At 70.6% G+C, this 222,498-nt stretch carries 222 protein-coding genes, 2 tRNA genes, 1 rRNA gene and 6 pseudogenes (1 of these 231 only partly in view); 102 read left to right on the top strand and 129 right to left on the bottom strand.

What is annotated here, in order from left to right; all coding sequences use genetic code 11:
* Positions 1-1,490, bottom strand: the 5' portion of a protein-coding gene (locus OG594_RS01160; RefSeq protein ID WP_266594646.1) for an FUSC family protein. 505 nt of this gene lie to the left of the window's left edge; only the first 1,490 of its 1,995 coding nucleotides appear in the window; the start codon lies at positions 1,488-1,490; its stop codon lies beyond the left edge, outside the window.
* Between the two features lie 82 nt (positions 1,491-1,572).
* Positions 1,573-2,400 carry a hypothetical protein gene (locus OG594_RS01155; protein ID WP_266594645.1) on the bottom strand — a complete coding sequence of 276 codons (828 nt, stop codon included), beginning with the start codon at positions 2,398-2,400 and terminating at the stop codon, positions 1,573-1,575.
* Positions 2,401-2,525: 125 nt separating this feature from the next.
* On the opposite strand from OG594_RS01155, the gene OG594_RS01150 reads away from it, so the two are divergent.
* The 3 genes from OG594_RS01150 (at position 2,526) to OG594_RS01140 (ending at position 3,985) form a co-directional block, all read left to right on the top strand.
* A complete protein-coding gene (locus tag OG594_RS01150) occupies positions 2,526-2,999 on the top strand; it encodes an Rrf2 family transcriptional regulator (protein ID WP_266594644.1) in 474 nt (157 codons plus the stop codon).
* Between the two features lie 116 nt (positions 3,000-3,115).
* Positions 3,116-3,514, top strand: a complete 399-nt coding sequence (locus tag OG594_RS01145; RefSeq protein ID WP_266594643.1) for a RidA family protein — start codon at positions 3,116-3,118, stop codon at positions 3,512-3,514.
* A gap of 66 nt (positions 3,515-3,580) precedes the next feature.
* On the top strand, positions 3,581-3,985 hold the full coding sequence (locus OG594_RS01140; RefSeq protein WP_266594642.1) for a hypothetical protein: 405 nt from the start codon (positions 3,581-3,583) through the stop codon (positions 3,983-3,985).
* A gap of 69 nt (positions 3,986-4,054) precedes the next feature.
* Here the strand turns inward: OG594_RS01140 and OG594_RS01135 are convergent, their stop codons facing one another.
* The 6 genes from OG594_RS01135 to OG594_RS01110 all read right to left on the bottom strand — a co-directional run bounded on the left by OG594_RS01135 (position 4,055) and on the right by OG594_RS01110 (position 6,944).
* The gene (locus OG594_RS01135; protein WP_266594641.1) at positions 4,055-4,267 is read right to left on the bottom strand and encodes a hypothetical protein; all 213 of its coding nucleotides are present in this window, start codon (positions 4,265-4,267) and stop codon (positions 4,055-4,057) included.
* A gap of 59 nt (positions 4,268-4,326) precedes the next feature.
* Positions 4,327-4,722, bottom strand: a complete 396-nt coding sequence (locus tag OG594_RS01130) for a hypothetical protein (RefSeq protein ID WP_266594640.1) — start codon at positions 4,720-4,722, stop codon at positions 4,327-4,329.
* A 114-nt stretch (positions 4,723-4,836) separates the two neighbouring features.
* Entirely contained in the window at positions 4,837-5,436 is a 600-nt protein-coding gene (locus OG594_RS01125; protein WP_266594639.1) for a class F sortase, read from the bottom strand.
* 212 nt (positions 5,437-5,648) lie between these two features.
* A complete protein-coding gene (locus OG594_RS01120) occupies positions 5,649-5,897 on the bottom strand; it encodes a hypothetical protein (RefSeq protein ID WP_150258423.1) in 249 nt (82 codons plus the stop codon).
* A 21-nt stretch (positions 5,898-5,918) separates the two neighbouring features.
* On the bottom strand, positions 5,919-6,686 hold the full coding sequence (locus OG594_RS01115) for a CbtA family protein (protein WP_266594638.1): 768 nt from the start codon (positions 6,684-6,686) through the stop codon (positions 5,919-5,921).
* Between the two features lie 42 nt (positions 6,687-6,728).
* Positions 6,729-6,944 carry a CbtB domain-containing protein gene (locus tag OG594_RS01110; RefSeq protein ID WP_030016542.1) on the bottom strand — a complete coding sequence of 72 codons (216 nt, stop codon included), beginning with the start codon at positions 6,942-6,944 and terminating at the stop codon, positions 6,729-6,731.
* Positions 6,945-7,133: 189 nt separating this feature from the next.
* On the opposite strand from OG594_RS01110, the gene OG594_RS01105 reads away from it, so the two are divergent.
* The gene (locus OG594_RS01105; protein WP_266594637.1) at positions 7,134-7,607 is read left to right on the top strand and encodes a histidine phosphatase family protein; all 474 of its coding nucleotides are present in this window, start codon (positions 7,134-7,136) and stop codon (positions 7,605-7,607) included.
* An 86-nt stretch (positions 7,608-7,693) separates the two neighbouring features.
* Here OG594_RS01105 and pucL read toward each other — a convergent pair whose 3' ends face one another.
* From pucL to OG594_RS01070, 7 genes are all read right to left on the bottom strand, one after another.
* Positions 7,694-8,611 (bottom strand): factor-independent urate hydroxylase, encoded by a 918-nt coding sequence (gene pucL / locus OG594_RS01100; protein WP_266594636.1) that lies wholly within the window; start codon positions 8,609-8,611, stop codon positions 7,694-7,696.
* A 230-nt stretch (positions 8,612-8,841) separates the two neighbouring features.
* Entirely contained in the window at positions 8,842-10,191 is a 1,350-nt protein-coding gene (locus OG594_RS01095; protein WP_266594635.1) for an aspartate aminotransferase family protein, read from the bottom strand.
* A gap of 64 nt (positions 10,192-10,255) precedes the next feature.
* A complete protein-coding gene (locus tag OG594_RS01090) occupies positions 10,256-11,083 on the bottom strand; it encodes a PaaX family transcriptional regulator C-terminal domain-containing protein (protein ID WP_266594634.1) in 828 nt (275 codons plus the stop codon).
* Positions 11,080-11,694, bottom strand: coding sequence for an N-acetyltransferase (locus OG594_RS01085; RefSeq protein WP_266594633.1), 615 nt, complete (start codon positions 11,692-11,694; stop codon positions 11,080-11,082). Before OG594_RS01085 ends, OG594_RS01090 begins: the two co-directional genes overlap by 4 nt.
* 121 nt (positions 11,695-11,815) lie before the next feature.
* A complete protein-coding gene (locus OG594_RS01080) occupies positions 11,816-15,148 on the bottom strand; it encodes a BTAD domain-containing putative transcriptional regulator (RefSeq protein WP_266594632.1) in 3,333 nt (1,110 codons plus the stop codon).
* Between the two features lie 126 nt (positions 15,149-15,274).
* Positions 15,275-15,646 carry a hypothetical protein gene (locus OG594_RS01075; RefSeq protein WP_266594631.1) on the bottom strand — a complete coding sequence of 124 codons (372 nt, stop codon included), beginning with the start codon at positions 15,644-15,646 and terminating at the stop codon, positions 15,275-15,277.
* Positions 15,647-15,821: 175 nt separating this feature from the next.
* Positions 15,822-16,025, bottom strand: coding sequence for a cold-shock protein (locus OG594_RS01070; protein ID WP_030011983.1), 204 nt, complete (start codon positions 16,023-16,025; stop codon positions 15,822-15,824).
* A 454-nt stretch (positions 16,026-16,479) separates the two neighbouring features.
* On the opposite strand from OG594_RS01070, the gene OG594_RS01065 reads away from it, so the two are divergent.
* Entirely contained in the window at positions 16,480-16,845 is a 366-nt protein-coding gene (locus OG594_RS01065; RefSeq protein ID WP_266594630.1) for a 5-carboxymethyl-2-hydroxymuconate Delta-isomerase, read from the top strand.
* A gap of 36 nt (positions 16,846-16,881) precedes the next feature.
* Here the strand turns inward: OG594_RS01065 and OG594_RS01060 are convergent, their stop codons facing one another.
* Complete coding sequence (locus OG594_RS01060) at positions 16,882-17,622, bottom strand: PP2C family serine/threonine-protein phosphatase (RefSeq protein ID WP_266602503.1); 741 nt, start codon at positions 17,620-17,622, stop codon at positions 16,882-16,884.
* 257 nt (positions 17,623-17,879) lie between these two features.
* On the opposite strand from OG594_RS01060, the gene OG594_RS01055 reads away from it, so the two are divergent.
* The 3 genes from OG594_RS01055 (at position 17,880) to OG594_RS01045 (ending at position 20,097) form a co-directional block, all read left to right on the top strand.
* A complete protein-coding gene (locus OG594_RS01055; RefSeq protein ID WP_266594629.1) occupies positions 17,880-18,125 on the top strand; it encodes a hypothetical protein in 246 nt (81 codons plus the stop codon).
* Between the two features lie 44 nt (positions 18,126-18,169).
* Positions 18,170-19,540 carry an FAD-binding oxidoreductase gene (locus OG594_RS01050; protein ID WP_266594628.1) on the top strand — a complete coding sequence of 457 codons (1,371 nt, stop codon included), beginning with the start codon at positions 18,170-18,172 and terminating at the stop codon, positions 19,538-19,540.
* A gap of 128 nt (positions 19,541-19,668) precedes the next feature.
* Entirely contained in the window at positions 19,669-20,097 is a 429-nt protein-coding gene (locus OG594_RS01045; RefSeq protein ID WP_266594627.1) for a hypothetical protein, read from the top strand.
* Positions 20,098-20,167: 70 nt separating this feature from the next.
* Here the strand turns inward: OG594_RS01045 and OG594_RS01040 are convergent, their stop codons facing one another.
* Both OG594_RS01040 and OG594_RS01035 read right to left on the bottom strand, forming a co-directional pair.
* Positions 20,168-21,553: a chloride channel protein gene (locus OG594_RS01040; RefSeq protein WP_266594626.1), complete on the bottom strand. Its 1,386-nt coding sequence runs from the start codon at positions 21,551-21,553 to the stop codon at positions 20,168-20,170.
* Between the two features lie 55 nt (positions 21,554-21,608).
* A complete protein-coding gene (locus tag OG594_RS01035; protein ID WP_266594625.1) occupies positions 21,609-22,157 on the bottom strand; it encodes a potassium channel family protein in 549 nt (182 codons plus the stop codon).
* A gap of 113 nt (positions 22,158-22,270) precedes the next feature.
* On the opposite strand from OG594_RS01035, the gene OG594_RS01030 reads away from it, so the two are divergent.
* The 3 genes from OG594_RS01030 to OG594_RS01020 all read left to right on the top strand — a co-directional run bounded on the left by OG594_RS01030 (position 22,271) and on the right by OG594_RS01020 (position 24,847).
* Positions 22,271-22,660: an SHOCT domain-containing protein gene (locus OG594_RS01030; RefSeq protein ID WP_266594624.1), complete on the top strand. Its 390-nt coding sequence runs from the start codon at positions 22,271-22,273 to the stop codon at positions 22,658-22,660.
* A gap of 94 nt (positions 22,661-22,754) precedes the next feature.
* Positions 22,755-23,240, top strand: coding sequence for a MarR family winged helix-turn-helix transcriptional regulator (locus OG594_RS01025; protein WP_266594623.1), 486 nt, complete (start codon positions 22,755-22,757; stop codon positions 23,238-23,240).
* A gap of 101 nt (positions 23,241-23,341) precedes the next feature.
* The gene (locus tag OG594_RS01020) at positions 23,342-24,847 is read left to right on the top strand and encodes an MFS transporter (protein ID WP_266594622.1); all 1,506 of its coding nucleotides are present in this window, start codon (positions 23,342-23,344) and stop codon (positions 24,845-24,847) included.
* Here the strand turns inward: OG594_RS01020 and OG594_RS01015 are convergent.
* Together OG594_RS01015 and OG594_RS01010 are read right to left on the bottom strand one after the other, a co-directional pair.
* Positions 24,810-25,238: a MarR family winged helix-turn-helix transcriptional regulator gene (locus OG594_RS01015; protein WP_266594621.1), complete on the bottom strand. Its 429-nt coding sequence runs from the start codon at positions 25,236-25,238 to the stop codon at positions 24,810-24,812. The two genes, OG594_RS01020 and OG594_RS01015, sit on opposite strands and share 38 nt — an antisense overlap.
* Before the next feature lie 27 nt (positions 25,239-25,265).
* The gene (locus tag OG594_RS01010; protein ID WP_266594620.1) at positions 25,266-26,108 is read right to left on the bottom strand and encodes an NAD(P)H-binding protein; all 843 of its coding nucleotides are present in this window, start codon (positions 26,106-26,108) and stop codon (positions 25,266-25,268) included.
* Positions 26,109-26,207: 99 nt separating this feature from the next.
* Here OG594_RS01010 and OG594_RS01005 point away from each other — a divergent pair, with 99 nt between their 5' ends.
* A complete protein-coding gene (locus OG594_RS01005) occupies positions 26,208-26,678 on the top strand; it encodes a MarR family winged helix-turn-helix transcriptional regulator (protein ID WP_266594619.1) in 471 nt (156 codons plus the stop codon).
* Between the two features lie 108 nt (positions 26,679-26,786).
* Here OG594_RS01005 and OG594_RS01000 read toward each other — a convergent pair whose 3' ends face one another.
* Positions 26,787-28,634: a galactose oxidase early set domain-containing protein gene (locus tag OG594_RS01000; protein WP_266594617.1), complete on the bottom strand. Its 1,848-nt coding sequence runs from the start codon at positions 28,632-28,634 to the stop codon at positions 26,787-26,789.
* Between the two features lie 449 nt (positions 28,635-29,083).
* On the opposite strand from OG594_RS01000, the gene OG594_RS00995 reads away from it, so the two are divergent.
* The 3 genes and pseudogenes from OG594_RS00995 to OG594_RS00985 all read left to right on the top strand — a co-directional run.
* Positions 29,084-29,494 (top strand): VOC family protein, encoded by a 411-nt coding sequence (locus OG594_RS00995; protein ID WP_030011646.1) that lies wholly within the window; start codon positions 29,084-29,086, stop codon positions 29,492-29,494.
* 28 nt (positions 29,495-29,522) lie between these two features.
* Positions 29,523-29,978 carry a helix-turn-helix transcriptional regulator gene (locus OG594_RS00990; RefSeq protein WP_266594616.1) on the top strand — a complete coding sequence of 152 codons (456 nt, stop codon included), beginning with the start codon at positions 29,523-29,525 and terminating at the stop codon, positions 29,976-29,978.
* Positions 29,979-30,099: 121 nt separating this feature from the next.
* Positions 30,100-30,186: pseudogene (locus OG594_RS00985) on the top strand (glyoxalase); the annotation flags it as partial.
* Positions 30,187-30,307: 121 nt separating this feature from the next.
* Here OG594_RS00985 and OG594_RS00980 read toward each other — a convergent pair.
* The gene (locus OG594_RS00980) at positions 30,308-31,570 is read right to left on the bottom strand and encodes a glycosyltransferase (RefSeq protein WP_266594615.1); all 1,263 of its coding nucleotides are present in this window, start codon (positions 31,568-31,570) and stop codon (positions 30,308-30,310) included.
* A 94-nt stretch (positions 31,571-31,664) separates the two neighbouring features.
* On the bottom strand, positions 31,665-32,498 hold the full coding sequence (locus OG594_RS00975; RefSeq protein WP_266594614.1) for an alpha/beta fold hydrolase: 834 nt from the start codon (positions 32,496-32,498) through the stop codon (positions 31,665-31,667).
* A 48-nt stretch (positions 32,499-32,546) separates the two neighbouring features.
* On the opposite strand from OG594_RS00975, the gene OG594_RS00970 reads away from it, so the two are divergent.
* Entirely contained in the window at positions 32,547-33,146 is a 600-nt protein-coding gene (locus tag OG594_RS00970) for a TetR/AcrR family transcriptional regulator (RefSeq protein WP_266594613.1), read from the top strand.
* Positions 33,147-33,182: 36 nt separating this feature from the next.
* Here the strand turns inward: OG594_RS00970 and OG594_RS00965 are convergent, their stop codons facing one another.
* The 3 genes from OG594_RS00965 to OG594_RS00955 all read right to left on the bottom strand — a co-directional run bounded on the left by OG594_RS00965 (position 33,183) and on the right by OG594_RS00955 (position 36,531).
* On the bottom strand, positions 33,183-33,647 hold the full coding sequence (locus OG594_RS00965) for a DUF1772 domain-containing protein (RefSeq protein WP_266594612.1): 465 nt from the start codon (positions 33,645-33,647) through the stop codon (positions 33,183-33,185).
* A 200-nt stretch (positions 33,648-33,847) separates the two neighbouring features.
* Complete coding sequence (locus OG594_RS00960; protein WP_266594611.1) at positions 33,848-34,825, bottom strand: CAP domain-containing protein; 978 nt, start codon at positions 34,823-34,825, stop codon at positions 33,848-33,850.
* 113 nt (positions 34,826-34,938) lie between these two features.
* Positions 34,939-36,531: an FAD-dependent oxidoreductase gene (locus tag OG594_RS00955; RefSeq protein ID WP_266594610.1), complete on the bottom strand. Its 1,593-nt coding sequence runs from the start codon at positions 36,529-36,531 to the stop codon at positions 34,939-34,941.
* 48 nt (positions 36,532-36,579) lie between these two features.
* Here OG594_RS00955 and OG594_RS00950 point away from each other — a divergent pair, with 48 nt between their 5' ends.
* The gene (locus tag OG594_RS00950) at positions 36,580-37,251 is read left to right on the top strand and encodes a TetR/AcrR family transcriptional regulator (protein ID WP_266594609.1); all 672 of its coding nucleotides are present in this window, start codon (positions 36,580-36,582) and stop codon (positions 37,249-37,251) included.
* 34 nt (positions 37,252-37,285) lie between these two features.
* Here OG594_RS00950 and OG594_RS00945 read toward each other — a convergent pair whose 3' ends face one another.
* The 8 genes from OG594_RS00945 to OG594_RS00910 form a co-directional block, all read right to left on the bottom strand.
* Positions 37,286-37,765 (bottom strand): hypothetical protein, encoded by a 480-nt coding sequence (locus OG594_RS00945; protein WP_266594608.1) that lies wholly within the window; start codon positions 37,763-37,765, stop codon positions 37,286-37,288.
* A complete protein-coding gene (locus OG594_RS00940) occupies positions 37,735-38,241 on the bottom strand; it encodes a hypothetical protein (protein WP_266594607.1) in 507 nt (168 codons plus the stop codon). The genes OG594_RS00945 and OG594_RS00940 overlap by 31 nt, the downstream gene beginning before the upstream one ends.
* A 92-nt stretch (positions 38,242-38,333) precedes the next feature.
* Entirely contained in the window at positions 38,334-38,600 is a 267-nt protein-coding gene (locus OG594_RS00935) for a metal-sensitive transcriptional regulator (protein WP_030010943.1), read from the bottom strand.
* 66 nt (positions 38,601-38,666) lie between these two features.
* The gene (locus tag OG594_RS00930; protein ID WP_266594606.1) at positions 38,667-39,245 is read right to left on the bottom strand and encodes a rhodanese-like domain-containing protein; all 579 of its coding nucleotides are present in this window, start codon (positions 39,243-39,245) and stop codon (positions 38,667-38,669) included.
* A 95-nt stretch (positions 39,246-39,340) separates the two neighbouring features.
* Positions 39,341-40,093, bottom strand: coding sequence for a sulfite exporter TauE/SafE family protein (locus OG594_RS00925; protein ID WP_266594605.1), 753 nt, complete (start codon positions 40,091-40,093; stop codon positions 39,341-39,343).
* On the bottom strand, positions 40,090-40,464 hold the full coding sequence (locus tag OG594_RS00920) for a rhodanese-like domain-containing protein (protein WP_266594604.1): 375 nt from the start codon (positions 40,462-40,464) through the stop codon (positions 40,090-40,092). Before OG594_RS00920 ends, OG594_RS00925 begins: the two co-directional genes overlap by 4 nt.
* A gap of 89 nt (positions 40,465-40,553) precedes the next feature.
* A complete protein-coding gene (locus OG594_RS00915) occupies positions 40,554-41,981 on the bottom strand; it encodes an MBL fold metallo-hydrolase (protein ID WP_266594603.1) in 1,428 nt (475 codons plus the stop codon).
* A 232-nt stretch (positions 41,982-42,213) separates the two neighbouring features.
* Positions 42,214-42,516 carry a hypothetical protein gene (locus tag OG594_RS00910; RefSeq protein WP_266594602.1) on the bottom strand — a complete coding sequence of 101 codons (303 nt, stop codon included), beginning with the start codon at positions 42,514-42,516 and terminating at the stop codon, positions 42,214-42,216.
* A gap of 267 nt (positions 42,517-42,783) precedes the next feature.
* Here OG594_RS00910 and OG594_RS00905 point away from each other — a divergent pair, with 267 nt between their 5' ends.
* Complete coding sequence (locus OG594_RS00905; protein WP_266594601.1) at positions 42,784-43,593, top strand: hypothetical protein; 810 nt, start codon at positions 42,784-42,786, stop codon at positions 43,591-43,593.
* Entirely contained in the window at positions 43,590-48,968 is a 5,379-nt protein-coding gene (locus tag OG594_RS00900) for a tetratricopeptide repeat protein (RefSeq protein WP_266594600.1), read from the top strand. The genes OG594_RS00905 and OG594_RS00900 overlap by 4 nt, the downstream gene beginning before the upstream one ends.
* 241 nt (positions 48,969-49,209) lie before the next feature.
* Here the strand turns inward: OG594_RS00900 and OG594_RS00895 are convergent, their stop codons facing one another.
* Genes OG594_RS00895 through OG594_RS00885 form a run of 3 tightly spaced genes read right to left on the bottom strand, consistent with a single transcriptional unit; the run spans position 49,210 to position 50,304 of the window.
* Complete coding sequence (locus OG594_RS00895; protein WP_266602501.1) at positions 49,210-49,476, bottom strand: hypothetical protein; 267 nt, start codon at positions 49,474-49,476, stop codon at positions 49,210-49,212.
* A 58-nt stretch (positions 49,477-49,534) separates the two neighbouring features.
* A complete protein-coding gene (locus OG594_RS00890) occupies positions 49,535-49,723 on the bottom strand; it encodes a hypothetical protein (RefSeq protein WP_266594599.1) in 189 nt (62 codons plus the stop codon).
* 5 nt (positions 49,724-49,728) lie between these two features.
* Positions 49,729-50,304 (bottom strand): DUF5994 family protein, encoded by a 576-nt coding sequence (locus OG594_RS00885; RefSeq protein ID WP_266594598.1) that lies wholly within the window; start codon positions 50,302-50,304, stop codon positions 49,729-49,731.
* 339 nt (positions 50,305-50,643) lie between these two features.
* On the opposite strand from OG594_RS00885, the pseudogene OG594_RS00880 reads away from it, so the two are divergent.
* A pseudogene (locus OG594_RS00880) lies at positions 50,644-50,871 on the top strand (DUF5994 family protein); the annotation flags it as partial.
* Positions 50,872-51,058: 187 nt separating this feature from the next.
* Here the strand turns inward: OG594_RS00880 and OG594_RS00875 are convergent.
* From OG594_RS00875 to OG594_RS00865, 3 genes and pseudogenes are all read right to left on the bottom strand, one after another.
* Complete coding sequence (locus OG594_RS00875; RefSeq protein ID WP_266594597.1) at positions 51,059-51,265, bottom strand: hypothetical protein; 207 nt, start codon at positions 51,263-51,265, stop codon at positions 51,059-51,061.
* 183 nt (positions 51,266-51,448) lie between these two features.
* Positions 51,449-51,670: pseudogene (locus OG594_RS00870) on the bottom strand (DUF2267 domain-containing protein); the annotation flags it as partial.
* A gap of 106 nt (positions 51,671-51,776) precedes the next feature.
* Positions 51,777-52,715 (bottom strand): alpha/beta fold hydrolase, encoded by a 939-nt coding sequence (locus OG594_RS00865; protein ID WP_266594596.1) that lies wholly within the window; start codon positions 52,713-52,715, stop codon positions 51,777-51,779.
* A 127-nt stretch (positions 52,716-52,842) separates the two neighbouring features.
* Between OG594_RS00865 and OG594_RS00860 the strand changes: the two genes are divergently transcribed.
* Positions 52,843-53,496, top strand: coding sequence for a TetR/AcrR family transcriptional regulator (locus OG594_RS00860; RefSeq protein ID WP_266594595.1), 654 nt, complete (start codon positions 52,843-52,845; stop codon positions 53,494-53,496).
* 166 nt (positions 53,497-53,662) lie between these two features.
* Entirely contained in the window at positions 53,663-54,076 is a 414-nt protein-coding gene (locus OG594_RS00855) for an N-acetyltransferase (RefSeq protein WP_266594594.1), read from the top strand.
* A 416-nt stretch (positions 54,077-54,492) separates the two neighbouring features.
* Here the strand turns inward: OG594_RS00855 and OG594_RS00850 are convergent, their stop codons facing one another.
* On the bottom strand, positions 54,493-54,900 hold the full coding sequence (locus OG594_RS00850; RefSeq protein ID WP_266594593.1) for a hypothetical protein: 408 nt from the start codon (positions 54,898-54,900) through the stop codon (positions 54,493-54,495).
* A 224-nt stretch (positions 54,901-55,124) separates the two neighbouring features.
* Between OG594_RS00850 and OG594_RS00845 the strand changes: the two genes are divergently transcribed.
* Positions 55,125-56,048 (top strand): nuclease-related domain-containing protein, encoded by a 924-nt coding sequence (locus tag OG594_RS00845; protein ID WP_266594592.1) that lies wholly within the window; start codon positions 55,125-55,127, stop codon positions 56,046-56,048.
* Here OG594_RS00845 and OG594_RS00840 read toward each other — a convergent pair.
* Positions 56,021-56,647: a YdcF family protein gene (locus OG594_RS00840; RefSeq protein ID WP_266602499.1), complete on the bottom strand. Its 627-nt coding sequence runs from the start codon at positions 56,645-56,647 to the stop codon at positions 56,021-56,023. The genes OG594_RS00845 and OG594_RS00840 overlap by 28 nt on opposite strands.
* A 947-nt stretch (positions 56,648-57,594) precedes the next feature.
* Between OG594_RS00840 and OG594_RS00835 the strand changes: the two genes are divergently transcribed.
* Together OG594_RS00835 and OG594_RS00830 are read left to right on the top strand one after the other, a co-directional pair.
* Positions 57,595-58,806 (top strand): Shedu anti-phage system protein SduA domain-containing protein, encoded by a 1,212-nt coding sequence (locus tag OG594_RS00835; protein WP_266594591.1) that lies wholly within the window; start codon positions 57,595-57,597, stop codon positions 58,804-58,806.
* 135 nt (positions 58,807-58,941) lie between these two features.
* Positions 58,942-59,564 (top strand): annotated as a pseudogene (locus tag OG594_RS00830) (tyrosine-type recombinase/integrase); the annotation flags it as partial.
* 359 nt (positions 59,565-59,923) lie between these two features.
* On the opposite strand, the gene OG594_RS00825 reads toward OG594_RS00830, so the two are convergent.
* From OG594_RS00825 to OG594_RS00810, 4 genes are all read right to left on the bottom strand, one after another.
* A complete protein-coding gene (locus OG594_RS00825; RefSeq protein ID WP_266594590.1) occupies positions 59,924-60,568 on the bottom strand; it encodes a response regulator transcription factor in 645 nt (214 codons plus the stop codon).
* A 1-nt stretch (position 60,569) separates the two neighbouring features.
* Positions 60,570-61,751 carry a sensor histidine kinase gene (locus OG594_RS00820; RefSeq protein ID WP_266594589.1) on the bottom strand — a complete coding sequence of 394 codons (1,182 nt, stop codon included), beginning with the start codon at positions 61,749-61,751 and terminating at the stop codon, positions 60,570-60,572.
* A 5-nt stretch (positions 61,752-61,756) separates the two neighbouring features.
* Positions 61,757-63,976 carry an MMPL family transporter gene (locus OG594_RS00815; protein ID WP_266594588.1) on the bottom strand — a complete coding sequence of 740 codons (2,220 nt, stop codon included), beginning with the start codon at positions 63,974-63,976 and terminating at the stop codon, positions 61,757-61,759.
* Positions 63,977-64,363: 387 nt separating this feature from the next.
* Positions 64,364-64,924, bottom strand: coding sequence for a hypothetical protein (locus OG594_RS00810; protein ID WP_266594587.1), 561 nt, complete (start codon positions 64,922-64,924; stop codon positions 64,364-64,366).
* A gap of 219 nt (positions 64,925-65,143) precedes the next feature.
* On the opposite strand from OG594_RS00810, the gene OG594_RS00805 reads away from it, so the two are divergent.
* On the top strand, positions 65,144-65,974 hold the full coding sequence (locus OG594_RS00805; RefSeq protein ID WP_266594586.1) for a hemolysin III family protein: 831 nt from the start codon (positions 65,144-65,146) through the stop codon (positions 65,972-65,974).
* A gap of 67 nt (positions 65,975-66,041) precedes the next feature.
* On the opposite strand, the gene OG594_RS00800 is transcribed toward OG594_RS00805, so the two are convergent.
* On the bottom strand, positions 66,042-66,401 hold the full coding sequence (locus OG594_RS00800; protein WP_266594585.1) for a PRC-barrel domain containing protein: 360 nt from the start codon (positions 66,399-66,401) through the stop codon (positions 66,042-66,044).
* A 507-nt stretch (positions 66,402-66,908) separates the two neighbouring features.
* Between OG594_RS00800 and OG594_RS00795 the strand changes: the two genes are divergently transcribed.
* Complete coding sequence (locus OG594_RS00795; protein WP_266602497.1) at positions 66,909-68,117, top strand: PP2C family protein-serine/threonine phosphatase; 1,209 nt, start codon at positions 66,909-66,911, stop codon at positions 68,115-68,117.
* A 48-nt stretch (positions 68,118-68,165) separates the two neighbouring features.
* Here the strand turns inward: OG594_RS00795 and OG594_RS00790 are convergent, their stop codons facing one another.
* Entirely contained in the window at positions 68,166-68,504 is a 339-nt protein-coding gene (locus OG594_RS00790) for a MerR family transcriptional regulator (RefSeq protein WP_030755667.1), read from the bottom strand.
* A gap of 1,281 nt (positions 68,505-69,785) precedes the next feature.
* Here OG594_RS00790 and OG594_RS00785 point away from each other — a divergent pair.
* Together OG594_RS00785 and OG594_RS00780 are read left to right on the top strand one after the other, a co-directional pair.
* Positions 69,786-70,001, top strand: a complete 216-nt coding sequence (locus tag OG594_RS00785; protein ID WP_266594584.1) for a hypothetical protein — start codon at positions 69,786-69,788, stop codon at positions 69,999-70,001.
* Positions 70,002-70,216: 215 nt separating this feature from the next.
* Complete coding sequence (locus OG594_RS00780) at positions 70,217-70,390, top strand: CsbD family protein (protein WP_266594583.1); 174 nt, start codon at positions 70,217-70,219, stop codon at positions 70,388-70,390.
* A gap of 75 nt (positions 70,391-70,465) precedes the next feature.
* Here OG594_RS00780 and OG594_RS00775 read toward each other — a convergent pair whose 3' ends face one another.
* From OG594_RS00775 to OG594_RS00765, 3 genes are all read right to left on the bottom strand, one after another.
* Positions 70,466-70,912 carry a DUF2267 domain-containing protein gene (locus OG594_RS00775; protein ID WP_266594582.1) on the bottom strand — a complete coding sequence of 149 codons (447 nt, stop codon included), beginning with the start codon at positions 70,910-70,912 and terminating at the stop codon, positions 70,466-70,468.
* 54 nt (positions 70,913-70,966) lie between these two features.
* Positions 70,967-71,362: a DUF2267 domain-containing protein gene (locus OG594_RS00770; protein WP_266594581.1), complete on the bottom strand. Its 396-nt coding sequence runs from the start codon at positions 71,360-71,362 to the stop codon at positions 70,967-70,969.
* 96 nt (positions 71,363-71,458) lie between these two features.
* Positions 71,459-71,893: an Hsp20/alpha crystallin family protein gene (locus OG594_RS00765; protein WP_202197780.1), complete on the bottom strand. Its 435-nt coding sequence runs from the start codon at positions 71,891-71,893 to the stop codon at positions 71,459-71,461.
* A gap of 129 nt (positions 71,894-72,022) precedes the next feature.
* Between OG594_RS00765 and OG594_RS00760 the strand changes: the two genes are divergently transcribed.
* The 4 genes from OG594_RS00760 to OG594_RS00745 all read left to right on the top strand — a co-directional run bounded on the left by OG594_RS00760 (position 72,023) and on the right by OG594_RS00745 (position 75,460).
* On the top strand, positions 72,023-72,703 hold the full coding sequence (locus OG594_RS00760) for an HSP18 transcriptional regulator (RefSeq protein ID WP_266594580.1): 681 nt from the start codon (positions 72,023-72,025) through the stop codon (positions 72,701-72,703).
* 74 nt (positions 72,704-72,777) lie between these two features.
* Entirely contained in the window at positions 72,778-73,176 is a 399-nt protein-coding gene (locus tag OG594_RS00755; RefSeq protein ID WP_202186079.1) for an STAS domain-containing protein, read from the top strand.
* Between the two features lie 421 nt (positions 73,177-73,597).
* On the top strand, positions 73,598-73,873 hold the full coding sequence (locus tag OG594_RS00750) for an isoamylase early set domain-containing protein (protein WP_266594579.1): 276 nt from the start codon (positions 73,598-73,600) through the stop codon (positions 73,871-73,873).
* Between the two features lie 1,227 nt (positions 73,874-75,100).
* A complete protein-coding gene (locus OG594_RS00745; protein ID WP_266594578.1) occupies positions 75,101-75,460 on the top strand; it encodes a hypothetical protein in 360 nt (119 codons plus the stop codon).
* 108 nt (positions 75,461-75,568) lie between these two features.
* On the opposite strand, the gene OG594_RS00740 is transcribed toward OG594_RS00745, so the two are convergent.
* The 4 genes from OG594_RS00740 to OG594_RS00725 form a co-directional block, all read right to left on the bottom strand.
* Positions 75,569-75,880 carry an SCO5918 family protein gene (locus OG594_RS00740; RefSeq protein WP_266594577.1) on the bottom strand — a complete coding sequence of 104 codons (312 nt, stop codon included), beginning with the start codon at positions 75,878-75,880 and terminating at the stop codon, positions 75,569-75,571.
* A 51-nt stretch (positions 75,881-75,931) separates the two neighbouring features.
* Positions 75,932-76,336, bottom strand: a complete 405-nt coding sequence (locus OG594_RS00735; protein ID WP_266594576.1) for a CBS domain-containing protein — start codon at positions 76,334-76,336, stop codon at positions 75,932-75,934.
* Between the two features lie 46 nt (positions 76,337-76,382).
* Positions 76,383-77,897, bottom strand: a complete 1,515-nt coding sequence (locus tag OG594_RS00730; protein WP_266594575.1) for a DEAD/DEAH box helicase — start codon at positions 77,895-77,897, stop codon at positions 76,383-76,385.
* Between the two features lie 310 nt (positions 77,898-78,207).
* Positions 78,208-78,411 carry a cold-shock protein gene (locus OG594_RS00725; protein ID WP_266594574.1) on the bottom strand — a complete coding sequence of 68 codons (204 nt, stop codon included), beginning with the start codon at positions 78,409-78,411 and terminating at the stop codon, positions 78,208-78,210.
* A gap of 527 nt (positions 78,412-78,938) precedes the next feature.
* Here OG594_RS00725 and OG594_RS00720 point away from each other — a divergent pair.
* From OG594_RS00720 to OG594_RS00705, 3 genes and pseudogenes are all read left to right on the top strand, one after another.
* A complete protein-coding gene (locus OG594_RS00720) occupies positions 78,939-79,070 on the top strand; it encodes a hypothetical protein (protein WP_266594573.1) in 132 nt (43 codons plus the stop codon).
* 523 nt (positions 79,071-79,593) lie between these two features.
* Positions 79,594-80,618, top strand: a pseudogene (locus OG594_RS46995) (IS630 family transposase).
* Between the two features lie 631 nt (positions 80,619-81,249).
* Positions 81,250-81,576 (top strand): hypothetical protein, encoded by a 327-nt coding sequence (locus tag OG594_RS00705; protein ID WP_266594570.1) that lies wholly within the window; start codon positions 81,250-81,252, stop codon positions 81,574-81,576.
* 319 nt (positions 81,577-81,895) lie between these two features.
* On the opposite strand, the gene OG594_RS00700 is transcribed toward OG594_RS00705, so the two are convergent.
* A tRNA-Gly gene (locus tag OG594_RS00700) sits at positions 81,896-81,966 on the bottom strand.
* Positions 81,967-82,425: 459 nt separating this feature from the next.
* Here OG594_RS00700 and dcd point away from each other — a divergent pair.
* Both dcd and OG594_RS00690 read left to right on the top strand, forming a co-directional pair.
* Positions 82,426-83,013: a dCTP deaminase gene (gene dcd / locus OG594_RS00695; RefSeq protein WP_266594569.1), complete on the top strand. Its 588-nt coding sequence runs from the start codon at positions 82,426-82,428 to the stop codon at positions 83,011-83,013.
* The gene (locus OG594_RS00690; protein WP_030383735.1) at positions 83,010-83,507 is read left to right on the top strand and encodes a phosphoribosyltransferase; all 498 of its coding nucleotides are present in this window, start codon (positions 83,010-83,012) and stop codon (positions 83,505-83,507) included. Before dcd ends, OG594_RS00690 begins: the two co-directional genes overlap by 4 nt.
* Before the next feature lie 72 nt (positions 83,508-83,579).
* Here the strand turns inward: OG594_RS00690 and OG594_RS00685 are convergent, their stop codons facing one another.
* Positions 83,580-84,512, bottom strand: coding sequence for a Yip1 family protein (locus OG594_RS00685; RefSeq protein WP_266594568.1), 933 nt, complete (start codon positions 84,510-84,512; stop codon positions 83,580-83,582).
* Between the two features lie 319 nt (positions 84,513-84,831).
* On the opposite strand from OG594_RS00685, the gene OG594_RS00680 reads away from it, so the two are divergent.
* Positions 84,832-85,596 carry a hypothetical protein gene (locus tag OG594_RS00680; protein WP_266594567.1) on the top strand — a complete coding sequence of 255 codons (765 nt, stop codon included), beginning with the start codon at positions 84,832-84,834 and terminating at the stop codon, positions 85,594-85,596.
* 579 nt (positions 85,597-86,175) lie between these two features.
* On the opposite strand, the pseudogene OG594_RS00675 reads toward OG594_RS00680, so the two are convergent.
* Both OG594_RS00675 and OG594_RS00670 read right to left on the bottom strand, forming a co-directional pair.
* Positions 86,176-88,377: pseudogene (locus OG594_RS00675) on the bottom strand ((Fe-S)-binding protein); the annotation flags it as partial.
* A 110-nt stretch (positions 88,378-88,487) separates the two neighbouring features.
* Positions 88,488-89,021 carry a sugar transferase gene (locus OG594_RS00670; RefSeq protein WP_266594566.1) on the bottom strand — a complete coding sequence of 178 codons (534 nt, stop codon included), beginning with the start codon at positions 89,019-89,021 and terminating at the stop codon, positions 88,488-88,490.
* Positions 89,022-89,285: 264 nt separating this feature from the next.
* On the opposite strand from OG594_RS00670, the gene dnaK reads away from it, so the two are divergent.
* The 4 genes from dnaK to OG594_RS00650 are packed head-to-tail and all read left to right on the top strand — an operon-like array spanning position 89,286 to position 93,476.
* Positions 89,286-91,130 (top strand): molecular chaperone DnaK, encoded by a 1,845-nt coding sequence (dnaK, locus tag OG594_RS00665; protein ID WP_266594565.1) that lies wholly within the window; start codon positions 89,286-89,288, stop codon positions 91,128-91,130.
* Positions 91,130-91,780 carry a nucleotide exchange factor GrpE gene (gene grpE / locus OG594_RS00660; protein WP_266594564.1) on the top strand — a complete coding sequence of 217 codons (651 nt, stop codon included), beginning with the start codon at positions 91,130-91,132 and terminating at the stop codon, positions 91,778-91,780. Before dnaK ends, grpE begins: the two co-directional genes overlap by 1 nt.
* Positions 91,781-91,819: 39 nt before the next feature.
* Complete coding sequence (gene dnaJ, locus OG594_RS00655) at positions 91,820-93,001, top strand: molecular chaperone DnaJ (RefSeq protein WP_266594563.1); 1,182 nt, start codon at positions 91,820-91,822, stop codon at positions 92,999-93,001.
* 1 nt (position 93,002) lies between these two features.
* Positions 93,003-93,476: a helix-turn-helix domain-containing protein gene (locus OG594_RS00650; protein WP_266594562.1), complete on the top strand. Its 474-nt coding sequence runs from the start codon at positions 93,003-93,005 to the stop codon at positions 93,474-93,476.
* A gap of 90 nt (positions 93,477-93,566) precedes the next feature.
* Here the strand turns inward: OG594_RS00650 and OG594_RS00645 are convergent, their stop codons facing one another.
* The 3 genes from OG594_RS00645 to OG594_RS00635 all read right to left on the bottom strand — a co-directional run bounded on the left by OG594_RS00645 (position 93,567) and on the right by OG594_RS00635 (position 94,419).
* Positions 93,567-93,806 (bottom strand): hypothetical protein, encoded by a 240-nt coding sequence (locus tag OG594_RS00645; protein ID WP_266594561.1) that lies wholly within the window; start codon positions 93,804-93,806, stop codon positions 93,567-93,569.
* 185 nt (positions 93,807-93,991) lie between these two features.
* A complete protein-coding gene (locus OG594_RS00640; RefSeq protein ID WP_266594560.1) occupies positions 93,992-94,243 on the bottom strand; it encodes a hypothetical protein in 252 nt (83 codons plus the stop codon).
* Between the two features lie 5 nt (positions 94,244-94,248).
* Positions 94,249-94,419: a hypothetical protein gene (locus tag OG594_RS00635; protein WP_266594559.1), complete on the bottom strand. Its 171-nt coding sequence runs from the start codon at positions 94,417-94,419 to the stop codon at positions 94,249-94,251.
* 237 nt (positions 94,420-94,656) lie between these two features.
* Here OG594_RS00635 and OG594_RS00630 point away from each other — a divergent pair, with 237 nt between their 5' ends.
* Positions 94,657-95,055 carry a hypothetical protein gene (locus tag OG594_RS00630; protein ID WP_266594558.1) on the top strand — a complete coding sequence of 133 codons (399 nt, stop codon included), beginning with the start codon at positions 94,657-94,659 and terminating at the stop codon, positions 95,053-95,055.
* A 105-nt stretch (positions 95,056-95,160) separates the two neighbouring features.
* On the opposite strand, the gene OG594_RS00625 is transcribed toward OG594_RS00630, so the two are convergent.
* Complete coding sequence (locus OG594_RS00625) at positions 95,161-96,237, bottom strand: helix-turn-helix transcriptional regulator (RefSeq protein WP_266594557.1); 1,077 nt, start codon at positions 96,235-96,237, stop codon at positions 95,161-95,163.
* Between the two features lie 84 nt (positions 96,238-96,321).
* On the opposite strand from OG594_RS00625, the gene OG594_RS00620 reads away from it, so the two are divergent.
* Both OG594_RS00620 and OG594_RS00615 read left to right on the top strand, forming a co-directional pair.
* Positions 96,322-96,594, top strand: coding sequence for a hypothetical protein (locus tag OG594_RS00620; RefSeq protein WP_030009748.1), 273 nt, complete (start codon positions 96,322-96,324; stop codon positions 96,592-96,594).
* Positions 96,595-96,623: 29 nt separating this feature from the next.
* Complete coding sequence (locus OG594_RS00615; protein WP_051880285.1) at positions 96,624-96,905, top strand: (2Fe-2S)-binding protein; 282 nt, start codon at positions 96,624-96,626, stop codon at positions 96,903-96,905.
* Between the two features lie 134 nt (positions 96,906-97,039).
* Here the strand turns inward: OG594_RS00615 and OG594_RS00610 are convergent, their stop codons facing one another.
* Positions 97,040-97,453: a pyridoxamine 5'-phosphate oxidase family protein gene (locus OG594_RS00610; protein WP_266594556.1), complete on the bottom strand. Its 414-nt coding sequence runs from the start codon at positions 97,451-97,453 to the stop codon at positions 97,040-97,042.
* A 123-nt stretch (positions 97,454-97,576) separates the two neighbouring features.
* On the opposite strand from OG594_RS00610, the gene clpB reads away from it, so the two are divergent.
* On the top strand, positions 97,577-100,177 hold the full coding sequence (clpB, locus tag OG594_RS00605) for an ATP-dependent chaperone ClpB (protein WP_266594555.1): 2,601 nt from the start codon (positions 97,577-97,579) through the stop codon (positions 100,175-100,177).
* A 24-nt stretch (positions 100,178-100,201) separates the two neighbouring features.
* Here clpB and OG594_RS00600 read toward each other — a convergent pair whose 3' ends face one another.
* Entirely contained in the window at positions 100,202-100,666 is a 465-nt protein-coding gene (locus OG594_RS00600) for a hypothetical protein (protein ID WP_266594554.1), read from the bottom strand.
* Positions 100,667-100,794: 128 nt separating this feature from the next.
* On the opposite strand from OG594_RS00600, the gene OG594_RS00595 reads away from it, so the two are divergent.
* On the top strand, positions 100,795-101,340 hold the full coding sequence (locus OG594_RS00595; RefSeq protein WP_266594553.1) for a YbjN domain-containing protein: 546 nt from the start codon (positions 100,795-100,797) through the stop codon (positions 101,338-101,340).
* A 3-nt stretch (positions 101,341-101,343) separates the two neighbouring features.
* On the opposite strand, the gene OG594_RS00590 is transcribed toward OG594_RS00595, so the two are convergent.
* Positions 101,344-102,534: a glycosyltransferase family 39 protein gene (locus OG594_RS00590; RefSeq protein WP_266594552.1), complete on the bottom strand. Its 1,191-nt coding sequence runs from the start codon at positions 102,532-102,534 to the stop codon at positions 101,344-101,346.
* A 224-nt stretch (positions 102,535-102,758) separates the two neighbouring features.
* Positions 102,759-103,949, bottom strand: a complete 1,191-nt coding sequence (locus OG594_RS00585; protein WP_266594551.1) for a pyridoxal phosphate-dependent aminotransferase — start codon at positions 103,947-103,949, stop codon at positions 102,759-102,761.
* Positions 103,950-104,680: 731 nt separating this feature from the next.
* On the opposite strand from OG594_RS00585, the gene OG594_RS00580 reads away from it, so the two are divergent.
* The 11 genes from OG594_RS00580 to OG594_RS00530 all read left to right on the top strand — a co-directional run bounded on the left by OG594_RS00580 (position 104,681) and on the right by OG594_RS00530 (position 115,672).
* The gene (locus OG594_RS00580) at positions 104,681-105,229 is read left to right on the top strand and encodes a DUF2617 family protein (RefSeq protein WP_030010116.1); all 549 of its coding nucleotides are present in this window, start codon (positions 104,681-104,683) and stop codon (positions 105,227-105,229) included.
* A 118-nt stretch (positions 105,230-105,347) separates the two neighbouring features.
* Positions 105,348-106,991 (top strand): polyamine aminopropyltransferase, encoded by a 1,644-nt coding sequence (locus OG594_RS00575; RefSeq protein WP_266594550.1) that lies wholly within the window; start codon positions 105,348-105,350, stop codon positions 106,989-106,991.
* Positions 106,992-107,024: 33 nt separating this feature from the next.
* Positions 107,025-107,840, top strand: coding sequence for an SRPBCC family protein (locus OG594_RS00570; protein WP_266594549.1), 816 nt, complete (start codon positions 107,025-107,027; stop codon positions 107,838-107,840).
* A gap of 33 nt (positions 107,841-107,873) precedes the next feature.
* The gene (locus tag OG594_RS00565; protein WP_266594548.1) at positions 107,874-108,662 is read left to right on the top strand and encodes an aldose 1-epimerase; all 789 of its coding nucleotides are present in this window, start codon (positions 107,874-107,876) and stop codon (positions 108,660-108,662) included.
* A gap of 33 nt (positions 108,663-108,695) precedes the next feature.
* On the top strand, positions 108,696-109,259 hold the full coding sequence (pyrE, locus tag OG594_RS00560; RefSeq protein WP_266594547.1) for an orotate phosphoribosyltransferase: 564 nt from the start codon (positions 108,696-108,698) through the stop codon (positions 109,257-109,259).
* A 425-nt stretch (positions 109,260-109,684) separates the two neighbouring features.
* Positions 109,685-110,707, top strand: coding sequence for a class II fructose-bisphosphate aldolase (gene fbaA, locus OG594_RS00555; RefSeq protein WP_030012792.1), 1,023 nt, complete (start codon positions 109,685-109,687; stop codon positions 110,705-110,707).
* A gap of 200 nt (positions 110,708-110,907) precedes the next feature.
* Positions 110,908-111,651 carry a ScbR family autoregulator-binding transcription factor gene (locus tag OG594_RS00550; RefSeq protein ID WP_266594546.1) on the top strand — a complete coding sequence of 248 codons (744 nt, stop codon included), beginning with the start codon at positions 110,908-110,910 and terminating at the stop codon, positions 111,649-111,651.
* Between the two features lie 272 nt (positions 111,652-111,923).
* Complete coding sequence (locus OG594_RS00545) at positions 111,924-112,337, top strand: DUF3151 domain-containing protein (RefSeq protein ID WP_150258495.1); 414 nt, start codon at positions 111,924-111,926, stop codon at positions 112,335-112,337.
* A 166-nt stretch (positions 112,338-112,503) separates the two neighbouring features.
* A complete protein-coding gene (locus OG594_RS00540; RefSeq protein WP_266594545.1) occupies positions 112,504-113,358 on the top strand; it encodes a tryptophan 2,3-dioxygenase family protein in 855 nt (284 codons plus the stop codon).
* Positions 113,351-114,622 carry a kynureninase gene (gene kynU, locus OG594_RS00535; RefSeq protein WP_266594544.1) on the top strand — a complete coding sequence of 424 codons (1,272 nt, stop codon included), beginning with the start codon at positions 113,351-113,353 and terminating at the stop codon, positions 114,620-114,622. Before OG594_RS00540 ends, kynU begins: the two co-directional genes overlap by 8 nt.
* Before the next feature lie 171 nt (positions 114,623-114,793).
* Positions 114,794-115,672 carry an alpha/beta hydrolase gene (locus tag OG594_RS00530; protein ID WP_266594543.1) on the top strand — a complete coding sequence of 293 codons (879 nt, stop codon included), beginning with the start codon at positions 114,794-114,796 and terminating at the stop codon, positions 115,670-115,672.
* 55 nt (positions 115,673-115,727) lie between these two features.
* Here OG594_RS00530 and OG594_RS00525 read toward each other — a convergent pair whose 3' ends face one another.
* From OG594_RS00525 to OG594_RS00500, 6 genes are all read right to left on the bottom strand, one after another.
* A complete protein-coding gene (locus OG594_RS00525) occupies positions 115,728-116,681 on the bottom strand; it encodes a hypothetical protein (RefSeq protein WP_266594542.1) in 954 nt (317 codons plus the stop codon).
* Between the two features lie 63 nt (positions 116,682-116,744).
* Entirely contained in the window at positions 116,745-117,707 is a 963-nt protein-coding gene (locus OG594_RS00520; protein WP_266594541.1) for an MASE1 domain-containing protein, read from the bottom strand.
* 170 nt (positions 117,708-117,877) lie between these two features.
* The gene (locus OG594_RS00515; protein ID WP_266594540.1) at positions 117,878-118,135 is read right to left on the bottom strand and encodes a hypothetical protein; all 258 of its coding nucleotides are present in this window, start codon (positions 118,133-118,135) and stop codon (positions 117,878-117,880) included.
* A 54-nt stretch (positions 118,136-118,189) separates the two neighbouring features.
* On the bottom strand, positions 118,190-119,026 hold the full coding sequence (locus OG594_RS00510) for a PP2C family protein-serine/threonine phosphatase (RefSeq protein WP_266594539.1): 837 nt from the start codon (positions 119,024-119,026) through the stop codon (positions 118,190-118,192).
* Between the two features lie 189 nt (positions 119,027-119,215).
* Complete coding sequence (locus OG594_RS00505; protein ID WP_266594538.1) at positions 119,216-119,731, bottom strand: carboxymuconolactone decarboxylase family protein; 516 nt, start codon at positions 119,729-119,731, stop codon at positions 119,216-119,218.
* A gap of 205 nt (positions 119,732-119,936) precedes the next feature.
* Complete coding sequence (locus OG594_RS00500) at positions 119,937-121,220, bottom strand: adenylosuccinate synthase (RefSeq protein WP_030010833.1); 1,284 nt, start codon at positions 121,218-121,220, stop codon at positions 119,937-119,939.
* A 184-nt stretch (positions 121,221-121,404) separates the two neighbouring features.
* Here OG594_RS00500 and OG594_RS00495 point away from each other — a divergent pair, with 184 nt between their 5' ends.
* Together OG594_RS00495 and OG594_RS00490 are read left to right on the top strand one after the other, a co-directional pair.
* Entirely contained in the window at positions 121,405-122,238 is an 834-nt protein-coding gene (locus OG594_RS00495; RefSeq protein WP_266594537.1) for a diacylglycerol kinase family protein, read from the top strand.
* 56 nt (positions 122,239-122,294) lie between these two features.
* Positions 122,295-122,840, top strand: coding sequence for a hypothetical protein (locus OG594_RS00490; protein ID WP_266594536.1), 546 nt, complete (start codon positions 122,295-122,297; stop codon positions 122,838-122,840).
* A gap of 58 nt (positions 122,841-122,898) precedes the next feature.
* Here the strand turns inward: OG594_RS00490 and OG594_RS00485 are convergent, their stop codons facing one another.
* The 5 genes from OG594_RS00485 to OG594_RS00465 all read right to left on the bottom strand — a co-directional run bounded on the left by OG594_RS00485 (position 122,899) and on the right by OG594_RS00465 (position 127,940).
* Positions 122,899-125,292 carry an excinuclease ABC subunit UvrA gene (locus OG594_RS00485; RefSeq protein WP_266594535.1) on the bottom strand — a complete coding sequence of 798 codons (2,394 nt, stop codon included), beginning with the start codon at positions 125,290-125,292 and terminating at the stop codon, positions 122,899-122,901.
* A 55-nt stretch (positions 125,293-125,347) separates the two neighbouring features.
* Positions 125,348-125,764, bottom strand: coding sequence for a VOC family protein (locus OG594_RS00480; protein ID WP_266594534.1), 417 nt, complete (start codon positions 125,762-125,764; stop codon positions 125,348-125,350).
* A 10-nt stretch (positions 125,765-125,774) separates the two neighbouring features.
* Positions 125,775-126,194 carry a helix-turn-helix domain-containing protein gene (locus tag OG594_RS00475; RefSeq protein ID WP_266594533.1) on the bottom strand — a complete coding sequence of 140 codons (420 nt, stop codon included), beginning with the start codon at positions 126,192-126,194 and terminating at the stop codon, positions 125,775-125,777.
* Between the two features lie 163 nt (positions 126,195-126,357).
* On the bottom strand, positions 126,358-126,798 hold the full coding sequence (locus OG594_RS00470) for a hypothetical protein (RefSeq protein ID WP_266594532.1): 441 nt from the start codon (positions 126,796-126,798) through the stop codon (positions 126,358-126,360).
* 587 nt (positions 126,799-127,385) lie between these two features.
* Positions 127,386-127,940, bottom strand: a complete 555-nt coding sequence (locus OG594_RS00465; protein ID WP_266594531.1) for a GbsR/MarR family transcriptional regulator — start codon at positions 127,938-127,940, stop codon at positions 127,386-127,388.
* 72 nt (positions 127,941-128,012) lie between these two features.
* Here OG594_RS00465 and OG594_RS00460 point away from each other — a divergent pair, with 72 nt between their 5' ends.
* Together OG594_RS00460 and OG594_RS00455 are read left to right on the top strand one after the other, a co-directional pair.
* A complete protein-coding gene (locus tag OG594_RS00460; protein ID WP_266594530.1) occupies positions 128,013-128,906 on the top strand; it encodes an ABC transporter ATP-binding protein in 894 nt (297 codons plus the stop codon).
* A complete protein-coding gene (locus OG594_RS00455) occupies positions 128,903-130,540 on the top strand; it encodes an ABC transporter permease (RefSeq protein WP_266594529.1) in 1,638 nt (545 codons plus the stop codon). Before OG594_RS00460 ends, OG594_RS00455 begins: the two co-directional genes overlap by 4 nt.
* On the opposite strand, the gene OG594_RS00450 is transcribed toward OG594_RS00455, so the two are convergent.
* The 11 genes from OG594_RS00450 to OG594_RS00400 form a co-directional block, all read right to left on the bottom strand.
* A complete protein-coding gene (locus OG594_RS00450; protein WP_266594528.1) occupies positions 130,537-131,745 on the bottom strand; it encodes a cytochrome P450 in 1,209 nt (402 codons plus the stop codon). The genes OG594_RS00455 and OG594_RS00450 overlap by 4 nt on opposite strands.
* A 29-nt stretch (positions 131,746-131,774) precedes the next feature.
* Positions 131,775-132,434 carry a response regulator transcription factor gene (locus tag OG594_RS00445; protein ID WP_266594527.1) on the bottom strand — a complete coding sequence of 220 codons (660 nt, stop codon included), beginning with the start codon at positions 132,432-132,434 and terminating at the stop codon, positions 131,775-131,777.
* On the bottom strand, positions 132,431-133,768 hold the full coding sequence (locus OG594_RS00440; protein WP_266594526.1) for a sensor histidine kinase: 1,338 nt from the start codon (positions 133,766-133,768) through the stop codon (positions 132,431-132,433). The genes OG594_RS00445 and OG594_RS00440 overlap by 4 nt, the downstream gene beginning before the upstream one ends.
* A gap of 89 nt (positions 133,769-133,857) precedes the next feature.
* Positions 133,858-134,529 (bottom strand): response regulator transcription factor, encoded by a 672-nt coding sequence (locus OG594_RS00435; RefSeq protein WP_266594525.1) that lies wholly within the window; start codon positions 134,527-134,529, stop codon positions 133,858-133,860.
* Positions 134,526-135,845 (bottom strand): sensor histidine kinase, encoded by a 1,320-nt coding sequence (locus tag OG594_RS00430; RefSeq protein ID WP_266594524.1) that lies wholly within the window; start codon positions 135,843-135,845, stop codon positions 134,526-134,528. The genes OG594_RS00435 and OG594_RS00430 overlap by 4 nt, the downstream gene beginning before the upstream one ends.
* A gap of 22 nt (positions 135,846-135,867) precedes the next feature.
* Entirely contained in the window at positions 135,868-137,070 is a 1,203-nt protein-coding gene (locus tag OG594_RS00425) for an acyltransferase (protein ID WP_266594523.1), read from the bottom strand.
* Positions 137,063-138,145, bottom strand: a complete 1,083-nt coding sequence (locus tag OG594_RS00420; protein ID WP_266594522.1) for an alpha/beta hydrolase — start codon at positions 138,143-138,145, stop codon at positions 137,063-137,065. Before OG594_RS00420 ends, OG594_RS00425 begins: the two co-directional genes overlap by 8 nt.
* 207 nt (positions 138,146-138,352) lie before the next feature.
* Entirely contained in the window at positions 138,353-139,003 is a 651-nt protein-coding gene (locus OG594_RS00415; protein WP_266594521.1) for a LysE family translocator, read from the bottom strand.
* 5 nt (positions 139,004-139,008) lie between these two features.
* Entirely contained in the window at positions 139,009-139,398 is a 390-nt protein-coding gene (locus OG594_RS00410) for a nuclear transport factor 2 family protein (protein ID WP_030010939.1), read from the bottom strand.
* Between the two features lie 140 nt (positions 139,399-139,538).
* Entirely contained in the window at positions 139,539-140,024 is a 486-nt protein-coding gene (locus OG594_RS00405; protein ID WP_266602491.1) for a MarR family winged helix-turn-helix transcriptional regulator, read from the bottom strand.
* 130 nt (positions 140,025-140,154) lie between these two features.
* Positions 140,155-140,784, bottom strand: coding sequence for a DJ-1/PfpI family protein (locus OG594_RS00400; protein ID WP_266594520.1), 630 nt, complete (start codon positions 140,782-140,784; stop codon positions 140,155-140,157).
* A gap of 178 nt (positions 140,785-140,962) precedes the next feature.
* On the opposite strand from OG594_RS00400, the gene OG594_RS00395 reads away from it, so the two are divergent.
* The 3 genes from OG594_RS00395 (at position 140,963) to OG594_RS00385 (ending at position 143,937) form a co-directional block, all read left to right on the top strand.
* Positions 140,963-142,324 carry an aspartate aminotransferase family protein gene (locus OG594_RS00395; protein ID WP_266594519.1) on the top strand — a complete coding sequence of 454 codons (1,362 nt, stop codon included), beginning with the start codon at positions 140,963-140,965 and terminating at the stop codon, positions 142,322-142,324.
* A gap of 210 nt (positions 142,325-142,534) precedes the next feature.
* Positions 142,535-143,200, top strand: a complete 666-nt coding sequence (locus OG594_RS00390; RefSeq protein ID WP_030010935.1) for a GntR family transcriptional regulator — start codon at positions 142,535-142,537, stop codon at positions 143,198-143,200.
* Positions 143,201-143,286: 86 nt separating this feature from the next.
* Entirely contained in the window at positions 143,287-143,937 is a 651-nt protein-coding gene (locus OG594_RS00385; protein WP_030010934.1) for a hypothetical protein, read from the top strand.
* An 85-nt stretch (positions 143,938-144,022) separates the two neighbouring features.
* Here OG594_RS00385 and OG594_RS00380 read toward each other — a convergent pair whose 3' ends face one another.
* The gene (locus OG594_RS00380; protein ID WP_266594518.1) at positions 144,023-144,769 is read right to left on the bottom strand and encodes an SLATT domain-containing protein; all 747 of its coding nucleotides are present in this window, start codon (positions 144,767-144,769) and stop codon (positions 144,023-144,025) included.
* 269 nt (positions 144,770-145,038) lie between these two features.
* On the opposite strand from OG594_RS00380, the gene OG594_RS00375 reads away from it, so the two are divergent.
* The 7 genes from OG594_RS00375 (at position 145,039) to OG594_RS00345 (ending at position 151,158) form a co-directional block, all read left to right on the top strand.
* Positions 145,039-145,383 carry a YbaB/EbfC family nucleoid-associated protein gene (locus OG594_RS00375; RefSeq protein WP_189743837.1) on the top strand — a complete coding sequence of 115 codons (345 nt, stop codon included), beginning with the start codon at positions 145,039-145,041 and terminating at the stop codon, positions 145,381-145,383.
* Positions 145,384-145,417: 34 nt separating this feature from the next.
* Positions 145,418-146,017: a recombination mediator RecR gene (gene recR / locus OG594_RS00370; RefSeq protein WP_030010802.1), complete on the top strand. Its 600-nt coding sequence runs from the start codon at positions 145,418-145,420 to the stop codon at positions 146,015-146,017.
* Positions 146,010-146,657: a DUF5063 domain-containing protein gene (locus tag OG594_RS00365; protein WP_266594517.1), complete on the top strand. Its 648-nt coding sequence runs from the start codon at positions 146,010-146,012 to the stop codon at positions 146,655-146,657. Before recR ends, OG594_RS00365 begins: the two co-directional genes overlap by 8 nt.
* A 129-nt stretch (positions 146,658-146,786) precedes the next feature.
* Positions 146,787-148,061 (top strand): aspartate kinase, encoded by a 1,275-nt coding sequence (locus OG594_RS00360; protein WP_030726444.1) that lies wholly within the window; start codon positions 146,787-146,789, stop codon positions 148,059-148,061.
* Positions 148,058-149,131 (top strand): aspartate-semialdehyde dehydrogenase, encoded by a 1,074-nt coding sequence (locus OG594_RS00355; protein WP_266594516.1) that lies wholly within the window; start codon positions 148,058-148,060, stop codon positions 149,129-149,131. The genes OG594_RS00360 and OG594_RS00355 overlap by 4 nt, the downstream gene beginning before the upstream one ends.
* Before the next feature lie 213 nt (positions 149,132-149,344).
* Entirely contained in the window at positions 149,345-150,067 is a 723-nt protein-coding gene (locus OG594_RS00350) for a SigE family RNA polymerase sigma factor (RefSeq protein WP_323185292.1), read from the top strand.
* On the top strand, positions 150,064-151,158 hold the full coding sequence (locus OG594_RS00345; RefSeq protein WP_266594515.1) for a hypothetical protein: 1,095 nt from the start codon (positions 150,064-150,066) through the stop codon (positions 151,156-151,158). Before OG594_RS00350 ends, OG594_RS00345 begins: the two co-directional genes overlap by 4 nt.
* Before the next feature lie 105 nt (positions 151,159-151,263).
* Here OG594_RS00345 and OG594_RS00340 read toward each other — a convergent pair whose 3' ends face one another.
* Entirely contained in the window at positions 151,264-152,028 is a 765-nt protein-coding gene (locus tag OG594_RS00340; RefSeq protein WP_266594514.1) for an SURF1 family protein, read from the bottom strand.
* Between the two features lie 43 nt (positions 152,029-152,071).
* Complete coding sequence (locus OG594_RS00335; RefSeq protein WP_266594513.1) at positions 152,072-153,877, bottom strand: prolyl oligopeptidase family serine peptidase; 1,806 nt, start codon at positions 153,875-153,877, stop codon at positions 152,072-152,074.
* A gap of 97 nt (positions 153,878-153,974) precedes the next feature.
* Between OG594_RS00335 and OG594_RS00330 the strand changes: the two genes are divergently transcribed.
* From OG594_RS00330 to OG594_RS00310, 5 genes are all read left to right on the top strand, one after another.
* Positions 153,975-154,142, top strand: a complete 168-nt coding sequence (locus OG594_RS00330) for a hypothetical protein (protein ID WP_266594512.1) — start codon at positions 153,975-153,977, stop codon at positions 154,140-154,142.
* 36 nt (positions 154,143-154,178) lie between these two features.
* Entirely contained in the window at positions 154,179-155,480 is a 1,302-nt protein-coding gene (gene codA / locus OG594_RS00325; protein ID WP_266594511.1) for a cytosine deaminase, read from the top strand.
* A gap of 6 nt (positions 155,481-155,486) precedes the next feature.
* Positions 155,487-156,083, top strand: a complete 597-nt coding sequence (locus OG594_RS00320) for an HD domain-containing protein (protein WP_266594510.1) — start codon at positions 155,487-155,489, stop codon at positions 156,081-156,083.
* Between the two features lie 53 nt (positions 156,084-156,136).
* On the top strand, positions 156,137-156,652 hold the full coding sequence (locus tag OG594_RS00315) for a DUF5956 family protein (protein ID WP_266594509.1): 516 nt from the start codon (positions 156,137-156,139) through the stop codon (positions 156,650-156,652).
* A 75-nt stretch (positions 156,653-156,727) separates the two neighbouring features.
* Complete coding sequence (locus tag OG594_RS00310) at positions 156,728-157,006, top strand: hypothetical protein (RefSeq protein ID WP_189743857.1); 279 nt, start codon at positions 156,728-156,730, stop codon at positions 157,004-157,006.
* 36 nt (positions 157,007-157,042) lie between these two features.
* Here OG594_RS00310 and OG594_RS00305 read toward each other — a convergent pair whose 3' ends face one another.
* Both OG594_RS00305 and OG594_RS00300 read right to left on the bottom strand, forming a co-directional pair.
* A complete protein-coding gene (locus tag OG594_RS00305; protein WP_266594508.1) occupies positions 157,043-157,645 on the bottom strand; it encodes a DUF4352 domain-containing protein in 603 nt (200 codons plus the stop codon).
* 407 nt (positions 157,646-158,052) lie between these two features.
* On the bottom strand, positions 158,053-158,487 hold the full coding sequence (locus tag OG594_RS00300) for a hypothetical protein (protein ID WP_266594507.1): 435 nt from the start codon (positions 158,485-158,487) through the stop codon (positions 158,053-158,055).
* Between the two features lie 828 nt (positions 158,488-159,315).
* Here OG594_RS00300 and OG594_RS00295 point away from each other — a divergent pair.
* The 4 genes from OG594_RS00295 to rrf all read left to right on the top strand — a co-directional run bounded on the left by OG594_RS00295 (position 159,316) and on the right by rrf (position 163,045).
* Entirely contained in the window at positions 159,316-159,525 is a 210-nt protein-coding gene (locus OG594_RS00295) for a hypothetical protein (protein ID WP_266594506.1), read from the top strand.
* Between the two features lie 635 nt (positions 159,526-160,160).
* Positions 160,161-161,621 carry a class I SAM-dependent DNA methyltransferase gene (locus tag OG594_RS00290; RefSeq protein ID WP_266594505.1) on the top strand — a complete coding sequence of 487 codons (1,461 nt, stop codon included), beginning with the start codon at positions 160,161-160,163 and terminating at the stop codon, positions 161,619-161,621.
* Entirely contained in the window at positions 161,618-162,595 is a 978-nt protein-coding gene (locus tag OG594_RS00285) for a BsuBI/PstI family type II restriction endonuclease (RefSeq protein ID WP_266594504.1), read from the top strand. Before OG594_RS00290 ends, OG594_RS00285 begins: the two co-directional genes overlap by 4 nt.
* Positions 162,596-162,928: 333 nt before the next feature.
* Positions 162,929-163,045, top strand: a 5S ribosomal RNA gene (gene rrf, locus OG594_RS00280).
* Positions 163,046-163,715: 670 nt separating this feature from the next.
* Here rrf and OG594_RS00275 read toward each other — a convergent pair.
* The 10 genes from OG594_RS00275 to OG594_RS00230 all read right to left on the bottom strand — a co-directional run bounded on the left by OG594_RS00275 (position 163,716) and on the right by OG594_RS00230 (position 172,268).
* On the bottom strand, positions 163,716-165,011 hold the full coding sequence (locus tag OG594_RS00275) for a serine hydrolase (protein ID WP_266594503.1): 1,296 nt from the start codon (positions 165,009-165,011) through the stop codon (positions 163,716-163,718).
* Positions 165,008-165,919 (bottom strand): HEXXH motif-containing putative peptide modification protein, encoded by a 912-nt coding sequence (locus OG594_RS00270; protein WP_266594502.1) that lies wholly within the window; start codon positions 165,917-165,919, stop codon positions 165,008-165,010. Before OG594_RS00270 ends, OG594_RS00275 begins: the two co-directional genes overlap by 4 nt.
* A gap of 111 nt (positions 165,920-166,030) precedes the next feature.
* Positions 166,031-166,174 carry a hypothetical protein gene (locus tag OG594_RS00265; RefSeq protein ID WP_167347301.1) on the bottom strand — a complete coding sequence of 48 codons (144 nt, stop codon included), beginning with the start codon at positions 166,172-166,174 and terminating at the stop codon, positions 166,031-166,033.
* Between the two features lie 113 nt (positions 166,175-166,287).
* The gene (locus tag OG594_RS00260) at positions 166,288-167,151 is read right to left on the bottom strand and encodes a protein kinase (RefSeq protein ID WP_266594501.1); all 864 of its coding nucleotides are present in this window, start codon (positions 167,149-167,151) and stop codon (positions 166,288-166,290) included.
* Complete coding sequence (locus tag OG594_RS00255; protein WP_266594500.1) at positions 167,148-167,795, bottom strand: hypothetical protein; 648 nt, start codon at positions 167,793-167,795, stop codon at positions 167,148-167,150. Before OG594_RS00255 ends, OG594_RS00260 begins: the two co-directional genes overlap by 4 nt.
* Before the next feature lie 4 nt (positions 167,796-167,799).
* Positions 167,800-168,534, bottom strand: coding sequence for a hypothetical protein (locus OG594_RS00250; protein ID WP_266594499.1), 735 nt, complete (start codon positions 168,532-168,534; stop codon positions 167,800-167,802).
* Entirely contained in the window at positions 168,531-169,163 is a 633-nt protein-coding gene (locus OG594_RS00245; protein WP_266594498.1) for a hypothetical protein, read from the bottom strand. Before OG594_RS00245 ends, OG594_RS00250 begins: the two co-directional genes overlap by 4 nt.
* Positions 169,160-171,046, bottom strand: coding sequence for a radical SAM protein (locus tag OG594_RS00240; RefSeq protein ID WP_266594497.1), 1,887 nt, complete (start codon positions 171,044-171,046; stop codon positions 169,160-169,162). The genes OG594_RS00245 and OG594_RS00240 overlap by 4 nt, the downstream gene beginning before the upstream one ends.
* A 39-nt stretch (positions 171,047-171,085) precedes the next feature.
* Positions 171,086-171,520, bottom strand: coding sequence for an NUDIX domain-containing protein (locus tag OG594_RS00235; RefSeq protein WP_266594496.1), 435 nt, complete (start codon positions 171,518-171,520; stop codon positions 171,086-171,088).
* A 151-nt stretch (positions 171,521-171,671) separates the two neighbouring features.
* Positions 171,672-172,268, bottom strand: a complete 597-nt coding sequence (locus OG594_RS00230) for an ATP-binding protein (protein ID WP_266594495.1) — start codon at positions 172,266-172,268, stop codon at positions 171,672-171,674.
* A 265-nt stretch (positions 172,269-172,533) separates the two neighbouring features.
* Here OG594_RS00230 and OG594_RS00225 point away from each other — a divergent pair, with 265 nt between their 5' ends.
* The 3 genes from OG594_RS00225 to OG594_RS00215 are packed head-to-tail and all read left to right on the top strand — an operon-like array spanning position 172,534 to position 175,158.
* Positions 172,534-173,901, top strand: a complete 1,368-nt coding sequence (locus OG594_RS00225) for a hypothetical protein (RefSeq protein WP_266594494.1) — start codon at positions 172,534-172,536, stop codon at positions 173,899-173,901.
* Positions 173,898-174,737 (top strand): NAD(P)-dependent oxidoreductase, encoded by an 840-nt coding sequence (locus tag OG594_RS00220; protein ID WP_266594493.1) that lies wholly within the window; start codon positions 173,898-173,900, stop codon positions 174,735-174,737. Before OG594_RS00225 ends, OG594_RS00220 begins: the two co-directional genes overlap by 4 nt.
* The gene (locus OG594_RS00215) at positions 174,730-175,158 is read left to right on the top strand and encodes an NUDIX hydrolase (protein ID WP_266594492.1); all 429 of its coding nucleotides are present in this window, start codon (positions 174,730-174,732) and stop codon (positions 175,156-175,158) included. The genes OG594_RS00220 and OG594_RS00215 overlap by 8 nt, the downstream gene beginning before the upstream one ends.
* 11 nt (positions 175,159-175,169) lie before the next feature.
* Here the strand turns inward: OG594_RS00215 and OG594_RS00210 are convergent, their stop codons facing one another.
* The 7 genes from OG594_RS00210 to OG594_RS00180 all read right to left on the bottom strand — a co-directional run bounded on the left by OG594_RS00210 (position 175,170) and on the right by OG594_RS00180 (position 182,351).
* A complete protein-coding gene (locus OG594_RS00210) occupies positions 175,170-175,682 on the bottom strand; it encodes a hypothetical protein (protein WP_266594491.1) in 513 nt (170 codons plus the stop codon).
* A 567-nt stretch (positions 175,683-176,249) separates the two neighbouring features.
* Positions 176,250-176,582, bottom strand: coding sequence for a hypothetical protein (locus OG594_RS00205; protein WP_266594490.1), 333 nt, complete (start codon positions 176,580-176,582; stop codon positions 176,250-176,252).
* 270 nt (positions 176,583-176,852) lie between these two features.
* Positions 176,853-178,553 carry a mobilization protein gene (locus OG594_RS00200; RefSeq protein ID WP_266594489.1) on the bottom strand — a complete coding sequence of 567 codons (1,701 nt, stop codon included), beginning with the start codon at positions 178,551-178,553 and terminating at the stop codon, positions 176,853-176,855.
* Complete coding sequence (locus OG594_RS00195) at positions 178,550-179,110, bottom strand: MobC family plasmid mobilization relaxosome protein (RefSeq protein WP_266594488.1); 561 nt, start codon at positions 179,108-179,110, stop codon at positions 178,550-178,552. The genes OG594_RS00200 and OG594_RS00195 overlap by 4 nt, the downstream gene beginning before the upstream one ends.
* Positions 179,111-179,443: 333 nt before the next feature.
* Positions 179,444-180,736 (bottom strand): hypothetical protein, encoded by a 1,293-nt coding sequence (locus OG594_RS00190; RefSeq protein WP_266594487.1) that lies wholly within the window; start codon positions 180,734-180,736, stop codon positions 179,444-179,446.
* A 167-nt stretch (positions 180,737-180,903) separates the two neighbouring features.
* Positions 180,904-181,302, bottom strand: coding sequence for a hypothetical protein (locus OG594_RS00185; RefSeq protein WP_266594486.1), 399 nt, complete (start codon positions 181,300-181,302; stop codon positions 180,904-180,906).
* Between the two features lie 209 nt (positions 181,303-181,511).
* Positions 181,512-182,351 carry a helix-turn-helix domain-containing protein gene (locus OG594_RS00180; protein WP_266594485.1) on the bottom strand — a complete coding sequence of 280 codons (840 nt, stop codon included), beginning with the start codon at positions 182,349-182,351 and terminating at the stop codon, positions 181,512-181,514.
* A 588-nt stretch (positions 182,352-182,939) separates the two neighbouring features.
* Between OG594_RS00180 and OG594_RS00175 the strand changes: the two genes are divergently transcribed.
* The 3 genes from OG594_RS00175 (at position 182,940) to OG594_RS00165 (ending at position 185,218) form a co-directional block, all read left to right on the top strand.
* Positions 182,940-183,191 carry a helix-turn-helix domain-containing protein gene (locus tag OG594_RS00175; protein ID WP_266594484.1) on the top strand — a complete coding sequence of 84 codons (252 nt, stop codon included), beginning with the start codon at positions 182,940-182,942 and terminating at the stop codon, positions 183,189-183,191.
* A 143-nt stretch (positions 183,192-183,334) separates the two neighbouring features.
* Positions 183,335-183,658, top strand: coding sequence for a DNA-binding protein (locus OG594_RS00170; protein WP_266602487.1), 324 nt, complete (start codon positions 183,335-183,337; stop codon positions 183,656-183,658).
* A gap of 51 nt (positions 183,659-183,709) precedes the next feature.
* Positions 183,710-185,218 (top strand): LacI family DNA-binding transcriptional regulator, encoded by a 1,509-nt coding sequence (locus OG594_RS00165; RefSeq protein WP_266594483.1) that lies wholly within the window; start codon positions 183,710-183,712, stop codon positions 185,216-185,218.
* Positions 185,219-185,515: 297 nt separating this feature from the next.
* Here the strand turns inward: OG594_RS00165 and OG594_RS00160 are convergent, their stop codons facing one another.
* The 6 genes from OG594_RS00160 to OG594_RS00135 all read right to left on the bottom strand — a co-directional run bounded on the left by OG594_RS00160 (position 185,516) and on the right by OG594_RS00135 (position 193,056).
* Entirely contained in the window at positions 185,516-189,520 is a 4,005-nt protein-coding gene (locus OG594_RS00160; RefSeq protein ID WP_266594482.1) for an NACHT domain-containing NTPase, read from the bottom strand.
* Positions 189,507-189,941: a DUF6375 family protein gene (locus OG594_RS00155; protein WP_266594481.1), complete on the bottom strand. Its 435-nt coding sequence runs from the start codon at positions 189,939-189,941 to the stop codon at positions 189,507-189,509. Before OG594_RS00155 ends, OG594_RS00160 begins: the two co-directional genes overlap by 14 nt.
* Positions 189,938-190,846 (bottom strand): radical SAM protein, encoded by a 909-nt coding sequence (locus OG594_RS00150; RefSeq protein ID WP_266594480.1) that lies wholly within the window; start codon positions 190,844-190,846, stop codon positions 189,938-189,940. The genes OG594_RS00155 and OG594_RS00150 overlap by 4 nt, the downstream gene beginning before the upstream one ends.
* A 420-nt stretch (positions 190,847-191,266) precedes the next feature.
* Positions 191,267-191,340, bottom strand: a tRNA-Pro gene (locus OG594_RS00145).
* Positions 191,341-191,379: 39 nt separating this feature from the next.
* Positions 191,380-192,087: a Pr6Pr family membrane protein gene (locus OG594_RS00140; protein ID WP_266594479.1), complete on the bottom strand. Its 708-nt coding sequence runs from the start codon at positions 192,085-192,087 to the stop codon at positions 191,380-191,382.
* Positions 192,088-192,117: 30 nt separating this feature from the next.
* Entirely contained in the window at positions 192,118-193,056 is a 939-nt protein-coding gene (locus tag OG594_RS00135) for a metallophosphoesterase (RefSeq protein ID WP_266594478.1), read from the bottom strand.
* A gap of 68 nt (positions 193,057-193,124) precedes the next feature.
* On the opposite strand from OG594_RS00135, the gene OG594_RS00130 reads away from it, so the two are divergent.
* On the top strand, positions 193,125-193,586 hold the full coding sequence (locus OG594_RS00130; RefSeq protein WP_030009270.1) for a GatB/YqeY domain-containing protein: 462 nt from the start codon (positions 193,125-193,127) through the stop codon (positions 193,584-193,586).
* 87 nt (positions 193,587-193,673) lie between these two features.
* On the opposite strand, the gene OG594_RS00125 is transcribed toward OG594_RS00130, so the two are convergent.
* The gene (locus tag OG594_RS00125) at positions 193,674-195,998 is read right to left on the bottom strand and encodes a transglycosylase domain-containing protein (protein WP_266594477.1); all 2,325 of its coding nucleotides are present in this window, start codon (positions 195,996-195,998) and stop codon (positions 193,674-193,676) included.
* 385 nt (positions 195,999-196,383) lie between these two features.
* On the opposite strand from OG594_RS00125, the gene OG594_RS00120 reads away from it, so the two are divergent.
* A complete protein-coding gene (locus OG594_RS00120; protein WP_030009547.1) occupies positions 196,384-196,734 on the top strand; it encodes a WhiB family transcriptional regulator in 351 nt (116 codons plus the stop codon).
* Between the two features lie 29 nt (positions 196,735-196,763).
* Here the strand turns inward: OG594_RS00120 and OG594_RS00115 are convergent, their stop codons facing one another.
* Positions 196,764-198,104, bottom strand: coding sequence for an ArsA family ATPase (locus OG594_RS00115; RefSeq protein WP_266602485.1), 1,341 nt, complete (start codon positions 198,102-198,104; stop codon positions 196,764-196,766).
* A gap of 23 nt (positions 198,105-198,127) precedes the next feature.
* Positions 198,128-199,111, bottom strand: a complete 984-nt coding sequence (locus OG594_RS00110) for an ArsA-related P-loop ATPase (RefSeq protein ID WP_266594476.1) — start codon at positions 199,109-199,111, stop codon at positions 198,128-198,130.
* A 219-nt stretch (positions 199,112-199,330) separates the two neighbouring features.
* Here OG594_RS00110 and OG594_RS00105 point away from each other — a divergent pair, with 219 nt between their 5' ends.
* The 5 genes from OG594_RS00105 (at position 199,331) to OG594_RS00085 (ending at position 202,256) form a co-directional block, all read left to right on the top strand.
* Entirely contained in the window at positions 199,331-199,492 is a 162-nt protein-coding gene (locus OG594_RS00105) for a DUF4177 domain-containing protein (protein ID WP_007264966.1), read from the top strand.
* Positions 199,489-199,959, top strand: coding sequence for a RidA family protein (locus OG594_RS00100; protein WP_266594475.1), 471 nt, complete (start codon positions 199,489-199,491; stop codon positions 199,957-199,959). The genes OG594_RS00105 and OG594_RS00100 overlap by 4 nt, the downstream gene beginning before the upstream one ends.
* Before the next feature lie 178 nt (positions 199,960-200,137).
* On the top strand, positions 200,138-201,118 hold the full coding sequence (locus OG594_RS00095) for an NUDIX hydrolase (RefSeq protein ID WP_266594474.1): 981 nt from the start codon (positions 200,138-200,140) through the stop codon (positions 201,116-201,118).
* Complete coding sequence (locus tag OG594_RS00090) at positions 201,115-201,960, top strand: MBL fold metallo-hydrolase (protein WP_266594473.1); 846 nt, start codon at positions 201,115-201,117, stop codon at positions 201,958-201,960. The genes OG594_RS00095 and OG594_RS00090 overlap by 4 nt, the downstream gene beginning before the upstream one ends.
* On the top strand, positions 201,957-202,256 hold the full coding sequence (locus tag OG594_RS00085; protein WP_266594472.1) for a hypothetical protein: 300 nt from the start codon (positions 201,957-201,959) through the stop codon (positions 202,254-202,256). The genes OG594_RS00090 and OG594_RS00085 overlap by 4 nt, the downstream gene beginning before the upstream one ends.
* A gap of 28 nt (positions 202,257-202,284) precedes the next feature.
* Here OG594_RS00085 and OG594_RS00080 read toward each other — a convergent pair whose 3' ends face one another.
* Together OG594_RS00080 and OG594_RS00075 are read right to left on the bottom strand one after the other, a co-directional pair.
* A complete protein-coding gene (locus tag OG594_RS00080; RefSeq protein WP_266594471.1) occupies positions 202,285-203,091 on the bottom strand; it encodes a nucleotidyltransferase domain-containing protein in 807 nt (268 codons plus the stop codon).
* 225 nt (positions 203,092-203,316) lie between these two features.
* Positions 203,317-203,991: a Crp/Fnr family transcriptional regulator gene (locus OG594_RS00075; protein WP_003981529.1), complete on the bottom strand. Its 675-nt coding sequence runs from the start codon at positions 203,989-203,991 to the stop codon at positions 203,317-203,319.
* Positions 203,992-204,260: 269 nt separating this feature from the next.
* On the opposite strand from OG594_RS00075, the gene nth reads away from it, so the two are divergent.
* The 3 genes from nth to OG594_RS00060 all read left to right on the top strand — a co-directional run bounded on the left by nth (position 204,261) and on the right by OG594_RS00060 (position 207,270).
* The gene (nth, locus tag OG594_RS00070) at positions 204,261-205,109 is read left to right on the top strand and encodes an endonuclease III (protein WP_266594470.1); all 849 of its coding nucleotides are present in this window, start codon (positions 204,261-204,263) and stop codon (positions 205,107-205,109) included.
* Between the two features lie 222 nt (positions 205,110-205,331).
* Positions 205,332-206,054 (top strand): CoA pyrophosphatase, encoded by a 723-nt coding sequence (locus OG594_RS00065; protein ID WP_266594469.1) that lies wholly within the window; start codon positions 205,332-205,334, stop codon positions 206,052-206,054.
* 13 nt (positions 206,055-206,067) lie between these two features.
* Complete coding sequence (locus OG594_RS00060; protein ID WP_266594468.1) at positions 206,068-207,270, top strand: MarP family serine protease; 1,203 nt, start codon at positions 206,068-206,070, stop codon at positions 207,268-207,270.
* Between the two features lie 380 nt (positions 207,271-207,650).
* Here the strand turns inward: OG594_RS00060 and OG594_RS00055 are convergent, their stop codons facing one another.
* From OG594_RS00055 to OG594_RS00035, 5 genes are all read right to left on the bottom strand, one after another.
* Positions 207,651-208,610 carry an alpha/beta fold hydrolase gene (locus tag OG594_RS00055; protein ID WP_266594467.1) on the bottom strand — a complete coding sequence of 320 codons (960 nt, stop codon included), beginning with the start codon at positions 208,608-208,610 and terminating at the stop codon, positions 207,651-207,653.
* A complete protein-coding gene (locus OG594_RS00050; RefSeq protein WP_266594466.1) occupies positions 208,607-209,065 on the bottom strand; it encodes a phage holin family protein in 459 nt (152 codons plus the stop codon). Before OG594_RS00050 ends, OG594_RS00055 begins: the two co-directional genes overlap by 4 nt.
* Positions 209,066-209,125: 60 nt before the next feature.
* Positions 209,126-210,559 carry a Na+/H+ antiporter NhaA gene (gene nhaA, locus OG594_RS00045; protein ID WP_266594465.1) on the bottom strand — a complete coding sequence of 478 codons (1,434 nt, stop codon included), beginning with the start codon at positions 210,557-210,559 and terminating at the stop codon, positions 209,126-209,128.
* Positions 210,560-210,806: 247 nt separating this feature from the next.
* The gene (gene acs, locus OG594_RS00040; protein WP_266594464.1) at positions 210,807-212,804 is read right to left on the bottom strand and encodes an acetate--CoA ligase; all 1,998 of its coding nucleotides are present in this window, start codon (positions 212,802-212,804) and stop codon (positions 210,807-210,809) included.
* Positions 212,805-212,964: 160 nt separating this feature from the next.
* A complete protein-coding gene (locus OG594_RS00035; protein ID WP_266594463.1) occupies positions 212,965-215,394 on the bottom strand; it encodes a SulP family inorganic anion transporter in 2,430 nt (809 codons plus the stop codon).
* Positions 215,395-215,629: 235 nt separating this feature from the next.
* Between OG594_RS00035 and OG594_RS00030 the strand changes: the two genes are divergently transcribed.
* A complete protein-coding gene (locus tag OG594_RS00030; RefSeq protein WP_266594462.1) occupies positions 215,630-216,937 on the top strand; it encodes a hypothetical protein in 1,308 nt (435 codons plus the stop codon).
* On the opposite strand, the gene OG594_RS00025 is transcribed toward OG594_RS00030, so the two are convergent.
* Positions 216,891-217,913, bottom strand: a complete 1,023-nt coding sequence (locus tag OG594_RS00025) for an ATP-binding protein (RefSeq protein WP_266594461.1) — start codon at positions 217,911-217,913, stop codon at positions 216,891-216,893. The two genes, OG594_RS00030 and OG594_RS00025, sit on opposite strands and share 47 nt — an antisense overlap.
* Positions 217,914-218,022: 109 nt before the next feature.
* On the opposite strand from OG594_RS00025, the gene OG594_RS00020 reads away from it, so the two are divergent.
* Positions 218,023-218,844 (top strand): oxidoreductase, encoded by an 822-nt coding sequence (locus OG594_RS00020; protein ID WP_266594460.1) that lies wholly within the window; start codon positions 218,023-218,025, stop codon positions 218,842-218,844.
* A gap of 398 nt (positions 218,845-219,242) precedes the next feature.
* Here OG594_RS00020 and OG594_RS00015 read toward each other — a convergent pair whose 3' ends face one another.
* Positions 219,243-220,127 (bottom strand): HAD family phosphatase, encoded by an 885-nt coding sequence (locus OG594_RS00015; RefSeq protein ID WP_266594459.1) that lies wholly within the window; start codon positions 220,125-220,127, stop codon positions 219,243-219,245.
* Positions 220,128-220,666: 539 nt separating this feature from the next.
* On the opposite strand from OG594_RS00015, the gene ssd reads away from it, so the two are divergent.
* Both ssd and OG594_RS00005 read left to right on the top strand, forming a co-directional pair.
* Positions 220,667-221,782 (top strand): septum site-determining protein Ssd, encoded by a 1,116-nt coding sequence (gene ssd, locus OG594_RS00010; protein WP_266594458.1) that lies wholly within the window; start codon positions 220,667-220,669, stop codon positions 221,780-221,782.
* On the top strand, positions 221,779-222,498 hold a 720-nt coding region (locus tag OG594_RS00005; protein ID WP_266594457.1), incomplete at its 3' end, for a CpaF family protein. The genes ssd and OG594_RS00005, both read left to right, overlap by 4 nt.

Here is a 222,498-nt window from a genome sequence, read left to right as displayed (position 1 = left end):
TACCCGAAGACGAGGGTGATCGCGCAGCCGATCAGGCTGTCCACCAGCCGGGGCCGGATCAGGTCGAAGCCCTGGTGGTTGAGCAGGTCCGAGAGGAGCAGGATCACCGGGGTGATCGCGGCGGTCTGGAAGGCGTACCCCTTGGCGGAGAAGGCGGGGATCAGCCCGGCCAGCACCACCATCACGGGGACGTCCCACCAGCCGCGCGGCACCTCGGCGAGCACGGCGGCCGCGATGACCAGTCCGCCCGCGGTGCCGAGCGCGCGCAGTACGGCCCGGGAGAACACCGAACCGAAGTCGGGCTTGAGGACGAAGGTGACGGTCAGCGCGACCCAGTAGGACCGCTCGAACTCGATCACCGATACGAGGGACTGCGCGATCCCGATGCACAGCGCGAGCCGCAGGCCGTACCGCCAGGAGGCCCGGGACAGCACCATGTCGCGCACCGCCCGCCGGGCGCGCACCCGCAGGGCGGCGGGTCGGCCCAGCCGGTCGTCCACGTTGTCGAGGTCCGGCCGGGCGAGGTACACGATCTTCGCGGCGTGGCGCAGGGCCGCGTCGACGGCCCGTTCGGCCGGGGTCTGCGCGGCGGGCAGCTCCAGTACGGGGGTTCCGGTGCGGCCCTCCTCGACGGCGTCGGCCAGTTCCCGTACGGCCGCCGGGATCTCGGGGGGCAGCGGCCGGCCGCGCAGGTGCGCGGCCGGCGCGGCCTCCACCAGCGGGATCACGACGTTGAGCTGGGCCAGCAGCCGCACCAGCGAGGGGCTGCGCCCGTGCACCCGGGCCCGGCGACCGAGCACGAGGTCGTAGGCGTGGTTGATGGCCTGGGTGACCTGCTGCCGGCGCTCCTCGTAGAGGGCGCCGGGCACGCCGGCGGCCTCCAGGGCGTCGGCCAGGGCCCGGTAGGTGTCGGCGACGGCGCTGCGCTCCGGCTGCCGGCGGCGCAGCGGCCAGCCCAGCAGGCTCAGCGCAAGGACGAACAGCCCGCCCGCGGTCAACAGCAGCGGGGCCGTCCACCAGGGTTCGGGCAGCGGCAGTCCGGCGCCGATCACGGCGTTGAGCAGGAGCAGCAGTCCGGACACGGAGGCCACCGTGCCGATGGAGGAGATCATCCCGGAGACGAGGGCGATGAGGGTGAGCGCTCCGACGGCCAGCCAGCCGTGCCCGTAGACCAGGGTGCCCAGTGCCACGCCGACGGCGCCGAAGAGCTGGGGGACGGCGATGTTCAGGACGCGCATCCGGTAGGCGTCGGCGGTGTCGCCGATGACTCCGGCGAGGGCGCCCATGGAGGCGAGTGCGCCGTATTCGGGCTCGTCGAGGGCGAAGCCGACGGCGAGCGGGACGGACATCGCGACCGAGGCCCGGGCCACGGCGGCCCACGGGATCGGTGCGGCACTGGGCTTCAGCCCGTTGAGCAGCCAAGAGGGCGGAGCCAGCGGATGGTGCCGGGCTCGCCGCGACGATATGTGTTCGGTGCGTTCGGTGCTCATTCCCGCTTCCGTGCCCGCCGCTCGCGAATCGGTTCTTCTGTGATCTTCTGCATGCTTCTGTGCGTGTTGGTACCTTCCGAGCTTATGGGGTGCGGCGTAGTCGGCCCATCACCCATGCGGCGAGTGCGGCGGCGAGCCCGATCGCCAGCACCACCCAGGCGGTGGTGCGCAGGTACGCGGTGAGGGCGTCGTACACCGCCCCGGCGGCGGGCCGGTCGATGTCGGCGGGCAGGTCGTCCAGGGTGAGCCGGCGGCACACGTCCACCGCGAGCCACAGCAATCCGGCCCCGACCGCCAGCCCCACTCCGGTGGCCATGACGGCGCGCCGTCGGTGGACGGCGACGGCGATGGCCGCCGCGGCCAGGACCAGGGTCAGGAGGGGGAGCCAGACACCGGCGACCTGGAGCATGTGGAAGCCCTTCCGGAGAGCGGCGAGGTTGTCGTACTCCATGACCTTCACGGTCAGGTGGGTCACCGGGATGCGGTCGGCGAAGGGCACTTCGTCGGCGACGAGGTCGCCCCTGACCTGCGCGATGACGGGTGCGAGGTCGATGGTGAGGGCGTCGCCGTGGCCGGTGGTGAGCGCGTCGAGGAACGCGACGTGGGCGGCGCGGTTGGCCGCGTCCCAGGCGGTCCGGTAGGCGGCGGTGCCGGCGAAGGAGTGCAGGGCCTCGCCGAGCAGGGTGTCCACGCCGATCTGGAAGGGGCCCGCGTCGATCTGGCCGGCGAGGGCGCGGGTGACCTGGGTGACGACGACCTCCTGCACCTTCGGGTTCTCGGCGAGGGGGGACATGGCGGCGGTGTACCGGTCGGCGTTGCCCAGTTCGCGGTCGGCCCAGTACGCGACGGCGCTCGCGGGCACCAGGAGGGCCACGAGCACGATGAGTACCGTCGACAGGATGGTGCGCACGTCACCAGGGAATGCGGACGCGGGGCCGGGCGCGAGCGGTGTTGCTGCGGGCGGGTGGTGGGTCGTCGGGCGGCGAGGCACCCTTGCGGCGCGCATCCTGGACATTTAATATCCAGAATATGAAGATGAGTGAGGGCGTCGAGTGGGCGCTGCACAGTTGCGTCAACCTGGCCTGGAGCGGCCCGGACCGCGCCGTATCGGCGGCCCGTCTCGCCGCCTGGCACGACCTGCCCGCGGCCTACCTCAACAAGCAGCTCCAGGCGCTGGCCCGGGCGGGCATCGTCACCTCCACCCCGGGCCCCAAGGGCGGCTTCCGGCTGGCCCGCCCGCTCGACGCCATCTCGCTCATGGACGTGGTCGCCGCCGTCGAAGGGCCCGAGGAGGCCTTCCGGTGCGCGGAGATCCGACAGCAGGGGCCCGGAGGGGCTGCCCCAGCCGCCTCCACAGCGGACTGCGCCATCGCGCACGCCATGACGCGGGCCGAACTGGCCTGGCGCAGGGCACTGGCGGCCCAGAACCTCGACGAGATCCGGCAACAGGCCGAACGGCAGGCCCCCGAGGCCCCCGAGCGGCTCCGTGCCTGGCTCGCCGCGCGGTAGCCGCACCACGGAGCACCACGGAGCACCGCACCCCGCGCACCGCACCCCGCGCACCGCACCGCGCGCACCGCACCACAGCGCACCACCCGTACGGAAACGGAACAAGGGAGCTCGGCATGACGCGCAGCATCATCAACCCGGCAGGACTCCACACCCCGACCGGCTACGGCTACAGCCACATCGTCTCCGCCCCCGGCGAGCAGGTGTTCATAGCCGGCCAGTACGGCTCCGACGAGCACGGCCACGTCGTCTCCGGGGACTTCGCCGACCAGGTCGAGCAGGCCTTCGCCAACCTCCGTACCGCCCTCGCGGCCGTCGGCCTCGGCCCCTGTGACGTGGTCCGCATCGGCACCTACGTCGTCGGCCACGACCAGCAGAAGCTGGAGGTCCTGCTGGGGCAGCTGCACGCCACCTGGGGGACCGAACTGCCCGCCCAGACCCTGATCGGCGTCGCCGCGCTGGCCCTGCCCGACATGCTCTTCGAGATCGACGCGGTGGCCGTGCGCACGCCCTGACCGCTGATCCACTTGCCGCCCGGGGGCGGCGGGTGTGCCCTGGATGATGGGAGAGAGGAGCCCGTCATGGCACATGCGGCACCCAGCGCCCTCGGGCGGCGACGGCAGGGCGCGAGCAAGGCCCACCTGCACAAGAGCGCGTTCGTGGGGCCCGTGCTCCTCGGACTCGTGTACGGATTCTGGGCCGCCTTCATCGAGCGCCAGGCGGGTCCGGTGACCACGGCCAACGTCTTCTACGGGATCCTGTGCGGCGTGATCTTCGCAGCGGTCATGTTCGGCCTGGCCAGGGTCGGTCCCCGGATGATGCGCGAGGTCCACGCCGCCGCCTACGGAGCCTTCGGCGGCATCGCGGTGGGCTACCTGCACAGCCTCACCGACCAGTCGATCCTCAAGTCCGTGGTGGTGGGCCTCGCCGTCGCCGCGGGCGTCGGTGCGGCGGCGTTCTACCGCTACTACACGCACGAGGACTGAGCCGGTCGCACGGCCGGGACGGACAGGAGCGCCGGTACCCCCGGCGCTCCTGCCGCGTCCGCGCGGTTCTTACGCGCCCGAATCCGCGGGGGCGGTCGGCTGAGGTTCGCTCTCGGCCTCGACGGCCGTGGCCGTGGCTGTGGCTGTGGCCGTAGCGGCGGCCGCGACGGTGGCCGTGGTCTTCGGCGACGCGGCCGGCTCGGTCTGCCGGACCGGCGGGGAGAACCGGGTGACCTCGGCGCGGAGCATGGCGTTCAGTGCGGCGTACGGGTCGATGGGCATGGCGGAACCTCACGGTGCTCAGGGGGTGGTGTGGGGGCTGCGTGCGGACGTCGGTCCGCTCAGCAGCGCAGCACCACGCTCCGCACCGTCCGCCGGGACAGGGCCGGTTCGGCCGCCTCCGCGGCGGGCCCGCACGCGGGGGCCGCCGCATGTTCCACGTGAAACACCGCGAGCGGTGCCCGCCGTACGCCGGACAGTCCGCGCGCGGCCGTCCGTACGGCCGCCCGCGCCTCGGGATCAGGGGCCGGAGCCGGATCGGACTGGCCCTCGCCGGGCTCGGGGGACTCGGCGGGGACGCCCGGCGCGGCGGGCACGGCGGGCGCGGAGGGGGAGGGGCGGAACTCGGCTGCTTCGGCGCCGGCCGGACCGGCGCCGAAGACGCACAGCAACACGACACAGGCCACGGTCAGAGCCCTGGCCAGTGCCGAACGCGCGTGGTGCCTCCCGCCGCTCATGCGAGGGGTCTGCCCCGCCACGCCGAACGACTCCCGGGTGGACCCCGAGAAGCCCCCGACCGGGGGACGAAGACACCCCCCTCGGCTGACACACCGCCACCCGATCCGGTGGTCTCAGTGGGTACGGCGCTGCCCGGTCAGCCGGGCCAGCACGGCGGTCTCGCCGCCGACCAGCCGCAGTTGGGCCCGGTCGGGCGCGCCCTCGTGGCCCGAGGCCCTGCCCGGTGAGATCCGTACGACGGTGAACACGGCCGTACGGCTGTCCGCTCGGGGGATCTCGATGGTCCGGCCCCGCCGCAACTCGCCGAGGCGAAGCCCTTCCACGGTCACCACCGCGATCCCGGCCGCACCCGGCGCCGGACCCCCGGTGTCCCAGGCCACCTCCGCACGGCCACCGGTCAGCGGCAGGTCCACGCCCAGGGACGGGATGCGCAACCGCAGGGGCCGCGCGGCCCGCAGGGGTCCGGTGACCGCCCGCAGCGGCCCGGGGGCGGTCCTCGGCGACCGGGCCCCCGTGCCGGGGGTGTGTTCGCCGGACTGCTCCAGCTCCCGCACCAGACGGCGGTGGCCCGACAGTCCCAACGCCCGGGAGGGCAGCGCGTCGTCGGTGGTCACGGCCGCGGGCCGGGCACCCTCGGTCCGTTGCAACACCACGATGCCGGTGGACAGCAGAACCACCGTCAGCGAAGCGACGGCCCACTTGGCGCGGGGCATGGGATTCCCTCCAGTCCGGCTCGGGCGGCCGGGTCATGTGAGCAGTGGACACCTCCTCTGCCCGTCGTTACCCCGTGCAACACGGCGGACTGACATGGCGTCACGGGCGTGTCGTCGCCCGATCGGGGAGTCTTCGCAGTTCGCGAAGGGTCCGCCCGCCGGATGCCCGGGGTGGCGCCCATGCGCCCGAACGGGTGAGGGGTCCGACGCCCCTAACCACACATGACGAAGGCGGCCGTGCCCGCTCCCATCAGCGCCCCGGCCAGGTGCATGGCGGGGTGGCCGTAGTCGCCGTACCAGAGGTGGCGGGCCAGGCCGCCCAGTGCGGCCAGCGCGGCGATGATCCCGATCTGGCCGAAGAGCGTCACGGCGCAGCAGGGGGCCAGCAGCAGCAGGAGCGAGTTCAGCCAGAACGGGGCCGCGCCCGTCCAGCCCCGCCATTGCCTGATCGCCGTCGCCATGTACTACCGGCCCCCTCGTGCTCAACTCGTCGGCTGCACAGCCTCCTTGGGTGCGGGGGCGGGCACAAGGGCTCGTTCGGCTAGAAAACCGAAAGCGAGGCCGAAAGTCGTCCACAGTGCCGTTTGGATGGCCAGGGACGCGAGGCGGAAGTCCCAGATCAGCGCGGCGGGGAAGCCGACGGGGACCTCGTTGATACCGGGCAACAGGGCGTACGAGAGGCCGATGGCCAAGACGAAGGCGGCGCCGGCGACGACCGACGCGTTCCAGTTGCCGAGCTTCGGTGCGAGCCGTCGCCCGAGGATCAGCGCCCCGGCCGCCAGCAGCACGCTCAGGGCGATCATCAGGAGGTAGAGGGCGGTCCGCCGGGCGGCGGTCCCGGGATCGCCCACGGCGGGGGGATTGGCGGGGTACTTGAAGAACGGCACCAGCGTCACGGTGACGTACAGACCGCCAGTGACCAGTGCGGCCGTGGCCCGCGGGCCGAAGCGGCCGATGCGGCCCAGGGCGAAGCAGTAGACGAGCGCGGCGATGCCGCCGAGCGCCACCGCGTAGAGCAGGACGCCGGTGCCGAGTCCGGCCGTGGCCTGGAGGGCGCGGCTGACCGGTGCGTCCTCGCCGTGGTCGTGACCGGCCGCGGCGGCTTCCTCGATGGCGATCGCCGCGTCCACCTTGGACTCACCGAGGAGGTAGGCGACGAGGAAGGCGGCCACGCCGGCCAGCAGGCCGGCGAGCATGCCGCGGACGAGCAGGGTGCGGGGGGAGACCCCACCCGGAGAAGTGGAAGTCATCGATCTGTTCCCTTGCTGAGACGTCGGTCGGTGGCAGGGGAATCAGTGGCAGGGGAACCCGAGCAGGTGGCGGCCGTCGTGCAGCCACTCGTGGATGGTCTCCCCTTCGAAGACCGAGGTGGCGCCCTGCTCGGCGCCGACGAAGTACAGCAGGACGAGCATGAGGATGCCGACGAACACGGCCCAGGGGGCCAGCGCGGAGAGCGAGATGGGGGCGATGACGGGTGAGTTCGTCGTGGGCACGGCGGAGTGGGCCATGGCAGAACCTCCAGAGGGAACACGCGTCCCGGTCAGTGGTGCTCGCTACGACGGTGGCGGGTCTGACTTTCCTCCCCCTCCGGGAGGTTTCACAGTGGCGCGACCGTGCCGGATTCTCACCGGTGCTTCCGTCGTTCCGTCGTAAGTCAATTGAACCATTTGTGACCGTACCGCGCTTACGCTCCCCTTATGAAGACCCCGTTGGTACGAGTTCGACTCATCAGCTTCCCGCTGGACGCAGCCGCCCGACAGGGCCGCTTCGGTCACGCCCGGCCGTGCCCGGGCCACGCGGGGCTGCGCGGTCTGGCCACGGGCGAATGGGCCGGTCGCACCCTGGACGAGGTGGCGGGCCGGGACCCGGCGGCCGTGCACGCCTGGCTGTCGGATCCCGCGTACGCGCCACCGGGCGGGGAGTCCGTGGACGCGTTGATCGCGCGCGTCGGCGCGGAGCTGGCGGGCCTGGCCGAGGGAACGCACCGGCTGGTGGTCGAGCAGGCCGTCGTCCGGGCGGCCGTGGTGCACGCCCTGGAGCTGCCCGCGGCGGCCTTCTGGCGGCTCGACGTGCGGCCGGAGTCGGTGACCACCCTCACCGGGCGGGCGGGGCGCTGGAACCTGCTGGTCGGGCAGCCGCAGGACGAGCGGCCACCGGCCGGGCAGGCGTAGGGCGAGCCGTAGCCCGCCGCGTGGGTGAAACGATTCGGCCCGGACCCCGCGACGCGGTCCGGGCCGAACGGGCGCTCACCCGGGCGTCAGGCGACGATCCAGTCGGACGTCGCGATCACCGGCTGCACGCCGTCGCGGTGGATGGTGCCCTCGATCAGGCCGTACATCCGGTCCGCCGCGAAGTACACCTCGTTGTCGTTCTTGAGGCCGAAGGGCTCCAGGTCGACGAGGAAGTGGTGCTTGTTGGGGAGGTTCAGGCGCACCTCGTTGACCTTGGCGCAGTTGTCGAGCACCCGCTCGGCCATCTGGTGCAGGGTCTGCTGCAGCGAGTACGAGTACGTCTCCGCGAAGGCTTCCAGCAGGTTCTTGCGGACCTTCTTGTACGCCTGGTCCCAGTCGTAGCCGGCGTCGTCGGCGGCCAGCGCCGAGTGCGCCCAGCGCGCGGTGACCTTGGTCGCCAGGATGCGGTCGTACGCCTCCTGGAGGGTCGTGTACTCGTCCTTGATGTAGCCGTGGAACTCGGAGTTGGTCGAGTTCATCACCGTCAGGTCCTTCAGGCCCGAGATGACCTGGAGGCCCGTCGTCTCGCTGTAGGTGATCTGCGCGGTGCGCACCTCCTGGCCCTTGCGGACGAAGGAGTGCTGCTCCTTGCGCGTGGGGACCGGGATGCGGTCCCACCCGTACTCCTCGATGCGGATCTGGGCCTCGCGGATCGGCTGCTGCGAGGAGACGAAGTGCTTGGCGAGCAGGATGCCGAAGGCCTCGGGGGAGTCGATGCCGTGCTCCTTGCCGAAGGCGTACACCGTGTTCTTGGTGGTGTCGGTCGGCAGGCAGTTGGCGTTGTCGCCGGTGAGGTGGACATCGCGGAATTCGCCGCGGAGCGCGACCGAGACGTTGAGGTCGCGGATCTCGTGCCACGACCCGTCGGATCCCTTGCGGGTGACCTTGACGATGCGGTTCTCGGCCTTGCCGTACTGGTTCTGCGCGAGGACGTGCTTGCTCATGGCTGTATTCCTTCGGGTACACGGAGTCCGACTGACTGGATCCCGTACGCCCGGCGTCCAGCGGTCGGCCCGCTCCCCGCCGTTCGGTCACGGAGGACCGCCCCGGGACTGACGTGCATCCCGGTCCGTAGGTGCTCTCTCGGATTCCAGCACGTTCACGTGGTGTTCGGAATGGCGCGGAACGTCCAAGACAGGCACCCACGGATTGGGCGACCGTGCATCCGTACAGGTCAGGCCGTGTGTGCGTCCGCGACGGAGAGGGCTTCGTCGAGGATCTCCAGCCCCTTGGCGACGTCCTGCGGTGAGATGTTGCACGGCGGCGCGATGTGGATCCGGTTGCCGGCGATCAGTGGCCAGAGCCCGCCCTTCTTGCAGGCGGCCCCGAACTCGGCCATCGGGGCGTTCTCCGCCCCGGAGGCGTTGTACGGGACCAGCGGCTCGCGGGTCTCCTTGCTCCGCACCAGCTCCAGGGCCCAGAAGGTGCCGAGCCCGCGGACCTCCCCGACCGAGGGGTGTCGCTCGGCGAGCGCGCGCAGGCCGGGCCCGAGGAGGTCGGCGCCGGTGCGTGCGGACTGCTCGACGACGCCCTCCTCCTCCATGACGTTGATCGTCGCGACGGCGGCCGCGCAGGCCAGCACGTGCCCGGAGTACGTGAGCCCGCCCGGGTAGGGCCGGCGGGCGAAGGTCTCGGCGATGGCGGCCGAGATGGCGACCCCGCCGAGCGGGAGGTATCCGCTGGTCACGCCCTTGGCGAAGCAGATCAGGTCGGGGGTCACGTCCCAGTGCTCGGAGGCGAACCACGTACCGGTGCGCCCGAAGCCGACCATGATCTCGTCCAGGACGAAGACGATGCCGAAGCGGTCGCACAGCGCGCGCACGCCGGCCAGGTAGCCGTCCGGGTGCACGAGCACGCCCGGGGCGCCGCCGACGGTCTCCAGGATGATCGCGGCGATGGACTGCGGCCCCTCGAAGACGATGGTGTCCTCCAGGTGGCGCAGGGCCCGCTCGCACTCCTCGGCCTCGGTGGCCGCGTAGAAGGGCGAGCGGTAGGCGAACGGCCCCCAGAAGTGCACGACACCGGCGGTCGCGGAGTCGTTGCCGAAGCGGCGGGCGTCGCCCGTCAGGTTGATCGCGGTGGAGGTGGCGCCGTGGTACGAGCGGTACGCGGACAGCACCTTGGGCCGGCCGGTGTGCAGCCGGGCCATGCGGACGGCGTTCTCCACGGCCTCGGCACCGGCATTGGTGAAGAAGATCTTGTCGAGGTCGCCGGGGGTGCGCTCGGCGATCAGCCGGGCCGCCTCGGAGCGCACGTCGACGGCGAAGCCGGGCGCGACCGTGCACAGCTTGGCCGCCTGCTCCTGGATGGCCGCGGTGACCTTCGGGTGCTGGTAGCCGATGTTCGTGTAGACGAGGGCGCTGGAGAAGTCGAGGAAGCGATTGCCCTGGTGGTCCCAGAAGTACGAGCCCTCGGCGCCGGCCACGGCGAGCGGATCGATGAGCTCCTGCGCCGACCATGAATGGAAGACGTGCTTCCGGTCAGCGTCTTTCACGGCGGCGAGGGCGTCGGCTTCTGCGTTCATGAAACGAGCGTAGTTGTCCATGATGTGGACGGGGCGGGGGTCGGTCCCCGGCACCCGCGCCGGGTCAGGCCAGGGCCTCGCCGTACAGGCGGAACAGCCGGGGCCCGGAAGCCGGGGCGGCGGCCCCCAGTTTGGCCCAGGCCTCCGACGCCGCCGCCCGGGCCGTCGTCCCCGGCCACGGCTGCGGCAGCAGTTCCGGCGGGAGCAGCGGATCGGGGAGCATCGCGGCGGAGAAGGCGGCGGCCAGGGTCACGGCGTGCGCCAGCCCGGCGGCCCGGCCGGGCAGGGCCGGCTGCTCCGCGAGCGCGCGGAGCTCCCCGTACCGGGCCGCGATCTCCGGCAGCGGCCACAGCCGCTCCGCCAGGGCGCGCGGGTCCGAGGTGCTGCCCACCGCCAGGTCCCGGGTGCTCAGGCAGGTCAGCGCCTCCGACAGGCCCAGCTCCGCCGCGTGCGCCCGTACGTACGGCGCGATCGCGTTCGGCGTGACGTACAGGCCGCCCTGGACCGGCGCCGCCCCCAGCCCGGTCAGCGCGTCCCGCAGGGAGTCCCGGGCGGCCCGCGCGGATTCCGGTACGGCGAAGGCGAAGGCGTGCCAGAGCCCGTCCCACGGCTCCAGCCCCCGGTCCTGCCGGTAGGCGTGCCGGACGAACTCCACTTCCGGTACGAGCGGCAGCCCGGCCCCCGGCTCCGCTCCCGCCAAGCGGAGCACGGCCCGCCGGCCGCGCCCCTCCACCGTGAACCGGCCCTCGGTCACCAGCCGCTTCACGCACAGCCGCACCTGCTGGTCGGTCATCTCGAGCAGGCCGGCGACCTCGTACAGCTCTTCGCCCGCGACCGTCCCGTCCTCCCGGACCAGCGCGTGCACCACCATCCGCGTGGGGATCCCGCTCATCGCGCCGCCACCTCCTTGTGCATCGTCGTCACGCCCCCGAATCCCAGCACGTCCCGCAGCCAGGGCGTGCGCCGCACCCGTACCGCCCGGAAGCCGTGCTCTTCGTAGAGCTCCCGCGCCCGCGGGTTCTCCGCGACCACGTCCAGCCGGATCCGCCGGCACCGCTGCTCCGCGGCGATCGCCTCGATCTCCCGCAGCAGCAGACCGCCGATGCCCCGGCTCCGTTCGGCGGGGTCCACGGCGATGCCGTCCATGACCAGCTCGCCGCGGGCCGGGACGCGCCCCAGCAGGGCCAGTAGGAACACCCGGTACAGGCCCCGGAACCGCCCGTACTGGGCCCTGACCGCGGCCGCGTCGCCGCCGACCAGGCCGCGTCCGGCCAGCTGGTAGCCCGCCACGCCGACCACCCGGCCGCCCCGGCCGGGGGCGCCGGACAGCGCGGTCACCGCCCGGTCCGCGTGCAGGTGCCCGGCGATGAACCGCCGTCCGGCCTCCGCCGGGCCGAGCGCGCGGCCCAGCTTTCCCCCGAAGGCCTCCCAGTACAGTTCGGCGACGCGCACGGCGGCCCCTTCGGGCAGACCGCGCCGTACCTCCACGCTCTCCGTCGTCATGCGTGCCAGCGTAATACGCTCACTGTTGCTACGATCGTTTTTGATGTGAGCGAACGTGTGTATGAATCCGTGCCGGGGAATCCGGAGCCGCCGCTGACCGAGCCCCTGCACCTGCGGGGGCTCAACCGTTCAGGGTGACCCGCGCGAGGTCCCCTGCGGCCGCCGGCCGCGGCGCGTCGCCGGCGTCCCCGTACCGCGCGTACTCCTCGAACGCGTCGCCGAGCGCGGCGCGCGCCGCGCCCTCCACCCGGGCCGCGTCGGGGCGCGAGTGGTCCGGCCCGCCGCGCACGGCGAGGGCCGCGGCCAGCAGTCGGGCCGCCTCCCGAGGCCGGTCCAGCCGGACCGCCTGGTCCGCGACGCCCACCAGCACCTGGGCGAGCGTCGGCGCGTGCCCGCAGGCCACGGCCAGCTCCAGCGCCTCGGCACGGTGGGCGCGGGCGGCGGCCAACTCGCCGTCCGCCGCGTCCAGGTACCCGAGGGAGTCGAGCACCGCCGCCTCGAACACCGGGTGCACGGCGACCTCGCGGACCGCCTTCCTGGCCCGCGCCAGTTCGGCCCGGGCCGACGCCGGCTCGCCGTTCCAGCGCGCCAGGTCCGCCTTGCCGTGCGCCATCATGGCCAGCGCCTCGGGCCAGCCGGCCGCCACCGCGTCCTGCTCGGCCCGGGCCATCACCGCCGCGCTGCCCGCCCGGTCCCCGGCGAGCAGGCACAGCTGTGCCTGCCGGACCCAGGCGTACAACCGGTCCTCGACGACGCCCAGCTCGCCGATCACCGCCACGGCCTCCTCGTAGTGGCCGATCGCCGCGCGGTGGTCGCCGATCCGGGCCACCAGATCGGCCAGCAGCGTCAGCGCGAAGGAGGTTCCCCAGCGTTCCCCGAGCCCGCGGAACCCGGCCAGGGCCGCCTCGATCGAGGCTTGCGCCCGTGCGGGCGGGCCGCCGGCCCCGAGCAGGGTCTTGGCGTCTTCCAGTCCGGCCTGCGCCCGGACCCAGGGGTCCTCGTCGGCCAGCAGCCCCGCCCACGCGTCCGACGGGGCCGCCCCGCCCTCGCCCTCGCCCCCGTCCGCACCGCGCAGCAGCCGCTCCAGCGGCTCCAGGAAGCGGACCACCGGATGCCGGCTCCCGCTGCGTGCGGCGAGCAGCATCCCCTGGCGGAGCAGTTCCCCGGTCCGCCGGTCGTCACCGAGTCCGGCCGTCGCGAAGAGCACCGCCAGGGCGCAGGCCACGGCGCGGGCCTCGTCGTCCCCGTCCGCCCCGTATGCCTCGTCGTTCGCGTCCGTCCCGTTGTCCCCGTCTGTCGCGTCCGCGTCTGCCGCGTCTGCTGCGTTCGCCGCTTCAGCCCGGTCCGGCACGGGCAACGCGAGTGCCCGCGCCGCCAGTTCGGCGCCTTCCGCCTTGTGCCCGCCGAGCCACCAGTACCACCCGGCCGCCGCCACCAGCCGTACGGCCGCCCGCGCGTCGCCCGCCGCGATCGCGCCGCGCAGCGCAGCGGCCAGGTTGTCGTGCTCCTCGGCGAGCCGCCCGAGCCACTCCAGCTGCTCCGCCCGCCGCAGGTACGGGTCCGCGGCCCGGGCCAGCCCGGTGAAGTGGGCGGCGTGCGCGCGGCGGAGCGCCTCCCGCTCACCGGCTTCCTCGAGCCGTTCCAGCCCGTACGCGCGGATCGTCTCCAGCATCCGGTAGCGCCCGTCGCCCGCCGTCACCAGCAGGGACTTGTCGGTCAGCGAGGTGATCAGGTCGAGCACGTCGTACGCCTCGACCGGGCCGCCCGCGCAGACCCCCTCGGCCGACTCCACCGTGGCGCCGCCGGGGAAGGCGGCGAGCCTGCGCAGCAGTACCCGCTCGGCCTCCGTCAGCAGTTCCCAGCTCCAGTCGACCACCGCGCGCAGGGTCCGGTGCTGGCGCGGAGCCGTCCGTGCGCCGCCCGTCAGCAGCCGGAAGCGGTCGTCGAGCCGGGCCGCGAGCTGCTCGGCGCTCATCGTGCGCAGCCGGGCCGCCGCCAGTTCGACGGCCAGCGGCATTCCGTCGAGGGCCCGGCAGATCCGGGTCACGGCGGGGGCGTTCTCCTCGGTGACGGCGAAGCCGGAACGGGCCGCCGCCGCACGGTCGTTCAGCAGCCGCACCGCCGCGTACGACATGGCCTGCGCCGCGTCGGCGTCCCGGGGCGGGAGGGGCAGCGGCCTCACCGACCACAGCGCCTCGCCGGTGAGGCCGAGCGGCTCCCGGCTGGTCGCCAGGATGCGCAGCCCCGGGCACGCGCCGAGCAGCCGGTCGGCCGTCCGGGCGGCGGCTTCGACCAGGTGCTCGCAGTTGTCGAGGACCAGGAGCGCGGTGCGGGTGCGCAGGGCCGCGGCGAGCCGGTCCAGCGCGTCGCCCCCGGCGGGCGCCTGGTCCCGCAGGCCCAGCGCGTTCAGGACGGCGGGCGCCACGTCGGCCGCCGCGTCCAGGGGGCCGAGCTCCACCAGCCAGACGCCGTCGGGGAAACGGGCGAGCAGGGGGCGGGCGCTCTGGACGGCCAGCCGGGTCTTTCCGGCGCCGCCGGGTCCGATGAGCGTGGTGAGCCGGAACCGGCCCATGAGGGACGCCACGTGGGCGAGGTCCTCGTCCCGGCCCACGAAACTGGCCAGTGCGGCCCGTAGGTTGGTCGGTGGTGATGACGGCGGCGGTGGCGGCGCGGCGGGGCCCGGCGGCCGTTCGGCGGGCGCGGGCGGCGGCCCCGCGGGGACCTCGACCTGCCCGCGCAGTACGGCGGTGTGCAGGGCGGACAGTTCCGGGGAGGGGTCCGCTCCGAGCTCCTCGGCGAGGGCCTCGCGCGCGTTCCCGTAGGCGGTGAGCGCCTCGGCGGGCCGTCCGGCCGCGACGAGGGCCCGCATCAGCGCCCCGACGAGCCCTTCCCGCAAGGGGTGTTCGGCGACGAGGGAAGCCAGCTCGCCGGTCAGCTCCCGACCGCGTCCCGCGCGTAGATCCGCCTCGATCCGGTCCTCCAGGGCCGCCATCCGCAGCTCCGACAGCCGGGTCGCCGGGGCCCGGAAGGCCGCGGCGGACGCGACGTCCAGCAGCGCCGGGCCGCGCCACAGCTCCAGGGCCTCGCGGAGCAGCCGCGCCGCGGCGGCGGGGTCCCGGGCCAGCGCTCCGCGGCCCGCCGTGGCCAGCCGTTCGAAGCGGACCACGTCCACCGCGTCGGGCTCGACGACCAGGCGGTACCCGGCCGGGTGCGCTTCCACCTCCACACCGGGCAGGGCCCGGCGCAGCCGGGACACCAGTGCCTGAAGGGCGTTGGTGGCGCCGGCCGGTGGAGCGTCCTGCCAGATCCCGTCGACCAGGAGCTCGGAGGCGACCACCCGCCCCGGTTCGAGCGCCAGCAGGATCAGCAGGGCCCGCAGGCGGGTCCCCCCGACTCCGACGCCGCTTCCGTCCTCGCCCCGTACGTCCAGGGGCCCCAGCATCGAGATCCGCATGGCGACATTGTGCGGCGCCGTTCGGCGGCATTGCCATTCCATTGTCCGGCAGGGGTCGCCAGGGACGGCCTCCGCAGGTGAATTTGCGGACGGCCGTCCTCCGTGGCGCCGGGGCGGAGGAATGGGTTATTTGTCGGAGTAGCTGAAGTCCCCGACGGTCCAGGCGCTGACGTCCTTGACCGCGATCCGGTACATTCCGCCGGTCTCGGGGATGCCCAGGGTGCCCTGGAGGATGCGCGCCACGTGGAAATGAAGGTGTGAGGGCGTCCCGGCCTGCTGTCTGTCGCCGCGTCCGGGAGAGCTGAAGACCTCGGCGAACGGGCCCAGCTGGTCGGAGTCGCGCAGGACCTCGGCCACCCGCTGGCGCCAGACGCTCTCGGGGGCGAGGCGGCCCGTGATGACGGCACCGTGGACCACGACGGTCAGGGACATCTGATTGGTCTGCTCCGACTCGACCATGGCGGCGAGATCGAGGAGCAGGTCGTCAGGGATCGACATGGGCACGGACTCTAGCAAGCGCGCTCGCGTACCGGCCGGGCTTCCGGGGAGTGGCTTGTTCCGGGTGTTCCGGGACGTGGGACGGCCGAGGCCCGCACCCCAGGGTGCGGGCCTCGGCCGCGTCAGCGCGCCGACGCGGGCGCCGGCGAGGACCTCGAACGTCAGGCGTCGGGCGTCAGGCGGGAACGATGTTCTCGGCCTGCGGGCCCTTCTGGCCCTGCGTGACGTCGAAGGTAACCTTCTGGCCTTCCTGAAGCTCACGGAAGCCGGAAGAGGCGATGTTCGAGTAGTGGGCGAAGACGTCGGCGCCGCCGCCCTCCTGCTCGATGAAGCCGAAGCCCTTTTCCGCGTTGAACCACTTCACGGTGCCAGATGCCATATGAATTCTCCTTTGGGGCAGTGCCCGGATCCGCACTGTGCGGGCCCGTTGTCGCTGTGATGATTGGCCCGACCGGAACGAGTAGATTCCACTGCATGCACCGGAAATAAAAAGTGCGCCCACCAAAAATCCGGTGGGAGCACTTGTAAGTTTTTGGGAACCACAACTGCAACGAACGTCACGTTAGCACAGCGGATGTCGGCGGCCATGGAAATTCTGGCGCGCCCCACTCCTGATTCCGCGCCCGAGCGGCGGAAATGTGAAACGGAAAATCGTATGAATGGCGGAACGTTTTTTGTGGACCCTTCCCGCCCCCGGTGCCGCGGTGTCGCCCGGAGGGCGATGTCCAACACCGCCCCTGGCGGGGCCGGCTCGGTTACCGTCGCTCAGGTACCCGCCGACCGGCGCGGCACCGGGGCCCGGCGCCCCGCATTCGTAGAGCAGGGAGTGTCCCGTGCCCCACGCAGTCGTCGACTACTCGGACTCGCTGACCGGTGCCTTCGACCGCCGGGCGTTCGCGCTCGAACTGCACGCGCTGGTGGTCGAGATCCTCGACACCGCGATCGGCAACTGCAAGACGCGCTTCCACCGGCTGGAGGAGTCCGTCGTAGGGGAAGGCACCGACGGCCGGGTGGTGGTCGTGCACGTCGAGATGGCCATCGCCCGGGGCCGCACGGCGCAGGCCACCTCGCGCCTGACCCGTGCGGTGCTGGAGCTGGTGGAGCGCCACACGGCGAAGGCCGCCGGCCTGGAGGTCCACGCCTCCGTGGACGTGCGGGACCTGGGCGAGGCCTACACCAAGAGCGTGTCGACCCCTTGATGCATCCCCGTCCGGCCCGAGCCGCCCCGACAGCGCCTACGCGCCGATGCGCAGCAGCGCGAGCGTGATGTTGTCGGGGCCGCCGGCGTCGATGGCGGCCCGCCACAGCTCGAACGCGGCCCGGCCGTCGTCGTGCACCCGCAGCAGCCCCTCGATCTCCTCGGTCGGCACCGGGTCGGTCAGCCCGTCGCTGCACACCAGGTAGCGGTCGCCCTCGGCCACCGAGAAGGCCTCGATGTGGGGGGTGATCTCGTTGTACCCGCGGGTGCCGCCGAGGACCTGGGTGACCGCCGAGGTGGTGCGGTGCCCGGGGGTCGGCGGCGGGCTGTCGTCCACGCTCACCTGGTGCAGCCCGTCCTGCGCGGCGTGGAAGACCTTGCTGTCGCCGACGTTGAACATCAGCAGCGAATCCGCCAGGACGAGGGCGCCCGCGACCGTGGTCCCCATGGTGGCCAGCTCCGGCCGCCCCTCGGTCGCCGAGTACACGGCGCGGTTGCAGATGCTCAGCGCGTCACCGACGGCTTCCGGGCCGTCCAGCGTGGGCCCGAGCGAGGAGAGCTGGCGCACCACCAGCTCGCTGGCGATCTCGCCGGCCGGCTGGCCGCCGAGGCCGTCGGCGACCGCGACGACGAGCGGCCTGCCGAAGGGGAAGACCAGGGTCTGCGGATTCTGGGTGACGGTCCCGCACAGGGTCCACGGTCCGATGACGAGGCTGTCCTCGTTGTGCTCGCGCACCAGCCCGACGTGACTCAGGGCGGTCACAGCTATGTACGGCACCTCGACGTCCCGCCTCTCGGCCATCGCTTCGGCTACGGCTTTGGCGACAGCAACGGCTAGGGCGACGGCAGCGCAACGGCACGCGCGTCCGTCCCCACCATTGTCGCGCCGCTCCGGCATGCGGGCTCCGGCGCGCCGGAGCACCCTGGTCGTGGAGCCGCCTGTTCCCCGACCGGTGGCCCTGCGAGGAAGGACTGCCGCAGATGTTCGCGAGGCTGAGCACCTACCAGGGATCACCGGTCCCCGCGGAGGGAGACGTGAGCGCGAATTCGGAGGCGATTGTCAGGCAGGTCCAGGACGTTCCCGGATTCCGGGGCGTCTACTACCTCGTCGACCGGGCCACGGGCGTGGCCAAATCGCTGACCTTGTGGGACGACGAACGGACCATGATGGACAGCGAGGAGCAGGCCGCCCGGATCCGCGAGCAGACCGCGCAGCGGGAGGGCCAGCGGATCGTCTCGGTCGAACGCTTCGAGGTGGGCTTCAGCCACCTGCAGCCGTAGTACGAAGCAGCGTGGAACGACGTGATGCACGAGGAGCGATGGCCATGGGCAAGCTCTCGATCGACCAGTTGCGAGAACGGGTACGCGGGGCGGTCGTCACCCCGGACGACGAGTCCTACGACGAGGCGCGCAAGGTCCACAACGCCATGATCGACCGGAAGCCGGCGGCCGTCGTGCACTGTGCGAACGCGGGGGACGTCATGGCGGCGGTCGACTTCGCCCGCGAGAACGGGCTCGACCTCGCGGTGCGCGGCGGCGGGCACAGCGTGCCCGGTTTCGGCACCTGCGACCGCGGCGTGGTGGCCGACCTGTCCGGGATGCGCGGCGTCCGCGTCGACGCCGCGGGGCGCACGGCCCGCGCGGAGGGCGGGGCGACGTGGGGCGACTTCAACGCGGCCACGTACGCCTTCGGGCTGGCCACGACCGGCGGGATCATCTCCACCACCGGCATCGGCGGCCTCACCCTGGGCGGCGGCATCGGCTATCTGGCCCGCGGACTGGGTCTGAGCTGCGACAACCTGATCTCGGCCGATGTGGTGACCGCGGACGGCCGGCTCGTGGTGGCGAGCGAGGAGGAGAACGCCGACCTCTTCTGGGCGCTGCGCGGCGGTGGCGGCAACTTCGGCGCGGTGACCTCGTTCGAGTTCCGGCTGAGCCCCGTCAAGGACATCTACGGCGGACCGATGCTCTTCGAGTTGGAGGACGCTCCCACCGTGCTGCGCTCCTTCGCCGACCACATCGCCGACGCGCCGGAGCAACTCGGCGGCTTCCCGGCCTTCCAGATAGCCCCGCCGCTCCCGTTCATTCCGGAGGACCGGCACGGTGACACCTTCGCGCTGATCGTGGCGTGCTGGTCCGGGCCGCTCGACGAGGGAGAGCGTGCCGTCCAGGCCTTCCGGGACTTCGCACCGGTGGTCGCCGAGCACGTGGGCCCGATGCCCTACCCGGCGCTCAACAGCGCCTTCGACGCGCTCGTACCGCCCGGCCTCCAGCACTACTGGAAGGCCAACTTCGTGACCGAGCTGAGCGACGACATGATCGACGCGCACGTGCGGCACGCACCGGGCCTGCCCGCCGTGAACTCGACGGTGCACATCTACCCGATCAACGGCGCCTGCCACCGCGTCGCACCGGACGCGACGGCCTTCGCCTACCGGGACGCCTCGTTCGCCACGGTGATCGCCGGCATGTGGCCCGACCCCGCCATCAACGAGTCCGCGACCGCCTGGGTGCGCGACTACTACGAGGCGACCGCCCCGCACTCCGAGGAGGGCGGCTACATCAACTTCATGGCCGACGACGACCAGGACCGGATCCGGGCCAACTACAAGGGCAATTACGACCGGCTGGTCGCGGTCAAGCGCGCCTACGACCCGGAGAACCTGTTCCACCTGAACCAGAACATCCGGCCCTAGGCCGGTCCTGGGCCGGCCCAGGACCGCGCGGAGCGGTGCGGATGCGGAGTCATCCCTCATCTGCATATTTTTGCCGGGTGTACCGGAAAGTCCGGTACACCCGGTTCGTCAGATTGAGGAAGGCCCCCATGAAGCGTTTCCCGGTGATCGGTGTGCTCTGCGTCGGCGCGGTTCTCGGTCTCTCGGCGTGCTCCGACGACAGCAGCTCGCCCGCGGAGGAGGCCACCCAGGCCGCGGCGGACCTCTGCACCGACCTGAATGCCCTGAAGGCCGACAACGCCAAGCTGAAGGCCCTGGACCCCGCCAACGCGACCAAGGACCAGGTCAAGGACGCCTACGAGGCCGTCCAGAAGGACTGGGCGAACGTCAAGGAGAACGCGACCCAACTGAAGGACGCGGAGCGCGCCGCGGTCCAGTCCGCCGCCGAGAACCTCAAGAAGAGCTACCAGGACCTGCCCGGCGACACGACCGGCAAGGACGCGCGCACCCAGTTGCAGCCGCAGATCGAGCAGCTGGACCAGGCCGCCGCGGCCGCCTCCACCGGCCTGCGCTGCTGACCGCTCGGCCGACCGCACGGGGAGGACCCCGCCCGGCATTCCGGGCGGGGTCCTCCCCGTCTGCGACCGGCTACGTCGCGGCGGGCTCGGCGGGTGCGGCGTGCTTCGCGGGTACGGCGGGCAGCTCGGGGATCGGGGGCCCTACGGGCAGCAGCTCGGTGACCACGAAGGCGACCACGGACGCGATGATCACGACCGGGATCATCGCGGTGCCGCCGAGCATCAGGACCACCATCACCACGCTGCTCACCGGCAGCCGCAGCGCGCTGGCGGCGGTCGCCGCCATGCCCGCTCCCATCGCGGGCACGATGCCGAGACCGGGCAGCGGTCCGAGCAGGACGCCCGCCACGGCGCCCAGGCACAGGGCCGGGAAGATCGGGCCGCCGCGCAGGCTGCCGAGGCAGATGGCGTAGCCGGCGCCCTTGAAGAGGAGTACGCCGATCAGCGCACCCACGCCCCAGGAGTGCGGGTCGGCGGCCAGCCTGCCGATCATCGCCTGGCCCGACCCGGTGATGTCGGCGGGCGTGAGGCCGGTGATGAGCGCGTAGAGGCTGGCGCAGGCCGCGGCGCCCAGCGCGCACTGGACGGTCCGCAGGAGGGGGCGTTCGAGGACGTACGCGGCGATCACGCGGGCGCCGGTCAGCACCGGGTGCAGGGCGAGGGCCAGGGCCGCGGCGATGAGCACCGCCCAGAGCACGTCCGGCACGTCCAGGTGGGGCACGGGTACGCCCAGTTCGAGCTTCAGGCTCCCGATCGGCAGTCCGGTCCAGCGTCCGAGGCCCGTGAAGACCAGGTCCCCGACCCCGGCGGACAGCAGGGACGGCAGCATCACCGTGAACAGCTGCGGCCCGCCCACGCCCGCCACCTCGATCAGCAGCACCGCGGCGATCAGCGGATTCCCGAAGATCGTGGAGATGGCCGCCGCGGCTCCCGCCGCGCCCACGAGCGCGGTGCCCTGCGGGGTCACCGGTGCCTGCGCGAGGTTGCGGAAGAGCAGGGCCAACCCGCCGCCGAGGGCGATCAGCGGGGCCTCCGGACCCAGTACCGCGCCGAGCGGCAGACTCGCGACGGCCGCGATGATGACGCCGGGCAGGGCGCCGGCCGAGGCCCCGCCGGTGTGCAGGCCGGCCGCGGGGAGGTGACCGCCGTTGCCGCGCATGTGCGGGACGACCAGGCCGACCACGACACCGGCGACGAGCAGCAGGGGCAGCGGCCACCACCAGGGCGGGGCGTCCCAGCCCAGGGCCTCGGGGAGGTCCGTCCACATCGCGTGTTCCATCTTGTGCAGCGCGGCGAGGAACCAGAACGACGCGAGGGACACCGGGATGCTGATGAGGGCGCAGAAGAACAGCAGCTTGAGGTAACCGGGGCTGCGGAGGGTCTGCCTCAGGACGTCGGCCTCCTGCGGCTGCGTTCCGCCGGGGGGCGGCTGCGATCGAGGGCGCGACTGCGGCATGGCTCACTTCCTTTCCGCTTCCTCGATGGTCCACCTCGGGGGCGCACTTCGCCGCTCAGGGCTCGTCGTCCACCTCGGGGGTCTGCGAACTGCGCCTGGTCATGCCGATTTTGACCGCGCCGACGAGTGCTTTGGCGATCACCCCGATGAGGATCAGGTCGGCGACCATCTGCGAGGTGACCAGTACCCGGCTGCCCTGGTCGGTGGGGACGATGTCCCCGAATCCCACGGTGGCGAACGTGGTGATCGTGAAGTAGAGGGAGTCCGTGCGGGTCAGCGGCTCCGAGAACGAGGCGGGGTCCTGCGTCGCGAGCAGGTAGTACGTCGCGGAGAACAGCAACAGGAACAGCGGTACGCCGGTGGCCATCGCCTCCAGGGCGCGCATCCGGGGGAACCGCGCATGGGAGACGGCGCTGATCTGCCAGGCCGTCAGCAGCCCGAACACCACCAGGCCGAGTGCAAGCGTCAGGATGGTGCTGGGGCCGAACCCGCCCTCCAGGGGCGCCACGTAGTAGAGCGCCGTGAGGAGGGCGACCGAGAGCACCGAGCGCAGGAGGTGGCCCAGCAGGACGCGTCGGCGCTGGTCGGCTGCGTTGCGTTCCATGCCTTCAGGAGAACGGCCCGGAGCCCGGCGCGCGACCGGAGCCGGTCCTCCGCATGCGGAGGACCGGGGTCGCCTGTATGAATGAAGGACCACGTGCATGATCGGAGTCGAGCATGGACGACTACCCGCTTCTCAACTTCTTCTGGACGATGCTGTGGTTCTTCGTGTGGGTCATGTGGTTCTTCCTCCTCTTCAAGGTCATCACGGACATCTTCCGTGACCACACCCTTGGCGGCTGGGGGAAGGCGGGCTGGCTCATCCTCGTGCTGGTGCTGCCGTTCATCGGCATCTTCGTGTACCTGATCGCCCGCGGGCGCAGCATGCACGAACGGGACCGCAAGCAGGCCGAAGAGCAGCAGGCGGCCTTCCGCGCGTACGTGCAGCAGTCGGCCGGGGCCGGATCGGGCTCGGCGGACGAGCTGCACAAACTCTCCGCCCTCAAGGACAAGGGCGACATCACCCAGGAGGAATTCGACCGGGCCAAGGCCAAGATCCTGGCCTGAGCGGCCACAGCGGTCCGGTGGTCCAGTGGTCGAGTGGGCGGGTGGTCCGGTTGCCGATAATCCGCGACGGATCGATTCTCGTTACCCTGGCGACATGACGGCCATGGCACCCACGCGCACCGAACCGGACCTGTCCTTCCTCCTGGACCACACCAGTCACGTGCTGCGCACGCAGATGAGTGCGCGGCTCGGCGAGATCGGACTCACCCCGCGGATGCACTGCGTACTCGTCCACGCCCTGGAGGAGGAGCGCACCCAGGCGCAGCTCGCCGAGATCGGCGACATGGACAAGACCACGATGGTGGTGACCGTCGACGCGCTGGAGAAGGCCGGTCTCGCCGAGCGCCGGCCCTCCAGCACCGACCGGCGGGCCCGGGTCATCGCGGTGACCGAGGAGGGGACGAAGGTCGCGAAGGAGAGCCAGAAGATCGTCGACCAGGTCCACGAGGGCGCGCTCGGCGCCCTGCCCGAGGACGAGCGCGAGGTGCTGCTCCGGGCGTTGAACCGGCTGGTCACCGGGCATCTGGAGACTCCCGTCGAAGGTCCGCGGCCGGCCCGGCGGGCACGGCAGAAGGGGTAGTCGGGAGAGATTGCCCCAGCGTTGGATCCGTAAAAGATAGTCTGCAACAAAACTATCTGTTACGGTCTCTCCTGCTGCCTCCAACGACAGGAGAGACCGCCGTGCCCGCCACCGCAACCGCCCCCTCCCCTTCCGCTCCCCCCTCCCCTTCCGCTCCCCCCTCGCGTTCGCGCCGGCTCGCCCTCGGCGTGTTGGCCACCGGAATGCTGATGACGGTCCTCGACGGCAGCATCGTCACGGTCGCGATGCCGGCCATCCAGGGCGACCTCGGCTTCACCCCGGTCGGGCTGAGCTGGGTCGTCAACGCCTATCTCATCGCCTTCGGTTCGCTGCTCCTGATTGCCGGCCGCCTCGGCGACCTGATCGGCCGCAAGCGGATGTTCCTGGCGGGCACCGCGGTGTTCACCGCCGCCTCGCTGCTGGCCGGGTTCGCCACCTCGCCCGAGGCCTTGATCGCGGCCCGCTTCCTCCAGGGCGCCGGCAGCGCCATGGCCTCCGCCGTCAGCCTCGGCATCCTCGTCACCCTCTTCACGGAGCCGCGCGAACGGGCCGGCGCCATCGGGGTGTTCAGCTTCACCGGCGCGGCCGGTGCCTCGATCGGGCAGGTCCTCGGTGGTGTCCTCACCGACGGGTTGACCTGGAACTGGATCTTCTTCATCAACCTGCCCATCGGCCTCGCGGTGCTCCTCGTCGCCCTCCCGGCCCTGCCCGGCGACCGGGGTCTGGGCCTGCGGGCGGGCGCGGACGCCCTCGGCGCGCTGCTCGTCACCTCCGGTCTGATGCTCGGGATCTACACGGTCGTCAAGATCGAGACGTACGGGGCGACTTCGGCCCGCACCGTCGGGTCCGGCGCCCTCGCGCTCGCCCTGCTCGCCGGCTTCCTCGTCCGCCAGGCCACGGCCCGCAACCCGCTCGTGCCGCTGCGCGTCTTCCGCTCGCGCAGCGTCCTCGGCGCCAACCTGGTCCAGATGCTGATGGTCGCCGCGCTGTTCTCCTTCCAGATCCTCGTCGCGCTCTACATGCAGAACGTGCTCGGGTACTCCGCGTCCGAGACCGGTCTCGCGATGCTGCCGGCCGCCGCCGTGATCGGACTGGTCTCGCTCACCGTCTCGGCCCGCCTGAACTCCCGCTTCGGCGAGCGCACGGTCCTGCTGGCCGGTCTGGTCCTCCTGGTCGGCGTACTCGGCCTGCTGACGCGCGTACCCGGTGAGGCCGAGCGGGCGGACTACCTCACCGACCTGCTCCCGGTGATGCTCCTGGCCGCCGGATTCGGCCTCGCCCTCCCCGCGCTGACCTCGCTGGGCATGTCCGGTGCGAAGGAGGCCGACGCGGGCCTGGCCTCCGGGCTCTTCAACACCACCCAGCAGATCGGCATGGCGCTGGGCATCGCGGTCCTCTCCACCCTGGCCGCCTCCCGTACCGAATCCCTCACCGCGGCGGGTGCTCCCGCCCCGGAGGCGCTGACCGGCGGCTACCACCTGGCCTTCGGGGTCGGCGCGGCGCTGCTCCTGGTCGCTCTGGGCATCGCCGGCACCGTCCTGCGCGGCCCGGCGGGTTCCCCGCGGGCGGTCACGGCCGAGCCGCAGACCCGTCCCGCGGCCCGGTGAGGTTGCGGGTCATGCGCTCCAGGACGGTGACGGCGGTGACGTACTCCTCGCGCGTGATCCCCGCCGTCGACCGTTCGCGGAAGGCGTCCACGCGACGGGCCACCTCGGCGAGGCGGGCGCGGCCGTCGTCGGTCAGGGCGAGGCCCTCCGGCCGCGGGCGGGTCACCCAGCCGCCGGCGAGCACCGAGGCGACGGCCGAGTCCAGCGCCGCGGTGTCGGCGTTCGCGGCCAGGGCGGTCAGGACGGCGGAGTCGGTGGCCCGCGGATCGTCCTTGACGGCATTGAGGACCTGCCAGCCGAGCCGGGTGAGGCCGAAGTCGGCCAGCGCCGCGTCCATGGACGCGGTGAGGGCCTGGTCCGTGCGGTTGAGCCAGTAGCCGATGGGCTTCATGTCCTGCTCCTTCGGAGGGGAGTCGGATCAGTGGCCGGTGAAGGCGTCCGCGTTCTCGCGGGTCCACTGCCGGTAGGTGCGGGCGGGTACGCCGAGCAGGGTCTCGGTGGTCTCGCCGATGGCGGCGGGGCCGTGGTCGGCGGCCTCCCACAGGTCGAGCAGCGAGGACACCATCGGGGCCGGCAGGTGCCGGCCCATCTGCTCCTCCGCCTCGGCACGGGTGATGCGCTCGACCGGGATCGCCCGGTCGAGGGTCTCCGAGAGGACGGCGAGCTGCTCGCGGAAGGACAGCGACTCGGAGCCGGTCAGGGTGAGCGCCCGGCCGGTGAGGGAGTCCCCGGTCAGGGCCAGGGCGGCGATGTCGGCGATGTCCTCGGGGTGGATGGGCGCGATCTGCGCGTCCGGGTAGGCGAGCTGGACCGGCATCGACCGGCCGACGGGCCAGGCCCAGCCCAGCGCGTTGCTGGCGAAGGCGTCGGGGCGCAAGAACGTGCAGGTCAGGCCGGAGTCGGCGAGGGCGCGCTCGACCTTCAGGCTGTGGCTCGCGAGCGGATCGTCCTCGGCGTCCGGGGCGAGCACCGAGGACGAGGAGAGCAGGACGACGTGCTCGACCCCGGCGGCCTCGGCGGCCTTGATCAGGTCGTGGATGCCGGCGGGCTCCGGGTAGAGGAAGACCTGGCGGACGCCGCGGAGCGCGGCGGCGAAGGTATCGGGCCGGTCCAGGACGAGCTCGGCGGTCTCGACGCCGGCCGGGACGGTCAGTTCGGCGGGGCGGGCGCTGGCGGCCCGGACGGGGAGACCGGCGGAGTGCAGGCGGTCGATGACGGCCCGGCCGACCTTGCCGCGGGCGCCGGTGATGAGGACGGTCACGAGAGCTCCATTCGTTCGTAAAGACATATGCATGCTTGCATGCACACGTTTTCGCGTCAACACATGTTTGCGCGAGCTCACGTATGTACGATGAGGGGCATGACCAAGCACGAGCCGGCGACCGACGAGGAACTGCTGGACGCCGTGGGCCCGGCGTTCGGGAAGCTGCGGCGCTCCTCGCTCCTGGAGGTCGAGAACCCGATCTCGCAGAAGGACCTCAGCCGCACCCTGGTCCTCAACATCGTCCTGGAGGCCGAACAGGGCGACGGCCGCGAGATCACCGTCGGCGCCGTGGCCGAGTACCTGGCCGTCGACCCCTCGGTGGCCAGCCGCATGGTGTCCGACAGCATCTCGGCCGGCTACCTCGTCCGCGCCGCCTCCCAGCAGGACGGCCGCCGCACGATCCTCCACCTCAGCCCCGGGGGACGGGACATGATGGACCGCTTCCGGCGGCACCAGCGCGCGGCCTTCGAGTACGTGACGGCCGACTGGAGCGAGCGCGACCGCCTCGACTTCGCCCGCCTCATGCTGAAGTACGTCGACTCCCAGAACGCGCTGCGCCAGCGCTGACGACCGCCGGACCACCGCCGGACCACCGCCGGAGCCCCGCGGGCGGCGACACCACAGCCCCGGGCGGACGGCCCGGGGCTGTGTCGGTGGGGCGTCAGCCCCGGTGGGTTACTGGAAGGAGACCCACTTGGCCGCGCTCGGCACTCCGTTCTCGTCCAGCAGGAAGAGCATGTAGTAGCCGGGCGGGACGTCATTGGCCGAGGGCGGTGCCTGGAGGCGCAGGCTGTTCCCCTGGCGCTTGACGATGCCCAGTTCCAGGTGGCGCTGGCTGGTGTTGAGCGAGTGCGTCGCCGTGGTCGGGGCCAGCAGGACCGCCTTCTTGACCTGGTCGGGCGTGGAGGTTCCCACGGTGAAGGCGGTGTCGTACCGCAGCGGTCCGTCGGGGGCGCGGTCGAGGGACGGGCGGCTGCCCTGGTGGAGGTAGGCCGGCTCGAAGATCTCGATGCTGCCGTTCATGTCGTCGTCGATCTTCGGGTCGTTGGCGAGCTGTTGCAGCTCGTCACCGGTGACCATGACCCGGCCGTCCGGGAGGACGACGGCGTTGGAGTGGTAACCGCGCGGCAGCCGCTGCGCCGGGCCCAGCTTCCATTCGCCCAGCGCGTTGCGGGTCTCGATCTGCCGGTACTTCAGATCGGACTTGGGGTTGTAGTCGCCGTTGCCGTAGTCCCGGATGCCGTAGGCGCCGTTGACGGTCAGCAGGCTCGCGTCCGGGAGCAGCAGGGTGTCGTCCTGGGTCCGGCCGAAGGCACGGGGCTGCTGCTTCTCCCAGTCGCCGCCGCTCGTGAGCCGGTAGGTGTTGGGGTCGTCGCGGTCGCCGCCGAGGACCAGTACGGAGTCCGGGCCGCGCAGTCCGGCGGGCAGCGGCACGGCGGAGCCGTAGCCGCGGTGGACGCCGTCGGGGCGCGCGGGCAGGTCCGTACGGGTCTCCGCGACCGGGTCGAAGGCCCACTGCTTGGTGGCGTGCCGGCCCAGGCCGTAGACCTTGCCGTCGCGCAGGGTGAACAGGTGCGGGTAGTCGCTGTCGGCACCGAAGGGCGCGTCCACGCGCAGGGTGTCCGTCGGGACGTCCTTCGGGATCAGCGTCTTCTCGAAGGGGACGGGGTGGCTCTTGGCGGGGAAGCGCTCGATCACGGAGGTGGACGTGCCCCAGCCCTGATCGGTGTGGCCGGACATGATCAGCAGGCGGCCGTCGGGGGCGGCGGCCACCGAGGGGTACCAGCGGCCGACCTCCATGTCCTTGTTCACGGACCAGCTCTCGGTCCACGGGTCGAAGACCAGCGACAGCTTGGCGCCGGCGCCACCGCCGTAGCCGAGGTTGCCGCCGAAGACGCCGACCATGCCGTTGGGCAGGAAGGCGTGTCCGGCGCAGAAGAAGGGCGCCGGGCGCTTCTCGTTCGTGCCGTCCGGCACGACCAGCTCGGGCGGGGTGACCTTCTTGAAGGCGGCCGCTCCGGTGCCGCGGCGCGGGTCCCACAGGAAGGCGCGGCCGGCGTTGGCCTTGCCGAGGGTGTTGGTCGGTGCGGGCTCCTCGGTCGGGTCGGTCTCCATGCGCTCGAAGGAGAAGAGCAGCACCTTGCCGGTCGGGAGCATGGCGATGTGGGCGGCGAAGTCCGGGGACTGGAAGTACTCGGCGAACTGACCGAACGCCTTGGGGTGGAAGCGGGCGTTCACGTCCGCCTGGGACCGGGTCAGTGAGTTCAGGCTGTCGATCCGGGCGAGCTGGGAGTATCCGCCCAGCTTGAGGATCTGCTCGCGGACCTTCGTATGCTCCTGGGCGTGTTCGGCGCCTAGGGCCGCTTTCTCCTCGGGGCGGGCCGAACCGTCGTGCGCGGCTGCCGGGACGGCGGTGACCAGGGCGGCGGTGGCAGCGAGCACGGCGATCGCGGCCCGGTGGGCAGCGCGGCGGGCGGCTCGGGGAGCTGATCGTCGCGCGGATCGGCGCTTGATACGTGACATGTGACTCCTCACCAGGGGTGCTGGAGCGGCGGGTGCCCGTGCGGGGGCACAGGGCGCCTACGACGCCTACGCACACAGACCTATGCCGATGCGTCGGGCGCCGCACACCGGGAAGATCGTCCGAGCTTCCGGCCGCCCGGGTGAAGGCACCGCCCTGAGCTGCGCCGACGGCGGTCCGAAGGCCCACCCGCCGGTCCCCCGCCCGGCCGCAACCCGTGGTGATCACGGACACCGGTCGGCCCCCTCGGCGAACCGGTTCGCCGCAGCCCCGGCGCGGCCGGTGCCCGCCCGCTCCTGCGGGCCGCGACCGAGGCCCGCGGGAGGGGCCCGGAGGAGGGCCCGGAGGAGAGGCCAGAAGGCGGGGTCAGAAGGCGGGGTCAGAAGGCGGGGTCCGGATCGGTCAGGATTCGAGAAGCTCCCTTGGTCCGGGCGCAGTTACCGTGACGGACATGGACATCAGCATTCACATGAGCACCCTTCCGCAGGACGACCCGGACGCCGCCGTGGCCTTCTACCGAGACGTCCTCGGCTTCGAGGTCCGCAGCGACGTCGGCCAGGGCAAGATGCGCTGGATCACGGTCGGCCCCGCCGACCAGCCCGGTACGTCCATCCTCCTCGCCCCGCCGGCCGTCGACCCCGGTGTCACCGAGGCGGAGCGCCGCACCATCGCCGAGATGATGGCCAAGGGCACCTACGGCTGGATCCTCCTCGCCACCAAGAACCTCGACAGCACCTTCGAGAAGATCCAGGCGGGCGACGCCGAGGTCGTCCAGGAGCCGACCGAGCAGCCGTACGGCGTCCGCGACTGTGCCTTCCGTGACCCCGCGGGCAACCTGATCCGGATCCAAGAACTCCGCTGAGCGGGTACGTCGACGAAGGGGGTCCACCATGTGTCGTCCCGCGTGGAGACAGGCGCTGATCGAGGCGTCGCACCTGAAGGACCTGGCGCGGCTGCGCCGCGTCCGGGACCGGATCGACCGGGAGCACGCCCGCCCGCTGGACGTCGAGGAGCTCGCCCGCGGCGCGGACATGGCGGCCGGGCACCTCGGCCGCCAGTTCCGGCTCGCGTACGGCGCTTCCCCGTACGCCTACCTGACGGCGCGCCGCATCCAGCGCGCGACGGCCCTGCTGCGCGGCGGCGACCTCAGCATCACCGAGGTCCGCCGCGCGGTGGGCTGCCCGACGCCGGGCATCTTCACCACCCGCTTCACCGAGCTGGTCGGCACGGCGCCCGACGCGTATCCGCGCGCCGCGCGACGGTCGGCCGGTTCGGCCGAACCGGCCGAACCGGCCGAACCGGTCAGGATGCGAGAAGCGTCCGCCCCGGTTCCAGAACCAGCGTGATGTCCACGGCCCCCATCGAAACCCTCACCCTTGAGGCGGCCGACACCACGGCCGCCCACCGACGACCGGCCTCAGCGGGTTCGCGCCCTCGCTGCCCGTCCCCCGGCCGGCCGACGTGGACGCCACCGGGCGGATCGACGACGTCGTGCTCCTGCTGGGGGTCGCCGACGCGTCCGCGAGCAAGCGGTTCTACGTCGACCACGGCCTTCAAGGTGGCGCTGTACGGGCGCCGCGCCCTGGCCAGCTCATCAAGAAGGCCGTCGGCTGACCCGCCCGGCCCCCGGCCCCCGGCCCCCGGCCCGGTGTGCCGGGTTCGCCGTGGGCGGGTCTCACGCGGACACGGGCGGCGCCTCCCGGTCGACATCGGTGGCGACGGTGTCGAGCAGCAGCTCGGCGGCCACCGCCGCCCCGTCCGTGCGCACGAGGTCGGCCACGGCCTTCGCGTGCGCCCGGGTCTTCGGGTCCAGGGCGGTGCCGAGCGCGGCCGACAGGGACGGGGCGGTCGGCTCCGGTCCGGCGTGCGCCGCGCCGATGCCCAGTGCGGCCACGCGGCCGGCCCAGTACGGCTGGTCCGCCATCTGCGGTATCACCACCTGCGGCGTTCCGGCCCGGGCGGCCGTGGTCGTGGTGCCCGCGCCGCCGTGGTGCACGACGGCCGCCACCCGCGGGAACAGCGCGCAGTGGTCGGCCTCGCCGACGCGGAAGCAGTCGTCCTCGTTGTCGATCGGGGCCAGTTCGGCCCAGCCGCCGGACAGGAGCACGCGGTGGCCCTGCGCGCGGACGGCCTCGACGGCCACCCGCGCGACGTGCTCCGCGTCCCGCACGGGCATGCTGCCGAAGCCCACGTACACCGGCGGCGTGCCGGCGCCCAGGAAGGCCTCCAGGTCGTCCGGGAGCGGGAGTCCGCCGGTACGGAACCACGCGCCGGTCTGTACGACGCCGAGTTCGGCGGGCTCCTGCCAGGGCCCGAGGGTCGGGTCCGCCGCCAGCCACGGGCGATCGGTGAGGACGTAGTCGCGGAAGTGGTCCACGGGCGGCAGGCTGACCGTCGCCCGGTGGGCGTTGAGCCCGGTGCCGAACAGCACGTTCAGGTTCTCGGCGTCCAGGTCCCACAGCGCCCGGTTGTCGGTCACCTCCGGCGGGAAGGGCCGCCCCATCGGGGCGAACGGCGGGTGGTGCGGGGACGGCAGGTAGCTCGGGAAGTACGCCACGAACACGTAGGGGACGCCCAGCTTCTCGGCCACCGACCGCGCACCGGACGCGGCCGGGAACAAGCCGGTGGCCACCACCGCGTCACAGCCCTCGGCCGCCGCCGCGGCGACCGCCTCGTAGGTCGTGGCGACCATCCGGGCCGCACGCTCCGCCAGCCCCTCCGGGGGCTGCGGCGCCGTCCCGGTCACCGTGCCCCTCACCATCTCGCGCACCGACGGGCCGATCGGCGTCAGCGGCACCCCGGCACCCTCGACCAGCCCGGCGAAGTCGGGCGGCGCGCACATCCGCACCTCGATCCCCGACTCCCGCAACTGTTCGGCGAGCGCGAGCATCGGCTCGATGTCCCCGCGCGACCCGTACGCCACCAGTAACACACGCATTCGGCAACTCCTCGTTCGATGTGTGGAGTTGATTCTGGCCCCCGTGCCCCCTGCGACGGACGGCGGACGGCGGACGGCGGTCGCGGCCCGGGCCTCAGGCGGTCTCCCGGATGAAACGGCGCAACTCCGCACAGAGGGCGCCGGGATTGTCCAGCTGGACGAGCGTGCCCGCCTCGGGGATCTCCACGTACCGCCCCTGCGGCAGCAGCTCGGCGAGTCGACGGCCCGTGGCGGGCGGCATCATGCGGTCCTCGGCCCCCCAGGCGACCAACGCGGGCCGGTCGAAGCCCGCGAGCTTGTGCGCGGCCTCGAGGTAGGTGTCCTTCCGGGTGCTGCGGCAGAACTTGGCGAGGTCCCGACGGATCTCACGCCGGCTGAGCAGGGGCCGGTACCAGCGCCGGACCAGCGCGTACGGGATCGGCCGCCGCGCCATCCCGCCCAGCGAGCTCCCCATCCGTACGAGGAAGGGGACGCGGAAGGACTGCAGCAGCAGGAACAGGCCGCCCGGGACGCGGGAGGCCGCGTGCAGGGTCCGGCCCTGGATGCCCGGCGGGTAGTTGTCCAGGGCCTCGCACGAGGTGAGCACCAGGCGGCCGATGCGTTCGTCGCGCACGCCCACCAGGAGCTGGGCCGTGCCCGCGTCGTTCTGGACCAGGGTGACGTCGCGCAGGTCGAGGCGTTCCAGGAACTCGGCCAGGAGCGCGGCGACCCCGTGCGCCGAAAGGTCCGCGTCCGGCCGCATCGGCCTGCGGTGGCTGCCGATCGGCAGTACGGGCACCACCACCCTTAGATCGGGCCGTAGTTCCCGCACCACCTGGTCCCAGACCGACTCGTCGAAGCCGAGCCCGTGGACGAGCACCACGACCTCACCGTCGCCGCCCGTATCCGTGAAGTCGATGACGCCTGCGCTCAGTTCGATTTCGGGCAAGGTGCTACCTCCGACTAGATAGACCGATCTAGTGAGAGACTAGCGAGTGTGAGAACCACGGGCGACACCAGAGCGCGCATCGTCACCGCCGCGACCGAACTGTTCCGGCTCCAGGGCTACGCGGCCAGCGGTATGAAGCAGATCGTCGCGGCGGCCGACGCGCCGTACGGCTCGGCCTACCACTTCTTCCCCGGGGGCAAGGCGCAGTTGGGCGAGGAGGTGATCCGTACGTCGGGAGCGGCCTACCGGGAACTGATCGTCGACCTCTTCTCGCCGATCTCCCCGACGCAGGACGCGGACCCGGCCACCGTCACCCGCGACGCGTTCACGGCTGCGGCGCAGACCTTGCACGAGCTCGACTTCACCGACCCGTGCCCCATCGCCACGATCGCGCTGGAAGTGGCCGGCACCCATGAAGGGCTGCGGCTGGCCACCGCCGAGGTCTTCGCCGGCTGGACGGACGCCCTCGCCGCCTTCTACCGCGCCGGCGGTATCGCCGAGCCCGCCGCGCACGAGACCGCGAGCTCGGTGATCGCCCTGCTGGAGGGTGCGTTCATGCTCGGCCGCGCCGCGCGGAGCACCGATCCCGTACTGGCCGCGTCCCGGGCCGCGGCGGCCATCGTCCGCGCGGCGCAGTCCGAGTCGTAGGGCGCGGTCGGGGCGCCCGGGCCCCTGCGGGTGGGGTCAGTCGCCGGCCGGGGCCCTCAGGGCGGAGAAGATCAGGAGCGCGAACGCGACCACGGCGGCGGCGGTGCGGATGTCGTTGAAGATCTCCCAGTGCCGCAGGACCTCCGTGTGGTCGACCGGGGCCGAGCCGTGCGCCCATTCCTTGATCCGGCTGTTGATCGGGACGTTGCCGAACCGGGTGACCAGGAGGGACGTGAGGGCCAGCAGGCCGGCCCCGCCCGCGAGCAGCCGCGTACGGCCGCGCGTCACGGCGGTGAGGGCCAGCGAGCTGACGATCGACACGCCCATCGCCGCCTGCATGGTGATGCCGTTCATCTTCATCAGTTCGGTGTGGAACGACAGCCGTATGTCGAGCGGTACCGCGTTGAAGGTGGGTACGAGGTTGGCCGCCCCGTAACCGAACGCGCCGGCGAGGAGTCCGGTGGAGAGGAGGGCCAGGCCCAGTAGAAGGCGTGTGCGCATGTTCGTCGGCTCCTGTACGTCGGTGCTCACGGCGGGCGGGCGGCAGCAGTTCGGCCGACGACCGCGACGGGCGCCGGCATGCCCCCGTGCACAAGGGTCCGGGCTGCCCCGTACCAAGTCCAACAAGGAGTCCTTCTCGCAGGGAGAAGGGCCGGCCATCCGTCACTTCCGCATCGACAGGACCGGGCCGCGCACGCGCGTCACTTGCCGTCGGAGAAGTTGTGCACGCCCCACCAGCCCGAGGAGTCGTGGTGGAGGCCGACGCCGACCTCGGTGAAGTCCGGGTTCACCTGCGCCTTGTAGTGCCCGGAGCTGTGGCGCCACATCGACTGGAACTTCTCGGCGGCTTCCTGGGCGGTCATCGAAGCATCGCCGAACCAGACGATGTTCTCGCCGGTCCAGGTGCGCGAGCCCGTCTTCAGGTAGGCGCGGTCCGCCGACGAGGAGTGGGCGAACCCGTTCTTGCTCATGTGCTCGGCCCACTTGCGGGCGAAGCCGCTGAGGTCCTGCTTGAGCGCGAGCGGGGGCCGGCCGACGGCGGCCCGTTCGTTGTTGAGCAGTTGCAGGGACAGCGACTGGGCCGTGGCGACGTCCTGCGTCGAGGTGCGGGCGCCGGGCACCTTGGGGTCCGGTCCCGTCGGACCGCTGCCCGAGGTACTGCGGGTCGGCGGCGCGGTGGGCTTGGCGGTGCGCTCCGTGGCCGTCGCTCCGGAGCGCTGCTCCGCGTCCTTCGGCTGCGCGGCGGAGGCGGATGCGGAGGCGGATGCGGGTGCCGATGCGGGTGCGGACGCGGCGGCGCTCGGGCCCGCCGTACCGTCGGCCGCCGAGGGGCCGGCGCCGGCGGCCGGATCTGCCGAGGCGGTCGGCGGACCGTCCACCGCGTCCGGCCGGCCGGCGAGGGCGGAGGGGGAGCCCGTTGCCGCAGTGCGTTCCGGGGCCCCGCCGGATATGAGGGCGTAGCCGCTCCCGACCCCGGCCAGCAGGACTACGGCGGCCGCCGCCATCAGGGGAGTCCGGCGACGGCCCTTGCGGTGGCCACCGGCCGCCCTGCCCGCGGCGCGCGCCCGCCCGCGCCGGCCCGACCCGGAACCAGCACCGACCACGTTCACGTTCACGTCCACGTCCGCCCCTGCGTTCGCGTCCGCGCCGTACGTGAACTCATCGTCGTGATACCGCATCGCATCTCCTCGAAGGTGACGGCCCAACTGGCCTGACACTGAAGGAGACCCGTGAGGGACACGGGGATAACACCTTTCTCACGGGAACGTGCGGCCGGGGCTGCGCCGGGTTCTCATCCGCCGCATCGGCCCGGGCCGAACCACCGCGACAGCGCGTCGGCGACCCCGTCCCCGGCGCCTGCTGCCCAGGCGACGATTCCGTCGGGGCGTACGAGCAGCCCGGCCGGCTCCGGTCCGCCCGGGCAGGCGGCGGTGACGACCCGCACGTACTCGCCGTACCCCTCCGCGTGCGCCCTGAGCCCCGCGTCGTCGGCGAGATCGAGCAGGAGCGCCCGCCCGTCGTGAAGCAGGTCCGCGAGGCGCGTCCCGTCGGTGAACGCGAGATCCGGTGCGCTGCGGCCGACCAGTGGATGGCTGCCGGGAAGGTCGTACCGGTGCGAAACGCCGGAGATCTTCTTGGCGAAATACGTGGTGCCCGCGATCGACCCGGTCAGCTCGGCGACGACGCTGCGCAGCGCCCGGGCCTGTGGATCCGGCCGCATCAACGCGACTTGTGCCCTGGTCCATTCGAGCACCGATGCCCCGATCGGGTGTCGTTCGGCCGTGTACGAGTCCAGCAGCCCGTCCGGTGCCCGGCCGCGTACGACCGCGGCCAGTTTCCAGCCGAGGTTCATCGCGTCCCCGATCCCGAGGTTCAGTCCCTGGCCGCCGAACGGCGAGTGGACGTGCGCGGCGTCGCCCGCCAGGAGGATCCGGCCCGCACGGTAGTCGGCCGCCTGGCGCGCGTGGTCGGTGAAGCGGGTGGCGGTGCGCACCCCGGTGATCGTGACCTCGGCCCCGGAGACACGTCGCAGACTCGCCTGCAACTGCTCCGCGGTGACCGGCGCTTCACGGTCGGCCGGCGGCCCGTCGAACTCGACGGTGAGGATGCGGCCGGGCATCGGCCCGTGCACGTACATCCCGGTGTCCGTGTGGTTCCAGCCGGGTCGAAGGGCTTCGGACCCGGTCATCTCGACGAGCGCTTGGTGACCGGTGATCTGCGGATCCGTACCGGGGAAGGCGAAACCGGCGAGTTTGCGCACCGTGCTGCGGCCGCCGTCGCAGCCCACGAGCCAGTGCGCGCGTATCACCTTGCCGGATCCGTCGCAGGATCCGTCGCCGGATCCGCGGGCCACCCGGGCCACGCGGACCTCGATTCCGCCGTCGACCGCGTGGAATCCCGTCAGCTCGGTGCCGCTGCGCACCTCGGCGCCGAGCACGCGGGCGCGATCGGTGAGGAGCCGCTCGATCTCCTGCTGCGGTACGAGGCTGATGTCCTGGGCGGGACCGGCGTTCACGAAGTCCGGGTCGGCCGCGTCCAGCAGCTCCCCGCGCAGCATGATCCCGGCGAAGTGCCCGGCGAACTTGGCCGGTGCGCGGGCAGGTTGTCCGCTTCCCCGGGCCCCTTCCTGTTCGCGTACGAACGCCCGGAACCGCTCGACGGAGCGCAGCTGGACCTCGGCCAGTGCGGGCAGCATGCCGCGCCGGTAGAAAGCCTCGGCGGTCGGTGTGTTGATCGACCCTGCCTTGATGGTCCGGTCCACTTCGGTGCGCCGCTCGACCACCACAACGCGCGCGCCACCGAGCCGGAGCTCGCAGGCAAGCATCAGTCCGACCGGGCCGCCCCCGGCCACCACTACGTCAAAGTCCGAGTTCATGGAGTCCATGGAGTTCACTGTAGTCACTAAAGTTTTAGAGTCGCTATAGTGTTGCCTGTGACCGAGGAAACTGAGAGGCGCGGCTCCGGAGAGCGCGTGGCCGACCCGGCGTTGACCTTGCGGGAGCGCAAGAAGCGCGAGACCCGGCAGCGGATCTCCGACGAGGCGACGATGCTGTTCGCGGCGCGCGGCTTCGACCGGGTGACCGTGGCGGAGGTCGCCCAGGCCGCTCACGTCTCCACGATGACGGTCTTCAACCACTTCCCCCGCAAGGAAGACCTCTTCCTGGACCGGATCCCCGAAGCCGTCGAGCTCTTCACGGCTGCGGTACGCGGCCGCCCGGCCGGCGAGTCCCCGTCCGCGGCTCTGCGCGCCCTGCTGCTCCAACTCCTGGACCAGGGCCATCCGCTGGCGGCGGTGAGCGACAACTTCCCGTACTTCTGGCGCATCGTGCTGGACTCGCCAGCCCTGCGGGCGCGGGCGCGCGAGGGCGTCGAGGAGGTGGAGCAGGCGCTGGGGGACGTGATGGCAGAGACCGCCCCCGGGGGCGACGGCCCCGGCGTCCGCCTCGCGGCAGCACTGACCGTCGCCGCGTACCGGGCCGTCTACGTCGCCACGGCCCGACGCCTGCTGGCGGGCGAGCGCGCGGCCGAGGTGGCCGAGGACCACCGATCGCGTGTGAACGGCGCGTTCGACGCCCTGGAGCGCGCGCTTCCCGGGGTCTGCTGACGCAGGCGTCGGCCGAAGGGTCGGCCGGTCCTGCCTACGGCTTCTCGGCGGCCCGGCGGAGCAGGGCGACCGGCTGGTCGATCCACGTCGACCTGGTCTTCATCCCGTACGGCTCCTGCTCGTCCTCGCTGAGCACTTCCCGGCTGTCCGGGTCGCGGGCGATGTGGACCTGCATGTAGGGGACGGTCTCGCCGGGCGCGAAGAGCTTTCCCGCACGCCATTTCGGCATCACCCACCACATGGCGGCCCAGTCGGGGGCCTGCGGCATGTTCATGACCGCGCTGCTGCGGTAGATCCTCGACCGGTAGCGGAAGAAATCGTCGCCCAGCTCGTCCCGCCACCTCGCCAGCCCGGTGCCCTTCTCCCGGAAGGCGCTCGGCCACATCGTGGCCGACCACTGCGTTCCGACGACGAAGATGCTGATGGACCCCTCGTTGCGGAACGTGGGGTGGGCCGGTACGTACAGGCTGGTGCGGGCGGCGTTCAGGGTCGGTTTCCCGAAGGCGGGACGCACTGCCCCGCGTACCGGGTGACCCGCTTGCCCCAGTGGTCGAGGACGGCGGCTGCCGTGACCGCCTCCACCAGCGCGGCGAGCAGGAACACCACCCCCATGACCCGACCGCCGAAGGTGAGTGCTCCGAGGGTGTCCGTCAGCCCCATCCGGAAGAGCACGGCGCCGGACACCAGGAGCCCGATCATCATGAGGCAGGCCTGGGCGCGCCTGCGCCAGGGGCGGTCGGGCCACAGGTCCGGGTCGGCACGCCAGCGCACCTGTCCGGGATGGCCGAGGTCGATGTCCGCGGGCACCCCCGCCCGCCGCAACACGCGGCGGAGGTCCCGGGGCGACCACGCCCGACCTGCGCTCCTGCCTGCGACGCTGGCCTCGTGCAACCCCCGGTGGTCGGGTGCGTGCACGATGACCTGCGGCCCGCCGGACGCCATGGCACCAGGATCGGCGTGCCGCGAGAGGGCCGCAGCCGGCACGGGCATGCGGGTGACTCCCGGTCCCGCGGCATCCGGGGTGATCGGGCGACGGCCGCGGCCCGGCCCCTCGGAGGGGCCGGGCCGTTTGGGTGTGCCGGTCAGGCGAGGGCGAGGAAGAGCTTTTCGAGTTCTTCTTCGGTCATGGGGGCCTGGTTCTCGTCGGCGTTGGTCATGCACTGGCGCATGCCACTGGCCACGATCTTGAAGCCCGCGCGGTCCAGGGCCTTGGAGACGGCGGCGAGCTGGGTGACGACGTCCTTGCAGTCGCGGCCGGCTTCGATCATGGCGATGACGCCCGCGAGCTGCCCCTGGGCGCGGCGCAGGCGGTTGAGGACTGCGTTGACTGCGTCGTCGTCGACTTTCACCGGGTGCCTCCTGGCCTTGTGTGCTCTCCCCCGATGGTACCCCAGGGGGTATCCGGTCGGTGGGTGTCAGTGGCTGCGGAGGGTGGCGAGGGCGGCTTCGAGGGCGCCCGGGCAGGGGCGGTTGTGGGGGAGCTTGGCGAGGAGGGCCGCCATGCCGCAGGTGTTGGTGAGGGCCGAGTAGACCAGGCCGCCGGCGATGCCCGCGGAGGCGAGGCGGAAGGCGGGGCGCAGGCGGCCGAGGGCGAGGCCGGTCAGGACGACGGCGCCGGCGGTGAAGCGGACCTGGCGTTCCATGTTCCAGGCGGTGGGCCGGTCCGCTTCGGGGTGGAGGGCGAGTCCGCCGTCGGTCCAGGCTCCGGTGCCTCCGGTGAGGGTGCTGGCGGTGATGCCGTTGTCGGCGAGGGTCGTGCGGGCGTTCTCGGCGCGGGTGCCGGAGGCGCAGACGACGAGGATGTCGCCGCGGGCGGCGGCCTCGCGAAGGTCGGGCAGGGCGCGGGTGAGCTGGTCGAGGGGGATGTTGAGGGCGCCGGGGAGGTGGCCGGTGGCGTATTCGCCGGGGGTGCGGACGTCCAGGACGATCAGGTCGTGCAGGCGGCTGTGGGCCTGGTGGGCGTCGAGGGCGTCGAGGGCGTGGGGGTGGGCCATGGCGCTGTGTTCCGTTCTTGTCGGAAGGGGACCCGCTCTCTGATGCCCCCGGGGGTATGTGCGGGGGTGTGGTCGAGGGGGGCGGGCCCGCGGGGTCAGTGGAGGGCGTCGGTGAGCATGAGGGCGGCGACGGCCAGGAGGACGGTCGCGAAGGCCCGCTGGAGGGCGGGTCCGGAGATCTTGGCGGCGAGGCGCTTGCCGTCCCAGGCTCCGAGGACGGCCGCTCCGGTGAAGGGGGCGATGACCGCCCAGTGCAGCGGGGCGTGGGTGCCCGTGCGGGCGGCGAGCGCGGCGAGGGAGTTGACGGTGATGACTAGGAGGCTGGTGCCGACGGCGGCGCGCATGCGCAGGCCCAGTATGGAGACGAGGGCGGGGACGGCGAGGAAGCCGCCGCCGACGCCGAGGAAGCCGGTGATCGAGCCGAGGCCGGCACCTGCCCCGGCGGCCCGCGCGGGTCGGACGGGTCGGGGCTGCCGCCCGGAGGCGGGGTCGGAGGCGGTGAACATGCGCCAGGCGGCGAGGCCGGCCGTGGCGGCGAACGCCGCGGTCAGGACCGGTTCGGGAACGCGGCTGGCCAGGGTGGCGGCGGCGAGAGCGGGCGGGATGCCGGCCGCCGCGAACAGGGCGCCGGTCTTCCAGCGGACGTTGCCGGACGTGGCGTGGGTGTAGAGGGCGGTGGCGGACGTGGCGGTGACGATGATCAGGGATGCGGTGGTGGCGGCAGCCGGGGTGAAGCCCAGGAGGTAGATCAGGGCCGGGACGGCCAGGACGCTGCCGCCGCCGCCCAGTGCCCCGAGGGCGAGTCCGATGACGGCCCCGGCGGCGAGGGCGAGGACGAGCGTGCTCACGCTGTTCGGCCGCTGCTTCCGCGTTCGCCGACGACCGGCAGTCCGGCGGAGGCCCAGGCGTTCATGCCGCCCGCCACGTCGACCGCGTCGCCCCCGCGGCCGGTCAACAGCTGGGCGGCCCGCCGGGAACGGTGTCCGGAACGGCAGATCACCACCAGCGGCCGGTTCTGGGCGGTGGCGGGCAGGGCGGCGCCTGCGACGAGGCGGGAGAGCGGGGCGTGGACGGCTCCGGGGGCGTGTCCGGCGTCCCACTCGGCCTGCTCGCGCACGTCGAGGAGCACGGCGGCGGCGCCGGCGGTGCGCTGGTGGGCCTGGGCGGGGGTGACGCGGGCGGGGCTGACGCGGGCGGGGCCGCGGCGGAAGAGGAACATCCGTCTTCCTTCCGGGTCGATGGGGCAGGAGGAGTAGGGGGTGCGGGGGTGCGAGGGTTGCGGGGGTGCGGGGTACGGGGAGTGCGGGTTCAGAGGTCCCGGTCGCCGTCGGTGAGGGGCAGACCGGCCTCGTGGGCGGCGTCGAAGGAGTCGTCGACGGCGACGACGTCACGTCCGGCGGCGTCCAGCAGGGAGGCGGCGATCGCGGCGCGCATCCCGCCGGCGCAGTGCACCCACACGGTGCCGGGCGGGACCTCGGTCAGGCGCCGGTGCAGGTCGTGGACGGGGATGTGCACGGACCCGGCGATCCACCCCCGGGCGCGCTCCGAATCGCGGCGCACGTCCAGGACGACCGTCGTGGAGTCGGCGCCCCGGGCGCCCCGAGTGCCCCGAGTGCCCAGGTCGGCGAGGTCGGCGAGGTCGGCGACGTCGGCGAGGTCGGCGAAGGTGGCGCGGGGGAAGGAGCGCGGGTCGTGCCCTTCGGGTATCCAGTCGCGGGGCGTGCCGGTGGCCGCCGCAGCGGGCCGGTCGAGGCCGACGCGGACCAGTTCGCGCTGGGCGGCGGCGAGCTGGGCGGGTGACTCCGCGAGCAGGGTGACGGGCTTGCCCCAGGGGATCATCCAGGCGAGGTAGGTGGCGATCTTTCCGTCGGCCTCGAAGTTGAACGAGCCCGCGACGTGCCCTTCGGCGAACGCGATCCGGTTGCGCAGGTCGACCACCCATTCCCCGGCGGCCAGCCGCTCGGCGATGTCGGCGGCGTCCGTCAGGGGCGGTGTGCTCAGGTCCACCGGATCCGGGCCCGCGGCGTTGGCCGGGCCCATGTGGGCGTAGTAGGCGGGGACGTCTTCCAGGCCAGCCAGCAGGTCGGAGACGAACCGGTCGACGTCCTTGACCAGGGCGTCGTTGACGCTCTTCTCCTTGCCGATGGTGGTGGCGTCGCCCTCGGACTGGGCGGAGGAGCAGAAGCTGCCGAACCCGTGGGTGGGCAGTACGGCCGTCTCGTCGGGGAGCTCGGCGGCCAGGCGGTGTGCGGAGGCGTGCTGGGCGCGGGCCAGCTCTTCGGTCAGGCGCGGCTCGACCAGGTCGGGGCGGCCCACCGAGCCGATCAGCAGCGAACCACCGGTGAAGACCGCCGCCACCCGGCCGTGCTCCTCCAGCACGTACGAGGTGTGGTGGGGGGTGTGGCCGGGGGTGGCCAGCGCCCGTAGCGCGATGCCGTCGTCGACGGCCACCGTGTCGCCGTCGGCCACCGGTGTCCGGGCGAAGGAGACGCGGGCGCCGGCCGGCACCAGGTACGCGGCGCCGGTCAGGCGGGCCAGGTCCAGGCCGCCGGTGACGTAGTCGTTGTGCAGGTGGGTCTCCACCACGTGGGAGATCCGCACCCCGCGTGCGGCGGCCGCGGCGATGACCCGGTCGATGTCGCGGGGCGGGTCGACGACCGCCGCGGTCGCGGCGCCGCCCGCCAGGTAGCTGCGGTTTCCGAGTCCCTCGGTCTCGATGGTGTCGATGAAGAACACGCGGTTGCTCCTTTCGGTCGGAGATTACCCCCGGGGGTATATTTTCGAGCCTAGCACGGGTACCCCCGGGGGTATTTTTGCGCCGCCGGGAACCGGCCCTCACCCGGCGGCTACCCGGCCGCCGGCCGCCCACACGACGGTCAGGGGCCGGGAGCCGCCGCCGACGGCCGTGGCGGCGCGGTGACGGGTCCGTCGCCGCACCGCGCCCGGACCGCGTGCGCTGCCGCGCCGGTCATACGGCCACCTCGTCGACCCGGACCTGCGGCTTCGCGAGCACCGGGTCCGCCACCGTGCGGGCGCCGCAGGCGTGGCGGAGCCCGCGCAGGTCCTCCCGGGCGAAGAACGGCTCGCTCCAGGTGTCCGCCCAGAGCCGCAGCCGGTCCGCCCCGGCGGGCGGCCGCGGCAGGTCCACCAGGCCCAGCCCCGGACCTCCAGGTCCGCCGCGCAGCCGGCCCGCGCAATGGTCCTGGACGCGCACCGGGATCCCTAGCGGCGGCCGGCCGTGTTCGCGCCGCAGCCGGTGGCTTTGGACCATGCGGGAGCCCCGGGTCGTTGCCCCGGGGCCGTGTCTTCCCGCCGGTGCGGGTAACAGATCTCGGCAATCCGTATTTCCACGGGGTTCGCACCGGGGCGCGGGTGTACGACTTCAGTGTCGGCGTCCGTGTTCGGGGGGCGGGCGCCGGTTCCCTTCCCCGGAAGGCTCCGCAGCTGGTGTGTAGTAACTCCGTGCCCTTTCAGGGAGTTTGAGTGAAACGGCACGCTCCCCCCATGCATCACGTGTAGCCCGAGAGGTGTCATGGCTATGAACGGTTTGGACGGATGGGGCGGCATGGGAGAGTTCGAGCGCAGACTGCTGCTGTCGGTCGATGCGGAGGGTTACGGCCGCGCCGACGAGGTGACGCAGGGCGAGTTCCAGGAGGCGATCCCGCGGCTGTTGGGCCGGGCGGCCGACGCAGCCCGGTTGGACCGCGGGCGATGGGTGACGCAGGAGGGCGGGGACTCGCTGTTCGCGGTCCTGCCCGCAGGCGCCTCCGAGCCGGGCCTGGTCGACGCGTTCATGCGCCGCCTGGATGCCCACCTGAGGACCTTCAACCACAACCGGAATCGGAAGGCATGGCTCCGGCTCAGGGCGGCCGTCCACTTCGGCCCGGCCTCGCTGGGCGCGAACGGTTTCGTCGGCCAGACTCCGGTGGAGCTCCGTCGCATCCTCGACTGCGCGGCCCTGCGCGCCGCTCTCGTGCAGGCGCCGGATGTCTGCCTCGCCGTTGGAGTTTCGGAGCGTGTCTTCCTCGACGTCGTCAAGGCCGGGGCGTACACCAGCCTCCGGGCGGAAGAGTTCCGGCACGTGCGGGTCGAGGAGAAGGACCACCGGGGGGAGGCATGGATCTGGGCGCCGGGCACCGACGTACGGCGACTTGACCTGGGGCCGGCCCCGGAGCCGGCCCCGGAGCCGGAGCCGGAGCCGGCGGTGGCCCCGGCGGGACCGGCTGGTCGGGAAGCGCCGCGGGGGGACGTGTACCACCAGCACGTGGCGCCGGGCGGCGCGGGCGCCGCGGGCCCGGGCGCCAGCGCGACCGTCAACAACAACAACTACGGCGGCGGTCGACCGTGACCGGGAACCCCGAGACCCCCGAGGGCTCCGAGGCTCCCCGGTACTACTACGAGGGGCGCGCGTCGTACGGCGGTGCGATTGCCCAGGGCCCGGGCGCGGCAGCCACGGTCAACAACATCTACGGTTCGCGCCTCCCCACGATCGAGGCGTTCTCCTCCCCCGCTGCTCCTGTCGCCGCCAAGCTGATGGCACAGCCCAGCCGCCTGCTGGACGCGCGCAGCCAGGTCGTGCCCTTCGTCGGCCGGAACGCCGAGTTGGAGCGGCTGCGGCAGTGGCGGGACACCGAGGGCGAGGACTTGTCGGTCCTGCTGCTGCACGCCCCCGGCGGACAGGGCAAGACCCGGCTCGCCACGGAGTTCGCCGAACGGACCCGGAGCCTGCGGGGTAAGGAACGGTGGCACGTCCTGCAAGCGGGGCTTCACGGCGCCCTTCCCGGGCCGGCCCTCCCGGGCCATCGCATGACCCCGCCCGATGACGCGACCGGATTGCTCTTGGTCGTCGACTACGCGGACCGATGGGCGCACAGCGAGCTGGAACAACTCCTGTCCTACCCGGTTCTCCATGAGCAACGCCCCACCCGCGTACTGCTGATCGGCCGGACCGTCCGCTGGTTCGCGGCCCTCCGTGCCGAACTGGCCGATCGTGACGCCGCCGCCGACGACATGCGGCTCCCTTCGCTGGCCGCGGACAGGCTCCAGATGTTCACCGCCGCCCGCGACCGCTACGCCGAGGCCGACCTGTACGACCTGCCGGACGCCGCGAGCATTCAGCCGCCCGCTTCCCTCGACCACCGCGACTTCGGACTGCCCCTGAACCTGCACATGGCTGCCCTCGTCGCTGTCGACGCCCACGAACGGGGCGCGCAGACGCCCCCGTCCGAGCCGCACCAGCTGTCGGCGTACCTCCTTGACCGCGAGCGCTTGGCGTGGCAAAAGCTCGTCGACGCCGGACGGCAGGGGCAGGACTACCGGACCAAGCAGTCCGTCATGGCCAAGACGGTGTTCACGGCGGTGCTCACGGGAGCGGTCGGCCATGGCGTGGGGATGCGGGCTCTGGAGCGACTGCGGCTGCCCGAACCCCTGAACGTCTTGGACGACCACCGGCTCTGCTACCCGCCGGTCGACCGGGCCTCGGTCCTGGAGCCCCTCTACCCCGACCGGCTCGCGGAGGACTTCCTCGGCCTCCTCACCCCCGGACACGACATCAGCTCCTACGAACCCGACCCCTGGGCGGGTGATGCCCCCGCTTCTTTGACCGCCGAGGAGGAACTGCGGCCCGTCATCGCCCCGCGTGCCGTGACCTTCCTCGCGTCGGCCGCCGACCGCTGGGCGCACATCGGCAAGGACGTCCTGTACCCATTGCTGCGCCGCGATCCCGGCCTCGCGATCGCCGCCGGCAGCCCCGCCCTGACCGCGCTCGCCGCCCTCGGAGACCCGAGCGGCCCGGACGACGGCCCCATCGACCCCGAGCTGCTGGCCGCACTGGAGGCCGTCGAGTCCCACTTGCCCGAGGGCCGCGACGCCAACCTGGACATCGGCGTCCTCGCGATCACGGAAGTCCTGATCGCCCACCGGCTGTCCACCACGGAAGACCCCGGCGAACGGGCCTGGCTGTACGGCACCCTGGCGTGGCGCCGGGCCAACGCCGGGCGCAGGGAGGAGGCGGTCGCCGCGTCCGAGGAGACCGTCCGCCTGCACCGGCAGCTCGTCGAGGACGCTCCGGGACACCGCGACCACGCCGAGCACCCCGACCACCGCGAGCACCCCGACCACCCCGACCAGGCCGATCATCCCGATCACCCCGATCACCCCGATCGTCTCGGCCACCTCAGCCGCCTGGCGACCTCCCTGGCCAACCTCGGGGACCGGCTGTCCGACGTGGGCCGCCCGGAGGAAGCGCTCTTCCTCTCCGAGGAGTCCGTGGCGATCAGCCGCCGTCTGGCCGAGGCCGACCCCGCCGCCCATCGGAACGGGCTGGTGAGGTCACTGACCAGCCTCGGCAACCGGCTGTCGGAGTACGGCCGTCGGGAAGAGTCGCTGGCCGCCCTCCTGGAGGCCGCCGGTCTGGAGCGGCAACTGGCAGCCGACGGCCCCCCGGCCCAACGGAGCGCTGTCGCCGGATCGTTGGCCAACCTCAGCATGCATCTGACCGATGCGGGCCGCGAGGAGGAGGGCCTGGCCGCTGCGCAGGAGGCGGCCGACCTCTTCCGGCGCCTGGCCGAGACGAACCCCGCCGCCGAGTCCCACCACTTGGCCGGGGCGCTGAACAACCTCGGGCGCGCGTTGCTCGGCGTGGGCCGTACCAGTGAGGGCTTGGCGGCCGTCCGGGAAGCCACCGGCCTGTTCCGGGAGCTGGCCGAGTCGAACCCCGCCGCCCACGGGCCCGACCTGGCGACCGCGCTGCTGAACCTCGGCGCCTTCCTCTCGGCAGCGGGCCGAAAGGAAGAGGCCCTGGCTCCGACCGAGGAAGCCGTGGCCATCCGGCGGCAGTTGGTGGAGACCAACTTCGCCGCCCATCACCTCGGTCTCGCCACGTCGCTGGAGGGTCTCGGCGTCCGGCTGTCGCAGCTGGGGCGGGAGGAGCAGTCCTGGGCAGCGCTCCGGGAGGCCGCCGACCTGTACCGGCAGAGGGTCGGGACCCACCCCGCCATCCATCTCCCCAAGAGTTCCGAAGAGCTGACCCGGATCTTCATCCCGTCGCCCGGATACCGGGAGGAAGCCACGGGGGCCACGCAGGAGGCCGCCGACCTGTACCGGCAGCTGGACGAGGCCGGACCCGACGCCGACCTCCCCCGCCTGGCAGCGGCGCTGAACGACGTCGGCTGGACCCTTGCCCGGCTGGGGCTGTTCGAGGAGTCCCACGCGGCCGTCGATCGGGCCGCAACCGTCCTCCTCGGGACCGGCGACCGTCAGGGCGCGGCGAACCTGCTCAATGCGTTCACCGGCGCCCTGGAGAACATGGAGCGGTTCGGGGAGGCGGTCACGACGAGCAAGCGGGCTGCCGACCTCTTCCGCGAGGACGGCGACCGCACCATGGAAGCCGCCGCGCTGATCAACCTCAGCAGGTTCCTGTCCCGGCTGGAAAGGACGGGAGAGGCCGCTGACGCCTGTCAGCGGGCCGCGGACGTCTACCGGTCGACGGGCGAGCGGCACCTCGAGGCCGCCGCGCTGAACAACCTCGGTGTCGCGCTGATGGCGGCGGAGCGGTACGAGGAGGTCGTCTCCGCCGGCCGACGCGCCCACGCCCTCTTCGAGGAGGGCTACGGCAACCTGCAGGGCCCGCCGCTCTACAACCTCGGCAGCGCCCTCTTGAAGCTGGGACGGATCGAGGAGTCCCTCGTGCCCACCCGGCAGGCCGCCGCCGTGTACCGCGAGAAGGGCAACCGCAGTGGCGAGGCGGACGCTCTGGACAACCTCGGCAGCGCTCTGTACGGCTTGAACCGGCCCGAGGAGGCGGTTTCCGCCCTTGAGCGGGCCGCCACCCTCCTGCGCGAGGTGGGCGACCACGAGCGGGAAGGCCGGGTGCTCGGCAGGCTCAGCGGGGTCCTGATAGGCCTGCGGCGATTCGAGGAATCCTTCACCGCCTCCCAGCAGTCCGTCGCCTTCCTGCGCGGAGCCGGTGATCGCGACGGCGAAGCCCTGGCGCTGATCAACCTGGGTGGTGCCTGTGCGGGGACGGGCCGGTTCGCGGAGGCCGCCGCCGCGTGCGGGAAGGCTGCCGCCCTCTACCGCGCGGCGGGCAACCACGGCCGCGAAGCCGATGCGCTGGCCAACCGGAGCGAGGCCCTGTCGAACGCGGGACGGTACGAGGAGGCCGTCACCGCCTGTGGGCAGGCCGTCGCCCTGTACCGCACGGCGGGTGACCGCGCGCGCGAACGCACGCTGCTGCACAGCCTCGGCGACCACCTCTTCTCGGCACGGAGGTACGCCGGGGCCGCTGACGCCTACGAACGGGAACGCGCGATCTGCCGGGAGACCGGCGAGCGCCAGAACGAGGGCAGGGCGCTCCTCGGCATCGCCGTCTCCCTCCTGCACATGCACCGGTTCGAGCAGGCGGTTCCCGTCTGCGAGCAGGCCGGCGATCTCTTCCGCGAGAGCGGCGACCGCGGCGCCGAAGGGGCCGCGCTGGCGGGCCTCGGCAAAGCGCTGGAGGGGCTGGAACGCGTCGCGGAGTCCGTCGCCGCCCGTCGACGGGCCGTCGAGGCGTACCGCGACGCGGGCCAACTCTCCGGCGAGGCCGAGACATTGGCCGTACTGAGCGCGGACTTGGGCCGGACGGGCCGCTACGCGGAGTCCATCGTCGCGAGCAGACGGGCCGCCGCGATCTACCGGCAGCTCGGTGACGGCGGCCACGAGGCCCGTGCCCTGGAATACCTCGGTCAAGGTCTGCAGAGCGACGGGCAGCACGAGGAAGCCGTCACCGTCTGCGAGCGGGCCGCGGCCCTCTTCCGCGAACACGGCGACCGGAGCGGAGAAGGCCAGGCACTGCGCCATCTGGCCCGCTCCCTGAGGGCCGTGGAGCGGACCGAGGAGTCCGTAGCCGCCTCGCAGCGGGCGATCGCCCGCTACCGCGAGGCGGGTGACGAACGCCTCGAAGCCACGGCCCTCTACGCCCTCGGCGAGGTTCTCCTGGAGGAGGAGCGGTACGAGGAGGCCGTCACCGCGTACCAGCGGACCGCCCGCATCCTGGGGGAGATCGGCTTCCCCTCCCTCGAAGGCTCCGCGCTCCTCAACCTCTGCTGCGGACTGCTGGGACTGAACCGGTTCGAGGAGGCCGTCACCGCCTACCAGCGGGCCGTCAGGGTCTACGACGGGGTCGGCGACGGCGACGGACTCGCCAGGAGCAGCTTCCACCTCGGCAACACGCTCATGAAGGTGGACCGGTACGGGGAGGCCGTCAGCGCCTACCTGCGGGCTGCCGTGGCGTTTCAAGAGATCGGCGCCGACAGCTCCCAGCGCTCGGCGCTGCGCTCCCTCGGCCAGGCGCTGTTCAAGGCGGGCCGGTACGAGCAGGCCGCCACCGTCGGGCTGCGGGCCGCCGCCCTGTACGGCAGGGCACAGGGATCCGAGGTCGAGGAGCAGTTGGTGTTCCAGCTCAGCGTCGACCTCATGGAGGCGGGGCGGTCCGAGGAGTCCCTCCCCGTGTGCCGACGGCTCCTCGCGGTCTACCAGGAAGCCGGAGACCGGCTCGGGGAAACCTGGGCACTCGTCCTGCTGGGCGGCACCTTGGTGGACGTACGGCAGTACCAGGAAGCCGTCCTCATCAACCGGCGGGCCGTCGCTGCCTGCCGTGCGGTGGACAACGGCGATGGCCTGGGCCTGGCCCTGAGCCAGCTCGAGAAGGCCGAACGCGGCCTGAGACGGGGCGCCCACTAGCCGTACCGGCCCGTCCCCACGGGTGGGGACGGGCCGGTACGGTGCGCCGGGCCGCCTCGGCGGAAGGACGCGAGCCGCGCCCCACAACCTGCGGCTTCGGCGCCCGTCCGGGCCTGGTGCTGATCGAGCGGCGCCTGGTCCTGCCACTGGCCCATCCCGAAATGGCCGCCCAGCACGGGGTACAACTGCCGCCCGGTGATGCCGAGGAGGCGGTTGCCTTCGGCGGGGCCGGTCGGGCTTCTCAGATCTCGTCGGAGTGTGCGCCGGTGCCGGCGGAGGGCCTGGTGGCGGCCGGCCGGGAGCGGTCGGGGCCGGAGGGTGTTGCCGTGTCCACGGTGAGGTGGAGGCGGGTGTCGCCGTCGAGGCCGGGATAGCTGCGCTGTTCCGCTCCTGCGAAGCAGCCGCGGAGGGCTTCCGCGACCGCTCGGGCGGCTTCGGGGGTACGCGCGATGATCCGAACCTCGGCGTGCCCGAGCGAGGGCAGTGTCTGGGTCTCGATGAACTTCACGTGGGCGTGGTTCCCTTCGCAGTGGGTGTGGGGCCGGTGGTCGGCGAGGTGCTGTTCCTCACCGGTCGGCATCCGTGTGGTGGTCCCGACGACCGGTGTCGTCCGGCAGGCCGGGAGGTCTCGGCAGGGGGTCGCTGAAGCGGTAGGACTCGATCCGCGCCTCGTCCCGGGCGTTCAGCACGTGGATCCAGCGCATGGCGACGCCGATCATGAGGATGATCACCGCGATGAGGACGACGGTCTCCACGGAGCTCACCTCCAGCCGTTCGCGGACAGCGGGAGGGCGCTTCGTCCCATCGCGACCCCGAACGGGGACGTGCAGGCCCCGCCTTCGCCCTCCCAGGTGGCTTCCCGGCGGCTGGCGTCGTGGAGGCCGTACCCGATGACGGTCTCGTTGGCCATCAGGACGCCCGCGGCCAGGACGCTGCCCGGGATGGCGGCGGCGGCCATCAGCCGGGCCGCAGCTGCGGGTGCGGTCTCGGGCGGGATGACGAGGAGGTCCCAGCGGCCGACGGTGTAGGAGAGCAGGATCAGCTTGTCGGGGTCCTGTTCGGTGAACCAGCCCACGTGCAGCGTGCGCCCGTCCAGGGCAACCCTGCGCGGAACGACCGGCCAGCGGCTGGGGTTCACACTGACGCGGGTGACGCGCCCCCAGGGCTCCTCCAGGGCGGCGGCGAGCGGGGGGAGCTCGGTCTCGAGGTCGCGGGAGTAGGGCCACCAGGCCCCGTCCAACTGGCCGGCGAGCGTGGTCTTCGGGGTGAGGGACAAGCGAGCCGGGGACTCTGCGGCGAAGTCGCGGGGCACGGTCGGGTCGAGGGTGGTGGTCATGGTGTGGACCTGCCCCCGGACTGCCCGTCGGCAGCCCGGCTTTTAGGCGCTCGCCGGAAATGACACCCGCGTGAAGCCGGTGTTCGAAGTACTCCCGGTCCTTTGACTGTACGCCCGTTCGGCTCGATACGGCCGTTCTGACCAGGTATTTTCCGGTGGGCAGTGGAGTGGGCAGTGGAGTGAGCAGTGACGTGGGCGGCGGGAGTACGGAGAAGGACGACGGGTCCGCGGACGTCGCCCGACCGGCACCGGTACCGGTTCCGACCTGCGACGCAGAGGGCCGCAGCCTGCGGACGGGTGGACCCGCGTACCTGACTCCGACACCCCCACGCGCACCCCTTGCTCCTGCCGGATGCGATCCACCGTGCGATCCCGTCGGCGCCGCCGTCTACGCCGCGGCCGGAGACCACGCGGTCCCAGAAAGGGCTCCTCGACGGCGCCCGGTGGCCGCGGACCCGTGACATCGCACCCGAGCTGCCTGCCTGCGCCGCTCAGCGTCCTGACCGGGCACCTCGGCCCGATCCCAGGGTGGGCGTTGACGCGTCCGCCTGGAACGGCCTCCCGGCCCGCCCGGACATCGACGGCCGGGTCGTGCACCTCGGCTCCGATCCTGTCGGGCGACGACACCGTCCTCATCGCGCGGGCCGCTCATATCCTCATCGCCACCACACCCGAACCCGAGGACAGCGCCGCCGATGCGGAAGGCCGATCCCGATTCCACAGCGGCCGATGCTCCGGGCGTGCGGCGCCCTGGTCAGAGCCCCTCGTCGTGCAGGTCCTCTTCGCGCAGCAGGTCGTCCTCGCGGCGTCGCGGACTCTCCTTCTGCCCGGGCTTCCGCCCCTGTTCACGGGCCTGCTTGCCCGGTCGGGGCTGCGCAGGGTCCCCGGGGCGGTGGTGTTCCTGTGCCTCGCGGCCCCGGCCCTTGTCCGGCTCCTGACGCTTGTCCTGCGTACCGTCCATGACGGCGCTCCTCTTGATGCGTGGGGGTACGGGATTCCTCTCGGATCACGCTGCCACGCACGGCGACGGTCCGCATCACGTCGACTGCGCGGCGAAGCACACGGATGGCGCCCCGCCCGCCCGCCTGCCTGCCGGCCGGGCGTGGCAGGCCCGAGGAAGGGGTCGGCATCGGGCGGCGTGCTGGGGCTGCTGCAGTTCCGCCCGGCCGAAGAGGAGCGCGTCACCGCCCGGGAGCCGTTGGAGGACGCGGCTCCGGAGGTCGGGGCCGGCGAGGCGGGTGACGACGGCGAGTACGGCGACGGCGTCCCGGCGGGCGATGGCCGGGGTGGTGCCGGCGCGAGCGGCCACGTCCTTGACGAAGCCCCAGCCGGTGAGTCGTCCGGTGGCGGGGATCCGTGCGGTCAGGACGCCGCCCGGCTCGTGCGTCCCCTGACCCGCCACACCCACCGGCTCCGCCAGGAAACCCGTGACCAGCAGCCGTCGTCGGCGCCGTCCCCTTCCTGCCGTGGCCCTATGCGTCGACCGCAGCAGGGTCGAGGGAGTCGACGTCCTCCATGAAGGACAGCATCCGGGCGTTGACCACGTCCGGGTGGTCGATCTGCGGGCCGTGCCCGGTCGCGGTGATGATCTCGGCGCGGGCTCCGGTGACGAGTCGCGGTACGCGTTCCAGCTGCCGCTTCGGGTGCACGAGCAGGCTGTGCTTGCCCATGATGAGGTAGAGCGGGGTCCGGATGGACCGCAGCGCGTCCTCGGCCAGCGGCAGGGGTGCGGGGCGGCGGATCCGGTACGCGCGGGCGCCGAGCTGGATCCACTTGCGCATCTCGGGGACGGCGATGACCGGCTGGTCCAGCCACTTGGCGAGCCGGGGGCGCAGCGCCTTCGGGGCGAAGGTGGCGAACAGGCTCACGAAGACCCAGGCGAAGAAGCGCAGGCCGACCTTCTCCAGGCCGCCCGGGTCGAGGGCCGTGACCGAGGCGAGCCGTCCCGGCCGCCGGTGGGCCTGGTTGAGGACGAGCCAGCCGCCGTAGGAGGAGCCGACGAGGTGGACCCGGTCGAGGCCGAGCGCGTCGAGGGCCTCGTCCATCCACTGCGCGGCGCGCTCGGGCTGCCACATGGGCTCGCGGTGGATGCTGCGGTTCGCGTCGCCCGGAGTGTCGAGGGCGTAGACGGGGCGGTCGAGGCTGAGCCCGGGGGTGTTGGGGTACCACATCGCCGAGCTGTAGCCGGCGCCGTGGATCAGGACGATCGGCGTCCGGGACTCGGCCGCGGGGTCCGCGGGCCCGTACCGGTAGACGTGGGTGGTGCCGAAGCTCGTCTCCACGTCCGTCTCGGAGCGGGCGGGTGCCCCCATCGCGTAGAGCACGTCCTCGGCGGCGAAGTAGCGGTCGCGCAGAGTGTCGTTGACGTAGCGGCCCACATCGCGGCGTACGCGGGCGGTGTTCTCGGGCACGGCGGCACCTCCTGTGAAGATCCGTTCTTCGTGATACGACCGTACCACTAATGTGGTACATCGGTATCATGAAGGGGTTCGGGTAACCGGGCGCGAATCCACCATCGACAGGCGGAGACACGGGACCATGCCGAAGCGGGTGGATCACGAGGAGCGGCGCGCCCAGATCGCCGAAGCGCTCATCCAGGTGGCGGGGCGGCGCGGGCTGCACGCCGTCGGCATGCGCGACGTGGCCGCCGAGGCGGGCGTGTCGCTCCGGCTCGTGCAGTACTACTTCGAGACCAAGGAGAGGCTGCTCTTCTACGGCCTCCGGCACCTGACCGACCGCTTCACCGCGAGGGTGGGCGTCCGGCTGGCCGCTGCCGGCCCGGACCCGGGCCCGCGCGCCACGGTGGAGGAAATGCTGCTGGCCTCGCTGCCGACCGACCAGGAGAGTCGCACGTTCCACCTCCTGTACAGCTCGTACGCGATCCTGTCGGTGACCGACGAGGCGCTGGCCGCCCAGCCCTTCATCGACAACCCCGACGCCGCGGAACACGCCCTGACCGGACTCCTCGAACAGGCGCAGGCGTCGGGCGTTGCCGACCCGGGTGCCGACGCACGCACGGAGGCGATGAGCCTGCTCGCGATGGCGGCGACCCTGGGCACCAGCATCCTCGTGGGCCAGCGGAGTTCGGAGTCGGCGATCGAGGTGCTCCGTTACCACCTGGACCGGATCTTCACGATTGCCGAGACGTCCGAGACGTCCGAGACGTCCGAGAGGGCAGCGGGACCGATCTGATGTATCGCGAAGCACTGGTACGCGGCGCCGAGCGCGGTGTCGGTCTTGGCCGGTCCGGCGGATGCGAAGTCGGACGGGGTGTCGGGTCGGGGATGCGGAGCGGCACTGCCGCACGGGGGGTTTCAGCGTGTACGTAGGGAAAGAGGATGTATTCGATCCGGACGAAATGCTGAGCCTCTACGACTCGGTCGGATGGGAGGGCTACACCCGCGACGTCGGCAGGCTGTGCCGGGGCCTGGCCAACTCCCCCTTGGTCATCACGGCACGGGACGGTTGGGGAACACTCCTCGGTCTGGCCCGAACGATCTCCGACGACGAACACATCTGCCACGTCCAGGACGTTGTGGTCAACCCCGCGCACCACCGGCAGGGCGTCGGCCGGTCCCTGGTCGAGCACCTCATGCGACGGTACTCGCACTGCCGCTTCTTCGTCCTCTCCACGGACCACGAGTCGTCACCGGAGGGCGAGCGCAACCACGCGTTCTACCGAAGCCTGGGTTTCCTGTCCTACGAGGAGAAGGAGATGGCGGGCTTCGGTCTGCCCAGGAACCGCCCCGACCTGCGCAATGCGTCCTCCTGACCGGATCCGACGCGGATCCCTACGCCTGCTGAGCACCAACTGCGGCCCACGTGGGGGGCCGTGTGGTGCGCAAGCGGTGCGCCCCCCGGAACCGGATGGGGTAAGAGCAAAGCCCCAGGCCGCTGACCTGGGGCTTGGTCATGGAGCGGATGACGGGAATCGATCCCGCGCAACAAGCCTGAGAATCACCGATCTTCGGTCAGTGACGGCCATTCCGGCCGCTACGAGTCCCCTGAGAGACGTCATCGGGCTGGGGCAGGTGCCGTGGTTGCGGTACTTCGCTGCGGCACCAGCGACGCGGAAGGGGACGGGAACCTGCCCATGCCGCTACCAGAGAAAGGCGCTTAGATCCGCGATCGACTGAACACCGTCAGCTAGTGTCCTGCGACCCTTCACGCCATCGTGTCAGACCGCCGTCATTCGCGACTGCTGGTGTCAGCGACTGATGCCATCCTCCGTCTGACGCGCTGGCGGCGCGCCTGTTCGTGTCGCCTCAGCAGCGTTGCCAATCGCTGCTCGGATTCCTTACGCATGCGGGCGAGCTGGAGACTCTCTTCGTCTACTGGCGCGTTGAGCTCGTACTCGGCTACCTGCTCGCGCAGACGACGCTTAAACGCACGATTCTCCCTACGTCGGTTTAGCCAATCAGCGCGCCGAGCGGGCACGAGCACGGTGAAAAGGCCTCTCCACAGCGCCTTGATCCCCTGCCACAGCAGTTCAGGGATGGACACGATGAAGGCCCCGAGAGCAATGAGAAAGAGCGCCACAAAAGCTTGGATGGGGGCAGCAAGGATCCCCAAGATCCCACCTATGAACTCCAGCACAGGCGGATACTAGGCCCATCGCGCCTGAACAGGTCTACGTGATCGGCTGTCGATTTCGGCCGGTGCCCTGCCCGGGCTGGGTCAAGCCAAGTGGGTAGCTCAGCCACAGCTCTCCACCCGCACAACGAACCGGGCCGACGGCAGGAGCGGCACGCCGGCGGTCTTGCCGACCTGGCCACCAGCTGTTGGCATGTGTGTGGCGACGGCACGCAGGGGGGCGGCTGATGAGCGATCTGACGGTGCATGCGTGGAAGAGGCACGGCAAGGACCGGCTCTACGTGAATCTGCCGGACGGCACGGCTGTCGCCTGGGCGGATCGGGCGACCAAGACCGTGACGATCAAGATGCGGAAGTACCAGGACGAGGCGCTGACCCTTCTCCGACGTCACCTCGGTGAGGGGCTCACCGTCGGCTCCACCCCCTCTCCCGCTCGTGAATCCCGCCCTGCGTCCCCCACTCGGCAGCCCGGGTCGTCCACCCCTCCAACCCGGAACCACCGATCCGAGCGGCCGGCGGCTCTCCCACCCCTCAGTCCCAGTGAGGACCTGGCGAGGAATCGGCCAGGCTCCCGACTTGTCGGGACGATCGCCGAGCGGGGGCCGTCGACGCTTCAGCGGCTGAAGGCGAAGTTACTCCGGCAGTCCTCGGACTGGGACAGCTGGTATGCCGGCCTCGAAGGGGAGAGGCGGGTGGGACGTGAGCTGGAACGCCTGTCCCCACTGGGCTGGCGGGTACTTCACGGCATCGAGAAGGGGAACGGCGGCGACATCGACCACCTGCTGATCGGTCCTGGCGGCGTGTTCAGCATCAACACCAAGAACCACCGCGGCGCCTCGGTCTGGGTCGGCGACTCGATGGCCAAAATCAACGGCGGGAAGCCACGGCCGTACGCGGTGGCAAGCCACGCTGAGGCGGACTTCGTGCGGCGCGTTCTGGGGAGGTACTGCGCCTTCAAGGTGCCTGTCGAGCCTGCCCTTGTCTTCGTCGGCATCGCGTCCCTGGATCGGGCGGCGACGCAGTACTCCGTTCGCATCTACCAAGAGCGTGAGGTGGCGTCTCTGGGTCCGCTCACAGGCAAGCTCACACCAGAGCAGGTGGAGCAGGTGTTCGCGGTCGCTCGTCACCGGCGCGTCTGGCTCCGGGCCTGACCCGGCGCATCCCGCAAAAGTCGACTCGTGAAGCCTTGCCGGCACAGTCGTTCGTACGCCTCGGTCACGTCGTCCGGGACGTGCTGGCTGATCATGAATCCCTGTTCTGGGTAGATCAACAGCCGCTGCAACGCGCCGACCAACATGTCGATGACCAAGCGGGCATCACCGATGGAGTCGACGTACTCGTCCAACGTCATCGGGCTGGAAGCGCTGACGAACTCGACTCCAGGCCACAGCTTCCGTGCGGTGGCGTACGCGCGTCGCTCCTCGTACGGCTTGCTGATCAGCAGTACGGAGGAGACGTCGACACCAGCCCCTTCGAGTAGTTCTCGGCTGAAGCGGATGTTCTCACCCGTGTTCTGAGCGCATGGCTCCACGAGCACGGCCGAGCTGGGCACCCCGAGCTCCAACGCCCGCTCGCGGTAGTGGACGGCCTCTCCGCGGGGCATTCGTTCGCGCGTCGTCGGGCTGGTGGCCCCGGTGAACACGAGCAGGGGAGCCATGCCGCGCCGGTACAGGTCGACCGCAGCATCGGCCACCCCCAAGTCGTGGCTGCCGAGTCCGATCGCGACCGAGCAGGCGGGGTTTGCCTTCAGACTCCCTTCGCAAGGCGGACGAACATGGTCGTATGAGCCGCTGCTCTCGGTGCTACACCGCCGCATGGCTGGTGATTCCGAAGTGCGGATTGCTCTTTGGGTCGCTGTCGCCCTGAAGGACTCTATGGTCCGCGCATGCCAGCCCTCGGATAAGGCCGCGTTGATCTACCAGCACTTTGATCACCACAGGCGGAAGGAGGAGCTGGCGGGGCTGCACGGGATGGTCGCGCCGCGCGGCAGGAGGCTGCCGAACAGGCCGCGCAGGGGAGGCAGGTGGTGTGCAAGCGGCGCGCGGCGCCTAGATAGGTCTGGACAACGACAAAGCCCCGGGTCGCTGACCTGGGGGCTTTGCTATGGAGCGGATGACGGGCATCGAACCCGCGCTATAAGCTTGGGAATCATCCGGCACCGGGGTAGGTATGTGCGGCTTGACCTGCGGGAATGTCTCGCATTCGGGCGGTGTCCGCCGTTCCTGGTGCCCCCATGTTGACCGCTGCTCACCGCCTCTACTGGCACGTTATGGCACGGTCCCTCGTCACATCCCCAGCCCGAGTAGCCGTGGATGGAGGACTCGGCTACGACGGCATACCGTTCCTGCGAGAGACCGGCGGTGTAGGCCGGAGGTTCCGGCAGCGGCGTGCAGAACGTGACCTGCGCGATCTGGAGATCGTCGTTGAGCCCGCCTAAGGAGAGCGAGAGGCAGGCCCCCGCACCAGGTCGCTACCGAGGATCTGTCGAAGAGCAGGCCGCGGAGCATCGGCGCAGCAGCGTGCTCGCGCGTGCGGCCGCGGCGACGGGCTCGGAGGGGTGGTCGTAGTCCGTTGTCCCGCAGCCGTTGACGATGGTCTCTTCTGCCAGTCGGTCGAAGTAGGGCCCGGCCGAGTCGGGGGTAGAGAGCGGTCAGTACCCGCGAGGGATTGTCACACCTGCCGGTCACACTTACGCCCATGGGTGTCAGATCAGACTTCTCACTGGACCTGCAGCTTGAGTACGTTCACGAGCAGGCGGCGAACGACGAGGTGAAGCGAGCGATCACCTCTGTGATCCAGCACATGAGAACTGGAGTAGGTGGCCACCGCAGAGGCGGGAAGGCGCTTGTGCAACTCTTGGCAGAGGCGCGCGGGCACGCAGCCTCGGTTGGTGAGTGGGAGGTTGTGCGGCTGCTGCAGGACTCTCTCGATTACGCCGAGGAACGGATCCTGCAGCCGGAGTTCCACGAGAGATACCGTCTTTTTCGAGATGGCATTCGCAACCAGCGGCTTCGGCGGTTTGTGGCGGGCACGCTTGAGATCAACTTCAAGTACGTCGCCGAGGCGGGTCGCGAGTTCATGGAGCAGCATCCCGGCGCAGGTGTGGATGATCTGTTGGCCCATATTGACTCACTCAGCCATGACGCGCGGTACCTCGTAGCGCCGGAAGGCCGACCAGGGCGCTACTCGCTCCTTCGCGGCCGGGCGGAGAGGATGGTGTGGCTGGAACGTGTGCTTCAGGAACGGGTCGATATCGAAGATCCAGAGGAATCCGCTCAGCGGATTGCCGCGTCACCAGAGGCATGGGCTCTCCTGGCCGCTGACCCAGATGGCCAGATGATCCTTCGCGCGGCCCAGCTGCAGCAGCGCTCGGCCCGGCTGGCCAGCCTGCGCGAAGTGGCGGAGGACAGAACAGCAACCGAGCTGGACCTACAACGGGCGTTGGAGGGACAGCACTGGATCTTTGGCGGGCGATTCGTTGGGGAAGCTGCCCAGCGCAGGTTGGTGTCCGGTGACGAGGTCGACATTCCTCTGATTCGCGGGGATGGAAGCCTTCACATCGTCGAGTTGAAGCGTGCCGTCAGCATGCAGGGGCCTCTAGTGAAGCGACATCGCGGAGCCTGGGTACCCACTGCTGCGGTGCACGATGCCGTCGGGCAAGCGGTTAACTACCTTGTCGGGCTGGATGAGAACCGTCAGCAGATCTTCGAAGAATTCGGCATCGAGACACGCCGGGCGAGCGCCATCGTCCTGATCGGCCATCCGGCTGTACAGCCGAGCGTGCCGGAGCGGGAGATCAACGAAGCGTTGCGGACGTTCAACACGCACGTGAACCGTGTTGAGGTCATCACGTACAAGGAACTCATCGACAACGCCGGACGCTCCCTCGGGGATCCCTCCGGGACGTAGGGGCTGCCCCGGGGCAGACGGTGGATGACAGAGGGCCCTGACTGCTCGGCGCCCCTCGGCTTGCCCGAAAGGACGTCGGGGTCGGGCGATTCCCGACGAGTGGACAGTCGCCAGCATTGATCCAGGTCTTCGCGGCTCGCCGAGGCCATAGGTATCCGCTGGCGACTGATGGTGCTGCTGGGCGCCTTCGCCTCCATGAGACCCGAGGGGTTGGGCGAGCTGCGTCGCGCCGACATCGACCTTGACACCGGATCCGTGCGCGTCCGACGTGCGGCTCCGGAGTTGAACACCGGACGCCGTGTGACCGGCGACCCCGAATCCCGGGTGGGTAAACGGGAGATCATGCTGCCCGGCTTCGTCCTCCTCGACGTACGCCGGCACCTGGACTGGTACGCCCAGCCCGGACCCGAGGGTCTGGTGTTCGTGGGGAGAAGGGCGCTGCCCTGCGCGGCACCGCCTTCGGCCGCAAGTGGCGCAAGGCCCGCGACGTGGTCGGCACGCCGAAGTCGTTCAGGTTTTACGACCTTCGTCACACCGGGCACACCCTGTCGACGCGGTCCGGGGCGAGGCTGAAGGACACGATGGTCCGCGCCGGCCAGTCGTCGGAGAAGGCCGCGTTGATCTACCAACACTCTGATCACGAGCGGCAGAAGGAGGTTGCCGGCGGGCTGGACGGGATGGTGCGCGCCGCGCGGCAGAAGACCGCCGAGCAGGCCGCGCAGGGGTCAAGTGGTGCGCAAGTGGTGCGGGACTCCTGAGCAGGTCTAGACAACGACGAAGGCCCAGGTCTGTGACCTGGGCCTTCGTTCAAGAGCGGATGACGGGAATCGAACCCGCGCTATAGGCTTGGGAATCAACGGTGCTCGGGCTGCTCACGTGGTCTCTGACCTGCAGAAACCCTCCCCAGGGTGTGCGTTTGGAGATGCCTTCGGAGCCCGGTGTTGTCCGCTGTTCACCGCTCCGAAGGGCACGGATGGGGCACGTGCCGGGAAGGCGCGGCTACGAGCGCGTTCTGTGGGTGCTGCGAAGGCGGTGACGGTCCGCAGGGATGCGGCCGGGAGCCGACGCCTGCGGCCGTAACCACTGAGCAAGCGGCTCAGGTCGAGCCGCAGGCGGGCTAACGCCGGTCCAGTAGACCCCCCTGCAGGGCCAGTACGACCGCGCGCGTGCGGTCGCTGACGTTCAGCTTGGCGAAGATCCGGAGCAGATGGGTCTTCACCGTGGCCTCGGAGATGACCAAGCGCTTGCCGATCTCCGGATTGGACAGGCCGTCCGCGACAGCACTCAGCACGTCCACCTCGCGCGCGGTGAGCGTCACCGGCGAGGGCTGCCGCATCTTGGCCACCAGACGCTGCGCGACGCGTGGGGCCAGGACGGTCTCGCCCCGGGACGCTGAGTGGATGGCCTCGACGAGCTGCTCGCGGGTGGCGTCCTTGAGGAGGTAGCCGGTCGCGCCCGCCTCTACTGCATGCTCGATCTCGGTGTCGGTGTCGTAGGTGGTCAGGATCAGCACGCGAGTACCCGGACGGCCCGCGACGATCTCGGCGGTGGCACCCACCCCGTCGAGCACCGGCATCCGCAGATCCAGCAGCGCCAGGTCGGGCTGCAGCCGGTCGACCAGCTCGACCGCCTCCCGGCCGTCGCTTGCTTCGCCGACGATGTCGATGGTGGGCTCGGAGGCCAGCAGCGCAACCAGGCCGGCGCGCATCACCGCGTGGTCGTCGGCCAGGATGATGCGGAGCGCGTCTGCCGATGTAGTCATGTCACACCTGACCGTTCGTGGGAATCATGGCGAGGATGCGGGTGCCATCTCCAACCGAGCTGGTGACGGTGAGTTCGCCGCCGAGTTCGGCGAGGCGTTTGCGCATGCCGTTGAGTCCGAAGCCTCGGGACTCCTCGACCACGAAGCCCCGTCCGTCGTCGATGATTTCCAGCTCGATGCCGAACGGCTGCCGTGCCAGGACGATGTCCACGGCGGAGGCTGCCGCGTGCTTGCGGATGTTGGCGAGGGACTCCTGAGCGCAGCGGAGCAGCGCGATCCGAGTCGGTTGGTCGCACTCGATGTCCGGCAGGTCTGCGGTGACGGTGACCCCGGTGTCCTCGGTGAACCGGTCCAGGGTCCGCCGCAGGGTTCTGGCCGCCGAGCCGGGAGCCACGCCGCTCTGGGGGGCTGAGCCGACGAGGACGCGGGCCTCGGCGAGGTTGTCGCGGGCGGTCTGCTCGATGGATTGCAACTGCTGCGCGCTCCTCTCCGCATCGGTTTCGAGGCCGGAGCGGGCCGCCTCCGCCAGCGCGATGATGGAGGCGAAGCCCTGGGCGAGGGTGTCGTGGATCTCCCGTGCGAGGCGCTCGCGCTCCTCTGCGGCGCCCTGGAGCCGGTGTGCCTCGGCCAGGCTGAGCTGGGTGCTTTTCAACTCAGTGCGCAGCTGGGCGCGTTCGTCGCGCAGTTCAAGGGCCCGGGGCGTCAGTACGGCGATCAGGACGCTCACCGCGTAGACAGCGAACGAAGAGATGGCGTTGGTGGTGAGGACCTCGGCGTTCAGGCCCTCCCGCAGGCTGCCGCCGACCGTGATGGCCACGGCGCCGAGCCCGCTGTAGACGATCGAGGACCGCAGACTGTTCACGAAGATGACGAACTGTGGGAGCGCCAGCGTGTACAGCACCCCGAAGCCGTCGCGGAGGTAGGCGAGTCCGCCCAGGACGGGGACCAGTAAGGCCAGATAGGCGTACGCGCCGAGCACCGGATTGCCGGGGCGTCTGCGTACGAGCCCGTAACAGATGCCGAGAAGTGCCAGCAGCCCCAGCGACCCGTAACCGGTCGGGCGGGGGGTGTCTCCCACGATGGTGATCACGGCCAGCAGGCCAATGATCACCCAGGACATGACGTCCCACCAGTGGAGCATCCATATCCAGAACGGGTCCCCGCGCTGCGGACGTTGAAGCATGATCGTCAGACTACGTTCTCGAATGGACGGGGAGCCGGGGTGGTGATCTGCGCCGTAGGGGACGACCGGGTCGGCCGGAGCGGCCACCATGCCCGCTCGCCGAGAAGAAGCAGGAGAGACGGCAGGACCATGAGCCGGATGACCACGGCGTCCAGCAGTACGGCCACCGCCAGACAGAAGCCCATCTGCTTCATCTCGGTGAGGTGCAGGGCGACGAAGGCGCCGAACACCGTCACCATCACGATCGCCGCGCTGGTTACCACCTTGGCCGACCGGGTGATTCCGTCCAGCACTGCCTCGCGGGCTGACATTCCGTTGTGCATGGCCTCTTGGATCCGGCTGACCACGAATACCTGGTAGTCCATCGACAGGCCGAAGAGAATCACGAAGAGGAACAGGGGCACCCGGGACGCGATCGCGCCGAGGGAGTCGAAGGCCAGCAGGTCCTCCGCCCACGTCCCCTGGAAGAACACGACCAGCAGGCCGAGCGAGGCCCCGGCAGACAGCAGATTGAGCACGACGCCGATCAGACCGATGACCACCGAGCGGAACGCCCACACGGTCATCCCGAAGGTGACCAGCAGCAGGAACCCGATGACCAGCGGGAGCTTGCTCTTCTCGTGATGCACGTAGTCGCGGCCCCGGGCCACGTCACCGCTCACCCCCGTCTCCACGCCGGACAGCATGCCGACCGTGGCGGGCACATGGTCCTTACGGAGATGCCCGAGCGACTCGGTCGCTTCGGCGGAGGGCGCGGGGTACGGGACGGCCAGCTCCAGCACACTGATCCGGCCGTCGGCCGACGTACGCACCTCCGGCTCGGCGGTCCTGGCGAACAGAGGATCGGCCTGCGCCCGCCGGCCGAGATCCGCCAGAGCCTGCCTCACCTCCGGGGCCCGGTCCGGGGTGGAGCGGGCGACGACCTCATGCTTGACCAGAAGCTCCGGAAAGGCTGCGTTCAGCCGGTCGTAGACCTGCATGGCCGGGATGTCGCGCGAGAAGGTGTCCTTGCCCGGGTCGATGAGCTTCATGCCGAGCGCGGGCGCCGCCAGGGCGAGCATGACGAGCACCGATACGCTCAGGGTGACGGCGGGACGCTTCTGCGCGGGCCGCAGCAGGGCGCCGAACACCCGGCCCGTTTCGGCCGCCGCCCGCTTCGTACGGACCGGTTTGCCGCGGCTCGCCCGGCGGGCGGCCTTGCGGGCCGAACGGCGCTCGGACCGGCGGCCGATCGTCGCGAGGAGTGCGGGAAGTACGGTCAGGGAGCTGACCACGGCGACCGCCACGACCAGGATGGTCCCCGTCGCCAGCGAGGAAAAGATGACGTCCCCGGCCAGATACAAGGTGGCGGTGGAGACGATCACGGCGAGGCCGGAGACCACGATGGACCGGCCCGCGGTCGCCGCCGCCAGCTCCACCAGGGCTTCCGAGCCGAGCCGACCACCGGCACGGGCCCTTTCCTCGCGTTCACGCTTGAGGTAGAAGAGCGTGTAGTCGACTCCCACGGCCAGGCCGATGAGCAGGATCATGTTGGTCCCGACACCGGGGTCGGGGAGGCCGTGGGACGCGATCATGGACAGCCCCAGGGCGCCGGCGATCGAGGAGAGCGCGAGCAGCAGCGGCACACTGGCCATGACCACCGATCCGAAGACGATCAGCAGGGTGATGAGCGTGACCGGCAGCGTGATGCGCTCGGAGAGCGCGAGGTCCTTCCCGCGCTGATCATTGACGCCCTTGCTGATGGAGGGGGAGCCGGTCTCCTCCACGACCAGGTCGGGGTACTCGTCGCGCACCTTCGCCGTTTGTTCGAGGAGCGGGACGACGTTCTTCTTGCCGTCCAGCTCGGGGCCCTTCAGGACCACCGAGACCCTGAGCACCTTGCCGTCCTTGGAGCGGACCGGGGCCGCCACGCTGTCCACCTCGGACAGCTTCCGCATCCGCTCGGTGAGGTCCCGTGCCGCGGAGTCGGCTGCGGCCATGTCCGGAGGTCCGGACTTGGCGTAGAAGATGATCTGCTCGGTGGGCCTGCGCTGCAGGCCCCCTTCGGCTGCCATCGCTTCGGCGCGCCCCGCCTCACCGACCCGGAAGTCCTCGACGCTGGCCTCGTTGGTGCCGACCGCGATGCCGACGCCGAGGCACAGAAAGACGAACACGAACCAGCCGGCGATCGCACGCCATGCGTGCTGGGCGCTCCAACGGGCTATCTGCACAGGGAGTTGACTCATACCGGAGATCCTGGTCGGCGGGGTGCACAGCCCGACACGCCCGGCCGGTTGAACCTGCCGTCCACCGGTCGGTGGACGGCAGGAGAGCGCTACCGCTGTCAACGTCCTTGCAACCGCCTGGTAGAAGCCCGCCGAGCAGGCCGGTCAGGGGGAAGGGGTGCCAGCAGGAGGTCGCCGGGGGCATCGACGCCCGGGTACGCGCTGCCCGCGTCAAGGGAGCGGTGAAGAGGCAGGCGAAGGGCGCTTGACGATCGGTGGGTGAGGGGAGGGAGGCGTCTCGCCTTCCTCCCCTCACCGGCTCTCTGGGTGCCGTTGGACCCGAACAGCAGCGGCGGCGCTCGTCGATGGCCCGTCTACGGCCGTGCCGTGTCGAGAGGAGGCTGGCGCTCAGACACACCTCCATGCGTCGAGGAAGGCTTTCCGCTCAGCCGGATCAGCTGACTTGTGGTCCGCGTGCAGGACCCGCCAGGCGGTGAGTTCGAGATCCCGGAGCCACAGCTCGCCGATGACCTGCGTCTTGAGGTCGGGGAGGTGGTCGGATTCGGCGAGCGCCTGGCCGATTACCTCTCCGGCTGCGACGCGCTGGGGCGGGGTCATCTCGTCGACAGCCGAGAGGATCTGACCGGCCAGACCGGTTCCTTCTCCGGCCAGCGAACTCAGCACGAACGTCTTGATGTTGGCGGGCAGCAGGTAGAGGGAGCCTGAGGTCCTCCACAGGTCCGACCAGAAGCGTTCTCCGGCCTCGGTGGGAGCGGGGAGCGCGGCCAGCAGTCCGAGGAGGTGCGCGGTGGCCGCGTACCCATCGGAGTGGGCGGATGCGACGACGGCGATGTCGGCGACGCGCTCGACGTCGATTCGGCCCGCTTCGAGGCGTGGGTCCAGTCCCAGTCGCTGTTCCAGCTGGTGGGAAAGGGGGGCGGATGCGTGGGAGCGGAACTCGGGAAGCATCGGCGGTCCTTGAACGTAGGAGAGCGGAGAGGCCCGTTCGGAAGCCCTGATCGTTCCCGTGGCCCGCCGACTTACACGACTTCCACGGCCCCAGTTGGCGGCAGGCCTCCAGGGCCGGAACCATGGACGGCTGAACAAACCGTGTCCGGCGGTGCCGGCCCGGTGGTCCGAGGCAGGCCTCGGGCCATGCTCCTGCGGGCAGGCTCCTAACATGAGCACGTGGTTGCCAGTGACGCCCAGCAGTCCGAGGCAGGAAGGGAAGCAGTGTCCCGCGACGACGTCGAAACCGGCGGTGTGTCTTCCGCACCGACGGTCGGAGGCTGCGAGGCAAGTGGTCCTCCCTCCGGATCGCACCGTGACAAGGCCGCCGAGGACTCCCACCCGGTTGCCGACCTGGTCGAGCGAGCGGCCGATCTGGTGGAGCCGATCAAGCCGAAGCTACGAGGCTGGCTTCACGCCGGAATGGTCCCCGCATCGCTGGCCGCGGGCATCGTCCTCATCTGCCTGGCGGGGACACCGCACGCCACCCTGGCCTGCACCGTGTACTCCGTCACCGCCTGGATGCTGTTCGGGACGAGCGCCGTCTACCACCTGGGGACGTGGGGACCACTCGGTGAGGCCGTTCTGCGTCGCCTCGACCACGCCAACATCTTCCTGATCATCGCCGGCACCTGTACCCCGCTTGCCGTGCTCCTTCTCCCCCCTGACCAGCGGTCCGTCCTGCTGTGGATCGTGTGGACGGGCGCTCTGGCCGGCATCGCCTTCCGTGTCCTGTGGGTCGGAGCTCCCCGCTGGCTGTACACCCCCTGCTACCTGGCCCTGGGCTGGGCACCGGTGCGTTACCTGCCCGACTTCCTGGACAGTGGTGGGACGCCCGTACTCGCTTTGATCGTGACCGGCGGGCTTCTCTACAGTGCGGGCGCGGTTGTCTACGCCCTTCAGCGCCCCGACCCCTCGCCCCGCTGGTTCGGCTTCCACGAGGTCTTCCACGCCCTGACCGTGGCAGCCTTCTCCGCGCACTACATCGCCATCTCGTTCACCGTCTACTGAGCACGGCAATGTTCTTCCCCGGGGTTGCTGTCGCCCTGGGGCGGGCGAGTTGCCGGCCGGCTTCGGGTCAGGGTGCGAGGGGGCGGCGGAGGGAGTGGTAGTAGTTGCAGACGGCGGACAGATAGCGGTGGTCAGCCGTTTCGCTGTCGGTGGTGAACTGGGGAGCGGCTTTGATCTCTTCCCGGGTCCCTGAAACCTTTACCGTCCGTGTTTCGGTGTCGATGCCGGCGACGGCGCCGGCCGGGATCAGAATGCTCTTGCCGAACACCCACACGCCGGTGTCGACGACCAGGTGCTGCATGCCGGGCTGGTCCTGCTGGCGGTCCACGTGCCCGATGGTTCCGTCAGCCGCCTCAACCGTGAACCCCACCAGTGACTGCCGGGACGTGTAGCCGCTGTCCTGCGCGTACATCCACACACCGCTCACAACCCCGTCTCCGCACTCTCGGCTCGAAGGCGGCGGCCACAGCCACACCGCCGGCTTGACTCGCCATCCCCATGCCCCGGTGCTTGCCCCGCAACCGGGTCCTCAGAGGATTCCGGGCGTGCGCGCTATGCCGGTGGCCGGGCGGCGTCCCCGAGTAGGGCCGATGCCTGCTGTTCGAGTGAACCAGTCAGGCAGCGCGGCCTGCGCGGGCAGCAGCAGCCACCTGGCGTGCGGGTCCTCGGGCAGGGTTGAGCACGGTCGGCCCCGCGGGTTTCTCGGATCTGTGCCGGCCGTGGTCACAGGCTGCGACCCCGGATGGATGGCTTCGACGAGGCAGTGGGGGCCGACCGTAAGGCCTCGGGCGCTCGGAAAGAGCGTCGGGGAGCAGTTCTCGTGGAGGGGCCGGTCCCACGGTGTCGGAGGACGAGAGGAGCGGTCATGCCCCCAATCGAGGAGCGAGATCCAGGCGCCCATCAGGGACGCGCCGGCGGAGAGCAGCTGGTGGAGGTGGACCTTGCGGGCGTGCTCGCGGCAGCGGAATCCGCCTCCCCTGTGGAGTCACTGGACGTCGTCGCACGGATGCTCAGGGACCGCCTGAACGCTGCTGCGGTCTCGTTCCTGATCGTCGACTTCACCGGGTCGTCAGTGGTGCGGCTCGGGGCAGCCGACAGCGTCGAGTCCGACGAGCCCCCTGAGCGCGTCGCTCTGCCCGGCACCCTCTACGCGGACGCGTTGCGCACACAGCTGCCGGCCCTCCAGCGAGAGGGCAACAGCCGGGTCAGGGTCGTGGCGCCCGTCACCAACCGCGGCGACGCCATCGGCCTGCTCGAACTCTTCCTGCCGGATCACCCCGACGAAGACGCGATGAGGCAGATCGGCGCGACCGCTCACGCCCTGGCCTACATCGTGATCGCCAATCGGTCCTTCACCGACGTCTACCAATGGGGTCGCCGTACACGGCCCCTGAACCTGGCCGCCGAGATCCAGCACCGACTCCTGCCCACCTCACTGGCATGTGAGGCAGCCCAGTTCACGGTCGCCGGAGCGCTGGAACCGGCCACGCACGTCGGCGGTGACACCTTCGACTACGTCGTCGACCGCGACACCATGCAACTCTCCGTCACCGATGCCATGGGCCACGACGTGGAAGCCGCGCTACTCGCCACCCTCGCAGTGGGCGCCCTTCGCAGGGCCAGGCGTGCCGGCGCCGAGCTCGAAGTACAGGCCTTGGAGGCCAACCGGGCCGTCATCGACCACGGCAGGCGAGGCTTCGTCACTGGGCAGCTGCTGCGCATCAGCCTGCTCGACGGGAACACTCAGTTCGTGAACGCCGGGCATCCCTGGCCGCTCCGCCTCAGGCGGGAAAGGGTCGAGCAGATGGTTCCCGAGGCCGATCTCCCCTTCGGTATCCAGCCACGTACCGCCTATCGGGTGCAGCGGCTGGACCTGCAGCCGGGTGACCGCCTCGTGATGCTCACCGACGGCATGCTCGAGCGCCGCGCTGTGGAGGTCGATCTGCCCTCCCTGGTTGTGCGCACGGGCGATCTCCACCCCCGGGAGGCCTCCCGCGCTCTGGTCGCCGAGATTCTGCGCGCGCATGGCGGCCGTCTCCAGGACGACGCGACGGTCATGTGCCTGGACTGGCACGGTACCCACCAGGTCACACGCAGCGCTGACGCCGGGGCGGACCCGGCGGAGGCGTCCGCACCCGAATAGCACTCCTTCGACGACCGAGGCCCGCCGATCCCGACGGGCACACTCGGGTCAGGCCGAGGACGGCGGCGCGGATGATTCGGCGGCGCGGCGGTACTCGGCGTTGATGCGCTGGGCTTCCTCGAGCTGATCTTCGAGGATGATGATGCGGCAGGCGGCCTCGATGGGGGTGCCCTGGTCGACGAGTTCCCGGGCGCGGGCGGCGATGCGGAGCTGGTAGCGGGAGTAGCGGCGGTGGCCGCCCTCGGAGCGGAGCGGGGTGATCAGGCGGGCTTCGCCGATGGCGCGGAGGAAGCCCTGGGTGGTGCCGAGCATGGCGGCAGCCCGGCCCATCGTGTAGGCGGGGTAGTCGTCATCGTCGAGACGGCCGAACGAGTCGTCTGCTGTCATTGAACCTCTCTCATGGAACGCATGGAGGGGCCCTGGTGCCGTACGGCACCAGGGCCCCGAAGGAACTACTACACCATCTGTCGGCCCTGATACTGCGCCGACCCTGTGTTTCCGCCGACCCGACCGAGATGCTGCCGGGAGTGCGGGGATCGCGGTTGCTTGACCGGAGACCACCTCACTATCGATGTCCTGCGGTACCCGGGCTCAAGGCTTCCGCCCGGGCGATCCTGATGGTGCTCGGCTCCTCCGTTCTTCCCTCGGTGATCAACTGCTTACTGCTGGTACTGCTGTATTGCGTACTGCTCAGTGGCCTGTGTCAGCGCCACTCTTCGGCAGCCAGCCCCGTTGCCCATCCTGCGTCTGCTCTGGCTTAGAACCCCACTGCCGAACTTCCCGGTGCGTGCGTCCGCAGCCGACGCCTTCACCGAGGTGCTGCTCACTTACTTCACTGCTGGGTACTGCGAACTGCACTTACGGGTACTGCCACTGCGTCAACTGCTGGTACTGCTCACGGCGGCCCCTGATCACTGCGGGCCACCCGGTCCGGTCGTCAGTCCCGTCGCCGTCCTGCAACAACCCTGGCTTCGGAACTCCACCACCGCACCGTCCTGCGCACTGCAACTGCGGATACTGCTGCCCGGCAGTTCGTCTCTGCCAGGCCCTGCTGTCTCTCTGGGCTACGAGAGAAACCATAACCACGCCACAGCCCAATGTCTACTCCGGCCGTCATAGATTTTCGTGTGGCGGGTGAGGAGGTAATCGGCCTCGAACGCACGGTCGCTCCTGTCGATGCGCAGCACAGGGAGCAGCTGGGGGCGGTCAACGGTGTGTGCCTCATCGAGGGCCAAAGCAACGGTCGAGAGCGTCGCGGCACACCGGAAACGGTGTCCTGGAGGATGGAAGGATCGTTTTGACGAACGTGACGGACGATCATTGGGCGGACTCCAGCCGCGGCGCACAGGCCGGCAGCGGCCAGCGCAGAGCGGTTGGCAGTCTTCCGGTACAAGCGCGCCGAAGGCCTTCCCGTAGCCCGGCACACGCCCGTGGCCGGATTCCCGGAGAACCCCCGGACCAGGGCACACCCCTGTACACGCAGCTAGCCGAGGAATGGGCTGCCCGCGGCGCCGCCGTCCCCGGCCTCCCCGACCCGCTGTGGCAGCGTCTGGCCTCTTCCGAACACCTCAGGCGCGAGACGGAAAGCACCTTGCGCCAGCTCCACCTGGCGGGGGAGGCCCGCCCCGTGGATGGCTCAGCCGAGTCGGTTCAACCGGAGGCACTCCCGTGAACCACGCTGCACTGGTGTGCCGGGGCTGCTTCGGCAACCTCTACGCCGTCTCCACCAACCGCGCCCCCGCCGCACCCTTGCCCACCTGGGAAGTCGACCACGACCACACCTCGGCCAACTGTCCCCTGCGCCCTCTCCTGCCGCTGGAAGGTGCGGCCGCTCACGTCCACGAGCTCCCCGACGCCAGCCACGTCCTGACTGGGCCGGCCTGACACGATCCCGGCTCGTCACCACCGCGCTCCGGCTCGCTGGCACGGTCACCTCCATGAGGCGCCGCGCGGACCGCTGCGGCATCCAGGCCGGCTGGCCCATGGCCGAACGTTTCGCCCCGAGCGTCACCCCATTGCCGGCCCGTCTGTTTGGGAGGGATCCCACCGGTCATACGGGGTTCTGTAAGACCTTTCCATCGAACAGGGAGTGATCAGCTGTGTCTGGTGAGCAGAAGGCCGAGGCGAAGGGCGAGCAGGCCAAGGGCAAGCTCAAGGAGACCGCTGGCCGTCTGACGGGCAATGAGCGGATGACCGCCGAGGGCCGCGCGGAGCAGGCCAAGGGCGATGCCCGCGAGGCCAAGGAAAAGATCAAGGACACCTTCAAGCACTGACCCCTCGTGTCCACGGGGCCGGGACCGCAGGAGCGGTCCCGGCCCCGTTGCATGTCCGCGCGCAGCCGGCTCCGGTCAGGCGGCGGCGCGCTGAGGCCGGAGCAGTTGCGCCTGTCCGAAGAGGAGTGCGTAGTCGTCGGGGAGTCGCTGGAGGACGCGGGCAAGGAGGTCGGGTCCGGCGAGCGCGGTGACGGTGGCGAGTACGGCGCCGGTGTCCCAGCGGGCGATGGCCGGGCTCACGCCGGTTCGTGCGGCCAGGTCCTTGACGAAGCCCCAGCCGGTGAGCTGCTCGGTATCGGGGATCTGGGCGGTCAGGGTGAGGGCGGCTTCGACGGGCAGGCACTGAGCGAGGTCGACGCGCTCGTCACCGGTGACCTGCCGGCCGAGCGCGGCAAGCACGGTGCGGACGGCTTCTTCCGCGCGTTCGCGGGTGGGGTAGGCGCCCTCGTAGCGGACGCGTTCCAGCATCTGGTCGAACGTCATGGCGGGGGTGGGCCGGTCCGGTCGAGGCTGGTCGTACATGGTGCTGCGGTTGCCTTTCTCTTCGAAGGTTCGAGTTCCGGCCGTCGGCGCCGGTCAGATGGGCTGGGGGTGCCCGAAGAGGAGGTCGTAGCCGGGCGGGAGCTGGATCAGGACCTCGCGCATGAGGACGTCACCCGCCGCTGCGGCCACGGTGGAGAGGACCGCGCCGATGTCCCACAGGGCCGTCTTCTCGGTGGCGCCCTCGATCCAGGCCGCGGTCGCGCGGACGAAGCGTTCGGGTGAGAGCGGTTCGGCGGCCTGCAGGGGATTCAGAAGGATCAGGGCGTACGTCTCGGGGAGCCGGGCGGCGAGCTCGGCCCGCACGGTGCCGACCAGGTGCGCGCCCAGTAGGGCCAGGACGACGCGCGCCGCCCGTTCGGCTTCCGGCAGGGTCGTGTACTCGCCGCGTTCCTGGACGTGGGCCAGGAACGCCTCCCTGCGTATCGACATCACGTCACCTCCGGGGAGGGGTGAAGGGGCGAGGGGCGCGGAGGACGGGGTGCCGGAGGGGGATCGGTTCCCCGTCCTCCGCCGCTTTGGGGCCGATCAGCCGGAGATCTGCTTGCGGCCGGATTCGCCGCCGATGCTGATCTTCCGCGGCTTGGCGCGCTCGGCGATCGGGATCCGCAGGGTCAGGACGCCCGCGTCGTAGTCGGCTTCGATGTGCTCGGTGTCGAGGGTGTCGGCCAGCATGATCTGGCGGGAGAAGACGCCCAGGGGCCGCTCGGAGAGCTCCATCTGCACTCCGTCGGACTTCCCCGTGGGCCGACGCTCGGCCTTCACCGTCAGCATGTTCCGCTCGACGTCGATGTCGATCGCCTCGGTGCTCACGCCGGGGAGGTCGAAGGCGATCACGTACACGTCGCCCTGACGGTAGGCGTCCATCGGCATCACCGACGGCTTCGACCACGTGCCAGACGTACCCGACAGCTGCTGGACGATCCGGTCCATCTCGCGGAACGGGTCGGTGCGCATCAACATCGCGAAACACCTCCAGTTGGTTCAGGCAGAAACTGCCAATGCGCTTCAACGTGCCTCCGTTGTAACATGTCATCGAAACGATGACAAGTAAGCAGTCATCTGGAGGATGACAAGCCAACGGAGAGTCCCATGAACGAGGCCGAACGCGAGGCCACCCCACCGCCCACCCAGGTCCCCTTCCTCGCCGCCGCGGCGGCACTGGAGACCATCGACCAGGCCCTGCGGGACGCGCAGCGACCCTCCGCAGCACCAACGACGGCCCCGACGGGGCGCGCGCCGGACCCGGGTCCACACCCGGCCCTGGCCGCGCTGTTGCTGCTGCGCGAAGTCCGCGAGCAGCTCGCCGACTGGGAGAGCGGGCTGATCGAGACCGCCCGCGGGCGAGGCGCGAGCTGGGCCGACCTCGCGGGCCCGCTCGGGGTCGCCAGCCGCCAGGCCGCAGAACGGCGCTACCTGCGGCTGCGCCCGGGAGCGGTCGGGAGTACCGGCGAGCAGCGCGTCCAGGCCATGCGCGACACACGCGCCGCCGACCGCACGGTGACCGCCTGGGCCCGCGACCACGCGGCCGACCTGCGCCGTCTCGCCGGCCAGGTCACCGCTCTGACCGGTCTCCCCGAGGGTGCCGAGGGCGCCGTCGGCGACCTGAACCTGGCCCTCGCCGACGACGACGCCGCCCGCCTCGTCCGCCCTCTGATCGACACCCGTGCCCACCTGCGACCCGAGGACACCGAGCTCGCCGAACGCATCGACGCCCTGACCCGGCACACCGACCGGCTCCGCCAGGAAACCCACGACCAACGCAGCACTTGACCCGCCCCTCCCCCGAACCGCCGACCGGACCACGGGCTTCGGGGGCCACGCCACGAACCTGGGAGTGACCCACCATGGCCGAACGCCCTTCCCCGGAGGCCGGCGGCAACGCCATCGCCGTGGAAGTCTTGGAGCACGCCGTTGCCATCAGGCCCTCGGGCGAGATAGACATCGAGACGGCCCCCGCCCTGCGGTTCGCCCTCGCCGAAGCCCTCACCCACGCCTCGCCGGCCAAGCCCGTGACGGTCGACTGCAGCCGCGTCTCCTTCTGCGACTCCTCCGCGCTCAACGCACTCCTCGCCGCCCGGCGCGCAGCACAGGAGACCGGAACCGTCGTTCGCCTGGCAGCCCCCAACCACCAGCTCCTGCGCCTCCTGGAGATGACCGGCACCCTGCCCCTCTTCCCCGCGGACCACGACCCGCCGCCCGGCGACCGCTCTCCGGAGGGATGGCCGGACGGCCTGCCTCAATAGGCACACCGGTCGCGTACGGGCGCCGCCCGGGTCACCGGCGGGGACGGTCGCCTTCCGGGGCCAACCCCCTGGCGCCGACCAGGACCGAACCCTCGGGCCACCCTCGCTGAGGTGGGCTGGAGTGGGGGTGACACTGCTTCGGCGCCAGCCGGTCCGAAGTTTGGCGTGCTCGCCGAACGTCTGCTTCGCATGGCGCAGGACCCGGCCGGTGTGGCTACGGGGCCCCGGCCGGGTCCTGCTTGCGTGGGGCAACCGTCGTCGTACCCCACGTGCACTGTCACATGTGCCCGGGTGCGCGTCCTGCTGGGTGCAGCGGGTGGGTGACCCGGTGGGCAGTACGGCGGCGTCGGCGTGCGCGGCTCCTGCTCTGCCCTGACCATAGGCCCGTACTGTCCCTCCCCCTGTCCGTCAGGAGTCTCTCGTGCTGGAACGCGCCGTGCGCAAGAACCGCGCCAAGGTCACTTTCGTTCTGCCCGCCGACACGCCTGCGGCCGAGGTGAGCGTGGTCGGCGACTTCAACGACTGGTGTCCCGGCGTGCACCCTCTTACCCTCCGCAAGGACGGCAACCGCGCGGTCACCGTTGAGCTGCCCACCGGCAGCAACCATTCCTTCCGCTACCTGGCCGCCGGTGACTACTGGTTCAACGACGACACCGCCGACGAGCAAGACGGCCCCAACAGCCGTCTCCGCACCTGATCGCGTCTGGCAAGTGCTCTCCGATGCCGGCTTCCAGAAGATCGCTACCGCCGGCGAAGGTGCGCGCCTGATCCGGCATGCCTGTGGCGTCATGGTCGGTTGGCTTCCGGAGGGACACGCTGCCGCGAGTAGTGGCGAATAAGTCCGGGCAGCTGCCGTCCTGGGCGATGAAGCCGCGCCCTTCTCCGCGTGCAACCTTCACGGCGAGGGCGGAACGAAAGGAGGGGCCCCGGTGCGTTCAGCACCGGGGCCCCGAAGGAACTGCTACACCATCTGCCGGCCCTAGTCCTGCGCCGGCCTACTGTTTCCGCCGACCCGTCCGAACGGGGACAGGCTGTGCGGGGATCGCGGTTGCTCGACCGGAGACCACCTCACTATCGATGTCCTGCGGTACCCGGACTCACGACTTTCGCCCGGGCGATCCTGATGGCGCCTCAACTCCTCCGTTCTTCCCTCGGTGATCAACTGCTTACCAAACGGGAGAGACTGCGAACTGCGGGTTACTGCACTCACTGCGGTACTGCTCTACTGCGTACTGCTGGTGGCCTGTGTCAGCGCCACTCTTCGGCAGCCAGCCCCGTTGCCCATCTTGCGTCTGCTCTGGCTTAGAACCCCACTGCCGAACTTCCCGGTGCGCGCGCCCGCAGCCGACGCCTTCACCGAGGTGCTGCTTACTACTTCACTGCTGGGTACTTCGAACTGCACTTACAGGTACTGCCACTGCGTTAACTGCTGGTACTGCTCACGGCGGCCCCTGATGACTGCGGGCCACCCGGTCCGGTCGTCAGCGCCGTCGCCGTCCTGCAACAACCCTGGCTTCGGAACTCCACCACCGCACCGTCCTGCGCACTGCAACTGCGGGTACTGCTGCCCGGCAGTTCATCTCTGCCAGGCCCTACTGTCTCTCTGGGCTACGAGAGAAACCATAACCACGCCACAGCCCAATGTCTACTCCGGCCGACATAGATTTTCGCGCCCGTCGAGGAGAGCTAGACCTCTGCGGTGGGACCAGATGTGCAGAGCATCCTGCACAGCAGGTCAGGGGCTCGGACGCCCTGTCCCGTACGGCCGCCGTACCGGTGGATTCGGCTGGCCCATGGTCACCGCAGCGCCCGAGCAACCGGTGTCACCCGTCGGCCCTCCGGCGGGAAGACGGTGAGTGCTCTTCTCGACCGGTAGTCCTCCCCGTCGAGAGAACGGGACGACCGGTGCATAAACTCGGCTCCTATGTCGAAGCCTGACGAGCTGCTCGTTGACGTTGCCACCCTGGTGGAGTCCGGGCAGAGCAATCAGATGTCCCTGACCGTGGTCACCGGTGGCGCTGTCATCACCGGTCGGCTGGCACCGGAAGCTGTGTGGAGGCAGCGCGTGTCGGAGGTCCTGACTGACTCCACCCGCTTGGGCGAGTTCGCCGCCATCTTCACCGCCACGACACCTCACGAGGGACCGCCCACTCACCTGCACTTCCACGTAGCCCGCATCCTTCAGGGCACGGTCGGGATCCCGGAGACGGGTGGGATGTATCGCGTCTCGATCGCGGATGTCAGCGCATGGACCATGGGCGACTTCAGCTACTCCGACCACTGACCCGACATCGCGTAGGACACCCCTGGGTACGCGGGAGGGCCCGACCGGCGTATGCCGGTCGGGCCCTCCTCGCTGTGTTCGGGTGTCGGCTCGTGCCGGTCCTGTCCGTCAGACGGTCACCGGGATGCCGAGCATCGCTGAAGCCTGCTGGAGCGGGCTGAGGATGCGCGTGGGCACGGTAGCCAGGGGGAGGCCGCGGCAGGTGAACCCGAGCTGGGTCATGGCCCGGAGGACTTCACCGGCGCTGAAGTCACGCCGGTCCTGGCGGGTGATGACCTGGCCGACCTGCTTGACGGGGTAGGTACGGCGCCCGATGATCACGGACTCGCCGACGACCTGCTCGGGCTTGACGCCCTTCATCGACTCCAGGACACCGCTCTTGGTCAGGTCGAACGGGAAACGGGCGATGACACAGCGCATGTTGCCTCACAGGAAGAAGAAGGGGGGACGGCCGTGCCGCGGTGAGGCGGTTCAGCGGGCAAGGGCGAGGACGCCCAGAGCACTGCCCTGCTCATCGACGACCGGCAGGGCATCGAGCCGGCGGTAGCGCATCGCGTGTTCGGCTTCGGCCATCGTGGTTGCGGGTGAGGCGACCGGCCCGCGGTCCCCCAGCAGGTCGCGGAGACGGACCCGGTCGGTGTACGCCGCGCTGTCGTGGACAGCGGTGAGCTGGGCCTGCGTGACCAGCCCGGTGCACAGGCCGTCCTCGTCGCAGACGAGCAGATGATCCGCGCGGGCGCCGGCCATGACGGCCAGGGCCACCTCGACCGTCATGTCGTCACATACCTGTGGACCGGCCGCCTCCATCGCGTCGTCCACCGTCCGGTGCACAGGGTTGGCGTTCGTCGAGCGGTGCTGCATCTGGACCAGCGTCAAAACGTGCCTCCTGCAGAGATGGGTCAGTTTCCTGATCACGTGGTTCTCAGGCCGCCGCATCGAAGGCGGACTGCCGCACGCTCACGCGCCGGACCGTCGAAGCGGGCCGTCGCCTGCCGCGGGAGGCCGCGCTGCGCTTGGCGCGTTCGACGACGGGCGCGGTGATGACGACGGGGATGCCGGAGGGGGCTTGGGCGCCGGTGATCCGGTTCAGTGCCTCTTCGCCGGAGCGGACCTGGGTGGTCTGCGGTGTGATGCCGGCGGCCTGCATGAGGCGGGTCATGTCGCGGCGCTGGTTGGGGGTGACGAGGGTGACGACGCTGCCGGACTCGCCAGCGCGGGCGGTGCGGCCGCCGCGGTGGAGGTAGTCCTTGTGGTCGGTGGGCGGGTCGACGTTGACGACGAGGTCGAGGTTGTCGACGTGGATGCCGCGCGCCGCCACGTTCGTCGCGACCAGTACGGTCACGTGTCCGGTCTTGAACTGGGCGAGGGTCCGAGTGCGCTGGGGCTGCGACTTCCCACCGTGCAGGGCAGCGGCCCGCACTCCGCTGTTCAGCAGGTCCTGGGTCAGCCGGTCGACGGCGTGCTTGGTGTCCAGGAACATGATCACCCGGCCCTCCCGGGCCGCGATCTCCGTCGTCGTGCGGTGCTTGTCGGCGCCGTGGACGTGCAGCACGTGGTGCTCCATCGTCGTGACCGCGCCCGCGGACGGGTCCACCGAGTGCACGACGGGGTCGGTCAGGTAGCGGCGCACCAGCAGGTCGACGTTGCGGTCGAGGGTGGCGGAGAAAAGCATCCGCTGCCCCTCAGGACGCACCTGGTCCAGGAGGGCGGTGACCTGCGGCATGAAGCCCATGTCGGCCATCTGGTCGGCCTCGTCCAGGACGGTGATCGCGACCTGGTTAAGCCGGCATTCGCCACGGTCGATGAGGTCCTTCAACCGGCCGGGCGTAGCCACGACGACCTCCGCGCCTCCGCGCAGCGCTCCGGCCTGCTTGCCGATCGACATGCCGCCGACGACCGTGGTCAGGCGCAGCTTGACCGAGCGGGCGTACGGGGTGAGGGCGTCGGTGACCTGCTGGGCCAGCTCGCGGGTCGGTACGAGGACCAGTGCGAGCGGCTGACGGGGCTCGGCGCGCTGACCGGCCGTGCGGGCCAGCAGGGCCAGCCCGAAGGCCAGGGTCTTGCCGGAGCCGGTCCGCCCGCGGCCGAGCACATCGCGGCCCGCCAGGGAGTTCGGGAGGGTCGCACCCTGGATCGGGAAGGGCACGGTCACGCCCTGCGCGCCGAGAGCGGCCAACAGCTCGGCTGGCATGGCGAGGTCGGCGAAGGCCTCGACAGCGGGCAGCGCCGGAGTGATCGTCTTCGGCAGGGCGAACTCGCCTTGGATCGCGGCGGGCCGACGGCTGTAGCCGCCGGAGCGGCTCGGCCCTCCGGAACGGCTCGGGGCCGACGAGCCGAAGCGGTTCCCCCGCTCCGAACCGGTGGCAGCGCCGAAAGCGGGGCCACCGGTGCGGCTACGGGTACGAGAGGAACGGTCATTCGTACGAGTGCGGTTCATGCAGAACCTTCCTTGATACGGCACGTATCAAGGAATTCCCGCAGCGGAAAAGCAGCGCAGGGAATCACAAGAACGGGCCGAATGGAATGCGAAAGCGACTCTGGCCTACAGAGATTCTGCACGGTCGCAGGCGCCGAGATGGGGAGGCGTCATGTGGACGCGAAACCGAGAAAAATCGAGGGGGTGAATCGCCGAGCGGGCTTTAACCCTGAATACCTCGTCACGCAGGTGAACCCACTGCGGGAGATGCTTGCAGCTGGGGCCCGCACCCCGAGGGATGCGGGCCCCAGCTACGAAATGCGCGTCAGCGTCAGGCGGGAACGATGTTCTCGGCCGTCGGGCCCTTCTGGCCCTGCGCGATGTCGAAGTTGACCTTCTGTCCTTCCACCAGCTCGCGGAAGCCGGAGGAGGCGATGTTCGAGAAGTGGGCGAAGACGTCGTCGCCGCCACCGTCCTGCTCGATAAAGCCGAAACCCTTGGCTGCGTTGAACCACTTCACGGTGCCAGATGCCATGTCATATCTCCTTTGGGGCAGTACATCAGCATCCGCACTGGACGGACACCGTGTCGCCGCGATGATGCCCCGCCGGAAAATGACCCGGAAATATGAACCACTCGAATGTGGCCCGGAGGCCGACTGGAGTGCTTGAAGTTTTTTGGGTACCACAACTGCAACCGAGATCGACAGTAGCATGCTGAAGCGGCTTGTGGGCGTTGAATATCTCCATCGTGTGCGGTGCGGAAAAACTCTCCCTGCGAGGTCCATTAAACTCTCTGACCGCGGGGATAGATATTGATTCCCCCCGAGTGCAGCGTTTCGTGAGCAAGGGCGTCCGTCAGCCGCGACGTGCAGTCCAGGAAACGTGAGCCTGCGGGGTGGGTCCGCAGCGCCCTCCCGAAGGGATCCGCAGCTCGCAGGTGCTCCATGACGGTCTCGGGGGTGCCCACGGCAAGGCGGCAGCGACCCGGCCCCGCACCGCTGCACGTCTGTTCCGCAGCGCCCGACCATCACTGCGGTCGTTCGCGAAGCCGCTCTCGCAGGTGGAGGAGAACCTCGGTGTCGGCGACGTTGACCAAGGCTGCCAAAAGGATCCGGATGCGAACATCATCGCCATCGTGTACAGCCCGCACGATGGCCTCGACGGAGGCGGCCGCCTCAGCGGTAAGGAATGATGGGCCGGCCGTGGTCCGCACGTGAACGGCAGGGTCATCCGTGCCCGGCTGCTCTGCCGGAGTGCCCTGCGCAGGGTCACTGTCTTCATGCACCGGCACCTGCGGGAACCTCCTGGCGAAATGGTCAGCCGAACCGTGATCCCAGTGGCCATCTCACTGGCACGGCCGGACCATGAGCCGCCCCCGAGCTCCGGTGTGCAGCTTTCTCCGAGACTGTCCCGCTGCGAGGCGTGGCACTCTCGTCGCGAGCACCATTGGTGGGGAAGGTGGCGCAGGTGATGGCTGAGTTGAAGTTCGAAACCGTCCGGTGCCCGCACTGTTCAGCCTGCCCGGCCACTGGGCAGGCTCGCACCATCGCCGCCGACCGGCGCCGGGTGACGGTGACGTGGCATGTCCCTTCCTGCCCGCACTACGCCGCCGATCGCGTGTTGGCGGGGAAAGAGGACTAGTGCCGGATCAAGCAACGTTTGCCCCGTCCTGACATGTCGCCCGGTTGCTACGCCGGGCGGCGCCAGACGCCCAGATGGTGCTGCTGTCAGCGCAGGGGATGCCGGTGGCGAAGATCGCTGAGGTGACGTTCACCAGCGTGGACCGGGTCCGCGATGTGATCCACAACTTCAACGCCGACAGCTTCGAGTCGCTCTATCCGAAGTACAAAGGCGGTCGGCCCAGGACGTTCACCCTTCCCGAGCGCCGTGAGATCAAGAAGACCGCCAAGTCCAAGCCGGTCGAGCACGGCCTGCCGTTCTCGACCTGGAGCCTGGCGAAACTGGCCGACTTCCTGGTCGCCGAGGGGGTGGTCGACGACATCAGCCACGAGGGCCTGCGCATCCTGCTCCGCGAGGAAGGCGTCTCCTTTCAACGCCTGAAGACCTGAAAGACCTCCCGCGACCCCGACCACGCGGCCAAGAAGGCCCGGGTCCAGCACCTCTACGCGATCGCCGACGGCGAGGTCATACCCGACGAAGGCGGGCCCGGAGTCATCTTCTGCATGGACGAGTTCGGCCCCCTCAACCTCCAGCCCCACCCCGGACGGCAGTGGGCCGAACGCGGCGGCCGGCACAAGGACCCCGACCGCGACACCGCCCCCGCAGGCGAGCGACCTACAACCGCCCGCACGGCGTCCGGAACCTGTTCGCCGCCTACGACCTGGCCAAGGACCAGCTCTACGGGCACATCAAGAAGACGAAGAACCGCTCGAAGTTCCTGGAGTTCTGCCGCTACCTGCGCTCGCTGCACCCGATGGACTTACGCATCGCGATCGTCTGCGACAACTACTCGCCCCACCTGACCACCAAGCGGTGCCAACGGGTCGGGACCTGGGCCGAGGCGAACAACGTCGAGATCGCCTACACCCCGACCAACAGCTCCTGGCTTAACCGGATCGAGGCCCAGTTCACCGCCCTGCGCTACTTCGCCCTCGACGGCACCGACCACGCCAGCCACAGGGAGCAGGGCAGCATGATCCGCCGCTACATCATCTGGCGGAACAAGCACGCCCAGGATGAGCGCCTCCGCAGCGTCGTCAGCAGGGCGAACATCGCCTGAATCGAGCAGAGCGCCTCGTCAATCAGGCCCCAGCAGATGGGCGTCCTGGGACTGCGGATCCCAGATGACCAGGCGGAACTCCGCTGACAAGCTCCTCGATCGCCTTGATTGCCGCGTCGCTCCGCGACGAGAAGCTCAGATTCATGATCACGGGGTCGATACCGATCGTCAGCGGCGTCGACATCCACGGCGACTCTGCGGCGAAGGGGGGGGGCGGTCTGGGAACAGCGAGCGCAGCTGCTCATAGAACCCGACCACTCGCTCATCCAACTCACCCTCGTCGTGGTGGTCGGAGGTGCCGATCGAACATCGCACGCGCCGCCGCAGCGTCGGCTGATTCGTCCATCGCCAGAACCGCAAGATCGAAGCTCACGGGGCTATCTTCCACCCCGCCTCATCGGTACGACGCACGGGGCGGAGGTTGTCTGATGCGGCACTAGCTCCGGTGTGCTCAGCGATGCAGTTCGACATGTTCGTTGAGACGGCCTGAAATGCGGCCAAGGGCAGCGGGATGGCGCTCTCGGCGCGGGAACCGGGCAGGGGTTCGGGGGCGTGTGTGCTCCGGTACGTGAGATCGAAAGGGAGAGGCCAGGCACAGATGACTGCATCGAGGGAGGGCAAGGAGCCCGGCTTGGGGTGGTTCGTGACGGGGCCGCTGCTCGCCGTGGCGGGCACTGTGATGGGAACCGCTCTGGCATCGCAAAGGTGGGCGGACTGTGCGCACGGCATGGACGCGCCGACCCGTACGGGATTTGTGATGATCATGCCGTTCGCCTGGATCGGCATGACCCTACTGCTCGGGCTTTTCCAGACCATCTTGGTGGCGGTGCTACCGGATCAGACCGAACCCGAGATCAAATGGGTGGCCCTGTTCGTGGCGGCCTGTGTGCTGACCCTCCTGTACTCCTTCGGGATGGGTTCCCCGGACATGACGCCGGACGGCTCCTGCGTGCGGTAGCAGTCCACCCTCGTCAAGGGGGCGAACGTTGCCTGACGCGGTACTAGGTAGTCCCGTCGCGGGTCTGCCGCCTGGCCCTTTCGGCCAACCGCCTCTTTGGGGAAGCGAATTCACGCGGCGGGTGCAGTCATGTGACGCAGGTCATCGAGAACGCGTCTCGCGATCCGAGATCGGCGGGGCCCGTGTGGTGAAAGTGGTGCGCGGCTGCCCCTCCGAGCAGGGGATTTCCGCCAGTTGGGGCACGTGGAGGGCACGGCGAGGGTGGAGAGGTCTAGACAACGACGAAGGCCCAGGTCGCTGACCTGGGCCTTCGTTCAAGAGCGGATGACGGGAATCGAACCCGCGCTATAAGCTTGGGAAGCTCATGTTCTACCATTAAACTACATCCGCACGGTGGGCCAGTTGCCTGGATCCCTAGCGTTGCTCACTCTACCTCATGATCGACCCCCGGTGAATTTGCCGCGGGGTCGTTGTCGTGTGTGGCGTACACCGGGGCGTGTGGGTGCGGGAGTTGGGGCGTACGGTGTGGGTGCGGAGCGGCGGCTGGAGTGGGTGCCGATCATCCCCTAATGTGGCGATTCGTCGCAGTACGGCTCGTTGGGGAAAGGGACTCGATGGAGCACACCGTCGTCCGTTGTGCCGAAGGGCACGTTTTCAGTACCGCCTCCTTCCCGCTGCAGCACCTCGGTGCCGGCCGGATCGGGCCCGGGCGGCTGCTGAGGTGCCCGCGGTGCGCACGGTTGCGGCACGCCGTGCCCGTGGGTGGCGCGAAGCGGTAGTCACCGGGGCGGGCGCGCGGGCGTCGCTCTCGATTGGGGGTGGCCCGCGCGCTCTGCGTATCCTCGGGACGTGCTTCTCTCTGACAAAGACATCCGGGCCGAGATCGACAGCGGACGGGTTCGCATCGACCCGTTCGAGGAATCGATGGTGCAGCCCTCCAGCATCGATGTACGTCTCGACCGGTACTTCCGGGTGTTCGAGAACCACCGCTACGCCCACATCGATCCGGCGATCGAGCAGCCGGACCTGACGCGGATGGTCGAGCCGGAGGGCGACGAGGCGTTCATCCTCCACCCCGGTGAGTTCGTCCTCGCGTCGACGTACGAGGTCATCTCGCTGCCCGACGACATCGCCTCCAGACTGGAGGGGAAGTCCAGCCTGGGCCGCCTCGGCCTGGTGACGCACTCGACCGCCGGGTTCATCGACCCCGGGTTTTCGGGACACGTGACCCTGGAGCTGTCGAACCTCGCCACCCTGCCGATCAAGCTCTGGCCGGGCATGAAGATCGGGCAGCTGTGCATGTTCCGACTCAGCTCGCCCGCCGAGTTCCCGTACGGCAGCGAGCGCTACGGGTCCAGGTACCAGGGGCAGCGCGGGCCGACCGCCTCGCGCTCCTTCCAGAACTTCCACCGCACCCAGGTGAGGCACGAGGCATGAGCGACGTACGCGAGAACCTGACCTACGACGGTTTCGGGCGCGCCGTGCGCGAGCTGGCGCAGACGATCGCCGACGACGGCTACGAGCCCGACATCATCCTGAGCATCGCCCGCGGCGGGGTGTTCGTCGCCGGCGGCCTGGCGTACGCGCTCGACTGCAAGAACATCCACCTGGTGAACGTCGAGTTCTACACCGGCGTCGGCACCACGCTGGAGATGCCGGTCATGCTGGCACCCGTGCCCGAGGCGATCGACTTCACCAACAAGAAGGTCCTCATCGCCGATGACGTGGCCGACACCGGCAAGACGCTGAAGCTCGTCCACGACTTCTGCCTGGGCCACGTCGCCGAGGTGCGCTCCGCCGTCGTCTACGAGAAGTCCCACTCCCTCGTGAAGTGCGAGTACGTGTGGAAGAAGACCGACGAGTGGATCAACTTCCCCTGGTCGGTCGAGCCGCCCGTCGTCAAGCGCGAGGGCCAGGTCCTCGACGCCTAGCCGACCGACGTCATGCAGAGGGCCCGCCGCGCGGACAGCGCGCGGCGGGCCCTTTCGTGTGCGGGGTCGGGGCTAGATCGTGCCCAGCTTGATGATCGACAGCAGTGCGACCAGCTGGATCGCGGACGCGCCCAGGGCCTTCGGCCACGGCAGGTCGTGCGACTTGCTGATCAGTGAGGTGAACAGGGCTCCGGCCGCCACCCACGTGGCCCAGCCCAGCACCTGTACGACCATGTTGTCGCCGCCGAGGAACACGGCGAACAGCAGGCGCGGGGCGTCCGTGATGGACATGACCAGCATCGACAGGCCCACCGTCGGCTGCCACGAGCCGTCGCCGCCCAGCTGGCGGGCCAGGGTGTGCGTGACCGCGCCCAGGATCAGGCCGCAGATGACGAAGGCCACGCCGGCGGACAGGACGATCGGGATCGCCTTCGGCACGGTCGCCTTGATGACGTCGTCGCGGGCGTCGTCGAGGCCGAAGACCGCGAGCAGCCCGTAGAGGAAGGTCACGATCAGCGCGGGGCCCCAGACGGCGTAGTCGCGCATCTGGAGGAAGGTCTGCCCGGGCCGCGTCACGATGCCGCGGAGCAGTTCCTTCCACGGCAGCCGCGGTCCGGACGGCACCGCCGAGGCCGCACCCGCCTGGTACGTCGCGCCCTGGCCGTACGGGTCCTCGCCGACGGCGAAGACCTGGGTGTGCCCCGGGTTGTCGTTGTAGCCCCCACCGCCGTGGCCGCCGCCTCCGTGGCCGCCGCCTCCGTGGCCGTACGGGGGCTGCTGCGCGTGCGGCTGCTGCTGCCCGTACGGGTCGAAGTACTCCGGCTCACCGTGACCTCCCGCGTTCGGCTGCGGCCACTGCTGCTGCGGTGGCGGGCCTCCGACGGGAGGGTAGGGCGGCTGGCCGTACGGCGGCGGTTGCTGCTGGCCGTACGACTGCTGCTGCTGCGGGGGTTGTTGCGGAGAGCGGTTGTTGTCCCGGCCGCGTCCGATCCTGAATCCAGCCACGTGATCGAACGTACCTGGTCCGGCGAGCATCGGTGGACGGGCAGCCGGAACAGCCACCCTTTGCGGCTGACCTGTGACATCCCTTAGGGGTTCCCGGACGTGCTGTCCCCACCCCGTGCCCGATCTTGTCGCCTGTCCGATTTACGGGGCTGTGTTGTGTTCTGCGCCCTTCCGTTACGTTCTCGATGGGATACGCACATATCGGGTCCGTAGTTTCGTACTCGTCGCCGCCGCATGGCGCGAACGACCACGAACGAACGCGAACGCGAACGCGAACGAGCACGAGCACGAGCACACGAGACACGAGAAGAGCCCGCACATGCGCAACACTCGCCGAACCACCCTCCGCAGCGCCGTCGTCGTCGCCGGCGCAGCCACCGTCCTGGCCCTGCCGATCGGGTCCGCCTTCGCGGACTCGCCGGCCGTACCGGGGCCGGAGGCGCTGCCGGGGATCGGGCAGCCGTCCGTCGAGCCGGCCGCGAGCGTCCGCGCGCACGTCACCACCGTGGAGCTGGCGGACGGGTCCGTCGCCAAGGTCTACAAGATCGGCGACAGCCACTTCGAGGCGGACGTCTTCGCCGGCGCCACGAAGCTGGACACGCTGGTCAGCAGGGCCGGGGCCGCGTCGTACGGGCAGAACGACGGCCTGCACGTCGTGCTCCGGCCGAACGGCACCGTCACCTCCTGGATGGCGGGTGCGCCGAAGCCGCAGATCAGGAAGGAGCGCTCGGTGCGGATCGCCATGCCGGACGGGCGGATAGCCGAGCTGGTGGACGGCCCGCACGGCAAGCGCGTCGAGATCTCCACGCCGAAGGGGCGCGCCCTCGCCACGGTCGACCTGCGGCGCCCGAGCGTCCACCGCGACGACTGGACGTACCGGGTCGTCCAGGACAGCGAGCGCGTGAAGTTCCTCGTCATCGACGGCAAGGGCGGCGGCAACGGCTGGGTGTACGACTTCAACGGCAGACTGATCGCCAAGTACACCGTCGACCCGACGGTCGCCTCGGGCGGCGGCGGCACGGCCGCGGCGGGTGCGGCGGGTGCGGCCGGGCTGGGCTTCGCCGTGCCGCGGGGCCAGGGCTGAGTCCCTCCCTCCCTCGCCGTACGACGGAACGGCCGGTCCCCCGGGTGGGGGACCGGCCGTTCCGGTGCTGCGGATGCCCTACGGGCGTCCTGCAAGGGCCCTACAGGGGCCCTTGCAGGGCTCCTACTTGGCCTCGGCCTCGGGCTTCGTCCCGGCCTCGGCCTCCGGCCCTGCCTTCGCCTTGGTCTCCGGCTCTGCCTCGGCCTTCGCCTCGGCTTCCCGCTCGGCGGCCTTGTCTTCTGCACCGGCCTCCGGCTTCGCCTCAGCCTCCGGCTTCGCCTCAGCCACCGGCTTCGCCTCGGCTTCCGGCTCAGCGTCGGCCTCAGCCACCGGCTCGGCCTCGGCTTCCGCCTCAGCGTCGGCCTTCGCCTTGGCCTCGGCCGCAGCCTTGGCTTCCGCTTCTGCTTCCGCCTTCGCCTTGGCCTCCGCCGCCGCCTTGGCTTCCGCCTCGGCCGCCGCCTTCGCCTTGGCTTCCGCCTCCGCCGCAGCCTTCGCGGCAGCGGCCTCCGCCTCGGCCTTGGCTTCCGCCTCGGCCTCCGCCGCGAGCGCGGCCAGCTCCTCCTCCGTCGGGCCCGGGGCCTTCACGGAGTCGAGCAGCAGCTGCGCCACGTCGACGACCTGGACGTGTTCCTTCGCCTGGCCGTCGTTCTTCTTGCCGTTCACCGAGTCGGTGAGCATCACGAGGCAGAAGGGGCAGGCGGTGGAGACGATGTCGGGGTTCAGGGACAGGGCCTCGTCGACGCGCTCGTTGTTGATGCGCTTGCCGATCCGCTCCTCCATCCACATCCGCGCGCCACCGGCGCCACAGCAGAAGCCCCGCTCCTTGTGGCGGTGCATCTCCTGCTGGCGCAGGCCCGGGACGGCCGACATGATCTCGCGCGGCGGCGTGTAGACCTTGTTGTGCCGACCCAGGTAGCACGGGTCGTGGTAGGTGATCAGGCCGTCGACCGGCGTGACCGGCGTGAGGCGGCCCTCGTCGATCAGGTGCTGGAGCAGCTGCGTGTGGTGGATGACCTCGTACTCGCCGCCCAGCTGCGGGTACTCGTTCGCGATGGTGTTGAAGCAGTGCGGGCAGGTCGAGACGATCCGCTTCGCCGACTTCGGCTTCTTCGTCGACGGGTCCTCGTCGTCCTCGCCGAACGCCATGTTCAGCATGGCCACGTTCTCCTGGCCCAGCTGCTGGAACAGCGGCTCGTTGCCCAGGCGGCGCGGCGAGTCACCGGTGCACTTCTCGTCGCCGCCCATGATCGCGAATTTGACGCCCGCGATGTTCAGCAGCTCCGCGAAGGCCTTCGTGGTCTTCTTGGCCCGGTCCTCCAGGGCGCCGGCGCAGCCGACCCAGTAGAGGTAGTCGAACTCGGAGAGGTCCTCCGCGTCCTTCCCGATGATCGGAACCTCGAAGTCCACCTCCTTGGTCCACTCGACGCGCTGCTTCTTCGCCAGGCCCCAGGGGTTGCCCTTCTTCTCCAGGTTCTTGAGCATCGTGCCCGCCTCCGACGGGAACGCGCTCTCGATCATCACCTGGTAGCGGCGCATGTCGACGATGTGGTCGATGTGCTCGATGTCGACCGGGCACTGCTCCACGCACGCACCGCAGGTGGTGCAGGACCACAGCACGTCCGGGTCGATGACGCCGTTCTCCTCGGCGGTGCCGATCAGCGGGCGCTCGGCCTCCGCGAGGGCGGCGGCCGGCACCCCGGCGAGCTGCTCCGCGGTGGCCTTCTCGTTGCCCTCCATGTCCTTGCCGCCGCCGGCCAGCAGGTACGGGGCCTTGGCGTGCGCGTGGTCGCGCAGCGACATGATGAGCAGCTTCGGGGACAGCGGCTTGCCCGTGTTCCAGGCCGGGCACTGCGACTGGCAGCGACCGCACTCCGTACACGTGGAGAAGTCGAGGATGCCCTTCCAGGAGAACTGCTCGACCTGGGAGACGCCGAAGGAGTCGTCCTCGCCCGGGTCCTCGAAGTCGATCTCCTTGCCGCCCGAGGTCATCGGCTGCAGGGCGCCGAGCGCCGTGGAGCCGTCCGCGTTCCGCTTGAACCAGATGTTCGGGAAGCCGAGGAAGCGGTGCCAGGCGACACCCATGTTGGTGTTGAGCGAGACCGTGATCATCCAGGTGAAGGACGTGACGATCTTGAGCGCGGCGAAGAAGTACGTCAGGTACTGGAGCGTGCTCAGGCTCAGCCCGTTGAAGGCGGCGATCAGCGGGTACGAGGCGAAGAAGCCCGGCTCCCAGCCGTCGACGCCGTGCTGGGCGCCCTCCAGTGCGCGCAGCGTCATGATGCAGACGCCGACGATCAGGATGACGGCCTCGACGAAGTACGCCTGGCCCGTCTTGGAGCCCGTGAAGCGGGACTTGCGGCCCGCCGCGCTCGGCCGGCTCAGCTGCCGGATCACGATGAGGGTGACGATGCCGAGCACGGTCATCAGACCGAGGAACTCGGTGAAGATCTCGTACGGCAGCCAGTCACCGATGATCGGGATCAGCCAGTCGGCCTGGAAGAGCTGTCCGAAGGCGTTGACGATCGTCAGCAGCAGCGAGAAGAAGCCCACCGCCACGAACCAGTGCGCGAAGCCGACGATGCCCCAGCGGTTCATCCGGGTGTGGCCGAGGAACTCCTTGACCAGGGTGATGGTGCGCTGCGTGGGATCGCCGGTGCGCGTGCCCGCGGGCACCGGCTGGCCGAGGCGCACGAAACGGTAGATCTGCACGGTGGCACGGCCGAATAGTGCGACGGCCACCACCGTGATGACCAGCGACACGATGATCGCGGCGAGTTGCATGGAAGGGCTCCTCGGGCGGCACTTACTAAGCGGTAACTTATGAAGTCAAGGCTTGAGGTTACCCATTCCCGACGCCGCAATGTAGCTGAGCGTGTGGTGATCTGTGTCGCTCAGGCCCCCCTTTGTCGGTACGCCGCGCGCGGGGTCTGCGCCAGGATCGCGAGGTCCATCCCGAGCCAGTGGTTCTCCACATAATGCCGGTCGAGCAGGGCCATTTCCTCCCAGGGGAGGTCCGAGCGCGCGCTGACCTGCCACAAGCCGGTCATCCCGGGGCGTACGAGGAGTCGCTCGGGGCGGTCCGTACGGGCTTCCGGGCGCGGCCCGACGAGCGACATCTCGCCGCGGATCACGTTCAGCAGTTGCGGGAGGCCGTCGAGGGCGCAGCGGTCCAAGACCGCGCCGATCCGGCCGGCGCCGTCGTCGGTGCGCAGGCGCCACGTGCGGAACTTCCTGCCGCCCAGCCCCACCGCGGCCTCCCGCGCGAAGGGGCGGCCGCCCAGGGTCGCGCACAGCAGTGCGGTGAGTGCCGTGAGCGGCAGGCCGAGCACGGCGAGCAGCACCACTGCCCCGACGAGGTCGAACACCCGCTTCGCCGGCGGGGCGGCGGGGACGCGTACCCGCGGAGCGGTGAGTGTGAGGGGCATGCCAGCACGCTGCCGCATGCCTCCGAGGGTCTTGCGGTGGCGCGCGGCCACGGTGCCCCATTCGGCCCCGGCTCCGCCGCTGGGGGCAGGGCCCCCAGACCCCCGCGCCTCAAGCGCCGGCGGGGGCCGGGCCGCGGCCGGGCCCCAGGGTTGCGCGTAAGTGCGACTTAAAGGTTGAGCCGACCCGACTCAGCTCTGTTGACGCAAGCGCAGCGATACGGCATGGTTGAGTCTGTTCCACTCAAGTCAGCTGGAGGAATTGAAATGGCACGTGCGGTCGGCATCGACCTGGGCACCACTAACTCCGTCGTCAGCGTTCTGGAAGGCGGCGAGCCCACCGTCATCACCAACGCCGAGGGCGCCAGGACCACGCCGTCCGTCGTCGCCTTCGCCAAGAACGGCGAGGTCCTCGTCGGCGAGGTGGCCAAGCGCCAGGCGGTCACGAACGTGGACCGGACCATCCGCTCCGTCAAGCGCCACATGGGCACTGACTGGAAGATCAACCTGGATGGCAAGGACTTCAACCCGCAGCAGATGAGCGCCTTCATCCTGCAGAAGCTGAAGCGCGACGCCGAGGCGTACCTGGGCGAGAAGGTCACGGACGCGGTCATCACCGTCCCGGCCTACTTCAACGACTCCGAGCGTCAGGCGACGAAGGAGGCCGGTGAGATCGCGGGCCTGAACGTCCTGCGCATCGTCAACGAGCCGACGGCCGCCGCCCTCGCCTACGGCCTGGACAAGGACGACCAGACCATTCTCGTCTTCGACCTCGGTGGCGGCACCTTCGACGTGTCGCTCCTGGAGATCGGCGACGGCGTCGTCGAGGTGAAGGCCACCAACGGTGACAACCACCTCGGTGGCGACGACTGGGACCAGCGCGTCGTCGACTACCTGGTGAAGCAGTTCGTGGGCGGCCACGGCGTCGACCTGTCCAAGGACAAGATGGCGCTCCAGCGTCTGCGCGAGGCCGCCGAGAAGGCGAAGATCGAGCTGTCCTCCTCCACGGAGACCACGATCAACCTGCCCTACATCACGGCTTCCGCCGAGGGCCCGCTGCACCTGGACGAGAAGCTCACGCGCGCCCAGTTCCAGCAGCTGACCGCGGACCTGCTCGACCGCTGCAAGACCCCGTTCCACAACGTGATCAAGGACGCCGGCATCCAGCTGTCCGAGATCGACCACGTGGTCCTGGTCGGCGGCTCCACCCGTATGCCGGCCGTCGCCGAGCTCGTCAAGGAGCTCACCGGTGGTCAGGACGCCAACAAGGGCGTCAACCCGGACGAGGTCGTCGCCATCGGCGCCACCCTCCAGGCCGGTGTGCTCAAGGGTGAGGTCAAGGACGTCCTGCTCCTCGACGTGACCCCGCTGTCCCTCGGCATCGAGACCAAGGGCGGCATCATGACCAAGCTGATCGAGCGCAACACCACGATCCCGACGAAGCGCTCCGAGATCTTCACGACGGCCGAGGACAACCAGCCGTCCGTCCAGATCCAGGTCTACCAGGGCGAGCGCGAGATCGCGGCGTACAACAAGAAGCTCGGCATGTTCGAGCTGACGGGCCTGCCCCCGGCCCCGCGCGGCGTCCCGCAGATCGAGGTCTCCTTCGACATCGACGCGAACGGCATCATGCACGTCACGGCCAAGGACCTCGGCACGGGCAAGGAGCAGAAGATGACCGTCACCGGCGGCTCTTCGCTCGGCAAGGACGAGGTCGACCGCATGCGCCAGGAGGCGGAGCAGTACGCGGACGAGGACCTGCGCCGCAAGGAGGCGGCCGAGTCCCGCAACCAGGGCGAGCAGCTCGTCTACCAGACGGAGAAGTTCGTCAAGGACAACGAGGACAAGGTCCCGGCCGACGTCAAGACCGAGGTCGAGTCCGCCGTCGCCGAGCTGAAGGAGACGCTCAAGGGCGAGGACACGGCCGAGATCCGCACCGCGACGGAGAAGCTCGCCGCGGTCAGCCAGAAGCTCGGCCAGGCCATCTACGCCGACGCCCAGGCCGCCCAGGCCGCCGGCGGCGCCGGTGACGCGGGCCAGGCCAAGGCCGACGACGACGTCGTCGACGCCGAGATCGTCGACGACGAGAAGCCGAAGGGCGGCGCTGCCTGATGTCGGAGGAGACCCCGGGCTTCGACGAGAAGCCCGAAGTCCCCGACGCCGGTCAGAACGACGCTGAGCCGAAGGCCGCCGACTCCGCCAAGGACGAGGCGGCCCCGGCCGGGGACGCAAGCCAGGACGTGGCGCTGCTGGCGCAGCTGGACCAGGCCCGTACCGCGCTCTCCGAGCGCACCACGGACCTCCAGCGGCTCCAGGCCGAGTACCAGAACTACCGCCGCCGGGTGGAGCGGGACCGGATCACCGTCAAGGAGATCGCGGTCGCGTCCCTCCTGACGGAACTGCTCCCGACCCTGGACGACATCGGCCGGGCGCGGGAGCACGGCGAGCTGGTCGGCGGCTTCAAGTCGGTGGCCGAATCGCTGGAGACCGTCGCCGCCAAGATGGGCCTGCAGCAGTTCGGCAAGGAGGGCGAGCCCTTCGACCCGACGATCCACGAGGCCCTGATGCACTCGTACGCGCCGGACATCACCGAGGACACCTGCGTGGCGATCCTGCAGCCGGGGTACCGGATCGGCGAGCGTACGATCCGTCCCGCACGGGTCGCGGTGGCCGAGCCCCAGCCGGGCGCGGCCCCGAAGTCCGAGTCCACGGAGGGCGAAGCGCCGGACGGCTTGGACGCGGATGCCCCCGACAAGGGCTGATGCACCACACGTAGGAGCACGAGAGGAGGGACACCGGGGATGAGCACGAAGGACTTCGTCGAGAAGGACTACTACAAGGTCCTCGGTGTCCCGAAGGACGCCACCGAGGCCGAGATCAAGAAGGCGTACCGGAAGCTCGCACGCGAGTACCACCCGGACGCCAACAAGGGCGACGCCTCCGCCGAGGAGCGCTTCAAGGAGATCTCCGAGGCGAACGACATCCTCGGCGACGCCAAGAAGCGCAAGGAGTACGACGAGGCGCGCGCCCTGTTCGGCAACGGTGGCTTCCGCCCCGGGCCGGGCGGTGGCGGCTCGTTCAACTTCGACCTCGGTGACCTCTTCGGGGGTCAGCAGCAGGGCGCCGGCCAGGCCGGCGGCTTCGGCGGCGGCCTGGGTGACGTCTTCGGCGGCCTCTTCAACCGCGGCGCCGGCCCCGGGGCGGGCACCCGTACCCAGCCGCGCCGCGGCCAGGACATCGAGTCGGAGGTCACCCTCTCCTTCACGGAGGCGGTGGACGGGGCCACGGTCCCGCTCCGGATGTCCTCCCAGGCCCCCTGTAAGGCGTGTTCGGGCACCGGCGACAAGAACGGCACCCCCAGGGTGTGCCCGACCTGTGTCGGCACCGGCCAGGTCTCGCGGGGCAGCGGCGGCGGCTTCTCGCTGACCGACCCCTGTGCGGACTGCAAGGGCCGCGGCCTGATCGCGGAGACCCCCTGCGACGTCTGCAAGGGCAGCGGGCGCGCCCGCAGCTCCCGCACCATGCAGGTCCGGATCCCGGCGGGCGTCTCCGACGGCCAGCGGATCCGGCTGCGCGGCAAGGGTGCGCCGGGCGAGCGCGGCGGTCCCGGCGGTGACCTCTACGTGGTCGTGCACGTCGGTTCCCATCCGGTGTTCGGCCGCAAGGACGACAACCTGACGGTGACCGTGCCCGTGACGTTCGCGGAGGCGGCGCTGGGGGCCGAGATCAAGGTCCCGACCCTGAACGGCCCCTCCGTGACGCTGAAGCTGCCGCCGGGCACCCCGGGCGGTCGCACCATGCGGGCCCGCGGCAAGGGTGCGGTCCGCAAGGACGGCACCCGCGGCGACCTGCTGGTCACGGTGGAGGTCGCGGTCCCGACCGAGCTGTCCGACAAGGCCCGCGAGGCCCTGGAGATGTACCGCGAGGCGACGGAGTCGCAGGACCCGCGCTCCGCGCTGTTCGAGTCCGCGAAGGGAGCATGACATGGACGGCCGCCGACGACAGTCTTCCCGTCTGGGAAGCGGTGCTTACCAACTCACCGACGAGACCCCGGTCTACGTGATCTCGGTGGCCGCCCAGCTCTCCGGTCTGCACCCACAGACCCTCCGCCAGTACGACCGTCTCGGCCTGGTCTCCCCGGACCGCACGGCCGGCCGCGGCCGGCGCTACTCGGCCCGTGACATCGAGCTGCTCCGTACGGTGCAGGCGCTGTCGCAGGACGAGGGCATCAACCTGGCGGGCATCAAGCGCATCATCGAACTGGAGAACCAAGTCGCCGCGCTCCAGCAGCGCGTGGCCGAGCTCTCGGCCGCGGTGGACGGCGCCGCGGCGGTCCTCCAGCAGCGCGAGGCCCAGGTCCACGCCTCGTACCGGCGCGACCTGGTCCCGTACAGCCCCCCGCAGCCGGGCAGCGCCCTGGTCGTCTGGCGCCCGACCCCGAAGCGCCCGATGGACTGAGCGAGGTCCGCGCACACGGACACGAGAAGGCCCCCACCCGGATTCCGGGCGGGGGCCTTCGTCATGCGCTACGGCCCACCGGTTGCCCGGTCAGAGCGCGTCCACGGATTCAGGACCGATGTCGATCTCCTCGTTGTTGGAATCCCAAGCGCGGGTATAACCGAGACTCGGGGAGCAGACGATGATCGCGCCTTTGAACCAACGGATTTCGCCGTCGTCGCCGTCGAAGAACTTCACCAGAACCGGGTCGCCCGGGTCCAGCTCGTACTGCTGTCCGGTTGGTTCGAAGAGCGCCAGGACCGGTGTATCCGTCTGGAGGAAGAACTGCATGATCAGTCCAGGTGCGTTGAGAAGTAACGGAAGAGCTGGGGGGACGGCGCGGAGGCCGCCCGCAGCAGAGGTGCGGGCTGCCTCCGCCGCTCCTTGCGGCCCTCGGGCCGACCGTCACGCCATTCACGGCCGGTCCGAGGGCTGACGCCGACGCGTCGGTTTGCTTCTGAGCTGTCAAGTCCCGGCTAATAGCCGAAGACCGGCAGCTCCTTACCGCGCGAGTTCCAGAGACGGGCCGTGCCCCCCTCGGGCTCGCTCAGGGTCAGTCGGTCCGGTTCGTGGGTCACCCCACCGAGCAGGCCTCCCTTTCCCGGGACCGGCCTTTCGACGGTGAGGTAGTCACCCGGAGCGAGCTCGAACTCGGTCCCCTGGGGTTCGAACTGGACGATCAGCGGGGTGCCTGGTGCGGCTTGGACGATGAACTTCACGGTGGTCATTTGAGTTACCAGTTATTCAGGTAGTAGTCCATCAAGTCGGCCCGAGGCTTGGCGCTCGGATTCAGGTTGCCCGCGGCCACGGAATCCTCGTGGATTTTCCGGTACCCGTCGCGGACAGCGACGATGTCCCTGCGGAGGAAGTTCTTCTTGACCTTCGCCAGCTGCTCCGGGTTCATGAGCTCCTCCGGACCCAGGACTGGGACGGCTGGTGGTCCGCGGGCTCCGGCCCCGCCGACTCCGGCGGCGGCGGATGGTGCACCTTCACCGTCGACCACTCCGCGCCCGCCAACCCGGCGGTCAGCTCCGCACACCCGGTGACGGCCTGCCCGACCTGTTCGCACTGGACGCGGACGGCGTCTGGGCGTTCTCCGGCTACACCGGATCCAGCTTCGCCTCCTACCGCAAGCCGCAAGATGGCCACCGGCTGGGCCGCCCGCGACATCGTCGGCGTCCGCGACGTCTCCGGCGACAACATCCCCGACCTCCTCTTCCGCGACAACTCCAACGCCAACCGCACCATGGCCCTGCGCAAGGGCAAGGCCGGCACCAACGCAGGCGCGGACCTGACCTCCCTGCAATACGCGGCGAACGCGGAAGGCGGCGTCGACTACACCTACGCCACGACCGCCTGGAGCCGCGCTGCCTGGCCCATGGTGCTCGGCACCGAGGACAACACCGGCGACGGCATCCCGGACATCTGGGGCGTCGACGCGAGCGGCTTCCAGTACTACTTCCAGGGCGGCACCACCACCTACGGAGAAGCCACCGGACGCGACGAGGACAACTGGAACACCTTCCTCACCATCGGCTGACCAACGGCATCACCACCCGAGCACGACAGAGGCGCCCTCCCCGAAAGACAACGGGGAGGGCGCCGTGCCGTCACCAGGCGGTCGTACGAGCCTGCCGGCGGAGTTTCAGAGCCCTTCCTGATGCGGGTCGAGGTCCTCGTGGTCCGGGAGGCCCTCGCAGTCCTGTTCGGGGCCCGAGGGGCGGCCCAGGATGCCGGACCGGGCGATGAGGTAGCCGAGCTGCGCGCGGCTGCCGCTGCCGAGGGTCGTGGCGAGCTTGGCGATGTGGGCCCGGCAGGTGCGGACGTTCATGCCGAGGCGCCGCGCGATGGCCTCGTCGACGTGGCCCTCGATCAGGAGCTGGGCGATGGTCCGCTGCACGCCCGTTATCCCGCCGGGGGTGCTGCGGTACGTCACCTCCTCCTGGAGGGGCACCGCGCGGTGCCACAGCTGCTCGAACACCTTGATGAGGTAGTCGACCAGGCCCGGGTGGCGCAGTTCCAGGGCGACCCGGCGGTCGTCGCTCACCGGGATGAAGGCCACCGTGCGGTCGAAGATGATCAGGCGTTCGATCAGCTCCTCCAGCGTGCGGATCTCCACCTTGCCCGTCGAGATCCGCTCCACGTAGGCGAGCGTGCCCTGGCTGTGTCGTGCGGTGTGCTGGTACAGGGTCCGTATGCTGACCCCGCGGTCGATCAACGGCTGGTCGCGTTCCAGGGCTTGGGTCAGGGCCAGGGAGGGCCGTGCGCCGCCGGGCTGGACCGTCAGAACCTCGGTGTGGCATTCGGCCGTCGCGAGGTTCAGTGCGGCGTTGATCTGTTCGAAACCCTCCAGCACCGTGATGGCGTGGGTGTTGGCCGGGCTCTGTGCGCTGATGGCCAGGAAAGGCTCGAAAGTGTCGGTGAGATCTACAGCGCTGCGCCGGCGGTCCTGGATCTCGCGTTCAATCGGATGGAGCCGTTGAGCCAGAGCTACGGACGGCGGAACCGGGCGGAGCTGGTTCGCGTCATCCGGGTCGGGCTGTAGGAGGGCGAATTCAAGCAGGCAGGGGGCGTTCTGGATCTCGCCCCGGGCGATCCGGCCGGTGCTCAGTGCGGTCGCGTAGAGCCGCGTCCCCTCGGTGCACATGGACGTCACAGGGTGGGGATGTGTCGCTTTTGTCTCGTTTCGCGTCAAATCTCCACCCCCCAGGGTCCTGAACATGCAAGAACATGATGCATCGTCCCTGTGGCATTGACGTGCCTGAATGAGCCATCGTCTGTCACGCGGGGGAGAGGATTCCATCAAGTGAGGACGAAGCCGACCATGTACAAGAGAATGCTTCGCTCGGTGCTTGCCATAGTTTTCTCCGCCGTTGCGGTTTTTGGGGCAGTCAGCGCCGTCGAAAGTGACGCGGGGAGCGCTAGGGACGGTCAGGGCGCGAGCCTGACGAGCACCGACGACACCGGCTGGACCACGGCGCCCGCGGGTAAGTACGCGGACACCGGCTGGACCAGTGGCCAGCTGGGCGGAAACGGCGATACGGGTTGGACCGATGCGCCTGTGACGGTGTCCGCGTGACCCCCGACGATCGCGGCTTCCGCCGCGAAATGGCCTCCGCCTACCGCTCGGGTTGGCAGTTCATCGATCTCGCCACGGCCATCCCCCGTCCTGGCGACTCGGTGATGGTCACCCTGTTCGGCCAACCGATCGTCGTCGTGCGCGAGGAGGACGAGGACGTACGTGCCTACCGGTGCCTGCGTCGCCCGCGGGGCGCGCCGCAGCCCGTCCGCTGCGAGGTGCGCTACGGAATGGTCTTCGTCAATCTCGATCAGCGCGACCACCAGCTCTTCGAACCCGACATCACCACCGCCACCCCCCGCAGTGCCTGAAGCGATTCCCCCGCCGTTCCAGATCGCTCAGGTGCTACCCCCACACAACGGCGCCATCGTGGACCTGACCACGATGGCGCCGTTGTGATGTCCGCGTCCAGTGCCTGAACCGGACAAGATGAAGAATCAACGGCTTACGCGCGCCCCATGGCCCGGTCCAGGGTGATCTCCATGACGACCCGGTCGGGATTGGGCGACGGCGTGCGCCCGTAGCGCTCCGCGTAGCGCGCCACCGCGTCGGCGACCGACGCCCCGTCCGTGCGGATCACCGCGCGGCCCTCCAGCGTGGCCCAGCGGCGCCCTTCCATCTGGCAGACCGCGACCAGCGCGCCCTGCGGGTGCGCCTCCTGCGCCGCCAGGACGTTGCGCACCTTCTTGCTGTGCCGGTTGCTGATCACCCGGGCCAGGCCGGCCTCCGGGTCGTACGTCACCCCCACCGGCACCACGTGGGGCGTGCCGTCGGGGCGCGGGGTGGTCAGGGTGCAGACGTGCCGCTCCCGCCAGAAGGCGAGGTACTCGGGCGTCGGGTTGAGTACGTCATGGGACATGGCCCGAAGGGTACGGGGGAACGCTGTCCCCACCTGCCTTGAGTGGAATAGACTCAACTTTGCACACGCTGACCATGTCAGTGTTGTTGTGGGAGCTACCCCTCGGGGAGAGGAGAAGACGCAGTGGACGCCGAACTGACCAACAAGAGCCGGGACGCGCTGAACGCGGCCACCAGCAGGGCCGTCAAGGACGGTCATGCGGATCTGACCCCCGCGCACCTGCTGCTGGCCCTGCTCGCCGGCGAGGACAACGAGAACGTCATCGACCTGCTGGTCGCCACCGACGCCGACCAGGCCGCCGTCCGGGCCGGGGCCGAGCGGCTGCTCGCCGCCCTGCCGAGCGTCACCGGCTCCACCGTCGCGCCCCCGCAACCCACCCGCGACCTGCTCGCCGTACTCGCCGAGGCGGACGCGCAGGCCGGCAAGCTCGGCGACGACTACCTCTCCACCGAACACCTCCTCATCGCCGTCGCCGCCAAGGGCGGCGCGGCCGGCGAGGTCCTTTCCACCCAGGGCGCGACGGCCAAGAAGCTGCTCGACGCCTTCGAGAACGCACGAGGAGGACGGCGGGTGACCACCCCCGATCCCGAGGGCCAGTACAAGGCCCTGGAGAAGTTCGGCACCGACTTCACGGCAGCGGCGCGTGAGGGCAAGCTCGACCCGGTCATCGGCCGTGACCAGGAGATCCGGCGCGTCGTCCAGGTGCTCTCGCGCCGGACGAAGAACAACCCCGTGCTCATCGGCGAGCCCGGCGTCGGCAAGACCGCCGTCGTCGAGGGCCTGGCCCAGCGCATCGTCAAGGGCGACGTCCCCGAGTCCCTGAAGAACAAGCGCCTCGTCTCCCTGGACCTCGGCGCGATGGTCGCCGGCGCCAAGTACCGCGGCGAGTTCGAGGAGCGGCTGAAGACCGTGCTCGCCGAGATCAAGTCGAGCGAGGGCCAGATCATCACCTTCATCGACGAGCTGCACACGGTCGTCGGCGCGGGCGCCGGCGGCGACTCCGCCATGGACGCGGGCAACATGCTCAAGCCCATGCTGGCCCGCGGCGAGCTGCGGATGGTCGGCGCGACCACGCTCGACGAGTACCGCGAGCGGATCGAGAAGGACCCGGCGCTGGAGCGGCGCTTCCAGCAGGTGCTGGTCGCCGAGCCGTCCGTCGAGGACACGATCGCGATCCTGCGCGGGCTCAAGGGTCGCTACGAGGCCCACCACAAGGTCGTCATCAACGACAGTGCGCTGGTGGCCGCCGCGACCCTCTCCGACCGGTACATCACCTCCCGCTTCCTCCCCGACAAGGCCATCGACCTCGTCGACGAGGCCGCGTCCCGGCTGCGCATGGAGATCGACTCCTCCCCGCTGGAGATCGACGAGCTCCAGCGCTCCGTGGACCGCCTGCGGATGGAGGAGCTGGCCCTGAAGAACGAGTCCGACCCGGCCTCGATCGAGCGCCTGGAGAAGATCCGCAAGGACCTCGCGGACCGGGAGGAGGAGCTGCGCGGGCTGACCGCCCGCTGGGAGAAGGAGAAGCAGTCCCTCAACCGGGTCGGTGAGCTCAAGGAGCGCCTGGACGACCTGCGCGGGCAGGCCGAGCGCGCCCAGCGCGACGGCGACTTCGACACCGCCTCCAAGCTGCTCTACGGGGAGATCCCGACCCTGGAGCGCGAGCTGGCGGAGGCCACCGAGGAGGAGGCGGAAGCCTCCAAGACCGGACACTCCAAGGACTCGATGGTCAAGGACGAGGTCGGCCCCGACGACATCGCCGACGTGGTGGGCGCCTGGACCGGCATCCCGGCCGGCCGCCTGCTGGAGGGCGAGACCCAGAAGCTGCTGCGCATGGAGGACGAGCTCGGTCGCCGCCTGATCGGCCAGGGCGAGGCCGTACGGGCCGTCTCCGACGCCGTGCGCCGCACCCGGGCCGGCATCGCCGACCCAGACCGCCCGACCGGCTCCTTCCTCTTCCTCGGCCCGACGGGCGTGGGCAAGACGGAGCTGGCCAAGGCGCTCGCGGACTTCCTCTTCGACGACGAGCGGGCCATGGTCCGCATCGACATGTCGGAGTACGGCGAGAAGCACAGCGTGGCGCGGCTCGTCGGCGCCCCGCCCGGCTACGTCGGTTACGAGGAGGGCGGCCAGCTCACCGAGGCCGTGCGCCGCCGCCCGTACAGCGTGGTGCTCCTGGACGAGGTGGAGAAGGCCCACCCCGAGGTCTTCGACGTCCTGCTCCAGGTCCTGGACGACGGCCGGCTCACGGACGGTCAGGGCCGGACGGTGGACTTCCGCAACGCCATCCTGATCCTGACCTCGAACCTGGGCAGCCAGTTCCTGGTGGATCCCCTGACCCCGCCGGAGCAGAAGAAGCAGCAGGTCCTGGACGTGGTGCGGGCCTCCTTCAAGCCGGAGTTCCTCAACCGCCTGGACGACCTGGTGGTCTTCTCCGCGCTGACCCAGGACGAGCTCGCGCACATCGCGCAGCTCCAGATCGGCCGCCTGGCCCGGCGTCTGGCCGACCGTCGCCTCATCCTGGACGTCACCCCCGAGGCGCTGGCCTGGCTGGCGGACAAGGGCAACGACCCGGCGTACGGCGCCCGGCCGCTGCGCCGCCTGATCCAGACGGCGATCGGCGACCGCCTGGCCAAGGAGATCCTCTCCGGCGAGGTCCGGGACGGCGACACCGTACGGGTCGACGTTGCGGGCGAGGACCTGCTGGTCGGCAAGGCCCTCTGAGCGGGGCGGACACCGCCGACCGTCTCAGGACGCGTCGAAGCGGACCTTCGCGGTCGTCCCGACCTCCGGGGTGATCCGCAGGCGCAGCCCGGCCGCCCGGCCGGGCTGCGGCCCGTCGTGGGCGAGGGCGAAGCACCCCTCGCTCTCCGGGTCGTAGTTGTCCGGCCGCGGACCGGGGCAGCCGACCCGCTCCGGCGCCTTCGGAAGGGACGCGACCCACGCCTCGACGTCGGCGTGCTCCCTGCGGAAGGTGCCCAGGACCGTCGTGCGGCCGTCCGCCCCCTCCGTCCGGTCGCACCTCCCGTCCCGCCACTCGGCCGGCGGGGCCATCCGGGCGAACGTCATGACCTCCGCGCAATCGGCCGTCCCCCGGGGGCCGCCCCCGTCACCCTGATCACCCGCGGCCTGCCACAGCACCCCGGCGCACACGGCGAAGCCGACGGCCAGCGACAGCCCCGGGACCAGCTTGAACGTGCCGCGCAGGGCCATGCGCCCCCCTTACCTGGTTCTTACTCGGTTCTTACTCGTTCCGCCCGGAGCGGATCGTGCGTGCGGGGCTGGACACAAGGTGGGCGCGATGGGGGAGGATGCAGGTATCCGCACGAAGGGAAAACACGGTGAGCATCGACCCGGCCTCGATTCCGAACTTCGGAGGGCAGCAGCCCGATCCGCAGGCCACAGGACCGGCGGGCCCCGTCGTCCCCGACCAGGATCTGGTCAAGCAGCTGCTGGAGCAGATGGAGCTCAAGTACGTCGTCGACGACGAGGGTGACCTCGCGGCGCCGTGGGAGGAGTTCCGCACGTACTTCATGTTCCGCGGCGAGGACGAGCAGCAGGTCTTCTCGGTGCGGACCTTCTACGACCGTCCGCACAAGATCGACGAGAAGCCGCAGCTTCTCGAGTCGATCGACGACTGGAACCGCCGCACCCTGTGGCCGAAGGTCTACAGCCACACCCACGACGACGGCTCGGTCCGTCTGATCGGTGAGGCGCAGATGCTGATCGGCACCGGCGTCAACCTGGAGCACTTCGTGTCCTCCACGGTCAGCTGGGTCCGCGCGTCCATCGAATTCGACAAGTGGCTCGTCGAGCAGCTCGGCCTGGAGCAGGACATCGACTCCACCGACGGCGACGACGACAGCAACGGCGACGCCGACAGCTAGCCGTTACAGCGGTACGCGGGCGATCAGCAGCAGGTACAGCCCGTAGCCGTAACCGAGCCCGGCCACCACCGCGGTCACCATGACCGCGGTGCGCGGCCGGGCTTTCGCCATGACGACGGCCAGCGGCAGGAGCAGCGGGAAGGCCGGCAGCAGGAAGCGCGGCTTGGACTCGAAGAAGCCGGCTCCGCCGAAGCCGATGACCAGCAGGACCGCGGTGTAGGCGAGCAGCGCCGGCGGGGTGCGGTCCAGGACCAGCAGGACCGCCAGCAGCCCGGCCATGGCCAGCAGGACCACCGTCACGGTGGTGGCGAGCGGCACGGCTGCGCCGGTCAGCACCCGCTCGGCGGAGCGCAGCGCCCCGACGCCGAAGTCGAAGCGGGAGCCCCAGCCGCGCTGCACGGCGAAGTAGCCCCCGAAGGGGTCGCTCACCTTCGCCCCGACGGCCAGGACGTACGCCGCCCAGCCCGCCGGCGCCACGAGCCCGGCCAGCCACACCTCGGGTGCCCGGGATCTTCGTACGACGATCGCGTGCAGGGCCATGGCCGAGACGGCAGCCGCGACGGCCAACCCGGTGGGCCGGGTCAGCCCGGCCAGTACGGCGAGGCCGGCGGCCCACAGCCAGCGGCCGCGCAGCAGGGCGTACAGCGCCCAGGCGGCGAAGGCGACCAGTAGGGCCTCGGTGTAGGCGAGGGTGAGCACCACGGCGTGCGGCAGTGCCGCCCACAGCCCCACGAGCAGCAGCCCGGCGCGCGGGCCGCTCACCCGTTCTCCGACCCGGTAGATCCCGAGGGCGGCCACGGCGGCGGAGACCCACGCGACGAGGAGGGCGGCGGGGACCATCCCGCCGGGCAGTATCTCGGAGACCAGCCGTATCAGGGTGGGGTAGAGCGGGAAGAAGGCGTAGTCGCTCTGGACGGGCCCGGTCCCGGTGGTGGCCTCGGGCCACATCAGAGTCCGCCCGTAGCCGTGGGCGGCGATCCGGAGGTACCAGTCCGAATCCCAGGACCTGCCGAGCACCTTCAGCGGATCCCGCCCGGCCCACCAGGCCCCGAGGCCGAGCACCAGCACCCCGGCCCCGCGCACGGCGGCGAACACCCCGAGCGCTATCACGGTGGTCGGCGCGGCCGACCGCACGGCCCGGACCGCGCGCATCTCCAGCGGCGACGCGGACACGGCCGCTCTGCCCGTTGCCATGAATCCCGACTTTCCAGCTCGCGGTGGTTCCGCTCACCCGGCGGTGAGGGCTTCGGGCACTTGCACGACGCACAGCTTCACACCGGCCCTACAACCCCGCAAGGACGCGGGGTGACCGGTGCCCGAACGGCCCGTCCGAAAGGGATCGCCGGGGCGGGAGCCAGGGGCGTCGTGCCGGTCAGGACGTCCTCCAGGCACCCCGATCCGACCCGACCGCAAGCCCCCTAGAGCCGGCGCAGCCGCTCGGCCGCCTCGCGCAGGACGTCCTCGCGCTTGCAGAAGGCCCAGCGGACCTGGGTCCTGCCCGCGGCCTTGTCGTCGTAGAAGACCTGGTTCGGGATGGCGACCACGCCGCAGCGTTCCGGGAGGGCCCGGCAGAAGGCGAGGCCGTCCTTCTCGCCGAGCGGGGTGATGTCGGTGGTGATGAAGTACGTGCCCTGCGGGCGGAAGACCTCGAAGCCGGCCGCCGCGAGGCCGTCGGCGAGGATGTCGCGCTTGGCGGCCAGGTCGGCGCGGAAGGCGTCGTAGTAGCTGTCGGGCAGGGCGAGGGCCTCGGCGATCGCGTACTGGAAGGGGCCCGAGGAGACGTACGTGAGGAACTGCTTCGCCGAACGCACCGCCGTGATCAGCTCCGCGGGCGCGGTGACCCAGCCGACCTTCCAACCCGTGAACGAGAAGGTCTTCCCGGCCGAGGAAATGGTGACCGTGCGCTCGCGCATGCCCGGGAGGCCCGCCAGGGGGGTGTGGGCGCCCTCGAAGACCAGGTGCTCGTACACCTCGTCCGTGACGACCAGCAGGTCGCGCTCGACCGCCAGTTCGGCGATCGCCGTGAGCTCGGCCGGCGTCAGGACGGTGCCCGTCGGGTTGTGCGGGGTGTTCAGGAGCAGCAGGCGGGTGCGCGGGGTGACGGCGGCGTGCAGTTCGTCCAGGTCGAGGGCGAAGGCTCCGGCGTGCGGGCGCAGGGTGACGGGGACGCGTACCGCACCGGCCATGGCGATGCAGGCCGCGTACGAGTCGTAGTACGGCTCCAGGGCGATGACCTCGTCGCCCGGCTCCAGGAGGGCGAGGAGGGCGGCGGCGATGGCTTCCGTGGCGCCCGCCGTGACGAGGACCTCGGTGTCGGGGTCGTGGTCGAGCCCGTAGAAGCGCTGCTGGTGCGCGGCGATCGCGATGCGCAGCTCCGGGACGCCCGGGCCCGGCGGGTACTGGTTGCCGAGTCCCGTGAGGACCGCGCGGGAAGCCGCCTCGGCGATCTGCGCCGGGCCGTCGGTGTCGGGGAAACCCTGGCCGAGGTTGATCGAACCGGTGCGCGTGGCCAGCGCCGACATCTCCGCGAAGATCGTCGTGCCGAAGGCCGCCAGGCGGCGGTTCAGGAAGGGGCGGTCGCTGCCCACGGGTGTGCTCATGGTCGTCATCCTGGGGGCAACCTCTGGACTTCCTCAAGTGTGCTTTGGGCCGCGCGGCCCGGGGGCATTCCCCCTGCACGCGGGACGCGGGGATCCCGCTCCCCCGGGACGACCGGGGTGTGAGAGAGGTGGCGGACATGGGGTTCGTCTTCGTTGTGATCGTGCTCTTCGCCGTGGCGTACTTCCTGACCAAGATGGTGCGCTCGTCCACGGGACGGGGTTCGTCCCGGCGCCGTGGCGGGCACGGCCACACCAGCTGGTGGACGGGGGACGGCGGCTCTTCGGGGGGCGGCTGCGGATCCTCCTCGTCGTGCGGGGGATCGTTCTCCTCGTGCGGCGGGGGCGGCGGGGGCGGCGGGTGCGGTGGCGGTTCCAGCTGACACGGGGGCAGCACGGGGCCTCGGCCTGACCCCTGCGGAACACCCGCGCGGCACCGCGTGGACGAGGGCGTTCGGCGGTCCGACTACCGCCCGGCGCCCTCTTGTTCGTCGATGCATGACGACGCGCGGGCCGCAACTTCTTGAACACGTGAACTGCGAAGCCCCCGGGGGGATGTAAACCCCGTCAAGTTGGGTAAAAACGCTGTGAGTGCCGTGCCTTTCATGATTCCCTCGGTTGAGTAGACCAGTCCTCGGACCTCCCTGGACTTCCTGTGGACCCGTGCCGGTGTCCCCCCACCCGTGCTTGCTACCGCTGGCGGGCCCCGGCCCATCTCCCTCGCGCGTTTGCGGAGCCGACTCATGCTCACGACCCTCCAGACCTCATACACCGACACGCGTGCCGCCGATCTCGCCTGGGCCCTGGGTCGGGACCGGTTGCCCGCCCTGGCCGTACTGAACCTCGAACTTTCGGGGGCGAAGGTGGAGTTGCGCCTGCTCGGGGCGTCCCACCAGGTGCTCCTGGAGGAGGGGGAGGTGCTCTGCTCGGAGACCGTCGCCTGCATGCCCGGCAGTAGTACGCCGCTGCCGCTCGGCGTGGCCAAGCGGGTGGGCGACTGGGAGTACGAGTTCGCCGCGCGGGTCGAGACCCTCTCCCGCGGCTCCTTCGCCGGGCGGGCCCAGGAGTTGCTCGCACTGGTGGCGGACCACCCGAACGGACTAGCGGGGACCTTTCCCGGAAGTCCGCACGCCTTCACCGCCATGCTTGCGCAGCGCTACGAGGGCCAGGTGCGCTGGCGGACCTGGCACGCGTACCCGCAGGAGGGTCAGCTGGTGGCCACCCGGACGCGGGTGGGCGTGCGGATCGGGGCGCCCGCGGCGGCGGCCCTGGAATCGCCCGCGCTGACGTAGCGGGCGCCAGGGGGGCGCGATTATCCCGCCACGGTTACGCCAACTGGCCGGATCAGTACGCCAGTTACACCCATGTGGGTGACCGGATGTCGGTGGGTGGTGACGTACGGTTCGCTTCATGATCGACCGTTCCGTCCCGCGCCGGGTCCTCCCGGCTCCGGATCCTCGGGGCGCCGCGACCGCCCCGGCGGCCCTGCCCGTACGGCCCCGGACCGGCCGACTCCTCGTCCTGGCCACCGTGTTCGTCTGCGCCGCCTGCGGGCTCGTGTACGAGCTGGAGCTGCTCGCCCTCGGCACCTACCTCATCGGCGACTCCGTCACCCAGGCGTCGGTCGTGCTGTCCGTCATGGTCTTCGCCATGGGCGTCGGCTCCCTGCTCGCCAAGCGCTTCCGCCACCGGCCCGCCTTCGGTTTCGGCGCCATCGAGGCCGGGCTGGCCCTCCTCGGCGGGCTGTCGGCCATAGCGCTGTACGCGAGCTTCGCCTGGCTGGGGGAGTCCCGCCCCGCGCTCGTCGCCTTCTCCTTCGCCATCGGGGTGCTCATCGGTGCGGAGATCCCGCTGCTGATGGTCCTCATCCAGCGCATCCGCAGGCAGGACGCGGGCGGGGCCGTCGCCGACCTGTTCGCCGCCGACTACGTGGGCGCCCTGGTCGGCGGCCTCGCCTTCCCCTTCCTGCTGCTCCCGGTGCTCGGTCAGCTCACCGGCGCCATGGTCACCGGCACCGTCAACGTGATCGTCGGCGGCGGGCTGGTCCTGTGGCTGTTCCGCCGGGACCTGAGCCGGCGCTGCCGCTGGCTGTTGATCGGCGCGAACGTGACCGTACTGGCCGTGCTCGCCTCCGCCACCGTCCTCGCCGACGACTTCGAGCGGACCGCCCGGCGCGCCGTCTACGGCGGGGAGGTGCGGGTCGCCGTCCAGACCGGGGTGCAGGAGCTGGTGATCACCGGGCCGCAGACGGGTTCCCCGCGCTCCCTCGACCTTTACCTGGACGGGCGGCTGCGGGTCAGCGGCTACGACGAGTACCGCTACCACGAGGCCCTGGTCCACCCCGCGATGACCGGCCCGCACGCCCGCGTCCTGGTCCTCGGCGGCGGCGACGGGCTCGCCGCGCGCGAGGTGCTCCGCTACCGGGACGTCTCCTCCGTCACCGTCGTCGAGCTCGATCCCGGCGTGGTCCGCCTCGCCCGCACCGATCCGATGCTCTCCGCGCTCAACGCCCGGGTGTACGAGGACCCGCGGCTCGCCGTCGTCACCCAGGACGCCTTCCGCTGGCTGCGGGGGCCGGCCGCCGACGACCGCTTCGACGTCATCGTCTCCGACCTCCCCGACCCGGGCATCACCCCCAGCACGAAGCTGTACTCGCAGGAGTTCTACGGGCTGGCCGCGCGGGCCCTCCGCCCCGGGGGCCGCATGGCCGTGCACGCCGGACCGCTGGCCACGCGCCCGCGGGCGTACTGGACCGTCGACTCCACCCTGCGCGCGGCCGGCCTGCGCACCACCCCCTACAGCGCGGGCGGCCGCCTCACGGGCTTCGCCGCCGGACCCGACCGCACCCCCCACGGCGCGACCGACGCACCGCCGCAGGACTGGGGATTCGTCCTGGCCGCCAAGGACCAGGACCCGCCCCTGCGGGTGGACCGCGACACGCCCGCGCTGCGCTCCCTGTCGACCCGCTCCCTGCAAGACGCCGCACGGGACGCGGAACGCACCCGGGTGCCCGGACTGCCGCCGTCGACGCTGCCGCACCCGCGGTATTCGTGACCCGGTGCGGGTCTCGTCGGTAGGCTCGACCACATGGAGCATCAGGTGTTCGTTCCGGTACCGGCAGACCATCTCCGCGCCGTGCTGCGCGACCCCGCCCGGGTGGCCCGGTGCGTGCCGGGACTCCAGCAGGACGCCGACACCGATTCCGGGCCGGTCTCGGGCCGGCTGAAGGTCCGCGTCGGCGGGAGCACCGTGACCTACCGGGGCGCCCTGACCGTCACCGAGCGCGACCCCGGGCACTTCGCCTTCGTGGGCGAGGGCGCGGAGGCCCGGGGCAGCGGGACCGTGAAGTTCGCCCTCGACCTGCGGCTGACCCCGGTCCCGGACGGGACCCGGCTGGACTTCACCACCGAGACCACCGCCGACGGGCGCGCCGCCGCCTTCCCGCCCGAGGCCACGGCCACCGCCGTGCGGCGGCTGCTGGACCGGGCCGCCGGCCTGCTGACCCTCGGCTCCGTGGGCGACCCGGTGGCCGAAGCCGAGGAAGCCGAGGAAGCGGAGGGCGGAGCGGGTCCCGGGTTCGTCGAGGACGACAGCACCGAGGTCACCGCCTCCCTCTTCGAGACCGACGTACCGCCGTCGTCCCTGGACCCCTTCCTCGCCGGCCGGTTCGAGGGCTCCGACGGAGCCCCGCGGCCCCCGGCCGAGGCCGCCCACGCCCGCCGCACCATGATCGGTCGCAGCGCGGAGGAGGTGGACCACGCACCGCCGCGCGGCCGGTACGCCCCGGTCCCCGCGCCCGCCTCCGCCTCCGCCGGTGACAGCCTGCGCTGGATCGCCCCGGCCGCCGCCTTCGCGCTCGCCTCTGCGGTCGTCATCGGCCGAGCCCTGCGGCGCCGTCGCTGATCAGCGGGCCCGGGCCGCATTAGGGTCGACCGCATGAGTACGCAACTGAGCGCCGGCGGCGCCGAGGTGACGGTCGACCAGCAGAACGGCTGCCGGATCAGCAGCCTGCGCATCGACGGAACGGAACTGCTGCGTCAGGGGCCGAGGTTCGGGGCCTTCCCGATGGTCCCCTGGTGCGGCCGGACGGCGAACGGGCAGTTCCGCGACGGCGCGACCGTCCACCAGATGCCGCTCAACCACCCGCCGCACGCTCTGCACGGCTTCGGCCGCGACGCGCCCTGGCGCCCGGCCGGGGCCACCGCCACAGAGGCCGCCTTCGCCTACGACCTCGCCGACCCGTGGCCGTACCCCGGCCGGGTGACCCAGGTCGTCACGCTCACCGAGGACTCGCTGACCCTCACCATGGGCGTCGAGACGTACGGGGACTCCTTCCCGGCCCAGGTCGGCTGGCACCCCTGGTTCCTGCGCAACCTCGGGGCCGGCGGCCCGGACGCGGAGGTCTCCTTTGACCCCGCGTGGCAGGAGGAGCGCGGCGCCGACCACATCCCCACCGGCAACCGCATCGACCCGAAGCCCCGCCCCTGGGACGACTGCTTCGGCATGCCGCACGGCGTCGACGTCACCCTCACCTGGCCCGGCGCCCTCGCACTGCGGGTCACCAGTCGGGCCGAATGGGTGGTCATCTACGACGAGGAGCCCGAGGCCGTGTGCGTGGAGCCCCAGTCGGGTCCGCCGAACGGGCTGAACACCCTCCCGCGCCTGGTCACCCCGGTGGACCCGCTGGAGGTCTCCACCACCTGGACGTGGCGCCGGCTCGGCTAGGTCCGCTTCTCGGCCCCCTCTAAGCTCAGGGGCATGAGTGACGTCAACGAAGTAACGCCGTCAGGCACACGCGATGCGCTTTTGCAGCAGATCAAGGACAAGGCCGTCGTGCACGGCAAGGTGACCCTCTCCTCCGGTCTCGAGGCCGATTACTACATCGACCTCCGCCGGATCACCCTCGACGGCGAGGCGGCTCCGCTGGTCGGCCAGGTCATGCTCGACCTCACGGCCGACCTCGACTTCGACTGCGTCGGCGGTCTGACCCTGGGCGCCGACCCGGTCGCGACCTCGATGCTGCACGCCTCCGCGGCGCGCGGTGAGCGCCTGGACGCCTTCGTCGTCCGCAAGGCGCAGAAGGCCCACGGCATGCAGCGCCGCATCGAGGGCACCGACGTGAAGGGCAAGCGCTGCCTGGTGGTCGAGGACACCTCGACCACCGGCGGTTCCCCGCTGACCGCCGTCGAGGCGGTCCGCGAGGCCGGCGGCGAGGTCGTCGCCGTCGCCACGATCGTGGACCGCGGCGCGGCCGACGCGATCGCCGCGGCCGGCCTGCCGTACCTCACCGGATACCTCCTCCAGGACCTCGGCCTGTCCTAGGCCCGGCTCCGTTCCCCCGGCCCGGCCCGGCCCGGCTCGGTCCTGGTCCGGCTCCGGCCCCTGGCCCGGCTCTGGTCCCGGCCCTGCTCGGTCCCCGGCCCGGCTCTGGTTCGGGACCGGGGGCTACCCCGGTCGGGGCCCCTAGCCGGCCCCGTGCGCGCCCCGGGTCAGCTCCGGTCCAGCCTCGTCCGGCCACTGCGAGAACTGGTGACGATGGCCCTCGGCCGCCCCCGGACCGGCCTGACCTGCCCTTTCCCGGGTGCCCGGGGTGTTTCACGTGAAACATCTCGGGCCGTTCGCCCACCACGTGAGACCGGCAGTCTGGACCCCTGCGCTGAGTCTGGAAAGATAGGCGCGACGATGACGTCGCCCCCAGGTCAGGGCCCGCAAGAAGCACACTCCCCGCACAACCAAGGAGCCGGCAGATGCCCATCGCAACCCCCGAGGTCTACAACGAGATGCTCGACCGGGCGAAGGCAGGCAAGTTCGCCTACCCGGCCATCAACGTGACCTCCTCCCAGACCCTGCACGCTGCCCTGCGCGGCTTCGCGGAGGCCGAGAGCGACGGCATCATCCAGATCTCCACCGGTGGGGCGGAGTTCCTGGGTGGCCAGCACAACAAGGACATGGTCACGGGCGCGGTCGCCCTGGCCGAGTTCGCGCACATCGTGGCCGCCAAGTACGACATCACGGTCGCCCTGCACACGGACCACTGCCCGAAGGACAAGCTGGACGGCTACGTCCGTCCGCTGCTCGACATCTCCGCCGAGCGCGTGGCCCGCGGTCTGAACCCGCTCTTCCAGTCGCACATGTGGGACGGCTCCGCCGAGACCCTGGCCGACAACCTGGCCATCGGCCAGGAGCTGCTCGCCAAGGCCGTCGCCGCCAAGATCATCCTTGAGGTCGAGATCACCCCGACCGGCGGCGAGGAGGACGGCGTTAGCCACGAGATCAACGACGAGCTGTACACCACCGTCGACGACGCGATCCGCACCGCCGAGGCTCTCGGCCTGGGCGAGAAGGGCCGCTACCTGCTGGCCGCCTCCTTCGGCAACGTCCACGGCGTCTACAAGCCGGGCAACGTCGTCCTGCGCCCCGAGCTCCTCAAGGACCTCCAGGCCGGTGTCGCCGAGAAGTACGGCAAGGCCTCGCCGTTCGACTTCGTCTTCCACGGCGGCTCGGGCTCCACGGCCGAGGAGATCGCCACCGCGCTGGAGAACGGCGTCGTGAAGATGAACCTCGACACCGACACCCAGTACGCCTTCACCCGCCCGGTCGTGGACCACATGTTCAGCAACTACGCCGGTGTGCTGAAGGTCGACGGCGAGGTCGGCACGAAGTCGAAGTACGACCCCCGCACCTGGGGCAAGGCCGCCGAGGCGGGCATGGCCGCGCGCGTCGCCGAGGCGTGCGCGAACCTGCGCTCCACCGGCACCAAGCTGAAGTAGTCGCCCCCGGCGAGCCGTACCGCAGGGCCCGGCCCCCGTCCCACGACGGAGGCCGGGCCCTGCGGCGTTCCTCCTCCCCGGTAGGGGTGACGGCGGCGGTGGACGGTGCCCGCACGATGGTGTGAACTGCCCCCCGGCGGCGGTACGTGTCGGGGGCAGGTACGGACCGATCGGTCGGGCCGGGGAAGGGGCAGGTGCACATGAGGGCCGAACGCACGCAGGTGAAGCAGGACCGCGCCGTGCGAACCCGCCGGGCGATCCTGGAAGCCGCCGCCGTCGTGTTCGAGGACCGGGGCTACGGCGCAGCCAAACTGACCGACATCGTCAAGCTCGCCAACGTCACCAAGGGTGCGCTCTACTTCCACTTCGACTCGAAGGAAGACCTGGCGCAGGCCGTGATCGACGCCCAGGTCAGCATGCACGCGCCGGTCACCCCGCAGGAGTTCAGTGCGCAGGAGTTCGTCGACGTCGGCATGGTCTTCTCGCACCGCCTCCGGTACGACGTGCTGATGCGCGGCAGCGCCCGGCTCACCCTGGAGCAGAACGGCCGGGAACTGGACCGGGCGGCGCCGTACCAGGGGTGGATCGACCTGCACACCGCCCTCATGGTGCAGGCGAAGGAGCGCGGCGAACTGCTCCCGCACGTGGACCCGTCGGGGCCCTCGCGGCTGGTGGTCGGAGCCTTCGCCGGGCTCAACGTGATGTCGCAGACCCTCGGGCTCGACCTCGACCGGGAGGTCTCGGCGCTCTACACGAGCCTGCTGCCGAGCGTGGTGGTCCCGGCCGTGGCGGCCCGGCTCGACACCGCGCCGGGCCGCGGCGCGAGGGTGTTGCACGGTCCGGACGAGGCCCCCCGGTGCGACTGCTCCGCAACGCAGCCGGCGCTGACATCGCGTCCGCCCGCGCCCCGCGAGCCGGTCGGGGCGCCCGCCCCCGCGAACTGACCCGGCCCTCCCGCGCCAAGGCCCGCAGGACCCGCACACGGCGGTGCGGTGACACGGAAGGACGCCGGGTCCCACGCCCCCGCGCCCGGCCATGCGCCTGACGGGCCGCGGACCAGCGCACACTGCGGTGCGGTGACGCCGAAGGGCACCGGGTCTCACGCTCCCGCGCCCGGCCATGCGCCTGACGGGCCGCGGACCAGTGCATACGGCTGGGCGGCGACAGCGAGGGGACAGCGGGTTTTGCGGACCACCGCACCCGGCAGACTGGGGGCATGTCCATTCACCAGAACCTGCTCGGGGGCCCCGCCCCCACCCACCTGCCCGACGAGCCCGGCCGCGAGGCCATCGCCGCCGGCACCCCCGCCGTCGAGGTGGCGGCCGCCCACCCCACGTCGTCCCTCGCCTGGGCGGTCCTCGCCGACGAGGCCTTCGCCGCCGGCAGCACGGTCGAGTCGTACGCCTACGCCCGTACGGGCTACCACCGCGGCCTGGACGCGCTGCGCCGCGCCGGATGGAAGGGCCACGGCCCGGTGCCGTGGGAGCACGAGCCGAACCGCGGCTTCCTGCGCGCCCTGCACGCCCTGGCCCGCGCGGCCGAGGCGATCGGGGAGAAGGAGGAGTACGAGCGCTGCTCGACCTTCCTGCGCGATTCGTCGCCGACGGCCGCGGACACGCTGAGCGCCTGAGTCCGTACGGCGGGGAGTGACACGCACCGAAAATGTGTGGTCTGTGTCACTCTCCGCTGGAGCGTTGGCGCGAGGGTGTCCTATGCTGCGGGCAGGGGACCGGGGCTCCACTCACCTCACGGAAGGGGCGGACCGCTACCCGGAAGCACGTGTCGAGGAGACAGCGATGTCGAAAACCCTTGATGCCTCCGGAGTCGGCGGGTCGGAAACCCCGAACCTCGACTTCGACGGCACGACCCCGTACGAGGACTACGTCCAGGCGGACGTCCTCACCCACCTCCAGCACCTCCGCTCGGACGACCCGGGCGAGATGGTCTTCCTGGTCACGACCCAGGTCATGGAGCTGTGGTTCACGGTCATCGTCCACGAGTGGGAAACCGCCGCGAAGGCCTTGCGCGAGGACCGCATCCCGGTCGCGATGGATGCGCTGAAACGTTCCCTCCGTGAACTCGAGGCCCTCAACGCCTCCTGGCGCCCGCTCGCCCAGCTCACCCCGGGACAGTTCAACGCCTACCGCGCCGCCCTCGGCGAAGGTTCCGGTTTCCAGTCGGCGATGTACCGCCGGATGGAGTTCCTGCTCGGCGAGAAGTCCGCCTCCATGCTGGTCCCGCACCGGGGCGCCCCGCGCGTCCACGCGGAGCTGGAGAAGGCCCTGCACGAGCCCAGCCTCTACGACGAGGTGCTGCGGCTGCTCTCCCGCCGCGGCCTGCCGGTCCCGGACGCCGTCCTGAACCGCGACCTGTCGCTGCGCTACGAGCCCTCGGCCGAGGTCGAGGCCGTCTGGACGGGCCTGTACGCCGCCCCGGACGACAACGGGACCGTGGACCTGCACCGCCTCGGCGAGGTCCTCACGGATGTCGCCGAGCTCGTCTGGCGCTGGCGCAACGACCACCTGGTCGCCACCCGCCGCGCGATGGGCGCGAAGACGGGCACGGGCGGCTCGGCCGGCGTGACCTGGCTGGAGAAGCGCGCGACGAAGAACGTCTTCCCCGAGCTCTGGACGGCCCGCAGCTATGTCTGACCACTCCACGGACATTGCAGCGGACCTCCCGGCGGACCCCTCGGCGGACCTCCCGGCGGACCCCTCGGCGGACGTTTCGGCGGACCTCCGCAGCCGTGCGGCCGAGCTGGACGCCGCCGACGGGCTCGCGAAGCTCCGCGAGCGCTTCACCCTCCCCGAGGGCGTCGTCTACCTGGACGGCAACTCCCTCGGCGCCCTCCCGGCCGGTGTCGCGGACACCACCGCCGACGTCGTCGCCAGGCAGTGGGGCGAGCTCCTCATCCGGTCCTGGGACGAGAGCGGCTGGTGGACCGCGCCCGAGCGGATCGGCGACAAGATCGCCCCGCTCATCGGCGCTGCCCCCGGCCAGGTGGTCGTCGGTGACTCCACCAGCGTCAACCTCTTCAAGGCGCTGGTCGGCGCCGCCCGTCTCGCGGCACCCGGCCGGACGAAGCTGCTGGTGGACGCCGCCACCTTCCCCACCGACGGCTACATCGCGCAGTCGGCGGCCCGGATGACGGGCCTGACCGTCGTCCCGGTGGACCCCTCGCACGCGGCCGAGGCCGTGGACGGGGACACCGCCGTGGTGCTCCTCAACCACGTCGACTACTGCAGCGGACGGCTCCACGACCTCCCCGCCCTCACCGCGGCGGCCCGCGCCGCCGGGGCGGTCACGGTCTGGGACCTGTGCCACTCCGCCGGGGCCCTCCCCGTCGGCCTCGACGAACACGCCGTCGACCTCGCGGTGGGCTGCACGTACAAGTACCTCAACGGCGGCCCCGGCGCGCCCGCGTACCTGTACATCGCCGCCCGCCACCAGGCCGGCTTCGACTCCCCGCTCCCGGGCTGGAACGGCCACGCGGATCCGTTCGCGATGACCCCGGCCTTCGAGGCGGCCCAGGGCGCGACCCGCGGGCGCGTCGGCACGCCGGACATCCTGTCCATGTTGGCCCTTGAGTCGGCGCTCGACGCCTGGGACGGGGTGTCCGTCGAAGACGTACGGGCCAAGTCCCTCGCCCTGACCGACTTCTTCCTCGAATGCGTGGCGGCGTACGTCCCGCAGGGCCGGGTCGAGTCGGCCACCCCGGCCGAGCACGGCCGCCGCGGGAGCCAGATCTCGCTGCGGACCGAGAACGCCCGCGAGGTCATGGGAGAGCTGATCTCCCGAGGCGTCATCGGCGACTTCCGGGCACCCGACGTCCTGCGCTTCGGCTTCACCCCGCTCTACGTCGGGTTCGCCGACGCCGAGCGTGCCGCGCGGACACTGGGTCACATCTTCGGGTGACTCGGTAGCGAAACGTCACATCACCGGGCGGGCGGGGCTACGGCCCCGTCCGCCCGGTCATATTCCGGGCCCCGCACGGAAGCGCCTGTTCCAGACTGATACGGTCCCGCTCTGCCGGAACACCGGAACATCTGTCCCCGCTGTCCCACGCGTTACCGAGAGGTTGAGCCGATGACGGACCCCGCCGCAGTGGAACGGGATGCCGCGGAGGCCGCCTCGGCCTTCGCCCACCCGGCCGTGGCGCCGGACGTGACCGCCGCGTACGGGGAACACCCCGACCACGTCGTCGACTTCTACGCCCCGCGCGGCGACGTCCAGGAGCCGGCGCCGCTCGTGGTGCTGCTGCACGGGGGCGCGTGGCGGGCCCCGTACGACCGGCAACACGTCACGCCGTTCGCGGACTTCCTGGCCCGCCGGGGTTTCGCCGTCGCCAACGTCGAGTACCGGCGCGGCAGTTCTGTCCCGCACCAGAACGCCGAGGGGCCGGTCGCCGGGCGCTGGCCGGAGACCTTCGACGACGTCGCCGCCGCGATGGACGCCCTGCCGGGGCTGGCGGCCGACGTGCTCCCGCAGGCCGATGTCCGCCGCACGGTCGTCACCGGCCACTCGGCCGGCGGCCACCTCGCACTGTGGGCCGCGGCCCGGCACGTGCTCCCGGCCGGCTCCCCGTGGCGGCTGCCTTCCCCGCCGATGCTGCGGGGCGTGGTGGCGCTGGCCCCGATCGCGGACTTCGCCGTGGCGGAGGAACTGGGCGTGTGCGGCGGCGCGAGCGGGCAGCTGCTGGGCGGGGCCGACCACTGGGACGAGCGGCTGCCGTACGCCGATCCGGCGGCGCTGCTGCCGACGGGGATCGCCACGGCGGTGGTCCAGGGCCGGGACGACATCGTGGTCCCGCAGCAGGTGGCCGAGGCGTACGTGGCGGCGGCCGCGAAGGCGGGGGAGATGGTCGGGCTGACCCTGCTGGACGCGGTCGGTCACTTCCCGCTGATCGACCCGGCGGCGGACGCGTGCGCGGTGGTCGCCGAGGAGATCTCGCAGCTGGCCTGGTAGCGCCCCACCGCGCCCCACCCCGGCCGGGCGCGCCCCACCGCGGCCGGGCCGGTGCTCAGCAGTCGTAGCGGTGGGCGTACGGGGTGTCCGGGCAGCTGCGACAGACGAAGAAGTACATGCCGCCGAGGTCGCCCAGGCACATGTCGTGCCCGAACCCGTCCAGGGCGGCGGGGTCCGCCTCGGCCCGCCACGACGGGGTCGCGGCCGCCTCCTGGCGGGGGTCCCGGTCGTCCAGCGGAAGCCAACGGCCCGCGCCCGGTTCGGTCGCGGTGACGCTGAGCAGGTGGTCCATCCGGGTGCCGCAGACCGCGCAGTCGGGCCAGTTCGGCTGCTGGGTCCACCCCGGGTAGCCGCCGACCTTGCTCTGCTCCGTGGTGGCCACCTCGAAGTAGCTGTAGCCCCGTTCCTCCTGAAGGGCCTCGAACCGCTCGTCGAGCAGATCGCCGAGCCCCTCGGGCATGTCCCCGTTCGGATATTCCACCGCCGGTGTGGGGGACACCGTGCACGGGCGGGGCAGGAAGTCCTCCTCGACGGTGTGCGGACGGGGCGGTTCCCCGACGACGGCACCCGCGGCCGTCGTCGCCGCGCTGCGCCAGTGCAGCCGGGGGGCGGCCGCGTACGGGGCGGCTTCGTGGACCAGGGGGCACCACAGGATCTGCAACAGGTCGGTTCCGGCGGGGAAGACGAGGCCCGGCACGTCCCGTGCGTACAGCTGGACCACCGGGAGCATCGCGACCGGCTCGGGTCCGACCGGCGGGCTGAGCGGCTTGTAGTGGTCCGGTTCGGCGCACATCGGCCACGGCTCGTCCGCCGGCCACAGCAGCGGGCCGCCGAGGGAGCTGTCGCCCGGGCCCGGTCGTCCGGCCCGGGGGTAGAGCAGGGTGACCTCGCGGGCCGAGCCGGTCAGTTCCGGGAAGACCGCCTCCACGTCGAAGGGGATCGGTGCGAGCGGCCGGGGCCCGGGCGGCCGGGCTTGAGCGGTGGTCTGCTGCGGATGCCCTGACGGCATGGACGCCCCCCTGTTCGTGTCGCGCACCACGACCCTATCCCCCGCCTCCGACAGCCGGCCCGCCTAGAGGTCCGGTTTGCCCGGGGTCAGTTGCTCCACCAGTTCGGCCAGGTCATCGCAGACCTGCTCGATCTTCAGGCGGACGTTGTTCTGCTCGGTGACCAGGGCCGACAGCAGTAATCCGGTCAGGGCCGCCGCACCGTTGAGGCCCTGGAGGTTGATCATGACTTCGAGGAGGGTGTGGTGGGCGAACGGCCCTGCGTGGGCGGTCGCCGCGGCGATCGTCAGGACCGACACCAGCAGGGTGACCGGAGCGCTCCCGGCGAGCTGGAAGCGTACGGCCGCCCAGATGATCAGCGGGAAGACGAGGAAGAGCAGCGAGAGGGGGCTGCGGGTGGCCACGAGCGTGACGGCGACGGAGGCGACCACCAGGGCCGCCGCTTCGGCCGCACGGTAGCCCTCCCGGGGCCGCCGGACCGTCAGGAGCCGGCGCAGGACGAGCAGGAGCGGGGTCACCACGAGCACGCCCATCGCGTCCCCGGCCCACCAGGCCGACCAGACCGGCCAGAACTGCGACATCGGCAGGTCCCCGGTGAGCACCAGCGTCCAGGTCCCGATCGTCGCGCTGATCAGCATGGGCAGCAGACCGCCCAGGAAGACCAGCGCCAGGGCGTCCCGCAGCCGGTCCATCTCGGTACGGAATCCCACCCGGCGCAGCATCAGGTACGCGCACACGGGGGCGAGGACGTTCCCCGCGACGATGATCAGGCCGGGCGGGTCGAAATCGGTGATCTGCTCGATGGTGAGGTACGTACCGAGCGCGATCCCCGGCCACGCCCGCAGGCCCAGCCAGAGCAGGGAGGTCACCGCGATGCCCGTCGGCAGCCACAGGGGCGTGACCTCGGCGTCGTTGACGACCACGCGCTGGTACAGCCCGATCAGTCCGCCCAGGTAGTAGGCGACGGCGACGGCGAGGATCGGCAGCAGAGCTGCGGGCAGACGTCGCCATCCCTCGGTGCGCACCACAGCATCAGACAACAGCCCGGCGCCGCCGCGGGCCGTGACACGCGCGAGGTCCTGTCCGACGGGTCGTCCGCGTGGTGGTGTGGGAGGCGTTCGTCAGCTCGGGAGGGAGCGACACGGACGAGGACTGCGAGGACTACGAGGACTTGCGAGGACTGCGAGGACTACGAGGACTACGTCCAGGGCGTGATCGACCGGCCGAGCCAACGGAACTGGATGTCGTCCGGCTCGTCCCGACGCTCCAGCACTCCCGCCGCCGTCAACTGCACGAGCACCTCGTGCAGTGCGTTCCCCAGCGGGTTGTCGGTCCAGAACACCCACTTGACCTGCGTGAACGTCTCAGCCTCGGAGAAAATCCCCAGCGCGCGGCCCACCTTGAAGGCAGCACCGTCCCAGTCGTTCCAGTCAGCCAAGCCCTCGGAAAGATCCATGGGGAGATCTTGACAGCGCGCGTTCACATCCGGTGAACGTCTTCGGTCACCGCACTAGCCCGGCCCTTCCGGATCGGGCCGGGCGTCGTGGCTGAGTACGAGCACGGCGGCGTCGTCGGCGTGGCCGGTGGAGTCGGCCACCTTCATCACCTCTGCGGCCAGCTCGCCCGGATCCGTGCCCGCGGCCTCCCGCACGACCCTGGCCACCCGCTCCAGTCCCCTCTCGATCGGGAACTTCGGCCCCTCGACCACGCCGTCGGTGAGCAGCACGATCGACCCCGCCCGCGTCAGTCGGCGCCGGGTCACCGCGTACCCCGCCCCGGGCACCAGGTTCAGCGGCGGGCCGCCGTCGTCCTCGGAGATGCCGTACGCGCCGTCGACGGTGGCCCAGACCGACGGGACGTGGCCGGCCCGGGCGGTTTCCAGCTCCTGCGTCTCCGGATCGAAACGGAGCAGGCTACAGGTCGCGAAGAGGTCGCGGTCCATGGAGAGCAGCACCTCGTTGGCCCGGCTCAGCACCTCGCCCGGATCGACGACGACGGCGGCCACGGCGCGCAGGCAGATCCGTACCTGCCCCATGAACGCGGCCGCCTCCACGTCGTGCCCCTGGACGTCACCGATGCAGAAGGCGAGCGCTCCCTCGGGCAGCCGGAAGCCGTCGTACCAGTCGCCGCCGATGTCCAGGCCGTGCCGGGCGGGCGCGTACCGGGCGGCGGTCCGTAGGCCCGGCAGCGCGGGCAGCGAGGCGGGCAGCATCTCGCTCTGCAGCGCCTCGGCCAGGTCCACCCGGGCCTGCTGCAGCTCCACCCCGCGGCGGGCCTGGTCGGCGAGCCGCCCGAGCGTGCTGAGCAGGTCGGCGCTGGCCGCCCGCGGGGCACGGCGAGGAGTCACGGAACGCTCCGAGGTGCATCCATTCGTCCCTGCTTCCGCTGCGCGAAAAGCCCGTGCACATCATATTTCCGCCCACCCGGAACCCGCCCCCCGAGACCGGGCCCGCCCGGCACGGCCCCCCAGCGGCCCCAGCGGCCCCCGGCGGCCCGCGCAGCGCCTGCGGGGCCAGCAGGGGCTGTAGGGGGGGCCTCAGCCCCACTGCTCGTCGGCCAGCGAGCCGACCGGCTGCGGCTTGCCGATGACGGCCAGGGCGATGAAGAAGCTGATCTGGCCGATCGCGATGGTGAGGGTGGCGAGGGCCTTCTCGTCGTAGTGCGCGGCGACCTCGGCGTACAGCTCGTCGGTGACCCGCTCGCGGCCGTGCGGGGCGGGCTGGAGGGTGGCCTCCACCAGGGCGAGGGCGGCGCGCTCGGCGGCCGTGAAGTAGGGGGCGTCCTGCCAGGAGGAGACGGCCGTGATGCGCTCCTCGGACTCCCCGGCCTTGCGGAGGAAGCCGGTGTTCAGGACGGTCAGGTAGGTGTTGCCGACGATCTGCCCGGCCCGCAGGTGGACCAGGCTCATCGTGGTCCGCGGCACCGAGCGGTTGCCCGTGGCCCGGAAGAGGGCGGCGCTGATGTCGTTCAGCTCGGGGACGAAATCGGCCGGGTTCGGCATCCGCGAGAGGGAGGTGGGGGAGGTGTTCGTGTGCGTGTAAGTGTGCGTCATGGTCGCTCTCTCCTTCGGTCGGTGTCTGCACAGCACTGACGGAGGGGAGCGCACGGATGTGACGGGGGACGGGACACTTTTTCGCGCTGCGGGTCCGGGCGGCGTCCCGGGTGGTGTTCGACGGGCCTTCCGCGGCGCTCCGGGAACGCCGGAGGGGCGGCGGGCGCGGGGTGCGCCTGCCGCCCCTCCGGGGGGACCGGGTTTCCTAGAGGAACGAGTTGATCTCGATCGTCTCGGTGCGGCCGGGGCCGACGCCGATCGCAGAGATCGGGGCGCCCGACATCTCCTCCAGGGCCTTGACGTAGGCCTGGGCGTTCGCCGGCAGGTCCTCGAAGGTCTTGGCCTTGGTGATGTCCTCGGACCAGCCGGGGAGGTATTCGTAGATCGGCTTCGCGTGGTGGAAGTCCGTCTGCGAGTACGGCAGCTCCTCGACGCGCTTGCCGTCGATCTCGTACGCGACGCAGACCGGGATCTGCTCCCAGCCGGTCAGTACGTCCAGCTTGGTGAGGAAGAAGTCGGTGAGGCCGTTCACACGGGTGGCGTAACGTGCGATCGGCGCGTCGAACCAACCGCAGCGGCGGTCACGTCCGGTGGTCACGCCGCGCTCGCCGCCGATGCGGCGCAGGTCCTCGCCGTCCTGGTCGAACAGTTCGGTCGGGAACGGGCCCGCGCCGACTCGGGTCGTGTAGGCCTTGAGGATGCCGATGACTCGGCTGATCTTCGTCGGGCCCACGCCGGTGCCGGTGCAGGCGCCGCCGGCGGTCGGGTTGGACGAGGTGACGAAGGGATAGGTGCCGTGGTCGACGTCGAGCAGGGTGCCCTGTCCGCCCTCGAACAGCACGACCTTGTCCTCGTCCAGCGCGTTGTTGAGGATCAGGGTGGTGTCGGCGACGTACGGCTTGATCTGCTCCGCGTACTGGAGCATCTCCTCGACGATCTGGGCGGCGTCGATCGCGCGGCGGTTGTAGAGCTTCGCCAGGAGCTGGTTCTTGCCCTCCAGCGCCGCTTCGACCTTCTGGACGAGGATCGACTCGTCGTAGAGGTCCTGGACGCGGATGCCGACGCGGTTGATCTTGTCCGCGTACGTCGGGCCGATGCCGCGACCGGTGGTGCCGATCTTGCGCTTGCCGAGGAAACGCTCGCCGACCTTGTCGAGGGTGACGTTGTACGGCGTGATCAGGTGCGCGTTGCCGCTGATGAGCAGCTTGGAGGTGTCGATGCCGCGCTCGTTCAGGCCGCGCAGCTCGGAGAGCAGGACGGCCGGGTCGACGACGACACCGTTACCGATGACCGGGGTGCATCCGGGGGAGAGGATGCCGGAAGGGAGAAGGTGCAGCGCGTACTTCTGGTCGCCCACGACGACCGTGTGGCCGGCATTGTTGCCGCCCTGGTAGCGCACTACATAGTCAACGGATCCACCGAGCAGGTCGGTGGCCTTTCCCTTGCCCTCGTCACCCCACTGAGCTCCGAGCAGCACAAGAGCGGGCACAGGCGTACACCTCTTCCGGATGGGGCATGTCCAAGGTCAGGGGGCGTACGACGATGTACACCGCAGGCTGAGCCGTCGGACCGGTGCCCCGGAATAGACGAAGGCCCTGGCGCAATAGCGCAAGGGCCTCTTGCACAAAGATGCTACCCGAGGAAGGACCGAGGTGTCGGCTCCAGAGCCCACCATGAGCCAAGCGGGCGCGCCGGTAGGCGGCCTGCTCGTGCTCGTCGACCCGGTCGCCCGCCGTCTTGACGGCGAGTCCGTGCGGATCGCGAAGGATGTGTTGTCAGCGGGCGCGGCAGCGAAGATCTGCCTCCCGGATTCGCAGGAGGAATTTGCGCGAGCGCTCGCCCGACGGGGTCATCGGCGGCTGGTGATCGTCGGTGACGACCGGGCGCTGGTGCGCGCCGTGGGGCTGCTGCACCGCGAGCGCGGGCTGGGGGAGGGACCTCTTGCCCTGGTCCCCGTGGGCCCGGTGGGTTCGCTGGGACTGGCGCGGTCCCTCGGCGTGCCGCTTTCCGCCGTCGCCGCGGCCCGGGCGGTCCTCGACGGTACGGTGCGCGCCTGTGACCTGCTGGTCGACGACAGCGACGGGGTGGTGCTCGGTGCGCTGCGGATCCCGCCGGTGCACGGGGTCCCACGGCCCGCCGGGCCGTCGGTGTGGAGCGCGTACCGCTCGTTGGTGCGGACGCTGGTCCGGCCGGTGGCGGCGGCCGGCGGTGCGGCCACGGGCCGGCACCGGCTGCGGGTCGAGGCCGACGGGGTGCTGCTGGCGGACGTGGACCGGCCCGTGGAGGACGTCTCGGTTCGCACCCGTGACGACGGCGGCGCGGCGGAGGTCGTGGTCCGGACGGGTGGCGGCAGCTCCGCCGAATCGACGGTCACGGCCCGGGCGAAGACGGTGACGGTGTCGGGCGCGGACTTCCGCTACCGCGCGGACGCGGCGCTGACCGGCCCGGTCCGCCGCCGTACGTGGACCCTGCGTCCGGGGGCGTGGACGCTCACCGTGCCCCGGTGACCACACCGGGTACACGGGATGCGCCGGGTGCGCGGGGCGAACCGGATGCGCCGGGTGTGCGGGGTCTGCGCGACGCGCTGGACGACTGGCGGCGCGACGCGCTGGACGACTGGCGGCGCGACGCGCTGCTGCTGTGCCTGCTGCCGGTGTTCTGCTGGCCGGTGGCGGTCGCGGCTGTGATGGGCCGGCCGCCGGCACCGGTGGCCGCGCTGGGCGTGGTGCTGAGCCCGGTACTGCTCGGGGCGCGGGAGTTGCTGGCCGTCCGGCGGGTCCGGCGCCTGTTGCGGGACCCTGCGGTGCGCTGGACCGCGCACGAGGCCGTGGTCGTTCGGGCGGGATGGCGGCCGCCGGTGCTGGCGCTCGCCGACGGGCGGCACCAGCTGACCCTGGGCCTGCTGGGCCGGCGGGTGCTGCCGCCGCGCCCGTGGCCCCGTACCGCCACCGCCCCGGCCACGGTGGTCGTGCGGCTCGCGGGCGACCCGGCCGCTGGCGGGGCCCTGTGGGCCCCGCACTCCGGCGCTCTGGGCTACGCCCGGCCCGCGCGCCGCGGGCGTGCGCTCCCGGTCGGGGCGCGGACAGGGCGAGTGCGGCCTCTTCGATGAGGTCGGTGACCGCCACGGGCTGCCACCGCAGTGGCCGCAGGTCCGGGGAGGGGCCGGGTCAGGCGCCGACGTACGCCGCGAGGTGCTCGCCGGTGAGGGTGGAGCGGTCCTCCACGAGGTCGGCCGGGGTGCCCTCGAAGACGATCCGGCCGCCGTCGTGACCGGCGCCGGGACCGAGGTCGATGATCCAGTCGGCGTGCGCCATGACCGCCTGGTGGTGCTCGATGACGACGACCGACTTCCCGGAGTCGACCAGCCGGTCGAGCAGGCCGAGCAGCTGCTCCACGTCGGCGAGGTGCAGGCCCGTGGTCGGTTCGTCGAGCACGTAGACACCGCCCTTCTCCGCCATGTGGGTGGCCAGCTTGAGCCGTTGCCGCTCGCCGCCGGACAGCGTGGTGAGCGGCTGGCCGAGGCTGAGGTAGCCGAGCCCGACGTCGGCGAGCCGGGTGAGGATGCGGTGCGCGGCGGGCGTGTGCGCCTCGCCCGCGCCGAAGAACTCCTCGGCCTCGGTCACCGACATCGCGAGCACCTCGCTGATGTCGCGGCCGCCGAGGCGGTACTCCAGCACGGACGCCTCGAACCGCTTCCCCTCGCAGTCCTCGCAGGTGGTCGAGACGCCGGCCATCATCGCCAGGTCGGTGTAGATGACGCCGGCGCCGTTGCACGTGGGGCAGGCGCCCTCGGAGTTGGCGCTGAACAGCGCCGGCTTCACCCCGTTGACCTTGGCGAACGCCTTCCGGATCGGGTCGAGGAGGCCGGTGTAGGTCGCCGGGTTGCTCCGGCGCGAGCCGCGGATCGCGCCCTGGTCGATGGAGACCACGTCCGCGTCGGGGGAGAGCGACTTGTGTAGCAGCGAGCTCTTGCCGGAACCGGCGACGCCGGTGACGACCGTGAGCACCCCGAGCGGGATGTCGACGTCGACGTCGCGCAGGTTGTTCGCCGTGGCTCCGCGGATCTCCAGCGCGCCGGTGGGCTTGCGCACCGACGGTTTGATCTTGGCCCGGTCGTCGAGGTGGCGGCCGGTGATGGTGCCGCCGGAACGCAGCCCCTCGACGGTGCCCTCGTAGCAGACGGTGCCGCCCGCGGTGCCCGCGCCGGGGCCGATGTCGACGACGTGGTCGGCGATCGCGATGGTCTCCGGCTTGTGCTCCACGACGAGCACGGTGTTGCCCTTGTCGCGCAGCCGCAGGAGCAGGTCGTTCATGCGCTGGATGTCGTGCGGGTGCAGGCCGATGGTGGGCTCGTCGAAGACGTAGGTGACGTCGGTGAGCGAGGAGCCGAGGTGGCGGATCATCTTGACGCGCTGCGCCTCGCCGCCCGACAGGGTGCCGGAGGCCCGGTCGAGGGAGAGGTAGCCGAGGCCGATCTCCACGAACGAGTCGAGGGTGAGCTGCAGTGCGGTGAGCAGCGGGGCCACCGAGGGCTCGGCGAGGCCGCGTACCCACTCGGCCAGGTCGTTGATCTGCATGGTGCAGGCGTCGGCGATGCTGATCTTCTTGATCTTCGAGGACCGGGCGCCCTCGCTGAGCCGGGTGCCCTCGCACTCGGGACAGACGGTGAAGGTGACCGCCCGTTCCACGAAGGCCCGGATGTGCGGCTGCATCGCTTCCTTGTCCTTGGACAGGAAGGACTTCTGGATCTTGGGGATGAGGCCCTCGTAGGTGAGGTTGACGCCCTCGACCTTGACCTTGGTGGGCTCCCGGTAGAGGAAGTCCTGCATCTCCTTCTTGGTGTACTTGCGGATCGGCTTGTCCGGGTCGAGGAAGCCCGACTCGGCGTAGACCCGCACGGTCCAGAAGCTGTCGGACTTCCAGCCGGGGATGGTGAACGCGCCCTCGGCGAGCGACTTGGAGTCGTCGTAGAGCTGGGTGAGGTCGATGTCGGAGACCGAGCCGCGGCCCTCGCAGCGCACGCACATGCCGCCGGTGCGGGAGAAGGTCGCCTTCACGGTCTTGGTCTTGGCTTCGCCGCGCTCGACCGTGATGCCGCCGCTCGCCCGGACGGAGGCGACGTTGAAGGAGTAGGCGCTGGGCGGGCCGATGTGCGGCTTGCCGAGCCGGCTGAAGAGGATGCGCAGCATCGCGTTGGCGTCGGTGGCGGTGCCGACCGTGGAGCGGGGGTCGCCGCCCATGCGCTGCTGGTCGACGGTGATCGCGGTGGTCAGTCCGTCGAGCACGTCGACTTCGGGGCGGGCCAGCGTGGGCATGAAGCCCTGTACGAAGGTGCTGTAGGTCTCGTTGATCATCCGCTGGGACTCGGCGGCGATCGTGTCGAACACCAGGGAGCTCTTGCCCGAACCGGAGACTCCGGTGAACACCGTCAGCCGGCGCTTGGGGATCTCGATGCTGACGTCCTTGAGGTTGTTCACGCGCGCACCGTGCACGCGGATCAGCCCGTGGCTGTCGGCGGCGTGCGGCGTCTGCTCGGGGTCCGGCGCGGTGGCCCTGCTCATCGTGTCTCCATCTCTCGGGCGGGCCGCCTGCGCGGACTCCTGCGGCAGTCGGCGGTCAGGACTTGCGGGGCTGGTTGAAGCGGAGCATGTTGCCCGCCGGGTCCCGGAAGGCGCAGTCGCGGACGCCGTACGGCTGGTCGACGGGCTCCTGGAGCACCTCCCCGCCGGCGGCCCGGATGTGTTCGAAGGTGGCGTCGACGTCGTCGGTGGAGAAGATCACGCCGCGCAGCAGGCCCTTGGCCAGTAGCTCCGCCATGGCCTGCCGGTCGGCCGCCGAGGCGCCCGGGTCGGCGAGCGGCGGTTCGAGGACGATCTCCACGTCCGGCTGGGTGGGGGAGCCGACGGTCACCCAGCGCATCCCTTCGAACCCGACGTCGTTGCGGACCTCCAGGCCGAGGACGTCGCGGTAGAAGGCGAGCGCCTTGTCGTGGTCGTCGACTGCGATGAAGCACTGCGAGAGGTTGATGTCCATGTCGTCGACGCTACGAGGAGGGTGCGGATTTCGCTTCTCCGTTCCTGACCGGTCGCGTGAGGATCTTGGCGACGCACGCCGGGATGGCCGCGCCGTCGTCGTGGCTGCGGGCCCGGTAGGCGCTCGGGGGCTCGCCGACGAGCTCGGTGAAGCGCGAGCTGAAGGACCCCAGTGAGGTACATCCGACGGCGAAGCAGACGTCCGTCACGCTCATGTCGCCGCGTCGCAGCAGCGCCTTCGCGCGCTCGACGCGGCGGGTCATGAGGTAGCTGTACGGGGTTTCCCCGAAGGCGGTGCGGAAGCTGCGGGAGAAGTGTCCCGGTGACATGAGGGCGACGTTCGCGAGTGCGGGGACGTCCAGTGGCTCCGCGTAGGCGCGGTCCATCATGTCCCGGGCGCGGCGCAGCCGTATCAGGTCCTCCAGGTTCATGCGTTCCAGCATGGCACGCAGGAGGTTTCCCGTCTGCGGGTACCGGTGCTTCCGGATCTTTTGCGCGGCGCCGGTACGCGGACCGGCGGGCCGTGGCCGCAGAGTTCCCGAACAGCGGCGCCGGCGGGCGCATCGCCCCGTGCCGGGTGTTCTGCACGGCCCTTCAGGGAGTCTTCGACCATACGTAGAGGGTGCCCGTCACCGTCGGATCGTCGCCGTGACCACCTGCGATGTGCTCGATCACCGCCATGGCGACGGCACCTCGGTCGGTGACGGAACAGAGGGAGGCTCCTACAACGATCCCTCTCGCCTCCTGGTCGTCGATCTTTGTCATGTTTACGGGGCCCAGGCCGGTGTTGGCCGCGGCCTTGCACGAGGCGAAAGACTGGGGGGTGCCCTTCCGCAGGATCCCGACCGTGGCCTGGGGCATCGCCCGGAGGCGGTAGTCGCAGCCTTCGTTCCAGTAGAGGAGTTCCGCGCCCCCCGCTTCGACCTCGGTCGGCTTGGTGATGTCTTTCGGCACGACGATCCGGCTCTGGCCCGTGTCGAGGTCGGTCAGCTGTTCCTCGAAGCTGGTGCACTGGCCGGGAGTGATGCCGAACATCGTCTGGTTCAGCGTGTACCCGGCAGGGGATGCCAGGTCAGCCGCGGGGGGTGACGTCTTCGAAGGTAATGGTGAGAGTGACGGGGGAGGGGCGATGCTGGACCTCGGCGGCGAGGTGCTCGGGGTGGGACCGTTCGCCTGGCTCCCCGGAGAGCCGTTGCCCGTGGTCGACGTCGGCGCCGGCAGGGCTTTGGCCGCAGGCGCGGAGTTGTTGGTGGTGGCGACGAAGATGCTGGCCGCGATGCCCGCGAGGGGAACGACGATCCCTGCGACCCACCAAGCCCAGCGGGGAGGTCCGGAGCGGGGAGGTCCGGAGCGGGGAGGTTCGGAGCGGGGAGGTTCGGTGGGTACGGTCGGAGCGTAGGCAGGTCTCGGTGGCACACCTGGCGTCGGGTCTGTCCCCATGTCCCCTCCGTACGACGCAGCTGACGGAGGATCGCCATAGTCAGCTTCGGCCGGGGTGATCGAGGGCTTTGCGCTCCGTGCATCGCCGATTTCCCGCCGACTCGGAACCCGGGTCGGTGCGTGACCAGGTGTGAGCCCGTTCGGGACGGCTCTGTGCCGGCTCCGGCCCGCTCCGGGTCCGCTCAGCCCAGGCCGATCGTCGCCTTGTGGGTCCGCCAGCGGTCCATGAGACCCAGCATTTCGCCCTGCATGAACTCGAAGAAGGCCGCCGTCTCCGCGACGCGGGCCCCGGCGGGAGAGTCCGTGCCGAGGGCGGCCGCGCCTTCGCGCAGGGTCTTCTCCCACAGGGTCAGGACCTGGTCGCGGCGCGTGAAGGTCTCGTACCAGAGTTCGTTGTGCAGGACGTACCGGTCGCGGCGCGAGCCCGGTTCGCGTTCGCGGCTGACCATGTTGACCTGGGTCAGGTAGGACACGGCGCCCGACACCGCGGCCGGGCTGATCCGTAGGGCCTCCCCCAGCTCCGCCGAGGTCATCGCGCCGCCGTCGCTGGCCAGCAACTGGGCGAAGACGCGCGCGGCCATCCGCTGCATCCCGGCCTCGGTCAGCTGCGCGGCGAACCGCTCGACGAAGCGGGAGACCGCGTCGCCGTCCCGGACGCCCGCAGCGGTGCCGGTGCCGGTACCGCTGCCGGTCCCGGTCCCGGTCCCCGCGTCCACATTCACCATGTCATCTGCCACCCTCCTGACTTTACGCGATTCCTGAGATTCTCAAGCTTCACAAATTTGTGAAGCTAGCGTACGTTCGGAAACATGACGAAGGCAATCAGCGTTGCCGGCCTCCACAAGGCATTCGGCCGTACCCGCGCCCTGGACGGACTCGACCTCTCGGTCACCACCGGCGAGGTCCACGGCTTCCTCGGCCCCAACGGCGCCGGCAAGTCCACCACCATCCGGGTCCTGCTGGGCCTGCTGCGGGCCGACTCCGGCACCGCCGAGCTCCTCGGCGGCGACCCCTGGGCCGACGCGGTCGCCCTCCACCGCCGCGTCGCCTACGTCCCCGGAGACGTCACCCTGTGGCGCAACCTCTCCGGCGGCGAGGTCATAGACCTCTACGGACGCCTCCGGGGCGGCCTCGACCGGACCCGGCGCGCCGAGCTCGTCGAGCGGTTCGAGCTGGACCCCACCAAGAAGGGGCGTACGTACTCCAAGGGCAACAGGCAGAAGGTCGCCCTCGTCGCCGCCTTCGCCTCCGACGTCGAACTGCTCGTCCTCGACGAGCCCACCTCCGGCCTCGACCCGCTGATGGAGGAGGTCTTCCAGGACTGCGTCAGCGAGGCGCGCGCCGCCGGGCGCACCATCCTGCTCAGCTCGCACATCCTCAGCGAGGTCGAGGCCCTCTGCGACCGGGTCAGCATCATCCGCAACGGCCGCACGGTGGAGACCGGCACCCTCGTCGAACTCCGCCACCTCACCCGTACGTCGATCAGCGCCGAGCTGGCCGGTCCGCCGAACGGCCTCGCACACCTGCCGGGCGTGTACGACGTCCACGTGCAGGGGCTGAAGGTCCGCCTCCAGGCCGACACCGACAAGTTGGACGCGGTACTCCGCTCCCTCACCGCGTCGGGGGTGCGGTCGCTGACCTCGACCCCGCCCACCCTCGAGGAGCTCTTCCTTCGCCACTACACCGAAGGGGCGTCCCGATGAAGAGCCAACTGGCCGGTACCGGGGCGCTGCTGCGGCTCGCCCTGCGCCGCGACCGCGTGATGGTGCCGGTGTGGACCCTGGTCACCACGCTCATGGTCGTGGGCATGCCCGGCTCGCTGGGCAGTGTGTACGCCACCGCCGCCGAACGCGCCCGGGCCGCCGCTTCGATGAACGCCAACAGCTCGATGCGCGCCCTGTACGGACCGGTCTTCGGTGATTCGCTCGGCGCCCTGACCGCCTGGCGCGGCGGCGTCTACGCCGCCGTCCTCGCGGCCGCCATGAGCCTGATCATCGTCGTGCGGCACACCCGTGAGGAGGAGGAGACGGGCCGTCAGGAGCTGCTTTCCGCCGCGATGGTGGGGCGGCGTGCCCCGCTGACCGCCGCCCTGCTCACCGCCCTCGTGGCCAACGCCTGCGTCGCCCTGCTCGTGGCGGGTGGTCTCGCGGGGCAGGGCGCGCCGGGCGCGGTCGCTCTCGGCCTGGCCGTCGCGGCCACCGGGACGTTCTTCGCCTGCACGGCCGCCATCGCCGCCCAGCTGACCGAGAGCGCCCGTGCCGCCAAGGGGATCGCGGCGACCGTGCTCGGCGCCGCCTTCGTCCTGAAGGCCGCGGGCGACGCCGGTACGGGGGGCGGCCGGTCGCCCCTGACCTGGGCCTCGCCGCTCGGCTGGGTGGAGAACGTACGGGCCTTCGCCGCCGAACGCTGGTGGGTGCTCCTCCTGTTCGCCGCCGCCGTCACGGTGCAGGCGGGCGCCGCGTACGCCCTGGCCGGGCGTCGTGACCTGGGCATGAGCTTCCTGTCGTCGCGGCCGGGGCCGGCCGAGGGGCGCCTGGGCACGGCGGGTGCGCTGGCCTGGCGGCTACAGCGCGGCAGCGTACTGGGCTGGGGCGCGGGCTTCCTGGTCGCCGGTGTCGTCTTCGGCGGGATGGCGGACGGCGCCGCGGACCTGGTCGGCGACAACGACCGGACCCGCGAGATCATCGAGCGGATGGGCGGGCAGGGCGGGCAGGGCGGGACCGGCGGGGCGGGTGGGGCGGGCGCGCAGGTCGCGCAGGGTGCGCAGGAGGCGCTCACCGACGCCTTCCTCGCCACGATGGCCGGCATGTTCGGCATGGTCGCCGCCCTGTACGCAGTCTCCTGCGTGCTCCGCCTGAGTGGCGAGGAGTCGGGCCGACGCGCGGAGCCGCTGCTCGCGAACGCGGTCGGCCGGCTGCGCTGGGCCGGCGGCCACCTGGCGGTGGCCTTCGGCGGTTCGGCGGTGATCCTGCTGCTGGCGGGCCTCGGTCTCGGCCTCGGGCACGGCCGGGAGCCGGGTGCGGCGATCGGCGCCGCGCTCGCCCAGCTCCCGGCGGTGTGGCTGATCGGAGCCCTGGCGGCGCTGCTGTACGGCGCGGTCCCGCAGTACGCGGCGGCCGCCTGGGCGGTGGCCGGAGGTGCGCTGGCCCTGGGCTGGATCGGCCCGGCGCTGAACCTCCCGCAGGCCGCCCTGAACCTCTCGCCCTTCGCCCACCTGCCCCGGCTCCCGGGAGCGCAGGCCCTGGACCCGGCGCCGCTGCTGGTCCTGACCGTGCTGGCGGTGGCCCTGACGGCGGCGGGCCTCGGCGCCCTGCGCCGCCGCGACATGATCGCCTAGAACTCCACCAGCAGTTGCTCCAGCCCCCGGATGACGTACCCGTCCCGCCACTGGGGCTCCTCGACGAGCCGCAGCGGCGGGACTCCGTCCGCCAGGAGCGCCCCGAAGGAAGCCTCCAACTCCCGCCGCGCCAGGGGCGCGCCGAGGCAGTAGTGGATCCCGGCCCCGAACGTCAGGTGCGGATTGTCGGCCCGTACGAGGTCCAGCGCGTCGGGATCGTCGAAGCGCGCGGGATCCCGGTTCGCGGACCCGAAGAGCAGTGCGACCTCCGCCCCGCGGGGGATGACGGTGTCACCGATCCGGATGTCGTCGAGCACCCAGCGTTCGAACATCTGGAGGGGAGTGTCGTAGCGCATGAGTTCATCCACAGCTGTGGACAACTTTTCGGGATCGTGGCCCGCACGGAGCGCGGCGAGCTGCGCGGGGTTGCGGAACAGCGCCCACCACCCGTTGACGGTCGTGTTGACGGTGGCCTCGTGCCCGGCGTTCAGCAGGAGCACACAGGTGGAGATCATCTCCTGCTCGCTGAGCCGCCCCTCCTCATCGTGGGCGGCGATCAGCCCGGAGATCAAATCCTCCCCGGGGCGGCTCCGCCGCTCGGCGATCAGCCCCCGGAGGTAGGCGCTGAACTCGACGCTCGCCCGCACCGCGCGCTGCGCCGTCTCCTCGTCGGGCCGGAGCTCGAACATCCCGCAGATGTCCGCCGACCAGGGCCGCAGCAATCCGCGGTCCACCTCGGGCACGCCCAGCAGCTCCGCGATCACCGCCACCGGAAGCGGCTCGGCGACGACGGTGAGCAGATCCCCGCCCCCGTCCGCACGCAGCCGCCCCACCAACTCCCCGGCCAGCCGCTGCACCGCGGGCACGAGGCGCTCCACCGTCCGCGGGGTGAAGGCCTTCGCCACCAGCCTGCGCACCCGCGCGTGCGCGGGATCCTCCAGGTCCAGCAGGCCGTTGCCGTTGAGCACGTGGAAGGGCTCGTGCTCCGGCGGCGGCGCCTCGCGGCCGAACTCCTCGTGCGAGAACCGGTGGAGGTAGGTCCGCCCCAGCCGCCGGTCCCGCAGCAGCGCACTCACGTCGGCGTAGTGCGGCACCAGCCACTGCCCGGTGGCCTCCCACCACACGGCCCGCCCCTGCTCCCGCAACTCCCGGTACGCCGGATACGGATCGGCGACGAACGCGGCATCCCACGGATCAAAACCCATCCCTGCACCCTAAACGCAGCCGAGCCCGATCAGGCGGGTGTCACCAAGCGGGTCTCGTACGCGTACACGGCCGCCTGTGTCCGGTCCCGCAGGCCCAGCTTCACCAGGATCCGGCTCACATGGGTCTTGATGGTGGACTCGGCGACGACCAGCCGGTCGGCTATCTCCGCATTGGACAGTCCCTGCGCGATCAGTACCAGCACCTCCGTCTCCCGCTCCGTCAGCTCCCCCGTACTCGCCGGGTCCGCCAGCTTGCGGGCCTGGGAGATCTTCGAGAACTCCACGATCAGCCGCTTGGTCACCGAGGGCGCCAGCAGGGCCTCGCCGGCCGCCACCACCCGTACCCCGTCGGCCAGCTGACGGGCCGACGCGTCCTTGAGCAGGAACCCGGAGGCCCCGGCCCGCAGCGCCTGGTACACGTACTCGTCGAGGTCGAAGGTCGTCAGGACCAGCACCTTCGCGTCCGTGTCGGCGGCCACGATCTCCCGAGTGGCCTCCAGCCCGTTCATCCGCGGCATCCGGATGTCCATCAGCACCACGTCCGGCCGCAGCGCCGACACCTGCTCGATGGCCTCCCGGCCGTCGACCGCCTCGCCGACCACCTCGATGCCGTCCATCGCGTTCAGCAGAACGGAGAACCCCTCGCGCACCATCACCTGGTCGTCGACGATCAAGACCCTGATCGTCATACCGTCCCCTCCCGCGCTTCCGGCGCCGGCTCAGCACGGTGGGGCACCGGTATGAACACCGCCACCTCGTACCCGCCCGCCGCCGTCCGGCCGGCCGTCATCTCACCCTCCAGCATGGCCACCCGCTCCCGCATGCCGGTGATTCCGTGCCCGGCCCCCGCCGAGGGCCGCGCGTCCCCGGTCGCCCGGTCGTTGACGATCCGTAGGCCCAGGCCGCCCAGCACGTACGAGACCTCCACCTCGGCCGCAGCCCCCGGCGCGTGCCGCAGCGTGTTGCTGAGGGCCTCCTGGACGATGCGGTACGCCGACAGTTCCACGCCCTGCGGCAGCTCCCGCACCGAGCCCGTGATCGTCTTCTCCACGCTCAGGCCGGCGTCCCGCACATTGGCCAGCAGCCCCTCCAGCGAGGCCAGCGTCGGCTGCGGGGCGTCCGGGGCCTCGTAGTCCGCGGAGCGCACCACGCCCAATACCCGCCGCAGCTCCGTCAGGGCCGCCACCGCGTTCTCCCGGATGGTGACGAACGCCGCCTCCAGCTCCGGCGGCGGGTTCTTCACCCGGTACGGCGCGGCCTCCGCCTGGATCGCCACCACCGACATGTGGTGGGCCACCACATCGTGCAGCTCCCGCGCGATCGTGGTCCGCTCCTCCAACAGCGTCCGCTTGTCCCGCTCGACGGCCGTGACCTCCTGCTGCGCGCTCACCTCGGCCCGGGCATCACGGCGTATCCGGATACTGCTGGCAATCACCAGGGCGAAGGCCGAGGCCACCGCCATCTCGGGCAGGTTCGACCCCCAGTGGCCGCTGAACATCACGGAGAGTGCGGATCCCAGCACCAGGGTGAGCGTCCACATCCAGGCCGCCAACCGCGGCCCGGTCCGCAGCGTGACGAGGAACATGACCAGGATGTACGCGAGGAAACTGCTTTCGGTCCAGGGCCAGTTGTAGCCAGTGTCGATGCCGGCCGTCACCACCGTCATCGCGATGGCCGCCCACCATGCGCCGACCGGCCGCACCAGCGTCATCAGGACCGGGGCCGCGGTCAGCATCGCCATCGCGATCGGTCTCAGGTCGCCCCAGGCGGCCAACTGCGTGTTGAGCGCGGTCAGCCCGACGAGGAAGGCCAGGATCGCCACCGCCGCATGCCGCCGCCAGGGCGCGTACCGGCGCAGCACCCCGGGAAGTCGGCGCACGAAACGCCCGGAGGTCTCCGCCAGGGGCAGCGGCCGGTAGGCCAAGGCATCGGTGACGAGGTCCCGGCGAAGGGTCGCGATCACCTCAGATGCCAGTCGGAACTCAGGTGCCCGGGATGTTCCCCCGGTGGTCGTCTCGGTCATACACACCACCGTAGGTCCGTACCGGCCTCGTCCGCGTCGCCGCTGATGGGGATTTCCCGGGGTCCCTCTCAAGTACTACGAGGGTCCACTCAATAGCCCGTCGGGCGGATGAGACCCGTCTCGTACGCGAACACCGCCGCCTGCGTGCGGTCCCGCAGACCCAGCTTCACCAGGATCCGGCTCACATGCGTCTTCACCGTCTGCTCGGCCAGTACCAAGTGCTCCGAGATCTCGGCGTTGGACAAGCCCTGGGCGATCAGCGACAGCACCTCCGTCTCCCGCTCGGTCAGCGCCTCGATCCGGGCCCGTGACGGCGCGCGCGGCGCTCCCAGCCGGGAGAACTCCGTGATCAGCCGCTTCGTGATGTTCGGCGAGAGCAGCGCCTCGCCGGCCGCCACCACCCGCACCGCCTCGGCGAGCTGGTCGGCGGACGCGTCCTTGAGCAGGAATCCGGAGGCCCCGGCCCGCAGCGCCTCGTACACGTACTCGTCGAGATCGAAGGTGGTCAGCACCAGCACCTTCACCGCGGCGTCGGGCACCGAGGTGATGACGGAGGTGGCCTCGATCCCGCCCATTCCCGGCATCCGGATGTCCATCAGCACCACGTCCGGAGCCAGCTCCGCGACCTTCGCCACCGCGTCCGCCCCGTCCACGGCCTGCCCCACGACCTCTATGTCGGGCTGCGCGTTGAGAAGCACGGTGAAGCCCTGCCGGACCATCATCTGGTCGTCGGCGATCATCACCTTGATCGGGGTGCTCATGGGGTCCTCTTCGTCTCGGAGTCGGGGACCGCGGACAGGTCCTGCGGATCCATCGGGAGTACGGCGCTCACCTCGTACCCCCCGTCGGGGCGCGGGCCGGCGGCCAGTTCGCCCCCCAGCATGCCTGCCCGCTCCCGCATCCCAAGCAGCCCGTGCCCCGCACCGGGCGAGGGCGGGGCCGCCCGGGTCGGCGCGCTGTTCGCGACGCACAGGTGCAGATCGCGCGGCCCGTACGCGATGCCCACCTCCACCCGTGAACCGGGCGCATGGCGCAGGGCGTTGCTCAGCGCCTCCTGCACGATCCGGTACGCGGTGAGCTCCACGCCCGGGGTCAGCGGCCGGCGTATCCCCGCGATCTCGGTCGTGACGTCCAGACCCGCCCCCCGCACGTTGTCCACGAGGCCGTCCAGCTCACCGAGGGTGGGCTGCGGATGATGGGGGTTCGCGGGATCGTCGGGCCGCTCGGACCGCAGCACGCCCAGCACCCGCCGCAGCTCCGTCAGCGCCTCCAGCGCGTTCTCCCGGATGCCGGCCAGATTCTCCTTGAGCTCCTCGGACGGGTTCTCCACCAGGTGCGGGGCAACCTGCGCCTGGATGGAGATCACCGACATGTGGTGGGCGACGACGTCGTGCAGTTCGCGGGCGATCCGGCTGCGCTCCTCCAGCAGGGTGCGCCGCGCCCGCTCCTCCTCGGTGAGGGTCTCCTGCTCGACGAGTTTGCCGCGGGTGAGGCGGGTGGCCCGCAGGGCGTAGCCGAGGATCCCCACGAACCCGAAGAGGAGGACCACGCCGCCGATGATGGTCTGGCTCTGCGGCGGCCTGAGGACGATGTCGGCCAGTCCGTTGAGGGTGAGCGTGATGCCGATGACCGACGCGGTCACCTTGGGCGGCACCCGCAGGGCGACCATCAGGAGCACGGGCGCGAGCGTGAACGGCCCGACGGGCGTCCAGGGCCACGACTGTCCCTGCCCGACGTGGTCGTGGATGGCCCAGGCGACCAGGCCGGAGGTGAGGAGCCCGAGCCACCAGGCGGCGATCGGCCGGAACATGCTGAGCACGATGGACGCGGAAGTCAGCAGCGACAGCACCACCAGTGCCGAACCGCGCACCTTGTAATGGTCGTTCATCAGCATCGCGGTGAGGACGCCGCAGGGAATGGCCACGTAGCAGAGGACCACGTGCGGCAGCCAGGCCAGCCAGCGCGGCCGCGCCATCTTCGGCAGGGGGTCCCGCCGCAGGGTGAACAACTCCCGTGCCAGGCCGCGCGGCAGGCGGATGCGGACGTCGGCGGCGGGTGGCTCGGTCTGCTGGTTCACGCCGTCCAGGCTAAGGCGGGCCCTAGACATGGTTGATCTCCTCGGCGGGGTCCGTCCTGGGGCGGGGGACCGCGGCAGTACGGGCGGTACGGGACGGCTTCGGACGGCCGGTGGCCTGTTCGTGGATGCGGAACGCGGCCCAGCAGAGCGACAGCGCGGCGGCGAACACGGGCAACCACAGCAGCCGGGCCGCTATCCAGCCCACCGAGTCGGGCACCGTGTGCAGCCCGGGCAGGTCGGCCGGGACCAGCAGCCCGAGGGCGGTGACGGCCATCATGGCGGTCTGGTGCCACAGGAAGACGGTCATGGCGGAGAGGTTCACCAGGGCCACCTTCGCCCAGGCCGTCGGCCGCCGCATGGCCCGGGCGAGCGGGTCGCGCACCAGGAGCGCCAGCCCGCACTGGGCCAGCCCGAAGGCGGCCGCCGCCAGCGTCGGCGGGTTCAGGTTCGAGACGGCGGCCCCGGGGACACCCACCATCGACGCCGGGTACCCGCCCCAGAGGACCAGCGCGGCCGTGGCCAGGACTCCCGCGCCGAGCAGGAGCAGCGCCCGGTCGCGCCGGGCGAACGCCCCGCGGGACCAGGCGGCGCCCAAGGTGAAGGGGACGAGCCAGCCCGCGGCCACATTGACCCAGCCGATCCACTCGGGGCCCGCCAGCCCGAAGCGCCACACGTCGACGGCAGCGACCACGGCCAGCGGCCACAGCGGGCTGAGCCGGGCCACGAGCGGGGTCGCGGCGGTGAGCGCGGCGAACACCAGCAGGAACCACAGCGGCGACAGCACCAGCGTGACCAGCGAACGGACGGTGGCGAACTCCGCCCCGCCGATCAGCATCCCGACCGCGACGACCGCCCAGAGAACCAGCACCGCGGCGACCGGACGGAACAGTCGTCCCAGCCGCTGCCCGGCCCATGCGCCGTACGAGAGGCCGCGCTCGCGCGCCGACGCGTACCCGCGAGCGGCGACATGGCCGCCCACCAGGAAGAAGACGGACAACGTCTGGAACACCCAGGACACCGGGGCCAGCCACGGCATGTGCACCAGCGGGCTGGTCGTGCTCAGACCGCCGTCGCGTGCGGTCAGCGCGGTGACCAACCAGTGGCCGAGGACCACGCCGAGGATCGCGAAGGCCCGCAGCGCGTCCACGGCCCGGTCGCGGTCGGCCGGGGTGGCGGCGTCGATGCCCGCGGCCAGGGTCGACCACCGGGCGCGGAACTCAACCATGGTCGGCCTCCGATGCGGTGGTGGTGCCGAGGACGATGGCGGCCAGGCTGTCGAGGGACTCGGTGCCCGGCTTGAGGTAGTCGCTGTGCCCGACGGCGCCGGCGGTGAAGGCCCGGGCCCCAAAGGCGGGGTCGACCGGGTCGGTGCCGAAACCGATCCCGCCGAACCGCACGTGCGGGACGTTTCCTATCCAGTCGCCGCTGCCCCGGCCGGCCCAGACGCGGGCCCCGGTCGGCAGCTCACGGGCGGATCCGGCCCCGGTGCCCGGGCTGCCGAACAGCGCCATGTCGCTGACCGCGGACCCGGTGGCGGTCCGGGCGCAGACCACGGATCCGTAGGAGTGGCACAGGAGGGAGAGCCGGGCACCGGGCCCCGACATGTCGCGCAACCGGTCCAGGAAGGGGGCCAGTTCGGCAGCGGCCGCGTCGGCCCGGTCGGCGCTCAGGACGGTGGTGCTCACCGTTCCTGGGGTGTCGTACCCGAGCCAGGCGACCACGGCGGAGCGCGGATGCTCGGCTTGCAGGCGCTGCTGGAGGGAGACGGCTCCGGCACGGAACCGCTCGTAGGTGTCCAGCGTGGTGTCGGACCCGGGCACCAGGACGGCGACCCGGTCGGCGCTCTCCAACTCGCCGAACACCTCCACGGCGCGGCCCCTGCCGCGGCCGTCGAAGGTGAGGAACTGGGCCGCTCCGCCCGACCCCATGGCGCGCAGCCTGGCTGCCCGGCCGGGGCGGTCGGCGTCCTCGGCGGTACGGGCCGCCTCGGCGAGGTTGGCGCTGTTGGCGGCGTACCGGCTGCGGGGGGTGGCGTCCTCGGAGAACGTGGCGGGCGCGGGGGACGGGACGTTCGGGGAGGCCGCTGCGGACACGGGGACCACCACGGCCGCGGCGACCAGAGCGGCCAGCAGGCCTCGGCGCAGCCGTCCACCACCACCGGATCCCGCCCTGCTCGTGGAGAGCGCCGTACCCGTGGAGAGCGTCGTGCCCGACCCGCGGGTCCTTCCGGTGGTCCCGGCCCGCGTCCCCGCCCCGGCCTGAGTCCTGGTCCCGGCCTGCGTCCCCGTCCCCGTTGTCATGGTCCTCTTCCTTCGGTCGCCGGAAGAGCCGTGAACGCTCTTCTCTGCTACCGAAGTTAGAAATCCGGGCCCGTGGTCGGCGTCACGCCATGGAGCCGTGTTCGCGCGTAGCTCTCAGGTATGACAGGGGATACCTGCGAGCCAGGGGTACGACTGTCGCGACGTCACGACCGTCGCGACGTCACGACGTCACGACCGCTTCGACCATCACGTCGTCGCCACCCGCACGCCGAAGCCGATCAGGACGACACCCGTCGTCCGGTCCAGTGCCCGCCGGACCCGCGGCCGCGCGAAGAACCGCCCGGCGCGCGACAGCACGTACACGTACGTGCCCAGCCAGACCACCGTCAGCAGCACATGGAGCAGGACCAGCAGCGCCATGCCGAGCGCCGGCCGCAGGCCGGGCGGGGCGAGGGCGGGCAGCAGACCCGTGTAGAAGACGGCGATCTTGGGATTGAGGACGTTGGAGACCAGGCCGGTGCGCCAGGCTCCGCCGCCGCCCGACCCGGACCGCCCCTGCGCGCGCTCCCCGCGCTCCCCGCGCTCGTCGAGCTCCCCCCGCGCCAAGGGTTCCGCACCCGGCCGCAGCAGCGCCCGGGCGCCGAGCCAACACAGGTACGCGGCCCCCGCCAGCTTCACCACCAGGTACACCTCGGCCGAGGCGGCGAGCAGCGCCGCGAGCCCCGCCACGGTGAGGGCGCCCCAGATCAGCAGCCCGACGGCGATCCCGGCGACGGTGCGCAGTCCGTCACCGCGCCCCCGGGTGACGGCCCGTTTCGTGACGATCGCCATGTCCGGGCCGGGGACGAGGGTGAGGAGCGCCAGGACCCCGGTCGCGCCGAGAAGAGCGGTGAGCACGCGGCTCAGTCTGCCACCAGGGGTTCGACGTAGCCCGCCCGCCAGCGGGGAGCCGGGTCCTGGCCGGGGCTGGTCCAGTACTCCCTCGCCCCCACGATCTCCCCGTCCCGCACGGTCCAGAGGGAGACGGCCCGGTAGACGACGTGGTCCTGAGGTATCTCCACCTCGGTGACCACGAGGTTCCCGTCGGCCAGGATCCGCAGCAGTTCCACGGATCTCTCGTCCGCGTAGCCGTCGTCGCTGTTCACGGCTATGAAGTTGGCGCGCCCCACGATGCGCTCACCGCTCACGGGCCATTCGATGACCGCGTCTTCGGCGATGAGCCCGGCCACGCCGTCCCAGTCGCGTGCCTCGATTCGCTCCCACAGTTGTGCCACTACCTTCAACGGCTCCATGTGCCGCAGTGTCCGACAGCCCCGTTATACGTAACAAGCTTTGCTTGCAGGCTTATTGACTTCGACACAATCGCTGCGGCGGGCCTCCGCGGCGCGGTCAGGGCGCCACGGGCACGGCGCCGCTGCGGTGCCGTCCGGGCTCACTCCGGCGCGGGTGCGGGAACGGCGGCGGACGGTGCCGCGGACGACGTGGCGGACGGTGCGGCGGACTCCAGCGCGTCCAGTGCCGAGGCCAGCCGCTCCAGTGCGCGGACCGTCTCCGCGAAGGCGGCATCGCCCAGCTCCGCCGTGAGGCGGGCCGCCAGGGCCGCGTGCCCCGGGCCGATCCGGTCCACCGCGCCCCGCCCCTCCTCCGTGGGCCGCAGCAGCTTCGCCCGCCGGTGGGCGGGGTTCGGGGCGTATTCCGCCAGCCCCTTGGCGACCAGCAGGTCCGCGATGCGCTGCACGCTCTGCCGGGTGATGCCCATGCTCCGGGCGATGCCCGCGACGGGCAGCGGCTCCCGCAGTACCGCGCCCAGGACCTGCCACCAGGCAGCCGTCAGCCCGGCCGGCTTGGCCAGCTCCTCCGAGATGGCGAGGAACTGGCCGTTCAGCCGGAACACCCCGAGCGCGGTGCGGCTCAGCAGGTCCTGCTGGGTACGGCCGTCCTTGAGGTCCGCGGGATCGCCAAGCTCCGCGCGGCCGCCGGGGTCCCCGACGCCCCCGAGATCCCCGGCGCCCCCGAGGTTCCCTGCGGGCAGCGGCTCGTGCGTCGCCTCACGCATCGCCGGCCGCCGATGCCGCCATCAGGACCGGGTACGCGCTGACGTCCGAGTCGTGGAAGAGCCCGTACCAGGCGTCCAGGACGTCCGGCTTGTAGACGTCCAGGCGGGCGAAGACCTCGCGGGCGAAGGCCACCGGTTCCGTCGGCCCCGCCGTGATCAGGTCGCCGTCGGTCACCGCGTCGGCGTCGACGTAGCGCTCGGCACCCCCGTAGCCGGCCTGCTCGGCCAGGTAGAAGGAAGCGGCGCTGGTGTGGGTCCGGCCGTCCAGCAGGCCCTCGCGGGCGAGGCCGGCGGTGGCTCCGCAGATCGCCGCGACCGGCACTCCGGCGGCCAGGAACTCCCGCGCCTTGGCCGCGAACGGCGCCAGATCGTCGCTCGTGTCCCACAGGGACGCGCCCGTGAGGATCAGCAGCGAGGAGTCCTCCGGTCGCAGGTCGGCCAGGGCCAGGTCAGGCTGGATGCGGACGCCGCCCATGGTGGTGACCTGCTGCGCGGCGCTCGGGCCGACCGTGCGCACGGTGTGGCCGCGCTGGGTGAGGTGCGCGGTGGTGTGGCCGGTCTCCCAGTCCGCGTACGTGTCGTAGACCGCGAGGTGGACGGGCTTGCGCGGGGTCTCGCTCATGGTGCTTTCGCCTCCAGCGTGGTTCCTGCTCTATGACAATAGACTGTCATAACGACAGGATACTGTCAATCCAGCGCAGGGGCTGAGCCGCCTCACAGACAGACTGCCGAGAGCGGCCCCCCACCCCCATACAGTCCGCCGATATCCCGCCCCACCTGCGCACTTCTAGCGTGACGACATGACCCCTCATGTCACCTCGCACACCCTTGCCACCGTGAAGGACGCAGATCGGAAGCACGTCTTCCACTCCTGGTCCGCCCAGGCCCTGATCGACCCCCTCGCCGTCGCCGGGGCCGAGGGGTCGTACTTCTGGGACTACGAAGGCAAGCGGTTCCTCGACTTCTCCTCCCAGCTGGTGAACACCAACATCGGCCACCAGCACCCCAAGGTCGTCGCCGCGATCCAGGAGCAGGCCGCCCGGCTCTGCACCCTCGCGCCCGGCTTCGCCGTCGACGTCCGCTCCGAGGCCGCACGCCTCATCGCCGAGCGGACCCCGGGCGACCTGGACAAGGTCTTCTTCACCAACGGCGGCGCCGAGGCCGTCGAGAACGCCGTGCGCATGGCCCGTCTGCACACGGGCCGCGCCAAGGTGCTCTCGACCTACCGCTCCTACCACGGGGCCACCGCCGCCGCGATCAACCTGACCGGCGACCCGCGCCGCTGGCCCTCCGACACGGCCGCCGCCGGCGTCGTGCACTTCTGGGGCCCGTACCTCTACCGCTCCGCCTTCCACGCCACCACCGAGGCCGAGGAATGCGAGCGCGCCCTCGCCCACCTCGCCGACACCATCGCCTTCGAGGGGCCGCAGACCATCGCGGCGATCATCCTCGAGAGCGTGCCGGGCACCGCGGGCATCATGGTCCCGCCCGCCGGCTACCTCGCGGGCGTCCGCGAGCTCTGCGACCGCTACGGCATCGTCTTCATCCTGGACGAGGTCATGGCCGGCTTCGGCCGCACCGGCACGTGGTTCGCCGCCGACCACTGGGGCGTCACCCCCGACCTGATCACCTTCGCCAAGGGCGTGAACAGCGGCTACGTCCCGCTCGGCGGCGTGGCCATCTCGGCCGCCATCGCCGAGACCTTCGCCACCCGCCCCTACCCGGGCGGACTGACGTACTCCGGCCACCCCCTGGCCTGCGCCGCCGCCGTCGCGACGATCAACACGATGGAGGAGGAGGGCATCGTCGAGCACGCCGCCCACCTCGGTGAGAACGTGATCGGCCCGGCCCTCGCCGAGATCGCCGAGCGCCACCCCTCGGTCGGCGAGGTCCGCGGGCTGGGCGCCTTCTGGGCCCTGGAACTCGTACGGGACAAGGAGACGCGCGAGCCGCTCGTGCCGTACAACGCGGCCGGTGCGGACAACGCGCCGATGGCCGAGTTCGCGGCGGCCTGCAAGGCGTCGGGCCTGTGGCCCTTCGTGAACATGAACCGCACCCACGTGGTCCCGCCCTGCAACGTCACCGAGGCGGAGGCCAAGGAGGGCCTGGCCCTGCTGGACGAGGCGCTGACGGTCGCCGACCGCCACACCACGGCCGGCTAGACCCGCCCGCCCGGGGGGACGGGGTCCGGTCGGCATCCACACCCACACCCACACCCACACACCCACACCCACACTCACACCCACACCCGGATCCGGACCCGCACCCGGGCACCGGGTGCGGGTGTCAGATATCGGTTAGCTACCGATCGGTTTTCGGCCGCGCTGTCTGGCCTATGGTGTCCGGAGCTCTACGACAGGAGACGGACCCCTATGCCAGGCAGCGGAGCTGTCACCCGCAACACACTTCGCCAGCAGATCGCGGACGCGCTGCGTGACGAGGTGCTCGCGGGACGCCTGCCTCCGGGGACCGAGTTCACCGTCAAGCAGATCGCCGAGCAGTACGAGGTCTCCGCGACCCCGGTGCGCGAGGCGCTCGTGGACCTCTCGGCCCAAGGGCTGCTCGAACTGGTCCAGCACCGCGGCTTCCGCGTGCGGATCTTCTCCGTGGACGACTTCCGGGGCATGGTCGAGGCGCGCTCGCTCGTCGTGGACGGGATCTTCCGCCGCCTCGCCGAGCGCGGCACCACCCCCGGCTCCGCCGAGCTGCTGGTGTCGGTGCGCCGCCGGGGCGAGGAGGCCCGACGGGCCGCGCAGAGCGGTTCGCTCGAGGTACTGATCGGCTACGACCTGCGCTTCTGGCGGGAGCTGAGCGGGCTGGTCGCCAACACCTACATCTCCGAGTTCCTGCACCGCATCCGCGTGCAGTGCTGGGTCTTCGCCGTCCCCCACCTCCAGCGCGAGCCGCAGCTGCGGGCGGCACTGTGGGACGGCCACAGCGAGCTGGTGGACGCGGTGACGCTGGCCGACGCCGAGGCGGTGCGCGGCATCGTGCGCGGCTACAACGAGCACGCGTTGGCCTGGGCCGCCCGCCTCTGAGGGCCGAGGTTCTGCGCACCCCTTCGCGGAGGGTGTCCGGCCCACTACGCTGGCCGGATCGGCGACAACGACTGATCGGAGGCCGAGTGGCCTGTGACCTGTGGCTGGTCCCCCTTGTCGACGTGCTGTGCCACAGCCCCGACAACCCCTTCGCGGAAGAGATCGCCTCGTACGACAGGGCGTTGGGCGCGGCCGGACTGCCGTCCGTGCCCGTGTTCGCGTACATGCCGGGCCTGAGCGGGGACGTCGCCCCCGTCGCCGGCTTCGACTACGACGCCCTGCACTTCCTGAGGCGGGCGTACATGCTCCAGCTCTGCGGGCTGCCCGTGACCCCGGTGGACGAGCTCGGCGGGGACTACGAGCAACTGCTGGAGATGTTCGAGCCCACGGCCCAGCAGTCGCACCTGGTGTGGCACTACGACCATGCCGGGGCCTACGTCCCGGTGGACTTCGCGGCTCCGCTGGCGAACGAGGAGCTGCTGGCCGGGGGCGGGCCGCTGGGGTCCGGGCAGGGGCTGCTGCGGGAGCTGCTGTTCGTGGCCCCCGCCATCGGGATAGACCCGGGGAACCCGCCCGCCGCACCGGCGCCGCCGGGGCGGCCGACGCTGCTGGAGGAGCCGGCGGGGCCGATTCCGTACGACGACAGCCCCTTCGCCCGTGAGCGGCACGTGTGGCTGGGACTGCACGCGGCGGCGACGCGGAGCCTCGGCCAAGGATCGATGATCATCTTCAGCTGAGCGGTGCCGGTGGGCGGGGTACGGGGACGAGTACGAGTACGGGTCCGCTGCGCGGAATTCCAGCCCCCGCCCGCCCCCGCCCGTCTCAGCGCGGCTGCTCCGGCGGCCGCTGCCGGGGCATGTTCGGTCTGGTGCCCGGCGGCAGCGGGAAGCGGGCGGGCGGGACGTTCGCGTCCGGGCGCCCCCCGGAGGCCCCCAGCGACTGCATCACCAGCGGCGCGGGCCCGGCCCGGAATTCCACCATCCAGTCCGCCGTCTCGGACCGCACCAGCTCGGTGATGTCTTCCGAGAAGCGGCGCAGCACGGTCAGGCACCGCTCCGCGGCCTCGCTGGCCGTGCCCTCGGTGGGGCCGAGCACCTCGCGCACGTTCTCCGAGGCCCAGTCGAACTGGAGGGTCTGGAGCCGGCGCTGTACGGCCTGGGCCGTGGCCACGTTCCGCATCCACCCGGACGTCAGCCCGAAGAACCGGTCGCAGGCCAGCGCGGCCGCGCCCAGCAGCAGCGCGAGGTAGCCGTACGTGGAGGCGCCCGGGATCGAGCCCGTCAGTTCCAGCAGCGGCATCGAGGCACCCGTGACGGCACCCACGGCCGCCCCGGCGCGCAGCACGCGCGCACCGCGCCGCTTCCAGGCCCGGTCGGACAGGTACCACTCGGCGGTGCGCAGAGCATCGGCCTCGACCCGCCGGTAGAGCTCGTCGAGCCGCTCGGCGGGCTCGCCCCAGTCCCCGAGGGGGAACGGCCGGCCGGTCAGATCGCCCGCCGCCATCGGTCCGCCGCCTTCCTCCCGGGGATCCCGGGGTGGCCCCTCGGGCTGCATCTCCGGCTGGCTCACCCGGCACTCCCTCTGCCTGCGCTGACGTGTGGTGGTGCGCGTGTGCGCAATGATGCGCATGCTCTTCCTACCTTCGAATGACGGGCGATGGGCGACGATTCCCGGGATTTCCGCCCGCAAGGAGGTCTCCATCAGGTAAGCGCACGCCGCGTCTCTCACTCGAAAGAGTTGGTCCTCACGGCGTAGGGCGCGGGGCCCGGGGAGCACGTAGGCTCGGATTGACCAGCGTTCCGAAGGTCTCGACGTACGACGTATGGAGTGAGTGCCCTGTGATTCCCGGTGGTGGCCAGCCCAACATGCAGCAGCTGCTCCAGCAGGCCCAGAAGATGCAGCAGGATCTCGCGGCCGCGCAGGAGGAGCTCGCACGGACCGAGGTCGAGGGCCAGGCCGGCGGCGGTCTGGTGCGGGCGACCGTCACCGGATCCGGTGAGCTGCGGGCGCTGGTGATCGACCCGAAGGCCGTGGACCCCCAGGACACGGAGACGCTCGCCGATCTGGTGGTCGCCGCGGTGCAGGCGGCCAACGAGAATGCGCAGGCGCTCCAGCAGCAGAAGCTGGGCCCCCTGGCCCAGGGCCTGGGCGGCGGCAGCGGCATCCCCGGCCTCCCGTTCTAACCCTCTCCCCTACCCGACGAAAGAAGGCAGTCCGTTGTACGAAGGCGTGGTTCAGGACCTGATCGACGAACTGGGCAGGCTGCCCGGCGTCGGGCCCAAGAGCGCGCAGCGGATCGCCTTCCACATCCTGCAGGCCGAGCCCACCGACGTCCGCCGCCTCGCGCACGCGCTGCTGGAGGTCAAGGACAAGGTCCGGTTCTGCGCGGTGTGCGGGAACGTGGCACAGGAGGAGCGGTGCGGCATCTGCCGCGACCCGCGCCGGGACACCACGGTCATCTGTGTCGTCGAGGAGCCGAAGGACGTCGTCGCGATCGAGCGGACGCGCGAGTTCCGAGGTAAGTACCACGTCCTCGGCGGCGCGATCAGCCCGATCGAGGGCGTCGGCCCGGACGACCTGCGCATCCGCGAGCTGCTGGCGCGCCTGGCCGACGGCGAGGTGACCGAGCTGATCCTGGCCACCGACCCGAACCTGGAGGGCGAGGCGACCGCCACCTACCTTGCCCGCATGATCAAGCCCATGGGCCTGAAGGTCACCCGCCTGGCCAGCGGACTCCCCGTCGGGGGAGATCTGGAGTACGCGGACGAGGTCACGCTCGGGCGGGCCTTTGAAGGAAGGCGACTTCTCGATGTCTGACGCAACGCTGCACGCCCTGGGCCAGGATCCGGACGACTTCGCCGTCCAGATCTCGGACCAGATCGAGTCCTTCATCGTCGCGGTCACCGAGGTGGCCAAGGGCGAGGACCCGGACAGCGCGGTGCCCTTCCTCCTCCTGGAGGTGTCCCAGCTGCTGCTGGCGGGCGGCCGGCTGGGCGCGTACCAGGACGTGCTGCCCGACGAGCGCTACGAGCCCGACCTCGGCCCGGAGCCGGACGTCGACGAGCTGCGCGAGCGGTTCGCCTACATGCTGGAGCCGGTCGACGTGTACTCGGAGGTCTTCGACCCCTACGAGCCGCGCAAGGCCCCGGTCGCGCACCGGATCTCCGACGACCTGGCCGACGTGGTGGCGGACCTGCGGCACGGGCTGGCGCACTACCGGGCGGGGCGGACCACCGAGGCGTTGTGGTGGTGGCAGTTCTCGTACTTCACCAACTGGGGTCCGACGGCCTCGGCGACCCTGCGCGCGCTGCAGTCGCTGGTGGCCCACGTACGTCTGGACCAGCCGCTGGCGGCGCTGGACGGCCTGGACACGGACGAGGACCTGGCCGAGGACGACCTCGCGGAACAGGCCGGACAGGTCATGGCCGAGGAGCTCGGCGGCCTCGGCCGCACCTGAGCGAACGCGGCGGCCGGACCGGGAACTCATTCTCTGATCTTCTCGTCTCATGATGTGGTACGAGGCGGTCGGATCCCGGTCGCTCGTTACACTGCACCAGCAATGAGACTGACTGAGCGAGGAGCGCACGTGGGCCTTGTCGTGCAGAAGTACGGAGGCTCCTCCGTAGCCGATGCCGAGGGCATCAAGCGCGTCGCCAAGCGGATCGTGGATGCCAAGAAGAACGGCCACCAGGTGGTCGTCGTGGTTTCCGCGATGGGCGACACGACGGACGAGCTGATCGATCTCGCCGAGCAGGTATCGCCGATGCCTGCCGGGCGCGAATTCGACATGCTGCTGACCGCCGGGGAGCGGATCTCCATGGCCCTGCTGGCCATGGCGATCAAAAACCTGGGCCACGAGGCCCAGTCGTTCACCGGTAGCCAGGCAGGCGTGATCACCGACTCGGTCCACAACAAAGCGCGCATCATCGATGTCACGCCGGGCCGGATCCGCACCGCGCTGGACGAGGGCAACATCGCCATCGTCGCGGGCTTCCAGGGGGTGTCCGCGGACTCCAAGGACATCACCACCCTCGGCCGGGGCGGCTCGGACACCACCGCCGTCGCGCTCGCCGCGGCGTTGGACGCCGAGGTGTGCGAGATCTACACCGACGTCGACGGCGTCTTCACCGCGGACCCCCGCGTCGTGAAGAAGGCCAAGAAGATCGACTGGATCTCCTCCGAGGACATGCTGGAGCTCGCGGCCTCCGGTTCCAAGGTGCTGCTGCACCGCTGCGTCGAGTACGCGCGCCGCTACAACATCCCGATCCACGTCCGCTCGTCCTTCTCCGGACTGCCGGGCACCTGGGTCAGCAACGAGAATCCGCAAGGGGACGCGCAGGTGGAGCACGCCATCATCTCCGGAGTCGCGCACGACGTCTCCGAAGCCAAGATCACGGTCGTCGGTGTCCCGGACAAGCCGGGCGAGGCCGCGGCGATCTTCCGCGCCATCGCGGACGCCGAGATCAACATCGACATGATCGTGCAGAACGTCTCCGCGGCCTCCACGGGCCTCACGGACATCTCCTTCACGCTCCCCAAGACCGAGGGCCACAAGGCCATCGAGGCGCTGGAGAAGGCGAAGGGCGCGATCGGCTTCGACTCCCTGCGCTACGACGACCAGATCGGCAAGATCTCCCTGGTCGGCGCGGGCATGAAGACGAACCCGGGCGTCACCGCCTCCTTCTTCCAGGCGCTGTCCGACGCGGGCGTGAACATCGAGCTGATCTCGACCTCCGAGATCCGCATCTCGGTCGTCACCCGCCAGGACGACGTCAACGAAGCCGTCCGCGCCGTGCACACGGCCTTCGGCCTCGACTCCGACAGCGCCGAAGCCGTCGTCTACGGAGGCACCGGACGATGACCCGCACCCGGTCCTCCGGCCCGGCACTCGCCGTGGTCGGGGCGACCGGAGCAGTCGGTTCGGTCCTGCTCCAGATGCTGTCCCTGCGGGCCGACGTCTGGGGCGAGATCCGCCTGATCGCCTCCGCGCGCTCGGCCGGCCGCATGCTGGCCGTCCGTGCGGAGGAGACCGAGGTGATCGCCCTCACCGAGGACGCCTTCGACGGCCTCGGACCGGGCGACATCGCCCTCTTCCTCACCCCGGCCGAGATCTCGGCCCGGTGGGCCCCCGTGGTCACCACGCGCGGCTCGGTCGTCATCGACCTGTCCGCCGCCTTCCGGGAGGACCCCGAAGTCCCGTTGGTGGTGCCCGAGGTCAACGGGCACGCCGTACGGATCCGGCCGCGCGGGATCGTCGCCGGCCCGGACTGCGTGACCGCCACCATGGTCGCGGCCCTGGGCGCGCTGCACTCCGAGTACTCCCTCTGCGACCTGGTCGTCTCCTCGTACCAGGCCGCGAGCGCCGCCGGTCGGGCCGGTTCCGAGGCGCTGCGCCGCCAGCAGTCGTTGATCGCCGGGACCTCCCTGGGCGAGCAGCCCGGGGACGTCCGCCGCGCCGTGGGCGAGGACACCGGCCCCTTCGCGGCCCCGCTCGCCCTCAACGTCGTGCCCTGGTCCGGCGAGTTGCGCGCGGACGGCTGGTCCTCGCACGAGCTGGCGGTACGCGGGGAGACGCGCCGGATCCTGGAGCTGGAGCAGCTCCCGGTGTCGGTGACCTGCGTCCAGGTGCCCGTGCTGACCGGGCATTCGCTGACCGTGCGGGCCCGGTTCGAGCGCGAGGTGGAGGCCGCGCACGCCCGGGAGATCCTGGAGGCCGCGCCCGGCGTGGTGCTCGTGGACGACCCGGCCGCCGGGGAGTTCCCCACCCCCGTCGACGCCGCCGGGACGGATCCCGCCTGGGTGGGGCGGGTGCGGGCCTCGCTCGACGATCGTCACGCCCTGGAGTTCTTCGTGTGCGCCGACAATCTCCGCAAGGGCGCAGCGCTGAATGCCACACAGATTGCGGAACTGATCGCAGGTGAATTTGCGTAATTCGCTTTGTAGGATCGGTGCTGATCCCTTGATCAAGGTGATGGCCCGACTGCCGTCTCGATAAAGACGGGGCAATCGGGAAGAGCGGGTGCGCATGAGGGCAATAGGGATTTTGCTGGTGAGGGTGCCTCGCGCGTACAACCCTGATGGGGGGACGCGTGTCCAACCGGCGTGGCAGACACACTGCTCGACCCGGCCGTCCGGCCGGCGCAGATCGGGATCATCCCGTCGCGCCGGCGTCTCCGCACACCCGGGGGCGGTCTCCCCGTGATCGTGCCCGTCCCGCCGGTGGGGCCCTCAGCGGGACCGTCGGCCGCGCCCGCACGGACACCCGTACCGATCCGGGGCGGCCTCGTGCCCGCGCCGCGCGACAGCGCTGAGACGGACGGGAGCAGCAAGAGCGAGGCGGCCGAGACGGCCGAGACCGCCGAGGTGGTGGCCGGCACCACCGTCGACCACCTCACCGCGACCTACCAGGCGCACTACCGCTCGCTCCTGGGCCTGGCCGCACTGCTCCTCGACGACACCGCCTCCTGCGAGGACGTGGTCCAAGAGGCCTTCATCCGGGTGCACTCCGCCCGGAACCGGGTCCGCGACCGGGAGAAGACGCTGGCGTACCTGCGCCAGACCGTCGTGAACCTCTCGCGGTCCGCCCTGCGCCGCCGCATCCTCGGCCTCAAGCTGCTCTCGAAGCCGATGCCGGACATGGCCAGCGCCGAAGAGGGCGCGTACGACCAGCTGGAGCGGGACGATCTGATCAAGGCGATGCGTGGACTGCAGCGCCGCCAGCGCGAGGTGCTGGTGCTGCGCTACTTCGCCGACATGACGGAGGCCCAGGTCGCCGAGACGCTCGGAATATCGCTCGGCTCGGTGAAGGCGTACGGATCGCGGGGCATTGCCGCGCTGCGGGTGGCGATGGAGGCTGCGCAGTCATGATGGACGACCACACACCTCCGGGCGGGGCGAGCGGCGAAGAGGAACTGCGCATCCTCCTGCGCGGGGCCGTCGAGGGCCTGCAGCCCTCCGCCGACGCGCTGGAGCGACTGCGCGACGCCGTCCCCGCGCGCCGGACCCGCAACCGCCGGGCCGCCTTCGTCGGCGCCGCCGCGGCCGTGCTGCTCGTAGGGACGGCGATCCCGGCCGCACTGCACCTGTCCGCGGCCGAGGGCCCGACCACGGACCACCCCGCGATGGCCGGGCACGGTGAGGCCACGGGCGACAAGCGGGACTCACCGGTTTCCGACCCCCACCAGAACGGCTTCGGGTCCCTGCCGAGGGCGACCGACTCCCTCGGCGAGGTCCCGCCCGTGGGCGGGGTCACCGGGCAGCCGAACGCCACGGCGGGCCCCTCGGCGAACGGTCTGACGGCAGGCCCGTCGGGCGCCGGGAACTCCGCCGGACCGGCCGGTTCCGGCAGCTCGGCGGCGGGCTCGGGCCCGCTGCCGCCGGTGGCGGCGCCCGGAGCACCCGGCTGCGGTGCGGACCAGCTCGGGGTGGTGGGCTCGGCCCGGGCCCCGGAGACCGACGGCAGGGTGTACGGCAGCTTCCGGGTCACCAACGTCTCGGCGCAGGGCTGCGCCGTCACCGGCCAGGACACCCTGACCGCCGCCGCCGCGGCCGCGGCGCCCGGTACCGGGGCCGGCTCGGGTTCCGGGGTCGCCGTGGTCAGCCACACGGCGGGGGATCCGGCGAGCGGGCTGCTGCCCGACCCGGCGGCGGCGGCTCCGGCGCTGGTGCTCCCCCCGAACACGGCGTACGAGGTCCGCTTCGCGTGGGTGCCGTCGGGCCAGACCTGCGCACCGGCGAACACGGACACGGGCGGGAAGCCCCCGCAGACCGAGCCGGCGGGCGCCACGGGCGGCACGGGGAGCGGACCGGTCGTCGAACCGCAGTCGGGCGCGTCCCCGGCCCCGTCCGGCGTGGCCGTCTCGCACACCCCGCAGTCGGGGGCCACGACCACGCGGACGACGATCCCCGAAGCTTGTGGCGGAACGGTCTACCGGACGGGCGCGATCCCGCTGTCCTAGCCGCCGTCCCGGCGCGTGCCCGGAGACGGTGTCGGTGTCCCGGGCGGCAGGGCTGGGCCGCCTCCTTCGGATCTCGCCTCGCCGGCAAGATCCGGAAGGGACGACCTAGCGCGCGGCGGGCTCCAGCAGGCCCGCCTCGGCGTCGCGGATGGTCTCCACCTCGCGCCGGTAGAGCCGGAACCACATGAAGAGCACGAAGGCGACGAAGACGAACCACTCGCCGGTGTAGCCGAGGTTCTGGAAGGCCTTCAGGTCGAGCCCGGTGTTGGTCGGCGCCTGCGCGGGCACCGGAACCATCCCCTCCGACGGGGTCTGCACGGTCAGCCAGGCGTCGTACAGGTCGTACGGGACGATGTTGACCAGCGAGGCCGCGCTGATCACCCCGAGCTGCCCGGCCGGCAGTCCGCCCTGGGAGTGGACCCCCTTCGTACCGGCGTTCTCCGAGGCCTGCAGGGCCCCGCTGACCTCGACCCGGCCGGTCGGCGGGACCGGCGCCTTCGCGGGATCCGCCACCCCCGGCAGCCAGCCCCGGACCACCGGGACGGTCTTGCCGGAGTCGGTCTTCAGCAGCGTCAACACGTAGAACCCGGACCGGCCGTCCAGCCGTCGCTCGGGCACCAGCAGCTGGTCGCCGTACTCCCCAGCCGTGGAGGCCAGCCGTCCGGAGGTCGTCTTGTCGACCGGGAGCAGCGAGTCCAGGGGCGCCGCCACCTGGTCGACCGGCCGCTCCGCGCCCGCTTCCCGGTGGCTGTCGACGCGGTCCTCGAACCGGCCGAGCTGCCAGGACCCCATGAACAGGCAGAAGGGAACGGCGAGCGCGACGAAGACGTTGATCCCCCACCAGCGCGGGGTCAGGAGAAACCGGTGCACCCCACCACCGTACGGGGGGTGCACCGGTCGCCCTCCCGCAGGGTCAGTGCGGCAGGTGCTTCAGCGCGAACTCCAGCTCCATCCGGACCTGCTTGATCCGCTCCTCCACCACCAGCGAACCGTGACCGGCGTCGTACCGGTACACCTCGTGCACGGCCCCGCGCGCGGCGAGCCGGTCCACGTAGTTGTCGATCTGGCGGATCGGGCAGCGCGGGTCGTTCACGCCGGCCGCGATGTGCACCGGCGCCTTCACGGAGTCCACGTACGTCAGCGGCGAGGACGCCTCGAAGCGGTCCGGGACCTCCTCCGGCGTACCGCCGAAGAGGGTGCGGTCCAGCGCCTTCAGCGCCTCCATCTCGTCGTGGTACGCCGTCACGTAGTCCGCGACCGGTACGGCGGCCAGGCCCACGGCCCAGGCTTCGGGCTGCGTGCCCAGGCCCAGCAGCGTCAGGTACCCGCCCCAGGAACCGCCCGACAGCACCATGCGGGACGGGTCCGCGAGGCCGGAGGAGACCGCCCACTCCCGGACCGCCGCGATGTCCTCCAGCTCGATCAGCCCGACCCGGTACTTGAGGGCGTCGGTCCACTCGCGGCCGTACCCCGTCGAGCCGCGGTAGTTGACCCGCACCACGGCGAAGCCGTGGTCCAGCCAGGCCGCCGGGGCCGACGCGAAGGAGTCGCTGTCGTGCCAGGTCGGCCCGCCGTGGATCTCGAAGACCGTCGGGAAGGGGCCCTCGCCGTGACCCGCCGGCCGCTGCGCGAGCGCGTGGATCCGCCCGCCCGGGCCCTCCACCCACACGTCCTCGACCGGTACCGAGCCGGGCGCCCGGAAACCGGGCGGGTCCAGGACGATCCCGCCCGCGGTGGACCGTACCGCCGAGGGCTCGGCGGCCGAGGACCACAGGTACTCCACCGTCCCGTCGGGGCGCGCGGTGGCCCCCGACACCGACCCCGCGGGCGTGTCCACGCGTACGAGCTCCCGTGCGGCCAGGTCGTAGCGCCACAGCTCGCTGCGGGCCTCGAAGCTGTGCGCGACCAGCAGGGCGGAACCGTCCGGGTACCACTCGGCGCTGACGTCGCCCGGCAGGTCGATCGCGAGTTCCTGCTCGGCGCCGGTGGCCACGTCCCACACCATCGGCTCCCAGCGGCCGCGCCGCTGGTGGCCGACGAGCAGCCGGGTGTCGCCCGCGACCGGCGCGAAACCGAGGACCTCCAGGCCCAGCTCCTCGGACCCGCCCCGGGAGTCGTCCAGCTCGGCGACGGTGGTCCCGTCCAAGGTCAGGACGCGCAGGGCGGAGTGCATCGCGTCGCCGTGCTCGGTGTGCTCGACGGCCACCAGTGTTCCGTCGCGGGACAGGTCGCCGACGCCCGCCGACTCCCGGTGCCGGTAGATCACGGTGGGCGCGGAGCCGTCGGGCCGGACCACGTGGACGGTCGAGCCGTCCTCGTCGGTGGAGCGCCCCACGACGGCCGTCCCGTCCCGCCCGATGGCCAGCCCGGCGGGGTACGAGGGCTCCAGGCCCGGGGTGGCCGGCTCGTCGGGGCCGCCCGCGAAGGGCTGGCGCACCCACGTGCCGAACTCGTCGCCGTCGGTGTCGGAGAACCACCAGATCCACTCCCCGTCGGGGGAGAGGGTTCCGTCGGTGGTGCCGTTGGGGCGGCTGGTGGCCTGCCGCTGCTCGCCGGTGGCGCGGTCCCACGCGTAGATCTCGTAGGTTCCGGTCGCGTTGGAGACGAAGAGCGAACGGTCCGGGGCGTCCTCGGCCCAGTCGGGGAGCCCGACGCGCGGTGCCCGGAACCGCTTCTCCCAGTCGGGCATGTCGGGGGTCATCTCACTGTCGCTGGTCATGCGCCCCATTGTGGCCGCAGCGCTCCCCGGGATGCCGACCGCTCGGAACGGGCGCACAGTGGAACGCGTCGGCCGTTCCGTCCGAGGAGGAACGATCATGGCAAAGAAGGCCCGCACCGGCCACCACATCCACCAGGACTCCGAGCGCGCGCTGGCCAAGAACACGGCCGCCGAGGCCCGTGCCAAGGCCGCGGTCCGGGACATCCACAGCACCGCCGCGAAGACGCGCGGCATGCAGCAGAAGGCCCAGGCCAAGCGCGGCTAGGCCCGCTCCGGCGAAGGGTCTGTCTAGGCTGGCGCCATGCGGATGATCGTCCGGGGCGCCCGGCTGCTGCACACCCACGGCCTGTCCGACGTCGAGGTCGCGGAGGACGGCCGCATCGCACGGGTGATCCCGTACGACGACCAGAAGGAACCACCGGTCACCGGCGTCCTGATCGAGGCCCACGGCGGCCTGCTCACACCTCCTTTCGTCGAGCCGCACATCCACCTCGACACGGCACTGACCGTCGGCGAGCCCCGCCCCAACGCCTCCGGCACCCTCTGGGAGGGCATCGCCTGCTGGAGTGAGCGCAAGCGGACCCTGACCCGCGAGGACGTGGTCGCGCGGGCCACCGAGGTGCTGCGCTGGCAGGCCGCCCACGGGGTGCTGCACGTGCGGACCCACTGCGACGTCACCGACCCGGACCTCACCGCGCTCGAGGCGCTGCTGGAGGTGCGCGACCGGGTGCGGGACTTCATGACCCTGCAGATCGTGGCCTTCCCGCAGGAGGGCATCGTCTCCTTCCCGGGCGGCGAGGGGCTGATGCGCGAGGCCGTCGCCCGCGGGGCGGACGTCGTCGGCGCGATCCCGCACTTCGAGGACACCCGCGAGGACGGCCTCGCCTCCCTGCACACGGCCTTCGCGCTGGCCGAGGAGCACGGCCTGCGGCTGGACGCGCACTGCGACGAGATCGACGACGAGCAGTCCCGCTTCGTGGAGGTGCTGGCCACCCTCGCCCTGCGCTCGGGGCTGCGCGGGCGCGCCACGGCCTCGCACACCACCGCCATGGGCTCCTACAACGGCGCGTACAGCTTCAAACTCCAGCGCCTGCTCGCCCGCTCCGGCATCAACCTGGTCTCCAACCCCTTCGCCAACCTCGGCCTCCAGGGCCGCTTCGACGCCTATCCCAAACGGCGCGGCCTCACCCAGGTCAAGGAGATGCTGGCGGCCGGGGTCAACGTCGCCTTCGGCCACGACGACGTGATGGACCCCTGGAACGCGCTGGGCACCGCCAACCCGCTGCAGACCGCCCTCGTCGGGCTGTACGCCGCCCAGCTCACCGGCGCCGACGAGATCCCGCTGGCCTTCTCGATGGTGACGGAGCGTGCGGCGCGGGTGCTCGGCCTCGCGGAGACGGAGTACGGCATCACCGCGGGCGCCCCCGCCTCCTTCGTGCTGCTCCCGGCGCCGTCGCCCGAGGAGGCGATCCGCCGCCAGGTCCGCCCGCGGTACGTCGTCTCGCGCGGCACCGTCCTCGCCGAGACCCCGCCCGCTCCGACCCGGCTGAACTGGCCGGGGGAGCCCCCGTCCGAGATCGATTTCAGCCGGCGCCTACGCTGACGCCCCATGAAGACGTGGACGCTTGACACCGCATCGGCCCGCGCAGCTCTCGAGATCGCTTCGGAGTACGCGGACACGACCCTCCTGAACCACTCGGTCCGTTCCTACGCCTTCGGAGCCCGGTACGCGGAGCAGCACGGGCTGGCGTACGACGCGGAACTCTTCTACGTCAGTGCCCTGCTGCACGATCTGGGCCTGACCGCGCCCTTCGACAGCCACACCCTGCCCTTCGAGGAGGCGGGCGGCCATGTCGCGCGGGTCCTGACGGCGGGCTTGGGCTGGCCGGCGGCCCGTCGGGCACGCGCCGAGGAGGTCATCGTCCTGCACATGCGGGACGACGTGAGCGCGGCCGAGGACGTGGAGAGCCACCTGTTGCAGGTCGGGACGAGCGCGGACGTCTCGGGCCTGCGCGTCGCCGAATTCGATCCCGCCTTCACGGCCGACCTCCTCGCCGCGTACCCGCGGGGCGACTTCGGCGCCGCGTTCCTCGCGCTCGTCGAGGGCCAGGCCGCCCGCAAGCCCGACTGTGCGGCGGCCGCGTACGTGGCCGGCGGCGCGGCCACCCGGATCTCCGCCAACCCGCTGGAGCGGCCGCAGGGGTAGCCCCGTACGCGGGGGTCACGCATATCGCCCACCGGGTCGGATAGCGTGCCCGCATGTCGTGGGACGAGGACGGAACGCCGCACCCGCTCGCACTGCGCCGCACCGGCCGCAGCGAACTGGAGCCGGACCGGCTGCCCGAGATGCGGGAGCTGGAGGTGCTCGGCTGGGAGCCGGCCCCCGAAGACCTGCGCTGGGTGTTCCTCCCGTACGTCTGGCCCCCCGCGGACCGCACCTGGATCCCCGACCGGTCCACCCACTGGGCGGTGGACACCGCCCTCGACGGCCACGGCCATATCACCGGCGTGGAGTGCGTCCCGCTGCCCGAGCCCGACCTCCGGGACCTCGACCGCGAGGCCGACGAGGCCCTCGCCGGGCTCGGGCTCCCGCCCCGCCCGCGGGGGCGCCTGTGGCTGCTGCGCCCGGTCGGTTCCTTCACAACCCTCGGCGCGCTCCTCGACCACCTCGACGACCTGGCCGGGGCGCGGGCCGTGGAGGCCCGGCCCTCCGCGGCCTTCCTCGCGCTGGCCCGGGAGGAGCTCGCCGCACTCGCCGCCCCCGAGGAGCCGTGAGCGGGCAGGGAAGGGGCCGTCCCGCGCCGCCGTGGCTACGCTTGTCGTGAGGGGGCAACGCAGGGAGGCGATCTCATGGGTCGGCGCCATCACTTCCACATCGACCACGACGGGCATTCGGTCAGCGCCACGGTCCAGACCGGGCACACCGCCGTCGTGGAGGTACTGGTCGACGGCAAGGAGACCGGACACGCCACGACGCACGACGACCATCCCGTGACCGTGCACGTCGAGCTGCCGACGGATCCACCGACGCAGGTCTCCGTCCGCGCGACACCCGGGCCGGGCGTACCCCGCTGCATCTTCGAGGCCCCGGCCATCGAGCCGCACATCATGTCCCCCCGCCCCTACTGACGGCGGTGGGTGAGGCGGTGCGTCGGCCCGCGGGCGTCAGGACAGGTCGGCTCGCACGGCCTTGCCGATCAGGCCGTCGGTGTACGTCACGGTCTTCGCGGTGAACGATCCCTTGCCGGTGATCGAGCCGGTCACGTTCTCGCCCGGGGCGAGCTCCACCGTGGCGATCTGGTTCTCGTCGGCCCCGAGTTCGGCCGTGTGCTTGGTGCCGTTCGTATCGGTGATCGCGAAGTAGAGCGGGTTCACGTCGATCGCGTCGCTGCTGTTGTTCGTGATCGTGACGGACACGCTCGTGTAGTCATCGCCCTGCGCGATGACGCTCTTCTTGAACTGCGTCTTCTTCGCGGCGACCTCGACCGCGGCCTTCTTCTCCGGCGCGGCGGACGACGGCTTGGCAACGGGCGCGTCCGCCGGTGCCGGCGCCGACGTCGCGGCGGCCGGCGGCGAAGGTTCCTTCGCCGTCTTGTCGCCGCTCCCACCGCCGAGGACCGCCCCGACGACGGCGAGGAGCACGATTAACCCCACGATGCCCAGACATGAGAAGCCGACGATCTTCCCGGCGCTGGACTTCTGTGGCTGCTGCGGGGGCGGATAGCCCCCGGGCTGAGGTTGACCGGGCGCCGGAAACTGCTGAGACATGGGAAACCCCCAGGACGACGGGTACGAATCCGGCCACCGTAGGGGGATCTGCGTGCACAGGTGCGACAATGTTCAAACCGTAATAATCGAACATTTAACCATCCTCGGGTGCCGCATGCCGATGGCGGTACTGGACAGGTGGTGGGGTAGTCCGCGGCCACGGTCCGGGATGCGGTGTGGCCGACGGCCTCACCGCTGCGCAGGGTGCCGATCTCGTGGTGGAAGCGGCGGGGCGCGTGCAGCAGGATCGTGGCGACATCGCCGTCCAGGATGGGCATGGACACCCCGCTGCCCTCGATCAGCCGGGTGAGCACCGCCGAGCCGACGAGGGGCCAGCCGTTGGCGGACTCGCCGCCTCGCCAAGCAGAGGTCCGGTCCGGCGGCGTGACAGAGGGTTCATGGACTGCTCATGTCCTGTGTTCGCTCTGTTTCTTCTTCCGGATGACGCGGGCCGCACCGAGTACCGCGGCCATGACCAGGAAGACGCCGGACACCACGGCGAGCCCCGCAACAGTCGGGTTGACCCAGGACGGGACGAGATCGATCTCGGCGTTGCACCAGTTGTGTAGCGGGAACGGCGGATCGTTCTGATGCAACGCGTCGATCTTCGAGTCGTACACGTCTTCGCCGCAGGCTTCGCCCTTGTCCATGCCGCCCCAGCCGGCGAAGGCGCCGGTTACGTACACACAGATCGTCAGAACGCCCGCAGTGAACCCCGAACCGGCCCACATGGACGGCCCGGTCCACGCCCCGGCCCGGGCTCCACGAGCGACGAGCTGGATTCCCTTGACGAGAAGCGCCAGCAGGACGAACGGAACCAAGCACAGCAGGACGGCGATCATTCCCTCTTCCTCGATGAGCTACATGTGGCGCGCGGTGTTGAGCGCTCCGGGCTAGGCGTTTTCCTGGCCCATGATCTTCTGACGAAGGGGCCCGTGCGCATCGGCTGGAGGACGTTGTCCTCGGCCGCCGTGCCGATCAGGGACAGAAGCGACAGCTTTCCCTGGAGACGGCGACGTACGCGTCAAGGGTCAGCAGTGCCTTCCCGAACTTGGGCTCGACGTCCGGGCCGCCTCAGTCAACTCGACTTCATACGGCTTGCACTTGAGGGTGACGGTGGACCAGACGCGCCAGAAGGTCCTCGAAGCAGTGGCGCAAGGCGCGACGGGCCTGCGCGAGGAGAACCGCGAGCTCCGGCGACGGCAGGAACGGATGCTCACCGGCCTGGCGGAGTCGCGGAGCGGTGTGGAAGTCCTAAGTCGGCGGCTGGAAGAGAGCGTCCAGGCGGTTCCGCTGGTGCCGGCCAGGTGGCGAGCCCCTTGGATGCCGGCGCCCCGGCCACCACCGAGTCCGTTGTGGTCCGGCCCGCTGGGCCGGACCCGGCCGAGCTGACCGAACGATCCGACGGGAGGCAACCCCGCGTGCGGGAAGAAGTCCGCCATGCCCACGGTCACGGGAACACGGTGGGAAAGCAGGAAACCGGGCCGCACCCTGACGCCCGTCGCGGAGCCGGTTCAGGAGCCCACTCAGGCCGACAGGAAGGACCAACGCGCCCACCCGCAATGCCTCCTGTCGGCTCCTGCGATCACCTTCTTCCGGCTCCCCGAGCGGATCGACGACGCGGATGGCGGCCGCATCGAGGTGGCCCTCTCGGGACGGTCCTGCTCGCCGTGCTCACCACGATGTGGAAGGCGTCCCGGGAACACGAGGGCGGCGCAACGTCGCCCGGTGATGGAGACCCGGACCCGGCCACGCGGGCGCTCGCCGCAGCCGTCGACCGCGTGACGCATCTGGCCGAGAAGGAGAACGGCCCCGCGCTGATCGTCCTCGACGACCGGAGTGCCCGCACGACTGCCCCGGAAGCCGGCGCCGCTGCCTGACCGGCTCCCCATTGACTCCCAAGACAGGGGCAAACGCCAAACAGGGGCCTGATCCACTGAGTGGATCAGGCCCCTGACCTGGTCTTACGAAGTCGGGGTGGCGGGATTTGAACCCACGACCTCTTCGTCCCGAAGAACGTCCAACCAAGATCCGCATCGGCGAGAACGGGATCTCCGCAGTTCAGGGCGGTGGAATGGATTGGTCTGAAGCGGTCTTGCGGGGTCTCTGGGAGAACTTCTTCTCCCAGATTTCCCCCAGCCCGGGCTGATGGCGGGGGCGGCTGCCGATGCCTGTCACGTTGCGTGTGCACACCCGTTTCGGAGTGGCATCACTTTGCGTTCCGTCTTCCGCGGTCTGGAGGCTGGTGCCCACTCGCTGTGCCCGGGACCAGGCGGGCAGCCGCCTGCTGAACCTGTCCGCGGGCGACTTCGTGCCCGGGTGCCTTCGGACAGGAAAGTGGTGATCAGGGGTGTGTTCTCGCGGGTCGGGTCGTGCCAGAGCGCATCGTGCTGGCCTGCGCCCTGGGCTCTCTCGCGCTTCAGTATTTGCTTCCCGAGGTTGCCACGGAGTGGCGGACTTAGTATGTATCTCCACCAATGACTTCACGGGGGTGCCCCGTGAGAGGATCGCGGACGTGAAACTGATCGAGAACACCGAGGCACGACGGGTGGATGCGCTCAGTGTCCTTGACCCTCGGACCCAGGCCGCCCTGGGGCAGTTCTTTACCCCTGCCCCGGCCGCCGACCTGATCGCCTCGATGCCTCGCCTGGACGCGCTGAGCAATACCGTGCGCGTTCTGGATCCCGGCGCCGGCGTCGGCTCGCTGACCGTCGCACTGGTGACCCGGCTGCACGAAGAGCGCCCTGACCTGAACGTTCATGTCGTTGCTGTGGAGACCGACCCGCAGGTCATGCCTTACCTACGGGCCACCCTCGAGGAATGCAGGGCAACCTACGGCACCACGTTCGAGCTCGTGCAGGGCGACTACCTCACCAACGATGACGCACTCATCGACGGGCCGTTCGACCTCGTCGTCGCCAATCCACCCTATGGAAAGCTCGCCGCGGGCAGCCTGCACCGTACGCGCACTGCGCACGACCTGGTCGATGCCAGCAACATCTACACGGCCTTCTGGGCCAGGGCCACAGCCGCCCTCGCACCCGGCGGCCAGATCTCGATCATCGTGCCCCGCTCCTGGGCCAACGGCACCTACCACCGAGCTTTTCGCCAGTGGATGCTCGACCGCACCAGCCTCGACCTCCTACACGTCTTCGAGAGCCGCAACACAGTCTTCGCCGACACTGGCGTTCTCCAGGAAAACGTCATCGTGGCCGGCACGCGGGGCGGCCAGCAGCGACAGGTCGTCCTGTCGGCGTCGATTGCCCACCACGACGCCCCGCTACGCCGCACCGTCCCGTTCGACGCCGTGGTCCTGCCAGGGGATCGCGAGCAGTTCGTCCGCTTCGACGACTCCGCTGTCGTGCCGCCGGCCGTCTCGTTCACCCTGGCTGACCTGGGCTTGGGTGTCAGCACGGGCAAGGTCGTCGACTTCCGCAACCGCGAACACTTGACCGAAGACCTCGGTGCCGACGGTGTCGTGCCGATGATCTACCAGGCCAACGTGCGCGGCGGAGAGATCGAGTGGCCACAGCGCCCCGGGAAGAAGCCGCAGGGCTTCCTTCCCAGCACCGAGGCCGCCCGCAAGCTGCTCCTGCCCGAAGGGCACTACGTCGTCATCAAGCGCTTCTCCGCGAAGGAGGAGAAGCGGCGCGTGGTCGCGGGCGTCTGGAAGCACGACGGCCCGGTTGCCCTGGACAACAAGACCAACTACCTGCACGAGAAGAAGGGGCCTATCGACCCTCAGCTCGCGCACGGGCTGATGCTCTGGCTGAACTCCTCGACGCTCGACGCGATCTTCCGCACCTTCTCCGGGCATACCCAGGTCAACGCCGGGGACGTCAAGACACTCCCCTTCCCCTCCCGTGACGACTTGGTGCGCCTGGCGGAGAATGCGCCGGAATGGCTCCCAGAACAGGCTAAGCTCGACGCCCTCGTAGCTGACTTGTTCCCCGCTGTCGTAGGCTCCGCAGAGTGACCAGCACCTTAGAAGCATCCGTCGACAACGCCGGCGTCCTCCTGCAAGCCTTCGGCTTCGACAAGGTCCGCTGCAATAGCAGGTCCGCCCTGACAGCTCTCGTGCTGCTCGGCCTGGAACCTGGCGAGCCGTGGGACACGGCGACCAACCCGCGTCTCGGCGTCACAGAAGTCATGGGCGTCATTGCGGAGAAGTGGGGTAAAACGTACGCCCCGAACTCGCGTGAGACCTTCCGCAAGCAGACGCTCCACCAGTTCGTCGACGCGGGGTTCGCCGAGCACAACTCCGACGCCCCCGAAGGGCGCGCGGTCAACTCCTCCAAGAACAATTACCGGATCGCTCCGGCCGCTCTGTCCGTAGTGCGTCTCTTCGGCACTTCTGGGTTCCAAGACGCCCTCGACGCCTGGATAGCCGAAGCGCCCACCCAGCAGGCCGCTTACAAGGCCACCCGCGACATGCAGATGATCCCAGTCAAGCTGCCCGACGGTTCTGTGTTCCGACTCTCTCCTGGTGGCCAGAACCCCCTGATCCGGGACATGGTCGAGGAGTTCTGCCCTCGCTTCGCCCGCGGCGGACAGTTGCTCTATCTGGGGGACGCCAAGGATCACCGCTACGACATCCGCCATGACGACGCCTTCGCACGTCTCGGGCTGACCTTCGACGAGCACGGCAAGAACCCGGACCTCGTGGTCTATGACGAGAAGCGCGGTTGGCTCTTCTTGATGGAGGCCGTCACTTCTCACGGACCGATCGACTTCGGACGCCGTGAGCACCTTAAGAAACTCTTCGCGACGGACAAAGCGGGGCTGGTGTTCGTGAACTGCTTCCCGGACCGCGCCACGATGCGCAAGTGGCTGGCCGACCTCGCATGGGAGACCGAAGCCTGGGTGGCTGACGCGCCTGATCACCTGATCCACCTGAACGGCTCACGGTTCCTCGGCCCCTATGAGGGGCCTTTCAAGCTCGCGCTCTGATTGGGCGAACCCGAGGCCGCGGTCGTGATCAGTCCGGTGGAGGACAACCCGGCGGTCAGTGGTGCACACAGCTCTGCCTTCATCAGAGTCTCGGCGAGCCGGCGGACGTCACTGCCGACCTGCGCCTCGGCCGATCCGAGGTGCACAGGCGTGACGCTCAGGAGCAGGCGCTCTTCGGTGCCTGCAGGCACCGGTGGGCAGTCGCCTGGACGGTCGCTCTGTGACGCGTCGAGGGAGCGGTCAGGCGCCCAGGGGGCTGCCCAGGGAGTCCTGCACCCCTGTATACTCATCGAACGAAAGCGCCTAGCCCTTTTAAGTGGCTGCGCAAGGCATTTCGGTGACCATAGCGGCAGGGAAACGCCCGGCAACATTCCGAACCCGGAAGCTAAGCTTGCCAGCGCCGATGGTACTGCGAGGGGGACCTCGTGGGAGAGTAGGTCGTCGCCGATATTCTCTTTGAGGGCCGCCCCACTTTGTGGGGCGGCCCTCATCGCTTATGCGGCCCTGTCGTACGGTCCGAGGAAGCGCTCGCCGATTGAAGTGCACCATGTGCGCCTCTTCTTCGCGATCCAACTTCCGTTTCCTAGGCGATCTCGGCAGCGACTGCCAGAACTTCTTCTTCGTCGACTGGACCAAGAGAAACAGGCGTGCGTCACCATAAGGGTCTGCCAACGCTGATCAGGCGGGTGGTGTGCTTCATGCATGCAGGGAACTGCTGCGGGCTCGGTGGCGGCCTCCGCGTGTTCGGGGATGGTCGTCCACCTCGATTCGCGTGTGGGTGCTGCTTCGGTGCGGCTCGTCTCTGACGCGGATGGACTGCCATACCCGCTTGTGGAGTTCGGAGATGCAGGGGTCACAGGCGAACATCGGCGCCTGCATGCCCGCGACGCTCGCTGGCCCTATCCATAAGACGCGTGTCCGGCGTTGGCCGCAGTACAGCCAGCAGACACCGTCGACCCATGCGTTCGAGTCATCGGTTTGGGCGGGCGTGGGCAGACCTTCGTGGGTGTACGCCGCGATCCCGGGAATCACCAGGTGGTTGAGCATCAGGAGTCTCCAGTTCGGTTCGCGTCTTCACCGGTTGTGGGTGGGGAAGTCAGATGGTGCCTTGCGGCGGTGACTACTGACGGATGTACGTGAGTCCGGGGGCGCGGTCGAGGTCGAGGGCGAAGCGGTCGACCTGGTCCGTGCTGCTGGGCACAGTGAGGGTGTAGCCGTTGCCTGCGTAGATGCCCGAACCCATGGGGGTGAGCTCGTCGCATGTTCCTCGGCGCCATAGGTGGAGAGCGTCGGCTCTGCGGGTGAGGCGCAGGCTGCCGGGGGCCTGGTCGCAGGCGAAGGTGCCGAGCTCTGTGTGCTGGCCGAGATCGTCGGGTGTGGGCTGATCTTGTATGGCAGTGCTTGGGGTTCGCTCCCGGGCTGCTGCGCGGACGAGGGCCTCCTTCTGGGCCAGCGTCGGCTGCTGGTGGAGGTCCCGGAGGATGGCGGCGGTGACGCGGTCGGCCGAGAGCCCGGCGTTGTTGGACAGGGCGATCACGCGTAGCCCTGATGCTTCCACGTGGGCAGCGGCGGAGAAACCCTGTTCGTGGCCGTAGTGGAAGACGGCGGTGCGGCCGGGGCGGGCGTCGGCGTAGAGCCCGGGGCCGTAGAGGTAGGGGTCGTGGTCGCTGGGCTCGTAGTCGACAGCCTCCTGCCAGGGGAGCTGGTGGGGGTGCTGCCAGCGCTGGTGAAGATGGGTGAGCCAGCGGTCGAGGTCGCCGGCGGTGGTCCATAGGGTTCCGGGGCCGGGCAGGGTGACCGGCACTTCTGTGTGCCGCCAGCCGTGGTGGATGGCCTGGTAGGCGGATGCGGCTCCGGGGATGACCTGGCGCGGGTCCGTCTTGAAGTGGGTGGAGTGCATGCCGAGCGGGCCGAAAACGCGGTGCCGGGCGAGGTTGGGCAGCGTGGTGCGGTGGACCGTTTCGAGGATCTCTGCCAGGAGGAGGTAGTTGGTGTTGCTGTAGAGGAAGTGGCCTTCGGGGACGGCGCGCTGGTCCTGCCGGTAGGCGAGGGTTCGCAGGTCGTCGGCCGTGTAGTGGTCGAGGTCCCGGAACCCGGCGAGGGAGAGCAGGGACTCGGCGTCGCGTATGCCCGATCGATGGGTGACCAAGTCCGCGATGGTGACGTCGCTGATCTTGAGTCGGGGCAGCAGGTCCGCGGCATGCTGATCCAGGTGCAGGAGGTTGTCATGCGCGGCGATCAGGATCAGGTGGGCGGTGATCTGCTTCGCGACCGAGCCGACGTTGAAGCTGGTGTCCGGTCCGATGGGCAGTCCGTGTTCGAGGCTAGCCAGACCGGTGTGCAGAAGAGCGGGTTCTTCGCCTGGCCGGTGGACCAGCAGGGACAGGCCGGGCTCCTCGTTCTGGACCGCGTTCACAGGGCGAGTGCCTGGCGATGGGCGGCAGCGAGGCGGTAGCGGAGACCATCGTCGCTGATCAGCTCCAGAGCGCGGGCGTGATCGGGAGCGGTTCCGGCGAGGAGGCTTCGCTGCTTGTCGAGGTATGCGATCAGGAACCGGTGCAGGTCTCCCGTGGTGCTGGTCAGCGCGTGCGCGGTGAACAGCATGGTGAGCGGGAACGCCCAGCAGGCGTGGAGGAAGCCGAACGCCGGCCGCATCGTCTGCTTCCACGGGGAGTAGAAGTGCGCGGCGTCGCTGATCTTGCATCCCGTTGCCGCGAGGGCGTCGTTCAGCCAGTTGTGCCCGGCCTCGTGGATGAGGTCGCGGGCCAGGACGACCGGGTCGTCGACGTGGTCCATGAAGACCGTGCCCGGTAGGCGGCTGATGGTCCAGCTGTCGAGGGTCTCGCCGAGGTTCTTCGTCCGCAGAAGGCACAGGACGACGGCGTGCGCGGCGAGCAGATCGCCGAAGCCCGCCCGCGCGGCGCTGGCGTACGCGTCTGCCGCGAGGCTGCGCAGGTGGGGCTGGGCGGGCTCGGAACCGGGGCCCAGGACGTAGTAGGGGGTCTCGGAGATCGCGGATCGGGGCAGGTCGGCGAGTGTGGGCGCGACGACCACGCGGGCGCCGACCGTTGTGGGGATGGAGTTGGTGGTGGCCCCCGCGTCGGGGTGGGCGACGTACCAGTCGAAGGTAGGGGCATCGCCGGCGCGGGCGGCTGCTTCGGCTCCTTCGAGGGCGTGGTGGGCCAGGCAGTAGTCAGCCGCTGTGCTGGTGTTGGGCTGCGGCGGCTGGGCTTCGGGGCGGATGAGCGCGTGGATGCGCTGCGTCCGCTCGTGGTGCAGGCGGTCGATCGGCGGGAGGCCGAAGAGGTCGGCGAGGGTGTCCACGAGGCGGCTCTCCTGTTCGGTGGTGGGCCTGGGGCCGGGCCGCAGGTGCTGGTAGCCCGGCCCCAGGTGTGTTCACCGGCGGCGCTCAGAGCGCCGGGCGGCTGTGGATGTTCAGGCGGTGGTGGTCTCCGCCTCGGCCGCCGGCCAGCCCTCGGCCGAGACGCTGGAGGTGTGGGCGGTGGTACGGACGGTCTCGTCCTCGCCGCGCAGGTCCTCGACGTTGGCGAGGAAGTCAGCGATGCGGTCCTGGTTCATGGGGTGTTCCGCCTTTCGGTCTCGTTGGCTTCGGCTTGTTCCGCTTGCTGTGGTGTGGTGCTGGCTACGGGGCGGAGATCTCGCCCTGGGCATGAGCGGCTCCTTCGCGTTGGTCAGCGCTTGTGCAGGTCGGCCGCGGTGCAGAGCGCGGTGCGCAGGTCGTTCATGGCGGGCCGGTCGCCCGCGTCGTCGGAGAGCGCGGCGATCACGACGCTGCGCAGAGGCTCCGGAATGAAGGGCAGGTTCGTGTGGCCGGCCAGGCGGGGGATGTCCCCGCACAGGTAGCGGTAGACGAGGACGGCGAGGCTGAAGACATCGGCTGCCGGGGCCGCCTCGTGGTAGCCGGTGAGGTACTCCGGCGGCCAGTGCACCTCGGGGCCGCGGTGTTCAGGCCCGCGCGGAGCGGACAGGCGGCGGGCGGCTCCGAGGTCGGTGATCAGGCCCCGACCCTGGTCGATGAGGATGTTCTCCTGGTAGACGTCGCGGTGGACGATTCCACGCTGGTGCAGGTTGCCCAGGCCGCCGGCGACGTCGGCGAGGATGCTGAGGCCCTTGCCGGTGTCCTTGGATGTGGCCATGAAGGCCCGGAAGTTCCCGCCGTCGCAGTGCGGCATGGTGTACCAGTCGAACCGAACCGAGCTGCCCTGTTGCAGCAGCGGGACGATGTGATCGGTTCCTCCGGCGGCGGTCAGCTCCGCCTCGTGGCGAAAGTCTTCGCGGGTGAGGGCGCGTTCGGTCTCGGTCAGCTGCGCGTACCAGTAGAAGCCGTACGCGGCGGGCTTCTCGATGGGGTCGAGCTCGGCCAGGACGTGGTTGCTGCCGAAGCCCGCCTTCAGTACGACGTCCTCCTGGCCGGGGCGGCTCGCTCTGACCAGGGTGCTGGCCCGCGTGAACGCGAGGAGGTCGTCGATGTGCCAGCCGTCCGTGCGGAGCTGGTCGAGGACCCAGGCTGCGGGATGCATCGGGTGCAGGTTCATCGACTCGCTTCCTTGTTCGTGGCCGTGGGAATGCCGGCCGAGTGGAGGTCCTCCATGCAGGCGTCGACCAGGGCTTCGAGGTCGGCATGGGTCGTGCAGGCGTGCTTCAGCACGGGAAGACCGGTGGCCTTGGTCCAGGCGTCTGCGGCCTCGTTGTAGAGGTCGGCCAGCCGTGCGGCGGCCTCGGGCCGTTCGGTGAAGCGGCGCTCTGTCGCACGTCGCGTGATGCGGTCGTGGCAGATGTCGGGCTCGGTGGTCAGCAGAACGGTCAGCTGCGGACGGGCCTGGGTCTGCTCGGCGAGGCGCTCGACGTACGCGTCGACGGGCTGCCGGTGGAGCAGGGCGAGCAGGCAGGCGGTGGAGAGGGTGAGCCGGTCGGCGAGGACCGGGCCCTCGGTGAGGGCAACGGCGATGTTGAAGCGGGAGTGCAGAGCCAGGTCCTGGGCGGCGGCCTCGATGGCCTCCTGCTCGTCGCCCCCGTGCCCGGCTCGCAGGTGGATCAACGTGCGAGTGGCCGAGTGGGAGAGCCAGGAGAACTGGCCGATGTGGCTGAGGGGGATGTCCTCGGCGTGGGCGGTGGCCAGGAGCCGGTCTCGGAGGGTGCTCTTTCCGGCGCCGGCTATGCCTTCCAAGGCCAGGAGCACGCGCTCACCCGGCCGCGGTGGGCTCGGCGATGAGCCAGCTGATGAACTTGGCGACCCGGCCTGCGGTGACCGGAAGGGTTCCGTGCGCGAGCTGGGAGCCGTAGAGCAGGGCGGTACCGGGGGCCGGGGCGACGCTCCAACGGGTACGGGGCATCTGCTGGAACCAGGTCGCGGAGTTGTCGGCTCCGTCGTGGGCCAGCCACATGCCCTCCGCGTAGCCGTTCGAGGAGGCATCGGGGGCCTTGCCGTTCCACAGCCGGTCGCTGGAGGCGGTCTCGACGTAGAAGTCGCCTCCGGCGTCGGCCTGGGTGATCACGACGCTGATGCCGGCGATCTGGCGCGGCCAGGCGAGCGGGTCAGGGGCGATGCCGTCGAGGTGGCTGGTGATGTGCTGGCCCACGCCGTACTCGACGTACGTCCACGGGCGGCAGAGGGTAATCGAGGGCATGACGCGGGAGAGCGCCGGGCGAGCGCGTTCGAAGGCGTCACCCAGGAGCTTCTCGGCGGTCTCGGGGATCGAGGGGATCTCGACGCGTCCGGCCGGCTCGTAGACGGCCATGGCCTGTTCGGGGCTGTGGCCGGGGATTTCGTGGATGGAGGTGCGGCGCTCGTCACCGAAGCTGCTGGTGCCGCCGCTGGTCAGGACGTCGTTCATCAGGTCGGCGAGGTGGGCACGCTCGGCGTTGCTGAGGAAGTTCTCGATGCTTCCGACGCCGACGGTCTCGGCTATGTGGATCACTTCGTGGTTCCCCCTTGCTGGAGCACGTGGTGGATGTCGTTCAGGTCCGTGCAATGGTTGAGCCAGCTGACGACCGGGCTGCGGGTGGCGGCCAGCGGGTCCTGCCACAGGGCGAGGAGTTCTCCGGTCAACGGCAAGGTGGCGCTGTCGGGCAGCAGGCCAGCATCAGGTGTCTCGGCCTGGGCCAGGGCGCGGCACGAGGTCTTGTGCTGCTGGGCGAAGACGAGGGCGAGACGGGATGCGGCCGCGATACGGCAGGCCCGCAGGAGAGGGTCCGCGGGTAGCGGCAGGCCGTACGAGCGGTGTTCGGTGACTGCCCATGCCTGGGCGATGCCGGCGCCGGAGGCTGCGATGCGGCAGGCCGCGCAGCACCGGTGGTCGGAGTCCGGGCAGAGGCGAAGGTGCTTGCCGAGGGTGGTCGCGATCTCGTCGAGGACTGCCCAAGCGGTACTGGCCAGCACGGTACCGATGTTTGGCTGTCCGAATCCCGAGGTGTCCTTGTGGTTGCAGCAGGCCTCGCCCGCTCGGGGCTGCTTGCTGGAGGTGAGGGCGGGTTCGATGAACAGGGTGTGGAAGTAGGCGATGCGTCCCAGGAGCTGGTGGATGGTGACCGCGTCGCCGGGCTTCATCGCAGCACCTCCTCGGGGGCTTGCGGCGACACCGGCAGCGGGCAGGCGCACACGGATTCGGCCTTGGGGCGCTCGGCGTCGAGGGCTGCGGCCAACACAGCGGTGGCCTCGTTCAGGCGGGCGAAGTAGCCGTCCCACCCCTGACCGGCGCCGGGGTCCAGGCTCAGGTCGAGGACCGGGGTGGTGGTGCCCGTGCTCTCGCAGGTGAGCTCCGAGCGGCCGATGTTGACCTCGATGCCCGCGGGCAGGAGGGCGCTTGCGAAGGTGGCGGCCCGGCACAGCGCCGCAGCAGCGCGGGCGTACTCCTGGCGGTCGCGGGGGAGGAGCCCGATGCGTAGACCTGTTGGGGCCAGGTCCGCGCCGGTGTACTGGTGGCCCTGGCAGCTGTCGTACGTGACGAGCCCCCAGGCTCGGGTGACTGTGTCGACTAACGGCCAGACGCCGGGTTCGATGGCCGCCCGCCACATCGGGTGGCCTGGGGTCAGATCGTCGGCCTCGTGGATACCGGCGAGGCCCATGGTGTTGATGTTGCCGTGCTCACTGGTGTGCAGCCTGACTTCGCTGCCGACGAGGTCGGGAGTGTCCCAGCTGGTCAGGAAGGCGTTCGCGTCGCGCATGCTGTTCGGGGTGCGCGGGCGCCACCGCAGGCTCTGGCACCAGGCGCCGGCGGGTTGTGCGGGCTGGGCCAGCAGCGCGGCGACGCCGTCGATCATCCGCATGCGGTAGTCGCAGTACGCGTCGTGATCGTTGGTCGGGTCCTGGCGCCAGCGGGTGGCGATGCACCCTCCGCCGCAGGTGGTGCGGTAGTCGCAGGTCGTGCACTTGTCCATCAAGGCTTTGCCCTGATTCAGGAGGAGGGAGTCCTGCTGGGCGCGGACCACCTCGTGCTCGTCGGCCGTGGACTCCAGCTGGGTGAGGCGGGCCTGAGGCCAGGGCAGTTCGTCGCAGCTCCCGAGGCGGCCATCTGGGTAGAGGGTGAAGACGTGGTCGCACTTGAGGTCGGAGAAGTGGCAGAAGCCTGTCGTCAGCCCCCGTAATCGCCGGATCGTGGAGACGGCCGGTTCCAGTTTGATACGGGCGAAGTGTCCGGCGGTGATCCAGTGAGCGGTGGCGGCGAGGACGAACTGGGCGTACTCGTCGGGATGGATCGCCCAGGCCGGGCCATCGGCTGCGTTCACGGCAGCCTGCTGAAGCAGTCGGCTGGCCGACTTGCGCGTGCTCGGCAGGGCCGTGGAACGGCGGATCGTGGAGTCGAAGCAGGGTACGAAGCTGATCGCGTTCACCGAATCGAAGCTGGCGAGGTGGTCCAGCACCTCTTCGGCGCGGTCCAGCACCGCCGGGGTCACCGCAGCGATCACACCGACGCTCCGGCCCCGCTCCGCGAGTAGGTTCAGGGCGGCGGCGACGCGCGGGTACACAGGCTTGCCGTCGTAGCCGACACGCCAGGCATTGCCCTGGGCGTCACCGTCGAGGGAGATGCCGATCCGGAGGTCAGGGCAGAGGGCGTCGAACATGTCGAGCCAGTCGGCGTCGAGCAGGACACCGTTGGTCTGCAGACTGACGCGGACGACCTGCGGCATGCCGGCCAGCTCCGCGAGGATCTCGCCGATATGCTCCCGCCCCGCGGTCAGGGGCTCGCCGCCGTGGAGTTCGACGGCGAGCTTGCGGCCCTTGAAGATGCTGGCCAGGCGTCTGATCTGGTCGGCGCTGACCCTGGCACCCCCAGGGGCCTCCTTGCGCTTCTCGTAGCAGTAGAGGCAGTCGATGTCGCACGTCTCGCCGCGCGTCTTGACGATGACCGACACCGCGGTGCCGGTGTCATCGGCGTCCAGGCTCCGGTAGAGCCCGTCGATCGTGTGGCGCTGTTCTGTGCTGAGGTTCATCGGCTGCCCCCTCCTATGCTGCCGTGACCGGATGAATGGCTAGTCGGACAAACGCCCCAGCAGGGCGCCCTGGCCGGACTGGAGAATGTGCGCGGCCTCCAGCGGGATCCAGAAGCACTCGAAGTGAGTCGGCTCCTGCTCGCCGTCGTGGTCCTCCTGGCTCATCCACCGCTCTGGGGTCGGCTCGGTGAGCTCCAGGTGGAAGACGTGCCGGTGCTGGATCTCGAACCGGTACGGGCTGATGTCGTACTCGGTCTCGCCGAGCTTGCGGACGATCTTGAAGTCCGACAGGCCGGTCTCCTCGCGGGCCTCGCGCAGAGCGGCGGCATCCGGGGTCTCACCGGGGCGGATGCTGCCCGCGGGGACCTGGATGCCGACCTCCTCGTAGGAGTAGTCGGTGTGGCGGAACACCAGCAGGCGCCCGTCGCGCACGATGTAGACGAGGACCTTTTCCTTCGTGACCTTCTCGGGCATAGCGAAACCTCCACTTGGTACAGATGCTGATTCGTGGGCCCGGCCGGGGAGAGGCTCGGGGACTACTTATCCCCGGGCCGACTGTGACCGGTCGGTGCCGCAGGGAAGCCCACGAGTCTAGGCCCCCAACTTGCCTTCGGATCAGCGTTATTCAGTCGATGCGTCGGTCCGCAACGGGCCTGCTCGCGGCTCGAGATCCGGTCCGACGCCCGGCCCTCGTTCGGGTGTGCGATGGCGAGCCCGCTGCCGGTACGCGAACCCTCGTTGCCGCCCGATCAGCCATTTCGCGGGCATGGCCAGATGGGAGACGCCGATCACGACGGCTGCCCTGATCCGCCCTTTGATCACCCACGCTGCTGGGCAGATTGAACTCCGCCCAGCAGCGCTTGCCCGTCGCCGTCAGATCGGCACCGTGGCGGTCGGCGATCACTGATACAAGGTGCAGACCGCGCCCGGACTCGGCGCACTCGCTCAAGGGCTCGGGCCGCGGCAGGACCTTTGCGACGTCGTGCACCTCGACCACGAGCACCGGCCCCTCCTGGTAGACGCTGACGGTGACAGGCCCCGACCCGGTGTGGCGCACGGCGTTGGTGATCAGCTCGCCGGCCGCCAGCTCGATTCCGTCCAGTGCCTCCTCGTCGAGCCGTATGCCCCAGGAACGGATGCCGGCGACGACGCGGTGTCGTGCCTCCTGGGCGGCGGCTGGCGAGTGAGTGACGGTGAACGCGAGCTGGTGGTGCGCTGCCATGAGCGGGCCTCCTGGGCTGCCTGACTTGCGTAACCACGGCGGATACTCGGCCTCGCAGGGCCGCTGTCTTGCCGGGGCGAAGACGAAGTGTTCCCGGCGGCTCCCGCCTGAACGAGGCCCTGAGCAACGCCGAACGCCGCCCTTTCGTGCCTAACCGATGTCTATTCGCTGTCCGCCTGGAATTTCTGGACAACAGATCTGCGATCGACGGCTGTTGATGTCTAGCGTGGAGACCGGACAAGGACCCCGGCATGAGGGAGCGGCTGTGGAGCCATCAGGACCGACCCTCTTCCAGACCCTGATCAACCAGCGGGGCTGGCAGGACTACCAGGTCTTCAAGCGGCGCTACGAGCAGGCGGCCAAGCAGTTAGCCGAGCTGGAGGGGCCACCCTCGATCGCGACCGCGACGATCGAGAAGCGCCAGTTCTTCCGGTACGCGCACGGCGAGGTCCGGACCCCGCAGACCGTTTCCCGCCGCGTCCTGGAGTTCATGTTCCCGGGCATCCCGGCCGCCCGACTCCTCGGGCCCACGGAGTCCAAGCCGGGGGCCTCGCCCCACCACACAGCGGCTGACGACCGCGAAGCAGTAGATCCATCCGAGTACGGCCTTGAAGACGTGGTCATGGCGGCGGCGAATGAGTCGGCGCAGTTCGCGGCCAGGGCAGAGAGCAGCAACGTGGGACCGCACACGCTGGAGCAGCTGGAAGCTGACATTCGCCGCCTCGTCATTACGTACCCCAACCGGCCCGTCGGGCCCCTGTTCCGCGAGGTTCGCGCCCTGCGCGACCGCGCGTTCGAACTCCTCGAAGGTCGTCAGCCACCGCGGTACACCTCCGACCTCTACGTGGGCGCCGGTGTCCTGTGCGGCGTACTGGCGAACGCCAGCTTTGACCTGGGCCGCTACGACGCGGCCGAGACACAGGCACGCACCGCCTTCCTGTTCGGCGAGCTCGCCGGCCACAACGGACTGCGCTCCTGGGTACGCGGCCTCCAGGCACTCATCGCGTACTGGGACGGACGTCCGGTAGATGCCGTACGCCTCGCCGACTCCGGAAGCGCGTTCACCCCCGAATCCGGCACGGCGCAGATCCGGCTGGAGAGCATCAAGGCACGCGCCTACGGCCAGCTCAACCGGGGCAGCGATGCTCTGGCCTCCCTGAGCGCCGCCGACCGCCTGCGCGAGCGTCTCGTCGAAGGCGACGAACTGCCCGGCGGAATGATGGCCTTCCCCGCTGAGAAGCAACTGTTCTACTCCAGCAGCACGCACCTCTGGCTTGCCGGTACCCAGAACCTCAGCGACGCCGAGGCCCGCGCCGACGAAGCGGTGGAGATGTTCCAGTCCGCACCGCCGGAGCAGCAGCGCCTCGGCGAGATGTCCCTGGCCCGCATGGACCTGGCCATGGCGCGGCTGGGCCGAGGAGACATCGACGGGGCCGCGACGCAGATCCACGCTGTCCTCGGGGTCAGTGCCCGGCGCCGCACCGAGAGCGTCGACCGCCGCATCGGCCACTTCAGCCGTCAGCTCGCGCTGCACCCCGGGGCCGGATCACCTGCCGCGATCGGCCTCCGTGAGGTGATCATTGCTCATCAGGAACGCATGCCCGCTCAGCTCCCGCCAGGAGGCAGCCAGTGACGACCGTGACCCTCTTGCACCCCGGCGCCATGGGCGCGGCCGTCGCCGCCCAGGCCGTCAAGGCAGGCCACGAGGTGCTGTGGGCGCCAGAAGGCCGCAGCGACGCCACCCACCGACGCGCGAAGGAAGCTGGCGCCACCGCATGTGACTCGCTCGACGAGGCACTGGAACGCAGCGAGATCGTCCTGTCGATCTGCCCGCCGCAGGCCGCCGAGGACGTGGCGACCACGGTCGCCGACTACGCCTTCGCCGGGGTGTACGTGGACGCCAACGCGATCAACCCCCAGCGCATGCAGCGAATCGCGGAGGAGATCAGGCCGGGTGCCGTAGTCCTCGACGGTGCGATCTTCGGCCCGCCGCCCGGTGGCCAGCGGGCTGCTCGCCTCTACCTCGCCGGCGAAGCCCAGGCCGTGGACACGGTGGCGCCCGTGTTCAAGGACACCGCGTTGCACGTCCGACGCGCGAGCGGCAGCGTCGGCTCCGCCTCCGCGCTGAAGATGGCGTTCGCCAGCTACCAGAAGGCCGCCCGAACCCTCGCCGGCGTGGCCCACGCGCTTGCAGATGCTCATGGCGTGGGCGACGAGCTCACGGCCGAGGCGCAGGTGATGGCGTCCAACATCCTCGCCGACCCCGGATACCTGCCCAGCGTGGCCGCGCGAGCCTGGCGCTGGGCACCGGAGATGAAGGACATCGCTGAGACCCTCCGCGCGGCGGGTCTACCAGCAGACATGGCCGAGGCCGCGGTTGCGGTGATGTCGCGCTGGGAAGGAGACAAGGACCGATACGACCTAGGGCTCACCGACGTCTTGTCCCACCTACGGAGCCAGGGTGAGTGAGCAGCGACCAGTCCTCTCCCCGGACGAAGTCCAGCAGCAAGCCGTCGCCGCTGCCGTGGTCGTCCACGAGGGGCAGGTGCTGCTGGTGCGACGCCGCGTGGCGGAGGGACGACTCTCCTGGCAGTTCCCGGCAGGCAAGGTCGAGGCTGGTGAAACGGGGCACGCTGCCGCTGTGCGGGAGACGAAGGAGGAGACCGGCCTGGATGTAACCGCGGTGACGCTGCTAGGTGAGCGCGTCCACCCCGTCACCGGTCAGCTGATGTCATACACAGCGTGCGCGGTGGTGGGAGGAACGGCGCACGTTGCGGACGCTGACGAGATAGCCGAGGTCGCCTGGGCAACCCTTGCGGAGATCCCGCGCTACGTCCCGTACGGAATCTTCGAGCCGGTGCAACAGCACCTCGACGCCGTGATCGGGTGACCGGAGGCCTGTCAGCCCCTACCTCGCTCCGTCCGCAGGAGTTGATTCTCCTTCTCCAGCGCAGCCACGCGGCGTTCTAGATCAGCCCGAGTGCGTCTTGCCGGCGCAGGCAGCTCTGCCTTCGATGGGGTGGGTGGTTCGCCGGCGAGTCCTAGAGGCTCGAAGGCCACGATCGTCGAGGGATTCTTCCCGCATTCCGGGCAGCGAGTCTTGCGGCTGGGTTTGGCGTTCTCGCTGTGACGCGAGGTCTCGGCGATGTGCCCGCAGTAGAGCCGAACCCGCCACCGCATGATCATGTATTCCGGTGTCTTGAAGGACAGCATCAGCCTGCAGACCTCCTCCAGGTGCTCCCGCTGGCGCTCCGCCATTTCGGGGTTCGCTCGCACCTCGGCCATGTGTTCATCGACGCGTCGACTGGCAAGGTCGCAGATCCCCTCCAGCTCCTTCTGCCATTGGTGGTCACGTCGCGTGAGCTGGTAGTCCTCGAGTGGGACGCCGTGGCTCTTGTATTCGACCTCGCGCATGGGCGGCACCGTAACCGCGGAGGATGGGGCAGCAGGGGAAGAGCCTGTTCACTTTCGCCTAATGACAACACCTGCGCACGTTGGTCGGTCAACTAGTGGGGTTCGGTCAAAGCCGATCCGGTCCTCGCTTTGATTGGCCGTGCCTCCGCAAACCGCCGGGGCGCACTGTCAAGCCGCTCCCTACGGCTGCGACCTTGGCTATCGGCGGTGTTGGTGTTGCTGGCTCGCGGGAGGCCGTAGGTACCGAGGGTTGACGGCTAGCTCGTCGCCACCCTCAACGGCTCCAGCCTGCCCATCGACCGCACTCCTCGAACAGGCGAGCAGCAGGACGACTCCTCCGTCGTCCTTCCCGAATCTCTCTTTCGCACCGCGGCTACCGCTGGATCTCGGCGGGTGGAACACCGGAGGCACAGTGCGCTTGTCGGACAGGTGCGGTCGCGAGGAGATGCCCGGGGCGCAGGCGCCGATATCGCAACGAGCTCGGGTTGCACCGAGCAGTGCGGACGGCGGCTGGGAGGCTCTCCCAGCCGCCGGTCGAGGCCCCATATGGGCGTCCTAGCCTTGTGCTCAGTCGTGCGGGGGGAACCTGTCGGTTCCCGCAGCGACGATGACGCCCAATCGGTCGTACTCGATGAGGTCTTCGTCGGTCATGAGGGCGGCGAGGGTTCCGTGGTGCTTGACGGCGTACTTGAGTAGGAGCTCTGCCAGTGTGGTTGCGGCTTCCTCTGCCTCGACTTGGGCTTCGGGGTTGTGGACGTGGACGCCTGCGGCCTGGAGTTCTTCGATGGTGGCGTTACGGACGATTGCCTGTTCCTCCTCGGTGAAGAGGCGTCCGTCGAGGCGGCGGAAGACGAGGGAATCCGCTGGGCGCTTGAAGTCTGTGTCGAACAGCAGGGCCATGACGTGAGGGCGAGGGGTGACTGCGGGCATGGAGGCGCTCCCTAAGGAGGGGGGTGGGTAGGTGTATCCATGGTCTGGAGAATCCCCGGTTTGGCTGACCGGGGTTCGTCGGCTATATGTGTCGGCCCCATCTGCGAGCACGAGGGGTTCGTGCGGGTACGTCCTCTCCGCTTTCGCCCGGGTAACGGTGCACAAGTTGGCCGGTCGAGCTGCCCCTTGGGAGGGCCCATCTGGCACAGCATGGGGCGCCGAGTGGGGGCGCCTTAGAGGTCAGCGTCGTGGGCGGTTCGGCGGGGTCGCGGGCGCGGTGGGCGGCTGCGTGCCGTGTCCCGGCTGGCCGGTCCACGATGCCGTTGTGCGTCGGCGGGCTGCTTCGGCACGGGGGTTGGGGCTGGGGTTGCGGCTGGTGTGCTGGAGGCGGGTGATCAGGACGCGGGCCGGTTGGCGGGCTGTGCTTAGTTCGCGCTGGGCTGCGGCTTCCTTCAGGAGCTGGTGGGGCTGGTGGCCACCGGCTTCGGCGTCGGCCAGAAGTGCGGCGAGGGCGGCCCAGCTGGGGTCGGTGAGGATCCGGTCGGCCTGGTCGGGGACAGCGGCGCGTACGTCGTGGGCGAGGGCGCGCCGGGTTTCCTCCCTCGGCTGACGCTGTTCGAGTACGACGAGCGTGGGTGTGAGGGCTTGACCGGCGGCTGCCTGCAGGTGGTGGAGGGCTTGGCGGGCGGCGTCGGCCTGGTGGGCGTGACCCTTGGCCTCATGCCAGCGACCGGCGATGATCCCGGCCCACAGGAGGGCTGCGATGAGTGCGGCGAGGGCGCTGCCGTCGGGGCCGGTGGCGGTGTGGACGATGTCGCGGGCCGCGTTGCGGATGGCGTGGGCGGCGCGGTCTTCTGCCCGGATCTGGGAGCGCTGGGCGCGTGCGAACGCCTGCGATGCGGACTGGAGTTCGGTGTGGAGGTGAATGGGGACTTTCTGTGCGGCGGCTTCGAGGAGTTCGCCGAGGGCGGTGATGTGTGCCTGGGCGTGCGTGTCATCGGTGAGGTCGGTGCGGAAGGTGTCGAGGGCTTCGGTGGCCCTGTGCCAGGGGGTGGCGGGCTGGTTGCGGCGGGCGGTGGGGTGTTCCTCGGGCTGGCCGGCTTCGAGGCGGTCCCGGAGTTTGGGGAGGGTGAGGTCGGGGGCGATCTTCCCGCCGGGGTGGAAGATCTGTTCGCCGTCCTTGTTGAGGTCGCCGGGGCGGCCGGCGGCGTAGCCGAGGAGGTCTCCGGAGGGGCCGCGCCGGGCCTTGACCGCGATGCCGTCGGCTTCGAGGTAGGCGAGGAGTTCCTCGGCCGTGCGGGCGTGGGGGATGGCGGCGCGGATGCGGTCCTGGAGCCATTCGCGGCTCGTCTGTTCCCAGCCGAGGCGTTGGGCCTTGTGCATCTCGGCCTGGGTGGGGGCGCGGGTCCCGGTGCGGTCGCCCTTCTTGAGGCGGCGCAGGCCGTAGTCCTTCTCGATCTGTCGGCATGCGTCGCCGACGCGGATGCCGCTGTCGTGGAGCTTGGGGCGGCGGCCGTCTTCGCGGACGGTGGTGGCGAGGATGTGGATGTGGTCGTCGGCGTGGCGTACGGCGATCCAGCGGCAGGCCAGGTCGTCGCCCTCGGGGGCGATGCCGGCCGCGGCAACGATGCGCTGGGCGATCTCGCCCCACTCGGCGTCGGAGAGGTGGCGGTCCTCGGGGGCTGCGCGGACGGGGCAGTGCCAGACGTGGTCGGTGATCTTCTTGCCGAACTCGCTGTTGCGGAGGCGTACGGGTTCGTCGAGGTAGCGGGCGAGCTGGGTGAGGGTGGCGTTCTCGTCGCGGCCGGGGTCGGGCATCGCAAGCATGGCGAAGCCGGCCACGATGTGCGGGTCGGTGTGCTCGTCGTGGCGGCCCGGGCCGTAGAGGTAGGCGAGCAGACCACGGGTGTTGGCGCCGGAGGGCTTGATGGCAGCTATCACGGCTGTCGGACCTCCTGCGGATTGGCGGGTTCGCGCAGGGTCTCGGCGATCAGGGTGAGCAGGTCGTGGAGCTCGTCGAGGCGCTGGCGTATGTCGGGCGGGGTGAGGTCGCTGTTCAGGGCGCGGGCGATCTGGTTGATGTTGACGCCGATGCGGTTGCACTGGCGCAGGACCTGGGCGCGGAAGACGTGTATGCGGCGCCGGTCTTCGGACAGGGGCAGGTTGGCGGTGAACCGGCCGTTGATGAAGGCGAGGACGATGTCGGCGGCGAAGCCGGATTCGCCTTTGTAGCCGTGCTCGGCGGCGGCCTCTTGGAGGCGGGGGCGTTCGTCGTCGGTGAAGCGCAGCGGGCCGACCCGGTCGCCGCGCTTGTGGCCGGTGAAGCGGCGGATCGTGGGCTGGACGCTCTTGACCGTCGGCTCGTCGGCGGTGGGCTCGGCGTTGCGTTCGACTTGGAGGATCTCGCGCTGGACGGCGTGGAGCGTGTCCTGGCCGGGGCCGCCCTCGGACCCGACATCACGGTCCGGCGCCCCCTGGCGCTGGGCCGTCTCCGCCACCCCCGGGGCGGAGATCCCCGAAGGCCGGCCTTGAGTCGGACTCGGGGTACTACTGGCTCCCCGGTCGGTGGCTGGGGTGGGGGCTGATTGCTGCTGTGCGTGGTGGGTGGCTATGGCGGGCTGATCGTGGATGGAAGGAGCTCCTTGTGTGGAGGTGGATTAGGTGAGGTGGGCGAGCAGTTTGGCGGCAGCCGCGCCTCGCGGCGTTCGGGAGGAGGGAAGGCGGGCCGGGCTACTGCTTGCGCGGTCGGGCAAGTAGAACGACTACAGACCAGCTGGAGCCGCTGATCCGTAGTCCCCGTTCCGGTGTTTCGTGGCTGACCGGAGATCCGGTCAGTCGCTGGGAGCGCTGGTACCGCTGTCCTGTTCCGTGAGCAGCAGTGCCCTGAGCTCGGTGAGCCGGTCCTCGGCGATGGGGAGCCCGGCAGCGTGCACGGCGTCCCGCAAGACAGCTCGGGTGGGCTTTCCGTGCACTGCTATGGCCTGGCGGCCGATGACGAGCAACTCGTCCATTTCGGCGCCGGGAGGGCGACCGTAGCGTTGCGTCGTAGGACCGCCCTTCTCAGCAGACGGCTCCATGCCGTCGGGGGCAGGGATCGTTTCGTGCAGGGGCAGGTGGGGCTGCACGGATGTAGGTGGCGAGCCTTCGGGGTGAGCGTTGGGATCGGGGTGTTCCCGGGCTTCCTCCTCTTCCGTGCTGTTGTCGGTGCCCGATCGGCTGGGCGAACGCCTCGGCTCGACGGAGGGTGCGACGTTCCGGTCAGAGCTGGACTCGGTCCAGGGCGAAGGCAGCTCGATGGTCGCCAGCGCTACTGCGTGGCGGCGGGCCGCGAGCTGCTGGAGCAGGTCGCGGAGCTGGCGATCGTCGTTACCTACCGCGGCTTGGGAGACGGCCCGTGACAACCGCCGTGCGATGCGCCGGCCGCGCCACCCGCTGCGCTGCTTGGGGGTGCGCTCGGCGAGGCGTGCGGCCAGGGCGACGGCCTTTCGGGTGGCGCGGTCGCGGGTGATCTGTGCCGCGTCGCGATCGCGTTCGGCGATGCCCAGGCGGGAGAGCAGGCGTTCACGTATCTCGCGGCCGGTCCGGGCGAGGATGCTGTGGGAGGCGGCTTCCGGCTTGTGGAGGCGTAGCTCGATGCCCATGGCCTGGTGCCAGAGCAGTGCGGCCAGGACCGGGCCCACGAAGGCTCGCACGGTGCCGCCGACCAGGCCGGACTCGGCATACGCGGGGATCACCTGCACGGTGGTGATCACCCAGGTCAGGGTGCCCGGCAAGCCGGGTGCCTGCTTGGGGCCGTGGAGGTTCTGCCGTGCCAGCAGCGCCGTAGCGAACAGGGCGAACTCCGCGGCGGCGAACATGGCGGCGCGTTCGGCCGTGCCGCTCATGTCCAGGTAGTCGGCGGCGAACCGCCAGCTGGTGTCGGCGCTGTACGCGGTGCAGCCAACCGCGGCCAGCGCGGCGATGGTGACGGCGGGCGATCCAGGCTTGCGCTTGCCGCTGTCTCGGCGCTTGCGTTGCTGTACCAGCCGCCTGATCAGCAGGGCAGAGCAGGTCAGTGCGAGGGCGATGAGAGTGAGGGACGTGGTGTTCCAGTGCCCGAGTGCGGGCAGGGCGAGTGGTGTCATGCAGGGGTCTCCGGAGACCCGCCCGCGCCATGCGGGCGCGGGCGGGAGGTGTGGTGATGGCGATGAGGCGGGGAGGCGGCGCCGGAGGCGGGCGAGGCCGTTGCGACGAGACCAGGAGCACGGTGGGTGGCCGACCCAGAGGCCGGACCAGTACGTGTGGGGGCGGCTCAGCGTCTGCTGGAGCGAGCGGGACCCGAAGGGGGAGTGCCGATGCCGCCCGCCACGCCGGTGGTCGGGCGTGGCGGGGCCGAATGCCGGGTGGGAGCCGTGGCGGTGACGGCTTCGCGGCCCGCACAACCGGACCGGTAGGGCGCGAGCTGGGCGCGTACCGCTGGAGGGATTACGGATCCGACGGAGCGCAGGCGGGCCTCGACGTCGGGGTGCGGGCCGGCGGTGAGCTCGTGGAGGGTGGACGGTGCTGTCTCGCCGACCGCGACGGCGCGCCGGTTTCCGCGCAGTTCGGATAGGTATGCGGTCACGTCATCCGGATCCGCGACCGGGAGGGGATCGGTGTGCCGTGCCAGGCGGTCGCGGCGGTAGGCGTCCCACTGGCGGGCGATGTCCACCGGCAGGATCCGAAATCCGGAGGTGCGGGTGTGTGCCGTTACCGCTTCGCGGACGTCCCAGCCTTGGGCGGTGAAGGGAACGTCGGCCAGGATTTCGTGCCACTGGGCGATCTCGTCACGGGCAGTGCCGCTGTCCGTGTGGGCGGTGCGGGTGTCGAGGCGTCCGACGTAGGCGAGCAGGAGGGCGATCTCTCGGAGGTCCAGGGTAGTTATTCCGTTCCGGTAGGGGTGTCGTGGGCTTCGAGCTCGGTGAGGGCGTCGAGCAGGGCGCTGGTGTGCTGTTCGGCGCGGGTCCTTCCGGTCGCAGGACCGGTGGAGGCGCCGCCTGGCAGGGAGCGCAGGTGCGGGCGGCCAGGAGCGGGAGTGTGTTCGCGGGTGATCCACTCGCGCCAGTCGGCGGACCAGGCAGCGGCGTTGCGCGGTCCCCAGACCGCCCGGTAGTTGCGCCACTTCTCGTCAGCCGCTCGCAGGGCTTGCTCGCCGAGCCGGTCGAGGTGGCCTTGTTGCCGCAGCCACGTCTCGGTGGCGTCGTCGATGTGCCACTGGGCGGCGGGGATGAGCGGGGAGCTGCTGCTCTTACTACCGTTCATCTTTAGTTCTCTACTGTTCTGGGGGTCGGATTCCGGCCCCCGGCCGGGCTGGAATCCGGTCCCCCCAGGGTTTGGATTCCGGTCCCCGGGGCCAGTTTCCGGCCCCTCTGCAAGTGGCTTCGACGGGCTGGATTCCGGCCCGGTGGGGGCCGGATCCCGGTCCCTCGCTGTGGCCTGCTCGGCGAGGAACCGAGCCGCGTCGGGGAGGTGGTAGTACCTCTCGCCGCGAGGGCCCTTGCGATCCTCGATCCACGCCAGCTCGCCGCTGGCGATCAGTTTGTCGAGGGCCTCCCGCACGGCGCTGCGGGAGGCGTTTGCCCGCTTCATGAGGGCGGGGACCGAGGCGTACGCGATGCAGCGGCCATCGACGCATCGGTCGGCGATCAGCACGAGGATCATGCGGGCGGTTCCCTTGCTGCGGCTGTGGTCCCACACCCATGCGCGGGCGTCGTGACTCATCGGGTGGCGGCTCCTTGGTAAGGGCGGGCAGGGGGTAGCCCGCTTCGGGTGGGGGAGGGGAGGGTGCGGTTTGACGGTTGCGGCCTGCGGGCGTGCGGTGCTGGCAGCTTCGCTGCCCGGCCTTGGAGTGCCGGGGCTTGCCGTGTCCCCCGGGGTCAGCGTTCGGGGGTGCATGGACAAGACAGCCACATTGGTTCGCGTAAGTCCAGCATTCCACCGAGAAAGCAAACAGCTCGCGGCGAACATGTCCTTGTGGGTGTGTAAAAACGGTAAACCCGAATCCCCGGTTGACCAAATAGCTTGGGGAATTGGTGGGACGAATAGGGCAAGTCGCAACGCCTCGGCAATGATTCCGCCGCACCCCGCCTGATCTCTCCAGGCGTGGCATCTGTGCAGGTTGGAAGGGTGCGACGTACGGCCAGCTCTCCAGTCGGAGGACCTGACAGTCCATCATTTGGTCAACCGGGGATCCGCTGCTATGTTTCGCAATTTTTCGGCGGCAGGGTACGGAACCTGACAACAAAGCGGGGGAATGTAGCAGCAGATCCCCGGTTGCCCAAACCGGGGATCCAGAGTTACAAAATATGCATGCCTCCAACACCTCTAGAAATCGGTCCGGCCGGGAAAAGGGTTGCCTCCGCCATCGAGCGAGCCCGCACTGCCCGCGGTGTCGCCCAGTGCCAGCTGGCAGCCCGTGCCACCGCGCTGGGCCAGCCCATGACCGTCACGACGATTTCCCGCATCGAACGCCGACGCCGCCGCTGCGACGTCGATGACCTCGTCGCCATCGCCGCCGCCCTCGGCGTCTCCCCGCTCGTCCTACTCCACGGGGCCCCATAGCGAGCCGTGCCGGCGTCCACCCCCTCACGCCGCAGACGCTCAGCGACGTTCGCGCCAGAGCCTCGCCGTCGCGTGACCGAACCTCCAACCCGCTACACACCAGAGAAGGACCACCTTTGCCCGAAGAGGCCAGCTTGCTCGCTCTGCCCCGTCTGTTCCGCCCCGAGGAGATCGCTGCCGCTCTTGGCTGCTCTGCCTGGTGGGTCAAGGATCGGGCCCGCCGACGCCTCATTCCGTTCACGTACGTCGGTGGCGCGTACCGGTTCACTGCGAACCACCTCGCCGACATCGTCCGCCTTCACGAGCAGCGCCCCGCCCGTGCCACCCCAAGGCACTCCGCTGATGCGCTCCCCCGGCCGAAGGCCGCCGTGGCTCCCCGGAAGCCCGACCCGACTGTGTCCGCTCCGCGGTTGATGGCCCGGCCTCCGCGACGGGCGCTCAAGTCCCAGTACGGCAGCGCCGCGTAACCGCTGCGAGAAGGACCCACACCACACAGTCATCGCAACCAGAGGAGAACCGTGGGATACGGCGAAAGGCGCGCCGGCTACTGGCGGGGCCGGTACAAGATCGAGGACGGCAAGTACGGCACAGTCGCCGACCCGACCGGCACGGTGGTCAAGTTCGCCACCAAGCGGGAGGCCAAGCAGGCGGCCGACGAGGAAGAGGCCAAGGTCCGGCGTGGCAGCTGGCGTGACCCGTCGCTAGGTCAGGAGACGTTCGGCGAGTACGCCAGCCGCTGGTACGACGACCAGGACCTGGCCGCCTCCACCATGCAGAACTACCGGCGCCACATCGAGGAGCACCTGCTCCCCGCCTTCGAGGACAAGGCACTTGCCGCGATACTGCGCAGGGACGTCGACGCCTGGGAGAAGAGCGAGAAAGCCGCGTACGCGGCCTCCAGCGTCAAAACCTGGCGCTCGACGCTCCACCTGATCTTCGAGGACGCGATCGATGAGGGTCTGATCTCTGCCAACCCGGCGGCCAGGCGTCGTGGCCGAGGCAAGCGCGCCGGCCGTTCGCGGGACCGAGGACCGGAGAAGGTCATCACCGATGCCCTCGGCGTCTTGTTGACCGCCGAGCGGGCTGCCCTTCTCTCCGGCCGTGATGACGAGTTCGTCGCTGTGGTGCACAAGGGGTACACCGGCATGCGCTGGGCCGAGATCGTCGGGCTGGAGACGGAGTTCGTCCGCCGCGATTCCGTGCGGGTCGAGTGGCAGCTGTACGAGCTGGACAACGGCGAGTTCGTGCGTTGCCCGCCCAAGGACGACAGTTACCGCACCATCGACACGATGGACTGGTTGTCCGCCCTGGTCGCCGACCACGTCGCCCGTACGAAGCCGCGGTCCTGCCCTTGTCACGGCAGGACCTACGTCTATCGCGGGCTTGGGACAGCCCGCACCGGTGGCCATCACGGTGCGAAGCTGGTTGACGTGGCTCGTCACGCGGGCGTCTCCACCGGCACGGTCTCCAACGTTTTCAACCATCCGGACCGAGTCCGCGAAGAGACCCGTATCCGCGTCGAGCTCGCCATTGCTGAGCTCGGATTCATCCGCAACGGACCGGCATCCAGTGACCCAGCCGCCCACTGGCGCCGCAACGGCTTCGCGACCTGGCTCTTTCGGCCGGCTGCTGACGGCTGGTACCCACGGAAGGCTCCGCAGGAGGCTCGCCCGGTTCCGATCGTCGGCGAACCCTGGCCAGGCATCCCAGTCCGGGGACGAAACTCCCAGGGCCGCGCCGACGCGTGCTGGCTGCCCATTGCCAAGGGGCTCACCCCACACGGCCTGCGTCACACCCACCGGACCGTGATGGAAGACCTCGGCACGGAGAAGGTGCTCATGGACGAGCGCATGGGCCACCTCGACGGCTCGGTCTCCGCCCGCTATGCCCACGTGACCCCGGGTATGCGCCGACGCCTCACGCTTGGCCTCACCGACCAGTGGGAGGCATCCCTCGAAGCCCGTCGGGCGATGAGCCCGAGGTCACCGGTTGCCGTCCTCGACCAGCTGCTGGTGGCTAAGGCCTGACTGGGGTGCCCGGCCGGGACGAGTTGGGCCCCGTCCTCACCCGGTGACCGGGTCCGATGGGTCCTGCCCTCCGGCCGCCGGTGCTCGCTCGACGATGTCGGACAGTGGGCCGCCGTAGGTAGTGCCCAGCTTGGTCACTGCGCCTGCCGTGGGGCCGGGGCCGTCCTTCATCCGGCTTACGTAGTTCTCAGGCAGCAGGACGCGGTCCCCTACCACGAGGGGCTTGTTCCCGCGCCAGCGATACGTGTACCTGCTGACCTCCACGACTTGATGGCCGCCCACCTGGAGCATGACCCGTTAGTTCCCCGCACTGCGCTGATCCGCCCCGAGCATTCGGATGTGGCGCCACACATGCGCATAGCTGCGGTGCACCGTGCGAATCCAGGAAGGAACAGAGCTCCAGTCGGTGGCCACCTCGCGCTCGCCCCACGCCACCTGCATGATCCGGCGATCACCAGCGAAGGCTTCGACAAGATCACGGCGCAGGAAGAGCAGGTGGCCGCGCCAGGGCTTGTCCGCGCGGAGGACTGCGGAGGCGCGCTGGCCATCCAGGCCCACGAGGTCGACCGTGCCGGGCAGTTGGCGCAGACCGAACTTGGCAGCGAACTCGAACGACGGCACGTCAAAGCTTCCGCCGAGTCCGATCTCCGAAGCGCTGTCGGGGGCGAACTCCACAGCGATCTGGTCGAGCCCGATGCCGTCGTCCTGCCAGTCGCGACGCAGCGCTCGGTACGGGAAGACGCCTGAGGCATCGTCGTCGAGGGGCAGCTCGAACCGGGGGCTCCACGGCATCTCAGCGGCCAGCACGTTGCGGACCATCGGCAGGGGAGGGAAGAAGTGGTTTCCCGGATACTCGTGCTCCCTGGCGAGCTGTTGGGCGGGTTCCGCATTCTCCGGCTCCAGCAGGAGAGTCCGGAAGAACCCGAACACGGTCCGCCCGTCGTGACGGTGGTTCAAGTACCCCTCAACTAGGCACCAGCCGCCCTTCACTCCGTGGATCTCCTCGGGTGACCACAGCTGGTCTGGGACATCCACTGTCCCCGAGGTAAGCCAAGTCCGGTCGTCGGTCGGTTCCACGGGGGCCCACAGGGGAAGAGGCATGGGTGCCACCGGTGGCCTGTCGGGGAAGGTCGGGTCGATGTCGGGCATCAAGCGTTCTGCGTCGTCGAAGGAGGCCGGTGCGCGGCCCACATCCACGAGGCGGCCAATCATTTCGTGGTAGGCGATCCAGCCGTACTTCTTGCCGTACCGCTCCACCCTCCTCTTGGAGCTGTAAGACCGCTCGGCGTTCGCAGCAATGGACTGGTCAACGCTGCCGAATTCCGCCTCGCGCCAGCCCAGTTCCCAGACCCGGGCCATGACCTCGGCGCGGGCCCTGCGGTAGTCCGGGTGGGCGAAGTCGTAGTTGTTCCTGCCGTTGATGGCGGACCCGATGATGTAGTTCTCGAAGTCCATGCCGAAGGTGCGGGCGCACTCTTCGGCGTTGGGGTCGTCGTCCTCCATCACCTCAGCGGGCGCCACGGCAGCGAACCTAGGCGCGAAGGCGTCGATCTCGTCCGGGACGACGGCAGGGTGGAGAGCGCCGGCGAGTTCATAGGTGGCCCGTACGTGGCCGCGCAGTTGCTCATGGGAGGTAGGTGTGGTCCCGCCGTCGAGGAAGCGGCGCAGTTGCACTAGCCAGTCCCGCAGCGCGCCTTCGAGCGGTCCGCCGGGATCTGGCATCTGGTGGGCGCTGACGGCGCCGAACGCTGCGGCGACCACCCGTTCGACGACGTAAGGGTCATCGATATCGAGCATCCGGGTGGCGAGGTCGAACAGCCGCTTGGGTTCTGGCCGGCCGTAGCGCTGCAGGGCTTTCGTCGCCAGGTCCCGCAAGCTCGTGTCCGTGGAAGTCAGTAGCCAGGCGATGGCCAGTGCGTCCAGATCGTCGCTCTCGGCGCGATTGCTGTTTCCGGACCACCTGACGATTGCTCGTTCCAGGTCTGCTGTTAGCCGGCCTGGAGCCTGGCCTCGAGCCCATTCGGTCCAGCGCAGGTCACGTTCCGGAAGGGGCAGCTGGCGCAGGACGCGGTCGAGGAATACGGCATTCAGGCGGTGTGGGGCAGACCTGCGGATCTCCCACAGACGGCTGAAGGCTGGTCGGCCCTTCCGCTTGCTGGGATGCGCGGTAACGAGCGTGGTTGCGAGCACGTCGACGGTCTCGTCGTCGAGGAATTCCGACTCGGTGGTGAGTTCCTGGGCGAGCACCAACGAACGGTGCTCATCCGGGGCGACGCGCCACAGGTGGTGCCGGGTGAAACGGCGTGGCAGCAGTGAGATGAGACTGATGACGATGTCCTCGCCAAGGGGGTGCGCTTGGTCGCCCAGGAGGGACTGCCAGAGAGCTGTCTCCGCGAGCTGCTCGTTGACGTCCGCGGGGGGAATGCGCACCAGAACCGCGTCGGCGATCAAGTATCCAGCGAGGCGGTCAAAGACGAATCCGCACTCAGTGTCGTCGGAACCGCTGATCTCCTCGCGGAAGATCACTCCCTCCTCTACGAGGCGTCGGAGCAGGCTTTCGTCCCAGTTCGGCTGGTCAGCGTCGAGGATTGTTCGCGCTTCGTCGAACGGAAGCCGACGGACGTTGTGTGTCCACATGTGTCTCGCCAGAGACGTGAGGCGGCGCTGGATCTGGTCGGCCGGCACCGGGATGCGAGCCGGATCCTGGGCCAGCCGCTCGACCACGCCCTTGCGGTACAACTCGAAGACACCGATGAGAGACTGAGGCAGCGCCTCCACGCCCACAGGCACTCGCCGGTCGTGGTTTGCGGCCTCGCAATACATGCGGACGAAGAGCGGGTTGTGGAACTCTTCCATCGGTAGCCAGGCGTCAGCCGGGCTGATCAGGTAGTGACGGAAGTAGACGCGGAGGATGTCTTCGACTTCCGCGCGCTGCCACTCCAGTTCCAGGTGCACCGTGTCCTTCGGGAGGGCCTGGTCGGCGAGCGTCTCGCGGAGGGTGACGATCACCGCCACGTGGGGGTAGGCCCCCAGGGCAGGTGTCAGCCCGGCGAGGAGTGGCTTCCACTCCGAGGGCCGTTCGGCCTCGTTGAGGCCGTCGATGATCAACGGAATCCGGCAGCCGGCTCGGTGACCGGCTGAGTTGAGAGCTTCCAGCAGGTCCTCGAAGTAGTCGACCTTGAGTCCGGGGATCCTTCGCGCGAGGTCGTCGAGGGTACCGCCGGCGCGCAGGTTCCCTCCCTGGATGAAGACTCCTGCCGTGGGCTGGTCGCTTGGTGAGGTCACCTGCGCGGCAAGGTGCGTCTTGCCCTGTCCCGCGGCGGCGATGACGGCGAGCAGGGGGGCTTCGGTGTCCGCCCGCGTATCGTGCAGCCACTGGACGATGTCGCGGATCTCCGCGCCGAGACCGGTAACCAGCAGCGCTTCGGGCAGGCGACGCTGCCTCAGTTTGAGCACCAGGCGTCGCAGCGTTCGGGGAGAGGTTGCGGGCGGCCGCTGTGCGGCGAGGCGCTCGCGGACCTCCCAGGGCCGGAGGCTCCGTCCGGCGTCAAAGACCTCCCGCAGGTCGTCGACGAATCGGTCCAGGTCGTCGGCAATCTCTACGGCGTCTTGGCGGAAGGTGTTGTCGAGGCCGTCGATGGCTCCGCGCAGCGCCTGGATCCGGGCTGCGATGTCGTCGGTGCGCTCCTGCAGCCACCCGAACGACGCCGGGCGCAGCAAGGCCCGGTCGATGCGTTGCTCCACGTGGTGGGAGGTGTGCAGCTGTGGAGTCCACCGGGCCTCGATGGGTGCAACAGATCGCTTGTGGGCTTGCGCCAGTACGTCTGCGGTGAGGGCGAGTTCACCGAAGAAGGTGGAGCGGAGCTCGTCGTGTCCCGCGAGTTGTTCGTCGTAGTTCTCGGTGGACCAGAGTTTGACGCGGACCGCCTGCTGACCGAGTGCGTTGATCCACGTCTCGTCCTTCTTGGCGGGCCGCTCTGGAAGGCAGAGCACAAAGTCGGTCAGCCCTACGACGTGCTCGATAGCCTTAGAGAGCGAGTCCTCGATCTGCTTGCGCTGGTCTGCGCTGAGCTCATTCCTGTTGTTGAGGATGAACCACTTGCACGACCAACCCCAGACGCGGCCGGGGTCGCCGAGAGCACCGGCGTGGTCGACGTGCAGGTAGAACTCGACGCCGGGCTGGTTGCGGCGTTCCCGCATCGTGCCCAGCGCGCCATAGCGGCGGGAGACGATGGCCCGTGTGAGCGCTTCGAAGTTCCGGTCGGCGGCGCCGGGCAGACGTTCCAGCTCAGTCAGATCCACTGTCGCTCCGAGTGCTTGCATCCGACCGAGTGATCGCGTCCTCATCCCATTCGTGACGGGAGAAGATCTCGACTTTCGCACCGTAGTGGAGAAGCGCCTTCAGGAATCCCTGGACGTCGGACTCGTCGGTCCAGATCCGGACCGTCTCTCCGGTGCGGGTGACAGTGTGGTCAAAGGCGAAGACGTCGACGTCGTACCTCCCCATGTCGTACGCCTTCATTTCGGCGAGTGCTTCGCCGAGTTCGCGAGGCATGCGCTCGCCTGGGCTCTGCCAGTCGTCATCGGACCACGCGTTCTCGGCAAGAGCCTTCAGAGCCTCCATGCGCTCCTCTGCTGCCTTGGCACCGGTGACCGTCTGAAATCGGCCGATCAAGACCAGGTCCATCGAGTGCTCCGAGCCGTAGCCGTTCCAGATCCTCATCGTGCCTCCCTCAAGGCCTGCACGGCCTCCATGATGGAACTTCCGACTGGCAATCCCGTGGGCGCGTAGGCGTGAGGGCGCAGGACGCCGGCCGCGTCGACGTGCATGTGCGCGTCGAGGGGGTGCTCGCCTGGGACGGCCGTCGTCGTGGGCAGCGCAGCTTCGAGGCCGGTTCGGGAGATCGCGAGCCGAACCCCGTTCTTGGCGCTCGCGGCCCATTCGACGAGGTGCTGAGCGTGGGCGTCGCTGATGCCGGGAGTTGCCGCGGTCGGCTGCTCCGGCAGAAGGAGGAGTTCCGACGCGCCTACCTTGTCGGCGAACTCGGCGAGGTCATCGAGTTCGTCGACCGTGTCGGCATTGATGACGGCGTTGATGCCGAACGGGGCGAGGGAGCCGAGCAACGCGGCCGCCTGGACCACGGCCGCGAACGGTCGGCCGCGGAGCCGTTCGTAGGTGGCTCCGACCCCGTCGACTGACAGGCGGACGAAGTGCACGGCCCCGCGCAGGGATTCGATGAGTTCGGGTGTGAGCCGGTGCCCATGAGTCGTGAAGGTCACCGCCATAGACGTGGACTGGGCTATGTCCGCACACAGCTGGGCGAACCTTCTGTACGCGGTCGGTTCTCCTCCTCCGAAGCCGACACCGAGGCACCCGGCAGCATCCAGTTCGATCGCCCAGGCCAGCACACGCTCCCTGTCGAGAGCGGCGGCGTGCTTGGGTGCATAGCAGTAGGCGCAGCGGAGTTCGCAGGCGTTAGTCAGCGCGACGGACAGGTACCGGGGAGCCCGGGAGAATTGAGCAGCGGGAACGAGGATCTCGTCGAGCAGAACGTTCACTCCCGAGACGCGGTCGAACAGGTGTACACCAGCTGCGGACAGGCGAATCTTGCACGTCACCGACAGCATGATGCCACCGCATCCCGTCATACCGGGAGGGGTCGCGCATGGTGCCGTGCCCGCACTGGGGCATCGGGCGCGTTGTGACTGAGCGCAGCACTGTGAGGGTGCCACGACGACAACCAGCGTCAAGGTGGAGCGGCTGTAGGAATGACGGTTGAGGTCCTTGATGCGGTCGGCCATGGGGACCGTGCCCTGCGCATGCGCCCCTATAGATCCAACTGGCCGGCCCGGCCGACTCCGGGGGCCGCATTCGCGAACGCGCAGGTCCGAGTGGGCTCAGCCGCCGCACTTCAGACGGCCTCACCGGTTACCCCTTGGGAGAAGCCGACCAAGATCTTCTCCCAGATTTCTCCCAAACGATCACCTGAGACGCAGGAAGGGCCTGACCCGCGATGCGGATCAAGCCCTTGACCTGGTCTTACGAAGTCGGGGTGGCGGGATTTGAACCCACGACCTCTTCGTCCCGAACGAAGCGCGCTGCCAAGCTGCGCTACACCCCGATCGCCGCCTTGCAGCACTTGCTGTCCTGGCGACATCGATTACTTTAGCGGACCTCTCGCCGGAGACGAAATCCGGTTTTCGCGGAGTGGTCGCGGGGCCAGGGGAGGCGTCGGGCGGAAGCGGTCCGCCGCGACCAGGGCGAGGCCGAGTGCGGAGAAGGCCGCGCCCAGGACCAGCGCGTTCAGGGCCACGTGGGCGTAGCCGTACCGGGCCGCGTCGATGAAGGGGTACGTGTACCGGCGCGCGGTGCCGGGGGCCAGGAGGGCGCCGCGGAGCAGGGCGAAGGTCACGTACGCCAGCGGGTAGGCCAGCCACAGGGCGGCGTGGCGCGGGCGCAGGGTGCGCGGGGCCGTCAGGAGGAGGAAGTCCAGGAGGGCGCCGGCCGGGGTGACCGTGTGGAGGAGCTGGTTGGCCACGGCCCGCGCGCCGGTCAGCCGGTCGAGGTCCGCGACCGCGTTGAAGGGGCTGGAGGGGTTGGCGAGGACCAGGTGGAAGGCGAGCCCGGTGATCAGGATGAAGAGGAGGGCCCCGCCCCGGTAGAGGGGAGCGACGTCGGGCCGGCGCCGCCAGGCGCGCGCGGCGGACAGCCCGAGGACGACCGCGACCAGGACGTTCGTCCAGATCGTGAAGTAGCTCAGGACGACGGGCACGCTGCCGTACGCGCAGTCGACGGCCACCCCCACCACGGCCGCCGCGGAGATCAGGCCGCGGAACACCACCGGGACGAGGCGCGACGGGGCGGTCATCCCGGCAGCGTATTACCCCTTTTACCCCTTCTATCCCTTCGGGGTCAGCGTCAGGAGCGTCGCCTCCGGCGGGCACGCGAAGCGGACCGGCGTGAACCGGTTGGTGCCGCAGCCGGCCGAGACGTGCAGGTACGCGCGATGGCCCGCCGCCTCGTGCGTGGAGAGCCCCTTCACCCGCTTCGTGTCCAGGTCGCAGTTGGTGACGAGAGCCCCGTAGAAGGGGATGCACAGCTGTCCGCCGTGGGTGTGGCCCGCGAGGATCAGCGGGTACCGGTCGGCCGTGAAGGACTCCAGGACGCGCAGGTACGGGGCGTGCACCACCGCCATCGAGAAGTCCGCGTCCGCCTCCGGGCCGCCGGCGACGCTCGCGTAGCGGTCCCGCTTGATGTGCGGGTCGTCGAGCCCGGTGAAGGCCAGCTCCAGGCCGTCCAACTTCAGCCGCGCCCGGGTGTTGGTGAGGTTCAGCCAGCCGGCCGCGTCGAAGGCGTCCCGCATTTCCTCCCACGGGTTGTGGACGGCACCGACGACCGGCTTGTTGCCGTTCAGCCCGTGCCGGCCCTGCGCCTTCTCGAGCAGGTAGCGCCCGGGGTTGCGCAGCCGCGGCCCGTAGTAGTCGTTCGACCCGAAGACGTACACGCCCGGGAAGGACATCAGGGGGCCCAGCGCGTCGAGCAGCTCGGGGATGCCTTCGGTGTCGGAGAGGTTGTCGCCGGTGTTCACGACGAAGTCGGGGCGCAGGCCGGCCAGGGACTGCAGCCAGGCACGTTTCTTGCGCTGTCCGCCGACCATGTGGATGTCGGACACCTGGAGCACGCGCAGCGGGCGCATCCCCTGGGGAAGGACAGGCACCGTGACCCGGCGCAGGCGGAAGGACCGCGCCTCGAAACCGGCGGCATAGGCCACACCTGCGGCCCCCACCGCAGCGATTCCGGCAGCCGCCTTCAGGGGTACTCCGTAACGCGCACGCATGGACCCATCGTCGCAGACCCGGAAAACAGGTGAGCGCCACTGCCCCCGCACCTGGCAGACTCACCTGCATGACCACGCTCAAGGCCAAGCTCCAGGAAGACCTCACGACCGCCATCAGGGCGCGCGACGAGCTGCACTCGTCCACGCTGCGCCTGACCCTCTCCGCCATCACCAAGGAGGAGGTCGCGGGCAAGGAGGCACGCGTGCTCTCCGACGAGGAAGTCCTCAAGGTGATCGCCAAGGAGGCCAAGAAGCGCCGCGAGGCCGCCGAGGCCTTCGCCCAGGGCGGCCGTCCCGAGCAGGCCGCGCGCGAGACCGCGGAGGGCGAGTTCCTCGACACGTACCTGCCCAAGCAGCTCAGCGACGACGAGCTCGTGGCGATCGTGGCGGCGGCCGTCGAGGAGGCCAAGGCCGCGGGTGCCGAGGGGCCGCGTGCCATGGGCGCCGTCATGAAGATCGTGAACCCGAAGGTCGCCGGGCTGGCGGAGGGCGGGCGGGTCGCCGCCGTCGTCAAGCAGCAGCTCTCGTAGGACCGCGGAGCGAAAAAGAGGGGAGGGCCCCGGCCGGTGTCGGCCGGGGCCCTCCCCTTCTTCGTGTGCAGTGCTGCGCGCCGACCGTTACTGGTCGTCGCGGCCGCCGATCATTCCGGCGGTGTTCGGGTCGATCGAGATCCCGGGGAACGGGGGCTGGGGCTGGACGTCGCCCGTGGCGCCCGTGGCACCCCCGTTGTTCCCGTTGTTCCCGCCGGTCTGACCGCCGGTCTGGCCGCCGGGCCGGCCGCCGGGCTTGCCGTCACCGCCGGGCTTGCCGGGCCGGGTCGGGGTCGTGGGCGGCTTGTTGCCGCGCGGGCCGCCGGAGGGGACGGTCGGCTCCGGGATGCCGACCGTGACGAAGTTCCCCGACTCGCGCCCGGAGAGCGCGCCGCTGACCGCGTCCTTCCAGATCGGGCCGGGCAGACCGCCACCGAAGACCTTTTCGAAGGGCTTGCCGCCGATCACGATGTTCTCCATCGTGATCTTCTTCGCGCCGCCCGAGCCGACCCACACCGCGCCGGAGACGTTCGGCGTGTAGCCGACGAACCAGGCGTTGTAGCGGGAGTCGGTCGTACCGGTCTTGCCGGCGCTGTCGCGGTCGCTCAGACCGGCCCGCTCACCGGTACCGGAGTCGACCACTCCGCGCAGCAGGGTGTTGATGGTGTCGGCCGTCTCGGTGGACATCGCCCGGTCGCACTTGGACTTCGGCACCGCGAGCGCCTTGCCGTGTGCGTCGGTGATCGACTCGATGGCGACGGGCGTGCAGTGGACACCGCGGTTGGCGAAGGTCGCGTACGCGTTGGCCATCGTCAGCGGGGAGAGCTCGGCGGAGCCGAGGGCGATCGACGGTGCCTCGGGGAGCTTGGAGCCGTCGGCCGGGACCACGCCGAGCTTCTGCGTCATCTCCGTCACCGGGCAGAGGCCGATCTCGCCGATCATCTCGACGAAGTACGTGTTGATGGACTTCTCCATCGCCGTCCGCAGCGCGTACGGACCGATCTCGTCCTCGGTCTCGTTCTTCGCCGTCTGGATCTTGCCGTCGATCGGCAGGTTCAGCCACTGCGTGCCGTCGCACTTGGAGATCGGCGTCGGATAGTCGATCTTGTTCGGCGCCTGGTACACCTTGGTCGGCGGCATGCCCCGCTCTATGGCGGCTGCCGCGATGAACGGCTTGAAGGTCGAGCCGACCTGGAAGCCGAAGTTCGAGCCGCCCATCCGCTTGTCCACGGAGTAGTTGATCTGCGTCTCGTTCTTCCCGAAGCCGTACGGCTTGGACTGACCCATCGCCAGCACCCGGCCGGTACCCGGCTGGACCATGGTCACGGCCGTCGCGATCGAGTCCTCCTGGTAGACGTGGTCCTTGATCGACTCGTTGGCCGCGTCCTGTGACTGGGGGTCCAGGGTCGTGCGTACCGTCAGGCCGCCCTGGTTCCAGATCTTCGCCCGCTCCTCGCGCGTCTTGCCGAAGGCCGGGTCGGTCAGGAAGGTGTTGCGCACGTAGTCGCAGAAGAAGCCCGCGCCCTTGACGGCGGTGATGCAGCCGTTCTTCGGCTTGGTCACCTTGAGGGTGACCGGCTTCGCCTTCGCCGCGTCCGCCTCCGCCTGCGAGACGTCCTTGGTGTCGGCCATCCGCTGCAGGACGACGTTGCGGCGCTTCGTCGCCTCCTGGTTGTCGTTCACCGGGTCGTACCGGCTCGGCGACTGCACGACGCCCGCGAGCAGCGCGGACTCCTCCAGCGTCAGGTCCTTGGCCGGCTTGCTGAAGTAGCGCTGGGCGGCGGATTCGATTCCGTACGCCTGCTGCCCGAAGTAGGTGATGTTGAGGTAGTTCTCGAGGATCTTCTTCTTCCCGAGCTCCTCCTCGACCTGGATCGAGTACTTCAGCTCGCGGATCTTGCGGCCGAGGCTCTTCTCCTGGGCCTCGCGCACCTTGGTCTCGTCGTCGCCGGCCTCTTCGACGAACACGTTCTTCACGTACTGCTGGGTGAGGGTGGAGGCGCCCTGTGCGGCGCCGCCCTCCTGTGCGTTGCGGTTGACCGCGCGCAGGATGCCCTTGAGGTCGACCGCACCGTGCTCGTAGAAACGCGAGTCCTCGATGGCGACGATCGCCTTCTGCATGTACGGGGAGATCGCCGTGAGCGGGACCACTTGACGGTCGCGTGAATAGATGGTGGCGATCGAGGCACCCTCGGCGTCCAGAATCGTGGTCCGCTGGCTCAGTGGCGGAGTCTTGAGATTGGCCGGGATCTCATCGAACCCCTCGACCGTCCCCTTGGCCGCCAGGCCCAGGGCGCCTGCGGCCGGAATCGCCATGCCGGCCAGTACAACCCCGGAGAGGACGGACACTCCGAGGAACTTGGCGGCCTGCTGGCTCCCCGTGAGCCCGCCGCCCGAGCGCTTCTTTCCCATAGGGGGCAGCCTACGTTCTCATTCGCCGGACACACGCGAATGCCTTGGCCTAAGCTGTCCCCAACTGTCACAGCAGTGTGGTGCGACATCAACCCCTCGGCTTGATTTTCACCCTTCCCGAACGGGGTGGACGTATGTCCGAATCTTGCCCCTCTGCTGAAGTCCAACCGACGATTACACCCGAATTGCCGCAATGGTCGGGCATGTCGCCGGATCACTCCGTCGGGTGATCTGCCGCTTACCCATAGTCCGTTCGGACCATTCAAGATTGGGCCCGTCGGGGGTGTTGCACTGTGCCCGCCTTCCGTAACGTCCTCAACTGGCAGCGGTGAATATGCCGCTACCGCCGTGGGGGAGCCTCGATTCGGGAGAGGACGGCGCCGGGATGGGCTGGGTTACCGACTGGAGTGCGCAGGCAGCCTGCCGCACTACCGATCCGGATGAACTATTCGTTCAAGGAGCGGCACAGAACAGGGCCAAGGCGGTGTGCACCGGATGTCCGGTGCGGACCGAGTGCCTGGCCGACGCGCTCGACAATCGTGTCGAGTTCGGAGTATGGGGCGGAATGACCGAGCGGGAACGACGTGCGCTGCTGCGCCGGCGTCCCACCGTCACCTCGTGGCGACGGCTGCTCGAAACCGCACGTACGGAGTACGAGCGCAGTACGGGCATCCTCACCATGGATGCAGACGCGGAGATCGACGTGTCGTACGAGACATACGCGGCAGCCGGGTAGACCACACGGCCGCCACGACGTACGAACGCCTACGCTCCGGCCGGTACCCCGGCCGCGAGTCGTTCTCCGATGGCCCGTAGCCCGGCGAGGTCGTGCACATCGCCGGGCAGGGCGGCCACTTCAGCCACCGCCACTTCGGGGTGCAGTGAGGTGAACCGATCGCGTGTGCGCTGCTCACGCGCGATCACCTGCATGCGTTCGGCGTGCAGGCGCAGCAGTCCTGCCGTGATCCGGTCGACGACCGCGGTATCGCCTTCGGTGCCGGGGGAGCCTGTCTCGGGAGGGTTCGCGGTCCGGGTGGTGCGTGTGGTCCGTGCGCTGTGTGCGGTCCGCGCAGTATCGGCGGACCCGGCGGTCTCGGCAGTTTCAGTGGGCTCGGTGGCTTCCGCGCCCGAGTCACGAAGTCCAGCTTTCCCGGACTCCTGATCGACAATGCCGCCTTCTTCAAGATTCTCTGCGGCGGCCAACGCCCGCTCGGCGGACAGCTGGTCGGCGCCACTGCCGTGCACCCGGTTCAGTACCAGGCCGGCCAGCGGCATCTTCTCCGCGGCCAGCCGTTCCACGAAGTACGCCGCCTCGCGCAGGGCGTCCGCCTCGGGCGCGGCGACCACCAGGAAGGCCGTGCCGGGAGCCTGGAGCAGTCGGAAGGTCGCGTCCGCGCGCGTGCGGAAGCCGCCGAACATCGTGTCCATCGCGGCCACGAAGGTCTGGACGTCCTTCAGCAGCGAGGCCCCCATCAGCTTGCTGAGGGTGCCGGTCATCATCGACATGCCGACGTTCAGGAACTTCATCCCGGCCCGGCCGCCCACCTTCGCCGGAGCCATCAGCACCCGGATGAACTTCCCGTCCAGGAAGGACCCGAGGCGCTTCGGCGCGTCCAGGAAGTCCAGCGCGGACCGGCTCGGCGGAGTGTCGACGATGATCAGGTCCCAGTCGTCCCGGGCCCGCAGCTGCCCGAGCTTCTCCATTGCCATGTACTCCTGCGTGCCCGCGAAGCCGGCCGACAGGGACTGGTAGAAGGGGTTGGCGAGGATGGCCCGGGCCCGCTCGGCGTCCGCGTGCGCCTCGACGATCTCGTCGAAGGTCCGCTTCATGTCCAGCATCATGGCGTGGAGTTCACCGCCCCCCGCCCCGACGGTCCCCACCTTCCGCGGGGTGTTGTCCAGCGAGTCGATCCCCATCGACTGCGCGAGCCGCCGCGCCGGGTCGATGGTGAGCACGACGGCCTTGCGCCCGCGCCCGGCCGCCCGTACGCCGAGCGCCGCGGCCGTGGTGGTCTTGCCGACCCCGCCCGCCCCGCAGCACACGATGATCCGGGTCTCCCGGTCGTCCAACAGCCGGTCGACCGCCAGCCGCGGCGGAGTGTCCATGCTCACGGTGTCCACCCCCTCGCTCATTCGGCCACCGACTGCTTCCGCAGTTCCTTGGCCAGCGCGTACAGCCCGGCCAGATCCATCCCCGCCCCGAGCAGGGGCAGTTCGTACGTCGGCAGGTCCAGCCCCGCCAGTACGGCGCGCTGCGCCCGCTCCAGCTCCACCCGGCCCGCGTGCTCGGCCGCCTGTCTGAGCAGCGGGTCCACCAGCCGCTCGGCCAGCCCGCCGCGCCGGGCGCCGCCGAGGCCCGCCCGGGACAGCGACTTCGCCACCTCGGCGCGGTGGTCGCCGGCCGCGGTGCGCAGGGTGTCCTCGTCCAGATGGTGCGGCCGGACCATGTTCACGACGACCCGCCCGACGGGCAGTCCGGCCTCGCGCAGTTCCTCGATGCCGTCCGCGGTCTCCTGGACGGGCATCTCCTCCAGGAGGGTGACCAGGTGCACCGCGGTCTCGGGGGACTTGAGGACCTTCATGACGGCCTGGGCCTGGTTGTGGATCGGCCCGAACCGGGCCAGGCCCGCCACTTCGTCGTTGACGTTCAGGAACCGGGTGATGCGCCCGGTCGGTGGCGCGTCCATGATCACGTGGTCGTAGACGTAGCGGCCCGTCTTGTCCTTGCGCCGCACCGCCTCGCACGCCTTGCCGGTCAGCAGCACGTCGCGCAGCCCGGGGGCGATGGTCGTCGCGAAGTCGATGGCGCCGAGCTTCTTGAGCGCGCGGCCGGCCGAGCCGAGCTTGTAGAACATCTGGAGGTAGTCCAGCAGCGCCCGTTCGGCGTCGATGGCGAGCGCGTAGACCTCACCGCCCCCGCCGGGCGCCACGGCGATCTTCCGCTCCTCGTAGGGGAGCGCCTCGGCGCCGAAGAGCTGCGCGAGCCCTTGCCTGCCCTCGACCTCCACCAGAAGAGTCCGTCCGCCCTCGCGCGCGAGGGCAAGCGCGAGTGCTGCGGCGACCGTGGTCTTGCCGGTGCCGCCCTTGCCGCTGACCACCTGGAGCCTGCTCACAGCGTCCGAGCCTAATTCCTCGGGTTCGACTCCGGTGGTGCCGGGTGGTTCTGCCGGAGTGTTCGGGGGTGAGCTCCGTTACGTTCGACCCGGATCGGCCCCGTCCGGGCTCCGTCCGGGCCCCGTTCGGGTCGGCGCGGCGCCTGCTCGGGTGAGGTGTCCGACCGGCGGTTCCGGGGGCGGCATGCGCCCCGCGCTCCAGGCACTACCCTCGCTCCCATGACCAAGAAGTTCGAATACGCGACGGTCCCGCTGCTGGTTCACGCCACCAAGCAGATCCTGGACACCTGGGGCGAGGACGGCTGGGAGCTCGTCCAGGTCGTGCCCGGCCCGAACAACCCCGAGCAGCTCGTGGCCTACCTCAAGCGGGAGAAGGCATGAGTGCCGTAGAGGCGAAGCTGGCCGAGCTCGGCCTGACGCTCCCGGGCGTCGTCCCGCCGCTGGCCGCGTACCAGCCCGCCGTGCGGTCGGGCTCGTACGTCTTCACCGCGGGCCAGCTCCCGATGGTCAAGGGCAGCATGCCGATCACCGGCAAGGTCGGCGCCGAGGTCTCGCCGGAGCAGGCCAAGGAGCTGGCGGCGGTCTGCGCGCTGAACGCCCTGGCCGCCGTCAAGTCCGTCGTCGGTGACCTCGACAAGATCGCGCGTGTCGTGAAGGTCGTCGGCTTCATCGCCTCCGCCCCCGACTTCACGGCCCAGCCGGGCGTGCTGAACGGTGCGAGCGAGCTGCTCGGCGAGGTCCTCGGCGAGAAGGGCGTCCACGCCCGCAGCGCGGTCGGCGTGGCGGTCCTGCCGCTGGACGCCCCGGTCGAGGTCGAGATCCAGGTGGAGCTGGTCGCCGGAGCCTGACCCCTCGGGGTGGGTTCCGCCGGGACGGGCCGGGTCGCGCACCGCGCGGTCCCGTCCCGTCCCGCGTGCTTCCCCGGCGGCCGGATCGCCGGTGCCGGCCCCGCGTGTCCGCCACCGTGTCGGCCGCCCGTGACGGGGGACCCTCGAACATCGGGCCGGATGGCCGTAGCATCCGGCCATGCCGAATGGTCAGCATGGTCAGCAGCAGCCCCCCGCCGGAGGCCAGTGGTACCCGCCGGAGTGGCCCGACCGCATCCGCGCGCTCGCGGCCGGCTCGCTCGTCCCGGTGGAGCCGCGGCGCGCCGCCACCGTGATGCTCCTGCGCGACACCCCCGACGGCCCCGCCGTGCACATGCTGCGCAGGCGGGCCTCCATGGCCTTCGCCGGGGGCGCGTACGCCTATCCGGGCGGCGGGGTCGATCCCCGCGACGAGGAGCACCAGGTCGGCTGGGCCGGCCCCTCCCGCGAGGACTGGGCGGCCCGGCTCGGGACCGACCCCCTGACCGCCCAGGCCATCGTCTGCAGTGCCGTACGGGAGACCTTCGAGGAGGCGGGCGTCCTGCTCGCCGGGCAGACCCCGGACGAGATCGTCGGTGACACCACCGGCGACGACTGGGAGGTCGACCGGCAGGCCCTCGTGGCGCGGGAGCTGTCCTTCGCGGAGTTCCTCGACCGTCGCGGCCTGCGGCTGCGTTCCGACCTGCTCGGGGCCTGGGCACGCTGGATCACCCCCGAGTTCGAGCCGCGCCGTTACGACACCTGGTTCTTCGTCGCCGCCCTCCCCGAGGGCCAGCGCACCCGCAACGCCTCCACCGAGGCCGACCGGACCGTGTGGATCCGCCCGACCGACGCGGCCGCCGGATACGACAAGGGCGAGCTGCTGATGATGCCGCCGACCATCTCCACGCTGCGGTCGCTGGAGCCGTACGGGAGCGCCGCGGGCGCGCTCGCCGCAGCGGCCCGGCAGGACCTCGCCCCGGTGCTGGCCCAGGCCACGCTGGAGGACGGCGAGCTCGTGCTCAGCTGGCCGGGGCACGACGAGTTCACCAAGCGCGTCCGCCCCGGAAGCCCCGCGGGTCCCACGGAACCCGCAGGTTCCACAGATCCCGAAGGTCCCACGGATCCCGCCGATCCCGCAGCTCCCGGAGGCCCCGCATGACCGACGCCGCCGCACTGCCCGGCCAGCCCCGCGGAGTGGTCACCTCCGGGCCGGCGACCGCCCGCGCGGTGAACGTCCTGGCTCCCAACGCCTCCGCGATGACCCTCGACGGCACCAACACCTGGCTGGTGTCCGAGCCCGGTTCCGACCTCGCCGTCGTGATCGATCCCGGCCCGCTGGACGAGGTACACCTGAGGGCGGTCATCGCCACCGCCGAGCAGGCGGGCAAGCGGATCGCCCTCACCCTGCTCACCCACGGCCACCCGGACCACGCCGAGGGCGCGGGCCGCTTCGCCGAGCTCACCCGTACGAAGGTCCGCGCCCTGGACCCGGCGCTGCGCCTCGGTGACGAGGGCCTGGCCGCGGGGGACGTGATCCGGACCGGCGGGTTGGAGCTGCGCGTAGTACCGACCCCCGGCCACACCAGCGACTCGCTCTGTTTCCACCTGCCCGCCGACCGGGCCGTGCTGACCGGCGACACCATCCTGGGCCGCGGCACCACCGTCGTCGCCCACCCCGACGGCCGTCTCGGCGACTACCTGGACTCCCTGCGCCGCCTGCGCTCGCTGACGGTGGACGACGGGGTGCACACCGTCCTGCCGGGCCACGGGCCGGTCCTGGAGGACGCGCAGGGCGCCGTCGAGTTCTACCTGGCCCACCGCGCGCACCGGCTCGCCCAGGTCGAGACCGCCGTCGAGAACGGCTGCCTGACCCCGGAGGCGGTCGTCGCCCAGGTCTACGCGGACGTGGACCGCTCCTTGTGGCCGGCCGCGGAGTGGTCCGTCCGGGCGCAGCTGGAGTACCTTCAAGATCACGGACTGATCCCGGGAGGGCCCGAATGAACACCGTGTTCTTGCTGGTCGTGTTGGTCGCGACGGCCGGATGGATCACTTCGACGGTGACGCTCCGGGTGCAGAGCCTGCAGAACAAGGCCGACCGCATGGAGCGCCGCCTGGCCCTGGTGCTGGACCACTTCGGCATCGAGGAACCGGAGCCGGCCGGGATGGACGAGGTACGGGCCCATCTGAGGGCCGACCGGCACATCTCGGCGATCAAGGAATACCGGCGGATCACCGGCGCGGGCCTGGCGGAGGCCAAGCTGGCCGTCGACGCCCTCGCCGCAGCCGAGAAGGTCTGAGCCGGCCCGGGGCCGGCGCCCACGACGCTCAGCCCCGGCGGGGCGTCTTCGTCCCGTGCCGGGCCGTGTACTCGTCCGCCAGCCACGGCCCGAGGTCCTCGACGTAACCGCGCAGCACCTCCGGGTCCGCGACGGGATCCAGTGCGACGGCGGCCGCGGCCTCCACCTGTGCCGCGCGTTCCGGGTAGTACATGCCGAAGATCTCCGCGGATTCGCCGAGGTCGCTGGTCCAGCCGCCCCATCGCGGCATGACCAGCGTGAAGGCGGTGCGCACCAGGTGCCGGGAGAAGTGGCGGCTCAGCTTCCGGTACTCCTGCGGGGTCGACGCCTCCCGCACCCGCGTCCGCCACGCGGGCAGCAGGTCGGCCAGGTCGCCGTTGGTCTCGCGGGCGAGCAGGCTGTCCGGCCGGTAGCGCGGCAGGTGCTCGGCCAGGTCCGCGCCGAGCAGCGGGGTGCACAGGCAGGCGAGGAACCAGCCCATGTCGAATCGTTCCGCCTCGCTCAGCACGGCGACCTTGTCCTGGAGCAGGATGCCGACCCCGTCGACCTCGGGGAAGTCCTCGTCGAGCCCGCGGGCGAGCACCTCGGCGGTGTCCCGGTCCTCCTCGGAGGGCTCGTGGTGCAGTACGAGCAGCAGGTCCAGGTCCGACCGCCCGGGCCGGGCCGACCCGCGCGGCACTGACCCGTAGAGGTACGCGCTGTGCAGCCGTCGGCCGTACGCCTCGCCGGTCCGGGCCCGCGCGGCCGCAACGAGGCCCTTGAACTCGCCCTGTACGCGACCGAGGGACCCCTCTCGCTCGAAGTACCCGTACGCGTCCAGCCCTCTGTGCTCCATGGCTCCACTGTGCCTGGCTGCCCGCCCGGGGCGGCGGACCGAACGCCGTGCGTCGGCCGGACCGCTAGGCGGGCCTCCGGCCCGCTCGGCAGCTCCCGGACCGGCCCACAGCCCCGGACCGGCCCCGCAGCCCCGGACCGCCCCGCAGGCGCTGTCGGGCCCGGGGAAACGCGAAGGGGCCCGTGCCCGGTCGGGCAGGACCCCTTCGAACGGCTGTGGCCGGCGTTAGCGGGAGCGCTTCGCGAGGCGCTCCACGTCCAGCAGGATGACCGCACGCGCCTCCAGGCGCAGCCAGCCGCGGCCCGCGAAGTCGGCCAGGGCCTTGTTCACGGTCTCGCGCGAGGCGCCGACGAGCTGGGCGAGCTCCTCCTGCGTGAGGTCGTGCACCACGTGGATGCCCTCCTCCGACTGCACGCCGAAGCGGCGCGAGAGGTCGAGGAGCGCCCGCGCCACACGGCCGGGAACGTCGGAGAAGACCAGGTCGGACATCTGGTCGTTGGTCTTGCGCAGGCGGCGGGCGACGGCGCGCAGCAGCGCGGTCGCGACCTCGGGCCGGGCGTTGAGCCAGGGCTGGAGGTCACCGTGGCCGAGGCCGAGGAGCTTGACCTCGGTCAGCGCGGTGGCGGTGGCGGTGCGCGGGCCCGGATCGAAGAGCGACAGCTCGCCGATCAGCTCGCCGGGGCCGAGGACGGCCAGCATGTTCTCGCGACCGTCGGGGGAGGTGCGGTGGAGCTTCACCTTGCCCTCGGTCACGACATACAGCCGGTCGCCGGGATCGCCCTCGTGGAACAGGGCGTCACCGCGTGCGAGGGTCACCTCGCCCATGGAGGCGCGGAGCTCCGCGGCCTGCTCGTCATCGAGCGCCGCGAAGAGCGGGGCGCGCCGCAGAACGTCGTCCACGAGTCTCTCTCCTATGTCGACCAGCTCAGGGGACCGTGCTCCCCATTTTGCCGGACGGCTCAAACAGTGCGATCAATCACAAGGATGCCGGACGGACGGGCGTGCTGTGCGGCCAGAGGCCAATTGGAGTGGTGTTACCTGAGGTCCGGGCGGGTGTCAGCGGCCGGCCTTAGGCTGGCCGGGTGTCCAATAAGCCGGTGAGAGCACAGGCCAAGGGGTCCGCCGGAGTGACGGAGCCCCAAAATTCCGCCGTGGGCGAACATGTCCCAGTGAAGACGTCCGGGAGGGCCGCGGCCACCCCTCAGGGCAAAGTTTCGGCCAAGAAACCGAAGTCGGCCAAGCAGGAATCGCACCTGGCCATGGTGCGCAGGGCGCGACGCATCAACCGCGAGCTGGCCGAGATCTATCCGTACGCCCATCCGGAGCTCGACTTCCGCAATCCCTTCGAGCTGCTCGTCGCGACGGTGCTGTCCGCCCAGACCACCGATCTGCGGGTGAACCAGACGACCCCGGCCCTCTTCGCGGCCTACCCGACCCCCGAGGACATGGCCGCGGCCGCTCCCGAGGATCTGGAGGAGCTGATCCGGCCGACCGGGTTCTTCCGGGCCAAGTCGAGGTCCCTGCTCGGTCTGTCGCAGGCCCTGCGGGACGACTTCGGCGGGGAGGTGCCGGGCCGGATCGAGGACCTGGTGAAGTTGCCCGGAGTGGGCCGCAAGACCGCCAACGTGGTCCTCGGCAATGCGTTCGGCGTGCCGGGGATCACGGTGGACACCCATTTCGGTCGACTGGTGCGCCGCTGGAAGCTGACCGAGCAGGAGGACCCGGAGAAGGTCGAGGCGGAGATCTGCGCGATCTTCCCGAAGAGCGAGTGGACGATGCTCTCGCACCGGGTCGTCTTTCACGGCCGCCGGATCTGCCACTCGCGCAAGCCCGCCTGCGGGGCCTGCCCGATCGCCCCGCTCTGCCCGGCGTACGGGGAGGGCGAGACGGACCCGGAGAAGGCGAAGAAGCTGCTCAAGTACGAGAAGGGCGGCCAGCCGGGCCAGCGGCTGACCCCGCCCCCGGACTACCCGGGCCTTCCGGCCCCGCCGCTGGGCGGGGCCGTGGCGGCGCCGTAGCGGGTGCCCGCAGGGCGGCGGCGAGGTGGTGCACGCGCGGGCCGGACGCGGGCCGGACGGGGGACGGGCAGGGGACGGACGCGGGCCGGACGGGGACGGGGGCGCAAGGGTGCGGGGGCGTGAAAGCCTGCGGACTTGGGGACTTAGGAACGAATCGGTACCCGGACCGCGTTTGTGGTGTGGGAGACGGTGCTGGACAGGACAACGCGGACAGGGGTGCCTATGACGCGCGGTACACCGGACGAGGCCGGGACCACGGTGGGAGCCCGCCGTGGGCACCGCCCGGCCATCACCACCGACGGGCTGCCCGAGTGGCTCGACCCCGTCGTCGAGGCGGCCCGGTCCGTCCAGCCGGGGCAGTTGAGCCGCTTCCTGCCGCCCGAGGACGGCCGCGGGCGGCAGTCCGCCGTGCTCGTCCTCTTCGGGGAGGGCGCCCGAGGCCCCGAGCTGCTCCTGATGGAGCGTGCCGGCACCCTGCGCTCGCACGCGGGACAGCCGTCCTTCCCCGGCGGCGCGCTGGATCCCGAGGACGGCGATCCGCACACCACCGGCCCGCTGCTCGCCGCCCTGCGCGAGGCCGAAGAGGAAACCGGACTGGATCCTTCCGGTGTGCAGCTTTTCGGCGTGCTGCCCCGCCTCTACATCCCGGTCAGCAAGTTCGTCGTGACGCCCGTCCTCGGCTGGTGGCGCGATCCCAGCCCGGTCGGAGCCGTGGACCTCGCCGAGACGGCGCGGGTCTTCACGGTTCCCGTGGCAGATCTCACGAACCCCGAACACCGGGTCACGACCGTCCATCCGAGCGGCCACCTGGGACCGGGATTCACCGTCGAATCGGCTCTGGTCTGGGGTTTCACCGCCGGAGTGATCGACCGCATCTTGCACTTCGCGGGTTGGGAGCGTCCGTGGGACCGCTCACGACAGGTCCCGCTCGACTGGCGCGCATGAGACGGTGGCCCACGTGAACGTGCTGGACATTCTGTTGCTGCTCGCGGCCGTATGGTTCGCGATCGTCGGCTACCGCCAGGGGTTCGTCGTCGGCATCATGTCGGTGATCGGCTTCCTCGGCGGTGGTCTCGTCGCCGTGTCCCTGCTCCCGCTGGTCTGGGACCGGGTGACGGACAACGGCACCAAGGTGTCCACCACGGTCGTCGTGATCTCCGTGGTCGTGATCATCATCTGCGCCTCGATCGGCCAGGCCCTGACCACCCATCTCGGGAGCAGACTCCGCCGCAAGATCACCTGGTCGCCGGCGCGCGCGCTCGACGCGACCGGCGGCGCCCTGGTCAACGTGGTGGCCATGCTGCTCGTGGCGTGGCTGATCGGGCTGCTGGTGGCCCAGACCGCGCTGCCCAGCGTGGGCAAGGAGGTCCGTAACTCCAAGGTCCTGCTCGGCGTGTCACGGGTGCTGCCCGACCAGGCGAACACCTGGTTCTCGGACTTCAGCTCCACCCTCGCGCGCAACGGCTTCCCCCAGGTGTTCAGCCCGTTCTCCAACGAGCCCATCACCGAGGTGCAGGCGCCCGACCCGACGCTCGTCAACAGCCCCGTCGCCGAGGTGGCGAAGCGCTCGATCGTGAAGGTCGTCGGTACCGCCCCCAGCTGTAGCAAGGTGCTGGAGGGCACGGGCTTCGTCTTCGCGCCCGGCAAGGTGATGACCAACGCGCACGTCGTCGGCGGGGTCAGCGAGCCGACCGTGCAGATCGGCGGCGAGGGCAGGCTGTACGACGCCAAGGTCGTGCTCTACGACTGGGCGCGCGACATCGCCGTCCTGGACGTGCCGAAGCTGAAGGCTCCGGTGCTGGAGTTCTCCGAGAAGGACGCGGCGAGCGGCAACGACGCGATCGTCGCGGGCTTCCCGGAGAACGGCGGGTACGACGTCCGTTCGGCCCGTGTCCGCGGGCGGATCAACGCCAACGGCCCGGACATCTACCACCGGGGTACCGTCCGACGGGACGTCTACTCGCTGTTCGCGACGGTCCGCCAGGGCAACTCCGGCGGACCGCTGCTGACGCCCGAAGGCCGGGTGTACGGAGTCGTCTTCGCGAAGTCGCTCGACGACCCCAACACCGGTTACGTGCTGACGGCGGACGAGATCCGCGACGACATCCGGGTCGGCAAGGACGCCGTGCGCCGCGTCGACAGCCAGGGCTGCGCGCTCTGAGGCGCCGCTCCCGCCGGGTCCCTACGTCCGTGGATGGCGCAGGCGCGCGGAGACCCAGCGGGCCCGTCGGCGCAGGATGAGCGGAATCCCGAGGCGGGGGTCGTGGCCGTGTCGGCCGGCCCTCTCGTGGGTGCCCGGCGTAGCTGCCGAGCGGCGTTCGTGCGCGGTGTCACCGTAGTCGTGCGTCCAGCTCATACTCCGAGCTCTGCCCGTGGCCCAAGGTCCGTAACCCCGTCAGGGGCGGCCAATTGGCCTATGCGCCAGGCAATTGAATGCTCGTAAGACAAGCGCACGCTCGAACTCCCGCCCTTCCAGGGGACGGTCGCCGGGTCCGCGGCCCGTCCGCAGTCCGTTCGGTGGCGGAAGGGCCGGGCGTCCCGTCAGCGGTCCGGCTCGGGATCCTTGAGCCAGTTCACCAGCTCGGACGAGAAGGCGACCGGGTCCTCCTCGTGCGGGAAGTGCCCGAGCCCGTCGAACAGCCGCCACCGGTACGGGGCTTCGACGTACTCCCCGGAACCGGCTGCGCTGCGCGTACGCATCACCGGGTCGAGCGAACCGTGCAGGTGCAGCGTCGGCACCCGCACCGGACGCTTCATCCGCCGGTTGAACTGGATCCCGTCGGGCCGCGCCATCGACCGCATCATCCAGCGGTACGGCTCGATCGAGCAGTGCGCGGTGGACGGGATGCACATGGCCCGCCGGTACACGGCCAGATCCTCGTCCTCGGGCGGCCGCGGCCCCGACCAGTCCCGGATCAGCTCCCCTACGAGCGCCCCGCCGTCGGCGACGAGCTGACGCTCGGGAACGAACGGCCGCTGGAAGCCCCAGATGTGTGAACTCGCCCGGGTCTGACCGAAGTCCGACAGCATCGCCGAGCGCCAGCGGCGCGGATGCGGCATGGAGGAGACCACGAGTCGGCGCACCAGCTTGGGCCGCATCACGGCCGCCGTCCAGGCGAGGTACCCGCCCAGGTCGTGCCCGACGAGCGCGGCGTCCGGCTCGCCGAGGGACCGTACGACTCCGGTGATGTCGAGCGCCAGGTTGGCGGGGTCGTATCCGCGCGGGGTGCGGTCGCTGCCGCCCACGCCGCGCAGGTCCATCGCGACCGCCCGGTACCCGGCGTCGGCGAGCGCGGTCATCTGGTGCCGCCAGGTCCACCAGAACTGCGGGAAGCCGTGGAGCAGCAGCACCAGCGGCCCGTCACCGAGCTCGGCGACGTGGAAGCGGGCGCCGTTCGCGGCGACGTCCCGGTGCGTCACCGCCCGCCCGCCGGGGAGGTCGAGCCGTACCGCCGTGGCAGCTGTGGGAGGAACGCTGGAGTCCGGCGTGGGCGCTGTCATGAGGACGAGCGTGCCACACCCACAGCCTTGTCACTCACCGGCCGCGGGTGCGGCTTGACGGTCTGGACCAGCGCGGCGGTCTGCTTGACGGAGGCGATGGACTTCTCCGGCGGCTTGACCTTCTTGAACTTGCGTACGCCGATCAGTACGAGCACGCCCGCGATCAGCAGGAACGCGCTGCCGACGATGAGGAAGGACCACGCGAGCCCGAGCCCGAGGTTGTGGATCCCGTACGCCGCGGCGAAGGTCAGCACCGGGACGGAGAAGAGCGCGAGCACTCCGGCGGCCACCATCGAGGCGGAACCGCTGCCCACGCGCTTGACGTCCTCGCGGATCTCCGCCTTGGCGAGGGCGATCTCGTCGTGCACCAGCGCGGACATCTCGGCGGTGGCCGAGGCGACCAGTTGGCCGAGTGTGCGCTCGGCTCCCTGCGCCTCTTGGTCCACTGCGCTCATCGCTCTCTCCCTCTGTCGTCTGCTGCCGGGCGGCACGGCTGTCTTGCGTCGTCAGTCAGATCATGCCGGACGGTCGCCGTCGGTGGTGGACCCGGCTGCGGTTTGGAGCGCGGTGGCGGCCTGCTTCTCGGCCTTGCGGCGGTGTTCCGCGGCCCTGTCCTCGTAGATCTTGGCCATCCGCAGGTGGTACGCGGGGTTGTGCTCCTCGTAGATGTCCGGGATGCCGTCGTGGTCGTCGTCGCGCTCCTCGGCCTCGGTGAGCGCCCGGTACGTGCGGTTGCGGAGCTTGAGCATGACGCACGCGACCACGGCGGCGATCAGGGAGCCGAACAGGACGGCAGCCTTGATCTCGTCGGTGAGGACCGGGTCGTCGGCGAAGGCGAGTTCGCCGATCAGGAGGGAGACGGTGAAGCCGATGCCGGCGAGCGAGGCCACGGCGAGTACGTCCGGCCAGGCGAGGTCCTCGTTCAACTCGGCCTTGGTGAAGCGGGCGGCCAGCCAGGTGCCGCCGAAGATGCCCACCGCCTTGCCGATGACCAGGCCGAGCACCACGCCGAGGGTCTCGGGCCGCGTGAAGACCTGGGCGATGGCCTGGTCGGAGAGGGAGACACCGGCGGAGAAGAGGGCGAAGAGGGGCACGGCGAGACCGGCCGATACGGGCCGGACCAGGTGCTCGATGTGCTCGCCGGGGGAGCGCTGCTCGCCCTCCCGGCGGGTGCAGCGGAGCATCAGGCCCATGGCGACGCCGGCGATGGTGGCGTGGACGCCGCTGTTGTACATCAGGCCCCAGATGGCCAGGGCGAGCGGAACGTAGACGTACCAGCCGTGGACGTCCTTGCGGAGCAGGAACCAGAAGAGGGCGAGGCCCACGAGCGCGCCGCCGAGCGCGAGGAAGTCGATCTCGCTGGTGAAGAACACCGCGATGATCAGGATGGCGAAGAGGTCGTCGACGACCGCGAGGGTCAGCAGGAAGGCGCGCAGGGCCGATGGCAGCGAGGTGCCGATGACGGCGAGGACGGCGAGCGCGAAGGCGATGTCGGTGGCGGTCGGGACGGCCCAGCCGGCGGTGGAGCCGTCGCCCAGGACGTTGACGAGCAGGTAGACCACCGCGGGTACGGCCATGCCGCACAGGGCGGCGATCACCGGGAGCGCGGCTGCCCGGGCATCGCGCAGATCGCCCGCGACGAGCTCGCGCTTGAGCTCGATGCCGGCGACGAAGAAGAAGATGGCGAGGAGTCCGTCGGCCGCCCAGTGTTGGAGCGAGAGGTCCAGGCCGAGGGAGGCGGGGCCGATGTGGAAGGACCGGACGCTGGAGTAGCTCTCCGAGAGGGCGGGGATGTTCGCCCACAGGAGGGCGACGATCGCGGCCACCAGCAACAGCACACCGCCGACGGTCTCGGCGCGCAGGGCGTCGCCGACGAAGCGGAGCTCGGGCAGTGAGAGGCGGCCGAGCAGCTTGGGGCTCTTGTGGTCGGTGGGGCTGGGCGCGGCCACGAGGGGACACCTCCGGGGGGCGGTTGGACGGCATGGCAGAACTCATTGCCGACCAGACTTCCCGGCGCACCCTGTGGTCTTTCTTTACGCTTTTAATATTTTACAGGGTGCACGCGAGGGCGTATCCGGTGATCATCACTTTAAGTGCGAAAGGGGCACCCGGCGCGGCGTGCCGGGTGCCCCTTTCGGTGCGTCGGTATGACTCAGTGCGTCTCAGCGCAGCTCAGTGCGTTTCGGGCGGTGTGCCTCAGTCCTCGCTGCCGGCGGCCGGGAGCTTGCTCTGGATCAGGTCCATGACCGAGGAGTCGGCGAGCGTGGTGACGTCACCGACCGCGCGGTTCTCCGCCACGTCGCGCAGCAGACGGCGCATGATCTTGCCCGAGCGGGTCTTCGGCAGCTCCTGGACCGGCAGGATCCGCTTGGGCTTGGCGATCGGGCCCAGCGTGCTGCCCACGTGGTTGCGCAGGTCCGCGACCAGGTTCTCGGTCTCGGAGGCGCTGCCGCGCAGGATGACGAAGGCGACGATGGCCTGACCGGTGGTCTCGTCGTTGGCGCCGACCACGGCCGCCTCGGCGACCGAGGGGTGCGAGACGAGGGCCGACTCGACCTCGGTGGTCGAAATGTTGTGGCCGGACACCAGCATCACGTCGTCCACCCGGCCGAGCAGCCAGATGTCGCCGTCGTCGTCCTTCTTGGCGCCGTCACCGGCGAAGTACTTGCCTTCGAAGCGCGACCAGTAGGTGTCGATGAACCGCTGGTCGTCGCCCCAGATGGTGCGCAGCATCGACGGCCACGGCTCGGTGAGCACCAGGTAGCCGCCCCCGCCGTTCGGGACCTCGTGCGCCTCGTCGTCCACGACGGTGGCGGAGATCCCGGGCAGGGCGCGCTGTGCGGAGCCCGGCTTGGTGGCGGTGACGCCCGGCAGCGGGGAGATCATCATCGCGCCGGTCTCGGTCTGCCACCAGGTGTCCACGATCGGGCAGCGGTCGCCGCCGATGTGCTTGCGGTACCAGATCCAGGCCTCGGGGTTGATCGGCTCGCCGACCGAGCCCAGTACGCGCAGGCTCGACAGGTCGAACTTCGCGGGGATGTCGTCGCCCCACTTCATGAACGTGCGGATGGCCGTGGGCGCCGTGTAGAGGATGGTCACCCCGTACTTCTGGACGACCTCCCAGAACCGGCCCTGGTGCGGGGTGTCGGGGGTGCCCTCGTACATCACCTGGGTGGCGCCGTTCGCGAGCGGCCCGTAGACGATGTAGGAGTGCCCGGTCACCCAGCCGATGTCGGCGGTGCACCAGTAGACGTCGGTCTCCGGCTTCAGGTCGAAGACCGCCTGGTGGGTGTACGCGGCCTGCGTGAGGTAGCCGCCGGAGGTGTGCAGGATGCCCTTGGGCTTACCCGTGGTCCCCGAGGTGTAGAGGATGAAGAGCGGGTGCTCGGCGTCGAACGGCTGCGGGGCGTGCTCGGCGGACTGCCGGCCGACCACGTCGTGCCACCAGAGGTCGCGGCCCTCGGCGAAGGCGGTGTCCTGGCCGGTGCGGCGCACGACGAGCACGTGCTCGACCTGCGGACACTTGGCGACGGCCTCGTCGATGGCGGGCTTCAGGGCGGTGGGCTTGCCGCGGCGGTAGCCGCCGTCGGCGGTGATCACCAGCTTCGCGTCGGCGTCCTGGATGCGGGAGGCGACGGCGTCGGCGGAGAACCCGCCGAAGACCACGGAGTGCGCGGCGCCGACACGGGCGCACGCGAGCATCGCGACGACCGCCTCGGGGATCATCGGCAGGTAGACGGCGACGCGGTCGCCGGCCTCGACACCCAGCTCGGTCAGGGCGTTGGCGGCCTTGGAGACCTCGTCCTTGAGCTCGGCGTAGGTGATCGAGCGGCTGTCGCCGGGCTCGCCCTCGAAGTGGATGGCGACGCGGTCGCCGTTGCCGGCCTCGACGTGACGGTCCACGCAGTTGTACGCGACGTTGAGCTTGCCGTCCGCGAACCACTTCGCGAAGGGCGGGTTCGTCCAGTCGAGCGTCTCGGTCGGCTCGGTGGCCCAGGTCAGCCGCCGGGCCTGCTCGGCCCAGAAGCCCAGCCGGTCCGCGTCGGCCTGTGCATACGCAGCCTCGGTCACATTGGCGGCGGCGGCCAGATCGGCGGGCGGTGCGAACCGCCGCTCCTCCTTGAGCAGATTGGCCAGGCTCTCATTGCTCACGACATCTCCCTTTCCCAGGGTGTCCGTTGTGTCCCCGGGCATAGCTCATCAGTCAGCGGCCCAGGTGACAAGGGGTAGCCGAGAATTGGTTTAGACCTATATCACGATCTGGTCCGCGCGAGAACGGAGTGCGAATGGCCCCTCCCCGCTGCAAGGGGCGGGGAGGGGCCAAACGAATGCACGAATACGGGAGGGTATCGGTTCAGGCGTGCTGACCCACGCTGTCGAAGACCCGACAGTCGAAGAAGTCCTCGCCCTCGGACAGCAGATACGCCTGCGCCTCGCCCACGTGGAAGTACATCCCGTGCAGTTCGAGGGTGCCCTCGGCGAGTCGCCGGGCCACCGATTCATGGGCCCGCAGATGGTCCAGCTGCTGGACCACATTGGTCAGGCAGAGCTGCTCCACCGCGTCCGCCGGGAGCCGGCCCGCGATCCGGGCCCAGGCGTGGTGGCGGCTGGCCATCCGCTCCAGGCTGGGCAGCCCGTGCTTCAGCCAGCGGCGCAGCGGGGTCATCGGGGCGCCGGGCGCGGAGGAGAGCAGGGCCTGCATGGCGCCGCAGCCCGAGTGTCCGCACACCGTGATGCTGTCCACCTGCAGCACGTCCACGGCGTATTCGATGGCTGCGGCCACGGAGTCGTCGGTGGACTCCGCGCCGGGCAGCGGGACCAGATTGCCGACGTTGCGGACGGTGAACAGGTCGCCGGGCCCGCTGGCCGTGATCATGCTGGTCACCAGGCGGGAGTCCGCACAGGTGAGGAAGAGCTGGGAGGGCCGCTGCCCCTCGCGGGCCAGCCGGGCCAGCTCGTCCCGCACGTGGGGCGCCGTGTCGCGCTGGAAGGCGCTGATCCCGTTGGCCAGTTGGCCCGCGCCGCGCCGCCGGGGGGCGGGTGAGCCGGCCGGCTCGGCGACGGCCTCCGTCTTTGCCCCGGCGGCCTCCGCAGCTGCCTTGGCCGCGGCCGCGGCAGTGATCGTACGGGTACTCGCGGGGCGGTGGTCGCAGTGGTTCTGCCACGGGGTCCAGGGGCGGCAGCACTGGTGCCCGCCGCGCTGTGGCGTGCGGCGGGAGCGGTCCGCGTGGGGGCTCCCGTCGGCGGGCCCGTCGTCGGGCGCCGCTCCGGGCGCGGCCTCGGGCAGCCGCGCCGACGAGCCGGCGCGGCCGGTGACCTCCAGCGAGCCCCCGTGCGCCAGGTGGGAATCCTGCCAGTCGTGCAACGTCTCGTAGGCCGCGTGGTCCATGAACGAGCCGTCCAGCTCGACCACCGCGTGCTTGTCGTGCGGAATCTGGTTCAGCACCCGGCTCAGCCGGGGCACCGCGAGGAAGGTCAACTGCCCGCGCGCCTGCACCCGGTGGGCCCCGCTGTCCAGCTGCTCCACGGTGATCCGGGTCCGCGTGAGCCGGTACAGGGCCAGCGCGACGGCCACGGCGATACCGATGGCCACGCCTTCCAGGACGCCGCCGAGCACCACGGCGACGATGGTCGTGCCGTAGACCAGGATCTCCCGGTGCCGGGTGACACTGCGCAGGTGCGTGATGTTGACCATCTGTACGCCGACCGCCATCACGAGGGCGGCCAGCGCGGCGAGCGGGATCAGGTCGAGGACCGGGACCAGCAGCCCGGCCGCGAGCAGTACCCAGAATCCGTGCAGCATGGACGACTTCCGGCTGACCGCACCGGACTTGACGTTCGCCACGCTGCGGACGGCCACGCCCGTGATGGGCAGCCCGCCCAGCGAGCCGGAGACGATGTTCGCCGCGCCCTGGCCGCGCAGTTCCCGGTTGAGGTCGGCGCGCGGCGGGCGGTTGCCCGTACGGCGCTCGGAGGCGATCAGCTTGTCGGTCGCGACGGCGGAGAGCAGCGATTCCACGCTGCCGACCAGGGTGATGGTCAGTACCGCGGCGATGAGACCGAGGACCGGCCCCTCGGGCATTTCGGGCAGGGCGTGGCTGCGCCAGGACGGCAGGTCCACCCGCGGCAGGCTGAGCCCGGCCAGCGCGGCGAAGGCCGTGGCCGTGGCGACGGCGGCGAGCGCCGCGGGCACCTTGCGCAGGGCGCGGCCCACCCGACCGGGCAGCCGTGGCCAGCCGAGCAGGACGAGCAGGGTCAGCACGCTGATGCCCAGGGCGACCGGGTGCAGATCGGCCAACTGGCCCGGCAGCCCGAGGACGTTGGCCACGGCGTTGCTCTGCGGTGTGCCGCCGAGCACGATGTGCAGCTGGGCCAGTGCGATGGTCACGCCGATGCCCGCGAGCATGCCGTGCACGATGGCCGGGCTGACCATGAGCGCCGACCGGGCGGTGCGCAGTGCGGCGAGGCCGAGTTGGCAGATGCCGGCGAGCACGGTGATGGCGCACGTGGTGCGCCATCCGTAGCGCTGGATCAACTCGGCGGTGACCACGGTGAGTCCGGCGGCGGGCCCGCTCACCTGGAGCGGGGCGCCACCGAGCCGCCCGGCGACGATCCCGCCGACCGCCGCGGCGACCAGCCCCGCCTGGAGCGGGGCGCCGGTGGCCAGGGCGATGCCGAGCGAGAGTGGCAGGGCGATCAGGAAGACGGCGATGGAGGCGGAGAGATCCGCGGGAAGGTCCTTGCGGATCTGTTGGGTGGTGCTCGTGGGGGAGGTGGCTGTCATGGGTTCCCGTCTCCTCTGGGGAGGGATGAAGCGGCGGGAGTCTCAACGCTCGGTAAATGAATGGTAATGGAGAGTAAAGGCGAGCGGTGAATAATACGGGCAAATGACGTACGAATTAGCGCTAAAGGGTGATTAAGCATTTTGTACGGCTTGTCATACCTCCTCTCGAGCAGACCGCATGGGACGTTGCGGCGCGGAAGTCCCGCGATGGAACTGCGAGGGAGAGGTGGGGCGGATGATCGCCGCCACGAAGAAGGTCGCCGGTGGCCTGGTCGCCACGGTGCTGGTCCTGGGGGCCGCCGGGTGCAGCACCTCGGAACCCGCCAAGTCCCCGGCTCCCGGGGCCCCGAACGCGCTCAAGGGGGCTGCCGCCCCGGAGGCTCCGGGCAGCGTCAACCGGCCCATCGGCGACGGTTCGACCGCGTACACCGGCATGCAGCCGAACGTTCAGAAGCCGCAGAAGCTGGGGCCCGGGGAAAAACCGCCGCAGTTCGTGGTGTTCTCGTGGGACGGGGCCGGCGAGGACAGTCAGAAGCTCTTCTCGCACTTCCGTGAGGTCGGCAAGAAGTACAACGCCCGCATGACGTACTTCCTCAGCGGTGTCTACATGCTCCCGGAGGAGAAACGTTCCCTCTATACGGCGCCCCAGCACTCGCCGGGGCGCTCCGACATCGGCTTCGGCGACCTCCAGGGCATCAAGGACACCGCCACCCAGGTCCGTGCGGCCTGGCTGGAGGGCAACGAGATCGGCACCCACTTCAACGGACACTTCTGCGGGCCCGACGGCGGTGTCGGCACCTGGTCCGTGGAGGAGTGGCAGAGCGAGATCAACCAGGCGAAGTCCTTCGTCAAGAACTGGAAGACCAACTCCGGCCTGAAGGACCAGGAGGCGCTCCCCTTCAACTACGACAAGGAGCTCATCGGCGCCCGCACGCCCTGCCTCGAAGGCCAGAAGAACTTCATGCTGGCGGCGAAGGACATGGGCTTCCGCTACGACTCCAGCGGCATCAGCAAGCAGATCTGGCCGAAGAAGACGGACGGGCTCTGGGACATCCCGCTCCAGCTGGTGCCCATGCCGGGGCGTGCCTTCGACACCCTGAGCATGGACTACAACTACATGGTCAACCAGTCCGGGACGACCTCGCAGGGTGACCCCTCCCAGCACGCGTACTGGGGTGACCAGATGCGCGACGGCCTGCGGGAGGCCTTCGACCGCGTCTACCAGGGCAACCGCGCACCGCTGATCATCGGCAACCACTTCGAGTCCTGGAACGGCGGCACCTACATGCGCGCCGTCGAGGAGTCCATCAAGACCATGTGCACCCAGAAGGAGGTCCGCTGCGTCCCGTTCCGGGAGCTGGTGGACTGGCTGGACGCACAGGACCCGAAGGCCCTGGAGTGGATGCGCACCCTCGACGTCGGCGAGGCGCCGAAGGAGGGCTGGGGGAAGTTCCTGACCGCGGGGCCGCCGGCGGCGCCGGCCGCCCCCGCGGGCGTCAAGCCGGCTGAGGAGCCGGCTGGGGAGAGTGCGGACGAGGGCTGACGAGCGCCTCGGCCCCCTCGCGAAGGACGAATCCGGGGTCGACCTGGTCCGCCAGGTCGACCCCGGTCTTGGCGTTGCCCCAGCTCTCCGCGTTCTTGAGGTGGAAGCTCACCATCTGCTCCGTGTACCGGGCCCAGTCGCGGTGCGCGTACGAGTCGTCGGCGGCGTCCTGGAGTTCCTGGAGGGCGAACCGGTTGGATGCTTCCAGCAGCTCGAAGGGGGCCGGCCGGCCCTTTTCCATGGCCCGCACCCAGTCGGAGTGCCCGACGGTGACCAGCAGGTCCTCGCCCACCTCGTCCTGGAGGAACTCGATGTCCTCGGGTCCCTGCACCTTGTTGCCGATGACCTTGAGCGTTACCCCGAAGTCCCGCGCGTACTCCTTGTACTGGCGGTAGACGGAGACGCCCTTGCGGGTCGGTTCGGCAACCAGGAAGGTCACGTCGAAGCGGGTGAACATGCCCGAGGCGAAGGAGTCCGAGCCGGCCGTCATGTCGACGACCACGTACTCGTCAGGGCCGTCGACCAGATGGTTGAGGCAGAGTTCGACCGCTCCGACCTTGGAGTGGTAGCAGGCCACGCCCAGGTCGGCCTCGGTGAACGGGCCGGTCGCCATGAGGCGCACGGGTTCCCCGTCGAGCAGGAGCGTGCGCGCGCAGGCCTCGTACACCGGGTTGTCCTCGGTGACGCGCAGCAGGCGCGAGCCGCGGCCGGGCGGGGTGGTCTTGATCATCGCGTCGGCGGACGGGATGCGCGGGTTGGAACCGCGCAGGTACTCCTTGATGAGGGGCAGGTGCGCGCCGAGGGCCGGCAGTTCGCCGGCCTCCTCCTCGGTGAGTCCGAGCGCGGCGCCCAGGTGCTGGTTGATGTCGGCGTCCACCGCGACGACGGGGGCTTCATTGGCGGCGAGGTGGCGGATGAAGAGGGAGGACAGGGTCGTCTTGCCGCTGCCGCCCTTCCCTACGAAAGCGATCTTCATGTTCACCAAGCGTAGCGGTTCGATAGCGCTGGGTGGTCAAGGTGAGTGAAGAAGACCACTCCAAGGAGGGGTCGGTGCTATGGGTGCGCAGTGCGTAGGCTCCCTACTTATGAGTAGCGCTTCTGACCCGCTGGCCCCCCTGGCCGGGCTGCCCGGTGTGGCCGAGTCCGTGGATTCCGTACGCAAGGCCGTGGACCGCGTCTACGGGCACCGCGTGATGCGGCGCCGCAGCGGTGAGATCACCTCGGAGGCCGCCCTGCGCGGCGCCCGCGGGAGCGCGGCGCTGTCCGGTGCGGACTGGGCGCTGGAGGAGGTGCGCCGCCGGACCGACTTCGGCTCGGAGCCGGAGGCGCTGACGGTGGGTGCGGCGCTGCGGCTCACGGCGGAGGCCGGTCAGTTGCTGAGCATCTGGCGGCAGTCGCCGCTGCGGGTCCTGGCGCGGCTGCACCTGGTGGCGTGCGGGTCGACGGCGGACGGCGATGTGGTGGGCCGCCCCCGGCTGGCGGGCGAGCCGGTGACCGAACCCCTGGTCGCACTCCCGCTTCCGAGCGCCGAGGAGGTGGCGGGTCGCCTCGACGGGCTGTCCCGCCTGATCATCGCGGGCGGTTCCGCCCCGGCCCTGATCACGGCCGCGGTGGTGCACGGCGAACTGCTGGCGCTGCGTCCGTTCGCCTCGTACAACGGGCTGGTCGCGCGGGCGGCCGAGCGGATCGTCCTGATCAACAGCGGTCTGGACCCCAAGGCCATCTGCCCGGCGGAGGTCGGGCATGCGGAGCAGGGGACCGACGCCTACCTGGCCGCTTTCGAGGGCTACGTTTCCGGGACCGCGGAGGGCATGTCCGCCTGGATCGCGCACTGCGGCCGGGCGGTCGAACTGGGTGTCCGCGAGTCGACGGCGGTCTGCGAAGCCCTGCAGCGCGGCGCGGCCTGAGCCGCCCGTTCCATCCGTTCGGCCCGTTCGGCCCCGTGTGCGGGGCGTTCGGGCCCCGGACATGGGTTGCGGCGACACCGTCTTGCTTTGGTGTCGCCGCTGGCATTTACGCCCAGTTACCAAGCGTCCTCGATAGTTGCCCATCAGGTCGGGGTCTTTGCCCGTTACCTGGTGCGGCTGGCCCGTAATCGACGGGTCGACGTCGCGTGGGTGCTCGGCGCTCATGCTTCGGTCCGTGGGCCTTACTGCGTTTTAAAGATGATCCTCTCGGATGTTCTTTGGTCTCGCGGGCCGTTGCTTTATTTGTACTCCGCTTCGGAGCCATGCGAAACCCCTAGCTCCACTTTTTACCTTCCGGGACGATCGAGGACGAACCGGACAGTCTTTATCCGTGCAGGTCAGGACATTCGGGCAGAGCCGGCTGCGGCCAGTGCATGGGCGCGGCGCCGGCTCGCGTACCAGACCAGCCCGGCCGTGGCGGCTGCCGCGCCCACGGCCGCCGCGGCGACCAGGGCGGGCCGGGTCGGCATGGACAGCCCGGGAAGGCGCTGCTTCAGCCGCACGGGCCGGTTGAAGACCAGGACCGGCCACTCCCGTGCCACGGCTTCCCGCCGCAGCGCCCGGTCGGGGTTGACGGCGTGCGGGTGTCCGACCGCTTCGAGCATCGGGATGTCGGTGGCGGAGTCGCTGTAGGCGTAGCAGCGGGTGAGGTCGTACCCCTCGGACTCCGCGAGTTCGCGTACCGCCTCCGCCTTGGTGGGCCCGTAGGCGTAGTACTCGATCTCGCCGGTGAAGCAACCGTCTTCACCGACGACCATGCGGGTGGCGACGACCCGGTCCGCGCCGAGCATCTCCCCGATGGGCTCGACGACTTCCGCGCCGGAGGTGGACACGATCACCACGTCGCGGCCCGCGGTGTGGTGGGCCTCGATCAGGGACGCGGCCTCGTCGTAGATGATCGGGTCGATGAGGTCGTGCAGGGTCTCGGCGACGATCTCCCGCACCTGCTGCACGTTCCACCCCTTGCAGAGGGCGGACAGGTACTCCCGCATCCGTTCCATCTGATCGTGGTCGGCGCCGCCGGCCAGGAAGATGAACTGGGTGTACGCGGTGCGCAACACGGCTCGCCGGTTGATCAGACCGCCTTGGTAGAAGGACTTGCTGAACGTCAAGGTGCTCGACTTCGCAATGACCGTCTTGTCCAGGTCGAAGAAGGCTGCGGTGCGAGGCGAGGAGTGCGGCAAGGGCTGATTTTCCACGCCCCGAGCATATGCGCCCACCATTCGGCGTAAGGTGTGGCGCGTGGGTTTGCCTGAGAAGGCTCTCGGGTACACCATGGAAGTCACGGATCGTTCGCGACCGTGCTAACCCGGTCTGGCTCCTCCCCCCCCGAGTCGGACCGTGGGGACGACCCCCGCTCTCCCCCCCGGCGGGGGTCGTCGCATGTCCGGACGCGGTTCGCGTCCCTGCCTTCGGCCCCAAGTGACCATCCTCCGGCCCCTCCTCTCGTGCGGGGCCGACGTGGCGAAGGCCCTCACTCCCTCAAACTCGTGACGCTGCGTAGTGGTTCCGCCGCGCTCCGGAACTCACCGGAGAGAGTGACGGGGTTATTCACAACCGATGGGTTGTCCACAGTTATCCAACAAGATCCACTTCTTTTTCCTGATCGCTGCACGGTGATTCCAGCCGCGAAGTCCGTGGCGGAAGCATTTGCAGTGAGAAGGGGGCGGAGATCGTGGCCCGATCGAAGTCGTGTGAAACGCGGGAGTCCGTGGTCGGCGGAAGGGGGGCGGGGGTCGGGGCGGGCCTCGGAACCGGTTCCGTGGCCGGATCCGCACCCGGTGGCGGGCGGCCGCTGATCATCACCGAAGACCCGCTGCTGCTCGACGATCTGCTGAGGCTGTGTGCCGCGGCGGGTGCCGAGCCGCATGTGCGCCACGAGGTTCCCGAGCGGGGCGGGGCCGTCGGGGTGGGCGGCGAGGCGGGGAGCCCGGGATGGGAATCCGCACCGCTCGTGCTGGTGGGCGACGACGCCGCCGGACGGGTGCGCGGGGCACCGCGCAGGGCCGGCGTGTTCCTCGTCGGCCGGGACCTGGACGACCCCCAGGTGTGGCAACGGGCGGTGGAGATCGGCGCCGAGGAGGTGTTGCGGCTCCCCGACGCCGAGGGCCGGCTCGTCGACCGCATCGCCGACGTCGTGGAGGGGGCCGGGCGTCCCGCCCTCGCCGTGGGGGTGATCGGCGGCAGCGGTGGCGCCGGAGCCTCCACCCTCGCCTGCGCGCTCGCCGTGCGGGCCGCCCGCGCCGGTGAGCGCACCATCCTCATCGACGGCGACCCGTTGGGCGGGGGCATGGACGTCCTGCTCGGGGGCGAGAGCGCCGAAGGGCTGCGCTGGCCGGACTTCGCGGCCTCGCGGGGCCGGGTCGGCGCCGGAGCGCTCGAGGAGTCCCTGCCCGAGCTGCACGACCTTCGCGTGCTCAGCTGGGACCGCGGTGACCGGGTGGTGGTGCCGCCCGCCGCGATCCGGTCCGTGGTGGCGGCTGCGCGCCGCCGGGGCGGGGTGGTGGTGGTCGACCTCCCGCGGCGGGTCGACGAACCCGTGGCCGAGGTGCTGGCCCAGCTCGACCTGGTGCTGATGGTGGTGCCGGGCGAGTTGCGGTCGGTGGCCGCCGCGGGCCGGGTGGCGGCCGGGGTCCGGATGGTGGCCCGGGACGTGCGGGTCGTCGTACGGGGACGCTGTGCGGGCGGCCTCGATCCGGAGTCCGTGGCCGGGCTGTTGGGGGCACCGCTGGCCGGGGAGGTGCCCGTCGAGGTGGGGCTCCCGGGGAGGGTGGCCGAGGGCGAACCACCGGGGACGCAGGGGAAGAGCGCGCTGGCCCGCTTCTGCGACGGCTTCTGGCAGCGGGCGCTCGGCTCCGCCCAGGGGGTGCCGGCATGAGCGCGGTGCTCCTGGACGCGGTGCGCCGGCGGCTCGCCGAGAGCGGGGCGGAACCGACCCCGGCGCGGGTGGCGGCCGCCCTACGGGCCCAGGGCAGGCTCCTCGGGGACGCTGAAGTGCTCGGTGTGGCTGCGGAGTTACGGTCCGAGCTGGTCGGCGCAGGCCCGCTGGAGGCACTGCTCGGCGACCCGGAGGTCACCGATGTGCTGGTGGCGGCCCCCGACCGGGTGTGGGTGGACCGCGGTGGTGGGCTGGAGCTGACCGGAGTGACCTTCGCCGACGCCGGGGCCGTGCGCAGGCTCGCCCAACGGCTGGCCGCCGTCGCGGGGCGGCGCCTGGACGACGCCCGGCCCTGGGTGGACGCCCGGATGCCCGACGGCACCCGGCTGCATGCCGTGCTGCCCCCGGTCTCGGTCGGCTCGGCCTGCCTCTCGCTGCGGGTGGTGCGGCCTCGGGCGTTCACGCTGGAGGAGCTCGTCGCCGCGGGGACACTGCCGCCGGGCGGTCAGCGACTGCTCCGGGACATGGTCGAGGCGCGGCTGTCGTTCCTCGTCTCCGGCGGTACCGGAACGGGCAAGACCACCCTGCTCAGCGCCCTGTTGGGGCTGGTGGGTCCCGGCGAGCGGATCGTGTTGGCCGAGGATTCGGCAGAGCTGCGCCCCGACCATCCGCACGTGGTGCGGTTGGAGACCCGGCCGGCCAACCAGGAGGGGGCG

The sequence above is a fragment of the Streptomyces sp. NBC_01214 genome, assembly GCF_026340975.1.
Classification (GTDB): Bacteria; Actinomycetota; Actinomycetes; order Streptomycetales; family Streptomycetaceae; genus Streptomyces.
Note: the sequence above shows the minus strand (reverse complement) of the source record. Positions and strands in the feature narration are given on the sequence as shown.

What these genes read in the sequence shown, in the direction of transcription:
- OG594_RS01150 (WP_266594644.1), top strand. Translation starts at nt 2,526, where the DNA reads ATGAGTGAGGGCGTCGAGTGGGCGCTGCACAGTTGCGTCAACCTGGCC.
- OG594_RS01145 (WP_266594643.1), top strand. Translation starts at nt 3,116, where the DNA reads ATGACGCGCAGCATCATCAACCCGGCAGGACTCCACACCCCGACCGGC.
- OG594_RS01140 (WP_266594642.1), top strand. Translation starts at nt 3,581, where the DNA reads ATGGCACATGCGGCACCCAGCGCCCTCGGGCGGCGACGGCAGGGCGCG.
- OG594_RS01135 (WP_266594641.1), bottom strand. Translation starts at nt 4,267, where the DNA reads ATGCCCATCGACCCGTACGCCGCACTGAACGCCATGCTCCGCGCCGAG.
- OG594_RS01130 (WP_266594640.1), bottom strand. Translation starts at nt 4,722, where the DNA reads ATGAGCGGCGGGAGGCACCACGCGCGTTCGGCACTGGCCAGGGCTCTG.
- OG594_RS01125 (WP_266594639.1), bottom strand. Translation starts at nt 5,436, where the DNA reads ATGCCCCGCGCCAAGTGGGCCGTCGCTTCGCTGACGGTGGTTCTGCTG.
- OG594_RS01120 (WP_150258423.1), bottom strand. Translation starts at nt 5,897, where the DNA reads ATGGCGACGGCGATCAGGCAATGGCGGGGCTGGACGGGCGCGGCCCCG.
- OG594_RS01115 (WP_266594638.1), bottom strand. Translation starts at nt 6,686, where the DNA reads ATGACTTCCACTTCTCCGGGTGGGGTCTCCCCCCGCACCCTGCTCGTC.
- OG594_RS01110 (WP_030016542.1), bottom strand. Translation starts at nt 6,944, where the DNA reads ATGGCCCACTCCGCCGTGCCCACGACGAACTCACCCGTCATCGCCCCC.
- OG594_RS01105 (WP_266594637.1), top strand. Translation starts at nt 7,134, where the DNA reads ATGAAGACCCCGTTGGTACGAGTTCGACTCATCAGCTTCCCGCTGGAC.
- pucL (WP_266594636.1), bottom strand. Translation starts at nt 8,611, where the DNA reads ATGAGCAAGCACGTCCTCGCGCAGAACCAGTACGGCAAGGCCGAGAAC.
- OG594_RS01095 (WP_266594635.1), bottom strand. Translation starts at nt 10,191, where the DNA reads ATGAACGCAGAAGCCGACGCCCTCGCCGCCGTGAAAGACGCTGACCGG.
- OG594_RS01090 (WP_266594634.1), bottom strand. Translation starts at nt 11,083, where the DNA reads ATGAGCGGGATCCCCACGCGGATGGTGGTGCACGCGCTGGTCCGGGAG.
- OG594_RS01085 (WP_266594633.1), bottom strand. Translation starts at nt 11,694, where the DNA reads ATGACGACGGAGAGCGTGGAGGTACGGCGCGGTCTGCCCGAAGGGGCC.
- OG594_RS01080 (WP_266594632.1), bottom strand. Translation starts at nt 15,148, where the DNA reads ATGCGGATCTCGATGCTGGGGCCCCTGGACGTACGGGGCGAGGACGGA.
- OG594_RS01075 (WP_266594631.1), bottom strand. Translation starts at nt 15,646, where the DNA reads ATGTCGATCCCTGACGACCTGCTCCTCGATCTCGCCGCCATGGTCGAG.
- OG594_RS01070 (WP_030011983.1), bottom strand. Translation starts at nt 16,025, where the DNA reads ATGGCATCTGGCACCGTGAAGTGGTTCAACGCGGAAAAGGGCTTCGGC.
- OG594_RS01050 (WP_266594628.1), top strand. Translation starts at nt 18,170, where the DNA reads ATGGGCAAGCTCTCGATCGACCAGTTGCGAGAACGGGTACGCGGGGCG.
- OG594_RS01045 (WP_266594627.1), top strand. Translation starts at nt 19,669, where the DNA reads ATGAAGCGTTTCCCGGTGATCGGTGTGCTCTGCGTCGGCGCGGTTCTC.
- OG594_RS01040 (WP_266594626.1), bottom strand. Translation starts at nt 21,553, where the DNA reads ATGCCGCAGTCGCGCCCTCGATCGCAGCCGCCCCCCGGCGGAACGCAG.
- OG594_RS01035 (WP_266594625.1), bottom strand. Translation starts at nt 22,157, where the DNA reads ATGGAACGCAACGCAGCCGACCAGCGCCGACGCGTCCTGCTGGGCCAC.
- OG594_RS01030 (WP_266594624.1), top strand. Translation starts at nt 22,271, where the DNA reads ATGGACGACTACCCGCTTCTCAACTTCTTCTGGACGATGCTGTGGTTC.
- OG594_RS01025 (WP_266594623.1), top strand. Translation starts at nt 22,755, where the DNA reads ATGACGGCCATGGCACCCACGCGCACCGAACCGGACCTGTCCTTCCTC.
- OG594_RS01015 (WP_266594621.1), bottom strand. Translation starts at nt 25,238, where the DNA reads ATGAAGCCCATCGGCTACTGGCTCAACCGCACGGACCAGGCCCTCACC.
- OG594_RS01005 (WP_266594619.1), top strand. Translation starts at nt 26,208, where the DNA reads ATGACCAAGCACGAGCCGGCGACCGACGAGGAACTGCTGGACGCCGTG.
- OG594_RS01000 (WP_266594617.1), bottom strand. Translation starts at nt 28,634, where the DNA reads ATGTCACGTATCAAGCGCCGATCCGCGCGACGATCAGCTCCCCGAGCC.
- OG594_RS00995 (WP_030011646.1), top strand. Translation starts at nt 29,084, where the DNA reads ATGGACATCAGCATTCACATGAGCACCCTTCCGCAGGACGACCCGGAC.
- OG594_RS00990 (WP_266594616.1), top strand. Translation starts at nt 29,523, where the DNA reads ATGTGTCGTCCCGCGTGGAGACAGGCGCTGATCGAGGCGTCGCACCTG.
- OG594_RS00980 (WP_266594615.1), bottom strand. Translation starts at nt 31,570, where the DNA reads ATGCGTGTGTTACTGGTGGCGTACGGGTCGCGCGGGGACATCGAGCCG.
- OG594_RS00965 (WP_266594612.1), bottom strand. Translation starts at nt 33,647, where the DNA reads ATGCGCACACGCCTTCTACTGGGCCTGGCCCTCCTCTCCACCGGACTC.
- OG594_RS00960 (WP_266594611.1), bottom strand. Translation starts at nt 34,825, where the DNA reads ATGCGGTATCACGACGATGAGTTCACGTACGGCGCGGACGCGAACGCA.
- OG594_RS00955 (WP_266594610.1), bottom strand. Translation starts at nt 36,531, where the DNA reads ATGGACTCCATGAACTCGGACTTTGACGTAGTGGTGGCCGGGGGCGGC.
- OG594_RS00940 (WP_266594607.1), bottom strand. Translation starts at nt 38,241, where the DNA reads ATGCCCGTGCCGGCTGCGGCCCTCTCGCGGCACGCCGATCCTGGTGCC.
- OG594_RS00930 (WP_266594606.1), bottom strand. Translation starts at nt 39,245, where the DNA reads ATGGCCCACCCCCACGCCCTCGACGCCCTCGACGCCCACCAGGCCCAC.
- OG594_RS00920 (WP_266594604.1), bottom strand. Translation starts at nt 40,464, where the DNA reads ATGTTCCTCTTCCGCCGCGGCCCCGCCCGCGTCAGCCCCGCCCGCGTC.
- OG594_RS00910 (WP_266594602.1), bottom strand. Translation starts at nt 42,516, where the DNA reads ATGGTCCAAAGCCACCGGCTGCGGCGCGAACACGGCCGGCCGCCGCTA.
- OG594_RS00905 (WP_266594601.1), top strand. Translation starts at nt 42,784, where the DNA reads ATGAACGGTTTGGACGGATGGGGCGGCATGGGAGAGTTCGAGCGCAGA.
- OG594_RS00885 (WP_266594598.1), bottom strand. Translation starts at nt 50,304, where the DNA reads ATGACCACCACCCTCGACCCGACCGTGCCCCGCGACTTCGCCGCAGAG.
- OG594_RS00875 (WP_266594597.1), bottom strand. Translation starts at nt 51,265, where the DNA reads ATGGACGGTACGCAGGACAAGCGTCAGGAGCCGGACAAGGGCCGGGGC.
- OG594_RS00860 (WP_266594595.1), top strand. Translation starts at nt 52,843, where the DNA reads ATGCCGAAGCGGGTGGATCACGAGGAGCGGCGCGCCCAGATCGCCGAA.
- OG594_RS00855 (WP_266594594.1), top strand. Translation starts at nt 53,663, where the DNA reads ATGCTGAGCCTCTACGACTCGGTCGGATGGGAGGGCTACACCCGCGAC.
- OG594_RS00845 (WP_266594592.1), top strand. Translation starts at nt 55,125, where the DNA reads ATGAGCGATCTGACGGTGCATGCGTGGAAGAGGCACGGCAAGGACCGG.
- OG594_RS00835 (WP_266594591.1), top strand. Translation starts at nt 57,595, where the DNA reads ATGGGTGTCAGATCAGACTTCTCACTGGACCTGCAGCTTGAGTACGTT.
- OG594_RS00825 (WP_266594590.1), bottom strand. Translation starts at nt 60,568, where the DNA reads ATGACTACATCGGCAGACGCGCTCCGCATCATCCTGGCCGACGACCAC.
- OG594_RS00820 (WP_266594589.1), bottom strand. Translation starts at nt 61,751, where the DNA reads ATGCTTCAACGTCCGCAGCGCGGGGACCCGTTCTGGATATGGATGCTC.
- OG594_RS00815 (WP_266594588.1), bottom strand. Translation starts at nt 63,976, where the DNA reads ATGAGTCAACTCCCTGTGCAGATAGCCCGTTGGAGCGCCCAGCACGCA.
- OG594_RS00810 (WP_266594587.1), bottom strand. Translation starts at nt 64,924, where the DNA reads ATGCTTCCCGAGTTCCGCTCCCACGCATCCGCCCCCCTTTCCCACCAG.
- OG594_RS00790 (WP_030755667.1), bottom strand. Translation starts at nt 68,504, where the DNA reads ATGACAGCAGACGACTCGTTCGGCCGTCTCGACGATGACGACTACCCC.
- OG594_RS00775 (WP_266594582.1), bottom strand. Translation starts at nt 70,912, where the DNA reads ATGTACGACCAGCCTCGACCGGACCGGCCCACCCCCGCCATGACGTTC.
- OG594_RS00770 (WP_266594581.1), bottom strand. Translation starts at nt 71,362, where the DNA reads ATGTCGATACGCAGGGAGGCGTTCCTGGCCCACGTCCAGGAACGCGGC.
- OG594_RS00765 (WP_202197780.1), bottom strand. Translation starts at nt 71,893, where the DNA reads ATGTTGATGCGCACCGACCCGTTCCGCGAGATGGACCGGATCGTCCAG.
- OG594_RS00760 (WP_266594580.1), top strand. Translation starts at nt 72,023, where the DNA reads ATGAACGAGGCCGAACGCGAGGCCACCCCACCGCCCACCCAGGTCCCC.
- OG594_RS00755 (WP_202186079.1), top strand. Translation starts at nt 72,778, where the DNA reads ATGGCCGAACGCCCTTCCCCGGAGGCCGGCGGCAACGCCATCGCCGTG.
- OG594_RS00745 (WP_266594578.1), top strand. Translation starts at nt 75,101, where the DNA reads ATGTCGAAGCCTGACGAGCTGCTCGTTGACGTTGCCACCCTGGTGGAG.
- OG594_RS00740 (WP_266594577.1), bottom strand. Translation starts at nt 75,880, where the DNA reads ATGCGCTGTGTCATCGCCCGTTTCCCGTTCGACCTGACCAAGAGCGGT.
- OG594_RS00730 (WP_266594575.1), bottom strand. Translation starts at nt 77,897, where the DNA reads ATGAACCGCACTCGTACGAATGACCGTTCCTCTCGTACCCGTAGCCGC.
- OG594_RS00725 (WP_266594574.1), bottom strand. Translation starts at nt 78,411, where the DNA reads ATGGCATCTGGCACCGTGAAGTGGTTCAACGCAGCCAAGGGTTTCGGC.
- OG594_RS00690 (WP_030383735.1), top strand. Translation starts at nt 83,010, where the DNA reads ATGAGCGACGTACGCGAGAACCTGACCTACGACGGTTTCGGGCGCGCC.
- OG594_RS00680 (WP_266594567.1), top strand. Translation starts at nt 84,832, where the DNA reads ATGCGCAACACTCGCCGAACCACCCTCCGCAGCGCCGTCGTCGTCGCC.
- OG594_RS00670 (WP_266594566.1), bottom strand. Translation starts at nt 89,021, where the DNA reads ATGCCCCTCACACTCACCGCTCCGCGGGTACGCGTCCCCGCCGCCCCG.
- dnaK (WP_266594565.1), top strand. Translation starts at nt 89,286, where the DNA reads ATGGCACGTGCGGTCGGCATCGACCTGGGCACCACTAACTCCGTCGTC.
- grpE (WP_266594564.1), top strand. Translation starts at nt 91,130, where the DNA reads ATGTCGGAGGAGACCCCGGGCTTCGACGAGAAGCCCGAAGTCCCCGAC.
- dnaJ (WP_266594563.1), top strand. Translation starts at nt 91,820, where the DNA reads ATGAGCACGAAGGACTTCGTCGAGAAGGACTACTACAAGGTCCTCGGT.
- OG594_RS00650 (WP_266594562.1), top strand. Translation starts at nt 93,003, where the DNA reads ATGGACGGCCGCCGACGACAGTCTTCCCGTCTGGGAAGCGGTGCTTAC.
- OG594_RS00645 (WP_266594561.1), bottom strand. Translation starts at nt 93,806, where the DNA reads ATGCAGTTCTTCCTCCAGACGGATACACCGGTCCTGGCGCTCTTCGAA.
- OG594_RS00640 (WP_266594560.1), bottom strand. Translation starts at nt 94,243, where the DNA reads ATGACCACCGTGAAGTTCATCGTCCAAGCCGCACCAGGCACCCCGCTG.
- OG594_RS00635 (WP_266594559.1), bottom strand. Translation starts at nt 94,419, where the DNA reads ATGAACCCGGAGCAGCTGGCGAAGGTCAAGAAGAACTTCCTCCGCAGG.
- OG594_RS00630 (WP_266594558.1), top strand. Translation starts at nt 94,657, where the DNA reads ATGGCCACCGGCTGGGCCGCCCGCGACATCGTCGGCGTCCGCGACGTC.
- OG594_RS00625 (WP_266594557.1), bottom strand. Translation starts at nt 96,237, where the DNA reads ATGTTCAGGACCCTGGGGGGTGGAGATTTGACGCGAAACGAGACAAAA.
- OG594_RS00615 (WP_051880285.1), top strand. Translation starts at nt 96,624, where the DNA reads ATGGCCTCCGCCTACCGCTCGGGTTGGCAGTTCATCGATCTCGCCACG.
- OG594_RS00610 (WP_266594556.1), bottom strand. Translation starts at nt 97,453, where the DNA reads ATGTCCCATGACGTACTCAACCCGACGCCCGAGTACCTCGCCTTCTGG.
- OG594_RS00600 (WP_266594554.1), bottom strand. Translation starts at nt 100,666, where the DNA reads ATGGCCCTGCGCGGCACGTTCAAGCTGGTCCCGGGGCTGTCGCTGGCC.
- OG594_RS00590 (WP_266594552.1), bottom strand. Translation starts at nt 102,534, where the DNA reads ATGGCAACGGGCAGAGCGGCCGTGTCCGCGTCGCCGCTGGAGATGCGC.
- OG594_RS00585 (WP_266594551.1), bottom strand. Translation starts at nt 103,949, where the DNA reads ATGACGACCATGAGCACACCCGTGGGCAGCGACCGCCCCTTCCTGAAC.
- OG594_RS00580 (WP_030010116.1), top strand. Translation starts at nt 104,681, where the DNA reads ATGCTCACGACCCTCCAGACCTCATACACCGACACGCGTGCCGCCGAT.
- OG594_RS00575 (WP_266594550.1), top strand. Translation starts at nt 105,348, where the DNA reads ATGATCGACCGTTCCGTCCCGCGCCGGGTCCTCCCGGCTCCGGATCCT.
- OG594_RS00570 (WP_266594549.1), top strand. Translation starts at nt 107,025, where the DNA reads ATGGAGCATCAGGTGTTCGTTCCGGTACCGGCAGACCATCTCCGCGCC.
- OG594_RS00565 (WP_266594548.1), top strand. Translation starts at nt 107,874, where the DNA reads ATGAGTACGCAACTGAGCGCCGGCGGCGCCGAGGTGACGGTCGACCAG.
- pyrE (WP_266594547.1), top strand. Translation starts at nt 108,696, where the DNA reads ATGAGTGACGTCAACGAAGTAACGCCGTCAGGCACACGCGATGCGCTT.
- fbaA (WP_030012792.1), top strand. Translation starts at nt 109,685, where the DNA reads ATGCCCATCGCAACCCCCGAGGTCTACAACGAGATGCTCGACCGGGCG.
- OG594_RS00550 (WP_266594546.1), top strand. Translation starts at nt 110,908, where the DNA reads ATGAGGGCCGAACGCACGCAGGTGAAGCAGGACCGCGCCGTGCGAACC.
- OG594_RS00545 (WP_150258495.1), top strand. Translation starts at nt 111,924, where the DNA reads ATGTCCATTCACCAGAACCTGCTCGGGGGCCCCGCCCCCACCCACCTG.
- OG594_RS00540 (WP_266594545.1), top strand. Translation starts at nt 112,504, where the DNA reads ATGTCGAAAACCCTTGATGCCTCCGGAGTCGGCGGGTCGGAAACCCCG.
- kynU (WP_266594544.1), top strand. Translation starts at nt 113,351, where the DNA reads ATGTCTGACCACTCCACGGACATTGCAGCGGACCTCCCGGCGGACCCC.
- OG594_RS00530 (WP_266594543.1), top strand. Translation starts at nt 114,794, where the DNA reads ATGACGGACCCCGCCGCAGTGGAACGGGATGCCGCGGAGGCCGCCTCG.
- OG594_RS00525 (WP_266594542.1), bottom strand. Translation starts at nt 116,681, where the DNA reads ATGCCGTCAGGGCATCCGCAGCAGACCACCGCTCAAGCCCGGCCGCCC.
- OG594_RS00515 (WP_266594540.1), bottom strand. Translation starts at nt 118,135, where the DNA reads ATGGATCTTTCCGAGGGCTTGGCTGACTGGAACGACTGGGACGGTGCT.
- OG594_RS00505 (WP_266594538.1), bottom strand. Translation starts at nt 119,731, where the DNA reads ATGACGCACACTTACACGCACACGAACACCTCCCCCACCTCCCTCTCG.
- OG594_RS00495 (WP_266594537.1), top strand. Translation starts at nt 121,405, where the DNA reads ATGAGCCAAGCGGGCGCGCCGGTAGGCGGCCTGCTCGTGCTCGTCGAC.
- OG594_RS00485 (WP_266594535.1), bottom strand. Translation starts at nt 125,292, where the DNA reads ATGAGCAGGGCCACCGCGCCGGACCCCGAGCAGACGCCGCACGCCGCC.
- OG594_RS00480 (WP_266594534.1), bottom strand. Translation starts at nt 125,764, where the DNA reads ATGGACATCAACCTCTCGCAGTGCTTCATCGCAGTCGACGACCACGAC.
- OG594_RS00475 (WP_266594533.1), bottom strand. Translation starts at nt 126,194, where the DNA reads ATGAACCTGGAGGACCTGATACGGCTGCGCCGCGCCCGGGACATGATG.
- OG594_RS00470 (WP_266594532.1), bottom strand. Translation starts at nt 126,798, where the DNA reads ATGTTCGGCATCACTCCCGGCCAGTGCACCAGCTTCGAGGAACAGCTG.
- OG594_RS00460 (WP_266594530.1), top strand. Translation starts at nt 128,013, where the DNA reads ATGACGAAGGCAATCAGCGTTGCCGGCCTCCACAAGGCATTCGGCCGT.
- OG594_RS00455 (WP_266594529.1), top strand. Translation starts at nt 128,903, where the DNA reads ATGAAGAGCCAACTGGCCGGTACCGGGGCGCTGCTGCGGCTCGCCCTG.
- OG594_RS00450 (WP_266594528.1), bottom strand. Translation starts at nt 131,745, where the DNA reads ATGGGTTTTGATCCGTGGGATGCCGCGTTCGTCGCCGATCCGTATCCG.
- OG594_RS00445 (WP_266594527.1), bottom strand. Translation starts at nt 132,434, where the DNA reads ATGACGATCAGGGTCTTGATCGTCGACGACCAGGTGATGGTGCGCGAG.
- OG594_RS00440 (WP_266594526.1), bottom strand. Translation starts at nt 133,768, where the DNA reads ATGACCGAGACGACCACCGGGGGAACATCCCGGGCACCTGAGTTCCGA.
- OG594_RS00435 (WP_266594525.1), bottom strand. Translation starts at nt 134,529, where the DNA reads ATGAGCACCCCGATCAAGGTGATGATCGCCGACGACCAGATGATGGTC.
- OG594_RS00425 (WP_266594523.1), bottom strand. Translation starts at nt 137,070, where the DNA reads ATGGTTGAGTTCCGCGCCCGGTGGTCGACCCTGGCCGCGGGCATCGAC.
- OG594_RS00420 (WP_266594522.1), bottom strand. Translation starts at nt 138,145, where the DNA reads ATGACAACGGGGACGGGGACGCAGGCCGGGACCAGGACTCAGGCCGGG.
- OG594_RS00410 (WP_030010939.1), bottom strand. Translation starts at nt 139,398, where the DNA reads ATGGAGCCGTTGAAGGTAGTGGCACAACTGTGGGAGCGAATCGAGGCA.
- OG594_RS00400 (WP_266594520.1), bottom strand. Translation starts at nt 140,784, where the DNA reads ATGAGCGAGACCCCGCGCAAGCCCGTCCACCTCGCGGTCTACGACACG.
- OG594_RS00395 (WP_266594519.1), top strand. Translation starts at nt 140,963, where the DNA reads ATGACCCCTCATGTCACCTCGCACACCCTTGCCACCGTGAAGGACGCA.
- OG594_RS00390 (WP_030010935.1), top strand. Translation starts at nt 142,535, where the DNA reads ATGCCAGGCAGCGGAGCTGTCACCCGCAACACACTTCGCCAGCAGATC.
- OG594_RS00365 (WP_266594517.1), top strand. Translation starts at nt 146,010, where the DNA reads ATGTCTGACGCAACGCTGCACGCCCTGGGCCAGGATCCGGACGACTTC.
- OG594_RS00355 (WP_266594516.1), top strand. Translation starts at nt 148,058, where the DNA reads ATGACCCGCACCCGGTCCTCCGGCCCGGCACTCGCCGTGGTCGGGGCG.
- OG594_RS00345 (WP_266594515.1), top strand. Translation starts at nt 150,064, where the DNA reads ATGATGGACGACCACACACCTCCGGGCGGGGCGAGCGGCGAAGAGGAA.
- OG594_RS00335 (WP_266594513.1), bottom strand. Translation starts at nt 153,877, where the DNA reads ATGACCAGCGACAGTGAGATGACCCCCGACATGCCCGACTGGGAGAAG.
- OG594_RS00330 (WP_266594512.1), top strand. Translation starts at nt 153,975, where the DNA reads ATGGCAAAGAAGGCCCGCACCGGCCACCACATCCACCAGGACTCCGAG.
- codA (WP_266594511.1), top strand. Translation starts at nt 154,179, where the DNA reads ATGCGGATGATCGTCCGGGGCGCCCGGCTGCTGCACACCCACGGCCTG.
- OG594_RS00320 (WP_266594510.1), top strand. Translation starts at nt 155,487, where the DNA reads ATGAAGACGTGGACGCTTGACACCGCATCGGCCCGCGCAGCTCTCGAG.
- OG594_RS00315 (WP_266594509.1), top strand. Translation starts at nt 156,137, where the DNA reads ATGTCGTGGGACGAGGACGGAACGCCGCACCCGCTCGCACTGCGCCGC.
- OG594_RS00310 (WP_189743857.1), top strand. Translation starts at nt 156,728, where the DNA reads ATGGGTCGGCGCCATCACTTCCACATCGACCACGACGGGCATTCGGTC.
- OG594_RS00305 (WP_266594508.1), bottom strand. Translation starts at nt 157,645, where the DNA reads ATGTCTCAGCAGTTTCCGGCGCCCGGTCAACCTCAGCCCGGGGGCTAT.
- OG594_RS00300 (WP_266594507.1), bottom strand. Translation starts at nt 158,487, where the DNA reads ATGATCGCCGTCCTGCTGTGCTTGGTTCCGTTCGTCCTGCTGGCGCTT.
- OG594_RS00265 (WP_167347301.1), bottom strand. Translation starts at nt 166,174, where the DNA reads ATGAACCAGGACCGCATCGCTGACTTCCTCGCCAACGTCGAGGACCTG.
- OG594_RS00260 (WP_266594501.1), bottom strand. Translation starts at nt 167,151, where the DNA reads ATGAACCTGCACCCGATGCATCCCGCAGCCTGGGTCCTCGACCAGCTC.
- OG594_RS00245 (WP_266594498.1), bottom strand. Translation starts at nt 169,163, where the DNA reads ATGAAGCCCGGCGACGCGGTCACCATCCACCAGCTCCTGGGACGCATC.
- OG594_RS00240 (WP_266594497.1), bottom strand. Translation starts at nt 171,046, where the DNA reads ATGAACCTCAGCACAGAACAGCGCCACACGATCGACGGGCTCTACCGG.
- OG594_RS00235 (WP_266594496.1), bottom strand. Translation starts at nt 171,520, where the DNA reads ATGCCCGAGAAGGTCACGAAGGAAAAGGTCCTCGTCTACATCGTGCGC.
- OG594_RS00230 (WP_266594495.1), bottom strand. Translation starts at nt 172,268, where the DNA reads ATGGCAGCGCACCACCAGCTCGCGTTCACCGTCACTCACTCGCCAGCC.
- OG594_RS00210 (WP_266594491.1), bottom strand. Translation starts at nt 175,682, where the DNA reads ATGCGCGAGGTCGAATACAAGAGCCACGGCGTCCCACTCGAGGACTAC.
- OG594_RS00205 (WP_266594490.1), bottom strand. Translation starts at nt 176,582, where the DNA reads ATGGCCCTGCTGTTCGACACAGACTTCAAGCGCCCAGCGGATTCCCTC.
- OG594_RS00190 (WP_266594487.1), bottom strand. Translation starts at nt 180,736, where the DNA reads ATGACACCACTCGCCCTGCCCGCACTCGGGCACTGGAACACCACGTCC.
- OG594_RS00180 (WP_266594485.1), bottom strand. Translation starts at nt 182,351, where the DNA reads ATGAGTCACGACGCCCGCGCATGGGTGTGGGACCACAGCCGCAGCAAG.
- OG594_RS00175 (WP_266594484.1), top strand. Translation starts at nt 182,940, where the DNA reads ATGCCTCCAACACCTCTAGAAATCGGTCCGGCCGGGAAAAGGGTTGCC.
- OG594_RS00155 (WP_266594481.1), bottom strand. Translation starts at nt 189,941, where the DNA reads ATGAGGATCTGGAACGGCTACGGCTCGGAGCACTCGATGGACCTGGTC.
- OG594_RS00150 (WP_266594480.1), bottom strand. Translation starts at nt 190,846, where the DNA reads ATGCTGTCGGTGACGTGCAAGATTCGCCTGTCCGCAGCTGGTGTACAC.
- OG594_RS00140 (WP_266594479.1), bottom strand. Translation starts at nt 192,087, where the DNA reads ATGACCGCCCCGTCGCGCCTCGTCCCGGTGGTGTTCCGCGGCCTGATC.
- OG594_RS00135 (WP_266594478.1), bottom strand. Translation starts at nt 193,056, where the DNA reads ATGCGTGCGCGTTACGGAGTACCCCTGAAGGCGGCTGCCGGAATCGCT.
- OG594_RS00130 (WP_030009270.1), top strand. Translation starts at nt 193,125, where the DNA reads ATGACCACGCTCAAGGCCAAGCTCCAGGAAGACCTCACGACCGCCATC.
- OG594_RS00125 (WP_266594477.1), bottom strand. Translation starts at nt 195,998, where the DNA reads ATGGGAAAGAAGCGCTCGGGCGGCGGGCTCACGGGGAGCCAGCAGGCC.
- OG594_RS00120 (WP_030009547.1), top strand. Translation starts at nt 196,384, where the DNA reads ATGGGCTGGGTTACCGACTGGAGTGCGCAGGCAGCCTGCCGCACTACC.
- OG594_RS00115 (WP_266602485.1), bottom strand. Translation starts at nt 198,104, where the DNA reads ATGGACACTCCGCCGCGGCTGGCGGTCGACCGGCTGTTGGACGACCGG.
- OG594_RS00105 (WP_007264966.1), top strand. Translation starts at nt 199,331, where the DNA reads ATGACCAAGAAGTTCGAATACGCGACGGTCCCGCTGCTGGTTCACGCC.
- OG594_RS00100 (WP_266594475.1), top strand. Translation starts at nt 199,489, where the DNA reads ATGAGTGCCGTAGAGGCGAAGCTGGCCGAGCTCGGCCTGACGCTCCCG.
- OG594_RS00095 (WP_266594474.1), top strand. Translation starts at nt 200,138, where the DNA reads ATGCCGAATGGTCAGCATGGTCAGCAGCAGCCCCCCGCCGGAGGCCAG.
- OG594_RS00090 (WP_266594473.1), top strand. Translation starts at nt 201,115, where the DNA reads ATGACCGACGCCGCCGCACTGCCCGGCCAGCCCCGCGGAGTGGTCACC.
- OG594_RS00085 (WP_266594472.1), top strand. Translation starts at nt 201,957, where the DNA reads ATGAACACCGTGTTCTTGCTGGTCGTGTTGGTCGCGACGGCCGGATGG.
- OG594_RS00080 (WP_266594471.1), bottom strand. Translation starts at nt 203,091, where the DNA reads ATGGAGCACAGAGGGCTGGACGCGTACGGGTACTTCGAGCGAGAGGGG.
- OG594_RS00065 (WP_266594469.1), top strand. Translation starts at nt 205,332, where the DNA reads ATGACGCGCGGTACACCGGACGAGGCCGGGACCACGGTGGGAGCCCGC.
- OG594_RS00055 (WP_266594467.1), bottom strand. Translation starts at nt 208,610, where the DNA reads ATGACAGCGCCCACGCCGGACTCCAGCGTTCCTCCCACAGCTGCCACG.
- OG594_RS00050 (WP_266594466.1), bottom strand. Translation starts at nt 209,065, where the DNA reads ATGAGCGCAGTGGACCAAGAGGCGCAGGGAGCCGAGCGCACACTCGGC.
- acs (WP_266594464.1), bottom strand. Translation starts at nt 212,804, where the DNA reads ATGCCCGGGGACACAACGGACACCCTGGGAAAGGGAGATGTCGTGAGC.
- OG594_RS00035 (WP_266594463.1), bottom strand. Translation starts at nt 215,394, where the DNA reads ATGACAGCCACCTCCCCCACGAGCACCACCCAACAGATCCGCAAGGAC.
- OG594_RS00030 (WP_266594462.1), top strand. Translation starts at nt 215,630, where the DNA reads ATGATCGCCGCCACGAAGAAGGTCGCCGGTGGCCTGGTCGCCACGGTG.
- OG594_RS00025 (WP_266594461.1), bottom strand. Translation starts at nt 217,913, where the DNA reads ATGAAGATCGCTTTCGTAGGGAAGGGCGGCAGCGGCAAGACGACCCTG.
- OG594_RS00020 (WP_266594460.1), top strand. Translation starts at nt 218,023, where the DNA reads ATGAGTAGCGCTTCTGACCCGCTGGCCCCCCTGGCCGGGCTGCCCGGT.
- OG594_RS00015 (WP_266594459.1), bottom strand. Translation starts at nt 220,127, where the DNA reads ATGGTGGGCGCATATGCTCGGGGCGTGGAAAATCAGCCCTTGCCGCAC.